This is a genomic window from Paenibacillus sp. VCA1 (assembly GCF_031583795.1).
In the GTDB taxonomy this organism is placed as follows: Bacteria; Bacillota; Bacilli; order Paenibacillales; family Paenibacillaceae; genus Paenibacillus_AQ; species Paenibacillus_AQ albilobatus.
Map to the genome: position 1 here is coordinate 1 of NZ_JAVLSX010000004.1, position 230,686 is coordinate 230,686.

The following is a 230,686-nucleotide window of genomic DNA, read 5'->3' on the forward strand; positions in this document are numbered from 1 at the left end:
GCCTTATAGAGGCTTCTGGAATACCCAACTCTTTCGCGACTCGCTTATATCCGAAGCCATGTTCGAGGTACATCTGAACAGCTTTATATTTCGATTCAGTTGAATGTGTGTGTTGGACTCTGGCCATGTAAAAATCCCCTCCAAGTTAACAGTAAGAGTCAGTCTCTTATCTGTCTACCTAAAGGGGATAATATCATTTTACCGGCGTCAGCTTATTTCCGTTTGAAGATAGTATGAGTTTCAAAGCAATGTATGGCTTCCTTATATCTCAAGAGAAATTTCAGCTACACGGGGTCTGTCTTCTGCGATAGTACGTCGATAGATGTATTTTATTATGATGCGGGAAAGCCGGACGGAATGAAAAACGGCGTTCGGAATCCTTTCCAAACGCCGCAAGGAATTTATTTTTTTAGAACGTCTAACGCAGCTCTCAGCTTTCGGGCAAATTGAATGGGATTTTCAACCGATTCAATATGGAGGTACATCAATCTGGGTTTTTCAAACAACCAGTGGTTGTGGACCGCCGTTATTTTGAGGTTGCGTCTGCGAACCGCGTTAATAAAGCGCTGCACTTCGGACTGAAGCAGCGTAATTTCGCCGGTGTTCAAAGTCGTGCCGTTTTTAAGCGATTGAATCGTAATTTCATGTTCGGTTTCATAATTTCTTCCAAGAATTTTTGCATTCAGTTTTCTTTCAACCATAATCGTGCAGCTTTTGCCGTCGGACGTACCCTTGCCGCCCAAAATGGCAGCAAGACGGTTGCAAAGCGCTTGGGAAATTTTCATGCATTCCACTCCTTTCGTGATGTTACAAAATATGAAAGGTTGAAAGGCAAGGAACATTTGAATGACTATTTTTTTAAAAATATGCTATTGGGAAATCGATAGAGGTTGCAAGGAACGACAGCGCTTACGTTGGCAATGTCGGTGCCAGTGCTCCAATCCGGAGCATCATTAGCCTTCGTGGGCGACGGCCTGAAACATAGGCTTGCCTCTTGCATTTATAAACGATCGGTAGTAACATACAGCTTAGTTCATGATGCTTGATCTGGTTTCACACCATGAACTACTAAAAATTTGGGTTTTCCTTCGGGGCAGGGTGAAATTCCCTACCGGCGGTGATGATGCATTTCGTGCATGGCGATCTGCCATGAAACGAATGAATCTTAGTCCGTGACCCGGCCGCGTGGCTTGACAGCCCGCGTACGGTGGACCCGGTGCAAATCCGGGACCGACAGTATAGTCTGGATGGGAGAAGGAGCGAAAGCGCAGGGTACATATACTCGTGCGATACACCCAATAAAGCTGCGGCAAGACGTGTCTTTTTTCACGTGCGCTCGGGATGACCGTTTCTTGAACGATCAGAAAAGGGTTCATGATGAACCTCTGGTCTGGCAGGAACGTTGCTATGATGCCTTCGTCCGGTCGGAAAGCGTGTGAACCATGCACTTTATTTGCCGTTCCCAAATGACGGGTACCGCCTTTACAACTGCTATGGCGGAAGCTTTATTTGAGTGTCTTCAGCTTATTCTCATGACGCCCCCGGATGAAATCCGGAGGGCTTTTTTGTTGTTTGCTTCAAAAAATGGGAACGGAAAGGAGGAACTGTTGGCGATGGAACTGCCGGTGAATGATGAATTTTACATGTCCCTGGCGCTGGATATGGCCGAACGTGCGCAGGGGCAAACGGGAATCAATCCGGTCGTGGGCTGTGTGATCGTGAAAGACGGCGCGCTTGTCGGTCTCGGAACGCATCTGAAAAGAGGAACCGCCCATGCGGAAGTGCATGCCGTCCGTATGGCCGGCGAACAGGCGGAAGGAGGCACGGTGTACGTCACGCTGGAGCCGTGCAGCCACCACGGCAAAACCCCGCCTTGCAGCGACCTGCTCATCGAAGCGAAGGTAAAACGGGTCGTGGTCGCCTGCTTAGACCCGAATCCCGTCGTCGCAGGCTCAGGGATCAAACGTCTCCGTCAGCACGGAATCGAGGTCCATGTCGGCACGCTGCGGGAACGGGCGGTACGATTGAACGACAAGTTCGCGAAGTACATTACGACCCAGATGCCTTACGTAACGATCAAGGCGGCAAGCACGCTGGACGGGAAAATTGCGACCGAAACGGGTGACAGCAAATGGATTTCGAACGAAGAAGCCCGGCTGCAGGCGCATGCGCTCCGCCACCGTCACCAGGCGATCATGGTCGGCATCGGAACGGCGCTGGCGGATGATCCAAGCCTGACAACGCGGCACGAAGGCGTGGACGGCTTGCAGCCTGTGCGCATCGTCGTCGATTCAAGGCTTCGTTTGACGCCGGAAGCCAACCTGTTGAAGGTTGGAACCTCGCCCATCGTTATTCTGACGACGGAACAGGCGCCGGTTGAACGGCGCAGGCTGCTGGAGGAACTAGGGGCCGAGATTTTGGTCTGCGGCGCAGGTCCTCGCGTAGATCTGGAGGCGGCTTTGGAAGAGCTTGGCCGCAAGGAAATCGGCTCCGTTCTGGTCGAAGGCGGCGGGGCGCTGAACGGGGAACTGCTGCGGGCGCGACTTGTGGATCGAATCGTTTTGTATTTCGCTCCGAAAATCGTCGGGGGCAAACATGCTCCGCATTCTTTCGATTTTGAAGGCATCGGGCGCATGGCGGATGCGATCACGTTGGATGACCTTGAGGTGGACCGGGTCGGGGACAACATTTTCGTCTCGGGAAAACCGATTTGGCCTGACCATGTAAACGGTGAAGAACAGGAAGAGGAGGGGTGAACATGTTTACCGGATTGGTTGAAGAAGTCGGAATTTTGGACGGCATTGCAAGGCAAGGGGAAGCCATGGTATTAACGATCAAGGCATCCGCCATTATGGACGATATCAAGATCGGCGACAGCATCGCGGTGAACGGTGTCTGCCTGACCGCCACGAAGATCGGCGACGGCGCTTTTTCCGTCGACGTCACTCCCCAGACGTACCGCCATTCCAATTTGGGGCTGATGAAGCCGGGAAACCGCATCAATCTCGAGCGGGCGATGAAAGCAAACGGGCGCTTCGGCGGCCATCTGGTTCAGGGGCATGCCGATATGACCGGTACGGTCCGCCGGTTGTCAAAAGAGCAAAACGCGGTCCTGATCGATATCGCTCCGAACAAACCGGACCTGAATAAATTTATCATCCCGCAAGGCTCCGTTACGGTGGATGGCGTCAGTCTGACGATCGCCCGTACCGACGGCGAAAGCTTCACCGTATCGGTCATTCCCCACACGCTGGCGGAAACGGGGTTGTCCGGCTTAAAAGCGGGAAGCATCGTTAACATCGAATGCGACATCATCGGCAAATACGTGCATGCCCTGTTAGGGCGGTCGGCATCCGGCGCGGGCAGGGACCGTTCGGGCATTACGCTGGATATGCTGGCGTCAAACGGATTTGCGTAAACGAAGGATCTTCGGCAAGACAGCATCTTAAAGGAGGCAAAACAACATGGAGCCAATTCGATTCGACTCGATTGAGGACGCGATTCGGGATTTGCGGGAAGGCAAGGTCGTCATCGTCGTGGATGACGAGGATCGGGAAAACGAAGGGGATTTTGTCGCCCTGGCGGAAAAAGCGACCCCCGAAGTGATCAATTTCATGATTACCGAAGGGCGCGGGCTTGTATGCGTCCCGCTGGCCAGGGAACGGGCGGAGGCGCTCGAGCTGCTGCCCATGACGGCTCAAAACACCGATCACCACGGCACGGCTTTTACGGTATCGGTCGACCATAAAGACACGACCACGGGGATTTCGGCCCAGGAACGTTCGTTGACGGCCAAGGCGCTGATCGACCCGGCCGCCGTTCCCGGGGATTTCCGTCGACCCGGCCATATGTTTCCGTTGATCGCCAAAGATGGAGGTGTCCTGCGGAGAGCGGGACATACCGAAGCGGCGGTGGATCTGGCCGTGCTCAGCGGAGCCGCTCCTGCAGGTGTCATCTGTGAAATCATAAAAGAGGACGGCACGATGGCAAGACTGCCGGACCTTGCGGTTATGGCCGAAAAACACGGGTTAAAGCTGATTTCGATCCAGGACTTGATCAAATACCGCAATCAGCAGGAGAAGCTGGTGCACCGGGCCGCGGAGGTGCGGATGCCGACCGAATTCGGCGAATTCAAGGCCGTCGCTTACACCAATGACGTGGACGACAAGGAGCATCTCGCGCTTGTCAAAGGGACGATTTCCGGCGATGAGCCGGTGCTCGTCCGGGTGCACTCCGAATGTTTAACGGGAGACGTCTTCCATTCGCTGCGCTGCGACTGCGGGCCGCAATTCGCCGCGGCGCTCCGGCAGATCGAAATGGAAGGCGCCGGCGTGCTGCTGTATATGAGACAGGAAGGCCGGGGCATCGGATTGATCAACAAGCTGAAAGCTTACGAGCTGCAGGAGCAGGGGCTGGATACGGTCGACGCCAACCTGAAGCTGGGTTTTCCGGCCGACCTGCGGGATTACGGCATCGGCGCGCAAATTTTAAAGGATTTGGGCATTTCGAAAATCCGCCTGTTGACCAACAATCCGCGAAAAATCAAAGGTCTGGAGGGCCACGGCCTGAAGGTCGTTGAACGGGTGCCGATCCAGATGGAAGCCGGAAAGGACAACAGCCGTTATTTGCAAACGAAGCGGGCGAAGCTCGGGCATATGCTGAATCTATAAAAAACGCTTGGGACTATGCAACATAAGCGAAGCAATCATAAATGAAAACGAAAGGTTGATGAATCATGACACATATTTTTGAGGGAAATCTGGTTTCCAGCGGGCTGAAATACGGGATCGTCGTAGGCAGATTCAACGAATTCATTACAAGCAAGCTGCTGAGCGGTGCTTTGGACGGGTTGAAACGTCACGGCGCCTTGGACGAAGAAGTGGACGTCGCTTGGGTGCCCGGCGCGTTTGAAATTCCGCTGATCGCAAGCAAAATGGCGGAAAGCGGCAAATACGACGCCGTCATTACGCTCGGCACCGTCATCCGCGGAGCGACTTCCCATTATGACGTCGTTTGCAACGAGGTCGCCAAAGGCGTGGCGGCAACAAGCCTGAAGACAGGCGTGCCGGTCATTTTCGGCGTTCTGACCACGGACAGCATCGAACAGGCCGTTGAACGCGCAGGCACCAAAGCCGGCAACAAAGGTTATGAAGCGGCGGTGTCGGCGATCGAAATGGCCAATTTGACGAAGCAGTTTAAATAAAACGGAACAGGCAGGCGGTAAAGGCATCCTTCGGCATGAAGGATGCCTTTTTTCTGGGCGGGGGCGTGAGTTTTGCGGCCAGTTCCTCGATCTCAATGTTCTGCCTGACCGGGATGTGCGGCGCACGTCGTATATCAACGGCAAATCGCATCCAAAATGGCGGCGGAAGCTTTGAGAAGGCGGGAACGAAGCGCTGGGAGGCTTGACGAATGCCGTGAAATCATGCTTATTTAAATGTAGTGCCTTTACACGGGGCGCTCTATTTTTTTAATATATGAGTAGGGAAGAAACTTGGCTTTATAACAAAATTGGCGGAAGGGGCGGAATCGATCCGCAACCGCAAGCGGCCACTTTTGCATCTTGCTGAGAACTAATTTTCAGTTTTGAGCCCGATAGTAGCTCATTTTATGGACGGAGGATAAGCCGTGAACACAGTATTATACAAACTGGAGACATTTGAGGGTCCGCTCGATTTGCTCCTTCACCTGATAGACAAAGCGGAAATCAATATCCAGGATATCCCCGTCAGCGAGATTACCGATCAATACATGGAATATTTGCACACCATGCAGGAGTTGGAGCTGGACGTGACAAGCGAGTTCCTGGTCATGGCCGCCACGCTGCTGTCCATCAAAAGCAAGCTGCTGCTGCCGAAACCGCCGGTGTTTGAAATGGACGAATTCGATTTTTACGAGGAAGAGGACGTCGACCCGCGCGCCGAGCTGGTGCAGAAGCTGATCGAATACCGAAAATATAAAGGCATCGCCAAACATTTGCAGGAGCGGGAATGGGAGCGGAGCCTCCTGTATGCCAAGGAACCCGAAGATTTGACGCCGTGGGTGCCGCAGGTGACGGAAAATCCGGTTCGCGGACTCCACGCCGCCGATCTGGTCGCCGCGTTTCAGAAAGCACTGCGCAAAGCGGTCCGGCGGACAAGCTACACTCGGATCCAGCGCGACGAAATATCGGTCAAGGACCGGATCCGTCAAGTCGTGGGCGTGTTATCCCAGTCGGGCCCCGGCGGAAAGGTGTTGTTTTCCCGGCTTTTGCACGAAGACATGGTAAGGCATGAGATTGTCGTTACGTTTTTGGCTATTTTGGAGCTGATGAAAATGAAACAGATCTTGTGCTACCAGGAAAAGCTGTTCGATGATATCGTAATGGAGTGGAGAGGAGGAGAGCAGCTTCATGGACTTTCCGAAATTGAAATCGATTATTGAGGGGCTGCTGTTTCTCGCAGGAGACGAAGGGCTTACGGTCAAACAAATCGCCGAGGTCGTGGATCACCGGCCGGAGCTGGTCGAAGATGCGCTGAGGGAATTAAAGGAGGATTTGATGCGGCAGCAGCGGGGCATTCAAGTCATGCAGATCGCGGGCAGCTTCCAGCTGACAACGCTCGCGGAGCATGCCTCTTTTTACGAGAAGCTCGCTTATTCGCCTTCCCGTTCATCCCTGTCCCAAGCTGCGCTGGAGACGTTGGCCATCGTTGCGTACCGTCAGCCGATCACGCGCGTCGAAATCGAGGAGATCCGGGGGGTCAAATCGGAACGCGCCATCCAGACGCTGGTGAACAAGGATCTGATCGAGGAAACGGGGCGGGCCGAGGCGATCGGCAGGCCGATCCTTTACGGCACGACGAAATCGTTTCTCGATTATTTCGGTCTGCCGAGCCTTCAGGATTTGCCTGAACCGCAGTTGTTCGAAAGCACGGAAGACCTCGAGGAAGAGACGCAGCTGCTGTTTGAGAAGCTGGACGGCAGGCAGCTGACGATCGACGATGTGGACAATTGAATCGATGAATATGGCTTGCGAAGCCGCCGGAACATCGTTCCGGCGGTTTTTTTGCATATCTTTTGTACGGCTTCCGTTGCGCATCTCCCAAGCTTGACCGAATAAGTAAACAAAACGAAAAACAAGTCATAATTTTAACATTTCATCCGGTTCTCTTGGGGATTACAATGAAAACGCATACCTGCGCGAAAATTTAAGCCGATGCACCCGTTGATTGGCATGATCGCGTACCGGCTGTACCTTTTATATTCCCGAACCTATGGATGAGGAGGACATTCAAATGAAAAACATTTCCAACACGCCGGGTTTTCCGGCAAACCCGCCCGAGAAGGAAGGATGGCGGCTCGTATTTCAGGAAGAATTCGAGGGTCCGTCGCTGGATGAAGGCAAGTTGTTGCCGTACGGGCTTGCGCATTGGTATGAACCCGGTGAAAACCTTGCGGCTTATGAAATCAAGGATAGTTGTTTGGTGCTGAAGCTGCCCGACGCCGAAAAAAGAATATCGGCCGTCGCCACCGGCATGCGGGACGGGCTGCACCGATTCTGGGATAAGCTTGAGCTGCGCCGGCACGTGAGGCCGGTTATGAATCTCGTAACGCAATACAGCTATTTCGAGCTGCGGGCGAAGGTCTCCAAAGGGAGTGGAATCAATTCGGCCTGGTGGATGATCGGTTTTGAAAACCAGCTGAACCAGAACGCGGAAGTCGATATATTCGAAGTGCTGGGAAAAGACACGCATGTCATGAACTCCACTCTGCATGCGCTGCGCGATCCGGACTTGAAGTATGAACATCTGCCTTACCAGTCGAAAGACGATCTGTCCGCGGAATTTCACGTTTACGGCTTCGAATGGGACGAACACGGCATGGCCTTTTATTTGGATAACAACAAAATTTGGCAAACCCGCCAGTCTCCGTCCTATCCGATGGTGACGCTGCTGCAGATCAACGAATCCGACGGAGGTTGGGTCGGGGAACTGGATCCCGCCGTTCCTTATCCGAAGGAATTTGCAGTGGATTATTTCCGGGTCTATAAAAAGGAAGGGATGCCGCTTGAATTGACGCCGGCGGAAACGGTTAAAGAAGGAGGAAATCTGGCTCAAGCGGCTGTAGCCGGAAGCGGCAACGATATCGTTTGGGGAGATTTGTATGAAGCGAAATCGCATATTTGCGCGCTGAACGACGGAAACCCGGATACGGTCGTCGTAAGCAAGCCGGGCGTCCCGACGCCGCACGCCTATTATTTGGATTGGGCGGAGCCGAAATCGTTGAATGCGGTACGCTTAACCGTCGGCCCGGGCAGCGAAAAGATCATCGCGGATTGGGCGGTGGAAGTATCCGCAAACGGCTTGGACGGGTGGATTGAAGTGGCGGATTGCCGCAAAGCCCGGCTGCACTCCGATGACGGAAGCGGCTGTGCCGTTTACGAAGCCTCGTTTCCGGTCGTCCGCGGCGCCAAAGCGCTTCGTCTCACCATCCGCGGCTTAACCGATGATTCGCAAAGCTATAAGATCGGCGATCTGGCCGTCTTTTTGATAAAGGATACGGCCCTTTAAGATCATCGAACCGAATCTTTTCCAGCCGTGCAGACCATACTATGTCAGAAGAAAAGATGCTCAGATTTGGGGGGCTCTACTGTGTGGATTGCGCTGGTTGTCATCGCCGTCATCGTCATCATGATCATTGCCGCAGCAATGTCGAACATCACGTGTACCGTCCGGTACAAAAAAGAAGGCAGCGACGACCGGGCCGAAGTCGATATACGGATGCTCTTCGGTTTCGTGCGTTTTCATTACGAAATGCCGAAGCTAAAGTTGGAGAACATGAAAAAAGGCTTTCTTCTGAAACTGGAAAAACAAAACAGCATAAATCGGAAATCGGGTGGCGCCATGCACGCGCGGATCAATAAACGCAAAATTGAACTGTGGTCCCAGGACGTGAGGATTTTGTTAAAATCGACGGTTTCCCTTAAAAAGTGGCTGCAGCATACGTTTGCCCACGTCCGGGTTCATGACCTCAACTGGTCAACCCGTATTTCCGCGGGCGAAGCGGAATGGACGGCCGTGGCGACTGGCGTGCTTTGGAGCATCAAAACGACGCTTGTCGGCTGGTTGTCCTACCAGGTGCGAATGAAAAAGAATCCCCATCTGAACGTCATCCCCGAATTTACCGACGAGATGACTTTTTCAACCGAATTCTTCTGCGTTTCCCGGCTTTCCTTCGGTTACGCGATGTACGCTTCGTTTGTTTTGATGTCTAGGATTTTGCAGGTTGAAGGCGGCGTGAAAAAATGGTTCCGCTTGTATCGGCAAATGAAGGCAAAAAGTCAGAAGGTTCCAAGCGTGTAGCTTGCCCGAGCCTGTTAAAGCCCCTACATACTCGAAATGAATATGGGCAAACTAATGATTGAAATGACCTTATTTAGTTTCATGAAGGAGGAAACAGCAAATGTCCGATCATCCGATTCAAGGCCTTATGCAAACCGCTATGGAGAACATTAAAGGCATGGTCGATGTCAACACCATTGTAGGCGATCCCGTACAAACGCCGGACGGCAGCGTCATTCTTCCGATCAGCCGCGTCGGATTTGGTTTTGCCGCAGGGGGCAGCGATTTTAACGGCGAATACGCAGACAAAGTAGGCGAACACGGCGCTGCGGATCTCAAGTCCTCGATGCCGTTCGGCGGGGGCAGCGGCGGCGGCGTATCCATCCGTCCGATCGCGTTCCTCGTTGTCGGGAAGGAAGGGGTCAATATCGTACCGCTCGATAACCAGACCCATATTTTCGAGAAGCTGATCGACTCCGCGCCGATGATGGTGGAGAAGCTTCAGTCGATGTTCCAGACCGGCAACACGACCGCGGGCATGAATGCGCGGCAGCAAATGGTCAACGAACCTCCGACGTTTTATTGACAAAGCTTGCGTCCCCTTCGCTATCGAAGGGGATTTTTTTGGGAGCGGCCGGTTTTTACCCATCCATCCCGATTGGCATACGATAAGCAAGACAAGCATATACTTGTACAAGATTTTCAAGAATCCGGAGGAAGAAACGATGAAGATACGATCAATCACCCGCTGGATCGCGGCGGCCGCGATATTTCTGGCTTCCTGCGTTCCGGTTTCGGCCGAAAGCGGGCAGCAGATTCCCGAATTGCACACCCACGCCCAAGCGGCGGCGTTGATGGACGTCACCTCCGGGCGGCTGCTTTATTCCAGTCACGGTGACGACCAATTGCGGATCGCGAGCCTCACGAAAATCATGACCGCAATCGTGGCGATTGAGCACGGCGATTTCAACAGGCCGGTAAAGGTCAGCAAAAACGCCTTTGGAAAAGAGGGCTCATCGATTTACTTAAAACTGGGCGAGGAGATGACGCTCGAAAACATGCTTTACGGCTTGATGCTTCGTTCGGGCAACGATGCGGCGACAGCCATTGCGGAGCATGTGGGCGGCTCGGAAGAAGGTTTCGTGCACTTGATGAACGAAAAAGCCCAGGAGCTTGGCTTGCAGCATTCCCATTTTGCAAATCCCAGCGGGCTCGACGCGAACGGCCACTATTCCTCTGCCAACGACATGGCCAAGCTGACCGCTTACGCGCTCCATAACCCGCTGTTCCACGACATCGTCAAAACTCAGGTCAAAAAAGCCCCGAACCCGAACGAATCCTGGGACTACCGCTGGGATAACAAAAACAAAATGCTTCGCTTGTACGAAGGGGCCGACGGCGTTAAAACCGGCTATACGAAAAAAGCTTTCCGATGCTTGGTCAGTTCGGCAACGCGCAACGGCCAGCAGCTCGTGGCGGTAACGCTGAACGACGGGGACGATTGGAACGACCATGCCAAAATGCTGGATTACGGCTTTAAATATTTTCCGCTGTCCCAACTGATGGAGAAGGGCGAATCCGTGCAAGGTTACGACCTCGTGGTGGCCAACACTTTCAAATATCCGTTTGCCGACGGAGAAAAGGAGCGTTTGGAGAAAAAGCTGGTGCTTTTCTCGCCTGCCAGGGAAAAAGCGCAGGATGTTAACTTCGGATTGCGGGGGGAGATCCGGATGGTTCTTGACGGAAAGCAGATCGGAACGGTTCCGGTCTATCAAAAAGGCAGCTATTTGCCCGAGCCGAATCCCCGGAACCCAGTGAAGGACGCGCTCGCGCCGATCCATCCTTCGACGTTGGCCGGGGCTTTGTCGAAGGTGTTCAAGCAGCTGTTCCTACAGCAAAATTAACGCTGCGGGGGAGGAGAGATAAACTTATGATCAATATCATTTGGCTTGCGTTGATTCTGATCGGGTTCGTGTTTGCGGCAGTGCAGGGGAATATTGAAACGGTGACGTCGGCCGCCTTTGACGGAGCCAAAACAGGGGTAACGGTATGTTTCGGCTTGATCAGCGTGCTCGTGTTTTGGCTCGGGATGATGAAACTCGCCGAGGACTCGGGATTGCTTCAAAAAATCGCGAAGCTGCTTAGTCCCATCGTGCGTTTCCTGTTTCCCGACGTGCCCAAAAACCATCCGGCGATGGGTTACATATTGTCCAATATGAGCGCCAACCTGCTCGGTCTCGGCAATGCCGCCACACCGATGGGCATCAAGGCGATGCAGGAGCTGCAGACGCTGAATCCGGACAAATCCGCCGCAAGCCCGGCCATGTGCACGCTGCTGGCGCTTAATACGGCAAGCATCACCATCATACCAACGACCCTTATCGCCATACGCATGAATTATCAGTCGGCCAACCCGACCGAAATTGTCGGCACGACGCTTGCCGCCACAATGGTGGCCACGCTCGCCGCGGTAGCGGCGGACAGGTATTACCGGCGCAAGTTTTTGAAAAGAGGGCCGAAACCTCCCGTCCCAACGGGCCCGCCGCTTTCGGCGGCCAAATCGGATGCGAAAGGATGATGCCGCGTGACCTCGATCATCAACCTCATATCGGCATGGGCGATCCCTGCGTTGATCGCCTTTATCCCGCTGTTTGCTTTTACGAAAAAAGTGCCCGTATATGAATCCTTTGTTCTCGGCGCGAAAGACGGCTTTCAGACCGCCATCCAGATCATTCCGAATCTCGTCGGCATGATGGTGGCCATCAGCGTATTCCGCGCGTCCGGCGCATTGGATTTTTTCGTCGGCTGGACAGGCCCGTTTTTAAGCCGGCTTGGCGTTCCAAGCGAAATTTTGCCGCTCGGGCTGCTCCGCCCGTTGACCGGAACGGGATCGCTTGCGTTTGCGACCGACCTGATCTCGGTTCACGGGCCCGATTCGATGATCGGAAGGATGGCGTCGACGATCCAAGGGAGTACCGATACGACGCTTTATGTTTTGACGGTGTACATGGGCGCCGTCGGCATCCGCAACGGCCGGTATTCTTTGAAGGTCGGCCTGTTTTCGGACGTCATCGGCTTTGTCGCTTCCATTGCCGTCTGCCTGCTGTTTTTCGGATAAAAAACCATGGCATGACTCGCCTTTTTTATTGGCTTTTGAGCCGTAACGTAACGATAGACACCTCATATACTGTAAACACGCATGTCATCGTACAGGGATTGAGGTGGAATCATGACGTTTGAAGGTTTTATCATTCATCATTCCTCTTGTGCTTCCATCAACGGGACCGGGTATGATTTCTGGATCGGAGCGGACGGCTCCGTCACTTCGGCTCCTTTATTGACAGACCCCTCATACATTCATATTTGCCTGGAAGGCGACTTTAACCGGAGTTACGACTTGCTCGGCACCGCCGCAAAGCAGCAGCTTTTTATCGCCAGCAAGCTGATCCTGAAGCTTTCCAGGCAATACGCCATTTCCCCCCTGTTCCTATATCCGCATACGGAGGAATGCCCCGGGAAAGAATTTCCTTGGAATGAACTTGTGATTTACCCTACGCACGGGTATCATTAGTTTGAGGTGACCTAATATACAATGGAAAGATTACAGAAGATTTTGGCCCAGGCAGGCATCGCTTCCCGTCGCAAATGCGAGGAACTGATTCTGGCCGGCAAGGTGGAAGTTAACGGGGAGACCGTGTCCGTGCTGGGAACCAAAGCGGACCCCGAACAGGATATCATCACCGTGGAAGGCAAGCCGATTAGAAACGAAACGAAAATTTACGTAATGCTGAACAAACCGAAAGGCGTCATCACAAGCGCAAAGGATCCGGCCGGACGCAAAATCGTTACGGACTACATCAAAGGCATCAAGGAGCGGATCTATCCGGTGGGACGGCTCGATTACGATACGGAAGGATTGCTTCTGCTGACAAACGACGGCGAATTCGCAAACATGCTGACCCATCCGAAACATCATGTGCCCAAAACGTATCTCGCGACCGTCGAGGGGATTCCCCACGGCAGCGACCTGGACAAGCTTCGCGCGGGCATTCAGCTCGAGGACGGGATGACTTCCCCTGCGGAAGTCGAGTATAAAGACATCGATGTCGACAAAAACGAAGCGGTCATTACGATCACGATCCACGAGGGAAGAAACCGCCAAGTACGCCGCATGTTCGATGCGATTTCCCATAAGGTGATTCGGCTGAAGCGTGTATCGTTCGGCGATTTGCAGCTTCAAAACCTGAAACGCGGACTGTACCGCCACTTGACGAAAAACGAAGTAGAGGCGTTGAAAAATATGGCTAAATCCGGAAAGAAAAGCAAAAAATAGCTCGGAAGGACACACAATATTCATAACCGTCCGCCACAAATATGACATGTTTTCGCTATAATTGTTCATAGGATGTTCAAACCTGTGAAGGAAAACATGACTTTTGTCATCGTAAAGGAGCATTTGGCATGGGTAAATCAAAAAAGAAGCTACTGCAGATCATTATCCTGCTTTTGATCGTGATCGTAGGCGGTTATGCCATTGTTACGCAGGTGTCGGGATCGGGAGGCAAGCCGACCGAAGGCAGCAAAGCGCCCGATTTCGATTTGTTGGGTCTGGACGGCAAAGCCCATAAGCTGGAAGAATATAAGGGGAAGGCCATTGTATTGAATTTCTGGGGCACTTGGTGCGGGCCTTGCGTAAAGGAAATGCCGGCTTTGCAGGCGCAATGGGAGAAGTGGAAGGACAAAGGCGTCGTTATCGTCGGGATCAATGCGGGAGAAGACAAGATGGCCGTCGAAAACTTCGTGAACAACGTAAACGTCGATTTTCCGGTGCTGCTTGACCCGGATAAGGTTTCGATCGCCAAATACGGCATTTCGCCTTTGCCTACTACTTTTTTTGTGTCCAAGAACGGGAAAATCAACAAAATCCATCTCGGACAGCTGGATTTGGATACCCTCGACAAACAAATTGAAGAGCTGGTGAAATCGTAAAATGTTACAGAAAGTCGTCGGTTTTCAAAACACCAAATGCGAATGCGGTCACCAGAATCCGGTCGGCACCGTGCTGTGCGAATCTTGCGGCCGGCCCCTTGACGAGAATGATCTGAAGTCGATGGAAGTGCTGGAGATGCGCTATGACGGGATGGCCCGCCGATCGCAGCGCGCCAACCCGAATTTCATCGACCGGATCTGGAACTTTTTCGCTTCCGTCAAGATCGCGGTGTACATGATCATTCTCACCCTGCTCGGGTCGATGCTCGGAACGATTTTTCCCCAGGAAAACACGTTCCTGAACATCGATCCATCGACATATTACAAAGAAACCTACGGTACGTGGGGGCTGGTCTATTACAAGCTTGGACTTACGCATACGTATGAATCCTGGTGGTTTATCCTCCTGCTTGTCATGATCGGCGCTTCGCTCGTGATCTGCAGCCTGGACCGCGTCCTTCCGCTGTACAGAGCGCTGAGCAAGCAGCAAATACTTAAGCATATGCAATTTTTGACCCGGCAGCGCGTCGTCTATCAAGGCAAAATAGAAGGCGATGCCGAGGCATGGGTGAAGCAGGTCGCCGCGCCGATGAAGAAAAAGGGCTATCGCGTGCATACGGACGGAAACGCTCTCTTGGCCGAAAAGCACCGGTTCAGCCGCTGGGGTCCGTACGTGATCCATATCGGATTGATCATCTTCCTTCTTGCCGTTTTGGCCCGCGGTTTGCCGGGACTTAAAATGGACCAACATTTGTCCTTCCCCGAGGGGGAGATCAAACCGATCCCGGACACGTCTTATTATCTTAAAAACGAGAAGTTTACCGTGGAGTTCTATACGGAAGAAGACATGCCGAAGGAGTTCCGCAATCAGGGGAAGGTCCTTCCGAAGCTGTTCAATACGGAAGCGACGTTGTACCGCTGCACGGCGAATTGCAACGATCCGACCAAAGAGCCGAAGCTTGAGGTCGTCGCCAAACATAACATTCAGGTCAACGATCCGATGGATTACAAAGGCCTGAAAATTTACCAATTCGATTACGATTTGACGCCGATCCTGCGTTCGGTCAACCCGACGCTGGTTGATGCCAAAACGGGCAAGGAATTAGGCAAATTCAAGCTGGACATCAAAAATCCGCAGCGGACATACACCGTGGGGGACTACTCCCTCGAGCTGAAAGAAAAATACAATGATTTCGGACTGGACGAAAACGGAAGGCCCGTAACGAAAACTCCGAATCCGAATGCGCCAGCGTTCCTTTTTCTGATCAAAGGTCCGAATTTGCCGGCTTCGGGCATGCAGTATTTCTATTTCCCGAAACAAATCGATAAAGAGCGATTCCAGCAGGATGCCATCAACGACAAGATGAACGGCGGCCATACGCCACTGATGCTGGATGTGAAAGGGATGGAGAACGTCGATTTTTCCATGTCGACGACGTATTTGAACGTCCGGGTGGATAAAGTGATGCCGTTTATTTGGATCGGGGCCGCCATCGTGATGATCGGACTCGTGCTCGGTTTTTATTGGCAGCACCGCCGCATCTGGCTGCGCATCGACAACGGCATGCTGACGCTGGGAGCGCATACGAACAAAAACTGGTTCGGCATTCGCCGCGAAATTTCGGCCATTTTGAAAAAAATGAATTTGGACGTGGACGAAAAGTCCCTGGATAACGGAGGAAAAGAAGCATGAATGGTTTACTTTCTTTCAGCAGCAATATGTTTGTCGTCGCATTTTTCCTCTATTGCGCGTCATTCATATTGTTCGCTGTCGCTCTCATGGGCCGTAGGTGGAGCAACCGCGATCCGGTAGCGCATTCGAAAAAATGGGGCAAAATCGCTTTTGCCGCATCTTCGCTTGGTCTCATTTTCCATCTGATCTTTTTCGTGACGCGCTGGATCGGCGGCAAACATATTCCGGTCAGCAACATGTACGAATTTATGTCGTTTTTGTCCATGATGGTTATGGTGGCGTTTACCGTCGTTTACTTGATCTACCGGAAAACGCTGCTCGGACTGTTTGCGGTGCCGATTACAATCATCATAATGGCTTATGCGGCCGTCTTCCCGCAGGAAGTGCAGCCGCTCATTCCGTCGCTGCAATCTTACTGGCTGAAAATTCACGTAACGCTGGCCGCGGCCGGCGAATCGTTTTTCGCCATCGGTTTTGCGGCGGGGTTCATGTATTTGATCCGTACCGTCGACTTCAAGGGCACGGAGAAAAAAGCCAAGAGGCAGCAGCGCTGGGTTGAGGTCGTTTTCTTTTCGGTGATTCTCGTTATTTCCTTTATTGCGACCGTGTTCATTTTCCGCTCGGCCGGCTATGAATCCGTGTTTACCCAAACGAAGGTAACCGGGCAGCCCGGGGCGGAGCAAACGGTCACGCAAACGGTGTCGTACAAGCTTCCGCCGATCGTGGGACCGTACCAAAGCAAAGTGGTCAGCTACGAACCGTTCCTCGGCATGAGCAAGCCGCTTTTTAACGCACCGTCGTGGATGAACGGGGTTAACGCCGGACGCAAATTCAATACGATCATTTGGACTTTCATCACGGGCATCATTTTGTACGCCGTATTGCGCCTGATCGCCCGCAAGCCTCTCGGCCGCGCCGCATCGCCGTTGATGGAAGGAATCGATCCCGACGATCTGGACGAAATCAGCTACCGGGCCATCGCCATCGGCTTCCCGATTTTTACGCTGGGGGCGCTCATTTTTGCGATGATCTGGGCCGAAATCGCCTGGGGCACGTTCTGGAGCTGGGACCCGAAAGAGGTATGGGCGCTGATCTGCTGGTTGTTCTACAGCGCATATTTGCACCTGAGATTGTCCCGCGGCTGGCAGGGCGGCAAGTCGGCATGGTTGTCGGTCATCGGCTTCCTAGTGGTCATGTTCACCCTGGTCGGCGTCAACCTCGTCATCGCAGGCTTGCACTCCTATGCGGGCGTTGATTGAGACGCTACATTAAAATACCGCAATTCAAGAAAATCCGTTTCCTCATTTGAAGTTGGATGTCGAAGCGGATTTTCGCTATAATTGTCTATACGAGGGTATGTATTTTCGCATAAATTGGGATGCTGCAAAATTCGATTTCAGCCGCTCTTGGATATGGTATATCCGTATATGGCTGCATTGGAAGCCGCGTTTTCGGATTTTTGCAAAATCCTTATCTTAAAGGGGTTGTTGTTGATGTCAGAGCATGGAAACCGGATATTGGTAGTGGACGATGAAGAGCGGATTCGCCGTCTGTTAAAGATGTATTTGGAGAAGGAAGGTTACGAGGTCGAGGAGGCTGAAGACGGGGAAACCGCGCTCCGGAAAGCCGCCAATCAGGATTACGGGCTGATTTTGCTCGATTTGATGCTTCCGGGGATGGACGGCATGGAGGTATGCTCCCGCTTAAGACAGCTGAAATCGACGCCTGTTCTGATGCTGACGGCCAAAGGGGAAGAGATCAACCGCGTGCAGGGATTCGAGGTCGGCGCGGACGACTATGTGGTAAAACCGTTCAGCCCAAGAGAAGTGATCTATCGCGTTAAAGCGATTTTGAGACGCGCTTCGGCGACCGCTTATTTGTCGAAAGACAGCAATTCCAGCAACAACATCGTATTTCCGCACCTGGTTATCGAGCATGATGCGCATCGGGTGACGGCAAGCGGGCATGAGGTAAGCCTGACGCCGAAGGAATACGAGCTTCTCCATTATCTCGCAGTATCTCCCGATAAAGTGTTTTCGCGGGAAGAACTGCTGAAGGACGTGTGGAATTACGAGTTTTTCGGCGATTTGCGCACGGTGGACACGCATGTGAAACGGTTGAGAGAAAAGCTGAACAAGGTATCCCCGGAATCCGCCGCGATGATTACGACCGTATGGGGCGTCGGTTACAAGTTAGAGGTGCCGAAGTAACGTGAACTTCTGGACATCGCTGGTCGGAAAATTATGGGCGACGATCATTTGCCTCGTTGCCTGCATACTTATCATTTTAGCCTTGTTTCTGCTCCCGTACATCGATACGAATTTCTCAAACAATTCCGGAGATATCAAACGGCTGTTTACGTATACGGCGATCATCGGGTTTTCGATGACGACGTTTTTCGCTTTGTTTTTGCTTACGAAAATTACGCAGCCGATGCAAAAGCTGATCAGCGCGACGGAAGCGATCAGCAAGGGGGAATACAGCACCCGCCTCTCGATCGTGACCAGCGACGAAATCGGCAAGCTGGCCAACACGTTTAATCATATGGCTGCGGAGCTCGAAGACAACATCCGCAACCTGAACCAGGAAAAGGAACATTTGGCGAGCGTCCTGCGCAGCATGAGCGACGCCGTGATCACCATCGATACGTCGGGACGCATCATTTTGACGAATCCGCCGGCGCAAAAGCTCATCCCGAGATGGAGGGACATCGACTGGGACATGGAGCAGGCCGACGAGCTCGGAGGCGATTCGGACGAAAAGGTGCCGAAGCCGCTGTTCGACCTGTTTGAACGTATGCTGAAGGAAAGCGCGGATGTCAGCGCGGATTTGCACGTCAAGCAGGGAGTTTGGTCGGTGCATATGGCGCCGTTGTACGCGGACAACGACATCCGCGGGGCGGTGGCCGTTTTGCGGGACATTACGGAAAAGGTGAAACTTGAAAAAATGAGGCAGGATTTCGTCGCCAACGTATCCCATGAAATCCGGACGCCGCTTTCGATGATGCAGGGCTACAGCGAAGCGCTGCTCGACGGAATGGCTGCTTCGCCGGAGGAAAGCCAGGAGCTGATTCAGGTCATCCATGATGAATCGCTGCGGATGGGCCGCTTGGTGAAAGACCTGCTCGACCTGGCCAGAATGGAAGCGGGACATACCGACATTGAGCGCAGAAGAGTGGATGTCAACGAACTGCTGGAACGTGTCTACCGGAAGTTCTCCGTGCGGGCCAAAGAGAACGAAATCGAGTTGATTTACGATAGAAAAACGCCCGATCTGGTGCTTGAAGCGGCCGATGAAGACAAACTCGAGCAGGTGCTCACGAATTTGCTCGACAATGCGTTCCGGCATACGCCGACGGGCAAACAGATCCGGATCGTTGCCGACAGGGCGGAAACGGGACCTGCATCCGAGCTGATCATCAAGATCGAAGATGAAGGGGCGGGAATACCGAGCGAGGATTTGCCTTACGTCTTCGAGCGTTTCTATAAGGCAGACAAAGCGAGGGTCCGGGGAACGTCCAACGGGACGGGGCTTGGCCTGGCGATCGTCAAAAGCATCGTGGACGCCCATGACGGAACGATCCGCGTTTCGAGCCAGGTCGGGGAAGGAACCGTATTCTCGATAAGGCTTCCTGTCGAAAACGAGACAGCTTAAGCAACAATGCAAGAAACACCTCAAACCGAGGTGTTTTTTGTTGAAGTTGCAAGATAAATCTTGTTCAACGTGGAACATAGGAAAAGCGCATGTCCCCATAGGCATGCGCTTTTGTTGCGTTACGTGTTTGATTTTCATTATAGAAGTGCGAAAGTGCCTGGCCGGGCGTAATCCGGTTGTTATAGCGTAATTTCGATCGCGCTGTTTAAGCCCGGCAGTGTCGTCAGCTGCGTCAGCACGTCTTTTTGCACGGCTTTGTCGACGGTCAGAATCATGATCGCTTCGCCGCCGATAATTTTGCGGCCGACCTGCATCGATGCGATGTTGACGTCGTTTTGGCCGAGCAGGGTGCCGACGCTTCCGATCATGCCCGGTTTGTCGTGATGGGAGATGAGGATCTGATGGCCTTCAGGCGCCACATCGACCGGGAATTTGTTGATTTGCACGATCCGTTCGCCATAACCGTTCAACAGCGTGCCCGCCACCAGCGTTTCTTCGTCGTTTTGCGTCTTCAGCGTTACCGTAAGCAAGTTGGTGAACCCTTTGGATTTCGACGCTTGGGTGACGACCACGTTGATGTCGCGCGATTTGGCGAGATGCATGCCGTTGACGATATTGACGTTTTCGTCGCCGAGATGATGGGCGAGCACCCCTTTGACGATATAGCGGGTAAGCGGCAGCGTGTCGACGTCGGACAGGTCGCCGGCATAATCAACATGGATTTCGTTTACGGCCTGGTTCGCCGATTGGGCCGCGAAGCTTCCGAGTTTTTCGCCGATCGCGAAATATGGCTGCAGGCGGCTCATGACGCTGGCGGCGACGGGCGGCATGTTGACCGCATTTTTGAACGGTTCGTTGCGAAGAATGTGGAGCACTTCTTCGGACACGTCGATCGCCACGTTTTCCTGAGCTTCCACGGTCGATGCTCCAAGATGAGGCGTCACGATGATTTTCGGATGGCTCAGGAACGGATGGTCTTTTTGCGGCGGTTCGCTTTCAAACACGTCGAACGCGGCGCCGGCGACGATGCCTTCGTCGATCGCTTCCACGAGGGCAAGCTCGTCGATGATGCCGCCGCGGGCGCAGTTGACGATGCGCATGCCTTTTTTCATCACTTCAAACTGCGGACGGGAAATCATGTGGCGGGTATCCGGCGTCAACGGCGTGTGCACCGTCATAAAATCCGCGTTGCGCACGATATCGTCGACGGATGCCAGCTTGACTTCCATTTTTTCCGCCCGCTCTTGGGTCAGGAACGGGTCAAACGCCAAAATGTTCATGCCGAACGCTTTGGCGCGTTTGGCGACTTCGCTGCCGATGCGGCCCATGCCGAGCACGCCCAGCGTTTTGTTGCGAAGCTCGACGCCCAGGAACGATTTGCGGTCCCAAACGCCGCCGATCGTTTTCGCGTAAGCTTGCGGAATGTGACGGGCAAGCGCCATCATCATCGCGAACGTGTGCTCGCAAGTGGTGATGGTGTTGCCGTCCGGTGCGTTGATGATGATGATGCCGCGTTTCGTCGCCGCTTCCAAATCGATGTTGTCTACCCCGACGCCGGCGCGGCCGACAACCTTCAGCTTGGAGCCCGCTTCCATAATTTTTTCCGTGACACGCGTTTGGCTGCGGACAAGCAGGGCGTCGTACTCTCCGATAATCGCTGCAAGCTCATCTTCGCCAAGGCCCGTCTTTTTCTCTACTTGGACATCGGCCGCATCCATCAGCTGCTGAATGCCCAAATCGCTGATCGGATCCGATACTAACACTTTAAACATGGTTTCTTCCTCCTTTGATCTTTGCAAGCAAAAATAAAATATAAATGAAAGGGAGCATTCCGGGTTGAAATGCGATCCCGTAAAACCTGATGCATGTAAATCCGAGCTTGGCATCCGTAATCGAGGTCTTTGTCCATTGTTGTATTCCCAGGGCAACGCGGTACTGTGTAAAAGAACAGATGTGCGGCGCGGCGCGAAATGAACCCGCAACGCAAGGTTGTAAACTACCGGATGCTGCCGGAAGCAACAAAAAAACTCTCAATCCGCACACTACTTGCGTAGCAAGGGACGAGAGTTGTTCGTGGTACCACCCTAATTCACCGCCGGTTTTGAAACGGCAGCCTCAGAGGCCATTCGTTGGCCGATTTGATAACGGAAATTACCCGGCTGCACCTACTGAAAAGTTCAATGCAGCTTCTCTGGAACGCTGAAGACGTCTTGCCCGCCACCGGTTTGCACCATCCACCGGCTCTCTGAAGGCTTTCAAGGGTCTTTTTTCCTTCATCGGTTTTGATTCGTTAATTTTTTTTCATAATGTATCACGGCCCCGCAGCTGCTGTCAATAGGGATTCTTCGTGCTTCTTGAAACTTTCGCGCGAAATCTGATATGATTTTGATGGCGTTTCATGGCGTTTTTTCATAGATTATATCCATGGGACGGCAAAAACATCGCCTCATCATTTCCCGTTCAAGGAAAAATGCGATATGATAGAAAGAGTGAAGGGGACAAGCCTTTTCATCGCTAAAACAATAGACAGGCAGGCAAAACATGAAAAAATTCAAATTCCGTGCGCCTAAATTGAAACAGGCCACTCCCGATCAGCTGACCGACCGTCTGCTCCTGATCAACCTTTACCTCACCCAAGGGCTTACCTTCCTAACGGGAATCATATGGATATTATTTCAGAGGAGAAATCCGCTGGAATTATTTGTTCCGCATTCGGGCTCTTATTTCTGGGCGTGGGGCCTCGGTCTTGCGGCCGTCATGTTCCTGATCGATTTTGCCGTGTCCCGAATCACGCCGGAGGAAGTCATGGATGACGGCGGGATCAACAATTTGTTGTTCCGAAACCGCCCGGTGTGGCATATCGTATTCATAGCCGCCGTCGTGGCGGTGTGCGAGGAACTGCTGTTCAGAGGGGCGATACAGCATTCGTTCGGCGCTTATTGGACCAGCATCCTGTTTGCGGTCATTCATGTCCGGTATTTGAGGCACTGGATTCCGACCGGCTGGGTGTTTTTGAGCAGCTACGGGCTTGGGTATATCTACATACAGTCCGGCACGCTGCTGGCCCCGATCGTATGCCATTTTGCCATCGACTGCATTTCCGGTTTGGTGATCCGATTTCGGAGGGAATCATGAGTACTGAATTAAGCAGAGTCAAAACGTATAATCATCGAAAAAAAAACGGCAAAAAAAAGCCCCCTGCGCCCGCTTCTGAAGAAAGCCGACCCGTATCCCCCCAGCCACGCAGGGGACGGGGCAAATCCGGATCGGCGACTTTAAGCAGGGTGAAAGCGAGAGACGAGCGTAACCATGCTCCCAAGCCGGAGGAGGAGACGCGGAGCGCTTCCTTCGAGTCTGCGGGAGCGTTCCGGTCCCGTACGGAAAAGTATAAAACGGGACAGCATGCGTCGAAGAGAACGGGCGAAGAAGAGGATTCGACCCCGAGCCGAACCGAAAGATACGCGTCGAGAAAAATTATGATCAGCAAATATTTTACGAACTCGTTATTTATCCTTTTTCTTGTACTTACGGCGTTTTTGGTCTATTGGGGAGTCAAGGGCGCGCCCCCGCTGGAGGAATTATGGTGACGGCGGCGCTTTTATGGGGCGCCGGCATCATTGCGGCGTGCTGCGCACTGGTCTTCGCAAGGATGTCTTACGAAGCGAGGGTTCACGCGGTGACGCGCGCCGAGGTGACGCTGGAAAGGCTGCCGAAGGCTTTCGACGGATGCCGGATTTTTTTTATTTCGGACATTCATAAACGCAAGCTTTCGAAGTCGTTTTTGCGGGACATGCAGGGGAAAGCGGATTGGGTGATCCTTGGCGGCGACATTATGGAGAGGAACGTCCCTCTGGAGCGGGTTCGGGAGAATCTGGACGTTCTTTCGCGGATCGGTCCGATGTACGCCGTTTACGGCAACCATGATCTGAAAGCGGACCCGTCCGGTTTGGCGGATGCCCTTAAAAAGGCGGGCGGCGTGCTGCTTCGTGACGACAACGTCCTGTTGGAAAAAAACGGGGCCCGGATATGTCTGACCGGCATCGATCAACCGCTGCAAAAACGCGACGGATATCCAAAACCGCCAGCGCTGCCGCCGGAAGCCCTTAATCTGTGCCGGATCCTTGTCGTGCATGATCCCGTCTGGATCCGGCATGTTTCCGAGAAACCCGCGGATCTCATTTTGGCAGGCCATACGCATGGCGGGCAAATCCGTTTCCCGTTTTTCGGGGCGCTTCGCCTGAACCGGTTTTACCGTAAATACGATTGCGGCTGGTTTGCATGGTATCAACCGCGATCCGCCGTCCGGAAGCCGCAGATGCTCATCAGCCGCGGGTTCGGCAACCGAAGGGTGACGCTGCGTTTATGCTGTCCGGCCGAAATGCATCTTATTCGGCTGAAGACGGCGGAGCCGGGTACATCCGAAAGCTAAAAAAGGCGTTTCTTACCGATTGGATCGGCAGAAACGCCTTTTGTTTTATCTCATCTCAAGTTCGATGCTGCGCGGATCCACGAAGGAATATCCTTTGCTTTCCAGCTTCGTCAAAAGCTGATCCAGCGCTTCGGTCGTCCAAGGCAGCTCATGCATCAAAATGTTGCTGCCGGGGTGAAGCTGATCCATGACGTTTTGAATGACCTTTTGCGGATTGTCTTTCCCTTTCGATTTCATCGTCCAATCCAGCGATCCGTTGGACCAGGTCATGTACAGCAGGCCGTTTTCCTTTGCGATTTTTTTTCCGATATCGCCGCCTTCGCCAAATGGGGGCCGGAAAAAGGCGGGCGCCTCTCCGATCGTGTCCTTCACGATGGCCTGCACGTCCTCGATTTGCTGCCGTACCTTCGCTTCGGGCTCTTTACGCAGCGAAATGTGGTCCCAGCTGTGGTTGCCGATGATTTGGCCGCGGTCGTGGATCAGCTTGAGAAGCTCGGGATGTTCCTTGACCCGGTAGCCGTTTACGAAAAAAATCGCTTTGGCATGATGCTTGTCCAGCGTATCGATCAGGCTGTTGATCCATTCGGCTTTTTTGGGGCCGTCATCGAACGTAAGCAGCACGACGTTTTTTTCCGTCCCTTCATCGTTAGGCACGATGTTGTACGCTTTGTTCATATGGTATTTGATCGGAACTTCAGCCGCATCTCCATCGGCGGCCGGCTGGTCCTGACCGTTGCTGGACCCGTCGGCAGGGTCGGCGTTTTCCGCGTCGGATTTACCCGTGCCATCATTCCCCGTTTCGGCGGTTGTCGTCTCTTTTTCGTTCGTGTTTGTTTCCTTACCGCCCGCCGGCGCCTGTTTTCCGCCTTCCTGCTGCTGTACAGCGGGCTTCGCGTTTTCGGTGGCGGCTTCTTTATTCCCTCCGCATGCGCTGAGCAAAAGCGCGGTCAAAAGAAGCAGCGCAGCCGTTTTTCTTACCATTATTTCATCTCGCTTTCCTGTTTTTTTGCCGCATGAGCATGGCGTCATTCGCGAACACTAGACTTGATTTTATCACATAAGGAGGTTGTAATTGTGAATACTTCGTCATTTATCAGCGGCGTTTTGATCGGCGCCGCGGCAACTGCCCTCGTATCCCGAGGCAAAGGAACGCTTACTTCCGCCATCGCCCATAATGCGGGCAAAATGATGGACATCGGCTCGATCGGATCCATCGCCGGGAACAACCATGCATCCCAGTATTCGGACATCCATTCCAAAGGGGAAAGCATGAAGCAAATCAACGCATTCATCAACAGCAATCCCGACGTGAAAAGGGAAGTCGACGCGATTTTGAAGGAGACAAATACCGTCATTCCGGGCATGTAACAGCCTGAAAACTCATAAGAATCATTTTTGGGGCGCTACACGCTCAAAATGATTCTTTTTTTGTCCATTTTACAGCGTGCATTTTGAGTTATATAATGATAACATACTTACATAGAACTATTTTCAGCACACCATTATGAAGGACATCATAATTTGTTATAACATTGCTTACAGAGGAGGATCCTGTCATGAAAATAGAACGATTAAGCTCAGATAAGATACGGATTTTCCTCACGTTCGACGATTTGAGTGAGCGAGGAATTCAGAAGGAAGACATGTGGAAGGAACTTCCCAAAGTCCATGAGCTGTTCACAGAAATGATGGATCAAGCCTATAACGAACTCGGTTTTGACGCAACCGGACCGCTCGCCGTGGAAGTTTTTGCCCTTCCCGCTCAAGGCATGGTCGTCATCGTGACCCGTGGAAAATATGACCATCAGCATTATAGCCACTTAGGGGAAGATGAGCTTCCCGAAGAGGTTTACGAAATGGAAGTCACCTTGGAACAAAGCGACTCCATCGTATACGCTTTCGATGATTTTGAAGTGCTGATCGAGGCTGCGCATGTTCTCGGCGGTCAAATTACGGAGGAAGGCCGTCTTTATCATTATAGAGATCAATGGGTTTTGTTTATGGATCCGGAGCAGATCGATTCCGGCAAACATTCGTCGCTCATCGCCGTTTTGGCTGAATACGGGGAAGCCGCTTCCTATACCGAAGCGGTTCTCGATGAATACGGTAAGGTGGTCATGCCCGAGAAGGCGATCGCAACGATCCGCGAACATTTTAAAAGACAGGATTAACGGCTTGTCATCCCATGAGCATTGCTGCTTCATGGGATGAATTGCTTTTGGTTCAAGCAGCAGAATTTTACACAGCAAAAAGGGGGAAAGACGGTGCTTTGGTTTTCGATTATTGCTTCGGCGTTGGCGCCGGGTCTCGCCCTTTTGACGTATTTCTACCTGAAGGACAGATACGAGCAGGAGCCGCTTATGATGGTGATCAAGGTGTTCGTGCTCGGTTTTCTGATCGTCGTCCCTGTAATGATCATCCAGCGGGGAATGACAAACGGATTCGGCGGCAATCCGTATGTGGAATCGTTTATCATCTCGTCTTTCGTCGAGGAATTTCTGAAATGGTTCGTGCTGTACCATATGATTTATAACCATACCGAGTTTGACGAGCCGTACGACGGCATTGTATACGCGGTCGCGATCTCGCTCGGTTTTGCCACGGTCGAAAACGTCATGTACGCTTGGTACAGCCACGCTTCGATCGGAGCGATGTTCCTGCGGGCGCTGCTGCCGGTATCGGGGCATGCGATGTTCGGCGTGATGATGGGGTATTACCTCGGCCGGGCGCGTTTTTCCCAGGGTGCAAAAGCCAAACGTTTTCTCGTGTACTCCATGGTGATCCCGTGGTTTTGGCACGGCGTGTACGACCTGATTCTCGCAACCATGACCCAATACTGGATTTGGTTCATCGTTCCGCTTATGGCCTTTTTGTGGTACGGAGGCATGGGAAAGGTCACGCGGGCGAACAACCGCTCTCCGTTCCGTTTTCTCAAGCGGGAGGAAGAGGTTAATACGTAACGAAAATGGGCACACTTGATCCTAAAAGATTCCAACGCATGGAAATCTTATTCAGGATCGGGGGTGCTTTTTTTTGCGCGTCAAAGTGACCATCGTATGCAAACAATGCGGGGAACGTTTCGTTCTGCGGGGCAAAAGGGATCGCGGGCGGATCGAAACGGGTTTTAAGCAATGCCTTTGCAACAATAAAAGCCATTTCGACATCGAAGAACTTCCGTTTTAATCCTTCGTCCAAAAATGGCTCGGCATGCTGCCAATTGATGCATAAGACTCCTTTCTTCTTGTCAAACTAACAGCAGCAACCAGAAGAGTGATCATAATCAGCCGTTTTCAATGCGGATCAGCTTGGTTTGATCGATTCAGCTGAAGAAAGGAGATTTGAGCAATAATGTACAAGCGGTTAAGCGCTGTTTTGTTTCCCATCGTAACCCTGCTGATGATCGGGGCGTTCGTGTGGGGGTATCAGGAGAACCAGGAAAAAAACTCGATTTTGATCAAAGCCGAAAACCAATACCAGCGCGCGTTCCACAATTTGTCCTACCACATGGACCGGCTTCACAGCGAGCTGGGGAACACGCTGGCGGTCAGCTCTTCCTCCAACGCGATGCACCGCAAGGGGCTGATCAATGTATGGAGGCTGACCAGCGAAGCCCAAAACGAGATCAACCAGCTTCCGCTGACGATGCTTCCGTTTAATAAAACCGAGGACTTCCTGTCCCGGATTTCCAATTTCTCCTACCAGACGTCCATGCGGAACCTCGAGAAGGAACCGCTCTCCAAGGAGGAGCTTCAACACTTGAAGGTGCTTTACAAAAATTCCGGCGACATCACGAAAGACCTTCAAAATGTGCAAAGCAAGGTCATTCAAAACCGGCTGCGCTGGATGGACGTGGAAAGCGCCATGGCCTCCGAAGAGAAGCAGATGGATAACACGATCATTGACGGTTTCAAAACCGTCGACAAGCGCGTCGGCGAATATCCGGAACTGAACTGGGGCCCTGCCGTATCCAGCATATACAGCAAACGCTCCGTCAAAATGCTTTCCGGCACGCCGGTATCGAAGGAAGACATCAAACGCAAAGCCGCGCAATTCGCGGACGCCGGCGCCGGCGCTTCCATCCAAGTGACGGAAAACGGCAAGGGAACGGATTGGGAATCCTATACCGCCACCGTGAAATCGAAAAACCATCCGTCCGTCGTGTCGATGGATTTCACGAAAAAAGGCGGGCTGCTGATCAGCTATCACGATAACCGTCAAATCGGACATAAAGCAGTCACCATGGAACAGGCCAAGGCGAATGCGGATCACTTCCTGTACAAAAAGGGGTATAAAAACATGGCCGCCGTAGCTGCGGACCAATACGGGAACATGGGCAACCTGACCTATGTCAGCCAGCAAGACGGCGTGCTCATTTATCCGGAAAAACTGACGGTTCGCGTCGGATTGGACAAAGGCGAGGTGACCGGATTTCAGGCAAGCGATTACGTCTATGAACATAAAGACGGCAAACGCAATTTGCCGAAACCGAAAATGACCGTCGAGCAGGTCCGCAAAAAATTGAATCCGGAATTCAAGGAAACCTACAACCGGCTGGCCCTCATTAAAGACGATACGGCCCAAGAAGCGCTTTGCTACGAAATCGGCGGCAACATCAACGGATCCAGATACCGCATGTATCTGGACGCAAACGACGGCTCGGAAAAAATGGTGGAGGAGCTGAAATCTTCCGACCGCCAGGCGGCCGTCAAATAAAAACGACATTGTACCCAGCTTGCGAAGGGGGCCTTTTATGAAAAAAGGCTCCCTTTTTTATGATTTATGCCATACCTGCGACAAAAGACATGGTATAATCGGGTTATGCGGTTAATTTTGGAGCTGGCGGTGAACTTTTTGTATCCGAAAATCAGTGACGTATTGTATATTAGCGTAGATTCGGGGGACGAAAAAGAAACGGGGATTCAGTACAAATCGAGAATCGCCGATATCGATGAGGATTCGATGCTGATCGAGGTCCCGATCCAGGAAGGCAGCGGTCAGCTGAAAAAGCTGTTCGTCGGGGATGAACTTTCCATTTATTTTATGACGGAAGGCGGCGTCAAAAACTACTTCAATTCTTACGTAACCGGTTTCAAGCAGGACGTCATCCGTATGGTGCGAATCCGGAAGCCCGATCCCGATTCGATCGGCAAAATCCAGCGGCGCAGCTTTTTGCGGGTGAACGGCGAGCTTGAGGTCGCGGTCAAAACGGACAAACAATTGCGTTTCCTGGCGCGGACCGACGATGTCGGAGGGGGAGGGATTTCTTTTTACTGCGACGCGGAGCACCAGGTTGCGGAAGGGGAGAAAGTGTCCTGCTGGGTCGTCGTACCTTATAAAAACGCCAGCCTGGAACACGTGCCATTCGATGGGGAAATCGTCAGGATCAAGGCGCTCGATAACGGCCGGAAAATCGTCATGGTCAAATTCACGGCGATCGCGGACATGGAGCGGCAGAAGCTGATCAAATATTGCTTTGAACGCCAGCTTGATTTCAGGCGGTAAGGATTTTAGCGGAACCGCAGACGAGGGCGCATAAAAGGAGGGACTTCCGGACACCGTAATAGGAAAAATCCGGAGGTGCTTCCATATGAACGAAAAAGAGCAGGTTAAGCTATATGTGCAGCTCTTCGAACGGCTGTGCGAACAAGCGGGAAAATGGACGAAAATTTTGCTCGTCTTTTTGATCGCCGCTCTTGTCTTTTTTCAAGCAGCCTTGCATATCCATTCGCTCCGGCCGTTGATTTCGCCGGTGGACCGGTTGGACGGGATTCCGATCAAAGAACGGAATGTCAAGGATTGGCATGAGTGAATCCATGGGTCTTTTTTGCATCGATGTAGGTTGTGTGGTATAATTTTCACAGCGCAGGCAATGCCTGCTTTTTTCTTGAAGTGATCGAAAGAAGCGTTTGCTTTATCCATAGCCGCTTCCGATCGCGGGAGAACGCCGCTCGCATACGGCGTCCTCGCGGTAGTCACAATCTCTTATGCTTATGTATTGAGGAGGAATGCCCCTTTGAGTAGGCAGGGGACGGAGAACAACTTGAAGATCAATATCGCGATTGATGGACCTGCCGGGGCGGGAAAAAGCACGATTGCTCGTTTGGTGGCCAAAGAGCTGTCCTACATATATGTGGATACCGGCGCCATGTACCGGGCGGTGACCTGGCATATGCTCAAAGCCGGCATCAAGCCGGAATCTGCCGCTGAAGTGCTGCGTCACGCTCAAGCGATGGAGATTGAACTGATTCCGGGCGCCGACGGGCAAAAGGTGCTGGTGGACGGTCGGGATGTGACGCCGTATATCCGTTCTCTTGAGGTTAGCGGCATGGTGTCGCAATATGCGCAAATCGAAGGGCTCCGCAAGCATTTGGTAGCGCTGCAACAGCAGATGGCAGCCCGCAAAGGGGTCGTCATGGACGGCAGGGACATCGGCACGACGGTTCTGCCGAACGCGGAATTGAAAATTTTCATGACTGCCAGCGTGAAGGAACGTGCCCTCCGCCGCTTCAAAGAGTTGGGTGATGCGCAGGGCGTGACCCTGGAACAGCTTGAGAAGGATATTTCCGAACGCGATCGTTTGGATGCGGGACGCGAAATTTCGCCGCTGCGTTGCGCGGATGACGCCATCGTGCTGGATACGACGCATATGGACATCCCTCAGGTTGTCGACACGATCGTTTCCTATTGCAAAACGCATACGAACTCTTAAGAGTGGGGAGAAGGAAGCATGTTTTACGAGTTTTGCCGGGGAGTTCTGAACGTGATGTTCACCTTGGTTTACCGCCTCGAGGCGGTGGGGGAGGAAAACATCCCGAAGGAGGGCGGAGTGCTGCTCTGCTCAAACCATCTCACCGTTCTGGATCCGATAACGGTAGGCATCAAAGTCAAACGCCGGATCAAATTCATGGCCAAAGCGGAGCTGTTTAAAGTGCCCGTTCTCGGACCGGTCATTACGAAGCTGGGCGCTTTTCCCGTCAAACGCGGAGGCGTCAGCAAAGAATCGATCAAAAACTCCCTTACCATTTTGCGAAACGGCGAAGTGATGGGGATTTTTCCGGAAGGGACGCGCAACTCCGACAGCGGGGCGGCCAAAAAAGGAGCAGCGACTTTTGCCCTTCGAAGCGGAGCCGCGGTCGTGCCGGTCGCCATTATCGGCAATTACAAGTTTTTACGCAAAATGAAAGTGATATACGGTGCCCCTTTGGATTTGTCCGGTTTTAAGGAAATGGAATCCGGGGAAGCGGTGGAAGCCGTCACGGACAATATCATGTCCCGCATCCGCGAAATGCAGAAAACCGGGAAGCCGACGCTGAATTAGGCGCCTGTGAATGAAGGCAAGCACTTATTGGAAAGATATTTAACATATCTATCATGGAATGTTTTGAACTCTGCGTCAGCAGGTTTGAATAAATGGTTTTTTTGAATTGAGGAGGGTATTGACATGTCGGAAGAAACTAAAAATCAAGAAACTGAAGTAAATCAGGAGGAAATGGACCAAATCGTTTCCTTGAAAAAAGGGGACACCGTAAAAGGTTCGATCGTCAAGCTGGAAGATAACCAAGCTTATGTAAGCATTGGATATAAATACGACGGTGTGATCCCTATTCGCGAGCTGTCTTCCGTTCATCTGGACAACGCATCGGACGCGGTTCAGATCGGGCAGGAGGTAGAATGCAAAGTGGTCAGCATCGACGACGAAAAAGAAAAACTCGTTCTTTCCAAACGCGCGATCGACAGCGAAAACGCATGGGAAGAGCTCGAGAAGCATTTTGAAGCGCAAGACGCATTCGAAGTGACCGTTGCCGACGTCGTTAAAGGCGGCCTTGTCGCCGACGTGGGCGCACGCGGATTCATCCCGGCTTCCATGGTGGAGCGTCATTTCGTTGAAGACTTCAGCGATTACAAAGGCCGCACGCTGCGCGTAAAAGTGAAAGAAATCGACCGCGAAAACAACAAGGTCATCCTTTCCCAAAAAGACGTGCTGGACGAAGAATTCGAAGCCAACAAACTCAAAGTGATGTCCGAACTTCAAGAAGGACAGGAGCTCGAGGGCACGGTACAGCGTTTGACCCAATTCGGCGCATTCGTTGACGTAGGCGGCGTGGATGGACTGGTTCACGTATCCGAAATGGCATGGAACCATGTCGACAAACCTTCCGACGTCGTGTCCGAAGGAGACAAAGTAAGAGTCAAAGTTCTGAAAGTAGACCCTGAAAAAGGAAAAATCAGCCTCAGCATGAAAGCCGCTCAGCCTGGTCCATGGGATACTGCAGCAGAAAAATTCCATATCGGCGACGTGGTGACAGGCGAAGTCAAACGTCTGGTGACCTTCGGTGCATTCGTTGAGCTTGCTCCAGGAGTCGAAGGACTTGTTCATATTTCCCAAATTTCTCATAAGCACATCGGAACTCCGCATGAAGTTCTGAAAGAAGGACAAGAAGTTCAAGTGAAAATTCTTGACATCAATACCGCTGAAAAACGCGTCAGCCTCAGCATCAAGGAAACGGAAGAAGCTCCGGCTCCTGCGCCTAAAGCGGACAGACCTGCAAAAAGCGGCGGCGGCAACCACAAGGATGAGCTTAAAGACAATCCTAACGTATCCCTGAGCAACCAAGGCCTCAGCATTACGCTTGGGGAACGTTTTGGAGACAAACTGAGCAAATTCAAGTGATTGTCTCGTCTCGGAAATGAAAAACGGCGAACCCTCATCGGGTTCGCTTTTTTTTTCTTTCCCCAAAGCCGCAAAAACGGATCCGGGGCGGCCATGCGGCGCATGGAATCCCGTTTCTACGGGAAAATAGGATTAATAAACGGATCCGCCCATGAAACGTTAGCCAAAATAAGTGTTTTTTGCTATGATGATTATCGTAAGTATTGACAGGAGGAGTGAATATGGCAAGACCCGTAGTAGCTATCGTTGGCAGGCCTAACGTTGGTAAATCAACCATTTTCAATCGATTGATCGGCGATCGGCTGGCCATCGTGGAAGATAAACCGGGGATTACCCGCGACCGGATTTATGGGGTATCCGAATGGAACAGCAAATCGTTTAGCGTCATCGATACCGGAGGCATCGAAATCGACGGCGACGACGTCATGCTGAAATCCATCCGCATGCAGGCAGAGCTTGCGATCGAGGAAGCGGATGTCATCGTGTTTATGTGCGACGCCAAAAGCGGCGTCACGCAATCCGACGAAGAGGTGGCCCAAATTCTGTTCCGTTCCGGGAAGCCGATCGTGCTTGCCGTGAACAAGGTGGACAACCTCAGCCGCCAAGACGAAATTTACGAATTTTACAGCCTCGGGTTCGGCGACCCGATTGCGATTTCCGGAAGCCACGGAACCGGCATCGGCGATTTGCTGGATGCGATCGTTGAGATTTTGCCGGATCTCAGCGACGACGATTACGACGAAGATGTGATCCGTGTGGCGTTGATCGGACGCCCGAACGTGGGCAAATCCTCTCTCGTCAATGCCATCCTCGGCGAAGAGCGAGTCATCGTCAGCGATATTGCGGGCACGACAAGGGATGCCATCGATACGCCGTTCGAAAAGGACGGGCAGCGTTACGTCCTGATCGATACGGCGGGGATGCGCAAACGGGGCAAAGTGTATGAAACGACGGAAAAATACAGCGTCATGCGGGCGATGCGCGCCATCGAACGCGCCGACGTCGTCCTGGTCGTCATCAACGGCGACGAAGGCATCATCGATCAAGACAAGCATATTGCCGGCTATGCCTATGAAGCGGGCAAAGCATCCATTTTTGTCGTCAACAAATGGGACATCGTCGATAAGGACGACAAAACGATGCACCAATTCGAGAAAAAGATCCGCGACCATTTTCTGTTTATGACCTATGCACCGATCGTGTTTTTGTCCGCAAAAACGAAATCGCGCCTGCATAAGCTGCTTCCGGTCGTGCAGCACGTGGCGGAACAGCATTCGCTTCGCGTTCAAACCCATTTGCTGAACGACGTCGTATCCGACGCGGTTGCGATCAATCCTCCTCCGACGGACAAAGGAAGGCGTTTGCGCATTAACTATGTCACCCAGGTAGCCGTCAAGCCGCCGACCATGGTTGTATTCGTAAATGATCCTGAACTGATGCACTTCTCCTATGAACGGTATTTGGAGAATAAAATTCGCAGTGCGTTCGATTTCGAGGGAACGCCGATCAGAATCTTTACGCGGCGCAAATCGGATGAAAGTTAGGGGAGAATAGATTGACATTACAGATCATAGCCATTGTATTGAGTTATTTGCTCGGCTCCGTCAGTTTTAGCGTTGTGCTGGCCAAATTGCTGAAAGGGATCGATATCCGTCAGCATGGGAGCGGAAATGCGGGTGCAACCAATACGCTGCGGATTTTGGGGAAAGGGCCGGCGATTGCCGTGCTGCTGCTTGACGTATTGAAAGGAATTGCTGCCGTATGGCTTGGCAGATGGATCGGGGGAGGCAATGAGTGGATTCCTGCCCTGTGCGGCCTCAGTGCTATCGTCGGTCATAACTGGCCGGTATATTTTCACTTCCGCGGAGGCAAAGGAATCGCCACCACGATCGGGGTCATGGCCACACTCAGCTTCTTCCCGGCGTTATGCGCCGGAATCATCGCGATTTTATTGATCGTCGTCACGCGTTACGTTTCCCTCGGTTCGCTCGTATTCGTGGCGCTTACACCTATTTCTCTATTGATCTTTGGTTTCATCTATGGTTTCAACTGGCCGATATTCTGGTCCAGTCTTGTCATTTGCTTGTTTGCCTTCTGGAGACACCGCAGCAATATCGTCAAGATCGCCCAAGGACGGGAAAACAAAATCGGCTCCGGAGGCTCCAAAGGGGGAAAGGGAATTGTCAAATAAGGTGGCCGTACTTGTGGCGGGCAGCTGGGGCACCGCCCTGGCCAGCGTCCTCGCGTGCAATCACCCGAACGTGGTGATCTGGAGCCGAAGCAGCGAGCAGGTACGGGAAATCAATGAAAAGCATATGAACAGCCGGTATTTGCCGGATGCCGTTTTGCCGGACAATCTGAAAGCAACGACGGATATGGAAGAAGCCATAAAAGACGCGGGTGCGGTATTGATCGTCGCCCCATCCAAAGCGATGCGCGAGGTTGCGCGGTCTTTGAAGGCCTACTGGCAAAAGGACATGTTGTGCATCCATGCGACGAAAGGTTTCGAAACCGAAACCTTGAAGCGGATGTCGACGGTCATAGCCGAAGAGCTCGGCATCGAAGAAGGCGACGTCGTCGTCCTCTCCGGCCCAAGCCACGCGGAGGAAGTCATCCGCCGCTGCCCGACAACCGTCGTGGTTGCCTCCCTTAACCAAAAGGCCGCCGCGGCGGCGCAATATTTGTTCATGAACGCGGATTTCCGCGTCTATACGAACAGGGATATGCTTGGGGTCGAATTGGCCGGGGCGCTAAAAAACATTATCGCGCTTGGCGCGGGCATGTCCGACGGGTTAGGTTACGGCGATAACGCCAAAGCGGCGCTGCTCACCCGCGGCTTGGCGGAAATTACCCGAATCGGCGTCGAAATGGGCGCAAATCCGCTTACTTTTTCAGGGCTTGCCGGCGTCGGGGACCTTGTCGTTACCGCTACGAGCCGGCACAGCCGGAACTGGCGCGCGGGTTCGATGCTCGGTCAAGGGAAAAAGGTTGACGAAGTATTGGGTTCCATGGGCATGGTCGTGGAAGGAATACGCACAACCCAGGCGGCGCATACGATTTCCGCGAAATACGGCGTGCAGATGCCGATCGCGGAACAGCTGTACCAGGTGCTTTTTGAAAACAAGGATCCGCGCATAGCCGTCGAAGCGTTGATGGGACGGGATCCGAAAACGGAAATGGAAGCGATGAAGCTGGAAACTTGGGAGCAGTGGCATAGCTGATCTTTTCACCTTTCAAGGCCAATCCTCATATATATACGTTGAGGACTGTCGGAGGAGGGGAGAAGATGAGCAAAAATTTTCCTAAAGATGTGCTGAATGTCGTGAACAAAAAATCCGGCAAACGCATCTCGGAAAGTCAAGTCAAAAAACTAGCCAGTACCGTAAAACCATCCACGATGCAAAACGAGACCCAGCTCCGCCAACTGATCAAGCAAGTGTCCGCCATGGCCAACGTTCCGGTCAGCGAGGAAACGATTCAGGATATCGTGAGCGCGGTCAAGAAAAGCGGTATGAATCCGCAAAACATGGAATCGCTGATGAAATTGATGATGAAAAAATAACTTGGTTTTTCCAAAATCAAAGGGCTATAAGCCTTTGAAGCCTGGCGCTTCAAAGACTTTATGCTCTTTTTTTCAGATGTCGGTTTTGCGTAACCTTCTCGCTCAGGAAAGTGGACAAGTTTCATGCTATAATACGTCTATATACACAGAATGGAGAGTTTAGCCTATGGATCCGATGACAAAAATGTGGGTTTCCCTGATCGCCATCCTGGTCATGGGGTTGTCCGTGTTTTTAATTACGTTTGCCCGCACGAAAACAACCGGCGTTCTTCGCGGCGCGTTATCCTTTTTGGCGTTTATCGTGATGGTGGTCGGATTTCTCGGGGGAATGGCGGCGTTGATGTGATGAACCCGTTCCGTAAGTTTTTTGGCAAAAAAAAACCGGCTGCCGAAGCCGTTGAAACGATGGAACGGACCACGCCCGGGGAAGCCACCATGCTGCTGAAAGGAAGAACGATCGAAAAAACGGTCGTGCCCGAACCCGGAAAAACCATTTTGCAGCACGCGAAAGATCATGAAATCGATTGGCAGCACATGTGCCGCCGCGGAACTTGCGCACGCTGCAGATGCCAAGTCATTGAAGGCGCGGAGCTGTTGGAAGAGCCGACGGAAGCCGAGCTTCGCCGTCTCGACCCTGAAGAATTCGACGAAGGCTTCCGGCTCGGCTGCCAGGCGGTCGTGAAGGAGCAGGGGAAAATCGTCGCGCGGAACAAAACCTATTTTTAGACGGATGGTTGGATAGGAGTGTGGGACATGCAGATTTCATCCGAACTAAAACATGCGCTGCAGCGGGTGTGCGACAGGCTTGGGCAAGCCGGGAATTGCTGGCTGGTCGGCGGGAGCTGCGGGCTTCTGCTTCAGGGAGTGCGTCTTAGCGCCATGCCTCGCGACGTCGATGTATATGCGGACGATGTCCATGTGAATGCGCTGCACGGCCTGATAAAAGATCTTGCCGTAGACGAGCCCGAAGTAAGCGAAACGGATACATATCATTCCACCCTCAGCCATTATAAGCTGGACGGTTACGTGATGGAACTGGTCGGCAGCTTTAAGGTTCGCGCGATGGGGAGCCGGTATGAGGTTTTGGTGGACAAGCTTCTGCTCAAGGAAGCCAGAATGGTTATGATTGGGGGCGTTCGTGTCCCTTTGATGCCGCTTGGGCATGAACTGGTGTTTAACGTGCTCAGGGAAAGGCCGGACCGTTACGAGGCCATTGCGGCAGCGATGAGGACGGATCTAGGGAAGCATGTGCCGCTCCTGAAGCGCATATCCGAGACATGCCGTTTGTCGGAAGCCCATGCGGCTTTCATCGACGGCCTGCTTGGATTAAACGGGGAAGACCGTCTGTATGGGAACCAGCGAGAGGAGCAGGGCGGGGATGAAACATGAAATCACGTTTCGGCCGTCAGGCAAAAAAGCGGAGGTAAGCCGCGGCACGACGGTGCTTGCCGCCTCCTTCCGGGCCGGCGTCCACATTCCGACGCGCTGCGGAGGCAAGATGGGCTGTCTCATGTGCAAGATCGAAGTGGACGAAGCGGCCAAGGCGCAGCTGTCGCCTCCGTCAGAGCAGGAACAGCGGAAGCTGGGTTCGCTTGTCCACCAAGGCGTACGGCTTGCCTGCCAATCGAAAATCGAAGGGACGGTTGCCGTTACGATACCTGAAGATAAGCTTAAGGCCGCGATCCGGAAACAGCTGGAGGCCGCCAGGCGGCAGGATCGGGACGACCTCTGGTGAAGACCGCCCGAACTTCATATTTTTTTGATACAAAGGATGATGTATGTGACTCAGGCTTTTTTCGCAAGACGTTCCGGAGCTCTCCGGAAAGCCGCGGCGGCCGTGATGGCGGTCCTGCTTGCGGTAAGCTTGTCCGGATGTTTGTACCCGGACGAGAAGAAAAACGAAAACAGGGTATCTTACCGCGAAAGCGTGAAACGAATCCAGTCGGCCATTGAAGATTACCAAAAGGACAAAAGCCTTTTGCCGATCTTGAACGCGGATCAAGACACGCCGAAATACGAAAAATTCCGCATCGATCTCGATAAGCTGCAAAAAGAGGGTTACATCGATGAAATTCCGTCCACGGCATTCGAGAAAGGCGGCAGCGCTTACTTCCTCATCCAGGACGAGGAAACGAAACCGACGGTCAAAGTGATGGATTTGATCACGGTGCAAAAGGTGAACGACGTGCAGCGCCTCGTCAACCAATACAAGATGGCCCATGACGGGCAGCTCCCTGCCGGCGATGAAGTATATCCGGGGGTTCATGCGGTCGACCCTGCGCTGGCAGGCATGAAGGACATCGGCCTTAAAAGCGTGTACTCGGGACAGGACGTCAATTTCCTCCTGGATCAAGCAGGCACGGTATACGCCGACTATGCCTTCGACATCATGCAGCTGATCGATAAACAGGGCTTGAAGCCGTCGAAAGAGGAAGATTTGCGGGAAGAGCTGGTGAAAGCCTCGGAATACGTGCCCGTCAAATCGCTGCCTTACCGGTGGTCCGGCGACGCGCCGGTGGCGGTCGCGCCCGGATCTGCCGCCGAATAATCCCTAAAGATTCATATAAGCCGTTCTTTCAAGCGATGCCGCTTGCAAAGGGCGGCTTTTGTTTTTAAGAGACGCTAAAAGGATCATCTGTACGTTTTAGCAAAAAAATTACATAGACGGACGTCAAGGCGCATATAACTGAGAAGGATGGCGGGGCCGGCAAAGCTTTGGATCTATGGAATGGGCGAAAGGAGCGGCGCATCCGGCTTAAAAAGGGCTCCGGAAGCCTCTCTATAGGTTGAGAGATTTTGCAAAATACCCGTCATATTGTTTTTCATAGGTACATAATATGATACTAGTCCAAATGCCTAAAGCGAGTATCGCCGCTTTGCCGTTTCCATCCGATTCTGACCCCGGCGGCGGACTACTGACGACATTGTAAGGCTCCATTCCGTTGCAATGGCTCGAGGCTTCAGATGGAACACGAAGCGGGATGCTCTTAAGCATTTTTCCTTCGGAGTAAATGAGGAGGGGATCTCTTTTGGAAAAAGTGGACATTTTTAAAGACATTGCCGAACGCACCGGCGGGGATATTTACCTGGGTGTGGTCGGCGCGGTCCGGACAGGAAAATCGACGTTCATCAAGCGGTTCATGGAAACCATCGTGCTTCCGAACATCGCAAGCGAAGCCGACCGGGCCAGAGCCGTGGATGAGCTGCCGCAAAGCGCGGCCGGCAAAACGATCATGACGACCGAACCGAAGTTCGTGCCCAACAATGCGGTACAAATCAAGGTAACCGAGGGTCTGGAGGTTAATGTCCGTCTCGTGGACTGCGTTGGATACGCGGTGGAAGGGGCGAAAGGATACGAGGATGAAAACGGTCCGCGCATGATCTCCACCCCTTGGTTCGAGGAACCGATTCCGTTTCAGGAAGCCGCCGAGATCGGAACGCGCAAAGTCATTCAGGAGCATTCGACGCTGGGTGTAGTGGTCACGACCGACGGGACCATTGCCGAAATCCCCCGCAGTTCCTACGTGGAAGCCGAAGAACGCGTCATCGCCGAACTGAAGGAGGTAGGCAAGCCGTTTGTGCTTGTCATCAACTCGACCCGTCCGCGCAGCGAAGAAACGCTTCTGCTCAGAAACGAGCTGGCCGAAAAATACGACATTCCGGTCATGGCCCTCAGCGCGGCAACGATGACGGAAGACGACGTGACGAGCGTCATGCGCGAAGTGCTTTACGAATTCCCTGTTCACGAGGTCAACGTCAACCTTCCGAGCTGGGTGATGGTGCTCAACGAGAAACACTGGCTCCGGAGCAATTACGAAAATTCCGTCCGCGATACGGTCAAGGATATCCGCCGTCTGCGCGACGTGGATCGCGTCGTGACCCAGTTCATGGATTACGAGTTCATCCAGCGGGCGGCGCTCAGCGGGATGAACATGGGGCAGGGCGTGGCGGAAATCGACCTGTTCGCGCCGGACGAATTGTACGACCAAATCCTGATGGAAGTGGTCGGCGTCGAAATCCGCGGCAAGGACCATCTGCTGCAGCTGATGCAGGAGTTCTCCCATGCCAAACGCGAATACGACCGTTTTGCGGAAGCGCTTGAAATGGTGAAGACGACCGGCTACGGCATCGCTGCGCCTTCCCTTGCGGAAATGTCCTTGGATGAGCCGGAGCTTATCCGCCAAGGAACGAGGTTCGGCGTCCGCTTGAAAGCGACGGCGCCTTCGATTCACATGATCCGGGTAGACGTCGAGTCCGAATTCTCCCCGATCATCGGCACCGAAAAGCAAAGCGAGGAGCTTGTCCGCTACCTCATTCAGGATTTCGAAAACGATCCGATCAAAATTTGGGATTCCGACATCTTCGGACGTTCCCTGCACTCGATCGTACGGGAAGGCATACAGGGCAAAATCGCCATGATGCCGGACAATGCGAGATACAAGCTGCAGGAAACGCTCGGCAGAATCATCAACGAAGGATCGGGTGGTCTGATTGCCATCATCCTATAACGATGCATACGAAAAAGCCCGCAGGCGGAACGATCCGCCTGCGGGCTTTTTTGCGATGGAAAACACTTTATGCGTAGCTTTTCACGATCTCTATTCGGCGTACGCAAGCAACTTGGACAACCTTTCGGCCAGAGTCTGGTTAATATCGATTTTAGCGCTGCCCCTGGGAAAGAAAACGGCATAAAGTCGAATTTTGCAAAAAAATGACGTAAATAACTAAAAACCTATTTACATACTTGGAATTAGGCTTTATATTAGTGTATAACATTTTCACATTGCATAGAGTTGAAGGGGGAAAGAATCCATGCGATTCGGTAAAAAAAGAAAAGCGGCGCTGCTCTCATTATTCCTGGTTTTGGCAATGCTGACAAGCGCCTGCGGACAAAAAAACGCGTCTTCGGTCGGCGGCGAAGCGGACGCGGCGGGCACTGGCGGCAAACCGCTGGCGGGCAAGCGGGTGGCGTTGATCATGGAATTTAATACCGGGACGTTTTCGCAGCAATACGTGCAGGGCGTCACCGAGGAAGTCGAAAAATTCGGCGGAAAATTGACGAAATTTGTCGCAAATAACGACAAGGCCAAGATGGCTTCCTTGCTTGATTCCGCCATTACCCAGCGCTTTGATTTGATTTTGACGGACCACGGCGACCAGCTTTTGCAGCCGGGCGTTCAAAAGGCCGTGTCCCAAAACATTCCTGTGGTCGTATTCGATGCCGACGTGCACGTGGCAGGCGCCACGACATTGTCCCAGGACGACCAGAAAATGGCCGAGCTGACGCTGGAACAAATGAAAAAAGACATCGGAGGCAAAGGCAATATCGTGAAGGTCTGGGTTGCGGGTTTTGCCCCGATGGAACGCCGTCAGGTGGCCTACGGCAAATTCATGAAAGAAAATCCGGACATCAAGGAAATTGCGACGTTCGGAACGGCCCAAAATCCGGCGCTTGATACGCAAACGCAAATGGAAGCCATCCTGAAACAGTACCCGAAAGGCCAAATTTCGGCCGTGTGGACGGCATGGGACGAGTTCGCCAAAGGCGCTGCCCGGGCGATTCAACAAGCCGGACGCGACGAAATCAAAGTATACGGCATCGATATGAGCGACGAGGATCTGCAAATGATCCAGGATCCGAAAAATCCTTGGGTGGCTTCGGCCGCGGTCGATCCGAAAGACATCGGGCGCATCCAGGTGAGATACGGTTACCAAAAGCTGCACGGCGACAAAACGGAGGATGCCGTGGTGCTGCAGCCGGTATACGTCTCCCGGGACGCGCTGCCTAAAGAGCAAATTTCGACGACGGAACTTTCCAAGTACGTAGAGGGCTGGGGAGAAAGCAAACAGGGCCTTGCGGACTGGATGGAGGAATACGGCAAGTAATGCACGGGTGTAAGCCCGGCATCATGACTAAAAGGCCGTGCGATAGGCACGGTCTTTTCAATCTTTTACGAAGGTGGGGCCGCTAATGACAGCTTCATACCAATTGGAAATGAAAGGGATCATCAAGCAATTCGGCGGCGTGCCCGCCTTGTCGGCGGTGGATTTTACGGTAAGGGGCGGTGAAATCCATGCGCTTCTCGGCGCGAACGGCGCGGGAAAAAGCACGCTGATGAAAATCCTCTCCGGAGCTTACCGCGCCGACGGAGGACAAATCGAGGCGGATGGAGAGGCGCTCCGGATCAACTCCCCCGCCGACGCGAAAAAAAGCGGCATACACTGCGTCTATCAGGAGGTGGACTCGGCCTTGGTCCCGCAGCTGACGGTCGCGGAAAACGTGATGCTGGACGCGCTTGCCTCAAAGGATTCATCCCTTTGGATCCGGACGCGGGAGCGCGCAGAGCAGGCGAAAAGCGTTCTGTCCCGCCTTGGGGCGGACATCGATGTGAACCGCAAGGTGGCCGAGCTCAGCTTGGCGCAAAAGCAGATCGTGCTGTTGGCGCGGATCGTCGCCCAGGAGGCGAAGGCAATCATATTCGACGAACCGACGGCCCCGCTCAGCGACAGCGAGTGCAAGGAGCTTTTTAAAATCATGCATGAACTGAAAGACAGCGGCGTGGCGTGCATCTTCATTACGCATCGGCTGCCCGAGGTGCTGGAACATGCCGACCGGGTGACGATCATGAGGGACGGGAAGAAGGTGCACTCCGGTCCGACGGACGAAATCAGCGGCGAAGGCATCATCAACCATATGCTCGGCAAGACGTTCGAGGAGGAGTTTCCGAAGCGGGAAACCGACATTGGCGGGCCTTTGCTCAAAGCGGAGGGGATCCGCAGAGGGTATAAAGTCCGAGGAGCGGATTTGGAGGTTCGCAGCGGCGAGGTCCTTGCGGTGGTCGGCCTTGTCGGCGCGGGCAAAACGGAGCTCGCCCGGATTTTGGGAGGCGCGGACAAGCATGAGGAAGGAACGATCGGGCTGCGCGGGAAAAAGCTTGCGTTTCGGCAGCCTGCAGACGCCATCCGGGAAGGCATCGTGCTGGTGCCGGAAGAACGGCGCAAGCAAGGGATTTTCATTCACCAATCCGTCGACTTGAACCTTACGCTGCCGGTTTTGGATCAGGTAAGCCGCCTCGGCTTCATTTCACGCAAAAAGGAAAAGCGGCTCAGCTCGGAAATCTCGCGGTCGCTTGGCGTTAAAACCGCTTCGGGCGATCAGCTTGCCCTGCATTTAAGCGGCGGCAACCAGCAGAAGCTGGCCATCGGAAAATGGCTGGAGAGCGGCGCCGTAGTGTTTATTTTCGACGAGCCGACCAAAGGCGTGGATATCGGGGCGAAAAGCGACATTTTCCGCATCATCGGCGATCTTGCGGCGGCGGGAAAAGGCATTATTTATTTTACATGCGAATTGGCGGAAGGGCTCGGGATCGGCGACCGGATCGCGGTCATGGCGGACGGCGCGGTCAGCAAGGTGTTCAAGCGCGGGGAAGCGACGCAGGCCCAGCTCCTGTATTACGCGAGCGGAGGCTTGGAGGTAAACGATGAAGGATAAACTATTGCATTACGCGTTCCGGTACGGGGCGGTTGTCGTCATTATCGGGGTTATTGCGTTTTTTTCGTTCCGGCTCCCTTATTTCTTTACGTACGGGAACTTAAGCGATATTTTGGGTTCGATCACGATCGTGACGTTTGTCGCCATCGGCGTTACCCTTTCGCTTGTCGTCGACGGCTTCGACCTGTCGGTCGGCTCCACCGTGTCCCTGACGACCGTAGGGGCGGCTTCGCTGATGATTTGGTACCAGCAGCCGGTTTATGTCGTCATTATCGTGTCGCTGCTTGCAGGGGCGCTTATCGGCCTGTTGAACGCTTTTCTCATCGTCAAGCTGCGGATTCCGGATCTGCTGGCGACCCTGGCTGTCATGTACATCGTCGGCGGCATCCACAAAACCTACGCGCAGGGCTACAACATTTACAACCATATGGAGTTTCCCGACGGCACCAAGGCTCCCGGCGAAATGAGCGCCGCATTTTTGCAGCTGGGGCAGGGAAAATGGCTTGGCATCCCGATCTCGGCCGTTCTGCTCATCATCGCGGTCGCCGCGGTCCATATTTTCCTGACGCGCACAAAATACGGCAGGCAAATGTACGTCACCGGCGGCAACGAGGAGGCTGCGCGCTTGTCCGGAATCAAGGTGAAAAAGGTGCGCACGCTGGCCTACGTCGCTTCGGGCATTTTTGCGGCCATCGGCGGCATTTTGTACGCCTCCCGGGTCGGCTCGGGCCAGATCGATGCGGGTTCGCCGCTGTTGATGGAGTCGGTTGCGGCCGTTTTCGTCGGCTTTTCCGTCTTCGGGGCGGGAAAACCGAACGTGATCGGGACGTTTATCGGCTCCGTGCTGATCGGCGTGCTCGTCAACGGCCTGACGATGATGAACATGCAATATTTTACGCACGACATCATCAAAGGAACGGTGCTGGTGCTCGCGCTGGCCGTCACTTTTTATGTTTTGAACCGATCCAAAGCTTAAAACTCTTGAAATTATAATGGCGCTGTATTACTATAAGTTTGTCCGCGCCTGCGGCTGTACTGGCTTTACGGCGATTCTATCTGTAAAAGAAGCAGATGAACGTATATTTTGCTGCAAAACGGAAAGAGTGAGTAACAACCGATTCAGACCTTTGGGGAGGTGAATAACAATGAATAAATCCGAGCTGATTTCCCAAGTAGCCGAAACTGCGGAATTGTCCAAAAAGGATGCGACGAAAGCCGTTGACGCGGTATTCGAAGCTATTTCGCAAGCTCTGCAAAACGGAGACAAAGTCCAACTCGTTGGATTTGGAAACTTTGAAGTTCGCGAGCGTTCCGCCCGTAAAGGACGCAACCCGCAAACCGGTGAAGAAATCGAAATCCCTTCGAGCAAAATTCCTGCTTTCAAACCAGGCAAAGCGCTCAAAGACGGAATCAAATAAGATTTCTACATATTTCCAATAAGCTGGTGAGAAAAGACCGTGATAACCTGCCGGCCTGCATCGATCTTGATCGGGAGCGGGCGGCGGGACCTGCAAAGCCTTTCGGTATACCCGATTTGACGCGCAGGCGTTCACGGCCTTTTCTTTTCTCTCCCGGCGGGAGATTTGGCATTTTTCGAATAATCGGAGGGGCTTTGGTCAGGTATTGTTTCCCGTTACTTGGCGGGCGGCTGCTCCTGATCGGCGTAAGCGATGAGAATGACGGGATAACCTGCCGCTTGGCTGAGCTGGCGCTCGTATTCCCGAAGCTGCAAAACCGCTTCTTCATCGAGAGGCGCCGGTTCGTAATTCATCGTTAACACACTCCTTATATAATATATGCCTTATTAGCATTCCCACGACGGGACAGGAAGTAACCGTAAAAAGGACCGGATCAGATGATGATGGAAGGAGGAACGACATGATGGAAAACGCGAACAACAACGATTACATCGTCGTGAAGGCGAAGGAAAACGGAGTGCAGGTCATCGGATTGACCCGCGGGCACGATACCAAATTTCATCATACGGAAAAGCTAGATAAAGGCGAGGTGCTGATCGCCCAGTTTACGGACCATACGTCTGCCATGAAAATCCGCGGCAAAGCGGAGGTGCAAACGAAGCACGGAATCATCGAAAGCGACAGCTAAATTGCAGGCCATGCCTGCTTTTTTTCGTTGACGTCCGGGTAGGTATGGAGTCCTGCGATGAAGCTTAAACTATAGGTACCAACAAGCGAGGAGGACTACCAGATGACCCGTTATATCCTGCCGTGCGCCGCGCTTCTCTTTGCTTTGGGAACGGCGCCGTCTTATGGCCAGCCAAACCATCAACAACCGATCCTGCCGGTTCGCCCCAAACAGGTGATGCCCGTCGTATTGCATGAACCCGGATGGGAGCTGAGCGACGAAAATATCGTCGATATGCTGCATTCGCTTCCGCTGACGCTGACCATCCGCCGGGTGGAATGGCATGCGCCCGCCATGTCCATCGATTTGACGGTTCCGGCTCCGAATACGTCGCGGACGGAAATGTACAAAAACATCGCCGAGATCCTGTCTTTTTGCTTTTCGGGAACGAGCAACGTCCAGCAGGTCAAGCTCAGGCTGATGGCCGAAGATCCGTGGCTGGATACGCGCCATTTGCTGCTGGCGGCGGACGCGAAACGGCATATCTGGGATTCGGCGCTGTACCGCGAGCTCCGGCTGACGGGGGAAGCCCCTTTACCCGATTACATAAAAAGCAAATTGCACGTCATCGAAACGTTGTTATGGAAAGACCGGTTCGACTTCCCCCATCAAGGGTAATTCATCATTATCGAATTTTTCGCCCGACAAACCTAAAATGGGGATGGTTCACCCGTGCGTGGCGAAAAAACATGTGATATAATAGAAAAGATTGTGAACAAATGATCTTGTTCGTCGGATTAGTAAGTGATTTCAAAGATAAAAGAGGCTCGGAGGCTGACGATGAAACCGTACCGCGTACCCCAACTAGCAAAGAAATATGTCGAATACGACATGATCCAAAAACATACGGAGCTGCCGCCTTTTCCTGACGCTCGCGTTCAGCTGTTATACATTTTCCTGAACCAGGGGACCAGCAGCGTTGGCATGCACAGCGAGCTTTTTTCGCTGGTAACCTCTCTCGTTCAATTAGGTATAGATACGCATGAAACGATTGATACGCAAAAGGACAAACCGGTGGAAGGTTTTATGCGCTCCCGCCAGCTGAAAGTTCTCGCCGGGGATTATTTCAGCAGCCGGTTTTATCATCTGTTGTCCCAAAAAGGGCAAATCGATGCAGTTTCGCGGCTCAGCCAAGCCATTTGCGACGTGAACGTGCTGAAAATGAACTTGTACGGAAAAATGAAGAGCCTGTTATTGTCGGCAGAAGAATATTTGCGGCATGCGGTGCAGCTGAATATGCAGCTGTTTCTTTCTTTTACTCCCCTGCTGGAAGAGTCCCTGCACGACTTGTGGAACTCGCTTTTGCGGAAGATCAGCGAATGCGAAACCGTCGCGCGGGAAATCGAACGGAGCGGCGGGGAGCCATACCTCTACAGCTATTCGTACTGGCATATCCTCGATATCGCCAATGATGAGGATCGAATGGCGCTGAAAGAACGTAATATCGACAACAAAGATTGGAAAAAGCTGATGCTGAAATATAAAGCGGCGGAACATATGGCCGAAAAGCTGCGCCAAGCGGTAGGCGGCGTCCAGGCCATTTTGAAAAACGTCAAAAGCGACGGCCGCTTCCGTGAGATCGGACAGGTTCTGGAGCCTTTCCAGCGTCAGCTTCACACTTCCGGATCGGCTGTCGGAGAAGGGTAGGTTGCTTGAATGAATATCAATACTTCAGAGCCCCAAACGAATGCGAACGACCAATACGACCATGTGCAGTCCGTATTCGAAAGCATCGCTCCAAAATACGACATCATGAACGACATTTTAAGTTTCCGCAGGCATAAGGCATGGCGCAAATTTACGATGAAGAAGATGGCGATGAAACCGGGCGACACGGCGATCGACCTGTGCTGCGGAACCTGCGACTGGACGCTCAGCATGGCTGAAGCAAGCGGAACCGGACAGGTGATCGGGCTGGATTTCAGTCCGAACATGCTGAAGGTTGGGGAGAGCAAGGTCAAAGCCAAGCATTTGGAGAACCAGATCACATTGGTTCAGGGGAATGCGATGGATTTGCCGTTTGAGGATAACCGGTTTGATTACGCGACGATCGGCTTCGGGCTGCGCAACGTGCCTGACCTGGTGAAGGTCCTTCAGGAGATGAAGCGCGTCGTCAAACCCGGCGGCATGGTCGTTTGCCTGGAATTGTCCAAGCCGACCTGGCAGCCGTTCAAAGGCATTTATTATTTTTATTTTCAACAAATATTGCCTAACCTGGGCAAACTTTTTGCCAAAAGATACGAGCAGTACAAGTGGCTGCCGGACTCGCTTGCCCTGTTTCCCGGAAGGGAGGAGCTGGCGTCAATATTCCGGGAGGTCGGTTTACAACATGTCAAGGCCTATCCCCTGACTGGCGGCATCGCGGCACTACATATTGGGATTAAGGAGAATCGGCATGTTTAAGAAAATCGGCGTTTTTTTGGAAATGATCAAAATTGAACATACATTGTTCGCGCTTCCGTTTGCTTTTATGGGAGCCATATTGGGATCGGTGGTCGTGAGCGGGCATCTGCCCTCCTGGGCGCAAATCGGCTGGATCCTGATGGCCATGTTCGGCGCCAGAAGCGCGGCGTTTGGCCTCAACCGGATGATCGACCAGGTCATCGACAAAAAAAATCCCCGCACTGCAGGCCGGGCCATTCCGGCCGGTCTTCTCAAGACGGCGGAAGTTATCGTTTTCACGATCGTATGCTTTTTCTTGTTGTTCTGGGCGGCGATTGAATTGTCTCCGCTTGCCGTAAAGCTGCTTCCTATTGCGGTCTTTTTCCTTGTATTTTATTCTTACACGAAGCGCTTTACCTGGCTTTGCCACGTGATACTCGGATTTACGATCGCCCTGGCTCCGCTTGGAGGTTGGGTGGCTGTCACGAACAGCATCGATTGGAAGGCATTGCTGCTTTACGTTTCCGTCGCTTTTTGGACGGCGGGCTTTGACGTGATCTACGCCATTCAGGACATGGAATTCGACCGGAAAGAAGGGCTGTTTTCCATTCCCGCCCGCTTCGGGCTTCAGAAGTCGCTGAAGATCGCCAGATATTTTCATATGGTGACGGCCGTAGGCTTTATCATCCTTTTCTTTGTGACGGATTTGAGTTGGTGGTATTTTGCGGGCATGGTAATTTCATATATTATCTTATTCTATGAACATTACATTTTGTCGCCAAATGATATGAGCAAGCTGCAAACCTCCTTTTTCACCATGAACAGCGTGCTCAGTATCGTTGTTTTTGTCTTTACGCTGATTGATTTGGTGGTGCAGTTCCATTGATGGACGCAAAAGGAGAAAAAAAAGGCTGGGTTGTCGGCATCACGGGGGCGAGCGGTTCCGTTTACGGCGTGCGCTTGACCGAAGTGCTTTTGGAGCAAGGTTATCCGGTCCATCTGGTCGTTTCCAATGCCGGCTGGCGGGTACTCGGCGAAGAGCTCGGGTGGAACGCGGCAAGGCGGGAGCAGGCGCTGGAGGATCAATTCGGCGGGCTGCCCGGGAAGCTGACGTATCATCCGATCGCGGACATTGGCGCAACCATTGCCAGCGGCTCTTACCAGGTGGAGGGGATGGTCATTGTTCCGTGCTCCATGGGCACGCTGTCCTCGGTGGCAAGCGGCGCATCCGACAATTTGATGACGAGAGCGGCGGACGTGATGCTGAAGGAAGGGCGGCCGCTCGTGCTCGTTCCGCGCGAAACGCCGCTGCATGCGATCCACCTTGAAAATATGCTGAAGCTTGCCCGGCTGGGAGTGAAAATGATCCCGGCTATGCCGGCTTTTTATTTTCATCCCGAAACGATCGGCGACCTCGTCGACTTTCAGGTAGGCAAAATATTGGACAGCCTGCGGATCGAACACCGGTTGTTCACCCGCTGGGACGGCGGGCAAGCCGCGGCGAAAAAGACAGATGGCCGCTGACCGAGTGTCATCCGGGATTGATCTGTGCTATGATGAACTAAAACTGTTGCTGCACCAAAACATAAACTCGAATTCTGCTGCTGCAAAAAGGGAAATGCGGATTGAGAATACGCTGACACGGGTGAAAGAATGAAAAGATTAGACATATTCGGCTTACTGAAAAAAGACATGAACTATATTGAAAACGAGCTTTTTCACAGCATCGAAGGAGAGCATGAGCTCCTGAACGAAACATCGATGCATCTGCTCAAGGCGGGCGGCAAACGCTTGCGTCCCGTTTTCGTGCTGATGGGAGGCAAATTCGGCAACTACGATTTGGAAAAGCTCAAAAATGTGGCGGTTCCGCTCGAGCTGATCCATATGGCCTCCCTCGTGCATGACGACGTAATCGACGACGCGGATACCCGCCGCGGGGAATTGACGGTCAAGTCCAAATGGGACAACCGGATCGCGATGTACACCGGCGACTATATTTATGCCCGGGCCCTTATGATAGCAGCGAAGCTGGAAAAACCGCAAATCCATCAAATCCTGTCCAAAGCGATGGTGGAAATGTCCATTGGAGAAATGGAGCAAATCCGCGATTTCTTTAACACCGACCAAAGCGTACGCCGCTATCTTTTGCGTATTCGCCGCAAAACAGCCCTTTTAATCGCGATCAGCTGCCAGCTCGGAGCCGTTGCTTCCGACGCGGACGCGAAATCGTCCAATTTGCTGTACCGTTACGGCTACAATGTCGGCATGGCTTTTCAAATCCAGGATGACCTGCTCGATTTGTGCGGGACGGAAAAGCAAATCGGCAAACCGCCGGGAAGCGACATGAGACAAGGAAACATTACGCTGCCGGTTATTTATGCGCTTCAGGATGAAGAAATCCGGGAACCGCTGCTCAGGGAAATCGGATACATCCGCGAACGCAACGGGGAATGCGACGTGACCGGAGCGATTCAACTGATCAAAGCCAGCAGCGGCATATCCCGGGCCGAGGCGCTGGCGGACCGTTACATAAAAAAAGCGCTTGACGCCCTCGAGCGCCTGCCGGAAAATCGGACAAAGAGAAACTTGAAGGACATCGCCCACTTCGTGACCAAACGTTCTTATTGACGCGGCCAGGCCCGTCTCTTCCGGCGCCGATATGACGAAATTAATATCCGTCCGATTTTATATATTATAAGATTGCCATAATTAGCCTTACGACTTGAGTCAAAATAGGAGAGTGAGTTTATGGAACGAACTTTTTTAATGGTCAAGCCTGATGGAGTGCAACGTGGTTTAATCGGCAAAATCATCGCAAGACTGGAAGACAAAGGGTTCAAAATGATTGCCGGCAAGCTGGTGCAGGTATCGGAGGAGCAGGCCAAACGGCATTACGCCGAGCATGAAGGCAAAGATTTTTACGACAATCTGGTGCGTTTCATTACTTCCGGCCCGGTATTCGCCATGGTATGGGAAGGCGATGACATTATCGCCTTGTCGCGCATCCTGATGGGAAAAACAAACGTCAAGGAAGCGCAGCCCGGCACCATCCGCGGCGACTACGCTTCGCATACCCCGCATAATCTGATTCACGGCTCGGATTCGCCGGAAAGCAGCGCGCGCGAAATCGCGAATTTTTTCGAAGCGCATGAACTGGTGAAATACGACAAGACCATCTCGCCGTGGACATAAAGCAGACATTTTCGCCACCCGGAGGGGAGTCGGCCGGAACGTCCCTGCCGGACCAGGACTATTTGGCGTTTATCGAAAACGTGAAGCGAAGCACGGGCATCGATCTGTCGGAATATAAAGAAGCTCAAATGAAACGGCGCCTGACCACGCTCCGCCAGAAAAACGGGTACCAGAGTTTTGCCGCTTTCTTCGAGGCGATTTCGAAGGACAAGTCCTTATTTTATGAGTTTTTGGACCGGATGACGATCAACGTTTCCGAATTTTGGCGCAATCCGAACCGCTGGGAGGTTTTGCGGGATATTATACTCCCCGAACTTGCAAGCGGAAACAAACGGGGGCTTCGCGTTTGGAGCGCGGCCTGCTCCACGGGAGAAGAGCCGTACACGATCGCCATGATTCTTGACGGCAAAGGCCTCCTGGCCGAAACGAAGCTGGTAGCGACGGACATCGACGAAGGCGCTTTGGCGAAAGCGAAGCAGGGACTGTATATGGAACGTTCCCTCAAGGATGTGCCGCAGGACGTTGCCGCCCGCTATTTCACACAGGAAGGAGCCCTTTTCAGGTTCAGCGAGCAGCTGAAGGGAAGCATTGAATTCCGAAAGCAAAATTTGCTCCTTGACCCGTTCGAAAAAGGGCATGACCTGATCGTTTGCCGGAATGTCATGATCTATTTTACGGAAGAGGCCAAAACGAAACTGTACCATAAATTTGCGGAGGCGCTCCGGCCGGGCGGGTATTTGTTCGTCGGCAGCACGGAACAGATCTTTTCGCCGGGACAATACGGGCTGGAGCCGACCGAAACGTTTTTTTACCGGAAGAAGGATTAAAACGCGCTCGGACAGGTATAATTAAGGCTGCATGAAACGATACTATGAATGAAAGTGATCTCACTCAAGCGGAGGTTTCGTTTCAGCATGGACAAACGGCAGGTTATTACCGCGTACCGGCGCGGCTTTATCACGATTCAAGAATGCGGGCAAATTCTGGGCATTGAAGATATCCGGCTTAGCCGGATGGTGCGGGATTCCGTGGAAAGCCTGGAGGACGGACCCAAGCCCGTCGGCAGACTCACCGCAAACAGCAGCAGGGCTGAATGAAAGCCGACCCTTGTTATTTAAGGGCCGGTGTTTTTTTTATTTCAGGTGCAAAGGATCTCCCGGGAATCTCCCGCCGCCTTTAACGGGCGGCCCGCAGCGCGCGGACCATCTCATCCGGGTTCGATTTTTTATGAAAAAAACAGTTCGCTTATGATAAAATCTTTTTTTAAAGGGATTGTCATGGCGTAAGGAGGAACAGAACATGGGTAGAATCGCAAAAACGCCGACGCCCCCGTATTATGCCGTCATTTTTGCTTCGGAGCGGACCGAAGAAGATCGGGGTTATGGAAAGATGGCGGATAAAATGGTTGAATTGGCATCCCGGCAGGACGGTTTTCTTGGTATGGAAAACGCTAATGACGAGGGGCTCGGTATTATGGTTTCCTACTGGGACTCGCTGGAGGCGATCCAGCGGTGGAAAGAAAATGCAGGGCATCAGGCCGCGCAGCAGCGGGGCAAATCCGGTTGGTACCAAAGCTTCGCCCTTCGGGTAAGCAAGGTGGAAAGCGACCGGTATTTCGAAATATGAGCGGGTTAAAACGAAGCCTTTTTTGAATCAACGCGTGACAGGGGCTACCGATCAATATTATAATGGGCAAAGATATCATCGGGTTTTAGCCGTTTACCGCTTAAAAGTAACAAGGGGACTCGTGAGCATTACTTTACGTAGGGGACTCACCGTCCCCCGCTTACGGTCATGTTCAAAAGTCTTTCCGCAATTTTAAAATCGATTTTACAAGTGGAGTGTTATGCATATGAGAACGGTACATGTGGATTTGGGAGAACGTTCGTATCCGATTTATATCGGCTCCGGCCTGCTGCCGCAGGCGGGGGCTTATCTGATCAAACACGGCTTATCGGCAAAAAGCCCGCACCTGATCGTCACCGACGACAAGGTTGCCCCGCATCATCTTGACGTGCTGAAATCATCGCTTGAGGAAGCGGGGTTCCGCCTGGTCGTTTCCGTCGTCCAATCCGGCGAAGGCTCGAAATCGCTGCAGGTGTTTGAAGAAGTCATGACTTCGGCCATCCAGGGCGGACTCGACCGCAACTCTTCGGTCATCGCCCTGGGCGGGGGCGTTGTCGGGGATTTGGCCGGATTCGTGGCCGCCACCTATATGCGCGGCATCGCCTTCATTCAAATGCCGACGACAATTCTCGCGCATGACAGCAGCGTCGGCGGCAAAGTGGCCGTCAACCATCCGCTGGCAAAAAACATGATCGGGGCGTTCCATCAGCCAGAGTTCGTATTATACGACCTGAATACGCTGATGACGCTGCCTCCGCGCGAGGTTTCCGCCGGTTTGGCCGAAATGGTGAAACACGGCCTCATTCGGGATGCGGCATTTGCCTATTGGTGCAAAGACCATGCGGCGGATTTGCTTGCATTGGATCTGGATGCGCTTGGCTACGGTCTTGAACGGGGGGTCGCCATCAAGGCGGACGTGGTATCCCAAGACGAGCGCGAAGGCGGACTGCGGGCGATTTTGAACCTTGGACATACGATCGGCCACGCCATCGAAGCGGTTGCCGGTTACGGCGAATTTTTGCACGGCGAGGCGATTTCGATCGGCATGGCCGGCTCGGCGCTTTTGGCCGAAGCGCTTGGACGCGGCGGAGAATTACATAAGGAAACGACGGCCATGCTGAAAGCGTTGAACCTGCCGGTCGTTTTGCCGGATCATCTGAGCGAGGACGATTTGATGGCGGCGATGATGCATGACAAAAAGTTCAAGGAAAACACGATGGTGTTTATCGTGCCGGATGCCATCGGCACGGTCAGCATCGTAAAGGATATTCCGCAGCAACTGGTCAGAGATATTCTGAAGCAGCTTAGAAAAGGAGGAGAAACCCATGTATAACAGAGGCATAAGAGGAGCAACAACCGTCCAGCGCAACGACGAACGCGAAATTCTCGACGAGACCGTCGTGCTGATGCGGGAAATCGTCGAGCGGAATCAGATCGATCCGGAGGATATTTGCAGCGTGTGGATTACGCTGACCCAGGATTTGGACGCGGCTTTCCCGGCAAAAGCGATTCGGGAGCTTGAAGGCTGGGAAATGGTGCCCTTGATGTGCTCCGTGGAGGTACCGGTCAAAGGAAGCCTTCCGCGCTGCATCCGCCTGATGGTTCAGGTCAATACCGAAAAGAGCCAAAAGGAAATCAGACATGTTTATTTGAACGATGCCCAAAAGCTGCGCCCTGACCTCGCGGCTCCCAAGTCCTAACTTTTTTTGGGAATGCGCTTGTCAGGACAACGTTCATCCTGTATAGTTTATTACAAGGTTCAAACCGAAATCGCATGGCTGCGATTTTTGCCAGATTGAACCGGAATGGAGATTCCGGTTAATCGTGAGACGAGTAGAGTTTAGATGAGCTGAGTTGAGTATAGAAGAGCCGAGACGTTATATAATAACCGCGATGTTCGTTATGTTTGCGGGTTTTGTTTTGTACCTTCGTCATATATCCCTGCTTTGAATCTTATGCATGCAGGATACGACAAGGCCGCAAAGCTTGGAGCCCAAATGCGGCGGACGACTCTTTCCTTATACTTAATGAACGTCAAACCTCTACTTCGGTAGAGGTTTTTTTGTTGTTTGAAGCAAAAGACTCGAATCGAAACAATCACCGTAATTCCCGAAAAATGAAGGAGGGACTGAGTTTATGATGAACCCGGGCGTTGAGCAGGTCTTGAAGCTTTCCCGCGAGTACAATCTGATTCCGGTCGTGAAACGGCTGCTCGCCGATATGGAAACCCCGATCCGGATTTTTCAAAGGTACGCCGGCCGCGAATGCGCGTTTTTGCTAGAAAGCGTGGAGGGCGGCAGCAGATGGGCGCGGTATTCGTTTATCGGAACCGATCCGTTTATGATGATTTACGGCAAAAAAGGCGAAGTCGTGCTGGAACGCGACGGCCGCAAAGAAGCGGTCAAAGGGAAGCCGGTGGAGGAGCTGAAGCTGCTGCTCCGTCGGTACCGCAGCCCCAAACACGAGGATTTGCCGCCGTTTACGGGCGGGGCGATCGGATTTTTCGGATATGACCTGCTGCAGTATTACGAGAAACTGCCCGCGCATGCGGTGGATGATCTCGGCATGGACGATATCCGGTTTATGTTCTGCGATTCGGTGATCGTATTCGACCATATCAAGCAGCAAATTTTGCTTGTCGGCAACGTGCATGTCGACGCGGACGATACGGACGAAGATATTCGCCGTAAATACGCCGAGCTCGATTTCAAGCTGGACCGGATCGCGGAGCAGCTTCAAAGCCAGGGACCGCGGGAAAACGTCAACGGGCGTCCGATCCCGGCGGATATCGGGCTTGGCGACATCAAGTCGAACATGACGAAGGAACAGTACATGGCGAACGTGGAGCGCGCCCAGGAGTACATTCGGGCGGGAGACATTTTTCAGGTCGTGCTTTCGCAGCGTTTTCATATCGAGACGGAAGTTTCTCCGCTCCATGTGTACCGGGTGCTGCGGACGATGAACCCTTCGCCGTATATGTATTACCTGAAAATGCATGAGGAAATTATCGTCGGAACTTCGCCGGAAGCCTTGGTCAAGGTGGACGGCGACAGAGTGGAGACGAGGCCGATTGCAGGCACGCGTCCCCGAGGGGACGACGAGCTTGAAGACGAGCGGCTGGCGCGGGAATTGCTGGCCGACGAAAAGGAACGCGCCGAACATCTGATGCTTGTCGACTTGGGGCGCAACGACTTGGGGCGGGTCTCGAAATTCGGCACCGTCAAATGCGACATGTTCATGGAGATCGAACGGTATTCGCATGTCATGCACATGGTTTCGAACGTATCCGGTACGCTACGCGACGATAAGGACTTCTTTGACGCCTTTCTGTCTTGCCTGCCGGCCGGAACCGTATCCGGGGCGCCGAAGCTGCGGGCGATGGAGATCATTGCCGAGCTGGAGCGGGAAGCGAGAGGAGCCTATGCGGGCGCGATCGGATACCTCGGATTTAATGCGAACATGGACTCCTGCATCACGATCCGGACGATCATTTTCCGGAAGGGAAAGGCATACGTACAGGCAGGCGCGGGGATCGTTTGGGATTCGGTGCCGGAGAAGGAATACGAGGAAACGGTCAACAAAGCGAAGGCGCTGCTGAAATCGATCCGCATTGCCGAAGCGATGTTTCCGCCGGCCGCGGAGCAGGAGACGGAACGGCTGAACCAGGACTATTTTTACAGCTCGCTTTGAGCTGAATGAAAAGCGGCGACCATGAAGCGGGCGACGACGCGGATCGAAATAAAAGGACCAAAAGGAGGAGAAAAGGTATGAGTACGGGCGGATTTATCCCCACATGCTTGAACCGGTTGATCGAAGGGCGTGATTTGACGCGCGAAGAGGCCAGGCAGCTGATGACGTTCATCATGGAAGGCGGCGTGACGCAGTCGCAGATCGGCGCGGTATTGATGGCGCTGCGGATCAAAGGCGAAACGGTGGATGAGATTACGGGTTTCGCGGAAGCGATGCGGAACGTGGCGAGCACGGTCAAAGCGGACAACGAAAAACTGCTTGACACCTGCGGAACCGGCGGATCCGGCATTCATAAATTCAACATTTCGACGGCTTCGGCCATTATTTCTTCCGCGGCCTCCGTGCGGGTAGCCAAACACGGAAACCGCTCGGCATCCGGCCGCGCCGGCAGCGCGGACGTTCTCGAGGCGCTCGGGGTCAACATTCATCTCAGCAGCGAGCAGGCCAAACGCTGCCTCGACGAAATCGGCATTTGCTTTTTGTTCGCGCAGCTGTATCATCCGTCGATGAAACATGCGGCAGGACCGCGCAAGGAACTGGGCGTGCGGACCGTGTTCAATATGCTTGGACCGCTGACGAATCCGGCGGGCGCAGACCGGCAGCTGCTCGGCATCTATGACCGGAACCGGACGCAAACGATTGCGGAAGTGCTGCGGGAGCTTGGCTCTAAACGGGCGCTGGTCGTCACCAGCCATGACGGGCTGGACGAAATCAGTATTTCGGCGCCGACGCAGGTGTCGGAGCTGCGCGACGGCGTCGTTCGGACCTACCATATCCATCCTCATGACCTCGGACTCGACGTGCATCCGCTGGAGTCCGTCCTGGGGGGCGACGCGCTCCAAAACGCTAAAATCGTGGAATCGGTCCTGCAGGGCGAACGAAGCCCGTACAGGGACGTTGTGTTGGCCAATGCGGGAGCGTGCATTTATGTGGCCGGGCTCGCGGACAGCATGGCGGAGGGCGTTCACGCCGCCGCCAAAGCGATCGACGACGGAAGCGCCTATGCCAAATTACAGCAATTGATTCAAATGACGGGAGAGCTGAGTTATGTATCTTGATCGTATTGTTGTTACGAAACGGGAAGAGACGGCCAAACTGGCCGAACGTTTTTCGATAGATCAGGCGCTTGAAACCATTGAAAACATGTCTGCGACCAAAGGTTTTGCGCGGGCGCTGACCTCGGCTCGGAAACGGGATATGGGGCTGATCGCGGAAGTCAAAAAAGCATCCCCGTCCAAAGGGCTGATCCGTCCCGACTTCGATCCGGTCGAAATCGCGCGTGCTTATGAGGAAGCGGGGGCGGACTGCTTGTCGGTGCTGACCGACGAAACGTATTTTCAGGGGAAGGGAGAATATTTGCAGGCGGTACGCAAGGCCGTAAATCTGCCCCTTCTCCGGAAGGACTTTATTATCGACGAACGCCAAATTTATGAGGCGAGGCTGCTTGGAGCAGACGCGATCCTGCTGATCGCAGCCATATTGACTCCTGAGCAAATCGCTTCTTACATGAAAACGGCTGCTTCAATCGGGCTCGATTCGCTGATCGAGGTGCACAGCCTGGACGAAATGCAGCGGGTGCTGGAGCTGGACCTGGCCGAGGGGGCTTTGATCGGCATCAACAACCGGAATCTGCATACGTTCGAAACATCTTTGTCCGCAACCGAAACGCTAAGCAAGTTGGTGCCCGCAGGCGTGCCCGTCATCAGCGAAAGCGGCATTTCCGGCGTGGAGGACATGGATTATTTAAGAAAAACCGGGGCGGCGGGCGTGCTGATCGGCGAATATTTCATGCGGCAAAAGGATATAAGCTCGGCCGTTCGCCATCTCATGGGGCCTATTGCAAAGGAAGGCGGCGTATATCGTCATGGGTAAAACGAAAGTAAAAATTTGTGGACTTCAAAGCGTTGAAGTGCTAAAATCTATAAATAATCTCCCGATAGATTATATCGGTTTCGTATTTGCCAAAAGCCGGCGGCAAGTCTCCCCGATCGCGGCTGCCTCGCTGGCAGGCGCCGCCAGAAACGGCGTGAGCTCCGCCAGCCCGCGCATCGTCGGCGTATTCGTCAATCCGGACATGGGACAGCTTGAAGAAGTCATGACCCATGTCAAGCTCGACGTCATTCAGCTTCACGGCCAGGAGAGCCCAAGTTTTTGCCGGGATGCCAAGGAACGTTTTCAAGCGGAACTGTTCAAAGTCGTTTCCGTCGGTACGCAGCATCGCCCGGACGGGGATCCTGTTCGCTTCGAAGATTACGCAGGGGCGATCGACGGCCTGCTGCTTGATACGTTTGAACCCCAATACGGCGGCGGCTCGGGCACCACGTTTGCCTGGGACAAAATTCCCGCGTACCGGGAGTGGACCCGGGAGCAGGGAATTCCGTTGTTCGTGGCGGGAGGGCTGAACGTTTCCAACGTCGCCGGTTTAATCCGGGATTACACGCCGGACGGCGTGGACGTATCCAGCGGCGTGGAAACGAACGGCTCGAAAGATCTCGAAAAAATCGCAGCTTTTGTGGAAAGGGTGAAGCAGGCATGACATCATTGCCGGATCAAAATGGACGTTTTGGCGAATTCGGAGGCCGGTTCGTTCCGGAAACGCTGATGAACGCTCTGATCGAACTAGAAGAATCGTATAAGCGTTTTTCGCAGGATCCTTCCTTTCAGGAGGAGCTGGCTTATTTGTTGAAGCAGTACTCGGGAAGAGAGACGCCTCTTTATTATGCGGAGCGCCTGAGCAACCATCTGGGCAAAGCCAAAATCTATCTGAAACGCGAGGATTTGAACCATACGGGGGCGCATAAAATCAACAACGCGCTGGCGCAGGGCGTATTGGCAAAACGAATGGGCAAAAATAAAGTGATCGCCGAAACCGGAGCGGGCCAGCACGGGGTGGCAACGGCGACCGTCGCCGCGCTTCTCGGCATGGAATGCAAGGTGTTTATGGGCGAGGAAGACACCAAACGCCAGGCGTTAAACGTATTCCGGATGCAGCTGCTCGGGGCCGAGGTCGTCCCGGTCACGTCGGGCTCGCGGACGTTGAAGGATGCGGGCAACGAGGCGCTGCGCTATTGGGTCAGCAACGTGGACGACACCTTTTACATTTTGGGTTCGGCCGTGGGCCCGCACCCGTACCCGATGATGGTGCGCAACTTCCAGCGGATCATCGGGGACGAGACGCGCCGCCAAATTTTGGAGGCCGAAGGACGTTTGCCGGATCATATCGTCGCGGCTATCGGCGGAGGCAGCAATGCGATCGGCATGTTTTACCCGTTCATCGAAGACAAGGACGTGGCCCTGATCGGCGTCGAAGCCGCGGGCAAAGGCGTGGAGACGGCGTTCCATGCAGCGACAATGAGCAAAGGAACCAAAGGGGTATTCCAAGGTTCGATGAGTTATTTGCTTCAGGACGAGTTCGGACAGGTGCAGGAGGCATTTTCGATCTCGGCAGGGCTTGATTATCCGGGCGTCGGACCGGAACATTCCTACTTGAAGGAAATCGAGCGGGCCCAATACGTGCCGGTTACGGACCAGGAGGCGCTGGATGCGCTGCAGCTGCTGTGCCGCACTGAAGGCATCATTCCTGCGCTGGAATCCGCGCATGCGATCGCTCAGGTCGTCAAGATGGCGCCAAACCTCGGCAGCGACGACATCGTCGTCATTTGTTTGTCGGGACGCGGGGATAAAGACGTGGAATCCATCATGGCATACACGGGAGGGAAGCGGGCATGAACCTGATCGACCAAACCTTTTCCAGATTAAAGGAACAAGGGCAAACGGCCCTGATTCCCTTCTTGACCATCGGGGACCCCGATGTGGAGACATCGGTGCAGATCATCGCCGAATTGGAAGCGGCCGGCGCGGATATCGTGGAGCTGGGCGTTCCGTATTCCGACCCTCTTGCCGACGGACCTGTCATCCAGCGCGCTTCGCAGCGCGCCTTGAAGCACCAGGTGAACATCGCCGCATGCATGGACGCGGCCGTCCAAGCGCGTGCCGCCGGGGTCAAGCTTCCTTTCATCCTGTTTACGTATTACAATCCGGTGCTGCAGTTCGGCCTCGACCGTTTTTTTGACGAAGTAAAAAGGCACGATATCAGCGGCCTGATCATTCCGGATCTGCCGGTGGAGGAATCGGCGGAATTGATCAGGCAGGCGGAAGCCGCGGAAATTCATGTCATTCCGCTTGTGGCGCCAACCTCGAAAGAAAGAATCAAGAGCATCGTGGCGGATGCCAAAGGTTTTGTTTATTGCGTTTCTTCGCTGGGCGTGACGGGCGAACGTTCCAGCTTTTACGAAGGCGTGGAAGAGTTTATCGGCCAGGTCAAAGAATATACGGATACTCCCGTTGCGATCGGTTTCGGGATTTCAAGCCGGGAGCAAGCCGAAAGGTTTTCCCGAATCTGCGACGGCGTCGTCGTAGGCAGCGCGATCGTCCGGACCATCGAAGACACGATACCGCTTCTGCAAAATGCGGACACCCGCCAAGATGGCCTCTTGCAAATACGCAAGTTTGTGTCACAATTAAAAGCATAAACTTGCAGAAAGTGAGTGGTTATTGTGAGACCAAAATCTCAAATTGGAAATCTCCCCGTCTACCAGCCGGGAAAACCGATCGAAGACGTAAAGCGGGAGCTCGGACTGGACGAGGTCATTAAGCTGGCTTCCAACGAAAACCCGTACGGCTCTTCGCCGAAGGCGAAGGAAGCCATCGTGGCCGAACTTGAGCATATCAGCCTGTATCCCGACGGAGGCGCGGTGGAATTGACTTCCAATCTCGCGGAATTCCTCGGCGTAAACCCGGGCCAGATCATTTTCGGTTGCGGTTCCGACGAAATTATCGCACTGATCGCCCGCGCGTTTTTCGTGCCGGGGGATGAGACGATCATGGCCGACCAGACCTTCTCCGTATATAAAAGCAATGCGGACATCGAAGGGGCGGTATGCATCGAAGTGCCGCTCGTAAACGGAAAACATGATTTGGATGCGATGCTCGGAAAAGTCAACGAACGGACGAAAATCATCTGGGTCTGCAACCCGAACAACCCGACCGGCACGCTCCTGTCCGAGCAGGAAGTGACGGCTTTCCTGAATAAAGTGCCCGCTCACGTCATGGTGGTACTGGACGAAGCTTATAGCGAATACGTTACGGATCCTTCGTATCCGAACGGCATTCGCTATATCGACAAACATCCAAACGTCGTCGTCCTGCGGACGTTCTCCAAAATTTACGGATTGGCATCGCTGCGGATCGGCTACGGCATCGCAAATTCCGAGGTGATCCGTCTGATCAATCAGGTGCGAGAACCGTTTAACACGACCCGCGTAGCGCAGGCTGCCGCGAAAGCCGCTCTGAAAGACCAGGAATACATCGCCAAATGCCGCGAGGCGAACCGGGCAGGCATCGAACAGCTGCAGGCCGAATTCGACCGTCTCGGCCTCGAATATTTCCCTGCGCACGGGAACTTCATTATGGTGGATGTGCGCAAGCCGGCGGGGGAAATCTTCGAAGCGTTGCTCCGCAAGGGCGTCATCATCCGGGCCGGCCACAGCAAATACCCGACCCATATTCGGGTAAGCGTAGGTACTCCGGATCAAAATAAAGCATTTATTCATGCCCTTGAGCAAGTATTAAACATAGAAAAGGCTCATGTGCAATAGGATGCGAACAATGAAGTGAGGTACCATGACGACGAAAATCGCTATTTTCGGAGTGGGACTGATCGGCGGATCCCTGGCTCTTTGCTTTAAAGGCAAGCCGGGGATTACCGTCGTGGGTCATGCCCATCGTCCCGCATCCGTGGACAAATATATCAGTCGTGGCGTTGTCGACCAAGCCACGCTTTCGATCGAGGAAGCGGCACTGGATGCCGACTTTATTTTTTTGTGCGTGCCCGTCGGCAAACTGGACGAGTATTTGACGAAACTCAGCACGTTGCCTTTGAAAAAGGGCTGCATCATCACCGACGTCGGCAGCACGAAGGCCAGCATCGCCGCCACGGCCGCCAAGCTGTCGCTCGGGGAGGCCTATTTCATCGGCGGTCACCCGATGGCCGGATCGGAGCGTTCCGGAGTCGAAGCGGCAACGCCGCTTTTGTTCGAAAACGCGTATTACGTGTTGACGCCGCCGCCCGGCTTGCCTGAAGAGGCCTATCATTCCCTCGTGCAGCTGTTAACCTATACGCGCGCTCAAATCGTGAAGGTTGATCCTGCTCTGCATGACCGTATCGTAGGGGCGATCAGCCACCTGCCGCATATCATCGCGGTTGCCCTTGTCAACCAGGTATGCGACTACAATCAGGACAACGCCTTGTACCGGAGACTGGCGGCCGGCGGATTCCGGGACATTACCCGGATCGCGTCGAGCGATCCGATCATATGGCGGGATATTTTGCTGAACAACCGCGACGTCATGCTGCAAATGCTGACGGACTGGAACGAGGAGATTTCGACGTTCGTCCGGATGCTGCAGGAGGAAGACGGGGAAGGCATCATGCAGGCTTTCGCCAAAGCCAATGATTTCCGCAGCGAGCTTCCGGAGCGCCGCAAAGGTATGATCGCTTCGACGTTCGACCTGTATATCGACGTTCCCGACCATCCGGGCATCATCGGCAAAATCACGACCGTGCTCGGCGAAAACCGGATCAATCTCAGCAACATCCAAATTATCGAGAGCAGGGAAGACGTGCCCGGCATCATGAGGCTGTCTTTCCGCCAGGAAACGGATCTGGAGCGGGCCAAAGAACTGCTGGATAACATGGACTACAGCATATCGCTGTAGTCCATGTTTTCTTTTTTTATCCGGCCCTGGTGTGAACGACCGCGGATGCCTGATTTGGCGCGGTTTTTTTGTCCATCCGCATTGTTGAAAATCAAGTCCGAATAAAGGGTTGACAAAATGAAAACGTATACATATAATAAAAGTACAGTATGGTTTCTCTCCACTCCTATCCAAATAAATTGTTGTTCCCAGGTGAACAACGGACCGCGAATATTTCGCGGTCTTTTTTTTGTTTTTCGGCAACTTAAAACTTGTCCGACGTGTTATTTATAATAAGCGATATTTCACCGCAGAGAATTATTGATGGATCGCGCCTACGCATTTTGTTTCGAAAAAAATGAATTTTCTAGTAACCTTTTAAGAGTTTGTTCCGTCTAAGAGAATATGGACTGTTTTTTTTCGGCAGCATTCTTGCTTTAGCGCGAAAAAACGGGCGATTTGCGCACGGCTCGACTGACGGTTATACTTGAATGTGCTACAATGAGAGAGATAGTTTTGTAGAATCGTTGGGGAATTTGCCAATACATACGTTTGGATGACACGGATTGCCAACATAAATAAATGACCGCAACTTTTCAGATCCTGTTCGGTACTTATATACGACTGAATCGAACGGGGAGGTTTTGTACGGGCGAGGAGGTTACATAAAAATGACGGATTCCCAGATGATTAGGGAAATCAAGAAGGGCAACGTGGAGCTCTTTTCTGAATTAATGCGCCGTTATCAACGGAAAATTTTGGCTTTTGTTTATCATATGCTGAAAAGCTCCCACATGGAGCTCATGGCCGAGGACTTATGCTCCGAGACATTCTATAAGGCTTTTCGCAGCCTGCACTCCTTCCGGGAAGTGGATGCGTCATTCTCTACCTGGTTGTACACGATTGCACGGAATACCGTGCTCAGCGAGCTGAGAAAACAAAAAGGCGCCCATGTTCCCTTGGAGGAAAGCGGGGTGACGCCCGTTGCGCCGGCCGAGATTGCTCCGGAACAAGCCATTTTGCGCAATGAGAAGGTGGAGCTTGTACGCGAGGCCATCAACAATTTGCCGGAGAAACAGCGGTCTGCCTTGATCCTTCGGGAATATGACCAGCTCGACTACCAGGAAATAGCCGATATATTAGGACAAAGCGTCAGTTCGGTCAAATCCTTGCTGTTCAGAGCCCGATCCAGCGTGAAAATACAGCTGGAACCGTATTTTTATGAGCATCATTATGAACAATACGAAGGGATGAAAAGCAGATGACTTGCGATGAGGCTCAAGAGTTATTCGGGCTGATATCGGATTTGAATGAAAACGACCCCAAATGGCGGGAACTCGAAATGCACATCACGACTTGCAGCGATTGTGCGGCGGAGTTCGATATATGGATGGAAAGCCGCAGCTATTTTTTGGAATTGCAGGAAGAAGCCTCCGAAGAAAAAGCGGAGGAGATCAACCGGAACGTCATGGACCGGATTTACCGGGAATCTCCATGGCTCATTCCGGATCAGGGCAAGCCGTTCGACGTGCCTGCGTCGACAAGGAAACGGTTGTCGATATGGATTGCGGGTTTCGTGATGGTTTTTCTGTGCAGCTTTCTCTATTTCGTGCTTATGGATAAACCTGATGCGAAGGAAAGCGCCGAATCGGCGACCGGCATTTTGCCGACGGGGATTGCCGGAAGCGCGGAACTTAGCCATGTCAGCTACAACATCCCGGCAACGAACAGCGGCATCATCGAACCGTTTGTCGTGAGTATGGGGCCGACCCACCCGCAGTATTGGATGATTTTATCGGTGCTTGGGGTTGCGATGGCTTTGCTTTCGCTGCGGCGCCTCAGCCATATGCGCAAGTAACGTTTTTCACTTTAGGAAATAAGGCGGCGGAAGGCGGGATGAATCATGATGATCGGCCTGATCAGGCATGGCCTGACGGATTGGAACATGCTGGGCAAAATTCAAGGACGGAGCGACATCCCGCTAAACGACGAAGGGAGAAGACAAGCGGATCTCCTTGCCGAAAGATTGTTAAGAGAACCGTACGCCTGGGATTTCTTGATCAGCAGCAAGCTGTCCCGTGCGCAAGAAACCGGCAGGATCATCGCGTCCAGGTTGAACATTCCGATGCTTGCACCCGACGTCCGATTGAACGAGCGGTCCTACGGAGAGGTCGAGGGACTGACTTTGGAAGAGCGCGAAAGCAAGTGGGGGCATGACTGGAACAGCAGGGAGCTTGGGCAGGAAAAGGATGAGGAAATCACGGCACGCGCTCTTGCTTTTATGGAGGACATGGGGAAAACGTATCCCGACAAAAACATGCTGGTTGTCTCCCATGGCGGATTTCTTGCCCAGTTATACCGCGCGCTTTACAAGGACCGGTTTACGGAACGGATCGGCAATCTGTCATTGACGATTTTGGAGAAAAAGGATTTGGAATGGGTCCCTCTCCTTTATAATTGCACGCGTCATCTCCTTGACGCCAAAAAATAACCCGGACTTTGGTTCGGGTTATTTTTTTTGCCTGCGCCGAATAAAAATTGTAATAATTCCCATAATGGTAGTAAAACGGCGAGGCGATCAGAGATGAATTTAGCGGATATGCTGACATATGCGGACATCGGCCAGCTGACGACCATTGCGGAGCATTACGAATGCGAGTGCAAGCGGAATTCCAAACATGAACTGATCCAGAGCATTTTGGTTATGCTAAACCGTAGGGAATTTATCGAGCATCAGGTCAGCAGCAGCTCGGCAAAAGATTTGCGTTTTCTCAACACCCTCTTGTTTGACGGCCGGAGTTCCTACAGCCTGGAAGAGCTGCAAGCGATCATTGGGCAGTCCGCTTTTGATGCGGAGCTTCAGGACAAGCATAAAGCGGAAAGTCCCAGGGAAGCGATCGCGAGGTATAAACGGAGCGGATGGCTGTTCAACGGAATGACTCAAAGCACGAGATTTCTGTTCCAAATGCCGAATGACCTGAAGGATAGGTTTCGTCAAGAGCTCGGCGCCATGCTTCGCAAACGGGTGCTCCGAGCCGGGGAACCGGACGTTTATCGGGAAGAGCAGCATTTGTATGCAGAAGATCTGCTGCTGTTTTTACGGTATGTCCGCGATCAGGACATCGAGCTTAATCAGGAGTCCGTGATGTATCGTCGCCAACAGCAGCAAGTGATGGACATGCTGCATGTCAACGAGCCGCTGGTCGCCAAAGGCGGATGGCGTTTCGGATATGGCAGATCATTCAGCTCTTACCCAAGCCGGTTTGCTTTGCTGTACGATTTTGCATACTACAACGAGTACATTGCCGAAGACGTGGGGCGGCTTTTTCTGACTCCGAAAGGAACGGAAATGATAGACGGCGGTATGAAAGAGAGCATGGTGCAAATGTTCCGTTTCTGGTTAAGGCTATATAAACGAGCCATCCCTAACCTGACGTCATTGGTATACTGGATGAGCGAATGCGCCAAGGATTGGGTCACCGTGTCGTCGCTGCATCAGGCGATCGGCTGGTTGATCAAACCCTACTACTACGACTCCGCGGAATCGATTCTCAATGAACGCATCATGAAAATGATGCTCCATTTAGGTCTGCTGCGGATCGGAGAAAGCGGCGAGCACGGCCCCGTCGTACAAATGACGGCCTGGGGACTCCGGATCGCCGGCAAGAGCTCCGTTTTGGGCGAAGGAAAACTTCATTCGTCCATTGACAAGAGCTGAGAAAAGTTGTTAAAATCACTCCCAAAGTTAGGAGTGATGAGAAATGTTATTGCGTTACGGTCAGCATATGCCGAAGCTTCACCCTTCCGTATACGTCGCCGAAGGGGCGAAAATTATCGGGGACGTTCAGATCGGAGCGGACTCGAGCGTTTGGTACAATGCCGTGCTTCGGGGCGACATGGCGCCAATCGTGATTGGCAAGCGGTGCAACATTCAAGACGGAACCGTCGGGCACGTGAATACGGATGAGCCGCTGATCGTGGCTGACGACGTATCCGTTGGACATTCCGCCATCATTCACGGGTGCACGATAGGTAAAGGTACATTAATCGGCATGGGGGCCATTGTCCTGAACGGAGCCGAAATTGGAGAATATGCTTTAATAGGTGCAGGCAGTATCGTTACTGAAAACAAAAAAATCCCACCCTATACGCTTTCCCTGGGTTCTCCCGCAAGAGTAGTCCGCGAATTGACGGAAGCGGATTTGCAGCGAATGTACCGTACAACCCAAAATTACGTGGAGAAGGGGAAGGAGTATAGGATGTTCTAGACAATGTTTGGAGGTGCATCCTATGGATAAAATGAAAGCTACGTATGAAGTCATGTTGGGGCTGGCTGCCGAAATGGTATGGGACGAAGCGCTGCGCAAACACCGGAGCGAGGAGCTTTACCGCGAAATCGACCGCGCGCTTGCCACCGGAGACGAATCGGCTTTCCGCAATCTAACGGATGAACTGAGGTTGCTGAATTAAGCAAAAATAGAAGGCAGTCAGCGGATAAGCTGGCTGCATTTCTTTTTTTCTTCAGACAAGGCATAATATGAAATATAATGGAGAAAAATGATGGAAGGGTGAAATCGATGAAATTCAGCGAAGTGGACGAGTCGTCGTGGCAGGAGCTTCAGCCGTATTTTGACACTTGTCTCATTCCCTACACCGGATTAACCGGGAACGAAAACCCGATCGAGGCCACGGCGGCACTGGAGCGGCTGCGGGATTTCTTGGACCTGGTCGAGATTCCGTTTAAGGGGAGAATGATTACATATCCTGCGTTCCAATACGGATTGCAGCAGGAACTGTCGCTTTTGAATGAAATTTGCCGAAACGTGAAAAATGCCGGGTTTAAGCATGTGGTTGTAATGTCGGCGGACTGCAGCCTCCCCGAAAAGGATCTTCCGGATGCCGATTTGATCCTGGCGCGGCCGGCCATTCAAGCGGAGGAGGGCAAAGAATTGGCTGGGATTGTGCAGAGTGAAATTCATAAATTATGGAATTCCTGAACCTAAGAAGTAATTGTGACAGAAATTCAACAATTTATTTGGTTAATTCTTCAACTATAGAATAAAAAGATCTGGATATTCTTGACGGTCTTATAAGGCTAATATATTATTATTATGTCCTAGTAAGTCGTGTGATGATAATCATTGAAAGCACTTAAAGAATTGGTTGACAAAGGGGGTTGAAGACATTATGAGCAACCAAAATGACCACCATGAACCATCTGAGAAACCACCCGGGCGTAAAGAAATGTCCCGTCGACAATTTCTTGCTTATACTTTAGGTGGTGCAACCGCATTTATGGCTATGGGGCCTGTGCTCCCGATGGTGCGGTTTGCAGTTGATCCGATTCTGCATAAAAAAGGTGAAGGCGAATTCATTAAGGTCGTGGAAGAAAGCAAAATTACAGACGAGCCTCAGGAATTCTCTTTTGAACTCCAGCAGCAGGATGGATGGTATGCGAGCAAGGCAACATTGACGGCTTGGATCCGTAAGGATGAAAAAGGGAAGATCTATGCGTTGTCCCCGATCTGTAAACACCTTGGCTGTACGGTCGGCTGGAACAATGATAAAAATTTCCCTGACGAGTATCACTGCCCATGCCATGGCGCACGTTACAACAAACTCGGCAAGAACTTGGCTGTAGCCCCTAAACCGCTCGATACGTACAAATTGAAATTGCAGGACGGTTGGGTGTATTTGGGACAGGTTGAGCCAAATACTGAAGTGAAATAGGAGGCGTAGATTCGGATGTTTAAGAATGTCTACAACTGGATTGACGAACGTCTTGATGTCACGCCGATTTGGAGAGACGTTGCTGACCACGAAGTGCCTGAGCATGTTAACCCGGCGCATCATTTCTCCGCTTTCGTGTACTGCTTTGGCGGATTGACGTTTTTTATCACGGTCATCCAGATTCTGTCGGGGATGTTCCTGACGATGTATTACGTACCGGACATCATTAACGCTTATAACAGCGTTGAATACCTGCAAACGCAAGTGGCGTTCGGCCAAATCGTGCGCGGTATGCACCACTGGGGCGCAAGCCTTGTCATCGTCATGATGTTCTTACATACTATGCGCGTGTTCTTCACGGGCTCTTACAAAGCGCCGCGTGAAATGAACTGGGTCGTTGGTATGCTTCTCTTCTTTGTTATGCTGGGTCTGGGCCTCACAGGCTACCTGCTCCCTTGGGATAACAAAGCTTACTTCGCAACGAAGGTTACGTTGGAAATCGCGAATTCCGTTCCTTGGCTTGGGCCAATCATCAAGGAATTCCTGCAGGGCGGAACGATCGTCGGCGCGCAAACGCTCACACGATTCTTTGCACTGCATGTATTCTTCCTCCCGGCCGTATTGCTCGTACTGATGGTGGGACACTTCATTATGATCCGCAGACAGGGCATTTCCGGTCCACTATAATAAGAAGGGAGGAATATCGATGGCACACGGGAAAAATTCAAAAGAAAAAGTTGTATACGTAGGAGACTCCCGCGTTAAAAAAGGCGCAGGATTTATCACTCCTCCGGATTACACCGCGTATCCAGGCAAATCGGAAGCTTTCATCCCTAACTTTCTGTTGAAAGAATGGATGGTCGGCGTTGTCGTGCTCGTAGGATTTTTGGTACTAACCATCGCTGAGCCTGCACCACTGTGGTTCCCGGCGAATCCGAGCGCTTCGATTATTCCGATGCCGGACTGGTATTTCCTGTTCCTGTATCAGTACCTGAAGATGCCATATGCATCCGGCGATTATATCGTGCTTGGTACGATCGGCGTAACGGGCGTTGCCTTCGGTTCGCTGCTGCTTGCTCCGTTCATTGATACGGGCAAAGAGCGCCGTTTCTATCGCAGACCGATTGCTTCATCGCTGATGATTCTTTCTTTGATTGCATGCGTGTATTTGACGAACAGTGCATGGCATCATTATAAAATGGAAATGGCTGAAACGGGCCAAGTACCAGAAAACATTCAGCGTGAAGAAAAAGCTGCCGAGAACAGAGCCAAAGGCCTTCCGACGACAAGCGGCAACCAACAGCAAGAAATTGCGATTGTCGATAAAGAAAACCCGGCGATGGAATCCTTCAAGAAAGCGGGCTGTATCTCTTGCCACGCTGCCGATATGAAGGGTGCCAGCGGACCATCGCTTCGTGGTGTCGGCGACAAACATGATAAAGCGGCGATCATGAAAATTATCAAAGAAGGTTACGAAGGAAGAATGCCGGCGCAGTATGACAATGCGATCGCGGCAGGCCTTACGGACAAAGACATAGATAATTTGGCCGATTGGCTTTCCAAACAAAAGGCCGAAGCTAAATAAGCCGAATATACTTACGAAAAAACCTGATCGTGAAAGCGGTCAGGTTTTTTTAAAGAGGCGGCGTATCGTTCATGAATGGCATGATTGAACATACAAAAAGGTCCTTTTATTCAGTCATTGTACACTAAACTATTTTAGCGGAAGGGATCATTTGTAACCCCACGGCGATTACAATGATCGCATGCCGCCAGGAGGGACGGCAGGTGTCCATTTCGTTTTTCTGGAGCCGCGCATTTTTGACCAACCGGGTTATTTTATGGCTCCTGTTTTGGTGCAATTTGATCGGAACGGTTTACGGATATATGTGGTACGGCGACCAAATCGAATATACGCTCGCGCACAACGCGGTCTGGCAGGTGATATTCGTCCCGGACAGCCCGACGGCAAGTCTCTTTTTTACGATCGGCGTGTTGTTTCTTTTATATCCGCCGCAGTCGGCATTTTTCAAAGGATTCAGCCGGTTGATGGAATCGCTGGCCGTCGTCACCTCCGTCAAATACGGGGTATGGGCGGTGAGCATCATCTTTGCCGGAGCCGCGCAAGGCGACCATTTGGTATGGCAGGATTGGATGCTGGTCGCATCGCATCTGGTCATGGCGATCGAAGCTTTGCTGTTTGTGCGCTTTTTCCGCTTCGGGGCGATCATGCTGATTCCGGCTGCGGCGTGGACGTTTCTCAACGACTTCGTGGATTACACGTTTGGCGTATACCCGTGGCTTCCCGACGTGCTGCGCGACGATCTTGAAGGCGTACAAAATTTCACGCTGGGCCTCACCCTGTTCAGCGTCCTGCTGGCCTGGCTTGTGCTCCGGTTGAGCAAACGCAATTCCGCATAGCTTGTTCTATGTCCATCCCTTCTGCCATACATTTACGGTAGGAGGGATGTCCTATGTTGCGGAGTTTACCGTTCAATCGCAAATATCGATGGTTTATCATATGGTTCGCAGCCTTGATCCTGTCCATGCAGGCTGCGGCCCCGCAGGCGTATGCGGGCGATCGCCAGGTTCCCGAAAGGCCTGAAGATGCCGCCAAGCAGGCTGCAGCGTTAAGCCGGAAGGCGGATGAGCTTTACCAGCACGTCCTTGCAGGCGACATCAATCAGACGAAGGCCAAGCTGCAGGAGATCAACGTCATTTTCGAATCCTCCCCATTGCAAAAGCTGACCACTGTCGAAGGCATGCACGCCCTGTCGGAGAGCATCATCGAAATGAAGGAAGCCATTGCGAGGGTGCAGATCGATAAGGATCAATGGTTTACCGCGTCCGCCAAACTAAGGATGGCAGCCGACAGTTTAAACAATCCCAAACAGCCGATTTGGCTTCAATATTACAAGCTGATCCGCGAGGAGCTCAATCTGATGAGGGCAGGGCTCGATCAAGGAGACATGCTGGCCGTGAAAAAAGCGTATGACCGCCTTCAGGAGCATTATGAAGTCATTCGTCCGGCGGTCATCATCCAACGAACCCCTTCGGACGTGACGATGGCGGATTCCTGGATGTCTTACATGGGGGGACTGGTGAATGCGGTGACGCCCAAACCGGCCGAGGTCGAAAGCATGATCGGGCAGGGCGAAGAAATGTTTAACGGGTTATTCGGCAAGAAAAAGGATTATCCGGCGCTGGCGCCGCTTGAACAGGTCGACGGGTCATGGCCGTGGCTGTTTTGGGGAGGGGCTTTTATCGCCGTCATCCTCGCTTATACCGCTTACCGAAAATATAGAGGCGAAAAAAACAACTTTAAAAAAGTGACGCCAAGGACGTAACGCTCAAAAAGCTCCCTGAACGAAAAGTTCGGAGGAGCTTTTTTTGGCGTACGCAACGTTTTATGCCCGAGTTTTTGCCCAAGACATTTTTGAATTGAGTTCCCACGAGTGAAAAAGGGTAAGCCATCAGGCGCGATCAGGTTTCCTTAAACCCTTCCCCAAGCACGTCATGAACGTCGTTGATGATGACAAACGCCCGGGGATCGATCGATTTGACGATCCCGTTCAATCTCCGGATTTCATGCCTGGCGACGACGCAATACGCCATATGCTTGGCCTGTTTGGAATACGCGCCGATGGCCGGAATCAGCGTGACGCCGCGGTCCATTTCGGCCGTAATTTTGTCGGCGATCGCCGGGGCGTGGTCGCTGATGATTGTAAACGCTTTGGCCGCATAAGCGCCTTCCTGGATAAAATCGATGACCTTGGACGAGATGAATACGGCGACAAGCGTGTATAGAATTTTTTCTCTCGGGATAAAAAATAGGGAAGCGCCGATAATGACGATGTCGATGCCCAAAATGATCTGGCCCATGCTCCAGCCGAATTTGCGGTTGCAGATCCGCGCCACGATATCCGAGCCGCCTGTCGTCCCGCCGAACCGGAACACGATTCCGAGCCCCGCCCCAAGCGTGACGCCGGCATAAAGGGAGGCGAGAATATAATCGTGTTCGGTTTTGAAAGGGGTGATCCAGCCCCGGCTGATCCCTTTTTCGAACAGCCACAAAAAGAACGTCAGCGCGCCGATGCCGACGCCGGTGTAGATCATTTGCCTGCCGCCGAGGATTTTGAGTCCAAGCAAGAAAAGTGGAATGTTCAAAATGAGCGTCGAAAGCGCGGGCGGTATGGCGAACGCGTAGTTGAGCAGGACGGTGACGCCGGTAACCCCGCCTTCCATAAGCTGGTTGGGAATGATGAAATACAAAAGTCCGAACGCGTAAACCGCGGCCCCGAGAATGATCGGCAAAACCGTTTTCAAAGGTGAAATCCATTTTGATAACGTCATGAAACCCCTCGCATTAACCAGAAGTAGGAAGAACAAGCTCTTCGCTCCAATCATAGTATACCTTTTTCGGGGGGATTTAAAAAAGATTTGTGTTCATTTCGCCTTTGCGATAACATATGGAGTAAACTGATACCTTGTCTTAACGGGGTAGAACATGCAGATTTAAAGGGGGATGGTCCATCCGAGATGGAAAAGACACTAGCTGAAATGCAGAGGGAAGTCGACCGGTATATCTCCCAGTTCAAAGAAGGATATTTCAGTCCTTTGTCCATGCTGGCGCGGATGTCGGAAGAGGTCGGCGAGCTGGCTCGCGAGGTCAATCATTCCTTCGGAGAAAAACCGAAAAAAGCCACGGAGGAAGAAAACTCGATCGAGCTTGAACTCGGCGATATTTTGTTCATTACGATCTGTTTCGCGAATTCCCTCGGGATCGACCTGACGGAGGCGCATGACAAGGTCATGCATAAATTCAACACGCGTGACGCCGACCGGTGGACGAAAAAGGACACCGAATAAGCCCGTCATACATATGCTGTACAATAGCCCGTAATGACAGGGGGAGTACGGCAGGATGAAATCCGAACAATTTGTTCAAAAGGCATACCGCTGCATTTTGCAAAATGATTTCGAAGGGGCGCTTCAGTGGTTTGAAGCGGCTGCCGCGGAGGATCCGGGTTCCGCTGAAATCCGTTACCGCTGCTCCGTGACCTATGCGAGAAGCGGAAGGCTCGAAAAAGCGCTCGAGCATGCGCATAAGGCCTGCGAGCTGGACCCGGAGAAATCGGAATATGCCCTGAATCTGCATCATCTGCAATCGATGCGGCTGGTGCAGGACGCAAAAAAGGTGCTCGATTCCGGGGATATGGCGCCTGCCAGCGAGCTGTACCAAACCGTTTCCGGCCTGAAGGAAGCCGTACGGCTTGACCCGCTGTACGGAGAGGCTTACATTTGGCTTGCCGTCGCATACAGCCAGCTCAACGAGCATGCGCTAGCGATTGCATCATTAAAAGAAGCCATCGCCCTTCAGCCGCAGGATAACGGACTGCATGACATGCTGGATCAGCTCAAAAACCGGTTGAGCGCCTATTTGCATGATTCAACTACGTAGCGAAGAAAAGCGGGGGGAAAAGCTGATGTCAAATCAAATCAAAGTTGCCGTGGCCGGTGCGGCCGGAAGAATGGGGAAAGAGGTTGTCAAGCTGGTTCTCGAGGATCCGGACTTGCAGCTGGCCGCTGCGGTGAACCGGTCCCATGAAGGAACGGATGCGGGAACGCTCGTCGGGCTGCCGGCATGCGGCGTCAAGGTGACAAGCGATCTGGAGCTTGCTTTGGTCGAAACGAAGCCGGACGTGCTCGTCGATTTCACGACGCCGCAATTCGCTTATGCCAACACCGCGCTTGCGGTAACCCACGGCGTCCGTCCCGTCATCGGGACCACCGGGTTTACCCCGGAACAAATCGAAGAGTTGGACAAGCAGTGCCAAAGCAAAGGCATCGGCGGCTTGATCGCTCCGAACTTTTCGATCGGCGCCATTTTGATGATGAAATTCGCGGCACAAGCCGCCAAGTATTTTCCTCATCTGGAGATCATCGAATACCATGGGGACCAGAAGCTGGACGCTCCTTCCGGCACCGCGGTCAAAACCGCCGAGCTGATCGCCCAGAACCGCGAAGAAATTCGCCAGGGCAATCCGAAGGAAGAAGAGACGATTGAAGGCGCGCGCGGCGGCTACTACAACGGCTTCCGCATTCACAGCGTCCGTCTGCCGGGCGTTTTCGCCCAGCAGGAAGTCATCTTCGGCGGCTTCGGGCAGACGCTAAAAATACGCCACGATTCCTATGAACGGGCAGGATATATGCCGGGTGTCAAAATGGCGATCGAAAAGGTTATGGGTTATACCGGCATGGTTTACGGATTCGATCATTTTATAGAGTAGCTTCCGAAGGAGTGGGACAGGATGAAAATCGCGTTTATCGCACACGACCGCAAAAAAGACGAAATGGTCAATTTTGTCACGGCATACGAAAATGTGTTTGAAGGCCATGAACTGTATTCGACCGGCACGACCGGCAAACGGATCATGGAAAACACGAACTTGAAAATTCACCGCTTCATGTCCGGCCCGCTGGGCGGCGATCAGCAAATCGGGGCGCTTGTTGCCCAAAACGAGATGGACCTGATCATCTTCCTGCGCGACCCGCTGATGGCACAGCCGCATGAACCGGATATCAACGCGCTGCTGCGGCTTTGCGACGTACAGGGGATTCCGCTCGGAACGAATATCGCAACCGCGGAAATTTTAGTGAAAGCATTGGACCGAGGCGATTTCGCATGGCGCGAGCTCGTACATAAATACAAGCCTGGTGTTGAGGAATGAGCGAAAGGCTGGATATTTTGGTGTTCGGCGCGCATGCGGATGATGCTGAAATCGGCATGGGCGGCACCATTATCAAACATGTGGACGCAGGTTACCGCGTTGGCATTTGCGATCTGACCTATGCCGAGATGTCTTCGAACGGTACGGTGGAACGGCGGCGGCAGGAAGCCGAAGCCGCGGCCGGGGTACTCGGGCTGGCGATGCGAAGCAACCTCGGTCTGCCCGACCGGGGATTGTTTATCACCCCTGAGCATGTACAGCGGATCACCGAAGAAATTCGGCGTTACGCTCCCCGCATCGTGTTCGCTCCTTATTGGGAGGATCGGCATCCGGATCATGTCGCCTGCAGCAAGCTGGTGGAAGAAGCCGTGTTCAACGCCAAGCTCCGCCGGTACATGCCGGACATGCCTGCCGTGCTTGTGGACCAGCTTTATTTTTACTTCATTAATGATATGGGACGGGCGGATGTCATGGTCGACATTACCGCCGAGCAGGCGAGAAAGGAACAAGCGCTTCTCTGCTACCGCTCACAGTTTGAGAGCGCCCTCGGCGAAGAGGATGCCGTTTCGACTCCGCTCAATCAAGGGTATATCGAACGCGTCCGTTCCCGGGACAAGCTGACGGGACAGCGCCGGCTGATTCCGTATGCGGAAGGTTTCGCGGCGCGTTCGCCGTTTCTCGCGGACAAATTCATGTAGAGATCCTTTCAACAAGTCAGGACTGATCTTCGGCAGCTGCGCGAGGGTCAGTTCTGACTGTCTTCTGTGGAGATGCGCCGATAGACGATATTCTTTCGCTTTCAGGACAAAAAATCTTAAACACATCTTTTCGTAAGGGAGGCAGGAAGAATTGAGCCAACCATTAAAAATAGGAATCACGTGTTACCCTTCCCTTGGCGGTTCCGGCGTCGTGGCGACCGAACTTGGGAAGCTTTTGGCCGAAAAAGGGCATCAGGTCCATTTTATCGCGAACAGCATCCCGTTCCGCCTCGGCGGAACGTTTCATAAAAACATTTTTTATCACGAGGTGGAAGTGAGCGACTATTACGTGTTCCGCTATCCGCCGTACGAAATGTCGCTGGCGACGAAAATGGCGCAGGTTGCCAAAATGCAGCAGCTTGACGTTTTGCATGTCCATTATGCCGTGCCGCATGCGGTCTGCGCCTTTCTTGCCAAACAGATGGTGGGAGAACGGCTGAAGGTCGTGACGACGCTTCACGGCACCGACATTACCGTGTTGGCGCAGGACGAGTCGTTAAAAGACCTGATCCGGCTGGCCATCAACGAAAGCGATGCGGTGACGGCCGTTTCCCGGGACTTGATTCAGGAGACGCGGGAAGTGCTCGACATCAGCCGCGACATCGATTTGACGTACAATTTCGTGGACAAACGGATTTATTATCCGCGTGACATCTCCTCGCTCCGCGGGGATTACGCCGAGCCGCATGAAAAAATATTGATGCATATTTCCAATTTCCGGCCCGTCAAGCGGGTGGGGGATGTTGTCGACATTTTCGCGAGGGTTCATGAAAAGATTCCTTCCAAGCTGCTCCTCGTCGGAGAAGGGCCGGAGCTGCCGAAAGTGCAGTGCAAAATCCAAGAGCTCGGCCTTCAGGAAAAAGTGCTTTTCCTTGGAAAGCAGGACGACATCGCGCAGGTGATTTCGCTGGCGGATGTGCTGCTGCTTCCGTCGGAAAAAGAAAGCTTCGGCTTGGTTGCGCTGGAGGCGATGGCTTGCGGCGTGCCGACGGTCGGCTCGATTGCCGGCGGCATCCCGGAGCTTGTCGTTCACGGCGAAACGGGATTTTTGGCTCCGATCGGGGAGACGAAACGGATGGCGGATTACGCAATACAGCTTCTGTCCAATGAAACGTTGGCTGCCACGTTCCGGGAAGCCTGCTTGAAAAGAGCATGCGAACAATTTTGCGACGGGCTGATCACGAAGCAATATGAGCAAATTTATTACCGCGTCCTTGGACGCGGGGTTCCGGAGCTGGATTCGGTCTGCGGCTGACCCGGGTTCGGGGTTACGCTAGGAGGAATGATGTTGGTGCGATGGAAACAAGCCGACGCCGCCATGGCGCGGCAAGGCGAAGAAGTGGTCTCAAGGCTGCTTGAGAACGGGTATGAGGCCTATTGGGTCGGCGGCTGCGTCAGGGACGAGCTGATGGGCAGACCGGTCGACGATATGGACATCACCACCTCCGCATTGCCGGAAGAGGTCCAGACGGTGTTTGAACGGACCGTACCGACAGGGATCCAGCATGGCACCGTCACGGTGCTTAGCGGGAATTACGCGTTCGAGGTAACCACATACCGCGTGGAAGGAGCTTACGAGAAGCATCGAAGGCCTGCCGAGGTGGCTTTCGTTCGCGATTTGAAGGAAGACTTAAAGCGGCGGGATTTTACGATCAATGCGATCGCCAGAGACTTGGACGGAAACGTCGTAGACCCTTTTCACGGAAAAGAGGACCTGAACCGCCGCATCATCCGCTGTGTCGGTGATGCAAAAACGCGCTTTCAAGAAGATGCGCTGCGGATGGTTCGCTGCATCCGGTTCGCTTCGGTGTTCGGATTCGGCATTGCGTACCGGACATGGAGAGGACTTTTTGAGGAACGGGAAAACATCCGCCATGTGGCGATGGAGCGGTTCCGGGTGGAGCTGGAAAAGATGATGGCAGGCAGCAAGCCGTCGAGAGGCCTTGGCCTGCTGTATCGCAGCAAGCTGCCGGCTTACGCCAAAGCTCCTTTTCCGCATGCATCCGAACCGGGATGGATCGGCCTGATCGATGAAATTCCGCCGGGACGGGTCACGGTCCGTTGGGCGTTTCTTCTTTTGGCCTGCGGGTTATCGGCGGACGAAGCAAATGCTCACCTCCGGGACTGGACCTTCCCCAATGCGATGAGGGAGCAAATTGTCGGCATTTTAAACGTCGGGGAAGCTGTAAAAGCGATCGGCGATACCTTGGAGCACCGGCTGGGGTGGATCCGGATCGTGCTTCGGTTCGGGCGGGAAAGCTCCGAGGCGTGGCTGCAGCTGGCGGATACGCTGAGCTCCGGAGGAGCCGCAAACGATTACCCGATCGGCGTCATCCAAAACGGGCGGACGTGGACCGAGGAAATGGCCGTGTACCGGATGTCCGAGCTGGCGGTTACGGGCAAGGATCTGCTGGCCGCGTCGGGGCGCAAGGGCGGGCCGTGGATGGGCGAAATCTTGAACGACTTACTGTTGCGGGTCGCCTCGCGGGCGCTGCCAAACGATAAAAACCGATTAATCGAAGAAGCGAAACAGGTGATATCAACCGATGAGTGAAAAGTTAACGCTGCTGGATTTGCTGCTGGCGAATCCGCAGAAATTTTTGTCCGGCGAGGAAATCAGCCGCAGGTTGTCCGTCAGCCGCACGGCGGTCTGGAAGCAAATCAACAAGCTTAGGGAGGCTGGATACGAATTCGAAGCCGTTCCGAACAAAGGCTACCGGATCGTAACCCAACCCGAACGAATCGATCCTTCGGCGTTAAAAAAGACGTTAAAGACGAAAACCTTTGGCCTAAAGCTGGATGTGCTCGAGACGAGCGTATCGACGCAAGAGGAAGCCAGGGAGCTGGCCGAAGCAGGAGCCCCGGAAGGGACGCTGGTCGTTGCGGAGGAGCAAACGGGCGGCAAAGGCCGAATGGGCCGCAAATGGTTTTCCCCTAAAGGCAAAGGCATCTGGATGAGTCTGGTGCTGAAGCCCGCCCAGCCGCTGCATTACATGCCCCAGCTGACGCTGCTGACCGGGGTTGCGGTATGCCGTGCCGTCCGCAGAGTAACCGGCGTAATGGCCGGACTCAAATGGCCGAACGACCTGCTTGTCGACGGCCGGAAAATATGCGGAATCCTGTTGGAATCGGCCGCGGAGGACGAATACGTCCGTTACTGCATTGCCGGAATCGGCATCAGCGCCAATCTCGACGCCGAAGATTACCCGGATGAGCTGAAACCGGTAGCGACGTCTTTGAAAATCGAAGCGGGAGAGGCGATCGACCGCGTGCAGCTCATTGCGGCGGTGATGGAGGAATTCGAAGCCTTGTACGATTTGTACCGGCAAGAAGGGTTTGCTCCGATCGCCTTGCTGTGGGAGGCGCTGTCCGTCACGCTAGGCAAGCAAGTCACCGTTTATACGGCGGCGGGGCCCGTAACAGGCCATGCGAAAAAGCTGGATCACAGCGGAGCGCTGACGATCGTAACGGAGGATGGGCGGGAACTCCCTGTTTTTTCCGGAGATGTCGAACTTAGACGATGAAATTTTTCGCGGGATTTGGTATACTCACATGTAGAGGCGGTATCGGCACTTGGACCGAACTGCACTCTGCATGTGCATCGAATCACAACAGCATACAGCAAGCATACGTTGGATTCTGCTCTGAGCCGAAGGGACCGAGACAGAAGGGACGATCGCAAGTGACTCTTTTTTGCCCTTTCGGAACCTTTTTAGTGATCTGCAAAAAGGTTTTTTTGTTTTTCTTGCAATAATCCGAAGAAAGGGGCTGCACACTATGGCAGTGAAACATCCGCTTAACATCGTAAAAATGAAAAAGATGAAACAGGAGGGCACCGCGCTTAGCATGGTAACCGCCTATGACTTCCCGACGGCACGGCTGGCGGAGGAAGCGGGCGTCGATATGATTTTGGTCGGCGATTCGCTTGGCAACGTCGTGCTCGGTTACGAATCGACGCTTCCGGTCACCATCGACGATATGGTGTACCATACGCGTTCCGTCGTCCGGGGGGCGGGAAATACCTTCGTTGTCGCGGACTTGCCTTTTATGACATATCACGGGAGCATCGACGAAACGCTGCGCAACGTGCGCAGACTGATGCAGGAGGGCCATGCCCATGCCGTCAAGATGGAAGGCGGGAAAGAAATCAGCGCCGCCGTCGAGACGATCGTTGCGGCCGGCGTTCCCGTGCTGGGACATATCGGCCTTACTCCGCAGTCGGTGAACCAAATCGGGGGATACCGGATTCAGGGGAAAGACGAGCAGGATGCCGAACGCCTTTTGGAAGACGCGAAAGCTCTCGAAAAAGCCGGCGCCTTCGGCGTCGTCCTGGAGCTTGTAACCGAACAGGTGGCGGCCTATATTACGTCGCAGCTGTCCATCCCGACGATCGGCATCGGCGCCGGACGCGGCGTTGACGGCCAGGTGCTCGTTTTCCATGATATATTCCAATACGCTTCCCCGTACCGCACCAAAAAATTTGTCAAAACGTTCGGCGATGCCGGAACGATGATCCGCGAAGGTTTGGCTCAATACGTCAAAGAAGTGAAAGAACGTTCTTTCCCGGATGAGAGCCATGTATTTACAGCAGACGACCATGTCGTGGAAAATTTGTACGGCCGGGGCCGGGAAAAGGTGAATAAAGCATGAAAGCCGTTCGAACCATCGCAGAACTAAGAAACGAAATTCAGAATTTAAAATCATCGAACGAGAAAAAAACGGTCGGTTTGGTGCCGACGATGGGATATCTCCATGAAGGTCATGCCAGTTTGATCCGCGCCGCGAAGGAAAAAACGGATATCGTCGTGGTCAGCATTTTCGTCAACCCGATCCAATTCGGACCGGGGGAAGATTTTGAAACCTACCCGCGCGATGAACAACGAGATTTGGCCGCTGCGGAAAAAGCCGGCGCCGATCTGGTGTTTCTTCCGTCCGTGGAGACGATGTATCCGAAGGCGACCAAAACGAAAATTGCCGTGTCCGAGGTGACTTCGGGCTTGTGCGGCGCTTCGCGTCCAGGGCATTTCGACGGTGTGACGACCGTGGTCGCCAAGCTGTTTAACATCGTCCAGCCGGACGCCGCTTTTTTCGGCATGAAGGACGCGCAGCAGGTCGCCGTCATCCAGCAGATGGTTTACGACCTCAATTTTAACGTTAACATCGTCCCTTGCGCGATTATCCGGGAAGAGGACGGTTTGGCGCTCAGTTCCCGCAACGTGTACCTGAGCACTGAAGAACGCAAGCAGGCGCTGGTCCTCTCCCGTTCGCTGCGCGAAGCGAAAGAAGCGCTGGAGGACGGCCAAATTCGGACCGCGGGCGAAGCCAAAGCCTTTTTGACCGCAAAAATCATGGACTCCCCGCTGGCCGACATCGACTATGTCGAAGTTGCGGCATTTCCGGCGCTGACGCCGCTTGCGGAGGGCGAAAACGTCCTTGAACAAAACGGAGCCGTGTTGATGGCGCTCGCCGTCAAATTCGGACGAACCCGTTTGATCGACAATAGCTTGCTTCATCCGAAAGGGGAATGAGACATGTTTAGAACGATGATGAAGTCCAAAATACATCGCGCTACCGTTACCGAAGCGAATTTGAATTACGTAGGCAGCATTACGATCGATGAAGAGCTGATGGAAGCGGCCGACCTGCTCGAGAACGAAAAGGTACAGGTGGTCGACAACAACAACGGCGCCCGGCTGGAAACGTATGTCATTCCGGGGCCGCGCGGCAGCGGCGTCATTTGCCTTAACGGCGCGGCAGCGCGTTTGGTTCAGCCCGGGGATACGGTCATTATTATGTCCTATGCGATGATGTCCAATGACGAAGCCAAAACCTTTAAACCGACGGTCGTGTTCGTCAATGAACAGAACCGGCCGCTGACGACGATGAACAAAGAAGTCCACGCGACGATCATTTAAGGGCGGCACCTAACGAAGACAAGGAATGGCAGGCTCCGCGGAGAATGAAAACCGCCGCTTCAACAAAAAATGAATGCAGGTGACCGCACTGATTTCATTTTTAGTTTAAGGGTGGGATGCAGCGATGTTCCAGCATGTATTCGCGGAAATGAACCACATGTTAGATGAAATCATGAAACATTACCCGACGGCGGAAGAGCCCCAGAAACATCAGCTGATCCAGAAATGGAACATGCTGAAAACGATGAGCGACGGCATCATTGATGAATGGTTGTCCTTCGAGGAAAAGATGGGGGAATTCCGCCAGCATGTCGAGGTGCCCGCCGCCTTATTTTCTCATCAGAGCTCGCCCGAAATGGAATTAAGCGCATTCGTGCGCGGTCAAGGTTACTTCCGGCTGCTGATGTACCGGCAGGCCGCGCAGCAGTTTTCCCAAGTCATCCGTCAATATCCCGACAGTCTTTTGGCAAGGATGTATTTGGCCATGTCCCACTTGCATATGGACGAAACGGAGGAAGCGCAAAAAAACTTCCAATGGATTCTTCCGCTCGCCAAAAGCCAAAAGCTGAAGGCGATGATTTACAATGCTTTGGGCTGCATCGCCGTGAAGCATGGAGCGACGGGAAAAGCGCAGGAATTTTTTACCGTCGCGTTGCAGTGCGATCCCTCGCTGCCCGATCCGCTCATTAATTTGAAGGTGTGCCAGCAGAACCGCGGTCAGCTTCAATACGGCAGCCAGCTGATTTCGATGATGTAGGAAAATGCGAAGAGGCCGATGCATATGCGCTTTCGGTAAGCGCCTAGCGCATCGCCTTTTTGCTGTCCGTTAATTTTCAAATGTGAAATCTTCTGTTATGCTGGTAATTGAGACTGGAATGAAAGGATTAAAAGAATCATGAAATTTGCCGTACTGGATTTTGAAACGACAGGCAACCAGTCCGCCGATGAAATCATTCAAGTTGGACTTGCCATCATAGAAGAAGATTTGACCATATCCCGCGTGTACGGTTCCTATGTCAAACCGACGGTGGAAATACCGCCGTTCATTACGGGGCTTACCGGCATTACGGAAGAGGATGTGGCGGATGCGCCGCCGTTGGAAGAGATGCTGATGGAACTCGTGCCGATGCTGGACGATGTCGTTCTGGTGGGGCACAACGTCGCGTTTGACTTCAATTTCCTGCAGAACGCGCTCGACAGCAGCGGGTATCTTCCGTTCTCCGGGCGAATTCTCGACACGCTGGATTTTCTGAAAATATGTTTTCCGTCGTTGACCTCCTACCAATTGGGACAGGTGACGTCGCATTTCGGCATCCAGCATGACCGTCCCCATCAGGCGGATAGCGATGCGTTGGCCACGGCATATGTATTTTTGAAATGTCTGGCAGAATTAAACGACCTTCCGCTCATTACGCTGCAGCGGCTCAGCGAGCTGTTTGCGGATGAAGACAGCGACCTCGGGTGGTTTTTCGACGGATTGTGCCAGGAAAAAGAGCAGGAGCCGATCCAGGACTTGAACAGCCACAATTTCTACCGTCAGTTCGCCCTGGCCGTCGAAGACTGGACCGAGATGAAACCTCCGCGGGACGAGGCGGAAGGCAATCCGCTCGCCGGGATGGAATTTGACGAATATTTGGGCGAAATCCAGAAACGGCTTAAACTAATTATGCCCCAATACGAGGAGCGCGAACCGCAATCGATGATGTTCGACCAGGTGATGAACGCGCTGAATGAAGACAAGCATTTGCTGATCGAAGCGGGAACGGGGACCGGCAAATCGCTTGGTTACCTCATTCCATCCATATACCAAAGCGTCAAGCAGCAGCAGAAAGTGATGATCAGCACGCATACGATCAACCTTCAGGAGCAGCTGCGCGAGCGGGACGTGCCTTTATTGACGCAGGTTGTGCCGTTTCCGTTCAAGGCGGCCGTCTTTAAGGGCAGACAACATTATTTGTGTTTGAGAAAATTTGAACATAAAATAAACAGAAGAGACTTTTTTAATCCCAAGGAAGATACGATTACGGCGGCGCAAATGATCGTATGGCTGGCGCAGACCGAAAACGGGGATGACGAAGAACTGAATCTCGGCGGAAGGGGCGGCGATTTCTGGGAAACGGTAAGCAGCGATTCGGATTCCTGCCTGGGACGAAGCTGCCCATGGTTCCGCAAATGTTATTACCACCGGGCGAAACATGAGGCGGGCATCGCGGACGTGGTCATCACGAACCACTCCAAGCTGTTCACCGACGTCAAAGCAGGACATCAGCTGCTGCCGTCTTACGAACGTCTCGTCATCGACGAGGCCCATCATTTGGAGGACGTGGCCGGCAAGCATCTAGGCCTGAATATGAAGTATTTTAGCGTCGTCCACACGCTGACACGGCTGTACAAAGATTCGCGCAGCGGACAGCTTATCGCTCTTCGCCAGCAGCTGCAGCCGTCCGGACAGGAGCGGGCAAGCGACTGGATCGCCGCGATTGACCGCATGAGCGAAGATTTGGTGGACGTCAAGGAAACATGGGATAAGCTCAGCGAATCCCTTTTCGCCCTGATGCCGGAACGAAATGACGTTTCGCCGGGCGAAGCGGGGCAATTCGTGCTCCGGCTGCAGCCGTCGAAATGGCCGCAGGAGTGGGAAGCGCTGAAGGGGCTGGAAAACCAGATCCACGTCAAAATCAGCGAGATCGTCCGCCGCGGCGAAAAAATGCTGGCGGAATACAAGGAAAACGAAGACGATTACAGCGCCGACAGCCTGATTACAGACCTCAGCGGCCTGTTCAAGGATCTTGCCGCCGAACGCGACGACCTGCGGACCTTCATGAACTTGAACGATGAAACCGTCGTTTATTGGATGGAAGCCAGCAGCCATTTCCGCAGCAAATCGCTGCAGTTGTACGCGGTCCCGGTGGATGTCAGCAAACAGCTGAAGGAATTGTTTTTCGACAAAAAGAAAAGCGTTATTTTAACGTCGGCGACGTTGTCGGTAGACAAATCCTTCCAATATATGATCGACAATCTCGGCCTGGAGGAAGACCAGGAAAGCGGTCGCCTCGTGACCGTGCAGCTTCCGTCTCCGTTCAAATACCGGGATCAGGCGCTTCTCGTCATCCCGCGGGATTTCCCCAGCGTCAAAGGAAGCGTCGGCGACGCCGTGTTCGTCGATACGCTGGTGCGCTCCTTGGCGGACGCGGCCGTTGCGACGCACGGGCGGATGCTGGTGCTGTTCACTTCGTACCGGATGCTGCGGCAGGTGCATGAGCCGTTGAAAAACACCCTTGCGGGCAGCGACATCACCGTTCTCGGCCAAGGCGTCGACAGCGGCAGCCGTACCAAGCTCATCAGACGTTTCCAGGACAGCAGCGCTTCGGTGCTGCTCGGTACGAGCAGCTTCTGGGAAGGGGTCGATATCCCCGGCGAGGCATTGACCTGCCTTGCGATCGTAAGGCTTCCGTTCCAGCCGCCAAACCATCCGCTGTACGAAGCGAAAGCGGAGCTTTTACAGCGCCAGAAAAAAAATCCGTTCATGAAGCTTTCCGTGCCTCAAGCGGTTATCCGTTTTAAACAGGGGTTCGGCCGCTTGGTTCGCACGGCGAATGACCGCGGCATCGTCATCGTTTACGATACGCGGGTGATCGAGTCTTATTACGGGAAATATTTTCTCTACTCCTTGCCGGGGCCAAAGATGGAGCATATGAATACGGAAAAAATGGTTCCCCGTATATCTGAATGGCTTCAAGAGGGTTAACGCACCTCTTTTCATACGATGTTAACGATAGAAATTAAGCTGTTAAATAGGGGGAACAAGCATGAAATCGGAGAAAATTTCCGAAGCGGTCGTCCGCAGACTGCCTGTATATTTACGTTATTTGAATGATTTGAACAAGCGGGAGGTTGCGACGGTCTCCTCCCAGGAGCTTGGCCTGAAACTCGACCTGAATCCGGCGCAAATCCGCAAGGATCTTGCCTATTTCGGCGATTTCGGCCGGAAAGGGATCGGGTATGACGTTTCGTACCTGATCGAAAAAATCCGCCACATTCTGAACCTGGACCAGCAGATCAACGCGGTGCTGGTAGGCGCCGGGAATTTGGGCCAGGCCCTTTCGAATTACAACTATTACCTTCGCGAAAACATTAAAATCGTGGCGGTGTTCGACGAAAATCCGAAAAAGATCGGAAAACGGATCAATACGCTTACGGTGCAGCCGATGGAGGAAATGACGGACACGATCAAAAAGCACAATATCCGGATCGGCATCATCACCGTGCCCGCCGTCGAAGCCCAGAACGTGGCGGATCAATTGATCGGGGCCGGAATCGAAGCGATTCTGAACTTCGCGCCGACGATCCTGAAGGCTCCGGCCAACATCCGGATTCATGCGGCGGACTTTACGACCGACCTGCTGAGCTTGGCATATTATTTGGATAACGGAAAGGAAGGTTCTACCGATGACGGAGAACAAGACAACGAATAAATGGATCATCGCGAACGGCAGCTTTGCCGTGCCTGATCAAGACAAGCCGGTAATCCGCGGATATATGGTGATCGAGGACGACCGCATCGCTTATATCGGGGAAGAAAAACCGGAACTTGAAGGCGATGTTCCCGTATTCGACGGGACGCATCTGTTTTTTATGCCCGGATTGGTCAATACGCACGGACATGCGGCGATGTCGCTGCTGCGCGGATACGGGGATGATCTGGCCCTGCAAATCTGGCTTCAGGAAAAAATGTGGCCGATGGAAGCCAAATTCACTTCATCCGATGTCTACTGGGGTACGTCCTTATCCGTACTGGAAATGCTGAAAGGCGGCACGACAACCTTCCTCGACATGTACGACCATATGGATCAAGTGGCGAAAGTGACGGAAGAATCGGGAATCCGCGCCTCCCTGATGCGCGGCGTCATCGGTTTGTGTTCCGAGGAGCTTCAGCGCCACAAGCTGAACGAGGCGATCCAATTCGCGCGCGACTGGAACGGAAAGGCCAACGGCCGGATCACGACCATGATTTCGCCGCATGCGCCGTATACCTGCCCTCCGGATTATATCGAAAAATTCGTGCAGGCGGCGCATGATATGGATCTGCCGATGCATACCCATATGTCCGAAACGATGGCCGAAGTGGAGCAAAACGTCAAGGAATACGGTTTGCGTCCGGTTGCCCATCTGGAAAAGCTCGGCGTATTTTCGAGACCGTCTCTGGTGGCGCATGCCGTTCATTTGACCGATGAAGAAATCGGCATTTTGGCGAGCAACAACGTGGCCGTTTCCCATAACCCGGGAAGCAACCTGAAGCTGGCAAGCGGCGTGGCGCGCGTGACGGACTTGCTCAAGGCCGGAGTGACGGTCTCTCTGGGAACCGACGGAGCGGCAAGCAATAACAATTTGGATATGTTCGAAGAAATGCGTCTCGCCGCATTGATCCATAAAGGGGTTTCCGGCGATCCGACGGCAATTCCGGCGTACGAAGCGCTGAAAATGGGAACGGTCCACGGCGCGGAGTCCCTTTTCCTGAAAGACGTCGGCACGCTGGCTCCGGGAATGAAAGCCGATTTCATCGCGCTCAACACCGACCAGGCCCATTTTCTTCCGCACACCGATCTGATTTCCCACGCCATTTATTCAGCTTGCGGCAAAGACGTCGAGCACGTATGGGTGGACGGCAAGCAGGTCGTGAAACACGGCGCCTGCCTGACCATGGACGAAGAGCGCATCCGCCGGGAAGCCCAAGCCGCTTTTGAAGGTCTCTTGGCCCGATAGGACGGCAACAGATAGGGGAGCTTATGCTGAAGAATAAGAAGAAATGGATTTTTCTCGGAATCGTCGTTTTGCTGCTGCTTGTTTTCGGACTTTACCGTTATTACATATACGTAACTCAGGACATCCGGGCCCAGGAGACGGCAGCGATTCTGAAGGCGAAGCAGGAGACCAGCCTCGTAAAGGTGACCGAAGCCCAAAAATCGGTGTGGGATACGATCTGCTGGGCGATCGAAGGCTTGGACAAAGACAATCGGCCGGTGATGGTATGGGTAACGATGGACGAAGACGGCAAAGTCAAATCCGGCGAAGGCACGGTTCACGAAGAGCTGCTTTCAAACGGCATTTCGGAAAATCAGGTCAGGGAGAAGGCGCTGAAGGAGATACCCGACGTGAAAAAGCTGAAGATCGTGCCTGGAATGTATAACGGCCAGTATGCCTGGCAGCTTTTTTACTGGTCGAAGGATCATTATTACTACCAATTCTATCGGTTTAGCGACGGCCAAAGCATCGGAGGCCCGTTTACGCTGCCGAACCGGTAATGAAAAATAGGCGTCATATGTAGATTTGTCCGTTCAAGAATGAAAAAGAACCTCATGAAAATGGGGTTCTTTGGCGTGAGCAGGATAATATTTTAAATACTTTCACACATTACCTTCGATTTAGTATATACGATGTGATATACTCTTCATTGTAGTGATTCGATATACTCTATCGATCTGGTGTGACAGTCGTGTCGAAATGCAAATCGGAAAAGTCCTGAATGACCGTGACGAGATGCTTATGCTTAAAGCTCTTTGCCGCGGTTGTCTATTTTTCGTATGATATATATATAGAAAATAGTTTTAGAATATGAGAGGAGGACATACGTTTTGAAACTGCGTCCAATACCAATTGCGATTACTGTTGTCATATCGGCGGCGCTGCTGTTCGGAGGCTGGTTCATTTACCGCCAGACGACGATGCAGGGTCCGCTGCAGAAAATCGTTCAAAATTATAAAGGCGTCAACAACGCCCAATTCGATATTAGCCGCAATCAGATCAACCTGAAGCTGGATTTGAAGCCGGACACGAACCTTTCCGGCCTTGTGAATCAAATTACGACGCAAGGCAAATCGGTGGTGGGGAACCGCGAGCTGAATTTCGACTTTGTGGACCACTCTTCCGATAAGCTGAACCGTTTTTGGGACTCGGCCATGTTTTCCGTAGCGGAAGCGATGGATAACAAGAAATATACCGAAATTCCGGCCAAGCTGGATCAGCTTGCGAAAGATACCGGCATTAAAACCCAAACGGAAATGGATGCCAAAAACGTGTATATCGGCCTTAGCGACGGCGAACACAGCAAATTTATCGTATTACCCCGGAACCCCGGAAAGATTGGGGTGTGGGAATAATGCCTAGATGGTCCAAAGAGATTCTCATCGGATTCGTTCCGGTGCTGCTCATATTTCTGGCATATATCGGCGTCAACATCATTCCGCTGATCATCGCGACGCTGCTTGTCGGCGGGCTGCTGTTCATGGCGAGCGTTCGCGGCGGGCTGGCCGTAGGGGCCGGAACGGAACGCAAACGCAAGAAGAGAGGCCCCAAGAAGCTGACGTTCGAAGAAATCGGCGGGCAGGATCATGCCAAGCAGGAGCTGATGGAAGCCCTGGATTTTTTGATCAAACATGAAGAGATCCGCAAGCTGGGCATCCGCCCGTTAAAAGGGATTCTGCTCACGGGTCCTCCCGGAACAGGCAAGACGCTGATGGCCAAAGCCGCGGCTCATTACACGGATTCGGTATTCGTGGCTTCTTCAGGCAGCGAATTCGTCGAAATGTACGTCGGCGTCGGCGCGGGACGTGTGCGTGAATTGTTCCGCGAAGCGCGAAACCGAGCCGTGAAGGAAAACAAGCAAAGCGCCATCATTTTCATCGATGAGATCGACGTCATCGGCGGCAAACGCGAGGGCGGCCAGCAGCGCGAATACGACCAGACGCTGAACCAGCTGCTGACCGAGATGGACGGAATTTATTCGTCCGACAGTCCGAGAATTTTGCTGATCGCGGCGACGAACCGCAAAGAAATGCTCGACAGCGCGCTGCTCCGTCCGGGCCGCTTCGACCGGCATATCCAGGTCGATCTGCCCGACAAAAAGGGCCGGGAGCATATTCTCCGGCTCCATGCAAAAAACAAACCGCTGAAAACCGATGTCGATCTCGGAAAAATCGCCGAAGAATCCTTTGGCTTTTCCGGGGCCCAGCTGGAGAGCGTCATGAATGAAGCAGCCATTTATGCGATGCGTGAAGGGCTGAAAGAAATAGAACAAAAACATTTGTCCATGTCCATTGACAAAGTGATGATGGGCGAACGCACCGACCGTGAATCGACGCTGGAAGAGAAAAAACGCGTCGCGATCCACGAACTCGGACATGCCATCATGGCGGAGCTCGTACGGCCCGGCAGCGTGAGCCAGGTAGCGCTCAGCCCGCGCGGCAAAGCGCTTGGATATGTGCGTCATAATCCGACGCAGGAGCAGTATCTGTATACGAAAACGTTCCTGGAAGAGCAGATTATGATTGCGCTTGGAGGAGCTGCGTCGGAAGAAATTTTCTACGGCGGACGAAGCACGGGTTCAAGCAACGACTTCGAGCAGGCGCTCAACATCGTGCAGACCATGATGAAATCCGGATTGACCTCGCTAGGCATCGTGGATTTGGATATGGTCACGAAAGAAGAGCTGATGAAAGAAAATACCGCCATCCTGGAAGATCTCATGAAACGGACACGGACGATGCTGGAAGAACGCCGTACAATCTACGAGCAGTCGCTCGATATCCTTTTAAAGGAAGAAACGCTGTCCGGCGACCAATTCCGTCGACTATTTCGTGAACATTCCCAATTACCAGCATAATTCTATGATGCTGGTCTTTTTTTTTACTTTTTTTTTATGCTAAGTTATTATTATAGTTTGGGTCACCATGTACCTCACATACAAAAGGTTATATGGGTACAACATAGAAAAAGCATAAGTGGCCATAGGAAGGTGGAAGAGAAACATGTATTTTAAAAAGATTGGCGTTATCGGCGGCGGTACGATGGGCCAAGGCATCGCCGAGATGCTGGCGACACGCGGCCTCGATGTGCTGCTCGTGGAAAAAACGCCGGAGAAGCTCGATTACTCTTATTCCATGATCGAACTCAGCCTGGATAAGCAGCTTGAAAAATGGGCGATTACCCAAGCGGAAAAAAAATTGATTTTGGGCAGAATTCATAAAGTGGTGCATCTTGCGGAGCTCGGCACTTGCGACATGGTCATCGAAACGATTTCCGAAGACCTGGACGCAAAACGCGTCGTCTTCTCCCAGCTGGATCAGGTATGCCCTAGCCATATTATTCTTGCCAGCAATACTTCTTCGCTCAGCTTGACCGAGCTGGCCAGCTCGACCATGTATCCGGAGCGCGTCATCGGCATGCATTTCATTCATCCGGTCAGCAAAGTGGATCTGGTGGAAATTATCCGCGGATTAAAAACATCGGACACGACCTTCACGGAAACGAAACGTTTTGTCGAGGAAGTCGTTCACAAAAAAGGCATCATGGTATACGAATCTCCAGGTTTCGTGTCCAGCCGGATGATCTGCCTCATGATCAACGAAGCGCTGCACATTCTCCAGGAAGGGGTTGCGTCTCCCGAGGACATCGACGATGCGATGCGCATCGGGTATCAGTTCCAATACGGTCCGCTGGAGATGGCCGACCGCTTCGGCCTGGATTCCGTTCTTGCGGCTTTGGAGCGGATGTTCCGCGAATTCGGCGAACTGAAATACCGTCCTTCGATCGTGCTTAAAAAGATGGTGCGCGCGGGGCATTTGGGCGTCAAAACGGGCGAAGGCTTCTTCAAGTATGACAAGGATGGTGACCGGGCATGAAAATTCTAGTAATCAACGCGGGAAGTTCTTCCCTCAAATACCAGCTGTACGACATGACCGACGAATCGGTACTTGCCAAAGGTTTGGTAGAGCGAATCGGGATGGATTCTTCCATCGTGACCCACAAACCTACGGGCAAAGCCGAGGTGACGGAAGTCAGCGAGATCTTGGAGCATACGACGGCGATTCGCAAAGTGCTCGGCCTGCTGACAAGCCCCGAGCACGGCGTGATCGGCTCGATCGGCGAGATCGAAGCGGTCGGGCACCGCGTTGTCCACGGCGGCGAGTATTTTGGCGAGTCTGCGATCGTCGACAGCGACGTGAAGTCCAAAATCCGCCAGCTGTTCGACCTGGCTCCGCTTCATAACCCGGCTTCCATGATGGGGATCAAGGCTGCCGAAGCCAACATGCCGAGCATTCCGCAGGTGGTCGTTTTCGATACCGCCTTCCATCAATCGATGCCGGAGCATGCTTATCTGTACGCCATTCCGAGAGTGCTCTACAAAAAACATAAAGTAAGACGTTACGGCGCCCACGGCACGTCGCATGATTACGTCAGCCTGGCTGCTGCGGAATTCCTTGGCCGCAACATCGAGGATTTGAAAATCATCACCTGCCATATCGGCAACGGAGCCAGCCTCACGGCCGTCAAAAACGGGCGTTCCATCGATACTTCGATGGGCATGACGCCGCTTGAAGGTTTGATGATGGGAACGCGCAGCGGCGATCTGGACCCGGCGATCGTACCTTTTGTCATGAACAAAGAAGAACTGACGGTCAACGAAGTCAATTCGATGCTGAACAAACATAGCGGACTTTTGGCGATTTCGGGCATAAGCAGCGATATGCGGGAAATTACCGAAGGGATGCAAAACGGCGACGCCAATTCAAAGCTGGCATTCGACATGTACGAATACCGCCTCCGCAAATACATCGGTTCGTATGCGGCCGTCATGAACGGCGTCGATGCGATCGTCTTCACGGCAGGCGTCGGAGAGAATTCGGTTGTTTTGCGGGAGAAAGTATGCGAAAATTTGACTTATCTGGGCGTCGAGCTGGATAAGGAATTAAACGAGATCCGCTCCGGCGAACCGCGCCGCATTTCTTCGGCCAATTCCAAGGTGGAAGTCCTGGTGGTTCCGACCAACGAAGAGCTTGTCATTGCCCGGGACACAAACCGCCTTGTAAAGGGATTGAAGTCGTAGATTCGATGGCTCGAATTTAAGCAAGTTATTGTAAAGGGAGAGATTTAGGCATGGCCACCAAAAGTGTGATTCGTGACGTGAATAAGCACGTAGGAGAAACCGTTACGATCGGCAGTTGGATTCATAACAAACGTTCCAGCGGAAAAATCCAGTTTCTGCAGCTGCGTGACGGCAGCGGATATATTCAAGGCGTCGTCGTCAAAAGCGAGGTTTCCGAGCAAGTATGGAATGACGCCAAAAGCTTGACGCAGGAAAGCTCGGTCTACGTGACCGGCGTCATCCGCGAAGAGCCCCGGAGCCAATCCGGCTACGAGATGACGGTGACGGGAATCGAGATTATCCACCTGACCGAAAATTATCCGATTACCCCGAAAGAACACGGCGTCGATTTCCTGATGGACCATCGCCACCTGTGGCTGCGCGCGCCGAAACAGCGCGCCATTCTGGTCATCCGCAGTGAAATCATCCGCGCCATTCAGGAATTTTTCGATCAAAACGGATTCACACTGGTCGATCCGCCGATTTTGACTCCGACATCCGCAGAAGGAACGACGAACCTGTTCCACACGAAATATTTCGAAGAGGATGCCTATTTGACGCAGAGCGGTCAGCTGTACATGGAAGCCGCGGCGATGGCGCTCGGCAAAGTATATTCCTTCGGACCGACGTTCCGGGCCGAAAAATCCAAAACCCGCCGCCACCTGATCGAGTTTTGGATGATCGAGCCGGAAATGGCTTTCACCGATCACGAGGAAAGCCTTCGGATCCAGGAGCGGTTTATCGAGCATGTCGTTCAATCCGTCGTGAAAAACTGCAGAACGGAGCTTGAGACGGTCGGACGCGATGTTTCCAAGCTGGAAAGCATCAAAGCTCCGTTCCCGCGCATCACGTACGACGATGCCATCAAGTTCCTGCAAGGGGAAGGCTTCGACATTCCTTGGGGCGAGGACTTCGGCGCTCCGCATGAAACGGCGATTGCCGAAAAATACGACAAGCCCGTGTTCATCACGCATTATCCGGCCGGAATTAAGGCATTCTATATGAAACCGGACCCGAACCGTCCGGAAGTCGTGCTGTGCGCGGACATGATCGCGCCGGAAGGCTACGGCGAAATCATCGGCGGTTCGCAGCGGATCGACGATCCTCAGCTGTTGGAACAACGCTTTAAAGAACATGACCTGTCGATGGAAACGTATCAGTGGTATATGGATCTGCGCACGTATGGCACCGTTCCGCACTCCGGATTCGGCCTCGGTCTGGAACGTACGGTAGCTTGGATTTGCGGTCTGGACCACGTCCGTGAAACGATTCCGTTCCCTCGCACGCTGTATCGCCTCTATCCTTAATTGGGAGAGATGACGATCATGGACAGCGCAGGATGGAAGACATGGGCCGATGGAGCTTCGGCCGGCTTGGGAGCGGGCATGGCGATCATTCCGCACATGCTGCTTCGGCACTACCGCAAGCTGAAGCTAAGCGATCAAGAGGTGCTTCTGCTGATTCACCTTATTTCGTTCAAGCAGGTGGAGCAAAAAGATTTTCCGACACTGGAAGAGCTTCAGGAAGTGATGGGAATTTCGGCCCAAGCCATCGCGCAAAACCTTCAGAAGCTGCTCAAAGCGGGGATGATCAGCATCGACGAAGAGCTGGACGAATTGCGGAACATTCAATACGAACGCTACAACCTGTCCGGCTTGTACGAGAAGCTGGGCCGGCTTCTGGCCGAGCAGCATCGTCATCCGTCCGAACAGCCTACCCGCCGGAACACGGCGGCGGAGCCCGAGCAGGAGCCGGGCAGCAATCTGTTCGTCGTATTCGAGAAGGAATTCGGGCGGCCGCTATCGCCGATGGAATGCGAAACGATTTCCGGCTGGATCGACGACGACCGGTATCCGGAAGAATTGATCCGGATGGCATTAAAGGAAGCGGTTTTCGCCGGAAAGGTTCATTTCCGGTATATCGACCGGATTTTGCTTGAATGGAGCCGCAACCGCGTCAAAACGGTCAGCGATGCGAAAGCCTATACGCAAAAATTCCGCAATGGCGGACGAGCATAACGAAAATAAAAATCGGCGCACTTTGACATAAGATGGCCGCGGTTAACGGGAATTTTTCTTGAAATATAAAACCACGCAAAGCGTGCCTTTCCGAAGCATTCGGAAGGCACGCTTTTGTGGTAAAATACATAAGGAATGATTGATCTGATATCGATAGTGGGAGGATATCCATGAAGAACATATTGGTGTTGGGCGGAACGCGCTTTTTCGGCAAGCGGCTTGTTGAGCTGCTGCTGGACGAAGGTTTTAAGGTGACGATTGCCACCCGCGGGAAAACCAAGGATGATTTCGGCGATCGGGTGGAACGCATCCAGTTGGACCGTGAAGATAAAACATCGCTAATGAAAACCGTCGCAGAGGGGCGCGAATGGGATACCGTTTTTGATAATATCTGCTATTCTCCGCAAGCTGCGAAGGATGCCTGCGAAGTGTTCCAAGGAAAGGTAAGGAGATATATTCTCACTTCAACGTTGTCCGTGTATGAGCCGGCTCCGCACAAATATAAGGAAAATGACGTAAATCCGTATATTTACCCGGTGACGCTTGGCGGAAAGGACGATTTTCCTTATGGGGAAGGGAAGCGGCTGGCCGAAGCGGTATTTTTTCAGCATGCCGATTTTCCGGTTGCGGCGGTTCGTTTCCCGATCGTGCTTGGAGAAGATGATTACACCGGCCGCCTTGAATTTCATGTCGATCACGTGAAACAGGAGCGGCCGATGGGCATTCCGAACCTGAAGGCGGAGATGTGCTTTATCTCCTCCGGCGAAGCGGCGTCTTTTCTTAACTGGCTTAGAAAGCAGCGCGTCGAAGGCCCGATCAACGCATGCTCGCAAGGCGAAGTGAAGTTGTCCGAACTGCTCCGCTGGATCGAAAAAGAAACCGGAAAAAAAGCGGTGCTCACCAAGCAGCCTCAGGATGAGGACAAATCGCCGTTTGGCGTTCCGGACTCTTGGCTGATGGACACCGGCAAAGCGGAGCGTCTTGGATTCGAGTTCCTGCCGCTGCGCGCCTGGCTGCCTGCGCTGATCGGCAAGCTGTCTGCCGAAAGATAACACGGCTACCTGCCCCAAGCCTTTCCCTTGCCGGGAAGGGCTTTTCTTTTTGTCAGCTTCAATGGGCAATTTGTTCCAGAATATTTTTTTTGAAAAAAATGCAGGGGTGGCAATATCGTTGTCGTCTATTGTTACGGGGAAGGGGGAGAGAAAAATTGACGAAGCACGATTGATCGATCAAATCAGGCGCGGAGATCAGGCTGCATTCCGGATGCTTGTCGAGCGGTACGGGCAGCATGTGTTCCAAACCGCCTATTCGGTGCTTAAGAACGCCAAAGAGGCGGAAGACGCCGCGCAGGAAGTTTTTTTGCAAGTCTACAAATCTCTCCCGGATTACCGTTCCCAAGGGTTGAAAACATGGATTACGCGCATTGCCGTAAATAAAGCGATCGACGCGAAACGAAAGCTGGGCAGGCGGCGGGAGGACCAGATGGCCGAAGGCGAACTTATCGAACATTTGCCGTCGTCGGAAGAGGATGCGCTGAGGCGGTTGGTCCGCAAAGAGAAACATGTGCTGCTGGAAAGGAAAATAGACAGTTTGCCCGCCCAGCACAAGGACATTTTAATTCAGTTTTATATAGAGGAAAAAAGTTATGACCAGATCGCCAGAGAGCAACAAATTGCGGTGAAAACGGTAGAATCGAGGCTTTACCGGGCCCGAAGCTGGATTCGGAAGCACTGGAAGGAGGAAGAGTGGTATGAATGACAACCGGAAGGCCGTTCCGTCGGTGGAAGAATGGGCGGCATACATCCGCGGAGACCAGTCCGTGCAGGAGCGGGAAGCATACATGGAAGAGATGCTTTTGGAGAATGAACTTGCGCTGGAGTCGTACATGCAGGCGCTGGAACTTGTTGAGGCGGAGCTTCCCGTTTTGCCGCGTCCGGAGGGGTTTACGGAAATGGTTATGACGCGGATCGGCGGTTCCGAAACCAAAGTCGTACACATGGAGGCCAGGGACGACAGGCGCCGCTGGTACGAGCACCGTTTGTTCCATTATGCCATAGCGGCCTGCCTGACATTGATCTTCCTCTCGGCAGGGTGGTTCGACAAGCTTTCGCCCGGTCCGGAACACGTAAAAAAACATGCCAGGGAAGCTTCTTTCAGCGAAGAACTGGTCAAAGTGACGACGGGCTGGATCGACCGGTTGAAGCCTTAATGCCGATTCCAGACGAATTTTTCGGGGGGATAACGGAATTTTCGAATTTTCAAGCAATACATGACGAAAGGAAAGATGAATTTGGAACCTTACCGCAATAAAATGACGGCCTTTATACTGAACTTCATCCCTGGATTGGGGCATTATTATATGGGGAGAAAAGGAAGAGGGTTCGTTTATCCGTTTCTGTTTTTCGGGGGGATTTTGTTCGGGTTCATGCTGGCGGTCGCCAACAGTTACGAGGCGGGATTTTTTATAGGTTTGACGGCCGTTTGCGCGATAGCGCTGTGGCTTGTATGCATGCTGGATTTGATCGTGTATTTGCTGCGGATGCCGGCATATCCGCCAAATGATTATCGGCCGTACGAACATGATATGAACGGTTATCAGGCATATGCCAATCCGGGCATTCCGCCTGCCGGGCCGGAGCCGTATCCCGGGCAGGTGGGCATGGGCGGCGCCGGTTCTGCATTTCGTCCGCACCCGCCTCATTCCAGCTCCGGACAAAGTCCGGAGAGCGAACGGTTTTATACGATTTTGCTGTCCTTTGTGCCGGGGCTTGGTCATCTGCACATGGGACTCATGCAGCGGGGACTATCGTTTTTGATCGCCTTTTTCGGCTTGGGCACGATCATGTTTTTCCTTACCGGACTTACGAGCCATACGATCTTTCTGTTGTTCCTCGGCGTGCTGCCGATCATTTGGCTGTACTGCATGTTTGATGCCGTCCAGCTGATCCACCGCAGGCAGGCGGGGGAAAAGCTCCAGGATCGTTCTTTGTTCGACGACATGGAGGCAGGTCGCGGGGAAGGGAAACGCAGCAAAGTGATCGCGACGCTGCTGTCCGCTTTTCCGGGTGCGGGGCATATGTATCTCGGTCTTCAAAAAAGAGGATTGCAGCTGATGATCATTTTCCTCGGCAGCGTGTATGTGCTGGATGTGCTGCGTTTGTCCTTGTTTCTCTTTTTGATTCCGCTTGTCTGGTTTTTCTCGTTTTTTGACGGTCTGCAGCAAACGAGCCGCTATGGGCGCGAGCCTCTTGTGGACCACCCGATCGTCGAAGGCATATCCGACCACCAGCGCTGGCTGGGCATCGGTCTCATGCTGCTCGGTCTTTATTATGTCGGATCCACGATCTTGGTCCCGTTCCTTGACCGCTGGTTCCCGGAATGGTTTATCGACTATAAAATGCGTTATTTGAAGCCTGCTATCGTGTCGATCCTGCTCATTGCGGGCGGCATCAAGCTGATGGCCGGCTCGGACAAGGGCCGCAGGGACAAGGAACGGAAGTTTCATGGAAAGTGATCTTTGAAAATAAGCAGGTTACAAACCCTGCTGAATCGTTTGTTACAAGAAGGGAGCGGATCGCTCCTTTTTTTGTTTGCGGGAGGGAAATTATTTAGAGCGGGAATGCTATCGCCGGTATTTTTCATTTTAAAAGATATGAGGGTTTGAGGCCTTGGGAACGTTCCGCTAAGATGGAATACAAATGATTTTTGAGACTGAGAGGTGTAAAACGAAACATGGCAACGATGGATGACTTTTTAAAGTTGGACATAAGGGTTGGGACAATCATGATGGCGGAGCCTTTGGCGAAGGCGCGCAAACCTGCGATCAAGCTGGAGATTGATTTTGGCGAGCTCGGGATCAAGCGCTCGTCGGCGCAAATCACGCAAAGGTATTCTCCAGACCGGTTGGTGGGCAGGCAGGTGGTTGCGGTTATGAACTTTCAGCCGCGGAGGATTGCAGGCTTTGATTCGGAGGTGCTGGTGCTTGGCGGCGTTCCCGGCGAAGGGGATGTTGTGCTTTTAACGCCGGATGAGGAAGTGCCGAACGGAACCCCGATTGCCTAAAAAGCAGGCAGAGGCGTTAGGGAAAGAAGCGCCGCTGTGGTATATTATAAGAATGAATTCATCACAGAAACGGAGCGATTAGCAGGATGGCTGAGAATAAACAACAAAAAGCAAAGGGGTTCGCTGCAGACCGGGGAACGGAACGGCGTGCATTTCAATCGGCGGGTGCCCCTTCAGCCGGGAAAAAGGCTGCCCAAAAGCGGGCGGACGCCCCTTTGTCCCGAAATAAACCTGCCCAGCCAAAAGAAAAGGGCCGAAATGCAAAATCGGCTGCGAAAACCCATCCTAGAGCGCAAGATCGGAAAGGGACCTTCAATAAGGCTGGACAACCTTCCGCGGAATCCATTAAAGCCGGCGACCGGATCGTCGTGACGATCAAACGGATCGGGATTAACGGGGAAGGCGTCGGCTACTACCGGAAAAAGGCGGTTTTCGTGCACGGAGCACTGCCGGATGAGGTCGTGAAGGCCAAGGTTACCCGGACCGAACCGGGATATTTGACAGGGGAAATCATCGAAATCGAAAAAAAATCGCCCCAGCGCATTGAGCCGCCGTGCCCGATTTATTACAAGTGCGGAGGCTGCCAGATTCAGCATATGAACTACGATGCCCAGCTGCAGGCGAAAGAAGAGATTATAAGGGAGTCATTTCAGCGTTATACGAAGCTGGAGACGCTTCTCATTCGCCCGATCCTCGGCATGGATAATCCGTGGGGATACCGGAACAAAGCCCAGCTTCAAGTGGGGCGGGAAGGGAAGGATGTCATTGCCGGCCTGTATGCGATGGGAACGCATCGCCTGATCGACATCAGCGGCTGCCCGATCCAGCATCCGGTGGTGAACCGGGTCATCGAGCAGGTGAAGGAAATCATGGAGGAGCTCGACATTCCCGAATACAATGAACGAACGCGCCAAGGATCGGTGCGCACCATCGTGGCCCGCGTCGGCCAGACCGGCGGCAAGGTGCAGCTGACGTTCATTACGGCAACCGACCGTTTGCCGGATTCAAGGCGTCTTGTCGAAAAAATCCGCGAGCGGATGCCGAGGGTGATCACGATCGCGCAAAATATCCATAAAGGGAAATCGCCGCTCGTGTTCGGCAACAAAACCGTCACTTTATGGGGGGAAGAGCAATTGGAGGAATCCCTTGGAGACGTACGGTTTGCGTTGTCCCCGCGCGCGTTTTTCCAACTGAATCCGGAGCAGACCGTAAAGCTGTATAATGCCGTGCAGGAAGCGGCGGGACTTACGGGCTCCGAGCTTGTCGTCGATGCGTATTGCGGGACAGGCACGATCGGGCTTTGGCTGGCGCCCCATGCGCATGAAGTGCGGGGCATCGAGCTGGTTCCCGAAGCGGTGCTGGATGCCCGCGACAACGCCAAATCGTCGGGCGTGGACAACGCTCGTTTCTATGAAGGCCGGTCCGAACAGCTGCTGCCCGAATGGGTGCAGCGCGGCGTCCGTCCCGACGTCGTTGTCGTCGACCCGCCGCGAACCGGCTGCGAGCGCCCGCTGCTGGACGCCATCGTCAAATCCAAACCGAAGCGGATGGTGTACGTATCCTGCAACCCGGCTACCCTGGCGAAGGACTGCCAGGTGCTGCTCAGCGGCGGTTACAAGATCGAGTGGGTGCAGCCGGTGGACATGTTCCCGCAGACGAGCCATGTGGAGTGCTGTGTGTCGCTCGTAAGGGAATAGTATTTTGAAGCCGCATTTACCAGCAGATAATAAAGGGCCAAGCTATATTAGCTTGACCCTTTATTATTAGTTAATACCAAGAGGCTGTCGCCACCTTGAGTGAGATCAACCAGACGTGTAAACACAGTTCAGTGGGGCACTCATTTTCGAACGATTACCTGCTGACATTCGTAGCGATATACCAGTGGTTTCCAAATGGGTCTTCCACACCTCCTGAGCGTTCCCCATAATCATGATTTTGCGGTTCATACAGGGAACGTGCTCCCGCTTTCAAAGCCCGGTTGTACACCTCATCTGCGTCTTTCACGAATAGATGAATCGCATTTTTCATCGGCGGAAAATCTTTATTGGTTCCTCCACCGATCTCTATGATGGAATCTCCGATTCGACATGCGGCATGTTGAATGCTTCCGTCTGGCCGGGTATACCTCTCAAGCTCCTCAGCATCAAAGCAATTCTTAAGAAATTCAATAAATCGCTCTGCTCCTGCGACAATGAAATACGGTGTGACAGCGGAATATCCTTTCGGTGTATAAGTTGTTGTCATAACCTGTCCTCCTCAATTTTTTGTAAATTATTGTTACCTAATTAGTATAGCTATATTAAATCAGAACGTATTGTATAAAATTGATCTTCCTTTCGTTTTATTAAGTGGTATAATTTTGACATCGGCATTCGTTTAAATCATGGGAGGGGATTGCTTGAACTTCCATGCTCGCAAACCTGGACAAGCTTTAGCAAGATGGATTGATAAGTTGTGGATATGTGAAGGCTACCACCCAAGCCATCGGCTTGAATTTAAACTTCCCGATGCCTCATTGGCATGGATTATTAATCTCAAAGAGGATCAGATCCGAGTGTTTGAGAGTAATCGGATGGACCGTCTTATGATTCTACCCGGCAGTATAATCGCTGGTCCACGGTCAACCTACTACTACCTGGACACGGTATGTCAAGAATTATGTATGGGCATTCAATTCAAACCGGGAGGAGCGCTTCCTTTTCACGGTAATTTGGTAGGCAAACTAAAGGATGTTGACATGCCTCTTGAGGATGGTCTGGGTCGACACTCCCATGTGGATGATTTACGGGAAAGACTGCAGGAAACTTCTGTGGCGGAGGAACGGTTTCAATTAGTCGAGCAATACTTACTGCGCAGTCTGGAGAAGAAAATAATGGTTCCAAAAGGACATCCAGCCGTAGCATATGCGCTGCAAATGTTTGAGCATTCCCCCGCGGCTGCGCCTTCCATTGCCGAAATCGCAGACATGGCTAATCTTAGCACGGAACGTTATATACGTGTATTCAAGGAAGAGGTAGGACTGACGCCTAAAAATTACGGAAGCATTGTGAGATTCCAGCTGGCACTTCGAATGATCAGGGAAGAGCGGGTAAACCCGAGTATTGACATGGCTCTATCCAGCGGATATTATGATCAATCCCATTTGTATCGGGAGTTCCACAAGTATGCCAATATGAGCCCGGCTGAACTGTTTCGCAGGCAGGATATACTTGAGAATCATGTTCCCCTATAGGTGCAAGTCTGGATGCAAGCAGACCATATAGAGGATGTTCACACTGAACTACCGACATATGTGGAATGCTGTGTGTCGCTCACTAAAAAATAGCCAATTCGAGCCACATTCACCTGTCCCAATAATGAAGATCTCAAGCGCGAATAAGCAGCCTGAGATCTTCGTTTTTTATGCAATTAATTAAACACGTTTGAGATCTGCTTTAAGATAACAGTATAGTAGGTCTTAATCACGTTTCTTTCTGTTTCATCAATCAAGCTATTGTGTGCTATCAGGTTCCTGCAATCAGCAATTTCTTAGAATTTGCATCGGCTATTCTTTGTTTTTTGAGTTGCTGAAGGGGCGAATTATAACGAAAAGGAAATCAATAAGCCCTTAACTCCACAAACTGTGCTCTTGTAAAATGCATTTTACTTTATTACAATCAAGTACATAAAAGATATGAGAAGACTTTTAATTGAGCAGCGCTGCATTCCTTGATTAGAGAACTGGAGCGGAGTAAGATAGGAGGGAGACATATAGAAATGGAGAAGTGATGTAAAGATGAAATATTCCAAAGCGACAAACTACGCTCTTCATACGATGTTGTTTCTCAGTCAAGTTCCTTTGGACAAACCCATAGGGGTTCAGCAGCTGGCTGAGCAGCAGCAAGTATCGCCAACATATTTATCGAAAATATTGACCAAGCTCGCAAAGGCTGGAATGATCGAATCAACCTCCGGCTTGAAAGGGGGATATCGTCTTAAGCGAAACTGGGAGGATATTTCCTTTTTGGATATTATTCAGGCGATTGAGGGAACAGCTTCGTTATTTGATTGTGATCTAAATCATGGGCCGGGATGTTTGATTGAGCAGGTTATGGTTGAGGCGGAAAATAAGATCGAGAATTTTTTGAGAGAGCAGAAAATTTCCGATGTTGCTAAGAAAGCAACAAACATGTGGGATAGCAGCATCAAACATTCCTAACAATCTTGTTCCGTAAATTGCATAGGGGGGAGCAGAGTGGCAACCCATTTATTGAGTGATCCGGAAATATGGAAAAACGCTTGGAAACACGATCCAGAGGCAGGGGTTAACAGAATGCATAGAGCGGGAATGAACCCGCTGCATTCTTTTGATAGCTATAAAACAGCAAAATCTTTCCATGATCAGGCATTCAGTGAAGAAGGAAGAAACAGAGCTGCCAGAATCATGGGATGGATCCAATCGCAAGGAGTTCATTTCGATCAAATTTCGGTCTTGGATATCGGAGCGGCTTCCGGCGGTTTCAGCATTCCGTTTGCGCAGCAAGGGGCAAGGGTTACTGCCCTTGAACCTTCGAAGACATTGACGGAGCTGATGAAAAATAGCGTTCCTCCGTACTTGAAGGGAAGCATTGACATCGTCCAAGTTCCGTTTGAGAATGTAAATGTTGACGAAAAGGGCTGGAAGGAAAAGTTCGACCTCGTGTTTGCGTCCATGTGCCCGGCCATTTTTGGTTGGGAAATGGTTGAGAAAGCTTTGTCTTGCGCAAGTCAATTTTGCTATATCAGCACGATTGCCGGTCCGAAGGAACATAATCTGATTCAGGAACTGCGCCCCGTGTTGGGAGTCGAAGAAGAGCAGGCACAGACATCGGATATGTTTTATATCATGCAGTTATTGAACATTTATGGTTATTCTTTTCAAACGCTCATTACCCGTGAAACGCAAGTTGCAGTGATGTCTCTGGATGATGCGGTAAAAAATACGCTGGGCTGGTTCGAATTTTGCGGGATGCCGACGGACAAGGAGTCGCTTTTGAAGGCGGAAGAGTACTTAAGAAAAACCTATGCTGGCAAAAAAATAGAAGTAAGACAAGGCGGACGTTTTGGGAAGGTACTCATTCGACTAAAAGATCAAAGTATGGGGTAACGCATAAGCCCTAAAAAGCGTTGGGATCCGATACTTTTTTTATTTTTAAATTATGGAGTTTATAAACCTGTAATAACTTCTTTTGTGGTTGATAGGAAAGATAAACATGCAAGCTACAACGGCAGAAGGACAGCCAATAACATATAAAACGATGCCGATTATGAAACTGCCCTTTATCCGCATGGTAATGCAATAATGAAAATTTGAATGAATTCTGAAAATGCTATTTTCCAATCGTTTGCCTTAAAAAATGAACGGAATGATTCACCCGATAAGTTAGGGCATCCGTTTGAAAAATGTATACCGGTCTAGTTTGTCGAGAACCCTGTCCTCTGTAGAGGGAACAGGGTTTCTAGTGCAGACGACAAAAGAACTTACCTGAAGGGGTAGGTTTTCTGTAGCGTCATTGTTTAAGTAATTGTAACACGGATTGAGGATTCTGATTTGCTTGGGTCAATATCGCTTGGGCAGCTTGCGTTAACATATTGGATTTTGTCAAATTCAAAATTTCCTTGGCCATGTCTGCATCACGAATACGTGATTCGGCTGTCATTAGGTTTTCAGCAGAGTTGTCCACGTTCTTTAATGTGTGTTCCATACGGTTTTGTAATGCACCATACACCGATCGATAGTGCAAAACTTTTTCAATTGCTCCATCTACTTTGGCTAATGCTTGCTCAGGTATTGATGGTGGCAACAAGCCAATATTTTTAATTCCCAATCCCTGCGTACCTACATTGAATAGGGGAATAACAATAGTCTCGCCTTTGTTAGCTCCTGCCTGAATGTTAAGTTTTGGTGGTATATAGTCTATATCCGTTATGTTTGTATCCACTGTCGTTTCAATATGTTTAGTTTCAACAACTTCATGCGTCAGTTCAAACGCATCAAAATTTAATGAAAACGGACCATATTTGAAACCTAAAGTTACACTTGAACCACTAGGCACGGTTAGCTGCCAATCAAAATTTATTTGGGGCTGCCCTGCTGCCGGATTTTTGATGGAGAGCTCTGTTGGCGATAAAAATCCAAGTGAATCATCAAACTGAATGCCGGCGTTGGCTTCTGTCCCCGTCATGTTAAATGAACTGCCCGAGGGCGGATTTATTATGATATGGCCATTAGCCAATGGATTTCCACCGCTATCAGTGATCACTGAGTTTGTTGGAGGGTTAATCATATTACTTAGATTAATATCAGCAGCGAATGAATCTCCGTTACGGATTACATATTTGATTTCCATCGAGTTATCGGCTAAAACAGTTCTGTATCTTATAATCGATAGGTTTGTACCGGGAAACCACATATGATCCCAAGCAGGATCACTACCCGAGCTGCTACGAGATGTATATTCCATTGGCCTCGAGCTTCCGTTAACTTCGATATTTTCGATCATCGAACCATACGCATCACCAAAATTTTTCGGTCCGAAACTGGTTGTATTCATACCCACAGAGTGCCAGTAGGCAGGCGTGGAAAATTGAGGGTCATTTATAGCTGTCAACGATTCATAAATAGTCATATTTGTGTCTGTCTTTGTTGTTGTAAGAGTGTCAACATTATATTCGTTATATCCTTCTGTTCCATCTGGTAAGACAATGGGTGTAATATTGTTCGTATTTGAGTATGTATGGGTCGTTTCAGATGTATCGGTACTGCTGACGACATGCCTTGCTTCTTCAGGCGTTCCTCGTGGTTTGTATACGATACTTTTGTTTATTGAAGTAACTGATGGAGGGTCACTTACCGAAAAAGCGCTGTTGCTGCTTGAACGATCAGCCAATATTCCATAATCATCTCTTGCTAACAAGTTCATCGTATTAAACTCAGTTTTATTTGAAAGGCTCTCGATTTCATCCGTAAGTTGATGTATTTCCATATCAATCTTTCGCCGATCTTCATCGGTAAGGGTATCATTCAAGCCTTGGATGATCAGTTCCCTTTGTCTGTGTAAAATATCAGTTATCTCCTGTAAACCGCCCTCTGCGGTTTGAATGAGTGAAACGCCATCCTGAACATTTCGGGAAGCTTGATTTAACCCTCTAATTTGTGCCCTCATTTTTTCGGAAATTGCCAAGCCTGCAGCATCATCGGAAGCTTTATTAATGCGTAATCCCGAAGAAAGTTTTTCTAAACTTTTCGAACTCGCTTTGGAATTTTTTTGTAATGCGTTATTTATTCTAAAGGATGGTAAGTTATGGGATATTTTCATGTTTCATACCTCTATGTAAATGAAATGATAGGTTTATTTTACCATGCCAATAGAACTAGAGTCCATAAATTTAACTTACAGACATAAATGACAGGGCCCGTTTAAATTCAGTCAAGAGTAGAGAATCCTACTAAATCATTGCGGTAATACCTCGCCTAATAAATGAGTGGGAAGCGGGGTATGCGTCTATTGTCCTATATGCCGCCGCTAATTAATCGAGGCCCTAACTTCATGCTAACCATCTTCCTATGTTCCTGCATACGTCTATATGGAATGTTGTGTGTTGCGGGCAAAATTTTTATGATATGTTATATGCCAAATGAATGGATTGGATTGTTATAATTTTAACAAGCAATCCGCCAAAGGAGTGTTAAACAATGAATTTTGAAATGGTAATGCAAGAACTTGAAGCTCTCGGCAAGGAACGACTCAAGAAGATGTACATATCCAACGGCGCACATGAACCGCTTTTTGGCGTGGCGACCGGCGAGATGAAACCGATCTTCAAGAAAACGAAAATCAACCAACCTTTAGCCGAGCAGCTATACGCGACAGGGAACTACGACGCTATGTATTTTGCCGGCATCATTGCAGACCCCAATGCGATGACGGAAGCGGATTATGACCGTTGGATGGATGCGGCTTATTTTTACATGCTGTCCGATTATGTGGTTGCCGTAACTCTAGCGGAAGCAGATATCGCACAAAAGGTTGCCGATCGATGGATTGCAAGCGGCGAAGAGTTGAAAATGTCGGCGGGCTGGAGCTGTTACTGCTGGCTGTTGGGGAACCGTCCGGATGGTGAATTCTCCGAAGACAAAATTGCCGGCATGCTCGATCTGGTGGAACGAACGATTCACGATGCTCCCGAACGAGCGAAATACGCGATGAACAATTTTTTGTATACAGTTGCAGTATCTTATTTGCCTCTCCATGATAAAGCCGTTGAGACCGCTAATGCAGTAGGTCCGGTCGAAGTCAGGGACAAGACCAAAAGCAAGTTCATACACGCTTCCGCAAACATTCAAAAGGCTGTAGATAAAGGGCAGCTTGGTTTCAAACGCAAACATGTCCGGTGTTAAATTCAAGCATGCTGCACTCCGTCTTTGAAAGATGGCTTTTCGTTGATTTCCATTTTTTGGGTTCGGGGAAGCGGGGGACTTGCTTCCTAAAAGCATGGAGTAGTTCTTCTTCCATGTCTTTTTTGCTTCAGACAAGGTTTAAGCTCTAACTTCTGTTGGGGAAGCTGACTCTGTTCCCTGATGGGCATGCCGTGTTCCTGTCGGGAATGCCGTACCGGTGCAATAAATAGCAATCTGTAAGAAATGTGACAAACGGATCGGGTATAATATGGAGTTTAAAGTGACCTGCTTTCCTTCCCGGTTTAAAACATGTTCAAGCATTGTAAGGACAAGGAGCGATAAAGATGAATAACAAGTCGAAGAGAACAGACACCGCCGCGAGGATCATTAAATCCCCACCGCTAGCAGTCTATCGGGCATTCATGGACCCAAAAGCGCTTGTTGCCTGGCTGCCGCCGAAAGGGATGAAAGGCCGGATTGAGGCGTTCGACGCTCGGGAAGGCGGCATGTATCGCATGACGCTCACCTATATCGGTTCGGACCATCCGGCCGGCAAAACTTCGGATAACCAGGACGTTGCGCAAGGGGAATTTATCGAGTTGATTCCGGGCAAGCGGATTGTACAACGTATTGTGTTCGAATCCGAGGACCCGGCGTTTGCCGAAGCCATGATCATGACTTGGAATCTGGAGGGGGTTCCCGGTGGCACCGAAGTTTCGATCATCTGCGAGAACGTGCCCGAAGGCATCCGGCAGGACGATCATGAGGCCGGGATGAGTTCCACGCTGGCCAATCTGGCCGCTTTTCTTGAGTAAACTAGACAAATGCTTCCGTCACTTTATTTGATTATGGCCCAACTCAAACTCTTTCAACGTATTGCCTTCTTTGGTTAGCCGATATAATCCCGCAACCGTTGGATTCATCTGAACCAATCCTTCTTGCAAAAGGACTTTAAGTCCCTCTTGTACGTCCTGTAAATTCCCTGATGCTTCCGGAAGCTGGTTAGCAAGCTGGATCGGGGTCTGCCATTCAGTGGTTAATGTTAGCAGCACCGTTCGTTGTTTGGTTGTCAACTCCATTCTTTCTTCCTCCTTATAAGATCATCTTCAAATACAGTTGTTTTCAATGATAACACATGCGGACAGTCCGTTGGATGGCGGAAAGTACCCTTTGATCATGTAACTTCCTAACGATCCGGTGGCTCCGGCGGCCAATTTTTTTTATGGGGAAAATACACCCCTATGATCGCTCGGAGCAGCGAACCGGTGTCGGCAAATCATTTAGCCGCAGGCAAATAAACGGTAAATGCCGTACCTTGATCAGGCTCACTCACGACGCGGATAAACCCGCCATGGGCTCTGACAAAATGATGAGCGATCGCTAATCCGAGCCCCGTTCCGCCTGAATGCCGCGAACGGGCTTTTTCCACGCGATAAAAACGGTCGAATAGGTGGGCCAACTCCTCGGCTGGAATTCCGATGCCGGTGTCGATCACTGAGGCACAAGTATAGGCTGCGTTCCCGTCCATGACCCCGTCTTCAATGACAACCGAGATGTTTCCGCCTTCCGGCGTGTAGCGGATTGCATTCGTCAATATATTGATGAACACCTGCGTAATCCGTCTAGCGTCGGCCATTACCGTTACCGGCCTCGTGTTCGAATAGAAGCGTATTTCCAGTCCGTTCTCCTCAGCCTCCATTTTCACATCTTCAACGATTTGTTCAAGTTTTGCTGACAGATCGAGCGGTTTGCAATCCAAAACCAACCGGCCCGCCTCAGCCAACGACAAGACGTGAAGATCTTCCACGATCAAACTTAGGCGTATCACTTCGTCATGGAGTCTGAGCATCATTTCTGGATGGATGTATTGACCGGTCTGTTGCGCGTTTTCTAATTTTAGCTGCATGATGGACAGCGGAGTTCGAAGCTCATGAGCGACATCGGCCACCAACCGCCTGCGGGCGTCCTCAGCTTCCCGAAGGCGAAGCGTCATGTCGTTGAATGTATGGATTACTTTACCGTATTCGTCTTTGGATTGTACAGGAACGTTCACGTCGAGATCCCCGTGCGCCACGCGTTCGATCGCGGCAACGAGCTTTCGAAGCGGGATCGTCAGTACCCCCGAAATCCATAAACTGAAGAACAGCCCGAGTGCTATAAAAAACACCCAATTTCCGAGCCAAAATTTTTGCATCTTACCGGAAACATAAGTCTTCAAGATTTCGATTTGTTCCCCGGGCGGTGCGTTCACATAAGCTGCACTGATTTCTTCCTTGCGGAATTGATCGAACAAAGACTCCATGTAAACCTGTTTGGTTACGGCATGGGCGCCGCCGATAATAAGAACGAGCAGTCCCATGCAGGCAAATATTTTTTGGCGTACCGTCAACGTCATCATCGTTCACCGAACCCGGAACCAAAACCGTATACCGTCTGAATATATCGAGGATTGGCCGGTTCGTCCTCCACAAGCAACCATTTCGGTTCCATTCCATCACGCCTTTCCAGTTTAGTCTGCTACCAGTGCGAGATTCCACCATTTACCGAAAATTATACCGTGTTTCAACATGTTCTTGAAGAAATACATACAAAAAGAGGAGGATCTGCATAAGTTCTTGACATTTATTGTTTAAACTTATGGCGTAACGAAGAAAACTACCGGCACCGCAAAAAGGGCCGAAATGTATGCATGTCGATTAAGAGAGCGGTCGTGCGGAAGGAGGGATCGATCCAGCCGGATCCTTCGTTTGTGCATTAACAAATTCATTTTGCCAAACAACAAAGGGGAGTGAGCAACAAATGAAAATGATGTTTGTTTCATTCGTAATAATTAGTACACTTCTATTTATGCCAACCATCGTTTCTGTCGATGTAACCAACGGTAGTGCCGAATACGGATATTTAACCCCAATGCGGCTGAGGGCCCTCGTGGCCGGAGTAGTGGGGCTGGCCAGCGTGGTCATCGGCGGGTTGTCTCTCGCTCGCTCCCGCCGTGCGGGCTACGGGCGAGCAGGAGCCATCGTTGGCGGGGTGGCAGGACTGATCGGCATCCTCCTCGCAGTGCTGCATTTGCTCAACTCCAGCGGTGGTTTCGGTACCGGCAACGGGCGAGCCGGGGCTATCGTAGCCATATTGGTGGGGTTGGCCGGCATAATTCTCGCCGGGCTAACTTTGGTCCTCTCCCGCCGCAACGGCTGAACCGGCCTGTTTCCATTGCAGCTATAAACTGGTATATTGTTTTAAAAGGAAATTATAGATGAAGATTTTGGAAAAATCCAAGGAGCGACTTTCAATCAGAAATATATAGAGCGAAACGGTTTAGTTCGTCTATATATTGTACCCGGGAGCGGGAGGAATCGAATTTTGCAAATTCCTGAGATACCAAGCCAGTAATTTTAAGTTTATAATCATCATAAATGATTCGAAGGTTTTTTTAACTTCGAATGAATGAATTTCAAAATTATTCATTCATGGGAATATGCACTCACGAATACGAATAATTTTCGGATAGTTTACAGAAAACCAACTCGGATGGGATGGAATGGAATGAAAATGAAAAAGATATTGGGAATTTTATCTGTAATGTTGTGTGGTCTGTCGATCTTTCCCCTATTCAGCTCAGCTCGAAACGATCAAAACATGCAAGTAGAGCGGTCAGAAGACTCCGTCCTATCCGAAGTGGATGCGTACATTGCTCGTGAAATGAAACGGCAACATCTTCCGGGCCTGGCTCTCGGGATTGTACAGGGGGATCGGATTCTTTACCTCAAAGGATACGGTCAAGCCGATTCGTCTGGTCGTCCTGTAACACCGGACACACCATTCGGATTAGGTTCGATCGGCAAGTCGATTACGGCTATGGCCGTGCTGCAGCTGGCCGAAAAAGGAAAAATTGACTTGGATGCGCCTATACAGCGATATATCCCCGCCAAGCATAAAGGCGCAGAGTTCATTACGGTACGCCAATTGCTTAACCAAACAAGCGGGTTCACCCAAATCTCGACTTTTAGCAACACGTTGACAAGCGCCAACGAACAGGCTCAAGATGCTCTGGAAAAAAACGCCTTGTCTTATGCGGAAAAGTTTCTAAAGGACACCAAGCAAACCGAACATCCCTACAGGTATTCGAACGCAAATTATGTACTGCTCGGCTATATCGTGCAGCAAGTATCCGGCCAGTCCTATGGCGACTATGTGAAGGCGCATATTTTCAGCCCTCTGTCTATGCACAGCAGCTATGTTACGCTCGATGAAGCGGCCGGGCACGGACTGGCTACGCCCTACCGTCGAATATTCGGATACAACGTTGCTTACGACGGTCCCTATATTTTTATTCCAGGAGATGCGCCGGCGGGCTACCTCTATACCAGCGCGGAGGACATGAGCCATTATTTGATTGCCCAAATAAACGGCGGCCGGTTTGAAAATGATTCCGTTCTCTCTTCGGAAGGGATTCGGCTTATGCAGACCGAACCTGTTCCGGGAACGTACGCCATGGGTTGGATGACAGATCGCATAAACGGTTTGCCGGTGATCGGTCAGCCGGGTGGTTCGATCGGTTTTCAAGCCCAAACGTATATAGTTCCGGAAAAACAGCTGGGAGTCATCGTATTCGCTAATGTGCTTGATGCGATCGATTCGACGTTATTCAAATCGCACATCATAACGACTACCCATATCGCTTCCGGGGTCGTCAACATCCTGAATGAACAACCGATCGCAGGATCAGGTCTAAGCATTTCGCAGAAATACATGCTTGTAAATATACTCATGTTCATCCTAACCGCTTGGTTATTATACGCGCTCGCCCGAACAGCCAAGCGCTGCTTTGGACCGTGGAGTCCTGACTATTCCAGTCATTCTAAAATATCCGTCAAAGTTATATCCAGAATTGTTGTGGATTTTGCAGGTCTGATTGCCGTCCTGATATTAAGTATGACTCAAGTGTTGCCGGTGTGGCATATCGCGGAAATCTACCAGCCGGACGTCATCCTTTGGCTGAAGATGATGACTGTACTTTTGGCATTGAAGGGAAGCATGGGAATTATTCGGTTAGTTCGCACGATTTGGCATGGGACAACATCAACGTTGAAGTATTGAAAATAAGCGGGAAAACGGGAAGCCGGAGCGCTGTTACGGGAGCTGAAAGAGAAGACGGGTTCGACGAATTACGAAATCATGATGCGGTATGACGATAAAATTCTCTTTTTATTCGATCGGGCGACCGGTGAAAAGCTTGGTTTTGAACGTCAGGAAACGACGATGTTTCTTGTGGTGTACAGAGGAGACGGGACGGATTTGACACCGGAGGATGATGAAATCGACGACATTCGATTTTTTGCGGGAGAACGAATTCCGGAGCTGTTATTTCCCGAATCGCGCGAGTTTTTCGCAAAACTTGTCAGTTTGAGTGAATTCGCATAAAGCGACAGATATATTTTAAGACGTTTAGGATCGTCGTGATTCAGGCGTCTTTTTTTGCCATTTTAAAGGCTTGATCTGACGCTATTCGAGAGAAAACCTCTTTCTTTGAGTGGGAGTATCAAGAATATATTCCATTACTTTACAATCGATGAATTATCCATAATAATAGATGATATATACTAGAATGGAGAGGTGTTCTATGAATCCGGTTTATATTACAAGTATCGGCAAATTTCTGCCGGGCGATCCTGTCGGCAATGACGAAATGGAGGATTATCTTGGCAAAATCGGAGGTAAACCTTCCAAAACCAAACGGATCATTCTTGAGCGAAACCAAATCCGTTATCGGTATTACGCGATGGACAAAGAACAGAAAAGTCTGTACTCTAACGCGGAGATGGCCGCTCTTGCCATCCGCGACGCCTTGGAGCGGAACGGGAACGTAACGGAACGGGATATCGGTTTCCTGGCGACCGGAACGACAAGACCCGACCTGCTTCTGCCCGGCTTTGCAAGCATGGTGCACGGCGAAACGGGCCTGCCCGTCATGGAGATCGCCTCGCACGCCGGCTTGTGCGCAAGCGGAACCCAGGCGCTTAAAAATGCATACATACAAATCAAATCCGGGGAGCACCAAGCCGCAATCTCCTGCGGAAGCGAGTTTTACAGCCGCGAATTTAAACATACCAAGTTTGAGGCGCAAGGAATCTACAGCAATAGCCGTATCCCGTTCGATACCGATTTTTTGCGGTTTATGTTATCGGATGGAGCGGGTGCCGCCGTGTTGCAAAACACTCCCAATCCTACAGGCCTCTCGCTGCGCATCGAATGGATCGATAACAAGTCCTTTGCGAATCAATACGAAGTCTGCATGTACTCCGGAATGAATAAGGAGGACGGAATTTCATCCTGGCACGACTATCCGTCGATTCATGAAGCGGCCGACCGCGGAGCGTTGAATATGAAGCAAGACGTCAGACTGGTCAATGAAATATCCAAAGTAGGCGTCATCCGCTTTCTGGAGCTTGTGGAGGAAGGGCGATTTGATCCGGAAAACATCGATTGGATGGTCTGCCATTATTCATCGCATTTTTTTAAGGACGAATTGTTCAAGTTGTTGGAACTAGGCGGCGTGCATATTCCGGACGAAAAATGGTTTACGAATTTGTATACGAAAGGGAATACGGGCGCGGCTTCCATATATATCATGCTGGAAGAACTGCTGAACGAGGGGCATCTTACCGAAGGACAGCAGCTGCTGGCCATCGTACCCGAAAGCGGCAGGTTCCAAACCTCTTTTACGCTGCTTACCGTCGTGGGACCTTCAGCGGGAGCTTGACGGTTCTGCATTGATTTTAATATCCCGATGAAGCCATCAAAAACAAACCAAAGGCTCATTCCGAACGTTGCGGAGCGAGCCTTTTTCCATTATTATTTGAATTCCAAATCCTCAATGACTTGTTCTGTCGTTTTATGTAACGTTATTTCAAAATAATGGGTCAGGATTTCATCGACTGCTTCTTTCAGTGTGGGGAACGTTTTGAGCGGCTTTGTATCATCGTTTACCGGCATTTCGTACACTTCATATTCATAACCGCCGTTTTGGATTTTACCGATTTTAATTCCGTGGTCGTAAATCCAAGCTTCTTTTTTTAAATAGGGTAACTTCTTCGTTAAAAGATATTCTACATCAATGCCGTGCTGCTCAAGTGCGGATTTCGTCTGTTCCTGAATATTTCTGCAAGCATTCAATATATGAGGGTCAAGTTCCATGAAGCCGCCCAGCATGTTTTTCTCCGTTTCTCGAACTTGCTCCCACGCACGCATTTGTCCATAAATGGTAAGCAGTTCTTGTTCCATGTTCCCGAGCGATGCTTTTTGGCGGGCCCCATTTACCGCAAAATGGGAAGGGATTTCTCCCTCGGAATAGAAACGGACCGATTTTCCGTTCCTTTTGGCGTACTCTATTTCTCTTTTAGTGCGATCGCCTATGTAACCCCCCACATCAATGATGAAAATTTCGTCGGAAAGATCGATTTTTTTGTAATGGATCTCTCCCAGCAGTTCGGCCTGTTTTTCCGTGATTTCATAACCTTCGCTCTGTTCGAAAAAGGCGACGCTCATCACGATGTTTCCCTGAAGCGTGAGATAGGCATTAGCCTGCTCGAATTGATCTTTGAATTTGGTTGAACCGCATAAAGTAATGATCCTCATTTTTGCCCCCTCCTTTTATGAAAATCATCATGTTACTCGCCAGTGTCCGTACAGCTTGCCGATGTCTCTTCCATCCCCCTTGAACCTTTACGATACTATTGACTGTAAATATTGTCCAGCTGATAGGCCGCTGCCAGGAACCGCGAAAACTTCTCGTTCTATATCAAAACCATCCCCGAATTAGATAATCTTCCGGCACTTTGTTACAATATTCAACAAAACAGGCATACATCCATGACAAGTCTCGTTCTATCATTCATGTTTTGAGAATCGTTTCAAAGGGAGGTTTTCAACATGCCAACCGAACCGATGCGCAAGGGTCAGCCGATCATCGAGCGAAAAATCCGCTATGATGCTACAGTCGTCGATCATGACTGCCGCCTTTTGAAGCTGGAGCTTCCGAAAATCGTGCTGCTGCACAAGGTGGACAAGCCGTTTACCATGGCGTCCGGCGCAAGCGAACTCACGATTCCGGCAGGAACTTATACGTTTGCATATTATTGGATCGATCGGCCTTATAATCTGTATTTTTGGAGAGACGGCCACGGTGACTATTTAGGCTCTTATTTTAATATTGCCAGGAACACGACCGTCACCGGTCAAGCGGTAACCTTTGAAGATTTGATCATCGATCTGTTGGTGCTTCCCGACGGGGAATATTTCGTGTTGGACGAAAACGAGCTGCCCGAGCCGCTGCATCGGTTCGAAGGCGGGCTCGTGCAGGATGCGCTTCAGTCGCTGATCGGCCGAATGGACGGCATCATCCGGGATGCCAAGGCGGAAACCGAACTGCTGGGGGCTGAAATTTATGGCTGAATCCAACCATGCCATTCCCGTCATATGCAGCGGAATCGCTGCCGTCTTATTGAAAAAAATCGAAAATGAATGCAAGGTGCTGCTATTAAAACGGGCTTCTTCCGTGCTGCAAGGCGCATGGTGCTACATCGGTGGCCGCATCGAAGAGGGGGAAAAAGCCTTTTAAACGACGAACACAGCGAGTATCGCTGGCTTTCGTTTGACGAAGCGGCAGAAACGGCCACGCGGCCCGGCAATGACGAGGTCCTGAAGACTATCGAAAAACATTTTGCGAAGAAGCAGCCTTCCGAATGGCTGCATATCCAATCTTGAGGAGGTACAACCATGCGCACGTACATATACATGGTAAGGCATGGCGACTCGCCCAAAACGGAAGGAACGGAGAGCACGCGAGGGCTCACGGAAAAAAGGAGGTTAGACGCCCGCCGGGTCACCGAACTTTTGCGGGAGGAAGGCATCGGCGTATTTGTTTCAAGTCCGTACGCCCGCTCGGTGATGACCATTCAGGAGTTAGCCGACCGGGCCGGGCAGGAGATGATCGTTCACGAGGATTTGAAAGAGAGAAGATTTTCCGCAAGCGAATACCGGATGTCGGATGAGGAACTGTATCCATTGCTGGAAAGGTCGTTTGCGGACCCGTTTTACGCTTTGGAGGGAGGGGAATCGAACGACGAGTGCCAAAGGCGGGCGATCCGTGTACTGGAGGCATTATTGGAAGAGCACCGGGGACGAAAAGTCGCCATAGGTACTCATGGAGCCGTCATGACCTTGATGATGGGGCATTATGACAGCCGCCGCTACGGTTTGGATTTTTTGCACCGATTGTCCAAACCCGATATTTACCGGATGGAGTTCCGCGGACAGGAACTGGTGGACGTAAAAAGATTATGGAGTGAAACGGCGGATGCTTGAAAAACTGTATTCGAAAAGAAAATGAAAACGAGTGTTTATCAAGAAAGGAGAAACGTGTTGGCAGCTTTATCGCAACCCCACCCAAACATTCCCTGGCAGCGGTTAACGACCCCCTACGGGAGAGGGACGGACATTCCGCGGCTGATCGAGACGGGACAATTTGAATCCTTGGCCGAGTTGGCCGAACATCAAGGCACGTTATGGCAGGTGACGCCATGGGTGCTGCTAGAACTGCTGCGCAGTCTGGAGGGACGGGAACCCCGGGAAGCGGCTTCGGGTGAAATCCAGGTGTATTTGAATGTGGCTTCCGCCCTTTCCGGGCAGGATTTGGGATCGGAAAAGCCGGTGGCCAGCATGGGCGAATTGCTGAACGAAACATACCTTTGGCCTGAGGACGAAGAGGAAGACGAGCTGGAATGGGAGAGAGGAGAACCGATTGGGTACGACCCCGAGGCGTTTTTCAGTTATTACTACTACAGCGATTCCTTGCTAAAGCAGGCTAGACCACTGTTTGAAGAGATCATGCACCTCAATTCCGACCTTGCGCCGGAGGTGCAGGAATTGCTGGAGCTTTTGAAATAAATGAATCGCATGTTTTTAAAATAAATTCGGCTAGCCCTACACAATTGGGCGGCCGTTTTTTTTGCAGCCAATCCCCTGTTGAAAAACGACACGAATGTCGTTTATAATGGAATTTGATAAAAACGACAAGAATGTCGTTTTGGGAGTCGGGGTGATGAGATGTCTCCAAGAGTCAGCGCGGAATATAAGGCGAAAAAGAAAAGCGAACTGCTGCAAGCTGCGAAGCGGGTGTTTATCCGCAAAGGTTATTCGCAGGCCACGATGCAGGACATCATGGAGGAGGCCGGCGTATCGAGAGGGGCGTTATATGCCTATTTCGAAAACATCGAGCATGCGTATCTGGAATTGCTGCAGCACGAAGACCGGGAAGACCTTCATTATTTCGATGCATGCGATGCAGGAACGTCCTGGCTGCAGATGCAAAAGTGGATCGCGAAGCAGCAAAAAATCATTGAACATATGGACCAATCGCTTTTTCTGGCCAATTCGGAATTCTTTTTGTCGGTCCGCCGCCGGGCAGGACATGACGGAGTTCCATACCTTTCGAACCGTTATTCGGAACTCGTCGCTGCGTTAGCTGCTTTTTTTCAAAGGGGAACGGATCGCGGCGAATGGAAGCCCCGCCTTCCCGCGGAAGCGATCGCCCGTTATTTGGTTTCGTTTATTGATGGGCTCATGATCGACACGGCCCATCTTGGCGCTGACCGCACCGAGGTGAAAGAGCAGCTGGACACGCTGTTGTTTTCATTGGAAGAATTGCTTTATCCGGCGAATGATGAATAGGTCAAATTCGGCAAGGGGGAGTAGAAATCATGCTATTCGAATCATCGAGAATCTATTTTCGAAAAATGACGGAAGAAGACGTCCCGATTTATCATAAGTGGCGTAACGAACTGGAAGTGATGCGGACGACCAGTTCGTACCTGGATGTGTATACCCTCGCTGAAACCCAGGCGTTCGTGGAACAAGTCATATTGGGATCCGGCACATCCAAAAGCTACATGATCATCGAAAAACAAACGCAGGCACCCATCGGCATCACTTCACTGGTTCAAATCGACCGCAAAAATCGCAACGCCGAGTGCATCATCGATATTGGCGACAAGGATTACTGGGGAAAAGGCTACGGCACGGAGGCGCTTTCGCTTTTGCTGGATTACGCCTTTTTTGAAATGAATCTGCACCGGGTGTCGCTGCAGGTGTTTGCTTTTAACCTAAAGGCCATATCCATGTACAAGAAAATCGGATTCAAGCAGGAAGGGATTTTGCGCGAGTTTCTGTTCAGGGAAGGCGCTTGGCATGATTTAATTCAAATGGGCATCCTCAAGCACGAATACAACGGCAAAAAACTCAACGATAGGGGGAGCGGTGTTGGATAACGCGTTTTTGGCGGAACCGGGTTTCGAGTATAAGGACGAATACATAGATTTCTACGAGGAATGGTTAGCCAGCGGAGAGTCCATCGTGCCTTGGGTGGTTAGCAGGGAACCGTCCGACTTTGAAGGCATGCTTCAGTTTTTGCGGCAAAATGAAAAGGGGGAAGGAATCCCGGAAGATTGGGTGCCGAGCTCCACTTATTGGCTCGTTACCGAAAACAAACGCGTGATCGGGGCGGTTAACATCCGGCATCGCCTGAACGAAAAACTGCTGCAAAGCGGCGGCCATATCGGGTATGGCATCCGTCCGACCGAACGGCAAAAAGGTTATGCCTCCCTATTGCTTTCTTTAGCTCTGGAAAAAGCAAAGGAGCTCGGCATTACGAAAGCGCTTGTCGCATGCGACGACTGGAATGCGGCTTCGGAAAAAACGATTTTGAAAAACGGTGGGGTGCCGGACGCAAGTTTTACGGAAGAAGACGGGAATATCGTCAAACGGTTTTGGATCGAAACCTGATCCATTCAAAAGATCTTAAATCTAACTTAATGCATGCACAGCAAAAGAAGAGGGAAAATCCCCTCTTCTTTTGCTGCAAATAATCCATCGGCGGCTTCCTGCAACGCGGGTTAGAGGCTCTCTTCCAATGGACCCAGGCGTCTGTCCCTGGCCCCAAAGGCTGCCAATTCACGTTAATCGTCGCGGTGCCGCTTGGCGGATATCGTATCCCATACGTTCATCAGTTGAGTGATGGCAGCGTCAATGGTTTCGTACGGAACACCGTCCCGGGCTTGTAGCGAAATTCCTCGAAGAAACGTTTCAAATAACGTCACCAGCATGGGAACGTCCGTTGAATCGGGCAATTCCCCGTTGGCAACGGCCCGTTCGATGCAATCATTCAGCCAACCGTGAACCCTTTCCCGTTCCTTGGCCAGGATCTCTTGAATGTGATGTTGTTCGGGAGAACAGTTTACAGCGGACAACACCAACAGACAGCCCAAAGGATGGGAGCGATCTGTCTGTACCCGCGCCGATTGCCGCAATCCCTGCTCCATGGCTGCTTTCGATGTTAAGCTCGTATCCCTGAAACTTTCCGACACTTGTCCATATGTAGAGATATATTTATCCACCGCTTCGCGGAACAAGGATTCCTTGGAATCGAATGCCGCGTAAAAACTCGCCGCCGAAATATTTCCCATCGCAGCGCGCAGCTGGGCCAGCGAAGTGGATTCAAAGCCGTGTTCCCAAAAAAGCACCATCGCAGCGGCAACCGCCTCGTCACGGTTAAATGCGCGCGGGCGTCCCGTTCGTGGCATAAGAAGACCTCCTTTATTATTTTATACTAATCGATCCATAAGTCCTTGACAAGGGAGCGGGGCTGAAATTAATATATGGAATGACCGATTCACAATTCATCAATAAGCATTTTGCAAAAACCTGAAGTAAGCAACAAATTGTCTTTCTTCATTTTACGGAAAGGGATGTGTGGACAGATGATAACGTTTAGAGATAAGACCTATCGGTGCACCTCCGAAATCGTCCTCAGCTTAGTTAGCGGGAAGTGGAAAATAGCTATTTTAAACGAATTGGCAAAGGGCCCCATCCGATATAATGAGCTGCGGCGGCTGCTTCCAGACGCGACGCAACGCATGCTTACGATGCAGCTAAGAATGCTTGAAAGCGACGGACTCATTAGTCGCAAGGTTTATCCGGTATCACCGCAAAAGTGGAATACTGTTTATCCGAGCTGGGCGAACAACTGGCTCCCATGCTCCTGATGTTATGCGATTTTGGCACCACCTATATCGAAAGCTTTCCCGATGAAGTATCGCACACCAATCAAAAGCGTGCCTGATAAAAAAAGGAATTCAACGCGGCTCGATGTCCGTTTACCTGTACACGCCATACCTGATCGATGGCTGAAGATAATGGAACTTTAAAAGGCTGTCCTGAATGTAGTTTGGCGATCGGAAGATCCATCCGCATCAGCATCCGGTATCGGATATAGGCTTGTTATGGAGCTATCCTGTTCGCCTTTACATCACCCAATCAAAGTGCTATGATACGAACATGACGTTAACGTTATATTTATATCGTGAAAGGAGTGATCGATGATGAACCGCATGCGCATTGGCGAGTTGGCAGAGAGAGCAGGGGTTACCCAGCGCACGGTTCGCTATTACGAGAGCATCGGACTGCTTCCTTCAGGCGAACGCGAGGGCAACGGCCATTACTACTACACGGAAGAAACGGTCGCCCGACTGCGGAAGATCGATCAGTTGAAGATGCTGGGCTTAAGCCTTGAGGAGATTCGGGACGTAATCGAGTCTTACTTCACGGATCCTAGCGGGGTGCAGGCGAAGCGGAAGGTTCTCGGCCTGCTGCGCCGGCATCTGGCCGACACGGACGAGAAGCTCGATGCGCTGGGGCAGTTCCGCGCCGATCTGCAGTCCCATATCGAACGCTTCGAGCGGTGGCTCGAGGCCAATGATCATAGCTAAATTTTTTTATCCAAAACATGACGTTAACGTCATGTTTTGAAATTCGAAGGAGGAATGATCTTAATGAGAGAGAACATTGGATTTATCGGCCTCGGCCTGCTCGGGCTGCCCGTCGCAGCCAATCTGCTTCAGGCGGGGTATGCGCTGACCGTTTACAACCGCACCGCGGCCAAAGCGGAGCCGCTCGTTGCCCAGGGCGCGTTGCAGGCGACCCGTCCCGCCGGCGTCGTGACGGCCGGGGGCATCGTCGTCACCTTGGTGTGGGACGACGAAGCATTGGAAGGCGTCGTCAGAAGCGAGGATTTCCTGGAGCGGCTCGGGCCGGGCGGCATTCACGTGTCCATGAGCACGGTATCGCCGGATACGGGCAGGAAGCTGGCGGACTTGCACGCGCGGCACGGCTCCGTCTATGTCGAGGCGCCCGTATTCGGTCGACCCGAGGCGGCCGCGGCCAAGCAGTTGTGGATTCCCGTTGCGGGTCCGCAGGAGGCGAAGGAGCGGGTGCGGCCGTTGCTGGAGGCAATGGGAGCCAGTGGGATCTTTGACTTCGGCGAAGAAGCCGGTACGGCCGTGCTCGTCAAACTGATCGGTAACTTCCTCATCGTTTCCGCCGCACGCTCGCTGGAGGAAGCACTAGGCATGGCCGAACGCGGCGGGGTCGATCCCCAGGCGGCGGTCAACATGCTTACGAGCACGCTGTTTGCCGCCCCAATCTATCAATCCTATGGCAAAATGATCGCCGAGAAGACCACAACCATCTCTCAAAGCAAAATTCCGCAGAAGGATGTCGGCCTTTTCCTAGCTGCCGCACAAAACGCGCAATTCCCTGCTCCGCTCGCCAGTCAGCTGCTCGATATGCTTGAGGGTGGAGAGCGGAGCAGACAGTAGATTGAGCCGATTCGCATCATAAGAAGAGGCCGTCGCGAAAGGGACAGCCCCTTATCCTTATGTTTCGTTATACATGCTTTCTCCGCATTTGCCGCGCAGTCCAATTTCCTCTTTAAATGCACTTGTGCTGCGGGCGCCTCGCTCCAAACGATAGTTGATCATAGCCAGCATGGCTGCCAAGACGGCAACGATTCCCCCGGACCAGGAAAGATCAATGAGCTAAGGGGCACGCCGAGAACGCTGGCCACGGTAAAGCCCGTAAAGATGATGGAGATCACCGGCCCTCTTTTTTCGAGAGGCATCGTTTCACTGGCCACCGCCATCGCAAGTGCAATCAAGACGCCTGTAACCACGGCCGTGACCACTCTGGACGCCAGAAGCAATCCATACGATCCCGATATAGCCGTTATCATATTCCCGACAATAAATACGCCGATCAAAGCAAGGATGAGCGGACGCTTGGAGAATCGGCTGAATAATGCCGTGAAGATCGGTGTACCTATGGCAAAAGACAAAGCAAAAGCCGACACCAGGGAGCCTGCGACCGATATGGCGATCTTCATGTCCGCGGCTACTTCGGTTAATAATCCGACCATTACAAATTCACTGGTTCCCAATACAAATGTCAATAAAAATAAATTTAAAGTCAAAAGTTGTTGCTGCTTCGTCACGAAAAGTCTCCTTCCTGCTCTTAACCGGATGACAGAATCTCATTTTGTAAAATTTGAAAAAGCTTAATGTAGGGCTGCGGAATTTGACGGCAAAAGCCAGCATTCAAAGGCCTTGCCGTCAAATATTCCGTTCCTGAAGCCTAACGGCTTACAGGACTAAAAATTGCGTTCCGAACCCTTTGCCGGAAACATAAGCCGCCTCCAGTTCCTCCTGATCCCCATGGTCCAATAAAACCACATTTTCGGGATACAGCTTCCCTAGCAAAGCCCAAACGATAAGTTCATTTCCGCCGGTCGGGATAAAATGAATTCCATCGGCATTCGTCACGAGTCCGGAATGCGAGAGAATGTCTACTGCACGGTGCAAGCTGATGGAGGTCCGCTTCACGGCACCGGCATTGTCGCTTCCTTGCGGCCGATATAAAAAGCGATGCCCTCTAAAAAGCTGACCGAGATCTACCGTAAATTCGCGGCCTTCCATTTCCAGGCTGAGACGCAGCGTCGTCCGATCGGCACCCGTATTAGGCAGCAACCGGGCGATGTATGGTTTATCGTCATGTTTTTCGGAAACAGGAAGCGAGTCTTTGCTCACTGGTGTACCTTCTCCTGCTTCGGTACGCGGCGCGGCATAATAATCGTCATATTCATAATCGAAGGAGACAGCAGCCAAATCCTGTGTTCCTTCGGTTTGTATCGTTTGTACCGGGTGCCATTTGAGCAGGTACCGCGCCGCCGTCCGGGCAGACTCTCCCCAGCCAGCCGGCAGCACGGTTCCGAGGCGGTATTGGAAGCCGTAACCCACTGCGGTCAAACCCGAACTGACTACACTTTGCGCATACTGGACAATCGATTTGTGCGTTAACTTTTTCCCGAGCAACTGAGTTAGGAAAACCTCCCGGGCCGGTTCCAGAAAACGCAGTCTTTTGAACTCCGTATATTCCTTGACTTCAAACGGAACTTCCTCCCAATTGGCAAACGGTAGCAAGGCATCCCGCAGCAATACGAATTGGTGCAGGTATTCATTATAAATCTGCATGATCCTTGGACCGCCGAAAGGTCCCCAAACCTGAGCAATAGCCTGCGGGATCAGGGCATGACCATAACAATGGCTTCGAAATTCCATCTTTCCTAACGTTTCCGGCCCGTACTTAGCCAGCGTCTTTTTTTCGGCATTATATTCCCGGGCCCAGCTTACCAATTGCTCGCCGATGCGCACCGCCTGGGCTGTGAGCTCGACGCCAGCTTTATCTTCCAGCGCCAAGGGGCCAAGCGGCAGGGATGACACTCGTCCGGAGATCGCTAAATTAGCCTGAAGACTGTCCAAGAGCACTGTCGGATCGCCGTTTACCGGTTCCCCAAGCTGAACCAGCATCGCCTCAAGCATTTTGTCCAGTTCCATAACGATCTCTTTTGCCCGATATACACCGGCAGGCAAATTCCAATCCAAGGTTTCGTTCACGCCCTGTCTGATAGAGTCGCCAGGATATTTGCCAATGAGTGGCTCAATGTTGATCGCCTTCCCCCATACGATTCGTTTATCTTTCAAAGTAAGTTGATATTCTTGCATATTTTCGCACCTCACTACCATTTTTTAAACGACCGTGCCGCTTGTCGAAATCTGGATCGATCGTTCTATATGTAGGTTATCAGGTTCTATTCCGTTTGAGTAGTACGCACTTTTTTGTACGATCCGATCATTTTTGTAAGGTAGGATACTTTTTGATACTGAGAACAACACGCGCCGCGCTTGTAAAGATCATCCCGGCCGGTTTTGCGCTCTGGCTATCGCGGGTGAACGGCGCATTTGATGTATTTTGGGGTGAAGGACAGGACATCGAACATGAGGAGGAAAGAGGATAAAAGAAAAAGAGGGGAGAGGTCCCCTCTTTTTTGCTTCAGATGAGCTTGTGGCAGATTGAGCGGAAGATGAGCCTCTCCTCTCCCGAAACGGAAGTGCGACATTCATTTCCAATGGATGTAGCCGACTATTTCTCACACCTTATGGCTGCCAATTTACGTTAATCGTCGCGGTGCCGCTGGCCGGCGCGGTGAAGGTGTGGTTGCTGCCGCCTTCCCACGTGACGGTGGAGCCTTGTTTCTTCAAAAACTTGAACTCGATCGTCTTGCCGGCCGGAACGCTGACATCATAATACCAATTCGGATATTGGTAAACGACCTGATTGTACATCGGCCCGATTGCTTTTGCCGGGTCCCAGTTCCCCAGCTCGCTGACACTGCCCGTCAGGTAAACGTTTTGCCCAAGCGCCGTCGTCGCGTTGTTCACCACGAAGCGGACGCTGACCTGATCTCCGGACAGTACCTCGAAGTTGTCGTACACATTGCTTTCCGTTCCGGCGGCGTTTGCGATTTTAATATTGTAGATGCCGCCGGCGACGGCAGGGATTTTCACTTTAATTTCCGTGTCTTCCCAAGCCGTGATGTTTGCGCCGGTGACCGCCGTCGTACCGAAGTAGACGGTGCCTTTGGTCGAGCCGAAGCCGCGGCCGTCGATCGTAATCGTCACGCCAGGCTTGGCCATCATCGGCCCGACATGCCCGATGGTCGGCGTTGCCGTTGCCGTCGTGTATTGCCACACGGCCGTGCCGCCGGCCGCAAGCGTGAAGTTCGACGTGGCTCCGCCATTGCCGACCGTTAACGCATTGCCGTTCAGAAGACCGCCAAGCACGTCATTGTAGCTGCCTTGCGGCAGGGAAGTCACAAGCCCCGAGATGGAAGCGGGCGTGTTCAGATTGCGGTTGACGGCAACCACGGCAACGTTGCCGCCGAACTTGCGCTCATAGATGAGCACGTCGTTGTTGATCCAGCGCTCCTGCGTTGATCCGTAGGCGATCGCCGGATTCGACTTGCGCAGCGGCGCCAGCTTTTGAATGACCTGATAGGCGGTCGTCGAAGTAGAGAAGGAAGGGATCCGCGCCCGATTGTCCGGATCGGTCCCGCCCGACATATACTGCTCGGTGCCGTAATAAATGGCAGGCACGCCGCGCGAGGTCAGCGTGAACGCCAAAGCTTGCTCGAGTTTCCGGCGGTTCGCATTGCTTGCGTGGAAGCGCTCCATGTCATGGTTGTCGATGAACGTCACCTGGTCGTCCACCTGGGCGTAATCGGCTGCGGAGCCCTCCAGCATCGCCTTCAGGCCGTACATATTGTCGGTGTTGTCCCGGAACACCTGCCGTACCTTTTGGGCAAAACGGAAATCGAGCAGGCTCATGCCCGATTCGTTGGCGAACTGGTGATTTTCCGGGCTCACTTCGTTTACGCCAAGGAACCACTCGCCGAAGGTGAAGACCGGCTTATAGTTGTTGACGGTAGCCATAAAGCTCTTCTGCCAGCCGAACGGCATATGTTTCACCGCGTCCATACGGATGCCGTCGATGCCAAGGTCCAGCCACATTTTGATCGCGTCCTTCAAGTAAACGTCCACGGTGCTGTTGTTGTGGTTCAGATCGGCGAGATCGTACAGGTTTTTGTAAATGCCGTTTTCGATCGTGGAAAAATCGGTGCCGCCGTTATGATGGAACAAATTTTGCGTATCGTTCGTATAACCGCCGAGCAGCGTGCCGTTATTGTACAACCGGCCGTTCTCCGCGAAGGAAGGCTGATCGGACGAGGCCGGCGACGTATGGTTCGGGGCAAAGTCGATAATGACTTTGATGTTTTTCGCATGCGCGGCGGCGATCAGATTTTGGAAGTCCGCGATCGTGCCGTAGGCCGGATTCGTCTTTTTGAAGTCCCGGGCCCAGTAGCCGTGATAGGCGGTATTGTTCACGCCGGAATAATTGATGATGCTGTAGATGTTCTCGACCGGCTGCGAGATCCAGATGGCGGTGATGCCCATCCCGGTCAGGTAGCCGTCGTTGATTTTGTTGATGATTCCCTGCCAGTCGCCCCCGCAATACAACCGAAGGTTCGTGCAGGTCCCGTCAAACGCCGCGCCGGTCGGATTGTTGGCCGGATTTCCGTCCGAGAACCGGTCGGTGAAAATTTGATAGATGACGTCGGTGCTGAAATTTTGCTTGTTGGATACCGAGGTATCCGGCGCCGCCTGGGCAGGGCTGAAAAGCCCGAACGTCAGCGATAACCCCAAGGCAAAAGCGGCTGTCGTTTTCAAAAATTTCTTCATATTATACCTCCTATGTAATGATGAGAAGTCCGGACTTGTCCGTTGTCTTCGCAACACCTCCTGAAAAATCGGGCGACAAAAAAACCCCGGCGTCTCCTATTGAGATACCGGGGTTGTTCCATACCGGATATGCGGTGAAGGAATGCATGGCCCTTATATTATCGTGCTCGCGTTCCAACCATATTGTAGATGAAAGCGAATACAAATGTCAATAAATAACAATGTGTATTTTCCGACAGATTTTAAATCCGCCTATTTTTCGTGCAGCTCATGTCTCCACCGGGAATCATCATGCTCAAGGTAAACATTGGGCGCAAAGTGGGAATACATAATATGTACCGCTCAAAATCGAATCGTATTGGGGTCTGTGAAATGAGGGATATTCATTATTCGTCTTTAACCTTCGAGCTGATCGTCGGATTTTTTTTGTTGTTTGTCATCGTAAAAATCGTCGGAAGAAAAATGATTCGGCAGATCACGCCGTTTACCTTTATCGCCTCGATCATGTTCGGGGAACTGCTCGGCAACGCGCTGTTTGAACCCGGCATCGGTATCGGTTATATTCTTTATTCCATTTCCTTATGGGGATTACTGCTCATCATCGTCGAATATCTCGGGCAAAAATCCTTGTTTTTTCGCGGCCTGTTCGAAGGAAAACCGTCCGCGCTGATCAACAACGGCGTCGTGGATTATCGGCAGCTGAAGAAAAACCGGATGAACCTCAATCAGCTGCAAAGCCTGCTTCGCCAAAGCGAAACCTTCTCGATTCGCGAGGTGGCCTACTGTTACTTGGAGGTCGATGGTTCCCTCAGCATTTTGAAAAAATCCAAATACAAGAAAACGACGCAGGGGGATTTGAAGCTGCCGGAAAAACAAGTGCATGTCCCCGTAACGCTTATTCGCGACGGGACCGTATTATGGGACGAAATCAAGGATGCGGGTTTTAATGAGGTATGGCTGAAAAAACAGCTTCAAACCCAGCGGGTGTCCGATTACAAAGACGTTTTTATCGCCGAATGGCTGGAAGGAGACGGGATCTTTGTTCAAACCTATGCTCAAAGCCGGCGAAAGTAACCAACCGGGCATTTTTTCTTAGTCCGTCGCTATGCGGCAAAAGAAACAAATTTTGACAAAAACCTCCGGCTGGACTATGATGGAAAATATTTCGCATAGTTCTACATACCTATGAATCTAATAGAACGGAGGGGGAAAATCGCATTGCAGCCATCCAAACAACCATCCATGAAACCGCCCGCCAGACCGGCGGCTTCGCCGGCAGATAGGCAGGCGGGAAGAAGTGCCGGCCAAGTCAGGCCGAGCGGCGCTACAAACGGTCATTCGGGCCGTGTTCCCGCTGCGGGCAACCGCAGCCAGTCCCAATCCTCGCAGGTCCGCAAACCGGCCACAAAGCAAAGCAAAAAAAAGCAGCCCGTGAACCGGCTTGGACAAGCCGTCGTTTCCTTAATCTGCGGAATTTTCGGTATTTTGTTGTTTTTGAACTCGTTATCAAAATTTCAGCTGGCCTCTACATACTATTATTACGACCCTATGCCCATGGCGATGTTTACGATGATGGTATCCTTTATTGTTAATCTTTTAGGTTTTGTGCTGGGGATCCGGGCAAGACGTTCGATCAGCGGCAGAGGCATGGCCATCGCCGGGATCACTTTAACGGCGGTGCCTGTTGTGTTAATGTCGCTGCTTATTCTTTTCGTCATTGCGACCATGTTCATCATAAACGGCGTCAAAGTCAACTAGTCAAAATAGAACCGGACAGACCATTCGATAAGCGTATGAAACGAAAAAAGGGGCCGCAGCCCCTTTTTTCAAGCTTTGCTTTCTCCCCGCAAGCATCCGGTCTAAACGGCCATGTTCCGCGCGATCAGTTTCGTCATCGCATGCTGGTGGGGAACTCCGGATGAATTGCAGTCGAACACCACCTCGGAGCTTTCATACAGGTACCAGTCATCATAATGGCCGGGCAATTCGCCGGAACGCCATAGAAACGCGTTGGTCTCGTTTTCGGGCGGCGGTGCGATAAACGGTTTATGGACGAACGCATTCAAAACATGAAGTCCGTTCGGGCGGGTAAATCTTTTGTAGTTCCCGAATATTTCATCGCGCATTTCCGGTTTGATATAATGCAGCACGCCGCTCGAAAATAAAACGTCAAAATGGGAATCCAGGCGGAAATCCAAAACATCCGCTTTAAGCACGTTTACGTTGACGCCGGCTTGCTCTGCAAGCCTTTTGGTTTTCTCGATCCCTGCGTCCGTGATGTCGAATGCGGTGACGTCGTATCCGTTTCTTGCAAAAAACACCGCGTCTTTTCCTTCGCCGCAGCCGATGTCGAGCAGCTTCACATGCCTGGTGGGAGGCATCAGCTGCAGCACCCGGAAACAAGCTTCGTTTGGTTCCGTGCCCCAAATGTACTCGGGCGTCCGGTATTTCTCTTCATACACGGTCACCGGCTTGTCGTAAGAAAGATATCCCAAAAGTTTCTCGATGCTTACCTGCAGCGTTTGGGACAACGCCGGAAGCAATGCGATGTCGGGCATCGATTGCGCATTTTCCCACTTGGAAACGGCTTGAAAGGAGAGGCCCAGCTTTTGCGCCAGCTCCTCCTGCGTAAATCCCCGTTCTTTCCGGTATCTGCCGATATTTCTTGCCAATGTTTCCTTCAACCTGTCCACGCTCCTTTACGTACCTCATTGTACCGGGAGCGCTTCAAGCCGGACAATAACTTCGAAATTGAATTTTTATCCCGCTCAACCGGCGGTTGAATTTGTCGCCCCCAAACCTTACTTCAATGCGAACATGACCCGGTTGCGCCCATTCCGCTTGGCTTGGTATAATACATGGTCCACCTCCTGGAACAGATCGGTGATCAAGGTCGCGGAACCTGAATCGGGATCGGTCGGGAAACGGTCGACGGATAACAACCCGATGCTCACCGTTACGGACAACGGCTGGATGAGACCCGGGACGGCGATTTCATTCGACTCGACGGACGCGCGGATCTGCTCGGCCAACTCAAGCGCTTGTCCAGAATCCATGCCGGGAAGATAAACGATAAACTCTTCACCGCCAAAACGGGCCAAAATGTCCGTTACTTTCAGCTGTCGCTGAATGGCGGCAACCGTGCCGCAGATCACTTCATCCCCGGTTAAATGCCCGTACTGATCATTGATCCGTTTAAAAAAGTCGATATCCAGCAAGAGGATGGCGAAGGGGGTTTCATTTTCGATATGTTTGATGACTTCTTGCTCTAATTGCTGTGTTATGTAATTTCGATTGTAGCAGCCTGTCAGGCCGTCCGTGATCGCCATTCGCTGAAGCTTTTGATTCGTCAGGTGCAGCTCCAGCTGCATATCGTACAAGGCTAGGTTTTGTTTCTGCAATACCGTGTTTTGTCTCGACGTCTCGTTGACAAGCTCGCGAAGCCGGCTCCTGTCCTGAAACGTGATGGTGCGTCCGACACGCGTACCGTCAACGACGATGGGTGACGCATGGACAAGGATATGATGCTTGCCGTCATGATCGTATACTACTTCGATTTCTGAACTTTCCAGCGGATCGTTTTTGTATTTTGCGAGGAACTGCGTTGCGGCTATGGCTTCCCGACGGGGAAGAATGGCCGCCATGTCGAACCGTTCACCCGTTTTTAAGTGCAGAAAAGGGGGCAGCGAGCGGTTCGTTTCCACGATCGTTTCGTTATCGTCCAGAACAAGAATACCAAGCTGGATCGTATTGATAATGTCTTGGTGCGCGATTTTCAAAAGGTCGAACACTTTGTCCCGATGAATGGCAACGATAAAAAAGATTGCGGACAACAGGATGCCTATCGACGTCAAACCCGGTATCACCATGCGGGAGACGGGAAAAACGACATTAAGCAAAATATCGGCGCAAATGAACGCCATGACGACGATCATTCCGCGCAGCACCTGACTGACCTGTTTTTTGATCCGGGGCGCCCGGTTGTTTGATAATGCCTTCCCAATGACGTAAAGCGAAACGATTCCGTACCCGATCATCACCGGCGTCGTGATCCAAAACAGCGGTCCGTAGATTCGTTCGACGTATTCGCCATGTTGCGGCTGCACAAACGTTCCGCCCGGATTCAATAGGACGGCGATGACGGCGATCAGAGCGGGGGCGGTAAGCAGGAACGGCATTCTTTTGCGGACGGACAGCGATTGATTCGTCAACAGAAGGGTGAAAAACAGCCAGCCCACAGCCAGGAGGGCCATATCCACGAACGCGAGTTTCACGTATAACAGCTGGAGCTTGGGATTGTCCGTCGCCCGGATGGCAAATTGGCAAAAGGGCCATAACGTCATGAAAAAATGAAACGTCAGGTAAACCTTGTGCAGAGTGGTGATCATCACGGAAAAAAATACATATGCAAGCAAAACAAACAAAAGGATGCAAACGATTAAATCGATCCATGCCATCACACGATGTACACCTCAATTGTTAATATAGAGTCAACTCATTCTAACACGGAAAAAGATCAGCGAACAAAATATTTCGGAATTAACCCCAATATTTAACAAGGAGGCATGCAACATGTCGGGTTCAAACCCATGGGATGCGGAATGGGAAGTATCCGAGGCTCTGGCGAAGCATCTTGTATACAGCCAGTTTCCGCAGCTTTCGCAAGAGTCCGTCCGGCTGTTTGGCCATGGCTGGGACAACACGGTGTATCTTGTCGGAGACCGTTACGTTTTTCGTTTTCCGAGAAGAAGCATCGCGGTACCGCTGCTTGAAACGGAAGGCAAACTATTGCCGATGCTTGCCGATCGGATCACCATTCCGTATTCGAAACCGTTGTTTTACGGGGCAGGAACCTCCGAATATCCACCGCCGTTTCTAGGGTATGAATATTTGCCCGGAACGTATCCGATCGGATTGACGGATGGGCAGCGGCTGTCATCGGCCCGGACGCTGGCGAAGTTTTTAAAGGAGCTGCATGCGTTCCCGGTACTTACCGCCAGGGAAAACGGCGCTCCGAGCGACCGCCGGAACCTCACCGATCTGGCCTCCCGAAAAGAGAAAATGGTCAGACATCTGGCCGATCTGAAAGGCTATATCCGTGGCGAGGATTATCGGCTTATTTCGGACTATTTGCAGCAGTTGACGACGGATCGCGTTGAGCCCAAAGAGGTTTTCCTTCACGGCGACCTTCATTTCAAAAACATGCTGGTGGACGAAAAAGGACGCATCTCGGGCATTATCGATTGGGGAGACATCAACATCGGACATCCGGCCTGCGATCTCAATATCGCCTACAGCTTCCTTCCTCCGGCAGCAAGAACGTCCTTTTTTCAGGTCTATGGAGGGATCGATGGGGAGACGAAGCTGCTTGCCCGGCTGATCGCCGTTTTTATTCCGATGATGATCCTGCTCCAGGCCGTCACCGATCGGGATGAGGCCATCGCGGACGAAGCCATCAACAATATTAGACGCGCGCTTGCGGATTGATTTTGGAATTCGAAAATGTAAAATAGTGGAGAGCTGTTCTTTGGTAAAATAGGTGCGAATCGCCATTTGCGTGAGTAACGGTTTTCGGTCATTATACGAGGTCGTTCTGCCAGGGGAGGAAATTCCGATGAATTTTAATCTGAAGGAAGCAGTGGAGATTTTGGAGCGGACGCCCCAAACGCTCGAAGTTTTTTGCTCGGGATTATCGGAGGGTTGGCTTGCGAGCAATGAAGGCGCAGGGACATGGAACGCCACTGAAGTGATTGAACATCTGATCGAGGCGGAAAAAAGCAATTGGATGCCGCGGCTGGAATCCATCCTGAAGGAAGGCGAAGGAAAGCCGTTTCCCCCGTTTGACCGTTTTGCCCATATCCATGACAAGCCGCAAGGCTCGATCGGGCAGAAGCTGCATCAGTTTAAAAGCGAAAGAATGCGTAATTTGGACAGGCTCAAGGAGCTTGTCGATCCGTCGCGGCATCTGGAACTGGCCGGGCGGCATCCCGAATTCGGCGTGGTCAAGCTGCGCGAGCTGCTGTCGACCTGGGTCGTTCATGATTTTACGCACATGGCTCAAATCGTAAGGGTCATGGCTGAAAGGTACAGGGCGGACGTCGGGCCTTGGAGCGACTATCTAGGGATTTTGAAACGAAAATAAGAGGAAGATACGAGTTTGAATGCCCGCGCTAAACAAGCAGCGGGTTTTTTGTGCTTTTAGGAAAATAAGACCATAAAAAAATAGTTTGAACGTCCTAAAATACTCAATTGCGAAGGATAGAGAGCATCGGTGTTTCGTGCTTTATATTACTTTCGAAGCTACTTTTGGGGGAGGATTGCTTGTTATAATAAAGATTGTGTTCCCATCTTTTGGAATCTCTTATTTATTTCACTAAAAAATCGTTTCTTGGAATGAGGTAATCGAGTCGTGACAATGATTGGCATTGATTTAGGAACTACGAACAGCCTTGTCGCATATTGGACGGAAGAGGGGCCGGCCATTATTCCGAATGTGCTTGGGGAACGGCTGACCCCTTCCATCGTCAGCGTCGACGAAAACGGAGAAATTTTGGTCGGACAAATCGCCAAGGAGCGGCTGATCACCCATCCGGAGCTGACGGCCGCCGCGTTCAAAAGATATATGGGGACGGAAAAGATTTTCCGTCTCGGCACATATTCGTTTTCGCCGGAAGAGCTTTCTTCGTTTGTCATCAAGTCCTTAAAAGCGGATGCGGAAGCCTTCTTCGGCCATGAGGTGACGGAGGCGGTCATCAGCGTTCCGGCGTATTTTAACGATACCCAGCGCAAGGCCACGAAGCGGGCGGCGGAAATCGCCGGCCTCAAGGTCGAGCGGCTGATCAGCGAGCCGACGGCCGCGGCGATCGCTTACGGGCTGCATCAACGACAGTCGGAAACGAAGTTTCTCGTCTTTGATTTGGGCGGCGGCACGTTCGACGTGTCGATTTTGGAATTTTTCGAAGGTGTCATGGAAGTGCAGTCGATCGCCGGGGACAATTATTTGGGCGGCGAGGATTTTACGGAACTGCTAGTATCCTGGTTTGCCGAAAAGCACGTTATCGACATTCAGGCGTTGGATGCCAAAGAGCGTTCCGCTTTATTCAAACAAGCCGAGGTCTGCAAGCGCATGATCGGAAGCGGGTCATACGGGCAGATGAGCTTTACGTTGGGAGAAAAGACATGCGAATCGACCATCGACAGGAACGAATTCGAGAAAATCGCCGGTCAGCTGATGCTTCGGCTCCGCCACCCGATCGAACGCGCGCTGCGCGACGCGGAACTTGCGCCGGATGATCTGGATGCCGTCATTTTGATCGGCGGCGCGACGCGCATGCCCCTCATCAAATCGGTCGTCAGCCGCATGTTCGGCAGGCTGCCCTTTAACCAGATCAACCCGGATGAAGCGGTTGCTTTGGGAGCGGCGATCCAGGTGGCGCTCAAGCAAAGGGACGAAGCTTTAAAAGAGGTCGTGCTGACGGACGTATGCCCGTATACGCTTGGCATCGAAACGACAAAGCCGCTTGGTGGCGGCCGTTACGACGGCGGCCATTTTAGCCCGATCATCGAACGGAACACGCCGATCCCGGTCAGCAAAGTGGAATCCTACAGCACCATCCACGATCAGCAAAAAAGCATTCGGGTTGCGATCTACCAAGGCGAAAGCCGCAAAGTGGAAAATAATATCTACCTTGGCGAGCTGGAGGTGCAAATCCCGGCCGACGAAGCGGGCAACCAGTCCATTGATGTGAGGTTCACGTACGACATCAACGGGATTCTTGAAGTTGAGGTTACTGTCCTGAGCACTGGAGTCAAACAAAAAACGATCATCGAGAAAAATCCTGGCAAGCTTACCCTGAAGGAAATCGAAGAACGGTTGAAAGAGCTGAAAGACATCAAAATCCATCCCCGTGAACGGACGGAAAACCGTCTCCTTCTGGCCAAGGGCGAACGGCTGTACGAAGAGTCGCTCGGGGAAAGACGATCGGAAATCGCCTTTTTGCTGGAAAGATTCGAGCAGGTGCTGGCTTCGCAAAACGAGCAGGACGTCAAAAAAGCGGCCGCGGTATTTAAGAAACAGCTGGAGGAGCTCGAAAGGTGGCGTGATTATTAATGCAGATATGGAACATTCTCGGGATTGAGGCGACGGATGATGCAGCCAAAATTAAAAGGGCCTATGCGGCCAAGCTAAAGCAGCATCATCCCGAGGACGATCCGGAAGGGTATCAGAAGCTAAGAGAAGCCTATGATCATGCGTTGAAGCTGGCCAAAGAGCGGCGCAAAAAAGCGGCGGGCCTGTCCATGGCGGAATCGGAAGGGCAAGAGGAGGATGCAAGGCCTTCTTTCGTGGAAACGGAAAACACCCGGCATACGGATGGCAGGAACGAGGACGAATTCGATCCGGAGGAGATCGGTCAGGATGCGTTCGGGACAGAGACGGAGTCCGAAATTGAGACCGAGCCTGAAATTGAGCCTGAAATTGAGACGGAGGCGGAGACCGAACCCGATATCGAAAACGAATACGAAACAACGTATGTTCATCGCCGATTGACCGATTTCGGACAGAACCTGCCGCCCGAGCCGGCCGATTCGCTGGAACGATTCATGGAACGGATCGAATCGTTGTACGATCATTTTCCTTCCCGGATTGACCCCGAAAGTTGGATGGAGCAGCTGAATTCCGACGTCATGTGGAACGTGGGCACGCAGTCCAATGTTTCCATCCAATTGCTTTATTTTATGGAGGAGAATCCTTTTGTGCCCGAGGCCGTTTGGACGCTGCTTGAAAATACCTTTCATTGGAGCGAAACGGCCGGTGAAGATCCGGAGGATTTCAAGGACGAATTTCCGAACGTTTACGCCTATGCGGTGGCCAAACCTCCGTTGCTGCATTTGGGTTATACGGCGCTTTTGCAGGCGGAGGAATCCGTCGTCGACGATTTTTTGTGGATGCGGGAAAAAGGGCTGCTGGCTATGCTGGAGCGGGATTATGAAACGGCCAAGCAGCTGCTGGAAGATGCCTCGGAAATTTTCGGGGAGGATCCGGATGCCGTTCGGCTGCTGGCGGCATGTTATGCGCAAACGGGAGATGCGGACAACGCTTTGCAGGCGAGCGACCTGCTGGTACGGCTGCAGCCTGACGAAATCGACGGTTACATGTACCGGGCGCGGGCGTTTTACGAGCGTGGCGACCTTAACGCATGCCTTCACGATCTGAACCGGGTGTTGGAGCGTCATCCTTCCTACATTGCAGCGTTGTCCCTAGCGGGGCGCTGTTACAGGATGCTGGGAGAATACGACAACGCGTATGAAATGTATAAACGAATCCTGGACCTTCAGCCGGACGATATCGATGCGGTATTGGCTGTTGCGGACATCAATAGGCAAAAGCTGAACGCGTTGGAGTCCGGACAGGCTCATGGCGGCCGGGCGGAACGGAAGCGGCTGAAGCAAGCGCTCGGGAAAAAAACGATCGGCCAACGTCTCAAGCTGGGCGGTTTTTTTCTGGTCACCGGCAAATGGTTCAGCCTGATCGTTCTCATTTTTCTTCAGCTTTATACGGCATCCTCGTTCAAAAATTATACGGGAGAAAGCATCATCGGGTATTTTGCCGATGCCAGCAAGGCGCCGGAAATCCAAACCGTGACTTCCATCGAAGAACTGGTCCGCCTGCCGGCGAAAGTGGACGGCGTTCGTTTCGCGCTCGATCAAGCCGAATATACGGGCATCGTGCAAGTGAAGGTAACGGAGGACGATGAAGAGGAGATCAAGTACGTTAAAGGGAGCGAGATCAAAAAGCAGGGGCTGGAATCGGCCATCACAGGTTATTTATGCGTGGGAGAGCTGAACGGGAAGCAGCTGATCGTCCTCACGGATTATGATCAGGCCAAACAGATTTACGACAACCATCGGATCGAACTGAAGGGAACGGTTCAGGATGTCGACCCGGATATCGTAAGCGAATATCAAGCATGGAAAAGGCAACCCCCGGAGGTCGAAGCCGTAACGACGGATGCCACGGGAGAAAACAAAGTGGATGAAATCATCAAAAAGCTTGAAAAAATAAAAGAGCGTCCGTTGAATCACCCTCTAATGAACCCGGTACCCGAGAAATACGTGAACGCGGTTAAAGCACCGACTCGTTCCGGGCATGTCGGGATTCCGTGGAAATTTTATATCCTGTTTGTGGTCATTGTGTTATTGTACATATCCATATGGGGCGAAGTTCGGAGAGTATGGCGCTGTTTGCGTTTCAATTAAGGTTTGACAAGGAGGGAGCAAACATGGAACAAATTACGGAGATTGCCGCGCGTTTGCAGCCATACGTCGACGCGATGACGGCGCTTTGCATCGAAGGGCGTTATGCTGAGTATCATATTCAAAACTCTTCAAGGTCTTTTTCCAAAAGATCGTTTAACCGTAAAACGTTAAAGTTATGGAATATTGAAAACGCAGCTGGCTTAAGAGATGTTCTGGATTGGTTCGCGTCGGATGGGATGAGGAAAGAATTTGCGGAGACGAGCGGGATGTTGTCCGTGTTGTCCGCCGAAAAACGTGCCCGTCAAATTGAAGAAACGGAAGATCCGATTCAAAAGCATAAGCTGTCCGTCGCCAATCAATATGTGGGACGTTTGTCTGCCGGGGGAATTGCGGCATACGACTACAGCTGGGGCGTGTTTATTTGCTGCGCCGCCCGTAAAATGGATTATTTGACCGAAGAGGGAAAGTGGGATCATATCGCCCGGTTCGTCGGATTGGCGAAAGAAAGCTACTCGGAATGGAACGATTATATGGCGGGATTTGCGGCAGGAGCCGTTTATTCTTACGGGCATAAGAGAGTCGGCTACGTCGCGGACAATCAAGCGGTTTTCGCGAAGCTGATGTTTTCCCGTTTAAGCCCGTTCCGGAAAGTGCGGCTCAGCTGATCATTTCATCTAATAGGAATCCGTTTCCTCCATGGTTCGCCTGCGAAGGCGAGGATCGGAGGGGCGGATTCTTTTGTTTTTCCGGCAATGCGGGGCATGTCATGCCATGAACATTCCTTGTAAGCTTTTCTCTAAAAAAGAGGACTAGATTCCGTGATCCGCCCATATATATAAGTTGGACATGCTCGGGCGATCTTCTACGAATCCAGGCTGCATGGCAGCAACATTTTGATTAGAGGAGGCTGTTATGGAAATGGTATACGCTGAACCGGGACAAAACGGAGCAAAGGTAGCATTCAAAAAACGTTACGACAATTTCATTGGCGGCAGATGGGTACCTCCCGTGCAAGGACAATACTTTGAAAATGTTTCGCCCGTGAATAACCGCGTATTTTGCGAGGTGGCCCGTTCGACGGCCGAAGACATCGAGCTGGCGCTCGACGCCGCGCATGAAGCGAAAGCCGCCTGGGGCCGGACTTCCGTCGCGGAGCGGGCGAATATATTGAACCGGATCGCGGACCGGATCGAAACCAATTTGGAGATGCTTGCCGTAGCCGAAACATGGGACAACGGCAAACCGGTCCGGGAGACGCTGGCCGCGGATTTGCCGCTCGCCATCGACCATTTCCGGTATTTCGCCGGATGTATCCGGGCGCAGGAAGGTACGCTCAGCCAAATCGACGATGATACGGTGGCGTACCATTTTCATGAGCCGCTCGGGGTTGTCGGCCAAATCATCCCGTGGAATTTCCCGCTGCTGATGGCGACCTGGAAGCTCGCTCCGGCGCTGGCGGCAGGCAATTGCGTGGTGCTGAAACCGGCGGAGCAAACCCCGGCTTCCATCATGGTGTTCATCGAGCTGATTGAAGACCTGCTTCCGCCCGGCGTCGTGAACGTCGTTAACGGGTTTGGACTTGAGGCGGGAAAACCGCTTGCTTCCAGCAGCAGAATCGCCAAGGTTGCTTTTACGGGAGAAACGACGACAGGACGGCTCATTATGCAGTATGCCTCGCAAAATCTTATTCCGGTGACGCTGGAGCTTGGCGGCAAATCGCCGAACATTTTCTTTGAAGACGTCATGGCCAAAGACGATGCGTTTTTCGATAAAGCGCTCGAAGGTTTTACATTGTTTGCGCTGAATCAGGGGGAAGTGTGCACTTGTCCGTCCCGGGCACTCATTCAGGAATCCGTTTATGATGAATTTATGGAACGGGCATTAAAGAGAGTTGCCGCCATTAAACAGGGCAATCCGCTGGATTCGGCCACGATGATCGGGGCGCAGGTGTCCACCGAGCAAATGGAAAAAATCCTCAGCTATATCGACATCGGCAGACAGGAAGGTGCGGAGTGCTTGATCGGCGGAGGCCGGGCATCCATCCCCGGTGAATTTTCCGACGGATATTACATCCAGCCGACGGTTTTGAAAGGGCAAAACAACATGAGAATTTTCCAGGAGGAGATTTTTGGGCCGGTCGTGGCGGTGACGACGTTCCGGGATCAGGAAGAAGCGCTCGCCATCGCCAACGATACGCTTTACGGCCTGGGCGCCGGCGTATGGACGCGCGACGTGAATACCGCCTACCGGATCGGCCGCCAAATTCAGGCGGGACGAGTATGGACGAACTGCTATCACGCGTATCCGGCGCATGCGGCGTTTGGTGGTTACAAATCGTCGGGGATCGGCCGCGAAAACCATCTGATGATGCTTTCCCATTATCAGCAGACGAAAAACCTGCTGGTCAGCTACAGCCCGAACGCGCTGGGTTTCTTTTAAGTAGAGGAACCGGCTATGTCGCCAGAGGTCAGTGAGGTTCGCAAGGTCGTTGCTACCGATGCCGCACTGGAACTGATCGGGCTGCTGCGATCCAAACACGGGCCGGTCATGTTTCATCAATCGGGCGGATGCTGCGACGGCAGCTCGCCGATGTGTTATCCGTTGGGGGAATTTTTCGTCGGAGACAGCGATGTGCTGATGGGAGAGATCGGAGGCGCCCCTTTTTATATGAGCAAAGCCCAATACGAGTATTGGAAGTTTACGCAGCTCATCATCGACGTCGTTCCGGGACGGGGAGGCATGTTTTCGCTGGAAGGGCCGGAAGGAAAAAGATTTTTGACGCGTTCCCGGGTGTTTACCGAGGAGGAGCAGCGAAAGTTGAAGCTTTTGTAAAAGGTTGAAAAAGCCCCGTTTACATGGGGCTTTTTTTATTAGCTCTTTTTTGGTTAATTTTGTCAATTTGAGGGTTTTATTTGGCGGATGTTTCGTAAAATGACCTTCTCCTTTTATCGAGCCTTTGCATCATGCTAAAATGAGCAATCCATGAGAAATCGTATAAAACCAATTATGTTAGGTTATATAGGAGTACTTATCATTCATTTTGAGGGGGAAGGAAATGGAAACCGATAAAACGGCACTTCCGCAAGTCGTTTCAGAAGAAGAGTGGCTGGCAGCTCGTGAAAAGCTGCTCGTCAAAGAAAAGGAACTCACTCGTGCGCTGGATGCGCTGGCCGCAGAGCGCCGCCGGATGCCGATGGTGCGGATCGATAAAGATTACCGTTTCGAAGGGCCGGATAGCACGGGAAACCTGCTTCATCTTTTTGACGGTCGTCGCCAGCTTATCGTCTACCATTTCATGATGGCTCCGGGTTCCGACCGCCCTTGCCCAGGTTGCTCGTCTTTTGTAGACAACATTGGCCTTCTTGCCCATCTACATGCCCGCGATACGACCTTTGTTCTGGTTTCTCCCGCACCGCTGTCGCAGATTGAACCGTATAGAGCGCGTATGGGTTGGACTGTCCCCTGGTTTTCTTCGAACGGCAACGACTTCAACGTTGATTGCGGTGCGGGCAACGGATTCGGCCTAAGTGTATTTCTCCGACATGACGATAAAGTCTTTCGCACCTATTACACGACAGACCGCGGTGTCGACAGGCTCCGCATGGATTTCAATCTCCTTGATCTAACGCCGTTCGGTCGCCAGGAAAATTGGGAGGATTCGCCTGAAGGCTGGCCGCAAACGCCGCCCTATATTTGGTGGCGCCTACACGACGAATATTAAGGATTGGAACAATCCCGATGAAATGCGGAATCTGCAGAGACCGCCGTGCCACTGCCTGACGCAGCTGTTACACAAACAGGGCCAAGATGGTTATAACAACAGGGGTTCCGGTACTCACGGCAGCCGGGCGGAGTGAAATCGTTCAAATTTTCCTTTACAAACGAACATACATTCGCTAAGGTAGTTACTAGGTTAATTACCATATCCAGGAGCGTGATTCCGCAATGGCCGAAATCGTTAAAGCAAAAATTGAAAATTCACTTACCGTCTTGTTAGTCTCGGATGTTGAAGTCCAGAAAGTATTATGAGGAAGCGTTGGGATGCGAAGTGAACGAACAGTGGGCCATCCGAGACAACTTTGGTTTAGGTTTTAAACTGATCCAGGCGCAAAGCGTCGAAGATGTCCGGCCCAATAAAGGAACCTGGAATACATACGCTTACGTAAAAACCCACGATGAACTGGATGCCTTGTATCATGAACTCAAAACTAACGGTGCGATCATCGTTTCCGAACCCGTAATAACGGAATACGATTGGGGGGCATGGAAGGATTTTGCCGTTCGGGATTTGGATGGCTACATCATCGGCTTTGGTTCAGGACATAAACACGATTAAGCGGAAACTTAAAGTGAGGCTACCGAGCACAGCATCGGCGGCCTTTTTTGATGTTTGCGGAATAGCTGGAAGAAAGGACTTTTTGGCTGTAAACGCGTAAACGTGTAGTGATGAAGGACGTATACGTTTTTAAAGGCAAAACCTTCCTTAAAGTCGAACTTTAAAGTACGGCAGCAATATTTTTAAAAATGATGGCCGTCCCCATAAGGTTTCTTGGCTAATCAAATGAAATCTTGCATGAATGTTATAGGATCGAAATTGAAAGTGGAAATATCGGGGAGGTCAACTTCATGGGAAAAGGGGATTCAAATAGATCTTGATTCAAGGAGGGAAGACATGGATTACATTTCACCGAAAGAAGCCGCGTTAAACTTGAAACGGTGGCCTAAAGATACGATAGCGGCGGGTCCCCGACATACCATTGGACTGAAATCGGACGGCACGGTGGTTGCTGTGGGTGATAATAAATATAGCCAATGCGATGTAAGCGGCTGGCACCATATTGTAGCGGTCGCTGCGGGTAATGTTCATATGGCGACAAACACGGGGAATGCTCATACCATCGGTCTTAAATCGGATGGCACGGTGGCGGCTGCGGGTTGGAATAAGCATGGCCAATGCGATGTAAACGACTGGCGCGATATCGTGGCGGTTGCGGCGGGTTGGCGCCGTACCATTGGGCTTAAATCGGATGGCACGGTGGTGGCTGTCGGTCGAAATCATGAAGGCGAATGCAATGTAAGCGGCTGGCGTGAAATGGCAGCGGTCGCGGCCGGTGATTGGCATATCGTCGGTCTTAAATTGAACGGAACGGTGACGGCTGTGGGGAATAATCGGTATCGCCAATGCGATGTAAGCGGCTGGCGAGATATGGTGGCGGTTGCAGCCGGTTACCTGCATACCGTTGGCCTTAGATCGGATGGCACAGTGGTGGCTGCGGGCCGAAATCATCATTGCCAGTGTGACGTAAGCGGTTGGCGCGGCATTGTGGCGATAGCGGCGGGTAGCAGCCATACCATTGGTCTGAAATCGGATGGCACGGTGACGGCCGTGGGCGATAATAAATATGGCCAATGCAATGTAAGTCGCTGGCGCGATATCGTGGCGGTTGCGGCGGGTTGCGCTCATACCATCGGCCTTCAATCGGACGGCTCGGTGGTTGCTGCGGGTGACAATAAATACGGCCAATGCGATGTAAGCGGCTGGCGAGGCATTCTATAAATCACGTTAGCGGATGCGCGTCCAAAAAAACTTGACAAAGTCGTTCACTTGGAGAACGTCCTGCACCGGTATATACGGTATAAAGTAGGAGTCCTCCTTGTGACAAGTCTTTTTCCCATCGGTGATCGCAAAAAATGTTTCCTCATCCAGATCGCTCCTCCCGAAGCCGCTTCTTTCGTGTATAATTTTGGTAACCATTTGCAAAGGGCTGAGAATCCGGTAGTGACAAACGAGGAATATAAAAACAGGATCGATGCGGTTATTCGTTATATGGAAGAAAACGCCGGACAAAAATTGTCGCTCGAACATTTGGCGCATGCGGCGAATTTCTCCAAATATCACTTCTCCCGCATATTTGCCGCGGTCACGGGAGAGACGCCGATGGCTTTCCTGAACCGAAAACGGTTGGAAAAGTCCGTAAGGCTGCTGGCGGAAACGAACATGACGGTTCTCGCGGTTGCAAACGAATGCGGATTCGAATCGCTGTCGGCTTATCATGCGTTATTCAAAAAGCGTTACGGAACGACGCCAACCGGCGTGCGCAAGCATCAGGGGAAACATAGCAATTTTTCGGAAGCAGCAAGCAAGAAACAGGAAGAGACGACGTCCGGGAAAGCTTACAATCAACATCGTAAGCATTCGCTGCTAGAAAGGGCGTGGAATCAAATGATAAAAATCAAAGAATTGCCGGCATTGAACGTCGCATACGTCCGGCATGTCGGGAGCTATCTCGATACCGGAAGCGCATGGGACAAGCTGGGCCGCTGGGCCGCAGAGCGGGGATTGACGCCGCAAAATCAGCAATTTATCGGGATATCGCTGGACGATGGGGGGCTGGTGGACGAATATAGCTGCCGGTATGATGCTTGCATCACGCTGCCCGCAGGGTTTATGGCGGAGGATGAAACTGAGATTCGATTCAAGCCGTTGCCCGGCGGCATGTTTGCGGTATATCCTTTTTACGACACGATCGATCAATTTGTGCTTGCGTACCAAAACGTATTCGGCCTTTGGCTCCCGAACAGCGGATACGAAGCGGATGACCGCCCGTGCCTGGAATTTTGCCTGAACGATCCCGCGCAGGATGCGGAGGGGAAATGCAGGGTGGATTTATACGTCCCGATCAAGAAAAGCGGTTAAAAACGGCGAAGCCATCGCTTGGCTTATGGAGGAGTTAGAAATGAACACAGAAGCGCCATTCGGCCGGTTTCCGGTCATTAAATCAGACAGGCTCATCTTGGACAAAATCGGTGCGGAACATCTGGAAGAAGTATTTGAAATCTATGACAATGACAAGGTTTTTACGTATTGCCGGCATCATTCCGAAGCATAACAAAGAGACGGTCAAAAACATGATCGGGCATTTCGAACGCGATTTTTTGAAAAAAAGCCGGATCAAATGGGGAATTTTTGCGGTGCAGGAGCCCGACAAGCTGCTGGGCATCATCGAAGCGTGCGATTGGAACCGGAAGGTGAATTCGGTGACGGTGGGATATTTTTTGGCCGAACGGCATTACGGAAAAGGAATTGCTACGGAAGCGCTGCGAGCGCTCACCCGGTATTTGTTCGACGAAGTCCTTGTGAACCGGATCCAGGCCGAAGTGATGCCCCAGAATGAAGCGTCCAAAAAGGTTTTGCTGAAAAACGGGTTCAGAAAAGAGGGGCTACTGAGGCAGGCGTCTTTATGGTCCGGCAAAGGGATCGTTGACCTGGAGATTTACGGCATTTTGAAAGAGGACTTAATCTGAACGAACATAGGTAAATCGATAGCGTATAACCGGCAATTTTGTGATACAATAATGATAATCATGATAACTTTTCGGCCATGTGTAACTGGCGTAACGTGGGGAACCACGAGGGAGCACATGGATCATAACAGCCGCACGCCTGGGCAAAAGTATTTGGAGGGTCATCCTTCCGAATGCTTTTTTTGTTTGAAACCAAAATCGGAGGCGACAGGAATGAGCATGCTGTTAAAAACAAAACCGCTGGCGAGCGAAGTATCCGAATCCATCATCGAGGAAGTGAACCGCTGCAAGGGGAAAGGGATTCGGCCGCGGCTGGCTGTTATTTTGGTTGAGGGAGATCCGGCGTCGGCATATTATGCAAGAGTGAAAGAGAAAAAAGCACGTCAGCTCGGCATCGCGTTCGACCTGATTACGTTTCAGCCGGAGGTGACGGAGCAGCGGCTGCTTGACGAGATCGGGAAATTAAACCGGGATCCGGCGGTGCACGGCATCATGCTGGAGCTGCCGCTTCCGAGGCATATTCGCCTGCAAACTTGCTGCGACGCCATCCGGCCGGAAAAAGACGTGGACGGCATATCGTCGGCAAACAAACTTGCCTGCATGACGGGCGGCGCCGGCATTTACCCGGCTACGCCGCAGGCGTGCATCCGGATCGTGAAGCATTTCGGATTTTCGCTGCAAGGGAAAAACGTCGTGCTTGTCGGACACGGGGAAACGGTCGGCAGACCTTTGATGCAGATGCTGCTTCGCGAAAACGCGACCGTCACCGTCTGCCATTACTATACGCAAAATCTGGCCAAACATATTGCAGGCGCGGACATTTTGATGACCGCCACCGGGTGCGCGGGGCTGATCACCGCGGACATGCTGCATCCGGAGCTGGTCGTCATCGACGCCGGGATCTCCGAGACGCCAACCGGCATCGTCGGCGATGCGGTTCCCGAGGCCGTGGATGCCGCCAAAGCAGTGACGCCGGTTCCGGGCGGAGTCGGGACGTTGACGACCGTCCTGCTGTTTGAAAATCTATTGCATGCCATCCGGCTGCAGGAGCAATCGAAAGAGGTGTAGGACGTGAGCGGAGAAAATCAGGTTTTTGATCAAACGGTCCGGCGGTTTTTGCAAGCGGCCGCTTCAAGCGCGCCGACGCCGGGCGGGGGAAGCGTGGCGGCTTTGGCTGCAGCGCTTGGCGCGTCCATGGGCTCCATGGTTGCCAACATAACGAGCGGACCGAAGTTCGAATCCGTACGGGAGAAAATGGCGGACATCGTAAAGCTGATGGAAGCCGCGATGGCCGAAGCGGAGCTTTTTTTGAAAAAGGATATGGAATCGTTTAATGGCTACATGGCCGCGCTCGCGCTGCCGAAAGGGACCGACGAGGAGAAACGGCATCGTTCCGTCGCCCTGCAGCAAGCGGCGGTACAGGCGGCATCCGTGCCGCTTCATCTGATGAAACGCTGTCTGGAAATCATGTCGGCATTAGCCGGGGTAACCGTCCAGGTCAATAAAAACGTCATTTCGGATCTTGGCATCGCGCTTTTGATGCTGGACGCAGCGGTTCAGTCCGCATGGATTACCGTCGAGATCAATCTTGGCAGCATGAAGGATGACGGCGTGCGGACTTCATTCGAGGAAACGGGGACGGAGCTTTCGGCACGGTCAGCAGAGTTAAAGGAACAAGTTTTGCAGCAGATCAGGAAAAGGTTGGCGTAGATCGCATGATACGCGAGCAATGGGAGCAGGTCGTTCAACTAATCGAACCGGGAGCAAAGCTGCTTGGGACGCGCGCGCTTCAGGGCGGCGTTTCGGCCCAGGTGACGAGGCTTGACGTTGAAATGCCTGACGGCGCTGTGCGAAAACTGCTTGCACGCCGGCATGGCGAAGCCGATCGCAGCAGAAATCCTCAAATCGCGCAGCATGAATTTATGCTTCTGCAGCGTTTAAAGGCGGCGGGTCTGCCTGTTCCCGCGCCTTATATCGCTTTGGATAGGTTTGGAGGTGCGCCGCTGCTGGTCACGGAGTTCATGGAAGGCGAAGTCCTCGGGTCGATGGAAAATGTGCCTGATGCCATGCTGCAGCTGGCGGACCGGTTGTCGGATATCCATCAAGTGGCATGGGAGCGGCATGCGCTTCATTTTCTTCCGAAACAAAACGATGGGTGTGAAGCCAGGCTGAACAAAAGGCCGGAACGGATGGACGACTCGTTAAGCGAAGGGCGGATCCGGGACGCGCTGGAGGCCGTTTGGCCTTTGCCGCAAGCGAACCGGGACGTGCTGCTGCATGGAGACTTCTGGCCGGGAAACGTCATTTGGAAGGATGGCCGCATTGCGTCATTGATCGATTGGGAGGATGCGGCGATCGGAGATCCGTTATTTGATTTGGCGAACGCCAGGCTCGAGCTGTTATGGGCTTCCGGCACCGATGCCATGGACGGGTTCACGCAGCGGTATCAAACGCGAAATCCGGGTTTGGATTATTCGGCTTTGCCTGTTTGGGATCTGTTCGCTGCGCTGAAGCCCGCTTCCGGTTTGTCCGAGTGGGGGCTTCCGCCCGACATCGAGCGGCAAATGCGCGAAAAGCACCGCTTGTTTACCGAACATGCGTTGGCGAGGATGCAGCGGTGAACAAAATTTTGGGCGAATGACCTGTTCAGCGTCTCGACGCTTGCCCAATAACTTTTGCCATAACCGAATATATCCCTAAACCTGCCCGAGCCCGGCAAAAAAGCGCCATTCCCCACATACGTTTATTAAAACAAGGATAGGTGGCTTGTAAATGACGACTTTTTTTCTTGTAAGGCATGCATTGAAAGAAAAAGCCGTTGGCGATGTTCCTCTGACCTCCAGGGGAGTGATGCAAGCGCAGGCGACGGGTAAACGTTTCTCCGGGTTGCCCATCGACGCAGTATACTCCAGCCCGCTGCGCAGAGCCCGGGAAACCGCCGAACATATTGCGTTGGCAACGAAATCGCCCGTTTATGCGGATCGCCGTTTGCGGGAACGCGCGAATTGGGGGGACCTGCCGGGACAAAGCTTTGACGAGTTTGTCGCCATGTGGGAGCGTTGTACGCGTGAACCCGAATATATGCCGCCCGTAGGCGATTCGGCAAAACAAGCCGGGGAACGTTTATCCTCCTTATTGGCCGAACTGGCGGCCCAATATCCGGCTCCGGGCAGCGTTGTTTTGGTGACGCACGGAGGGTTAATCACCGATTTTTTGGTTCATGCCTTTCCCGAGAACGAACTGGAAGCTTGGCATCCGAATTTCATTGCGGTACAAAGCGAGTTGATTCCGGAATGTTCCATAACGACGTTACAGGATGAAGGCGGTACGTATAGAATCGTGGATTTCGCTTCCGTCGGGCATTTAAAATCCATTTCTTAGGAGCATAAAATAAACAGCTTCGGATTTTCGGTAAAGAGCTTTTAAAAAAAGGTTTACCGCCACAACCGGGCTTTAGGATGGTAAACTTAAGTTGCCTAACCCTTGGAAAAACTACAATGGATGATCGACGTAGGATATAGCCGGCAAGCAGCCGGTTATTTTCGTTTCGGCCGGAAATGATCGGGATTGAAACATTCGGCGCAGGCGATGAAACGATCGAATTCAATGGCCAAAATGGAGTTTTGTAAACTACAGATGGACAGCTAAATCAGGATTTTGCAACATTCGATTCCTGCCGCTCCAGGGTACAAATATAGACGAATTCATCCGTTTCGCTCTATATATTGCTCATTGGAAGCCGCTTTTTGGATTTTTGCAATATCCTCAAATAATAAACGGGCGGGAGGAAAAACAGTGTTCGTCGTTAACGTCGAAGGAGCAATTTTTCAGAACGATAAATGGCTTGTGATCGAACGCGGGGCGGAGGAGACGCATGCGGCCGGCACGTTGTCTTTTGTCGGCGGGACGGTGGAGCAGGAGGGATTTTCACAAGACATTTTGGAACGGACCTTAAGCAGGGAAATTGACGAGGAAGTCGGCGTTCGCATTAAGGAAAAGCTGCATTTTGTACATAGCTCCTCTTTTGTCACGGACGAGGGTCGTCCGGTTATCAATATCGTTTTTCTTTGCGAATACGATCAAGGCACCGCCTTTAGAAAAAGCCCGGGTGAGGTTGCAGCCGTGAGCTGGATGACGACGGAAGAAATTCTTCGTCATCCCAAAACACCTCCCTGGATGTATGACAGCGCAAAGCGGGCGGATCGGCTGTTGAAGGAAATTCATGCGGACAGGTTAGGAACGTAGTGCGTCACGGACGATGAAATAGGAGGGCAATATGAAGGCAGAGCTTATAAAACGAATCGAGGAACTGCAAAACCAAAACCGTTTTTCGGGAACGGTGCTCGTCAAAGCGGAGCAACATGTTTTGGCAGAAATAAGCTTCGGGTATGCCAACCGTTCCGATTCACTGGGGAACAATTCAAATACTCGGTACGGGATCGCTTCGGGATGCAAATTGTTTACCGCCATAGCCGTTTGTCAGCTGGTGGAGAAAGGAATGCTTTCGTTTGACTCCAAGGTGAAAGATTGCCTGAATGTTGATTTTCCGGGGTTTGACGAAAAGATCACCATCCACCATCTGCTGGCGCATACATCCGGCATTTCCGACTATTTCGACGAGGAAGAGATGGAGGGTTATGAGCGATTGTGGTTCGAGCGCCCGATGTACCGGATGCGGAACCCCCTAGATTTTTTGCCGCTGTTTCAAGATAAACCGATGAAATTGCATGTCGGGGAAAGATTCCACTATAACAATGCCGGATACATATTGCTCGGCTGCATCGTACAACAGATTAGCGGACAGGATTTTGCCGCATACGTTCAAGAGAATATATTTCAAAAGGCTGGAATGGAATCGTCCGGGTACTTTGAAATGGACGCCCTTCCCGCCAATACGGCGATCGGCTATATTGATCTTGGCGATGGGGCATGGAAAACGAACATTTACTCTTTGCCTGCGAAAGGCGGGCCGGACGGCGGCTCGTTCGCCACGGTGCATGATATGGATCGGCTGTGGAACGCGCTAATGGATCACGCCCTGCTTAGCGAAATCTACACCCAGCTGCTGCTCGAGACTCACGCCCATGCGGGCGGGGATGATCATTACGGTTACGGCGTCTGGATCAAAAAAGGGACAAACGGAGAAGCGCAAAAATATCATGTTATGGGTTATGATCCCGGCGTTTGCTTTCATTCCGCTTATTACCCCGAGCAATCGTTCACGCTGGTGGTTTGTTCCAATCAGTCGGGGGGAGCGTTTGAGATGATGGCGGCCATCGAGGATGAAATCATCGGAAAGCGATAAAAACATCTATCGGCGTACTTTCTCGGAAGACAGATTGCGTTTTGCGGAAATTCTCCTTGAGATATAAGGAAGCCATCGCTTCGAGACTTTTTTCTTTTCTTATGCCATCAAAAAAGCCGTCCCGGGCTTTCGGACCCTGAGGAACGGCTTTCTTTTATGCTGTTAACGGCGGCCGTCGAGGTTAAGGGAAGGCACGCTGTTTTTCAGCAGGATGCTGCGGTACAAATATTCGAAAATGAATTCAAACGCTTCAAGATGTTTTTTGGCTTCAAACGCGTTTTTTCCCCAGGCGTAGATGCCGTGGTTGCGCAGGAGAATGCCCGGAACGTTCGGGTCAAGCACACCCTCGACACGTTCGGCGATCGACGGGATGTGGGCGAAGTTGGGCAGCACCGGGATGGAAATCGCGGCATTTTCCTCCCATATGTTAAACGCTTTGATCAGTTCGATGCCTTGAGCCGGAACCGCGCCTTGATCGCCGAACCATTCGCTGATCAAATTGTTGAAGACCGTATGGACGTGAAATACGGCGCCGCAGCCGGTCAGGCGGTAAATTTCGCAGTGGATCTGCGTTTCCGCGCTGGGTTTCAGGCTGGTCGTTTCCACGGCCCGGCCGCTTTTGTCGACGAACAGGAAATCCTCAGGCGTGCTTGCCGATTTGTCCTTGCCGCTGGCGGTGATGGCAAAATAAAAATGTTCGGGATCAAAATCGCCGACGCGGACGGACAAATTGCCGCTGGTTCCCGGAAACCAGTTTTTGGCGGCGAACTGCTGCTTGATTTGCCGGAGCTCGTCCAGCGCCTGCTGTTTATGCTCCAGGCTGATGCTTGCAAACGTCATGATTTTACCGCACCCCTTGTTGTCGTTTCTGTTTCATATCGCTCATAATATCAAAAAAATCGCCGAACGGCACATGCTTGACGCCAAGCTCGGCGCATTTGTCGGTCAGGATGGACCGGGAATAGACAAAATCGGCGATTTTGGCTCCTTCGAAATCCGTCAGACTGTCGCCGATTAGAATCCTTTCGTACCTTTCCTCCGGAAAACGGCGCATGACCGTCGTTTTGCACATCCCGCAGCCGTTATGGCATGGATCCTGGCATGGGTGAGGCCAGAGAATTTCGATGTTGTCCCCGCTAAAATCCGCGCTGTTGCAAAAAATATGGTCGCTTGGAATGTCGAACGGAGCCAGCAGCGGGTCGATGAAAAAATCCATGCCGCCGCTGGTCACGTAAAACTCGATTCCCTCCTGCTTCACGTAATCGAGAAATTCGCGAAAACCTTGGCGGATGCCTGCGCGGCTCACCACGAAGTTGACAATCTCTTCTTTTTTGCTCGCAGGGAGCAGGGCGAACATGGCGCCGACGCCTTCGCGCAGCGAAATCTCCTGATTGACGGTACGCTGCATGATCGGCTCGTAACCTTCGGGCTTGAACTCCTTCATGATCGCGACGATATTGTCCGAAAGGGTGATCGTGCCGTCGAAATCGCAAAAAATGACCGGCTTTTTGCCTGCTGTCATCGTTCTCCCCCCCAAGCCTCAAGGGCGGCTTTCAGCTCGGGATGGCCGTCTTCGGCGTAATCGGCCAGGCGAATGGAACGCTGCGCGGCTTCGATCGCCTGTACGAAAGCGCGTCCGCCGGCTTCCGTTCCCATCGGATGCCCGTGAATGCCCCCGCCTGCATTGACGACGACATCTTGGCCGAAATCTCGCAAAATAAGCGGCACGAGTCCCGGATGGATGCCGGCCGAAGGCACAGGCATGCTCGTTTTGAGCGGCAGGGCTCCCGTAACGAGCTCGTCCCGGATAGCCATGTTTTCTTCGCGCGGCATCGTGACCGATCCGTACGGAGAAGGGAACAGGACCAGATCCGCGCCCGCCAGGCGCATCAGCTGTCCGAGCAGCACCGATGCGGAAATGCCGTAATGCGGAGACGGGTAAAATGCGCCCGCCAAAGCCGGATGCGCGGCGATCGGCACCGTAATCTCCGGATCGGAGCTCAGCTCATGCAGCACGTCGTAGCCGTAGGACAAGACATTGAACAGCAGGGCGTTCGCGCCGGCGTTGATCGCTTTAAGCGCCTGGGCTTTCAGGTTGGACGTATGCCCGGTCAAGTTGGCGGCGTACAGCAGCTTTTTGCCGGTTTCGCGGCCGGCCTCCTCCGCGGCCTTCAGGCAAACCTCCACGCGTTTTTCGATCGGGGTCAGCTCGTTTTCGAACAGGATTTCGTCATCCTTGATCAGGTCGACGCCGCCAAGGGCCTGCTTCACGAATTGCTCCCGCAGCTCGTCCATGTTGAGTCCGATGACCGATTTGAAAATGCTCATGAGCAGCGGCCGGTCATAGACGCCAAGCAGATCGCGGATGCCGGCGACGCCGAATTTCGGACCGGGGAAAGCGGAGAGATATTCGTCCGAAAATCCGAGACGGTTCAGCTTGATCCGCCCATCCATCGAAATTTTGCCGAAAGCGGTGACGAGCAGCGCCGGGATGTCTTTGCTGAAATTGACGTCCGGATAAGCGATCGTCACGTCGGCGTACCGCTCGCCGGGTTTCGCGCCTTCCGGCTCATGCACCTCGACGTTCAGCACCTGGCCGAGATGTTTTTGCATCGATTCGCGTTTGGCTTGCGGCAGCTCGGTCCAGCTGCCGACGGTCATGCCGACCGCGATCGATTCCGCTTTTTTGCGGAAATCGGCTTTATCGTCATATAAACGGTAGGTCGCTGTGCAATAACTCATGAAATTCCCTCCTTCAGTGCTGCTCCCATCTCTTTGGAACGCTCCGCGCAGCGGGCGACCGCCGCGATCACCGTCTCGAAGAAATCCCCCTTGTCCAGGGTTTCCAGCGCGGCCTGCGTCGAGCCGTTCGGCGAGGTGACTTTGGCTCTCAGGGCGGCCGGTTCTTCGCCGGTCAGCTGCACCATGCGTGCGGCGCCGAGCACGGTCTGAACCGTCAGCTCGCGGCATTGCTGCGGCGTGAGCCCCCCGCGGATGCCTGCGGCCATCATCGCTTCCATCATATAGTAGATGTAGGCCGGACCGCTGCCGGAAATGCCCGTAAGAATCTCAAGCTTTTCTTCTTCGACGACCGTGACGGTGCCGACGGCGCCGAACAAAGACGTCACGATCTGCCGCTGCTTGTCGCTGATTTCCTTCGAATAGGAGATGCCCGTCGCGCCAAGGCCGATGGAGCTGGACGTATTCGGCATCGTGCGGGCCACCGGCTGCTTGCGGCCGAGAAGATCCTGCATGGTGCGGATCGTAAGTCCGGCGATGACCGAAACGATCAGCGTATCCTCGGAGAGCAGCGGGCCCAGGTTTTTGAGCGCCTCCGCCGCGTCCTTCGGTTTCATCGCAAGCACGATGATCGGCGAGTTCCGCAAAATGCCGGGGAGCGCCTCGGCATCGTTGCTGACGTTGACGCCGTACTTTTGCCGCAGCTCATCCAGGCGCCGGGCGTTGCTGCGGTTCAGCATCGTAACGTTCGCCGCATGGACGACGGATTTGTGGATCAGCCCCTTGACGATGGCTTCGGCCATCGAGCCGGCGCCGTAAAAGGTAATAGATTCAGCGATCATCGCTTGCTGTTGACTCATGTGATATCATCCTCCCTGCGGTGTATCGATTGGGCATCCGGGTTCATCCGCGGACTATCCGCGGATTTGCCCGCTGCCATGAATGACGTATTTCGTTGAAGTCAGCGCAGGAAGTCCCATCGGGCCGCGTGCATGCAGCTTCTGCGTGCTGATGCCGATTTCCGCGCCGAAGCCGAATTCGAAGCCGTCCGTGAAGCGGGTCGATGCGTTATGGTAAACCGCCGCGGCGTCGACTTCTTGCAAAAACCGTTTGGCGTGGCCGGCGTTTTCCGTCACGATGCATTCGGAATGCTTGGTGCCGTAACGGGAAATGTGATCCAGGGCTTCATCCAGCGTATCGACGATTTTTACGTTCAAAATATAGTCGTTATATTCGGTGGCATAATCTTGCTCCGTGACCGGTACGGCCCAAGAGACGAGCTCCCGCGTCCGCTCGCAGCCGCGGATTTCGACCTTTTCCTGCCGCAGCCGGTCCGCAATGGATCCGAGATGGCCCGCCGCGAAGCGGCTGTTCACGAGCAGCGTCTCCATGGAGTTGCATACGGAAGGACGCTGGACTTTGGCATTGACGGCGATCGCTTCGGCCATGGCGCTGTCCGCCGTTTCGTCGATATACGTATGGCAGATGCCTGCTCCCGTCTCGATGACGGGCACGGTGGCGTTTTCGACGACGTTGCGGATCAATGCCTGGCCGCCGCGCGGAATGATGACGTCAAGCAGCCCGTTCAGCTTGAGCATTTCGTCCACGGAAGAGCGGTCCGCGCTTTCGATCAGCTGGATCGCGTCCGCAGGCAGCGAAGATGCTCCGAGCGCCTCGTGAAGCACCTCCACGATTTTGCGGTTGGACGATAATGCCGACGAGCCCCCGCGCAGGACGACCGTATTGCCCGCCTTCAGGCATAGCCCGGCAGCGTCGACGGTTACGTTCGGGCGGGCTTCGTAAACGATGCCGATCACTCCGAGCGGAACGCGGATTTTGCTGATTTTCAGTCCGTTCGGCCGTTCAAAATCGTCCAACACATCCCCGATCGGATCGGGAAGCGAAATGATTTGCTCCAGCCCTTCGGCAATGGATTCGATCCGCTGCGGATTCAGCGCCAGCCGGTCGAGCAGGGAAGGGGAGATGCCTTGCGCTTTACCGCGCTCCAGATCCTCCTGATTGGCTGCGATCAAGTCCGCCTGATGTTTGCGCAGATGGTCCGCCATCAGCTGCAGCGCCTCGTTTTTTTGCTCCGTGGTCATCCGGTTCAAGGCCGCTGCGGCAGCGCGCGCTTTTTCAGCTTTTGATTTGACTTCGCTCATGATTAGCTTCCTCCTTGTTTACAGGTGATAGTATGTCGTGATTCCTGGATTTCGCAGCAAAACTTTTTGAGGCGCCGAGTCCAGGGCGTTATTTTAACGTTATCCATTCGTCCCTATGGACCACTTCGAGACGATGGACCATATCGAGCGTCTGAATGACTTCGGCGCTGCTCATGCCTTGAATTCTCTGCAGCTGTTCGTCGTCGTAATTGACGATGCCCCGGCCGAGCACGGCACCGTCAAGGCTCAGCACTTCAACGACGTCGCCTGCCTGAAAATGTCCTTCCACGACCTTGACGCCTACCGGCAGAAGGCTGTGCCCGCCGTTTACGAGCGCCTGCTCCGCCCCGGGGTCGACCCGGAGCGTTCCATGCGGCGTGGACATGAAGCCAAGCCATTGCTTTTTCATCGGGAGGGAATGAAGCCGCGTATCGAAATACGTTCCTTTTCCGCTGCCCGCAACCGCCAGACGCAAGTCGCCGCGGGAGTCCACTTTGCCGACGAAGACGGGCACGCCGCCGCGCGTGGCGATTTTGGCCGCGTCCACTTTGGAGCGCATCCCGCCCGTTCCGACGGAAGAGCCGGCTCCTCCGGCGATCGCGTAAATTTCGTCGGTAATTTCCTCGATATGGTCGAACCTTACCGCATTCGGATGTTTGCGCGGATCGCCGGTATATAAGCCGTCCATATCGGTAAGGATCACCAGGTTTTGCGCCTTCACCAGATTGGCGACGAGGGCCGATAACGTGTCGTTATCGCCGAATTTCAGCTCATCCACCGAAACGGTGTCGTTTTCGTTGATAATGGGGATCGAGCCCTGCTTCAGCAGCTCCTCGATCGTCATGCCCGCATTGTTCATCCGTTTCCGGTTGCCGAAGTCGGTGCGGGTCAAAAGAATTTGGGCGGTCGTGATGCCGTGCGCGGCAAAAGCTTCCTGATATGCCTGCATAAGCAGCGCCTGCCCGACGGCGGCCGCGGCTTGTTTTTCGTGCAGTAGCTTGGGGCGGAAGCTGTAGCCGATCGCCCGGAATCCGGCAGCCACCGCTCCGGAGGTAACCAGCAAAACTTCGGCGCCTTCCTTTTTCAGGGCTGCGATTTCGCTTGCGAAAAACGCGACGGCATCCCGGCTGAGCCCCCCTTCGGAGGACGTCAGCGAGCTGCTTCCTATTTTGACGACGACGCGCGTCGACATCATTCATCACTTCCATTTCAATAATTTCGCTTTAACGGTACGCCATACACATGAGAATTTACGTTCCGCGACAGGAGTGGCGTGCACGGAACGATAACGGGAGATGCTCCGGGAATGCAAAAAAGACTTTCATCCTTAATCGTAAAGGACGAAAGTCTGATCTTCCGCGGTACCACCTTTATTGACGAATCGAATCGATCCGTCCGGCTTTAATGCCCTGTAACAGAAGGCACTGTCCCGCAGGTCGTGCGGGCCGTTCAGGGGTAGGTTTCGGAGGGCACCCGGGTAAATTCTTTCAGCCGGCGGAATTTACTCTCTTTTTGCGCGGATGGTTCCTCTTACTGGTCCCGTCGTCACGTTTCATAGGTATTGGAAAACCCGTTATTTCACATAGAATACCACGGAAATGCCGGGTTTGCAAAATAGATTTTAACCGAAAAGGCCCAGCTCGCCGATGCGCCGGGCCGCTTCCCGCAGCCTTTCCTCGGATGTCAGCAGGCCGACGCGCACGTAACCTTCGCCATGGTCGCCGAAGCCGATGCCCGGCGCCACCGCCACCTTGGCTTTTTGCAGCAAAAGATCGGCGAACGAAGCCGACGTGTGCCCTTTGGGCACCGGCAGCCAGCTGAAGAAGGAACCGCCCGGTTTATCGGCTTCCCATCCGATTTCGGCCAACCCGCCGAAGAAGGCGTCCCTGCGGGATTCGTAACGCCCGACGAGCTCGCCGACGCAGGCTTGGGAAGCGGTCAACGCCTCGGCTGCCGCCGCTTGGATGCCCCCGAAGAGGCTGACATAGATATGGTCCTGAAGCAGGTTGATCATCGAGACGACCTCGCGGTTGCCAAGGGCAAAGCCGACGCGCCATCCGGCCATATTGTACGTTTTGGAAAGCGTATAGAACTCCACGCCGACTTCCTTGGCGCCCGGAGCCTGAAGGAAGCTGACCGGCCGCCGGCCGTCGAAGCCGATGGCGCCGTACGCGAAATCGCTGGCGACGACGATGCCGTTTTCCGCGGCGAATTTGACGGTGTCTTCATAAAAAGACAACGGCGCCGTAGCGGACGTCGGATTGTTCGGATAGTTCAGGAACATCAGCTTGGCCCGCTTGCGGACGGATTCGGGGATGCCGGCGTAATCCGGCAGGAAGGCGTTGTCTTTGCGGAGCGGCATAAAGGACATTTCCGCTTTGGCAAGCGCGACGCCGGACCAATAGTCCGGGTAGCCCGGATCGGGAACGAGGCAAAGATCCCCGGGGTTAAGCAAAATTTGCGGGAGCTGCACGAGGCCGGTTTTGCCGCCGAACAAAATGGCGACCTCCGTCTCCGGATCCAAAACGACGCCGTAATCCTCGAAGTAACGTTTCGCGATGGCCTCTTTTAAAAAGCCGTAGCCCGTAAACGGCGAATATTTATGGTAAAGCGGGTTTGCCGCCGCTTCCTGCAATGCCGTGACGATATGGGACGGGGTCGGCGTGTCCGGATTGCCCTGCCCGAGGTTAATGACGTCGTGGCCTGCGGAAATTTCCCGGTTCACTTTTTGCACGAGCGTCGCGAAAAACTGCGTCGGCAGCTGCGTCATCACGTCCGCGGGTTGGATAGGAAATGCCGATGGGTGTTGCGGGTAGTCTGTCGATTTCACGGTTTGATCACTCCGGTTTCCTGGCATCAAATAGAATAGATTTAATCTATCATGATTTATCCGGGCTGTATAGAGGGAATAACCTGCCCTTGATGATTTCTCCCGCTGCATATATGATGGAAGACAACGCGGGCGGGCTCGTTAACCCGCCTATTCGCTCGAAGCAAACGGCAAGGAGGAGAAACATGGGACATACGGACAAAAAGCTGGCTGTCGCGCTGATCCAAGCCGATATCGAAATCGGCAGCCCAAAGGCCAATAAAACCCGTCTCTCGGAAATGATGGAACAGGCGGTTCAGGGGAATCCGAAGCCGGACCTGCTCGTTTTGCCGGAGATGTGGAATACCGGATACGCGCTGGAGCAAATCCATGAGATTGCCGACCCGGAAGGGGAGGATACCCGGAGCTTCCTGTCGTCTTTTGCGCGGATGCACGACGTCATGATCGTGGGCGGCTCGGCAGCCGTAAAGAAAGAAGGGCGCATTTTCAACACGATGTACGCGTTTGAACGGTCCGGCCGGCAGATCGGAGAATATTCGAAGCTGCACCTGTTCCGCCTGATGGATGAGGAGAAGCATCTGACCGCAGGCGACGAGCCGGTGAAGCTGGACCTTGAAGGCTTTGCCGCAGGCGCCTCGATCTGTTACGACATCCGCTTCCCGGAGCTGGCCCGCAGCCTGGCGCTCGGCGGCGCCAAAATGCTGATCGTGCCGGCGGAATGGCCGCATCCGCGCCTCCAACATTGGCGGACGCTTTTGACGGCAAGGGCGATCGAAAACCAAATGTACGTCATTGCCTGCAACCGGGTCGGCAGCAGCCGGGGCACCGACTTTTTCGGCCACTCTCTAATTATAGATCCGTGGGGCGAAATCGTCGCGGAAGGCGGCGAAACGGAAGAGATTGTAACGGGCGTAATATCGCCGGAGCTGGTGGATGAAGTCAGGGGACGGATTCCGGTATTCGCGGATCGGCGGCCGGAGGTATATTCGGACAAAAAATAAAGGCCTGCCGGCCCCCAAAGCAAAACGAGCCGATGAATCGATTCATCGGCTCGTTTTTTGTTTATTTCACCAGTTCCCGCATCGTTTCCTTGAAAGTTTCGATAAATGCTTCCGCAGCCTTCGAAAGATAACGCCCGCGCCGGTAGGCAATCACGAGCGTACGGCTGGGGACGGGCTCCGCCAGCGGCAGGTAAACGGGGACGAATTCGCTTCTGGACGAGCGCGAAATGAACCTCGGCACCAGCGTAATCCCCATGCCGGTCGCGACCAGCGACTGGATCGTTTCCATGTTGCTGCTTTCGAAAACCACTTTTGGCTCGAATCCAGCCTCCTGGCACAGGTCCAAGGTGATTTTCCGGAAGCCCTGGCCTTTTTTCAACACGATAAACGATTCCTCGCTCAGTTCCTCGATCCGGACGGGAACCGGCTTGCCGTTTTTTGCCCGTTCCGCGAGCGGATGGCCCTCTGGCACCGCAAGGTCGATGAGTTCCTCGCCGATCACCTCATACGCAAGCGAAGGCTCCTGCAAGGGCAGCGCAAGCAGGCTCAAATCCGTTTTGCCGCCGGCCGTCAGCTTTTCGAGATTCATGGACGAATCTTCAAGCAGCGTAATTTCGATCTCAGGGTATTTTCGCTTAAAGGAAGGGAGGACATGAGGGAGCAAATGGGCCCCCGTAATCGGCATGCTTCCCGCCACGACCTTGCCGCCGCGCAGCTGCGAAATGTCCGACATTTCCTGGCGCAGCAGCTCCACCGCGTCCATGATCTTTTGGGCTTGCTCCATAAATAACGAACCCGCATGCGTCAGCTCGACGGTGCTCGTATTCCGCTGAAAAAGGAGCACGCCGAGCTCTTTCTCCAGCTTGGAAAGCTGCTGGCTGAGGGAAGGCTGGGCGATGTGCAGCTTTTCCGCCGCCCGCGAGAAGTTCCGTTCCGCCGCGATTTTCAGCGCATATTGAAGTTGTCTCAGTTCCATGTTCACCGGTCCAATCGTCGTGAAAGTGATAAGGATGTCCCTAACGTCAGCTGATAGTTAATTCCTATTACGTTTATAGATATTATATCTTGGAACTATGAAGAAACCAATGCTATATTTATGTCATTCAAGACGCGCAGCTTTAGAGCGGCGGCGTTTAACCAAGGACGTAATAACCATGATGAGGTGAAAAAGATGAGCAAAAGAACAATGTTTGAAAAAATCTGGGATAACCACGTGATTCATCAGGAAGAAGGCAAGCCAAGCATCCTCTACATCGATTTGCATCTCGTCCATGAAGTGACTTCCCCGCAGGCGTTCGAAGGACTTCGCCTCAGCGGCCGCAAGGTCCGCCGTCCGGAGCTGACCTTCGCCACCATGGACCACAACGTGCCGACGAAAGACCGTTTCAACATTAAAGACCCGATCTCCAAACAGCAAATCGATACGCTGACCCAAAACTGCCGCGATTTCGGCGTGACGCTGTTCGACCTGGACACGATCGACCAAGGTGTCGTGCACGTCATGGGGCCTGAACTCGGCCTGACGCATCCGGGCAAAACGATCGTTTGCGGCGACAGCCATACTTCTACGCATGGCGCATTCGGCGCATTGGCCTTCGGCATCGGCACCAGCGAAGTCGAGCACGTGCTCGCAACGCAATGTCTGCAGCAGGCTAAAGCGAAAACGATGGAAGTCCGCTTCGTCGGCAAACGCAAGCCGGGCATTACGGCGAAAGACATGATCCTTGGCGTGATCGCCAAATACGGCACCGACTTTGCGACGGGTTACGTCATTGAATATACAGGCGAAGCCATTCGCGACCTGACGATGGAAGAGCGCATGACGGTGTGCAACATGTCCATCGAGGGCGGTGCGCGCGCAGGCCTCATCGCGCCGGACGAAACGACGTTCGAATACCTTCGCGGACGCCAGTATGTGCCTGAAGGCGAAGAATTCGAAAAACGCGTGGAAGAATGGAAGCAGCTCGTAACCGACGAAGGAGCGACATACGACACGGTTGTAGAGTTCGACATGGACTCCCTGATTCCGCAGGTGACTTGGGGCACCAGCCCGGGCATGGGTACCGATATCACGGCGAAAGTGCCTGTACCTGCCGAGCTGCCGACCGAAAACGAACGGAAAGCCGCCGAAAAGGCGATCGAGTATATGGGCCTCGTGCCGGGCACGCCAATGACCGATATCGAAATCGACTATGTTTTCATCGGGTCCTGCACGAACGGGCGGATCGAAGACCTTCGCGCCGCGGCGCAGGTAGCCAAAGGCTACAAAGTTTCGGACCGGGTGACGGCGATCGTCGTGCCGGGATCGGGACGCGTGAAGCTGCAGGCGGAGAAGGAAGGGCTCGACAAAATTTTCGTGGAAGCCGGCTTCGAATGGCGCGATGCGGGATGCAGCATGTGCCTTGCGATGAACCCGGACGTTCTGCAGCCGGGACAACGCTGCGCTTCGACCTCCAACCGCAACTTTGAAGGACGTCAAGGGCGCGGCGGACGGACGCATCTCGTATCCCCTGCCATGGCTGCCGCCGCGGCGATCAAAGGGCGGTTCACGGACGTTCGCGACTGGAAATTCAAAACCGAAGTGGTTAGCTAAGGAGGAGAACCAACATGGAAGCATTTACTAAATTGACCGGACTTGTTGCGCCGGTAGACCGGGTCAACGTGGATACGGACGCGATCATTCCCAAACAATTTTTGAAACGGATCGAACGGACCGGCTTCGGGCAGTTTCTGTTCTACGAATGGAGATTCGACGAGCAAGGGAACGACATTCCAAGCTTTTCGCTGAACCAGCCGCGCTATAAAGGCGCTTCGGTTCTGATTTCCAGAGCCAACTTCGGCTGCGGATCTTCCCGCGAACATGCGCCTTGGGCGATCATGGACTACGGCTTCAAATGCATCATCGCGCCGTCCTTTGCGGACATTTTCTACAACAACTGCTTTAAAAACGGGATTCTGCCGATCAAACTTTCCGAAGAGCAGGTGGAGGAGCTTTTCCAGCGCACCGCGGCCAATGACGGATATGAGCTGAACGTGGACCTGGAGAACAAAACGATTACCGACAGCCAAGGACTGCGCATCGATTTCGATCTGGACGAACACCGCCGCCAGTTCCTGCTTCAAGGGCTCGACGACATCGGCTTGACGCTGCAGCACGAAAACGAAATCTCGGCATATGAGCAGAAGCATGCATCGCGTCTGTTTGCCTAAGGTTTACCGGACGGACTCGGCATAACGCACCGGCGAAATGCCGCCCGCAAAGACTCTCCTTTCCCTCGGGAAATCGGAGAGTCTTTTTTTGCCTTAATGAAAATTTTGTCGCAAAAAAGCGCCGCAAAAAGCGCGCGAAATCAACATCATTTGCCGCTGACTTTCTTTTGCGCGGCGATTGGCGGAACGTGGGAGACAGAAAATAGAAAGGCGAAAAAAAAAGAATAGAGAAAGAAGGAAAATGCGCGATGGATGGCGAATATTTCCTTTATTCCGGCGATTATGAAAAATTTTAAATAGATTTGTAGTTTCATGCCCGATCAACGGCAAAAAAATCAGTTTGGCAGAGGTGGACAATGAAGAAAATCGGATTTTTACTGTTTTTGTTGGCGTTTATCATCGTCATGGCGCCCCTTCAGGACAGGGCGGCGGCCAGCGAAGCGCGTGTCCAGATCTTTTTGGACGGCAGCGCGCTGAAGGTATCCAAGGATGCCAAAGTAACGAACGTGAACGGAAGCATCATGGTTCCTTTTCGCGTTATCGGGGAAAATCTCGGTTTTGACGTGAAATGGGAGCAGAAGGCGCAAAAGGTGCTGATCAGCAAGGACGATACGTCGATGGAGCTCGTCGTGAACCAGAAAAACGCCACGGTAAACGGGAAAAAGGTCAAGCTGGACACGCCTCCGCTTCTGGAAAAAAATATCGTGAGCGTTCCCGTCCGATTCGTCAGCGAACAGATGGGGCTCCACGTGAGCTGGGACAACGCCGACAAGGCGGTCTACCTTACGACGGCCGAAACGCCGCCCGCGAAAGATAACGGGGTCGGGGCCGGCGGCGGGGACGTGCCCGTGCCTCCGCCGGTAACCGGAACGGATGCCAAACCGGGAGCGTCTTCGGGCGAATCATCCGAGGTAATGGATCCGGCAACGACGCCGAATGTCGGCGATTCCGTGGTCAACGGAATCAGCTTCAGCGAAAATCGGCTGATGGTCGCTTTTCAGGGCGGAACGGTCAAGCCGAAGGTATTCAAAATGTCAGGCCCTGAACGCATCGTCGTCGACCTGCCCAATACCTCCTTTTCACCGGATTTTCTGGGGGGAACGGCTGCAGGCGTCGGCAATCAAGGCAAGCTGGACGTGAGCGGTTACCCGGACGTGGCCGCCGTCCGTTACTCCTTGTTCAGCAGCAGCCCTTCGACGGTAAGGATTGTCATCGATATGAACAATTCGAAGGATTATTCGGTTTACAATGAAAATGAAGGTTCGGTTTCGGGCTTGCTGATCGTGGACTTGAACAAGGCGGGCAGCACGGAAACACCGGTAACGCCTCCGGTCGGCGGAAGCGGCAAAAAGGTCGTCGTCATCGACGCGGGTCACGGAGATCAGGATCCGGGCACGACGGGATACTCGAAGACCAAGGAAAAGGATTTCAACCTTGCCGTCGCTTTGAAAGTCGGGCAGCTGCTCGCCAACGAACCCGACATCGATTTTGTGCTGACCCGTAGTGACGATACCTACCTGAAACTTGCGGAAAGGGCGAAAATAGCCAATGACCTGAATGCGGACGTTTTCGTTTCGATCCATGCCAATTATGCGGACTCGCGCGCGGCAAGCGGAAGTGAAACGTACTATCAGCGGGATGCCAGCAAATCGCTTGCCAATGTGATGCATAAATATCTTGTCCAGGCAACCGGCCTTCCCGACCGCGGAGTGCGGTACGGAAATTTCCACGTCATTCGGGAAACGAAAATGCCGGCGGTGCTTCTTGAAGCAGGATATCTGAGCAATCCGAAGGACGAAGCGGCCCTGTTCACCGAAAGCGTGCAAAATGCCATCGCCCAGGCGATTGTGAACGGAATTAAGGAGTACCTCGGAATCCAGTAAAAGTGATTTCGCAAGGAAGAGGAGGCGGTTAAGTGAACAAAAAGATATTAAGCGCGGCGCTTCTGGCCCTTGTCATGGTCGCCGGAGCGGGCTGCGGGCAGAAACCGGCGGGAGCGCCTGCGCAGCAAGAGGCGGCCCGGCAGCCTGACGATACGTCCGTCAATGCGGCCCAGCCCGATCAGACGGATGCCGACGAACATGGCGGCGTACAGGAAACACAGGAAGGGAAAGAAGCGGAGCCGAACCAGGAAGGCAAGGCGGACGAGCCCGGCAAGCCGAATAAACCTGGACAGAACGCGGAGCATGCCTCCGAGCAGAAACAAACCATCGAGGTTTATTATACGGATCCGGAAGAGCTGGAACTGAAAAAAAGCGAGAAGGAAATCAAGTTCGCCAAGGAAAGCGATAAATATGCAGCCGCCTTCAAGGCGCTTCAGGAAAGCGGCGACGCCAACCTGATCCCGCTATGGGGCAAGATGGAGCTGAAATCGCTGGAATTCAAAAACGGAATGGTGACGCTGGATATCCACATGCCTAACGAAGCGCGCCTTGGGGCCGGAGGAGAACAGTTTGCCCTGGATGCACTGACAAAAACGCTGTTTCAATTCAAGGAAGTGGAATCGATCGAACTTTTGGTCGACGGCCAAAAGCTTGAAAGCTTGATGGGCCACATGGATCTCGATCATCCGATCAAAAGAAACGGAAATTAAGCGTCCAACGCTCATATGAACAAAGACCGCTCAGGTAGGGAAAGCCCCGACCGGCGGTCTTTTTTCGCTTCAATGATTCGCGCAAAAAACGCACAAAAATATCATTTTGTCTATCAAAAGCCATAGATAAAGTTTTGCATAAAGAGGAATATATTCGCAACTTTTCGTAGCCTCCCACGTCTAACTTATGTCTGGTGATGTCGAAGGAAAGCCAAAGCCGAAACGTCAGAGCTAACGACAAAAAATTAAGAATGGGAAGGGTGAAGGATGAAAAAATTTGGTTTTATGGCAGTGCTTCTCTTTGTCTTCATTTTGGCGTTTCCTCACAATGGACAGGCTGCGGCGGGAAGTGCCAAAATTGTTCTGGACGACAAAGAAATAAGTCTGTCAGGGAATGCAAAAGTGGAAAATGTAAACGGCAATATTATGATTCCATTTCGTGCAGTCGGAGAGAATCTGGGGTTTGACGTCGCATGGGAACAAAAGACGCGCACGGTAACCATACAAAAAGATTCTACAACTATCAAGCTGGTCGTAGGCCAAAAAACAGCCGACGTAAACGGCAAAAAAGTCTCCATGAATGTCGCGCCCATTTTGCGCACGGATACGGTGATCGTGCCGATCCGTTTCGTCAGCGAGCAAATGGGACTGACGGTCAATTGGGACAACCAAAAGAAGATCGTATACTTGTATACCCAGAATAACGGGAACGGAAACGTCGACGCGGGAACCGGCGCAGGAAACGGAACGAACCCCGGTGCCGGAGACAACGGGAGCAGCAGCGGTTCAGTGGCGAAAGTCGACGGGATCAGCTTCAGCGATAACCGCCTGATGGTGGCCGTGACCGGTAAACCGAAGGTCAATGATTTCAAAATGAGCGGACCGGACCGCATCGTCATCGATCTCGAAAATGCGGATTTTTCGGATACGTTCAGCGGCTCGTCCTTGGATCAACATAAGACAGGCTCCTTGGATGTCAGCGGTTATCCCGACGTTTCGAAAGTCAGATACTCGTTGTTCAACGATAATCCTTCAACCGTTCGCATCGTCATCGATTTGAATAATGCCAAAAGCTATAAGCTGACCAACGACAACGGCTTGTACATCGTCGACTTGAATACATCAGACAGCGGCACGCCGTCGAAACCGGGCGCAAGCGGCAAAAAAGTCGTCGTCATCGACGCCGGCCATGGCGCGCATGACCCCGGAACGACGGGCGTAACGGGCAAAAAGGAGAAGGACTTTAACCTGGCGATGGCGCTGAAGGTCGGAAAAGTTTTGCAGCAGGATCCTAACATCGATGTCGTCTTGACCCGCAGCGACGATACGTTCCTTGAACTGAAGGATCGCGTCAAGATCGCCAATGACCTGAAAGCGGACGTGTTCGTATCGATTCACGGGAACAGCGCCGGCTCCTCGGCGGCAAGCGGCAGCGAGACTTACTACCAGCGCGACGCCAGCAAATCGCTTGCCAACGTTTTGAACAAATACCTGGCGAAAACGACCGGCCTGCCGGACCGCGGCGTTCGCTACGGCAACTTCCACGTCATCCGCGAAACGAAAATGCCTGCGGTGCTGCTTGAAGTCGGATATTTGAGCAACAAAAACGACGAGGCGGCCCTCTTTTCGGAGAGCTTCCAGCAGCGCGTGGCCCAAGGCATTGCCGACGGAATCAAAGAATATTTGGGCGTTAATTAACGAAAGTCCCCTTAAAGGAGGCGGTACAAAATGAGCAAAAAAATTTGGTGTGCAGGCATTTTGGCTTTGGCGATGATCGCCGCGGCCGGCTGCGGCCAAAAGCCGACATCCGCGCCGGAAAGCGGACAACAGCAGGAGACCGTACCGGGTGACCAAGGGCAGCAAACGACGGGCAGCGGCGGCGAAGCCGCAAAAGACCCGAATGCGGACGGCAATGCAAACGGAAACGGCGCAGAAGGCGCAGGACAAGGAACCGGAACTTCCCAAGGGAATAACTCCTCCGTAGGCCAGTCTGAGCAGAAACCGCCTGAAACGTCCAATGCCAAAAAGGAAACGATCGACGTTTATTACACGGATCCGCAGGAGCTGGATCTGAAAAAATCCAAAAAGGAAATCAGCTACAAGGACGATGCCGACAAATACGAGGAGGCGTACAAAGCCCTGCAATCCAGCGGCGATGCCGATCTGATTCCGCTTTGGGGAAAAATCGAGCTCAAAAAGCTCGAATTTAAAAACGGCCAGATCACCATGGACGTTCATATGCCGGACGAAGCGAGACTCGGCGCCGGCGGCGAGCAATACGCCCTGGATGCGCTCACCAAAACGATGTTCCAGTTTGACGAAGTGAAATCGGTGGAACTTCTGGTGGACGGAGCCAAGGTGGAAAGCTTGATGGGCCATGTCGATTTGGAGCATCCGATGACAAGACATTGAAAATATTAGGATAAAAGCAGGAGCTTGCGTCCTTCTTGTCGAATAGCATAGAGTCGTGATTTTTTTGTGACGATTATCGAATCCGACCCGGTCTCAACCGAACGAAGCGATTCCATGATCTCAAGAAAAACATCCGCTCAATGCGGCCGTCTTCCGTGACAACGCGATAACAGCCGCAGTTCTCTTATACGAAATGAACTAAAGTTTGCGTTCCCTGCATGTGCGGGTTTCCCGATGCGGCAGCCCGGGCGGGGAGCGTAATCTCTTTAGTTCTTTCTGTTTATTTTCGGGATTACGCCTACGGCGGTGCTAATCCGCATTCAAGAAAGGGGAAAAAGAATATCATGGCTACACGGCGCATCAATTCATCATCTCATTCCAAAAAAGTGGTTTCGGCCGTCATCGCGGGCATGATGGTCATGGGCTCCGGAACGGCGGCTTTCGCCGATAACGCGGCCGGCAATACGACCAACAATACCAGCAGCGCAACCAACCAAGCGGTTGCGGCGAACGGGCTGTTTAAAGACGTTAAAAGCGGATACTGGGCCGAAAAACATATTTACAAGCTGGCTTCCCAAGGCATCCTCTTGGGCAACAACGGGCTTTTCCGTCCGAACGACAACGTGACCCAGCAGGAAGCCGTAACGATGGCGATCCGCTTTGCGGGGCTTGAGGGCAAGGTCGATCCAAACGCTTCGGTCGTGCTGCCTTCGAACATGCAGGTCAACAATTATTTCAAACCATACGTTGCGCTTGCGATTCAGCAAAATTTGCTGGATAAAACCTCCGAAAACGCGGCATCCGATTCCAAACAGACTTGGGGCGAACGCAAGGCGAGCCGCGAATGGATCACCGAGATTTTGATCCGTGCGCTCGGCAAGGAAAGCGACGCGTCGGCGCTGGCGAGTAAAGCGACGTCCTTTGCGGACAACGGCAAAATTTCCGCAGGCAAACGCGGTTTCGTCAATGCGGCTTTGGAGCTGGGCTTAACGAACGGGATAGAAGGCAACCGATTTGATCCACAGGGCTCCGTCACCCGTGCGCAGCTCGCAACGTTTTTCAGCCGTGCTGAGGCTTACAGCAGCGTGCGTTACGCAAATTCGGCCGAAGGCGTCGTCACCGGGCTCAGCAGCAACAAGCTGGACCTGTACGTGGACGGAAGCATTCGTACATACGTATTGGACAACGCGACCATGTACTTCACCAAAGACTCCGAAAGCAAAATCAGCTTCGCGGATTTGAAACCATACACGAAAGTGATGGTCATCGGCAGCGGATCGAATGCCGCTTATGTGGAAGTGACCGATGCCAAAGAGCAGCTGGAAAGCGTGGAGGGCACGTTCCAGAAGCTATCCCCGGGCAATATTTTGTGGGTTGAAACGAACAACACCTTCAAACAATTCACGTATGATGCGGGAACGGCGTTCCTGGATCAAAACGGGGCGAAAATTGAACCTTCGACGCTGGCCGTCGGAAGCAAAATCGTCGTTCATCAAGAGACGTTCACATCCGAGAAGAAACCCGTCATCGTGCAGGTGAAATCCGGCGTCGTCAACAAAAACGGAACCGGTACGCTGCAAAGCGTGGATACGGCGACCAAATCTTTGGTCGTTAAAAATTCGTCCGGCGACCTCGAAAGCTACACGTGGGACGACAGCCTGGTCGTAAAATACCAAAATCAGCTGCTGTCGCCTTCCGAACTGAAAAACGGCGCGGTGATCAAATACACCGTCAAAAATAACCTGCTCGAAACGGTCGAGGTGACGCAGGGCGTGGAAAGAACGATCCGCGGCTCTCTGTATGAAGTCGGGACGAACAATGCCACGATTACGTACAAACGCGAAAGCGGACAGCTTGAAGTGAAGCTGCTTGCCGAAAAACCGGAAATCGTAATCAGCGGGATCGCTGCCCCGACGCTCAGTGATTTGAACGCGGACCAAACCAACGGCGACCAGGTGGAGATTACGCTGGATCCGCAGGACCAGGTGACGAAAATCCAGGTGCTCAACCGTCAAATGGAACAGAAAAAAGGCGCGACGATCGTTCAATACGAACCGAAGTCGCGAGTGCTGACGCTGCTTGACGCGAACAAAAAACCGTATGTCGTTACCCTGGACGAAAAAACCAAGTTGTTGTACAATGCTGCAAGCCCGACGCTGGAAGGCATCGCGCCTTACCTGACCAACGGCCGCAAAGTGAATATTACGTATTTGACCAACCGCGCGCTTTCGATCGAGGTCATTCTCCAATATGAAGGCAAAGTAACTTCCTTGGACCTGACGAACAAGAAGCTGACGCTGGTCGGCGCGGACGGACAAAACATGACGCTGCCGTTTAACAACCCGACCGTGTCGGTTTACGGGAAAAGCAACGGTTCGCTCTCCGACGTGAAGGTCGGCACGGCCATCGCGGCCGTGTTGAATGCTACCCAGGATGCGATCCAGTCTATTCAGGTGAAATCCAACGTGCAGTTTGAGCTTCTGAGCGTGGACTATTCCAACTCCCGCTTGACGGTGAAAAAGGACGGCGTAACCAGCCAATTCTACGTCGACAAATCAGTGCTGACGGACGAAAACGGACAGGCGATCACGGTGCAGGATCTGCGGGCAGGTCAACTGCTGAACGTGACGTTTAACGGCATCGACCCGGCATCCGCGCAGCTCGTGAAGCTGACGAACGGCGAGGTGACGGCGGTCAATTCCTCCGCGTCTCCAAGCATTACCGTTAAAACGTACGGCGGCTCAACGGAAACGTTCAAGCTGGACAGTTCCTCCAAAATCGTTAACGACGCCGGCAGCGCGCTCAGCATCACCAACGTTGCAGCAGGCAACCGCGTCGAAGTGCGCAAGGACGCGGACGGAAATTCGGTCGTAAAAGTGCTGTCCGTCTCCAATCAAATCTTCTGGAAATATGACAGTTATGCGAAGGAAATATATGTGAAACGCCAAAATGTCAATGATACCAACCATTTCGCGCTTTCTCCGGCCGCATACATTCATCAGGGGGATACGACTTTAACCGTGCAATCCCTGAAAGAAAATGATAATATTGTTTTGTATTTAAGCAATGGAACGATTGTAGAAATACAGAAACAATAGTATGCTTTGGGAATGGTCATGAGATACACCGTCTTGATACGGGGAGTCTTACCCGTATCAGGACGTTTTTTTTGCAGGAGGTACAAAAGCGATGAAGGCAGCAACCGTACGACATATACTTGATACCATCGGCGGGATGTTTCCCGACGCCCATTGTGAATTAAACCACAGCAATGCGTTCGAACTGACGATTGCCGTGCTGCTGTCGGCGCAATGCACGGACGAGACGGTAAACAAAGTCACGAAGGATTTGTTCCAAAAGTACAAGTCCCCCGAAGATTACGTTGCCGTTCCGCTTGAGGAGCTGGAACAGGATATCCGCAGGATCGGTCTTTACCGGAACAAGGCCAAGCATATCCGGAATTTATGCATGCTGCTGATGGAACAATACGGCGGGGAAGTGCCGAGCTCGCATGATGAGCTTGTCAAGCTTCCGGGAGTGGGACGCAAAACCGCCAACGTCGTGGTTTCGAACGCGTTTGGCGTGCCGGCGATCGCGGTGGACACGCATGTGGAACGGGTCTCCAAACGGCTGGGACTGGCCAATTGGAAGGATTCGGTGCTGGAAGTGGAAAAAAAGCTGATGAAGCAGGTGCCGCGCGACGAGTGGACGCTGACGCACCACCGGCTCATTTTTTTCGGGCGTTATCACTGCAAAGCACAAAATCCGAAATGCCAGGTATGCCCGCTGCTTGACGTATGCCGCGAAGGAAAAAAACGTATGAAGACATCCCAAATCAGAAAAGATAAGGAATAGCATGAACGGATAGGAACTACAAAGATGGAGAAGGATGGGATTATACATGAAATGCATCTCAGTGTACACAGACAACTTTGAACTGTTTTCGGATATTATGGACCAAGTGATGGAAACCCCGTTGGCCGAAAATGAAGAAAAGGAATTCGAAGGGATTACCGTCAGCAATTCCGGCGAAGTGCCCGAGCATTATTTGGACCGCATGTCCGTCAAGCCGGAGGTTGTCGTTATGAAGGACAAGTCCCGCGGAACCACCATTTTGCAGCATGGCAAAGTGTTCGAAATTCTCGTTCCGGAGCTCGAAAACGCCAACGCCTAGATATAAATTCAATCGAATATTTACCTTAGTAACCATAAAACCGAAGACCATTCGGTTTTATTTTTTTGCTTTTTTAAGGGCAGCAGGCCGGTGCCCGGCGAAAAATGTTTCTCATTCCTTTGCCGAAATGTTAAAATGTAACTATTTGGGGAATCCGGAAAGGATTCAACGCGAATTCCGCAGTTACTGACAGAGCTAAGGGGAGAAAGGCAGTATGACGACATCGAGTCCGATCATTCAATTCAACACGGCTTCTTTGCAGCATTTGCAGGAACATTTGGAGGGCTGGGGAGATCACCAATCGGCCCAATTCGTAAGCGATTTGTTACAAAAGGCCGCGGCGGGAGAAATGACGATCGCTTTTTGCGGCCATTTTTCCGCGGGCAAGTCCAGTTTGATCAATTCCTTATGCGGCAAAAAGGTGCTGCCTTCCAGCCCGGTGCCAACAAGCGCCAACGTCGTTTCGATCCGAAACGGCGAGCCGAGGGCGCTGATCTATCCGGCAACCGAAGGCGATTCGGAAGGCCGGGGATCCGTGCCGCAGGAAGTGTCGTTGGACGAATTATACGCGTACTGCACCAATGGCGGCTCGTATTCGTCGGTCGAGGTATGGGACCGTATTCCGCTGCTCGGGGAACGCGGCGTGCTGATGGATACGCCGGGAGTGGATTCGACGGACGACAGCCACCAGAAAGCCACCCATTCGGCTCTTCATTTGGCGGATACGGTGCTGTACGTCATGGATTACAATCACGTGCAGTCGGAAAATAACCTGGCTTTTGCGAAAAGCTTGTCCGACTGGGGGAAACCGTTATATCTCGTTGTGAACCAGATCGATAAACACCGGGAACGGGAGCTGTCCTTCGAGAGCTACAGGGCCGAAGTGGAGGCCGCTTTCAAGCGGTGGCAGGTCGACTATACGAGCCTGCTGTTCACATCGCTTAAAGAGACGGATCATCCGCAAAACCAATGGGAACAAGTCAAAGAACTGGTCGGAAGCCTGATCGAGAAACGGGAGCCGATTTTAAACTATAGCCTGGATTGTTCCGCACGCCATATCGCCGAGCAGCATGCGAAAAAATACGCCGATTCGCTTGAAGATGCGAAGGAACGTCTGTTGGAGGAGATGGGCGGAGCGGAGGCGGCCGCCAAGCTGGAAGCGGAAATCGCAGGCTACCGCAAAGAGCTGGAGCGGCTGAAAGAGCTTCCGCAAACGGAGCGCGAGCAAATCCGCAAACAGGTCGACTCGCTGCTGGATAATGCCAACATTACGCCTGCGGAGCTGCGGGATCTGGCCGGCGCATTTTTGGAGAGCCGGAAAAACGGGTTCAAGGTCGGGCTCTTTTTCAGCGGATCCAAAACCGAGCAGGAGAAGCAGGAGCGTCTCCGCAAATTTGCGGCTGCCCTCAGCGAGCAGGCATCCGCCCAGATCGAATGGCATTTGCTGGAGCTGCTGAAGAAGTGGGGCAAATCGCTTGACGTGTGGACGGAAGAACGCCAGCAGAAGTTGCAGGAATTGATGCCCGAAATCACCGAGGGCATGCTGGAAAGTTCGGTGAAGCCGGACATGGTGCTTTCCGGCGAATACGTGTTGAATTACTGCCGGATGCTGTCGGCAGATATCAAAGGCATGTACCGCCGCGCCGCCGTGAACGCGGCGGAGGATTTGCTGGCGGATGTAGCCGCATCCGCCAAAGAGCAGCAGCAGCGCGTCGTCCGCGACTTGAACGCGCTGCTGGAACGGTCCGCCGCGATGTCCCGCTATCAGGAGCTGGAGCGGGACATCGCGGCGCGCGAGGCGGCAGCCCTGGAGCTGCTGCCGCCCCGCGTCACGCTCACCCCCGGCTTCCTGCCGGAGGTGAGCGCCCCTGCCCCTGCGGCTGCGCGGCCGCAGGGCAAGGATGCGGGCGCGCGGACGGTCGCGCCCGCCGCCCCGCTGCGCGGGGCGGAGCCGCTTGGCGGCGCGGCCTTCGGCCGCCGCCAGCGGCTGGACGCCGCGGCAGCCCGCCTGCAGGACGCGGCGGCGCTGCTCGCGCGCTACCCCGCGCTGGCTTCCGCCGCGCGGGGGCTGCGGAGCCGGGCCGAGGCGCTGGCCGGCGGCTCCTTTACGATGGCGCTGTTCGGTGCGTTCAGCGCCGGGAAATCGTCGTTCGCCAACGCATTGCTCGGCGAACGCGTATTGCCCGTATCGCCGCATCCGACGACGGCGGCGATCAACCGCATTCTGGCGCCGCAGGACGGCTTTGAGCACGGCACCGCCCGCGTGACGATGAAGTCGCCGGCCGCCTTCCGGGAGGACCTGGAGTATTCCTTCTCCGTGCTCCAGCTCGGAACGCCGCCGGAGGACGGCTGGCTGCAGGCGATCGAAGAGCTTCGGCCGGAAGGCATCCATCCTTCCGGGCTGCCGCATTACGGATTCCTGAAAGCGGCGGCCGCAGGCTGGAAGGATACCCGCGAACTGCTCGGCACGGTGCAAACCGTCGATTTGGAACGGTACAAAACTTTCGTCGCCGATGAAACCCGTTCATGTTTCGTCGAACGGATCGATTTATATTACAGCTGCCCGCTGACGGAGCAAGGCATCGTGCTGGTCGATACCCCGGGTGCCGATTCGCTTCATGCCCGCCATACGGGCGTCACGTTCCAATATATGAAACACGCGGACGCGATCGTGTTCGTGACCTATTACAACCACGCCTTTTCCAAAGGCGACCGCCAGTTTCTTGCCCAGCTCGGCCGCGTCAAGGACAGCTTTGCGCTCGATAAAATGTTTTTTATCGTCAACGCCTCGGACCTTGCTTCCTCGGAGGAGGAGCTGGAGCAGGTCGTCAAGCATGTTGAGGGCAATTTAAAAGCGCGGGGCATCCGGCTTCCGCACATTTACCCGGTATCCAGCATGAAGGCGCTGGAGGGCAAAATGGCCGGCGATAAAGAGCTGTATGCCGAATCGGCTTTCGAAGCTTTTGAAAACGCGCTCGGGTCGTTTGCCGGCGAGGAGCTGCCGAAGCTGTCCCTGGCCGGCAGCGTCCAGGAGATTGCCGCCGTCCGCCGCCGGGCTGGCGAATGGGCTTCCCTGGCCCGTCAGGATGCAGGAGCCAGGGAGCGGCGCCGCGGGCAGCTGGAGGAGGTCAACAAGCTTGCCTTGAACCGGATCGATGCGTTTGCCGCGCAGGATTTGGCCCGCGATATGGAACAGGAGACGCAGGAGCTGCTGTACCATGTAAGGCAGCGGATCGGCTTCGGACTCGGCGAGTTTTTCGCCGAAGCTTTCCATCCGTCGGTGCTCCGGGAGGACGCGGGACAGCTGAAGCGGATCTTCGAAGGCTGCGGACGCGAGCTCGAACGGACCATCGTCCGCGAGCTGGAGCAGGAACTGTGGGCGACGACGCTCCGGCTGGAGAACAAGGGCAAGGCGGTGCTGCGGACGGCTGCCGAAGAAGCGGCGAAAGACATACGGGATTACGACGCGGCGATGATGCTGACGCCGCCGGAGGAAAAGGATTGGGTTTCCCCGCAATGGGAAGACGCGGGCCGGGTTCATTTCGTGGACTGGAACGCTTATTGGCCCTTGTTTAAGTCGCCGAAGCATTTCTTCGAGGGCGGCGGCCGGGAGAAGCTGAGAAACGCGATCGAGCCGGTGATCAAGGATGCGTTAAGCGCGGAAGCCGCCAAAAAGCAGGAAATGCTTGTGGAATTCTACGGCGGGCTCGTGGCTGCCGCCCAATCGAGGCAAAAGGAAGAGCTCAAAGAGCAGCTGAAGGAAGCGATGGAGGCGGCGAGCGCGTCCCTGGCTTCCGGCGAGCAGCCTGAAGTGTGGGATAAGCTTGCGGCGCAGCTTGAGCAAATGGAACATGAGATCATGTCGTGACCGGAATGCCGCGATAAACGCGATATAAAGGAAGCGTTGCATGACGGAGTTCAAACTCCGAACATGCAGCGCTTTTTTTGCTCTCGCTAACGGCGGTCTGCCTTCGATGAAGTTACAGCGGTAAGCGGTTTTCGCAAGCGGATGACCCACTGGTTAACCTTCGCGTTTCGGTTATTGGTAAGCATTTGCCAGCTGAAATGATCTTCTTGTTGGGTTCGGCAGAGAACGCGAGGATTTTCTATGATTTGATAAGTAAATCAGGATTAAGCCGAGGTAATGACCATTGATTGCCAATGCCGCGAAAATATGCCCGGTTATCCTCTTTGCCGCCTTGGGGAGACGGTGATAAACTTTCAAATATTCGACGTCGCATCCGGGAGGAACACGTAAAAATCGGGGGAAAACGGCCCGAAATCGCCGTACATCCGGCAGGAGCGGTTTTGGGGGTCGGGAAGAATTTTTAAGGCACGCATCCCGATGCCGCTATAACGCTCCATTCCGGCGCAGCGTTGCCGAAAGGGGCCTATTCGTCCGGTAAGCGCCGCCCGCATGCGAAGCGATCAAGTTTTCAGATGACATGAAGGAGGAGAACCATGAATGTTCTCAGGCAAATGCAGAGCTTTTTTTGGGAGAAGAGGAGTTTTCTATATTTATCTATACTCTGCCTCGCCATAGCTACTGCACTCGGGCTTGTAACCCCGAACCTGCTGCGCACGCTTATTGACGATGCAATCCAGGCGCAGCATTTTGAAAAAGTCCCCGCGTTGGCACTAACCGTCATCGTGGTCGTCGCATTGAAAGCGCTAATGCAATTTTTAAGCGGTTTCTTCGGCGGAAGAATGGGGAACTATTTGGCTTACCGTTTGCGGAACGGATGTTACGAGAAACTGCAAGTTTTGTCTTTCCGTTACTACGACAAGGCCAGAACCGGAGACTTGATGTCCCGTCTGACCGGGGATCTCGAAGCGATCCGCCAGTTTATCGCCTTCGGCATTCCGCAAATTTTGAATACGATTCTGATGGTAGTGTTCGGCGCCGTCGTGATGTTGTACATCAGCTGGCAGCTGACGCTTATTACCATGATCAGCATCCCGTTCCTGGTCATCGTCGCTTTGAAGTTCGAAAACCGGATTCATCCGGCTTTCCAGGAAATGCGGCTTGCGCTCAGCGCATTGACCACGTCGGTCCAGGAAAACATTACGGGGGTTAGAACCGTCAAATCCTTTGCTCGCGAACCTTATGAAGTAGATAAGTTCTCGATTCGCAATGAACGATATAAATCCAACCAGATTTTTGCATCGGGCCTTTGGAGCCGCTATTTTCCGCTGATGGAGCTGCTCGCCTGCATCTGCGTCGTCGTGCTTCTCGGGGCAGGCGGCACGATGGTCGTCCGCGGGCCGTTGACGCTGGGCGGTCTGGTCGCCTTTTTCAGCTTGATCTGGTACATTATCGGGCCGATGTGGAACATCGGATATTTGATCAACAACTACACGCAGTCGGAGGCTTCCGGAGAACGGGTCATGGAGCTGTTGAACCAGCCGATCGACGTGCAGGACAAGGAAGGCGCGATAGAGCTGCGCACGGAGGACGTCAAGGGGCATGTCACGTTTGAAAACGTCACCTTCGCTTACGGGAACAAGCTGCCCGCGGTCAAAGACATCAACCTCGACGCGCGTCCGGGATCGGTCATCGGCTTTCTGGGGGGAACCGGCTCCGGCAAATCGACCATCATCCAGCTGCTGATGCACGCTTATAACGTAGACAGCGGCCGCATCAAGCTGGACGGCATCGACATCAACGACATCAAAGTGCAAAGCCTGAGAAGCCAAATCGCCTCCGTATTCCAGGAGACGTTCCTGTTTTCCTCCAGCATCCGGAACAACATCGCGTACGGCATGAAAGACGTGTCGATGGACGAAATCATCCGGGCGGCGAAGCTGGCCAAGGCGCATGACTTTATTATGGAAATGGCCGACGGCTACGATACGATCGTCGGGGAACGGGGAATGGGCTTGTCCGGCGGGCAGAAGCAGCGGATTGCGATCGCGCGGGCACTGCTCAAAAACCCGAAAATCCTGATTCTGGACGACGCGACGAGCGCCGTCGACATGGAAACCGAACATGAAATTCAATCGGGATTCCAGGAAGTCATGAAAGGGCGGACGACGTTTATTATCGCGCACCGGATTTCCTCGCTGCGGCATGCCGACGAAATTCTCGTCTTGGACGAAGGGAAAGTCGTGCAGCGGGGCAAACATGACGAATTGATCCGGATGCCTGGACCATACCAGGACGTTTACCATATACAATATGCAGACCACATTGCCCGGATGAATGGGGATGCAGGAGAGCAGGTGAACTCATGAGTACGGCATTTAACGCGGAGAAACGCTCTCAACAAGAAAAAGGCAGGCCGAAGGGAAGCGCCTCGGGCAAAACCGGGGAGCGTTTCGTATACCAGGACGATGAAATCATCGAAAAACCGTTTAACTGGTCGCAGCTGACGAGATTGTTTTCTTACATGAAACCATATACCAAACAGCTGCTGCCGCTGGTCATCCTGATGATGGTGCTCGGTACGGTGACGAAGCTGACCGTACCGTACTTGACCAGTATGGCGATCGACAAAGCGATCGCGCCGAAGGACGGAGGTTCCGCAAGCCTGACGATGTTGTATACGATCACGGCATTCGTCCTTGTTCTTTATATTATTCAATGGCTTGCGAGCACGTTCCGCATCAAATTCACGAATATTATCGGACAACGGGTCATATATGATCTGCGGAGCGATCTGTTCAAACATATCCAGAAGCTGTCGTTTAACTTCTTCGACAAACGTCCGGCGGGTTCGGTGTTGGTTCGCGTCACGAACGACGTCAACTCGCTGCAGGAGCTTTTTACGAGCGGCGTCGTGAACCTTATGATCGACTGCGTGCAGCTGATGGGCATCGTCGTCATTTTGCTCGTGATCAACTGGAAGCTTGGGCTCGCGGTCATCATGACCGTGCCGATCATGTTTTTCATTTCGACCAAGCTGCGGATTCGAATCCGCCGGGCTTGGCAGGACGTGCGGATGAAAAACTCGCGGATCAACTCCCACTTGAACGAAGCGATCCAAGGGATTCGCGTCACTCAGGCGTTTACGCAGGAGCAGGAAAACATCAAGTTTTTCGACAAAATGAACATGGACAGCAGAAAATCATGGGACCGGGCTTCCGCGCTCAACCAAGGTTTCGGGCCGCTGATCGAAATTACGGGCGGCATCGGGACGTTGATCCTGTTCTGGCTCGGCGCTTATCTCATCCAGCATGACCAGCTGACGGTCGGTCTCCTGGTCGCTTTCTCAAGTTATGTCGGCAGCTTTTGGGAACCGATCAACCGCCTTGGGCAAATGTACAATCAGCTGCTGGTCGCCATGGCTTCCTCGGAACGGATTTTCGAGTTCATCGACGAAAAGCCGAGCATCGACGACAAGCCGAATGCGGTACCGATGCCGAAGATCGAAGGAAACATCAAGCTTGAGAACGTCGTATTTGAATACGAAAAAGGCCGGCAGGCGCTCAAGGGCATCAATCTGGACGTCAAAGCAGGCCAAACGATCGCGCTCGTCGGGCATACCGGGTCAGGCAAAAGCACCATCATCAATTTGCTCAGCCGTTTTTACGATATTTCAGGCGGGAAACTTACGATTGACGGCCTGGACATCCGCGACGTGAAGCTGGAAACGCTGCGCAGCCAAATCGGCATCGTGCTGCAGGACACCTTCATATTCTCCGGCACGATTCGCGACAACATCCGCTTCGGGCGTTTGGATGCGACGGACGAGGAGATCGAAGCGGTGGCGAAAGCGGTGAACGCCCATGAATTTATCGAAAAACTTCCAGGCGGTTACGATACGGAGGTTGAAGAACGGGGCAACATGCTTTCGATGGGGCAGCGTCAGCTATTGTCATTCGCGCGTGCGCTGCTGGCCGATCCGCGGATTTTGATTTTGGATGAAGCGACCGCCAGCATCGACACGGAAACCGAGCTGAAAATCCAGGATGCGCTGAAGGTGCTGCTGAAAGGACGGACTTCCTTTATCGTGGCGCACCGTCTGTCGACGATCCGCCATGCCGACAAAATCGTCGTGCTCGATCACGGCGAAATCAAGGAAGAGGGCAATCACGCTGAACTGATGCGCCAGCAGGGAACCTATTACGGCCTGATCGAAGCCCAGTTTAAATTCATTTAATAATGCCCGGAAACGGCTTTTTGGAACATTTCACAACAAACTTCTGTAAAATCAATGAACTTCTTCTTCGATTCGACAGCCAATAGGCCTAAAAATGAGGAAAGTTTGTGAACATTACAGGAAATTGTCGGAGCACTCTTGCAATCTTTCACCTAAACCCTGAAAATAGTTATTGAGGTATACAGATGTGGTATACACTAGTAGGGGGGAATAGGGAAGTGGTGTGGGGTGCTCCTTTTTCTGCACATGCCAAGAAGATGCTGCTGCTAGGCAGCGGCGAATTGGGGAAAGAAGTAGTACTTGAAGCCCAGAGACTGGGCGTGGAAACCATTGCCGTGGACCGATACGAACATGCGCCCGCGATGCAGGTCGCGCATAGGTCCCATGTGATTGATATGCTCGATGCCGATTCCCTGAAGCAGATTATTCATCAGGAAAAACCGGATCTGATCGTACCTGAAATTGAGGCCATAGCAACGCAGGCTTTGCTGGAACTTGAAGAAGAGGGTTACCGCGTCGTTCCAACGGCCAGGGCCGCACGGCTGACGATGGACCGCGAAGGCATACGCCGCCTGGCGGCGGAGAAGCTTGGCCTGAAGGTCGCGGACTACCGTTTCGCCGACAGCCTGGAGGAACTGAAGGAAGCCGTTGCCGTTTTGGGAACGCCATGCGTGGTCAAGCCGATCATGAGCTCTTCGGGCAAAGGGCAAAGCGTCTGCCGCACGGAAGACGATGCGGAGGCGTGCTGGAATGCCGCGATGGAAGGCGGGCGGGCCAAAAACGGCCGCGTGATCGTCGAATCCTTCGTTTTGTTCGAAAGTGAAATCACGCTGTTGACCGTACGCTCTGTAAGCGGAACCACGTTTTGCAAACCGATCGGACATATTCAGAAAGACGGCGACTATGTCGAATCCTGGCAGCCGCATGAATTAAGTCCGGAACATTTGAAGGAAGCAGAGCTGATTGCGAAAGCCATCACCGACGAGCTTGGCGGGTATGGCATTTTCGGAGTCGAACTGTTTGTGACGAAAGATGGAATCATATTCAGCGAAGTTTCGCCGCGTCCGCACGATACCGGGATGGTGACGATGGTCACCCAGGATTTGTCGGAATTCGCCCTGCACGTCAGAGCGATTCTCGGGCTTCCGATCCCGTCGGTCGAATTGTTGACGCCGGGAGCTTCGGCAACTTTGAAAGCGGAAGACGCAAGTACGAATTTTGCTGTTGGAGGCGTAGAGGAAGCGCTCAGCCTGCCGCGGACGCAAGTGCGCGTATTCGGCAAGTCGGAGACGAGAGCCGGGCGAAGAATGGCTGTCGCCTTAAGCGCCGATAGGGATCTTCAGAAAGCACGGAAAACGGCGAAACAAGCCGCCAGTCTTTTAAAAGTGGAGGAATATGATCATGAACAGTAATGTCCTGGCACCTGCTCTGCAAATCCGCAATTCCAACTGCGACAGCGACCTCGAGGCGGTCGTGGCATTGATGCGGGAACTGAATTATCCGACGACGATCAACGTAATGCGCGAGCGTATCGAAGCTTCCGAGAACAATCCGAAGCTTTGCACGATGGTTGCGGAGCTTGACGGCAAAGTGATCGGCATGGTTGCGCTGAATCAAGTGAAATCTTTTGCGAGAAACGAGACGGCCACCCAGGTTTCGGCTCTCATCGTGGCGAAGGAGCACCGCGGCCAAGGCATCGGTAAAAGGCTGATCCGCAGCGCGGAGGAATGGGGCAAAAAGCAAGGCTGCCAAACGCTTTTCCTCGTCAGCGGAAACCGCATCGAAAGAGCGCCTGCCCATGCGTTTTATGAACATATCGGTTTTGAAAAAATCGGATACCAATTCGTGAGAAAACTGAACTAATTCACCATACATTTGAATACGCTCGTCCCTTTGCGGGACGGGCTTTTTTGTTTTAAGGGTTATCTATGCCCGTTAATATTTACAATTTTTCCCCGCCGAGATAGAATACGGGAACAACGATGGGAAGCGTTTACAAGCAATCCCGATGTTAGCCTGTATTAAATCTGTAACGAAGGTGGATGGAAAATGATGTACAAGCTGTTGCTGGTGGAAGACGAAGCAGACGTAAGGGAAGGATTGGCATGGGAAATCGATTGGGCAAGCCATGGTTTCCAGGTCGTGGACACGGCCGAAAACGGCAGGGAAGCGGCGGAACTGTTCGAGAGGCAGATCCCAGACGTGGTGGTGACCGACATCCAAATGCCGTTTATGGACGGCCTGGAGCTGGCGGCGTGGATCAAGGAACGGTACCGGTCGACGAAAATCATCATTTTGACGGGGTATGACGAATTCGAATACGCGCAAAAAGCGATCAAGCTCCATATCGACGAATACGTGCTTAAGCCTTTTTCATCGCAGGAACTCGTCGAGGTGCTCCTCAAAGTCCGCAGGCAAATGGACGAGGAACAAGCTGAAAAAGAAAACGTACATGTGCTGAAGGAACATTACCGCAAAAGCATTCCCGTGCTGAAGGGGCTTTTTTTGTCCCAGCTCGTCACGCGGAGCATGGCGGACGAAGAAATTCGCGAAAAATGCGGCAGCTACGGCGTCGAATTGACCGGTCGCAGCTTTATGGCTTCCGTGCTTCGGGTGGATTACGTCCACCAGGACGAGGGGGCTGTTAAAAACCATTCGGAAGCGGCCTTCTCGCTCAAATATTCGGAGGACCGTTATCTTCAATTGTTTGCCGTATTGAACGTTGCTGAAGAAATTGTCAGCCGCCATGGCGGTTTTAGCGTGTTCATTCACGCGGAGGATTGCGTGCTGCTGACCGCTTCCCCCGATCCGGACGCTGAACTGGCGGCGCAGCAAACGCTGGCGGTACTTGACGAAATCCGCCTCAGCGCATCCAAATTTTTGAAGCTGACGCTCACGGCCGGCGCCGGGACGGTATGCGCAAAACCCGGAGAGATTCACCAATCCTACCGCAAAGCGATGCAGGCGCTAGACTACAGGCTGATTCTCGGGAACGACCGGGTGATCTGGATCGCCGATATCGAAACGGAACGCACCGACCCGCTCAATTTCGACGAACTTCAGGAAAAGTCTTTTATCCGCTGCCTAAAAGTGGGAACCCCGGATGAACTCGATGCGCTTTTGGACGGCTTTTTCAACGGTATCCAGGCCGGCCAGCTATCCGTTCAGGAATGCCAGGTGTATTTGATGGAAATTCTCGCCTGCGTAATGAAGGTTGCGAAGGAATTCGGCGTCGAGCCGGATCATCTGTTCGGAGAGGGGGCGTACCCGTTTGCGGAGATCTATAAATACAACCATATCGGGGACGTCAGACGATGGATCGGAGGCATTTGCCGGAAGCTTATGGGCTTTATCGTTCAAGGTCGGCAGACCGGGTATAACCTGCTGGTCGAATCGGCCAAGGCGTATATTCAGCGGCATTTCCGGGACAGCGATCTGTCGATCAGTACCGTGTGCAGCCATCTGCACATCAGCACCGGGTATTTCAGCAGCATTTTCAAAAAAGAAACGAAAACGACCTTCGTCAACTACTTGATGCACATCCGCATGGAAGCGGCGAAAGAGATGCTGCGTTCGTCGGACATGAAGGCGTTTGAGATCGCCGAGGCCGTCGGATTTTCGGACCCGAATTACTTCAGCTTCTGTTTCCGCAAACAATTCGGGCTGTCGCCAAGGGAATACCGGAACGGGAACGGAGGTGTCGAGATCCGTTGAAAATCGAAAGCAAACCGAAGCTGCTTCGCCTCCCCCGCATCGGCCTCATATTTAAGCTGCGAAGCATTCAAACGATCATTACCGTCACGTTTACGCTCATGACGATTTTTGTCGTCGTCGCCGTCAGTTTTATGCTGTACAACAAATTTTCCAAAACGGCCGAAGAAAATGCTTATCTCAACATCCGGCAGATCATTGAGCAGGTAAGCTACCATTTGGAGCTGTACGTCAAAGGCATGCAGGACATCTATGAGGTTGTCGAGGACCAGATCAACGAAACCCCCGACATATCGAGCCCCGTTTTGCGGGAACAACTGGCAACGCTGCTCCGGACCCGCGAGGATTTGGTGTCCCTGGGGTTGTTCACACCGACAGGCAAATTGGTCATGGACGTTCCCGATCTGGACATGCGCCGCAACACGCTCTTGGAAACGCAAAGCTGGTTTGAATCGGCCCACGCCCGGCCGCAAAAGCTTTCATTTTCCGCACCCCATATTCAAAATCTGTATAAGGGCCAATACAAATGGGTCGTTTCGCTTAGCCGGATGGTGAAGTACAAGGAAAACGGCGTGACAAAACAAGGCGTTTTGCTGGTGGACGTCAACTTCCGCACGATCGACGAGCTCAGCCGCAAAGTCAGTTTGGGCAAAAGAGGATATGCCTACATCATCGACGATCTGGGCAACCTTGTATACCATCCTCAGCAGCAGCTCATTTACGCAGGGTTGAAATACGAAAACCTGGAGCCGGTTTTTGATTATGCATACGGCAGCTATACGGATAAATCGACCGGCGAACAGCGCTATATTACGGTCCGGACCGTCGATCCGATCCGCTGGAAAATCGTCGGCGTCGCTTACCCGGATGAAATCGTGACGACTCAAAGGGATTTGAACCGTTTCGTTTTCTGGTTTCTTCTGGTCATTTGCGCCGCGGTCGCCGTGTTGGCCTTTTTTGTATCCGCCAAAATATCGCAGCCGCTGCTTAAGCTGGAACAATCGGTGCAAAGCGCCGGGCAGGGTGATTTCAGCACGCCGATCCACGTCAGCGGCGCCCACGAAGTCGTGCAGTTGTCGAAACGGTTCAACTTTATGCTGCACCGGATCCGCCAGCTGATGGACCAAATCATTTACGAACAGGAAGCGAAACGCAAAAGCGAGCTTGACGTGCTGCAGTCCCAGATCAACCCCCATTTTTTGTATAACACGCTGAATTCGGTCATCCGCTTGGCGGAAAGAGGAAAAAAAGAAGAGATCATCGCCACGATCACGTCGCTTTCGAAATTTTTCCGGATCAGCCTGAGCAGGGGCAAAAACATCATTACGGTCGAAGAAGAGCTTGAGCATGTGCGGCATTATTTGATCATCCAAAAAATACGCTTCAAAAACAAATTCGATTTCAGCATCGAATGCGACGAAAAGGCGGCGAGCTGCAAGACGCTGAAGCTGATCCTCCAGCCCATCGCGGAAAACGCGATCGTTCACGGGATCGAAAAGATGCAGGATGCGGGTTTTATTCGCATTACGGCCGCGGCCGCGGACGATCGGTTGACGATGAAAGTGTCAGATAACGGGCTGGGCATGACGAAACAGGTCATGGAACAGCTGTTGAGCGGCGGCGTACGGAGCGGGGGCTCGGGCGTCGGCGTCAAAAACGTCAACGAACGGATCCGCCTGTATTACGGCAAAACCTACGGACTCAGCTTCGAAAGCGAGCTTGAAGAAGGCACGACGGTGACCATAACGCTGCCTGCGGAACAAAGCGAAGAAAAGCTGCAGGAAAGGGGGATATCATGACAAGGTTGGACAGAAAAACAATCGTTGGCGTGCTGCTGATATGCCTGGCCGCGGCGTTGTCCGCATGCACCGGGGAGGAACCGGGTCTCCATGCGCTGGATAAACCGAGAAACGTGGACATGATCGTCAAAATGGACCACGGCGACTTCTGGAAAACGGTCAAGATGGGCGCCGAGGTCGCCGCCAAGGAATATAACGTGACGATTACGTTTAAAGCGCCCCGTTCCGAAAACGATATCGATGAACAAATCCGGCTGGTGGACGAATCGATCCAAAACCAGGCCGATGCCATCATTTTATCCGCAAGCGACTATATGAAGCTGGCCCAGGTGACGGATCGCGCGGCCTATTACAAAATCCCGGTCATTTCCATGGATTCGGAGGTGGCTTCGGCGCGGGTCAAATCTTTTGTCGGGACGAACAACTACGAAGCGGGGCAAAAAGCGGCCGAACGGCTGATCAAGCTGACGGGAGAGAACGCTCGGATCGGCGTGATGAACTTCGTGCAAGGCGCGAAAAACGCCGACGAACGGGAAGAAGGATTCATGGACTACGCTGCCCGTTTTCCGGGAGTCGAGATCGTGGACGTCGAATACTGCCAATCGGACGAGGCGGAAGCCCGCCGACTGACCCGCAAAATGATTGCTAAACACCCCGAACTAAGCGGCATCGTGGCGTTGAACGAAGTGGCTTCCATCGGGACGGCCGAAGAAATTCAAAAGCTTGGGTACGGGGAAAAAATCAAACTGGTCACGTTCGACAGCCCGGCAAAAGTGATGGAGCTTCTGCAGGAAGGAGTCGTGCAGGGGACCGTCATCCAAAACCCGTTTAATAACGGATATTTGGCCGTCCAGCTGGCGGTTCAAGCGTTGGAAGGCATCGAGGTCCCGGAAAGGGTGGATACCCGCTCGAAGCTGATCGATCTCGACAACATGCTGTGGCCGGAAAATCAAAAGCTTTTGTTTCCGTTTGTCAAATGAAACGAATATCGGTTAAGCGTATCGCTTAACGCATGAGAATTTTCATAGAACTGATGAGAATTTTATATTCGAATCGGAAGGCGGCTTCGGCATAATGAAAACGTATCCAAGGGATGCAGCATAACGAAACATAAGAGGAGGTCACGAACACGATGAAAAAAATCACTTCCGTACTGCTTGCGGGCGCTTTGCTGGGGACCGTCATGGCCGGCTGCTCGAGCGGCGAAAAAACCGCGGAGGGCGGCAAAAGCGAAAGCGGCGGAAAAGAACCGTCCATCGGCGTAGCGATCTACAAATTTGACGATACCTTCATGACGGGCGTGCGCAACGCGATCAAATCGAACGCCGAAGGGAAAGCGAAGGTGGAAATCGTAGACAGCCAAAATTCCCAACCGACGCAAAACGACAAAGTGGACTTGTTCATATCGAAAAAGACGGATGCGCTGGTGATTAACCCGGTAGACCGCACGGCGGCCGGCGTCATTATCGACAAGGCGAAAGCGGCGAACACGCCGGTGGTGTTCCTGAACCGCGAACCGCTTCCCGAGGACATGAAAAAATGGGACAAGGTTTATTACGTCGGCGCGAAAGCGGAAGAATCCGGCACGATGTCCGGCGAACTGATCGCCGATTATTGGAAGGCCCACCCGGAAGCGGACAAAAACAAGGACGGCGTGCTGCAGTACGTCATGCTAAAAGGCGAACCGGGCCACCAGGATGCCGAGCTGCGCACCAAATATTCCATTGAGGCGATCGAAAAAGCCGGCATCAAAGTCCAAAAGGTGGAAGAGGACACCGCGATGTGGGACCGCGTCAAAGGCCAAGAGAAGATGGCGGCTTTCCTCGGAGCGCACGGCGACGGCATCGAAGCCGTGTTGGCGAACAACGACGACATGGCTCTGGGGGCGATCGAAGCGCTGAAAGCGGCCGGCTATTTCAAGGACGGCAAAACGATGCCGGTCGTCGGCGTAGACGCAACGGCTCCCGCGCTTCAGGCATTGGAAGAAGGAACGCTGCTTGGCACGGTGCTGAACGACGCAAACAATCAGGGCAAGGCCGCCGTGGCGCTGGCGACGGTGCTGGCCAAAGGCGAAACGCCTTCAAAGGACAACATCGGCTTTGATATTACGGATAACCAATACGTGTGGATTCCATACAAAAAAATTACGAAGGACAACATCAACGACGCGAAATAACGCGGTTTTTGCAGCTAACGCAAATGCGAAAAACCGGCTTGCCGGGCGGCGGTGCCGCTGCCGTCCGGCGCAGTCGGGCAGCGGGGGGCAAGGCAATATGGCACGGCATGAATATGTGCTCGAGATGAACGGAATATCCAAGGAATTCCCCGGGGTTAAGGCGCTTGATGACGTCACGTTTAAGGTGCGGCCCGGTTCGGTGCATGCCCTGATGGGGGAAAACGGCGCCGGAAAATCGACGCTGATGAAATGCCTCTACGGGATTTACGCGCCGGATGCGGGCGAAATCGTCCTGGACGGAGAAAAGGTGCAAATCCAAAGTTCGAAAGATGCGCTCGGTTACGGCATTTCCATGATCCATCAGGAGCTTCATCCGGTGCCGTTCCGAAATGTCATGGAAAATATTTGGCTGGGACGGTTTCCGACCAAAGGCTTTTTCCCGTTCCGGTTCATTGACCATAAGCAAATGTACAAGGATACGAAAGAGCTTTTCAAGCAGCTGGATATGGACGTGGATCCGAATATGATCGTCGGCAGGCTGTCGGTGTCCAAAGTCCAATCGATCGAAATCGCCAAAGCCGTTTCCTACCAGTCGAAGATCATCATTATGGACGAACCGACTTCCTCGTTGACAAGCGTAGAAGTCGAGCATTTGTTCCGGATGATCCGGGATTTAAAAAAACGGGGCGTCGCCATCATCTATATTTCGCACAAAATGGAAGAAATTTTGAGCATTTGCGATGAAGTGACGATCATGCGCGACGGGCAAAAAATCGGCACCTGGCCGGCAAGCGAGTTGACCACGGACCTGATGATTTCGAAGATGGTCGGCCGCGATTTGACGCAGCGTTTTCCCGACCGCGATCACGCGCCCGGCGAAGTGCTGCTGGAGGTTCGCGGACTCACTTCACCGCATCCCGCATCCTTTAAGGATATATCGTTTCAGCTTCGGCAGGGCGAAATTTTGGGGATCGGGGGTCTCGTAGGCGCGCAGCGCACCGAGCTGATCGAAGCCCTTTTCGGTTTGCGGGGCATCGCATCCGGAACGGTACTGATCCGGGGGAAAGAGGTGAAGATCCATACGCCGGGCGACGCGATCAAGCACGGGATGGCGCTGTTGACCGAAGAACGCCGCGTCACGGGCATTTTTCCGGTGCTGCCGGTGCACGAAAACGCATCGATCGCCAATCTGAACCGGTATCGCAGGCTGCTTTTTTTTCTTGACGGGCGCAAAAAAAAGAAAGAAGCGGATTTGATGGTCGAGAAGCTGCGCACCAAAACGCCGACGACCCGCACGCTCATCATGAATCTGTCCGGCGGAAACCAGCAAAAGGTGCTTCTGGCAAGATGGCTCCTTACGGATCCCGACATCCTGCTGCTCGATGAGCCGACGCGCGGCATCGACGTCGGGGCCAAGTTCGAAATTTACACCATCATCAAAGACCTCGCCAAGCAGGGAAAAAGCATCATCATGATTTCTTCCGAAATGCCCGAACTGATCGGCATGTCCGACCGAATCATGGTCATGTCCGGTGGACGGCTTACCGGAATTTTGGATGGAAGCAGCGCCTCGGAGGAAGAAATCATGCGGCTGGCCGCCCGGCATGCCTAGGACGCGAAGGAGGAAGAACCCATGCTGAGCATGAAAAAAATGGGCGGCGGAAAAGCCGTTCAAAGCTTTACGACGCAATATGCGATTTATATCGTTTTGGTGCTGCTCGTGATCGGAATCACGATTTACAACCCGTCGTTTCTGTCGATCGATTCCTTGCGGAATATCCTAATTCAGTCCTCTACGCGGGCCATCATCGCGCTTGGGGTGGCATTTATTCTGATTACCGCAGGCACCGACTTGTCGGCAGGACGGATCGTCGGATTGACCGCCGTGGTTTCCGCGTCCATGCTTCAAACCGAGAACTACGCCAACCGCTTTTTCCCGGACTTGCCGCATCTGAACGTATTTATCCCTATTTTGCTGGCGATCATCGTCGGTTTGGTCTGCGGTTTGGTCAACGGACTGGTCGTCGCGAAGCTGAATGTGCCGCCGTTTATCGCCACGCTTGGAACGATGGTCGCGGTGTACGGGATCAACTCGATGTACTTCGACATGGACCCGAACAACTCGCAGCCGATCGGCGGACTTCGGCGAGATTTCACAGCTTTCGGATCGGGATCGATCGGTGCAGGCACTTTTTCGGTTCCGTATATCGTGCTGGTCGCCATTTTCGTGGCGTTTATCGTGTGGGTGATCTTCAACAAAACGAAGCTTGGCAAAAACATGTACGCCATCGGCGGCAATGTGCAAGCCGCCAAAGTTTCCGGCATCCATGTCGCCAAAAACCTGATCTATATTTACATGATCGCCGGGGCATTGTACGGCCTTGCAGGCGTGCTCGAGGCGTCCAGAACCGGCGGCGCGACAAACAACTACGGCAACATGTACGAGCTTGACGCCATCGCTGCTTGCGTTGTCGGGGGCGTGTCCACCACGGGAGGCATCGGAACGGTGCCCGGAGTGATGGTTGGGGTGCTGATATTTTCGATCATAAACTACGGTCTGACGTTTATCGGGATCAGCCCTTATTGGCAGCTGATTTTTAAGGGATTGATCATCGTCGCCGCCGTTGCGTTTGATATGCGCAAATACGCAGCCAAGAAATAATGTGCATGGTGGATGGAACTGCCGCAGCCGCATGGCTGCGGTTTTTTGCGTTGAATCGCAGGTTGTCTGGAAATTCGCTTCCAATATTTGTGGACTACACAAAAGAAACAGCCATGTTACAATGTGGGAGTGAGAAATGACAAGTTTGTAACCTGGACAGATCATGTATTAGCAATGACACCATGAGAAGGAGATGTATCCATGAAGAACAATAAAGTGATGAAAGCCTTGATCAGCACGGCATGCGCCGGCGTCTTAGCGGTTGGTCTGATTGGAGCAGGTCCGGCATCGGCTGCTTCTGCCCAGCAAAACTACGTACCTGCACCGAATAACATCCAAGACCTGCAAAACCTGCAAAGCTATCTGCAAGAGTGGCTGCAAAACAACGGACTCAACTTTCAATTCCAATACCCGGGAACAGGACAACAAGTAACCGTACCGCAGCCGTCGAATCCGACGCCTACAACGCCTTCGAAGCCGCAAACGAATCCGACGCCTTCGAAGCCGGTAACAACCAAACCTCAGCCATCCAAGCCTGAGACTTCGAAACCGGATTCTTCGACTTCCAAGCCGGGGACCGGAACGACCTCGAACCAGTCCGCTTATGCGGCCGAAGTCGTTAAACTGGTAAACCAGGAGCGTGCAAAAGCGGGCCTCAAACCTTTGACGGAAAACGCCAAACTGTCCAACATGGCGATGGATAAAGCGAAAGACATGAGCAACAACAACTATTTCGACCACAATTCGCCAACGTACGGTTCCCCGTTCGATATGATGAAAAAATACGGCATTTCGTTCAGCTATGCGGGCGAAAACATTGCCAAAGGGCAAAAAACGCCTGCGGACGTCATGAACGCATGGATGAACAGCGAAGGACACCGCGCCAACATCCTGAACAGCAACTACACCACGATCGGCGTGGCTTACTACAACGGATACTGGGTACAAGAATTTATCGCGAACTGATACCGATCTTATAAATTAATGGGCGAGTCCGTTTCCTTCGGGAAACGGGCTTTTTTTGCCGGCAGCAGAAAAAAGCCGGATGGCCTTCCATCCGGTTCATTCACCATGGTTATGATGGGTTATGCAGGGTTCGAACCTGCGACCTGCCGATTAAGAGTCGGCTGCTCTGCCAGCTAAGCTAATAACCCGTAATCCTATACTCATTATACTACGCCCTTTTTTTTCGAAAATCCAGACGTTCACAAAAAGTTGACAACAGGAATCTTTGCTGGTTTTCGCCATTCGTTCAGCACGAAAGGAAATTGCGGCCGAATTTGCAAATTGGTCCTAGAAGTTTTATGTTTATTTACATATGTCATTTGTCGGAAAAATGACGAATCGCAGAACGTCTTGATGGAGGGATCGGTTGTGAATTCATCGAAATGGATTTGGCGCAGCGTCGGCATCTTATCCGTGCTCGCTACGCTGCTTCTGCTCGCCGGCTTCGTTTATGCGGTCAAAGACATTCAGAATCCCCAGGCTGTGAAAGAGCAGGGTCCAAAGGCGGCCGAGCCGCAAACGGGAACGGTCTCTTCGAACCCCGAAACAGCCAAAGAGCTGAAGTTCGCGGTCCTTGGCGATTCCTTGGCGAAAGGAACGGGAGACAATTCGGGCATGGGGTTCGCGCGCCGGACGATCAAGGAACTGTCGTCATCGGGGGGCAGGAAGGCGACCCTCCTGAACAATCTGGGCATCAACGGACTTACGACGACGGGCCTTCTGCCGAAACTGGAGGAGCGTGGAACAAAATACGTGCTGGGACAAGCCGATGTGATTCTGCTTTCGATCGGAGGGAACGATCTTTTCCAAGGGGCCGATCTCATCTCCAAGGGCATTGCCGGTACAAGTTCGACGGCCAAAGGGCAGGAACTGGATCCGAAGGATCTGTTAAAGGGACTGCCCAAAGCATCGACGCAGCTGAAAGCGATTTTGGAGCGGATCCGCGCGATCAATCCCAATGCCTTGATCGTCTACGTCGGCCTGTATAATCCGTTCGGAGACATCGAAGATCTTCAGTTTCCCGGGAATGAGGCGGTTGCGGAATGGAATCAAGCCGCGCTCGACACGATTAATAAATATGGCAATATGATGCTGGTGCCTACCTTTGACATTTTCCAGCATCATTTGGACCGGTATTTGTCGTCGGATCACTTCCATCCGAACGGCGACGGATACCAGCAAATCGCCGTCCGGATCGTACAGGCAATCCGCTGACACGGCATACGGAGGAAAGGAGAAGGAGAGAATGTCATTGACGGACGGTTCGGACCTGCGGCAACCCATCGTGTTATCGGTTGAACACGTCAAAAAAAGGATCGGCAAAAAATGGATCATCGAAGATGTGACCTTCGATGTCCGCGAAGGCGAAATATTCGGTTTTTTAGGGCCGAACGGCGCAGGCAAAACGACGACGATCCGCATGCTTGTAGACTTGATCAAGCCGAGCGCCGGGGTCATCAAAGTATGCGGCTATGACGTGAACCGGGAGCAGGAGCAAGCGCTTCGTTTCGTCGGCTCGATCGTGGAAAATCCGGAAGTGTACACATATTTGACCGGGTGGGAGAATCTGGAGCATTTTGCGCGCATGCAGCCCGGCATCGACAACCGCCGGATACAGGAAGTGGTGGATATCGTCCGGCTGGACCAGAGAATCCATGACAAGGTCAGAACTTATTCGCTCGGGATGCGTCAGCGGCTGGGCATCGCCCAAGCGCTGCTTGGCCGGCCGAAGCTGCTTATTCTCGACGAGCCGACAAACGGGCTCGATCCGAAGGGAATCAAGGAGCTGCGTCAATTTATCCGGGAGCTGGCGGACGGGGGATTGGCCGTGTTTGTATCCAGCCATCTGCTTAGCGAAATTCAGCTGTTATGCGACCGGGTGGCTATCATCAGCCGCGGCCGGGTGCTTGCGGTGGGCGATGTCAACGAGCTTGTGGCCGCCAACGCGGAATACGTAATTTGGGATTTCGAGCCGGCCGAAGCGGGAAAGCGGGAGCTTGAGCTTCGCGAAGGAATCGAAGTGATCGAACACGCTGAACGGGTGCTGGATGACGCCATCATCGCCGGGATGGGCGCCGGATCGGTCGTAACGGTCATGAGTGAAGAACTTATCGCCGGAACGGTCGCGCATCTGGTCGCTTCGGGCATTCGGATCCACGGCGTCCATAAAATCAACCCGACGCTCGAGCAGCTGTTCCTGAAAATGACGGAGGGTGAGAGTATTGATTAGCGTGCTGCCCCTGATTCAAAACGAGACGATCAAAATTATCAAAAAGAAGCGCTTTTATGTCATTTTGCTGATTCTGCTCGTGCTGGTTCCGATGTTCACCTATGCCCAGATGCGGTCGGCTGAACAAACGAGGGAAAAGTTCAAAGGCGACTGGCGGCTTGAAGTGCAGCAGCAAATTACGGATAATGAAAATTCCCTCGGCAGCGACAGGGTGCCTGACGAATGGAAGAAATTCCGGAAAATTTTCGTGCAGCAGCTGCAGTATTACCTGGAGCATGACGTGAACCCGAACGAGCCGAACGGCGTCACGTTCACGCGCGAGTTTATGGCGAATTCCATAACTTTGTTCATTCCTCTACTCATTATGGCGATCGCTTCCGATATAGTATCCGGGGAACGAACGAGCGGCACCATCAAAATGCTATTGACGAGGCCGGTCAAAAGGTGGAAGGTGCTGCTGAGCAAACTGATCACGTTGTACATGTTTTCTTCGCTGATCATCGTGTCCGCTTTTGTGATCACGTACGTCATTTCAGGGGCTGTTTTCGGGTATAAAGGATTTGAATTTCCGGTGTTCACCGGGTTTCGGATTCAAGGGTCCGACGTCGATATGACCGCCGTGCACGCGGTGCCCCAGTGGATGTATTTGCTGATGGAAGGCGGGCTGATCTGGTTCGTAAGCCTGGTCGTCGCCTCGCTCGCGTTTATGGTATCGGTGCTCGTCCGCAGCACGGCGGCAAGCATCGTGGTCATGATGGCCGCGCTGATCGCCGGGACGATCCTTACCAACATGGCCTCCGCCTGGAAAAGCGCGAAATACCTGTTTATGGTCAATTTGGAGCTGACGGACTATCTGTCCGGAACGCCGGCCCCGATCGAGGGAATGAACCTCGCTTTTTCGCTGGCAGTGTTGTCCGTATGGGCCGTTGCCGCGATCATAATCTCATTCCTTGTCTTTACGAAAAGGGATATCTTGAATTAAAATGGACAAGGATAACAAAACAAAACATCTGTTTGCATTTTGGTATATCCTACATAAAGAAGCACAAAGGGGGAGCATGAATGGTCGAGCAGATCGATATGTTTGCAGAGCCGCCGGGAGACGGCCATAACAACAGCGCGCCCAGCGGCGGCAGTTACGATGCAGACGACATTCAAGTGCTCGAAGGCCTGGTTGCGGTACGCAAACGGCCAGGCATGTATATTGGCAGCACCAGTTCATCGGGGCTTCATCATTTGGTATGGGAAATCGTGGATAATGCCGTCGATGAGCATTTGGCCAAATACTGCACGAGAATTGATCTTACTTTGCATAAAGACGGTTCCATCACCGTAGTCGATAATGGACGCGGCATTCCGACGGGAATGCATAAAACGGGAATCCCGACGCCGCAAGTCGTATATACCATCCTGCACGCCGGAGGAAAATTCGGCGGCGGCGGATATAAAAAATCGGGCGGCCTGCACGGCGTCGGGGCGTCGGTAACCAATGCGCTTTCCGAATGGCTCGAGGTGGAGATTTACCGCGACGGCAAAATCCATCGGCAGCGCTTCGAATATTGGCAGGACAAAAACGGCAAGGAGCATGTCGGCGAACCTGTCACCGGGCTCGAAGTGCTCGGCAATACGAACAAAACCGGCACCAAGGTGACCTTTAAACCGGACATCCGGGTGTTCCACGGCGGGATTCAGTTCAACTACGATACGCTTGCCGAACGGCTGCAGGAAATCGCCTTCCTGAATTCGGGCCTCCGCATCGTCATCAAGGATGAGCGCACCGACCGGATGGACGAGTTTTATTACGAAGGCGGCGCCAGCCAATTCGTTGAATTTTTGAACGAAGGCAAAGACGTGCTGCATGACGTCATTCATTTTTACGGGGAAAAGGACGACGTGGAGGTCGAGGTGGCGCTCCAATACAACGCGGGTTACACCGAAACGCTCGCATCGTTCGTCAACTCGATCCCGACGCGCGGCGGTGGGACGCACGAAACGGGGTTCAAGACCGCTTATACGCGCATCATGAACGATTACGCCCGGAAAAACCACATGCTGAAAGAAAAGGACAAAAACCTGGAAGGCAATGATCTCCGCGAAGGCATGATGGCGGTCATCAGCGTCAAAATGGCCGAAGTCGAATTCGTGGGACAAACGAAAGACCAATTGGGCAGCGCCTCGGCGCGCAGCACCGTGGACGCGATCGTGACGGAAAAGATGCAGATTTTCCTCGAAGAAAACCCGCAGGTTGCCCAAACGCTCATCAAAAAAGCGATCCAGGCGTCCAAAGCGCGCGAGGCGGCGCGCAAAGCCCGCGACGATATGCGCAGCGGGAAAAAGCGGAGCGAAGGCTCGAGCCTCGGGGGCAAACTGAGTCCGGCCCAATCCAAGGACTTCACCCGTACGGAGCTGTTTGTCGTCGAAGGAAACTCCGCCGGCGGGTCGGCCAAACAGGGGCGCGACTCGAAGATTCAGGCGATCCTTCCCCTGAAGGGCAAACCGCTGAACCCGGAAAAAGCGAAGCTTGCCGATATCATGAAAAACGAGGAATACCGCACGATCATTAACGCGATCGGAGCGGGCATCGGAACCGAGTTCGAAATCGAAGACAGCAATTACTCCAAAATCATTATTATGACGGACGCCGATACCGACGGCGCGCACATTCAAGTGCTGTTATTGACGTTCTTCTACCGCTACATGAAGCCGCTGATCGACGAAGGCCGGGTATACATCGCCCAGCCGCCGCTGTACAAAATTTCGCGCAAGTCGGGCAAGCTTGAAACCGTGCGGTACGCCTACAGCGACGAGCAGCTGCAAAATTACTTGAAGGAATTCGGAAAAAATTACGAGCTGCAGCGGTACAAAGGTCTCGGCGAGATGAATCCCGAACAGCTGTGGGAGACGACCATGAATCCGGAAACGCGCACCCTGCTGCAGGTGCAGATCGAAGATGCGGCGAAAGCGGAGCGCCGCGTATCCACGCTGATGGGCGACAAGATCGACCCGCGCAAGCGCTGGATCGTGGAAAATGTCGACTTTAGAGAGTTCGAGGAATAGAAGGTGAATCGATGAGTTTATCAGAACAGTTTCTGCCGGCTTATCTCGAAGAGGTCGTCGGCGACCGCTTCGGCCGGTATTCCAAATATATCATTCAAGACCGCGCCATTCCCGACGTCCGCGACGGATTGAAGCCGGTTCAGCGCCGCATTTTGTACGCCATGTACGAATCGGGCAATACGCCCGACAAGGCGTACCGCAAATCGGCCAAAACCGTCGGCGACGTGATGGGGAACTACCACCCTCACGGAGACTCGTCCATTTACGACGGCATGGTCCGGATGGCCCAGCCGTGGAAAATGGGGCATGTCCTTGTCGACGGCCACGGCAACTGGGGTTCGATCGACGATGACCCGCCGGCGGCGATGCGTTATACCGAAGCGCGCCTGTCGCCGATTGCGCTGGAAATGCTGCGCGACATCGACAAGCGGACGGTCCAGTTCAAGGACAACTTCGATAATTCGGCGAAAGAACCCGTCGTACTGCCGTCGCGGTATCCGAACCTGCTGGTCAACGGCGTCAGCGGAATTTCAGCCGGTTTTGCGACGGAAATTCCGCCGCATAATTTACGCGAAGTCATCGACGCCTGCGTGGCGGTGATGCAGAAGCCGGAAATCGAATTGGAAGAAATCATGACCTTCATCAAGGGCCCGGATTTTCCGACCGGCGGTTTGATCATGGGCGAAGAAGGCATCAAGGAAGCTTACCGGACGGGGAAAGGACGGATTTATCTCCGGTCCAAAGCCGACATCGAATTTCTGCGCGGCGGCAAGCAGCAAATCGTGGTGACGGAAATACCGTACCAGGTTGTAAAATCTCGTCTTGTCACCCAAATGGAAAACATCCGCCTCGAGAAAAAAATCGAAGGCATCGCCGAGGTTCGCGACGAAAGCGGACGGGACGGCTTGCGCATCGTAGTCGAAATCAAAAAGGAAGCGGATGCCCAGGGCATTTTGGCTTACCTGCTGAAAAAGACGGATCTTCAGGTCACGTATAACTTCAACATGGTGTCGATCGTCAACAAAGCGCCGCAGCAGCTTGGACTGAAAGCGATGCTGGAAGCGTACATCGAACACCAGCGCGAAGTGGTGTCGAACCGCACGCGTTTCGAACTGGAAAAAGCCGAAGACCGCGCCCATGTGCTGGAAGGCCTCGTTAAAGCGCTGAACATTTTGGATGAAGTTATCGCGGCCATCAAAGCCTCGAAAAACCGCCAGGACGCGCAAAACAACCTGCAGTGGATGTTCGGATTTACGGAGCGACAGGCGGACGCGATATTGACCTTGCAGCTGTACCGCTTGACGAATCTGGAAATTACGACGCTGCAGAAAGAGCTTGATGAGTTGCTGAAAAAAATCGACAACTATCGCGCCATCCTCGAAAGCGACAAAAAGCTGATCGCCTTGATCCGCAAGGAGCTGCTGGAAATTCGCGACAAATACGGCATCGACCGTAGATGCTCCATTCAGGAAGAAGTCGAGGAAATCAAGGTCAACCTGGAAGTTATGGTCAGCTCCGAGGACGTGCTGGTGACGCTGTCGAAAGACGGCTATATCAAACGGACAAGCATGCTTTCCTTTACCCGGTCCGGCGGCGAGATCAGCAGCTCCGGCGTGAAGGAAGGAGACCATATCTCCAAGGTATTCGAAATCAACACGCTGGATAATTTGCTTATTTTCACGCAAAAGGGCCAATATTTCCTGCTGCCGGTTCACCAGATTCCCGAATTCAAGTGGAAGGATCCGGGGACCGCGATCGTCAACGTCATCCAGCTGTCCAAGGAAGACGTGATCGTCGACGCGATCCCGGTCGCCAACTTTGAGGAACCGAACCGATCCCTCGTGTTCGTCACGAAAAAAGGGCAGGTCAAACGCACGGAATTGAAGGAATATATGACCAATCGCTCCAGCGCGGTGGCAGCCTGCAAGGTCGGCGCCGAGGACGAGATCATCTCGGTAACGATGAGCGACGGCAGCAAAGACATTTTGCTTGTAAGCATGGAAGGCATGAGCATCCGCTTTAAGGAGCAGGAGGTCAATGCGATGGGCCGCGTTTCGGCGGGCGTCAAAGGCATCCAGCTACGCGACGGCGACGAGGTCGTGGCCGCTTTATGGGTTGAGGAGGATGAAGGGGAAGTGTTGACTGTGACCGACCTCGGTTACGGCAAACGTTCCCTCCTGGCGGATTACCAGCCGCAAAGCCGGGGAGGCAAAGGGCTGGCGACGTTCGAATTCAAGGAAGGCAAGCGGGTGAAACCGAACGGCAGCCGGATCGCCGGGGCGTTTTACTGCCGCGAGCCGCTGCAAATTACCGCGATTACACGGGACGGCTTAACTTATGCCTTCAGCTCCGAGCAGGCACCGATTGCCGAGCGCAAATCGACAGGAAAATTGCTCGTTCACCTGGAGAAAAAGGATGAAATAACGGCGCTGTTGGCATTTGCGGAAACTTCATGACGTCATTTCATGTCCGAAGCTAGCGTCAAGGCGTGAAAAAAGGCATCTTCGCCCGAAAGCGAACGATGCCTTTTTGGGCGGAATCCCAGGCCTGGCGCGGCTTTTGTGGAACGGTGTCGGGGCCGTTTTTTTGAAAAAATTTTCGGGGTCGCGGAAGGAATTGGACTGAAATGCGCGAAAGTTAATCCTGTAAAACACTGCTTGCGAAAGGAAGGTATAACCCGTGCATACTTCCGAATTTGCGAAAATATGGTCCAAACTAAGCAAAGATTATAAATTGCATATGGAGAATGAACTGGCTCCCGCGCTTACCGAAGCTCAGTTGGCCGTTCTCGAGGTGCTGGGCGAAAACGAGCGGATGAAGCCTTCCGACTTGACGCCGCTGCTGGCGACGAGCCCGGCGGCCGTTACGATGCTGCTCGACCGGATGGAGAAAAACGGTTTGATTCGGCGCGAACGCGACGGCAACGACCGCCGGATCGTTTGGGTATCGATTTCGGATAAAGGGAGAGCCGAGGTTGAACGCGGCCTGCAGATCCGCGATGCGTTTCTGGCAGGAGTTTTGTCGCGAATTTCCGCGCATAATCAGCAGCTTTTGATCTATCTATTGGGCAAGCTAACGGTAGCGCCGTAAAAAGGCTTTTAAAGAATAAACGTAGAGGACGTCAACCTGATGAACGAAGCATCCCTTATGAAACCAAAAACAAGAAAACTGATTTTCAGCGCCGGCCTCAGCTGGCTTTTCGACGCCATGGACGTCGGCATCATTTCTTTCATTGTGACCGCATTAACGCTGGAATGGAAGCTCTCCCCGCAGGACGTCGGCATTTTGACGAGCGTGAACTCGATCGGGATGGTTTTTGGCGCGGCGGGCGCGGGGTATTTGGCGGATAAGTTCGGCCGGAAAAAAGTGCTGCTGTGGACGCTGCTCATTTTTTCCGTGGCCAGCGGATTGTCTGCGCTTGCGTCCAGCTTCTGGGTGTTATGCTTGCTCCGCTTTATTACGGGCGTGGGCCTTGGCGGCGAACTGCCGGTCGCTTCGACGCTGGTATCCGAGAGCGTTCACGTAAGCCAGCGGGGGCGGGCCGTCGTTTTGCTGGAGAGCTTTTGGGCCGGCGGATGGCTGGCCGCGGCGCTCATTTCGTATTTTTTGATTCCCGCTTACGGCTGGCAAATCGCGTTTGTCATCGGGGCGCTGCCGGCCCTGTATGCACTGTATTTGCGCCGGGCCATCGACGATTCGCCGGTGTACCAAAACAACCGGAACAAGGCGGCCTCGATTCCGTTTACCGGCAAGCTAGCCTCGATCTGGACCCGTGAACACAGCCGTTCCACGCTCATGTTGTGGATTTTATGGTTTACCGTCGTGTTTTCGTATTACGGCATGTTTTTGTGGCTGCCTTCGGTCATGACCATGAAGGGGTTCAGTTTGATCAAAAGCTTCGAATACGTGCTGATCATGACGATCGCGCAGCTGCCGGGTTATTTCACCGCGGCGTATTTTATCGAAAAATTCGGCCGCAAGTTCGTTATGATTACGTATCTGGTCCTTACCGCCGTGAGCGCCGCCTGGTTTGGCAATGCCGAGTCGGCCGGTTCGCTGATAGCGGCGGGCATTTGTTTGTCGTTTTTCAACCTTGGTGCATGGGGTGGATTGTATGCATACACGCCGGAGCTGTATCCGACATCGGTCCGTTCGACGGGCGTCGGGCTGGCGACTTCGGTGGGACGGATCGGCGGCGTCATCGCGCCGTTTCTGGTCGGATATCTGGTGCAGCGGCATGTGGAAATCAACGTAATTTTTATTATGTTTTTCGTCATCATCTTGATCGGCGCGCTCGGCGTGCTGTTCCTGGGCAAAGAAACGAAGGGCAAGATGTTGGCGGATTGACGAACGAACGATTTGTCGTGTTTGGACGGAGGCCCTGCTTTGGCGGGTCTTCGCCAAGTACCTGAACGGTTTCGAAGCCAACGCCCCACACTCTTCGTGGGGTTTTTTGCATGGCGAAATCTCTTATAGAAAATGTAAATACAAAATAAGTCGAATGCAGTTTGTGAAAATGAAGTGATTTGAATTATAATAAATAAAGTTGCAGTTTAATCACGGCTTCATAGGTTGATTCATGCACGCAAAAAACAATAGGAGCAAAGGGGACGAAATCGGGCGGAGAACGACATTCGTCAACGGCGGCGGTCAAGCGTGAAGCCTTTGAATAACGGCAATCCGGACCGATTGAACAAGCCCGTGCACCCGGGAAGGACGTTCAACCGGTTTCGACAGACGTCTTGGAAACGGAGGGATTGGTTTGCAGCTTATAAATCCGCAGATGGTTCAGGAGTTAATCGACAAACTGCAGGATCAGGATCTTTATATACATCTTGAAATGACGACGGGGGCCTATGCTTCGCATAATGACGAATCAAAGTTTACGGCGTCCACGTTCATCAAAAACGGTGTTGTCCGCTATACCCACGGTAAAATCCAGGGATCGGGCCCTTACCGCGTCGGACTGAAAATGGAACAGGGCTGGATCTACTCGCAAGGTTTGACGCATTTTGAGGAAACGGAAACCGAGCGGCTGATTATGGCGGGCCATGACAGCGACGGCAAGCTTGTCGTTGCGCTGCAGCTGGGCAAGGAGCCGTTTTGAGTCCGGGAACGGCCGTCATCAAGTGAAAGGGTGATTATAAACAATGGAAAATCATATATTGGTCGTATTCCCGCATCCGGATGATGAATCCTTCGGCACTTCCGGTACGTTGGCCAGACGTATCCACGAAGGCGCCAAAGTGACGTACGCCTGCCTGACGCTGGGCGAAATGGCGCGGAACATGGGCAAACCGCTCGTGGCCAATCGCGTCACGCTGCCGGAGCACCGGCGGAAGGAGCTGGAAGAGTCCTGCCGCTCCATCGGCATCCAGGATTTGCGCCTGATGGGGCTTCATGATAAAACAATCGAATTCGAAGACCCGGATTTGCTGGACGGCATGCTGCGCAAGCTGATCGACGAAGTGAAACCTTCGCTGATCATTACGTTTTACCCAGGCTTTAGCGTTCATCCGGACCATGACGCCACCGGCGAAGCGGTCATCCGGACGGTTGCCGCCATGCCGAAGGAGCAGCGGCCGGTCGTGAACTGCGTCGCATTCGCCAAAGGCTGCGAGCAGATCATCGGCAAGCCGGACGTCGCCGTCGACGTCAGGGATTTCCTTCCGAACAAATTCGGGTCGATCCGGGCGCATGCCTCGCAGTTCCGATGGAAAGAAATACTCGGAAGTTATACGGAAGAGGATGAACAAATCAAAAGCCGTTTCAGCACCGAAAGATTCTGGACTTATCGTTTCGAATAGGGTAATATTTCCATGCGCGGATTGGATTGCGCGCATAAACCTATTTTGGAAAGGTGAGCTGAGCAGAGATGAGCGGAGCAGAGAAAAGAAGAGGAATGCGGGAAAAGGGCGGGCAAGCTGAAAGGCCTGCGGAAAAAACGCTTGAGCGGATCGTGTTTATCGGCCGGACTTACGATGAGTACATGCGGATGTTCGGCCTCGATGAATCCGATCTTGAAGGTAAACGAATATTGGACTGCCCGGGAGGCGCATGCTCTTTTACGGCCAAAGCCGGTGAGCTTGGATGCGAAGTCACGGCGGCGGACATCGCCTATTACCATGAGGCCGACCGGCTTCTGGAGAAGGGGCTTCAGGATATCGGCCATGCCATGGAGCATGTGGAAACGGAACAAAGCCGTTATATCTGGACGGAATTTCGGAATATCGAAGCGCTGCGTTCCGAGCGTCTGCGGGCGCTGCGGACCTGCGCGGAAGATATGAAGGTTCATCCGGAACGGTACGTGCCCGTGACGCTGCCGTCGCTGCCTTTCCGTGACAAACAATTCGACCTCACGTTGTCGGCCCATTTTTTGTTTACATATGCCGACCGGATGGATGCCGAATTTCACCGGGATGTGCTGCGCGAGCTACTCAGGGTGACTCGCAGTGAGGTACGGATTTTTCCGCTGGTCGACCAAAGCGGACGCCGTCCTGGCGAGGTAGAGCAGCTGCTTGCGTTTGCCCGCGGCGAAGGATGGAGCGCCGAAACGAAAGCCGTACCGTATCATTTCCAGCGGCATGCGGATCATGTTCTCATTTTGACCGCGGGCGGAACGAATCTATAACCCAATCATGGAGGATGGACATGAAACACGCGTTTATTTTCGATATGGACGGCGTCATCATCGACAGCGAGCCGATCCATTTTGACGTGGATATCAAGACGCTCGGATACTTCGGCGTAGAAACGACGGAAGAGGAGCTGGAACGGTTCGTCGGGATGACCAATCCCGAAATGCTGGGCATTTTTAAGCGGGAGCGCAACCTGCCTCACTCGGTTGAAGAAATGATTGAATACCAACTGGATATGAAAATGAACATTTTGCAAAATCTGGATATCGAGCCGATCGAGGGAATCCGGGAGCTTATGGAGCAGCTGGACGAGATGAACATTCCGATGGCGGTCGCTTCTTCATCCCCAAGAATTTTTATTGAAGGCGTTCTGGCGAAATTCGGATTGAACCATTTCTTCCAAACGACGGTCAGCGGCGAAGAAGTGCCGAAAGGAAAACCTGCGCCCGATATTTACCTCGAAACGGCGAAGCAGCTGGGGGTCGACCCGCAGCATTGCGTCGTTCTTGAGGATTCCCGCAACGGCATGCTCGCTGCCAAGAAAGCCGGCATGAGATGCATCGGTTATCTGAACCCGAACTCGGGGAACCAAAATTTGGCGGAAGCGGATATTCAGGTCCGTTCGTATGACGAAATCCGGTTGCGGGATTTGTTTGAAGATGCCGCTCCCGAAGAGATCTAGACCATTGGAGTAAGCTTGTATTTGACGGCGATTTGCTGAAAGGGTTGCGTATTTTCAGGAAAACGGATGCGCTAAACGGAAGCGACAAACCATAAAAAAACCCGGAGCTTTCACAGCTCCGGGTTTTTTTATGGTTTCAATGGAAGTCAGCCGCATAAAACTTGTCAGTCTTCCGCATGCAGCCTGTTTAATACCGTTTCGGGCCAAAGGTTCCATGGGTGCTCTCCGGGCGGCAAGGAGGCAAGGACGACTTCCTCTTTGGTGACCGGATGCGGAAAGCCGACCGTGACGGACCAAAGCGCGATTTGCTGCCCGGGTTTGTTGACGCGGCTTCCGTATTTCTGGTCTCCGTACAGCGGACAACCCGCGTGATTCATCTGCACGCGAATTTGGTGCGATCTTCCGGTATGCAGCTTGATCCGGACGAGGCTGAAGGACCCGTTTGCGCCAAGCACTTCATAATCGAGCACGGCTTCCTTGGCTCCCGGCGTTCCGGATTTGACCACGGAAACCGTGTTGGTCTTCGGATCCTTCAGCAGCATGTTCCGCAGCGTGCCGCGGGGGGCGGGGAGACGGCCGTGAACGACGGCGGCGTAGCCCTTGCGGAAGCTGCGGCTGCGGACGGCCTCGGACAGGCGCGAGGCGGCTTTTGAAGTCTTCGCGAATATCATCGCGCCGCCCACGGGACGATCCAGCCTGTGCACCAGCCCTAAATAAACGTTCCCCGGTTTGCCGTAGCGCACCTTGATGTCTTCCTTAAGCAGGGAGAGCAGGTCGGGATCGCCGGAAACATCCGCCTGGGTCGGAATGTTGACCGGTTTGACGATCCCGAGCAGATGGTTGTCCTCGTACAAAATCGGAATTTGGGAAACAGGTTCTTGGTTCATCGCGTATCACGACTCCCAGCGGCCGAGTATGCCGCACGGCAGATGGAGCCCGGATGCCGTGATCGGAAGCCCCAGTTCCCCGCAGGAGATCGTTCCGCCGAAACGGCGCCCCGCGGTCATCTTAAGAATGTTGTGAAGCACGGTCGGCGAAATCCCCGTCGTATAAGAATTGATAAGCATAAACAGCGGATTGTCGGACATGATGCCCATGCAGCTTTCCACGAACGGATACAAGCTTTGCTCAAGCTTCCACATCTCTCCGCCCGGGCCGCGTCCGTAAGACGGAGGATCCATAATGATTCCGTCATACCGATTCCCTCTGCGATGTTCGCGCTGCACGAATTTGAATACGTCATCGGTGATAAACCGGACCGGACGGTCTCCGATCCCCGTCAGCTGCAGGTTTTCCTTAGCCCATTGCACCATGCCCTTCGCCGCGTCGACGTGGACGACTTCCGCTCCGGCATAGGCTGCGGCAATCGTCGCCCCGCCGGTGTACGCGAACAAGTTGAGCACTTTGATCGGGCGTTTGGCGGCGGCGATCTTGTCCATCATCCAGCGCCAGTTGGCCGCTTGTTCCGGGAACAGTCCGGTATGCTTGAAATTGGTCGGGCGGATATAGAATTTTAATTGGTCGTAGGAGATCGTCCAGCGGTCCGGGAGTTTCTTTTTCATGTCCCATTGTCCGCCCCCCGATGAACTGCGGTGATAATGACCGTGAACCTCGCGCCATTTTCCGCTTTCGTTTTGAATAGGCCATATGATTTGCGGATCCGGTCTGCGGAGGATGACGTCCCCCCAGCGTTCCAGCTTTTCCCCTGATCCGGTATCAATCAATTCGTAATCTTGCCAATCACGGGCTACATACATTTTGCGATCCATCCTTCTAGGCAATTTTTTCATGAAAATACATAACCATAACTTCTATTGTACAACATTTCGCGGCAACAATGCACTTGATTCGCTCGCGTTTGACGGGCAAATTCCGCGCCTTTTAGGTTTCGGCCCTTCCTGATTGCCCCGGGCGCGAATAAGATGAGATAAACATCATTGCCAAAGGAGGCTGCGCCTGTGCCGGCAAAAAACGGAAAGCAGTTTATCGACCGCATCGACCATGCCAACCCCCGGGTTTGGATTCGCGGAGAACAATTGGACGGCAAACTTTCGGATCACCCGGCTTTTCGTGGTCTGATGGTAACCCAGGCAGAGCTTTACGACATGCAGTACCATCCCGATTATATGGAACGCATGACGTACAGCTCCCCATCGAGCAAAGATCCGGTAGGTTTGTCGTTTATGCAGCCCAAAACGAAGGAGGATCTTCAAAGACGCCGGGAAATGACGATGCTGTGGGGCGAAAAACATCATGGCCTGCTGGGGCGTTCCCCGGATTACATGAATACCGGATTGATGGCTTTTTCTGCGGCAGCGGAGTTGCTGGGGGAGAAACGTCCCGAATTTGCGGACAACATGCGAAAATATTATGAATATTGCCGTGAGCGGGATATATCCCTTTCCCATGCTTTTGTGCAGCCCCATGCCAGCCGGTTCGACGACTTGCTGGAGGATGGCAGCATCGAAAGCTGCGCGGCGCAAATCGTCGAACAAAACGGTGACGGCATCGTCGTTAGCGGCGCATTTTTGCTGGCGACCCAAGGCGTGACGACGGATGAAATTTTGGTATATCCGCCGGCATTACCGTTTATCCCCGAAGAGAACAACCCCAGAACCTTCGCGTTCGCCGTTCCGAACAACCTCCCGGGCATCCGCTGGATATGCAGGGAAACGCTGGCGTTGGGCGATTCGGCTTATGACTATCCGCTAAGCTCCCGTTTCGACGAAATGGACACCTTGGTTATTTTCGACGAAGTGCTTGTGCCGTGGGAGCGCGTGTTCATTCTTGGGGACGATCGCTTGTCCATGCGCTTATTCCAGGAAAGCGGGTTTCACGTTCATTGCGGACATCAGGTGTTATGCAGGTACATCGCGAAAACGGAGTTTACGCTGGGCATCCTTCTTTATATGGCGGAAACGTTGGATCGGGCATCGTCTCCGTCGACCATCGACAAAATGACGGAAGTCATCGCGCAATACGAGACGTTGAAATCCCTGCTGGTTGCAGCGGAGGCGGGTGCCGCTCCCGACCGCTTTGGCAGCATGCTCCCGGACAGACGGCCGATTTGGACGGCCAATGTTTTGTTTCCGAAAATGTACCCGCGCATGATCGAATTGATTCAACTGCTTGGAGGCAGCAGCGTGATCATGATTCCGTCGGAGTTGGATTTCGCGGGCGAATCGAAACCGGCGCTGGACCGTTACCTTCGCGGCAGCGGCGTGGACGCAACCTCCAAAACGGCGCTTTTCCGCCTGGCTTGGGATCTCAGCTCAAGCGGTTTCGGCGGGCGGCAGACGCTGTACGAACGGTTCTTTTTTGGCGATGCGTCGGTCGTTGCCAGCAGACTCTACCAAACGTTTTCGTTATCGGAGAAGGAGGCCTGCATCGGCAAAGTGAAGGCATTTTTGCAATCCAAAGACGAATAAGCTGCAAGGTCCGCGAATAGATATGAAGTGGGGAAACGTAAAGAGGCATTTCATGGGAGCAAGGAACCGTCCGGAAGAGCCATCCTGAGTGCAGGGAGGCGGACGGCCATGACCATCGACCAGCTGATTGCGCTGCTGACGCTTGTCGTCATGATTATCACACTTGCCGTAAACCATGAAAAACCGAAGCAGTAGAAACACCGGGAAAAGGGGGCTGTGAAAGCTCCCTTTTTTCGTTCCTTCGAAAAAAAAGAGAACATAAACCCTCCGGGCTCATATACATATTTTAAAAAATGCTCATCAGATGTAAGCCGCCCGTATGGAACGAGCATTACACAATCCGGAAGGAGGAAACCGACTTGTCCATTCAAGCAAAAATGAAAACGAATACATCGATGGAACCGCAGCTCAAGCGCAAAAAACGGTTCACCCGGAACGACTGGATGGGGTACCTGTTCAGTGCTCCGTTGATCATCGGCGTGTTGGCTTTTGCCGTTTATCCGATGATCGCGGCGCTGATCATGAGCTTTCATCAAACCTCGGGGCTTTCCGTCGGCGGAAAATGGGTGGGTTTCAGCAATTACGATTACGTGTTGTCGGATTCGTTATTTTGGCAAGCGCTTACAAATACGCTATTTATCGGCATATGGTCGGTACTGCTTGGCATCGCGCTGTCTTTTATTTTGGCGAGCTTGATCAACAACCTGAAATGGCATATGGGGCAAAACTTTTTCAAGGCCGTATTTTTTCTGCCGAACGTCGTGTCTGGAGTTGCGACGACGCTGCTGTTTTCGTTTCTGTTTTATCCTTCCAAGGAAGGGCTGCTGAATTTTGTCATCGGGTTGTTTGGCATTGAACCGGTCGGCTGGTTTACGAACCCGCAGGTTTCCAGATACAGCATTGTTTTGATGAGCTTGTGGGGGGCGCTTGGCTACAATACGATCATTTTTTTGGCCGGGCTGCAAAGCGTTCCGCGCGACCTGTACGAAGCGGCCGAGGTGGACGGGGCGGGGACGTACCGAAAATGGTTTTATGTCACCATTCCGTATTTAAGGCCGATTTTCGTCTTTATGCTCATCATGGGCACGATCGGCGGCATGAAGCGGTTTACGGACGTGTGGCTGATCGGAGGCACGGCGGGGAATCCGGGCGGCAGCTTGATGACGGTCGTGCTGTACATTTACCGCAATGCCTTTCTCTCTTCGCAGATGGGCATGGCGACGGCAGCTTCGTATCTGCTGTTTATTATGATTTTCCTGCTTACGGCCGTCATGATGCTGTTGAACCGGCGCAAGGACAGCTTCGACTGATCCGGGAAGAGATCGAGCGATATCGAGCTTCAATCCAGTTCCATTCTGAGTTAGGAGGTCAACCGAATGAACACCGTGGACGCCAATTTGATGCACCGGCGCAAAAAGATTTCCCTGAACCAATGGATTTTGACGATCGTCCTTACGCTGGGTTCCTTCGTCATGATCGTGCCGTTTCTATGGATGCTTGTCACGAGCTTCGACTGGGCCGCGCGGCTTCATATCAATTTCCCGCCCAGGCTGTGGCCGGAGGAACCCTCTGTCAAAACTTTCGAGGCGGCGTTTACCAGCATCAAAATGTTGCGCTACATTTCAAATTCCGTCGTGGTCAGCGTCGGCGTCATCCTCATCAGCGCCTTGTCGGCGCTGCTGTCGGGGTATGCGTTATCCAAGCTGCGTTTTAAGGGCGCGAATATTGTGCTGCTGCTCGCTCTGAGCACGATGATGATCCCGTTCGAAATGACGATGATCCCCCAATATCTACTGTTCAGCAAGCTGGGGCTTGTCGACAATTATCTGGCATTTTACCTGCCCGCCTTGAATTACGCGTTCGGGACGTTTTTGGCCAAAGCCTTTTTCGATCAACTCCCGACGACGCTGCGGGAAGCCGCCATTTTGGACGGGGCGAAGGAGGTGTCCGTATTCGGCCGGGTTTACCTGCCGCTGTGCACGCCGATCATCGCAACCATGGTCATTTTGCTCTTTCTTGGCGTTTGGAACGACATGTTGTGGCCGCTCCTGATTCTTAAGAAAGCAACCAAGTATACCATTCAGATCGGTCTTGCGATGTTCACCTACAATAACGGCATCGACAAACAGCCCTCCATCATTATGGCTGCCACGACGGTGAGCCTGATCCCGGTCGTCGTCGTATATTTGTTTTTGCAGCGCTACATTATCGAAAGCATCGCGTTATCGGGGATCAAACAGTGAGCAGCGTTTTGCCCGAACCAACCTGGGCGATTTTGAAGGGGCTCCAATTCCATGTTGAATGAAAAAGGGGGAACGGATTCATGAAAAAGCTTTTGCTGCTTGTCTTGTCCTGCGTGCTGGCGTTGTCGCTTGCGGCCTGTTCAGGCGGAACGGACACGGATGTCACGGGCGGAGTGGAAATCAAAAAGGTGTCCGACATGAAGGGGACGGTCAGGGTCGCCTTGGCCGGATGGCAGCTGGACAACGGCATCAACGCCCAGACGGGCAACCCAACCATCGGGCTGAACGACTATCTTGAGCAAACTTTCAACAAAATGTATCCGAACATCAAGCTTGATCTGTATCAAATTCCATGGGAAAACGTCAAAGCAAAACAATCCGCCATGCTGCTTTCCGGCGATGTGGACGTCCTGTACACCGGCGGAGCGTTTGCATCCCAGTGGTATCAGGATGGGCTGCTTCGCGACTTGGATGACCTGATCAAGGAAGATGCAAGTTTTGACCCAGGCATTTACCTGGAAGGCATCATGAACAATTCTTACAGCACCAAGTCGCCCGACGGCACGAAGCAATTCGGCATCCCGGTCGCGCTCGGGCGCAGAATGACGATCTATGACAAAAAGCTTTTTGAGGACTGGGGAGTGGAACCGCTGTCCGCGAAGGCGGACCCGGCCGAAATTCTCGAAAAGGCCAAAAAAATGACGGGCAAAAATCCGAAGACCGGCGAAGACAACTACGGGCTGTATTGGAGCGGCAACTCGTTAAACGGATCGACCTTCGTCGCGTTGACGCTGGCGTTCGGGGCGAAAGGCGCCGAAGGCACGTTGAAGGACGTGAAAAGCATCAAGTGGCATCTGAACACGCCCGAAATGGCGAAGGTCATGGAATGGCTGAAGGAAGCCGCAAAGCTGGCGCCGGCAGGTTTCGTAAACGCACAAGGCGCCGAGAACTTCGGCCTGGAACGCAACAATATCGCGATTGCGCTGGATTCCACGGGCGGCTCTACCATGAACGAATATATAAGCAATAAAAACAAAGATCTGCTGGACCGGTTTGAGCCTGTCATGAATATGGGGCCAAAGGGCGAAGGCTGGGTGGCGGTCGACCCGTTCATCATGGCGAAAAACGCCAAGGACGTCAAAGCTTCCTGGGAAGTGCTGAAGTTTCTGACGAGTCCGATGACGCAACGATACATGTATGACAACTTTGCGCTGACGCCAACGCTCAAGAATGCGGATTTTGTGTCCCCGGAAGACAAATACGTCAAAAAAGCGCTTGAAATTGCCGCAGTGGGGCACTCGGAGCTGATGGACGAAGCCAACCCGTTCTACATGAGCGATATTGTGCCTGCGGTCAACGGTTTCATCAGCAAGGCGGCGACCGGCAACGCACCGGACATCCAGAAGTTTCTGGACGACCTGCAGCAGCGCGCGGAAAAATGGTCGGCGAACTTAAAGTGACACCAGATGGTGCAAAGCCCCTAACGGGCTTTGCACTTATCCGTTTCATCGAATTCAAAAAGCGGGATTGGAGGAGGACTGAGGATGAAAAAGGGAATCAACCAATGGTGCTTTCCGCCGGGGACTCCGCTGAGCAAGGTGCTCCGCACCAGTTCGGCGGCGGGGTTTGATACGATCGAGCTGAACTTGTACGCTTCCGGCGGCATCGGTTTGACGATGGACACGACGCCGGAAGAGGCAAAGGCACTGGGAAGGCTGGTCCGCAGCTACGGATTGACCGTCGGCAGCCTCTCCACCGAAATGCTTGGCCGGTATCCTTTAAGCTCTCCCGATAAAGACACGAGGAGCCGTGCGGTGGAATCCATCCGCAAACAGATCGAGCTGGCGCTGGAGCTCGAAGTGGATACGATCCTCGTCGTGCCTGGACGAATCGAAGAGGACGTTACGTACGAGGACGTATGGGAGCGCTCGACGATGGCTCTGCAGCCGCTGGTCGACGATATCGCCGGAACGCCGTTAAGCATCGCCATCGAAAATGTCTGGAACCAATTTTTATGGAGCCCGCTCGAAATGGTCCGCTACATCGACCAGTTTGAATCGGAGCATGTCGGCGCTTATTTCGACGTCGGCAACACGCTTGCCTTCGGAAGACCTGAGCATTGGATCCGTACGCTTGGGAGCCGGATCCGCAAAATTCACGTCAAGGATTTCCGGACGAAGGTCGGCAATCATCTCGGTTTCGTGCCGCTGTTGTCGGGGGATGTGGATTGGCTGAACGTCCGTTTGGCTTTAAGCGATATCGGCTACCGCGACAGCTTGACGGCGGAGCTGGAGCCGTATGCAAGCTTCCCGGACCAGCTGATCTTTGACACGTCCCGCCATTTGGACGTCATTTTGGGCAAAAATCCGTATTAAACCAAAGCGCGAAGGGAGAAACCATCGAATGATTAGAATCGGCGTGGTAGGGGCCGGAATCATTGCCGCAGAGCATTTGAAACATATTCATCAACATGAAGGCGCCGAGCTGGCTGCGGTCTGCGACGTTGCGCCGGCGGCGGCGGAACGCGCTGTCCGTCAGTATGGGGGGAAGGCGTACACCGATTTCGACGACATGCTGGACCGTGAAAAGCTGGACGCCTTGTTCCTATGCGTGCCGCCATTTGCCCATGGGGACATGGAGGAAAAAGCGGCGGAACGCGGAATTCACCTGTTGGTCGAAAAGCCGTTAGGACTTGAAATGGCCGTGGTACAAAAAAAGGCGGAAGCGTTGGAGAAGTCGGGGGTTATCACGGGATCAGGATACTGCATGCGGTACATGGACTCCGTCCAGCGTGCCAAAAGCTACCTTCAGGGCAAGGAAATCGCCATGGTACGGGCATACCGTTTCGGAGGATTGCCGCCGAATCCATGGTGGGTGGATCATGCCAAATCCGGGGGGCAGCTTGTGGAGCAGACGACGCATAACGTGGACCTGATGCTGTATCTGGCGGGCGACGTCCGCAAGGTATCCGCCGACATGGCGCTTCTTCTCAGCAGCGAGGTGCCCGGCATCACCACGCCCGATGCGGCGTCGGTCAACATGGTGTTTGCTTCGGGGGCCCTCGGGCATATCGATACCGGTTTTTTCCCGCAGCCGGACGGACGGGCGTCGCTGGAAATATTGGGCCGCGGCTTCAGGCTGACGTTGGAAGGCGGCGACTTGACCATCACGGAGCCGGACCGGACCCAGATTATACGGGGCGGGGGCGATTTCTACAGGGCGCAGGATGACGCCTTCATCCAGGCGGTCGCCATCGGGGACCGGAGCTTGGTTTTGGCCCCGTACAGCGAGGCGCTCAAAACGCTTGCAGTTACGCTTGCTGCCAATGAATCCGCAAAAACGGGGCAGGCGGTGATGCTCTGATCATGTCCGCCGCGCCCACAAATGGATGAACAATCGAAACCAGCGATGTTAAATCAATAAATTGACGGACGGCAGATGCCAGATCATCGACAGACGTTGCTCGTTTTCATTAATGTAAGACGACAAAAGCCCATACGCTTGGAAGCCGCATCCTTGCGGCTTCTTGTTTTTATCCCCATTTTCATAGGGAGCGATAACCACGGGTAGCGGTTGGCTGGACAGACCGGACAGCTGTTTTTGATAATTTTGCTTGTATACCGTCCGGAGAAGTAGGATAATCAAAAGTACCAGGTTTACGGCAAACTTGCACATCATGGTTTTGCTGACAGAGGAAAAGGAGAGACGACGATTTTGAAAACGGATACGAATAAAAAACCCCCGTTCCGCGCCGATCAGGTAGGGAGCTTTCTGCGCCCGCAAGCGTTAAAAGAAGCCAGAGCCAAACATCAGGCGGGACAGATTCCGAAAGCGGAGCTCCGCGCGGTCGAAGATGCAGAAATCGTAAAACTCGTGGAAAAACAGAAAGCCGCCGGGCTGACGGCGGTGACCGACGGCGAATTCCGGCGGACGTGGTGGCACCTGGATTTCATCGAAGCGCTACACGGCATCGAAGTGTTTGATCTCGACGCGGCCGGATTGTTCCATGGCGCGATGAACAAAGCCAAAGGATATACGGTGGCTTCCAAGCTCGGCTTCCCGGCGGATCATCCGTTTCTGGCGGATTTTGCGTTTTTGAAGCAGGCGGCCGGAGACCATGTGGCGAAATTCACGATTCCGGGCCCGAACATGATTTTTTACTCCGGCGTCATCAACAGCCAGAAATATGCCGATCATCCGGCGTACCCGTCCCTTGAGGAAGCGGCGAAAGATATCGTGCAGGTGTACCGCGACGCGATCCGCGCGTTTTATGAAGCCGGCTGCCGTTATTTGCAGCTGGACGATACGAGCTGGGGCGCGCTGTTCAGCGACGGGTTCCGGGAAAAGATCAAAGCGAAGGGATATGACCCGGACGAGCTGATGAAAACGTTCGCCGACATCACGATCGACGCCGTAGCGGAAAAGCCGGAAGATATGGCTGTCACGATTCATATTTGCCGCGGCAATTTCAAATCCTCCTGGCTGTACGACGGCGGTTACGAGCCGATTGCCAAAGAGCTGTTTTCCCGCGTGAACGTGGACGGTTTTTTCCTGGAATACGACAGCGACCGCGCAGGGGATTTCAAGCCGCTCCGCCATATCCAAAACCAACGCGTCGTGCTTGGGCTGGTCACCACCAAAACGGGCGAGATGGAAGACGTCGAAGACATCAAGCGCCGCGTTCGGGAGGCATCTGAATACGTGCCGCTTGAGCAGCTTTGTTTAAGCCCGCAGTGCGGGTTCGCTTCGACGGAGGAAGGCAACGCCGTTGCGGAGCAGGATCAGTGGAACAAGCTTGGGCTTGTCGTCGCGGCGGCAAAGGAAATCTGGGATTGATATTTTAGCTGATCATCAAAGGCTTAGAGACAACACGAGGCGCTATCACCGGTGCTTCGTGTTTTTTTGAAACGACCTCGTAATAAGGCGGCAAAACGAACCGGGGGCGTAGAGCAGCCCTTTTACTGCAGTGCAAAAAAAATATCTCCTCGGCCGAGGAGATCAAATCCGGTCAAATCAATGCGATCGCAAGCAGCGTGAACAGACTGAGAGTCAAAATCTGATTGCGGTATCCGAAGCCGAAGCGGCGGTATGGCCCAAAAGCCGAAGTTCTGACAGGCCCGCCTTCACTGGTTTCCAAATATACTCTTTCTCTGTCGACCTTTACGATTTTTCCTTCATAGACTTTGCGGTCTATCGTTAGAATGCGTACTTTCCGGTTCATGCAGTTCAAACAGTTGTAATACGCGTCCATTTTATCACTCCTTCCGTTGACAAAACATCATATGAAAGAAAAAGAGAACCGGCAACGGCAGCTATACCCTCCGCAAGCGAAACGGGAATCCTTGGCATCCAAAGGGATGGCGGTTAGGCGGTTCATGTGTGGATGGCCGAACACGAACCATTCCCCGTCATGTCAGATTGATTGCATTTTCCGTGCTTGTAATATAAAATAGAATTAAAATTTTAGGATGATAGGCAAATTTTGAAATTTATTTTTATTTCATGCTGTTTACAAGATATTTCTAGTTTTTCTATTATCTTGATTCGCGGTTTGTTTTTATGTACACTAGCGAATGAAATGCCATGATTCTATTACACTAAGATGAGTAGGGAATACGTATGTCAATCCACGATAACATTTTGATTAAAATTCGCGAAATGAAAGACAGTTTGACGCCGGTCGAAAAAATGGTGGCGGAATACGTTCTGCAAAACGTCGAGGAAATTCCCCATCTTTCCATCAAAAATTTGGCCCAGCTGACCAAAACAAGCGACGCGTCGGTGCTCCGTTTTTGCAAAACGATGGGTTATTCGGGCTACCGCAGTTTTATCGTCAGCATATCGGCATCACTCGGTTCGATGGAAGAGCAGAAGGATCAATATACCGACATTCAGCCGGGGGACGACCTGTCCGTTATCATTTCCAATACGTCCAGGAACAACATCAAATCGATTGAAGATACGCTCAGCGTGATCGACAAAAACGAGGTGGACCGCGCCGTGCAGGTGCTGAGGAAGTCCAACCGCATCGTATTCTTCGGCATCGGCGCTTCGGGCCTTGTCGGCATCGACGCGGAACAGAAGTTTTCGCGGATCAATAAAATGTGCCACACGTATACCGACGGCCACAGCCAATTGACGGCCGCGACGCTGCTCGACAAAGGAGACGTCGCCGTTTTCATTTCCAATTCGGGCAAAACCTCGGAAATATTGGACTCGCTTGAAATCGCGAAAAAAAGCGGCGCCACCATCATCGCGATTACGAAATACAACAAAAGCGAGTTGGCGGACAAAGCGAACATCGTGCTGAACATTTCGACGCCGGAGGTGACGATCCGCAGCGGCGCCATGGGCTCGCGCATCGCGATGCTGACGATTATCGACATTCTGTTTGCCGGCGTGGCAAGCGCGGAATACAAAAACGTGAAGAAATATTTGACCAAAACGCATAACATCATCGCCGCTAGCAAACATCGCTAAAATCATGATAAAAGACACCGTTCTTTCGCTGAAAGAAGGTGTCTTTTTTTCGTTTCCGCATCCGGTTCGAGGCGCGTACAAGCTAAAATTTAATAACAATAATTTATTTTATAATAAAATAATATTTCAAAAACTGTTGACCAAAATGAAATTTCTCGTTAATATGAATTCAAGAAGAGGATTTGGCAAATATCAAAAGTGCGGTTTTGATACACATCATGTAGTGACAGAGAACCTATATAAAACTACATATTGTGCCTTGATCCGTCTTTGGATTTTGCGACTTCCCAGAAATGAATATATGGATAGGAGGATCGCAATGGATGAGTATCTGGCGGGGCTGACAACAGAGGGAATCAATGAGCAGACTCGGATGATCGATGAATGCAGCACAGAAGAAATGCTTCGTCTCATGAACGAACAGGATGCCAAGGTTCCGGCCGCCGTAGCTGCGGAAATACCGCAGATTTCGAAAGCGGTCGACGTTCTGCACCGCGTGCTTAAAAATGGCGGCAGAATGTTTTATATAGGAGCCGGTACTTCGGGCAGATTGGGCGTTCTGGACGCATCTGAATGTCCGCCGACATTCGGCACTGATCCTTCAATTGTGCAAGGTCATATTGCCGGGGGCGATGGAGCGCTGAGACTGGCTGTAGAAGGTTCCGAAGACAGTACGGAGGAGGGGGTTGCATTAATCGAGCAGTGCGGGGTTACGGACAAGGATGCGGTGATCGGCATCACGGCGAGCGGCAGTGCGGCATTCGTCATAGCGGCGCTTCGGAAAGCGCGCGAAATCGGAGCGGCAACGATCGGCGTCGTGAACAACAAAGCATCCAAATTAGAGACGGTCTGCGATATCTGCATTGCGCCGGTGGTCGGGCCTGAGGTGATCATGGGTTCAACAAGGCTGAAAGCCGGAACTGCCCAAAAATTGGTTTTGAATATGCTCAGCACTTGTACTATGGTTAAGTTGGGCAAGACGTACGACAACCTGATGGTTGACTTGAAGGCAAGCAACATCAAACTTCGGGATCGATCGATCCGCATCATCAAATCGGCGACAGGGGTCGATGACGCCAAGGCTGCTGCTTATTTAGAAAGCGCTTCCATGAATTGCAAGCTGGCGATCATGATGATCAAAACCGGGCTTGCGGCAGGTCCTGCCGAAGAGGCGCTGAACCGGGCCGACGGCAGCTTGAAAAAAGCAATCCATGAATTCAACCGGGTGGTTTAAGGGGATTTTAGGTTTCGCCTAAAGACAAAACGAACTGATTTATATTTTCAAGGAGGCTTGTTTTTGATGATGAAAAAGAAAATGCGCGTATTGGCTTCCGTGTTTGCGATCAGCATGGCTTTGACGACATTGTCCGCTTGCGGCGGCAAAGACGATAAATCCGCGAATGCGGACGATCCGAACGCAAAAGACACGATCACGGCTTTGCTTCCGCCGGTGTCCGCGAACTTCCAAGACCGTTTTAAGGATATGGAAAAACAATTCAATGAAAAATATCCGAACCTGACGCTCAAAATCGAGCCTGCCAGCTGGGAGGACATGACGCAAAAGCTGGACACGCAGGTCAATGCAGGCAGCCCGCCTGACATCGCATTCATGGGCTCCGACGGCATTTCGAAATATGCGCAGCAAGACATGCTGATGGATATTTCCGATGTGGCCACCGAAGATATGCTCAAAGATTATGACCCTGCACCGCTTGAATACATGAAAAACGGCAAAGGCCTGTACGGCTTCCCGGCATACATGGAAGCTCATGCGATCGGCGGCAACAAAGAGTATTTAGAAAAAGCCGGCATCGACTACAAAAAGGTGCAAAAAGAAGGCTGGACCTTCGACGAGTTCCGCGAAGCGATCAAAAAGGGCGTCGTGACTGAAAACGGCAAAACTTCCCGTTACGGATTCGTATTCGCAACAGCCGGCGTAACCTCCAAAGATTATCTCGGCATTCTCGTGAAAAGCGCCGGCATGCCAGCCGCATTCACGAAGGACCTGAAATATGCTTACACAAGCAAAAACTTCCTGGAAGTGCTGAAGGACATCCGCGTGATGATCGACGACGGATCCATGCCGAAAGAGCTGAGCTCCATTGATGCCGGCAAACGCTGGAACATGTTCCTGACAGGTCAAACGATGATCACCGGTAAAGGCCTCGCCGTATTCGAAAGATCCGCGAAGCTGAACAACGAAAAGCTGAAAAACAAAGACGACAGCGCCGTCAAAGGTTCCATTCCTGTAGAATATGTCGTGCTGCCCGTGCCGTCTTTTGCAGGTGCACAAGCGCAAGCAAGCGTAGCGGTAGACGGTTATGTTACATTCCAAGGCACCAAAGATCCAACCGCCGCCCACAAAGCCAACGTGGTTAAAGCAGCAAACTTCCTGTCCAGCGGCGAAATTGCGGCGACAACCAACAACGAGCTGTATGTAGCCCAAATTACGGAAAGCGGCCGAAAAGCGGCCGAAAGCATGCCTAACGAACGCGATCCGGATAACAAAGCAGCGGTGGAAGCGATGCTGAAAACAGCGGTTCCTGCCCGTCCTGATATCCCTATGGATCTTGGCGCAAAAGCCATCAAGCTTGAAGATGAAGTTATCGTGCCGAAACTTCAAGCCCTGATCGCCGGCGAAATCACGCCAGAGGCGATGTACGAAGCGGTGAAATCCGCTGCGGTTCAAGCCTTCGGCGAAGACGGCATCGTAAAAGACTAGAGAATACAATTGGAAGAAAGCCGTATGACTTCCATACGGCTTTCACCCAATTGCCTTTGAAAAGAAGTATGAAAGGGGTTTCGCAAGATGACTGAATATGCCAAACCGATCAAACGGCGAAAAATAAAAGGCGATGCAGCATGGGGATATGCTTTTATAGCCGTGGCCCTTTTGGTTTTTGCGATGTTTACGTTATATCCGGTAATCAGCGCGCTCATCATCAGCTTCCAACAGTATAAGCCGCGGGGGTCGGAGTTCATCGGGTTTGACAATTATACGGCCACATTCAAGGACTCGCTGTTCTGGAAGGCTGTCGTAAACACCGTCGTCTATACGGTTTTGACCGTACCGGTGTCGCTTCTCCTCTCTTTTGCGGTATCGATCATGATTCTGCCGCTGAAGAAAAAAATGCAGACGGTTTTCAAGGCGGTTTATTACCTTCCGGCCGTCGCTTCCGGCGTGGCGTTGTCCCTCGTTTGGCTGTGGATCTTCGATCCGATGCCTGTCGGAATATTTAATAAGGTGACTTCGTTTTTTGGCCTCGGCACGCATAACTGGCTCGGATCCAGCGCCTATGCCATGTTCTCGCTCGTTTTGATGGCTTGGCTGTCCAGTCACGGCACGAGTATCATCATTTATCTTGCCGCATTGCTCGGCATCGACGGTAGTTATTACGAGGCGGCTGAACTCGACGGAGCTTCGTTTTTGCAAAAGCTGTGGTACATCGTTGTGCCTTGCCTGAAACCGACAACCCTCTTCCTGCTGGTAACGGGCGTCATCGGTTCCTTCCAGGTGTTCCAGAACGCCTACCTGATGACGGGCGGGGGACCGGACAACGCTACGACGATGGTAGGCTTGTTGATCTTCAACAACGCGTTCAAATATTTCGAATTCGGCAAAGCCGCGGCGCAGTCGCTTGTACTTGCAGCCATTATCGCGCTCATTTCGGTCATTCAATTCAAATTCCTGGGCAAAGACGTGGAATATTAAAGGAAGGAGATGCAGCATTATGTCGCTTTATAACCCTCATGCAGGGAGACCTCAGCTCCGGCTCGCCAGAAATACGGTTCTGATCGCCATTCTTCTGGTATTCGCGCTGGCAACCCTGTTTCCGATCTACTATATGATTATTTCTTCCTTTGGTGAACCCGTTGAAGCCGGGGCCATGGATTACAGACTGATCCCGGGCAGTTTTTCTCTGGAATCATACAAATTTTTCTTCGAATTCAGCGAATATACCTACCGCTGGCTGCTGAACTCCTTGATTGTGGCAACCACGGTTATGGTCACAAACGTATTGTTCGCCAGCATGGCGGGATATGCGTTTTCGAAAATCAAATTTAAAGGCAGAGCGCTCATTTTCTCGTTGCTGCTGATCGCCATGATGATTCCTTATCAGGTGACGCAAGTTCCGCTGTATATTTTGATCGTCAATATTTTTCATATTCAAAACACGTATACGGCATTGATTTTGCCGGGTCTGGTCACCGTGTACAACATCTTTCTCGCTAAGCAGTTCATGAGCAGCATCCCGAACGAAATTTTGGAATGCGCCAAAATCGAAGGCTGCAACCAGTTCCAAATCTATTTCCGTATCATCATTCCGTTATCCAAAACGGTACTTGCGGTCATGGCCATTTTGACCTTCATGGATAACTGGAACACGTTTTTCTGGCCGTTCCTGGTCACCAACTCCATGGATATGCAGACGATCCAGGTCGGACTGAAAAACTTCCGTTTTGCGAATACGACTTATTTTGCGCCAATGATGGCAGGGGCGACCATTTCCGCACTGCCGATGTTCATCCTGTTCTTCAGCCTGCAAAAATACTTCCTGGAAGGCGTTACCGTAGGTGCGGTGAAGGGCTGAGCCGATGAAGCGCGAAACTTTGGATTTGCATGCAAGCCGCTATGCCGTGGGACTTATGTCCGGCACGTCAGTGGATGGAATAGATGCAGCACTAGTACAAATATCGGATGCCTCCGATGAGGGAGCATCCGTCCGATTGATCGCCTTTGAAAATACGCCTTATCCGGCTGCCGTCAGGCAGGAGATTTTTGAGCTGTTTGATCCGACCAAGGCTACGATCGACAAAGTCGGCCGCATGAACGTATTGCTGGGCGAACTGTACGCGGAAGCGGCGCTTGCCGTCATCAAGGCGGCGGGGCTGAAGCCCGCGGATGTCGCCGTCGTCGGCTCGCACGGACAAACGATTTATCATGCGCCGGAGCCTGAAAAACGGCATGGCTACGATATTCGTTATACGGTTCAGATCGGGGAAGGATCGGTCATCGCCGCGCGGACGGGAATTCCGTGCGTGACCGATTTTCGCCCCGCCGATATGGCGGTAGGCGGTCAAGGGGCGCCGCTCGTTCCGTTTACGGAATACCTTCTGTACAGGGAAGCGAACCGCACCCTCCTGCTGCAAAACATCGGCGGCATCGGCAACATGACGGTGATTCCTGCCGGCTGCCCGCCGGAGCAGGTGTACGCGTTCGATACCGGACCGGGCAACATGATCATCGACGGCGTCGTCGAGCGGCTGTATCCCGGGCAAACGATGGATGCCGGCGGGGCCATTGCCGGCCGCGGAAATGTCGACGAAGAGCTGTTGGAACTGCTAACGAAGGAGCCTTATTATTCACAGCCGCTTCCGAAGTCCACCGGGAGGGAGATGTTCGGTTCGGTTTACATCGATCGGGTGCTGGACATCGCCAAACGAAAGGACATGAAAGCGGAAGACGTGGTGGCGACCGCGACGATGCTGACGGCCTGGTCGATCGGCGATGCGTACCGCCGTTACGTACGGGACCGTACGCCGGCCGACGTCTTGATCGTTGGCGGAGGCGGCAGCTATAACCCGGTTCTGGTCGGCTTCTTGCGCCGTGTAATGGAGCCGATGGGAGTTCAAGTGATGACGCAGGAAGCCATCGGCCACAGCAGCGACGCAAAAGAAGCGGTCGCGTTTGCGCTACTTGCCGATTATGCGATGAAACGGCAGCCGAACAATCTCCCGAATGTCACCGGAGCCGCAAGGCCCGTCATCATGGGGAAAATCAGCTATTAATCTATCATCAAAACACGGAGGTGCCGCTGGACATGATTCATACCTGGGATGGGAAGTACACGCAGGCGGTAATCGATTTGTGGAACGAAGAAGCGGTGAAAGATGGGTACAAGGAGCTGACGGAGCAAAGCTTCGAGCGGATTTTTGCTTCCAGTCCTTATTTCGACAAGCTGGGCACGTTTGTCCTGACCGAAGACGGTCGGGTAACGGGTTTTGCCTGCGGATGCGCCGGCGACGACCTGCCGCTTGGCGACATTGCCGGGTACATCACCTGCATCGTGCTGGAGCAGGGGAGCCAAACGGACGAACATTATAAGCAGCTGCTCGACGCCGTCGAAAGCCGGTTCCGCAAGCTCGGCAAAAAGCAGGCGGACGTTCTGTTTTTTAACCCGATGATGCTGCCGTGGTACATACCCGATACGCCGCGGCATGAGCACAACAACGCCCCGGGCGTGCCGGTGGGAAGCAGGCTGCATTCCTTTTTGTTGAGCGAAGGATACGCCGAACGGGCGAAGGAATGCGCAATGTATTTGAATCTCGAACAGTTTTCCATGCCGGAGGAAATCCGCGCCAAAGAGCGGAAAGCTGCTGAAGAAGGATATCGGACAGGGCTGTTCGACGGCGCCGAACATGAAGGCGTGGCTGAAATGCTTAAGGGTTTGAACAACCCGCTGTGGGAAAAGGAAATCGGCAAATGCACGTCGGACGGTACGCCGGTTGTCGTTGCGGCGCATGGGCGGCAGGTCGTCGGTTTTGCCGGGCCGGTCATTCGCCAGGACAACGGGCGGGGTTATTTTGCCGGCATCGGGGTGCATCCCGAGCACGAAGGGCACGGGCTGGGAACGATCCTGTTCTTTAAGCTGTGCGAGGCGTTCAAAGCGATCGGGACCGATTATATGTCGTTGTACACAGGCAGTACCAATCCGGCGATCCGGATTTATGAAAAAGCAGGCTTCCGAACCGTTAAACAATTTTCAGTCATGAGAAGGGAGTTTTAAGGAATGAGCGAACAGAAATTGACGATTATGGCGATTGGCGGACATGTCGGGGATGCGGAATTGACGGCAGGCGGGGTGCTTGCCAGCCATTCCCTCAAGGGGGACAAGATCGTTACGCTTGCCTTGACCGCAGGCGAACGGGGCGTGCCGGCCGGACAGGACATGGCGGAATACCGCCGGCAAAAAGTCAACGAAGCGAAAGCGTTTGCCGATATGCTCGGCGGCGAATCGATCGTGTTCGATATTCCGGACGGCGAGCTGAAGGACAACGAAGACATGCGGTTGCGCGTGTGCGACGTCATCCGCCGGGTGAAACCGAACGTCATCATTACGCACTGGAAAAACAGCATGCACAAAGACCATGCGATCACCCACAACATCGTCAATGACGCCCGTTTCTTTGCGGGACTCGCTTCCTTCGAAAGAGAGCTGCCGGCGCATTTTGCTTCCAGACTGTATTATGCGGAAAACTGGGAGGATGCCGTCGATTACAAGCCGTATGTTTACGTGGACTTTTCCAAGGAAGCCTTCGATCTATGGGTGAAAGCGACGGAGCAGCATTGGTTCGTGACGAACAGCAAATCCTTCCCTTATCTGGAATACTATAAGCATTTGGCAAGGGTTCGCGGGATCGAAGCGCGCAAGGAATATGCCGAAACGTTTATGGTTCCCGAAGAAACGAAACGCGTGCTGAAAAGCGATCTGCTGTAGGAAAAGGAAAAATTGCAAAATGACTGCCTGCAGGGCAGGATTCGACAAGCGGACGCTTGATTGGATTCTGCAAAGCCGCATTCCGCCCGAATCGGGACGGGGTGCGGCGGCGCGGCAGTCATTTTTTTCAAACATGCCTATAGGAGGGAAACAGGGATGATTCTGAACGGAATCGACACGATCATGGAAGCCGCCCATTTGTTTAAAGGAAAAAAACTCGGTTTGATCACGTCTCCGACCGGTTTGAACAAAGATTTTGTTTCCACGATTCAAATTTTGCATGAACATTTTCATCTGGCGGCGATGTTTTCGCCCGAACACGGCGTGCGCGGCGATCAGGCCGCGGGGGCGATGGTCGAAACGTATTCGGACCCGATCACGGGCGTGCCGGTATACAGCTTGTACCGCAAGGACTCCAAACGTTTAAGCCAAGAAATGCTGGATGAAGTGGATGTGGTCGTTTACGACATTCAGGATGTGGGGACGCGTTATTATACGTTTATTTACACGATGTTGTACGCGTTGGAAGACTGCGCGAAGGCGGGCAAGGAAATCGTCGTATTGGACCGGATCAACCCGCTGGACGGCGTGACGGTCGAAGGGAATATATTGAAACCGGGATATGAATCTTTTGTCGGCAATTATCCGCTTGCCGTCCGCTACGGGCTGACTGCAGGCGAGGTGGCGATGATGGCCAACGACCAGAAGGGCTGGAACGCCAAATTGCACGTGATCCGCTGCCAAGGCTGGGACCGACGCATGCTTTTCCCCGAGAGCGGGCGCATTTGGGTTATGCCGTCCCTGGGGCTGCCGCGGTTTGAATCGGCTCTGATATATCCGGGCACATGCCTGTTTGAAGGGACGAATATGTCGGAGGGCCGCGGCACGACCGCGCCGTTCGAAATCGTTGGAGCGCCGTTTATCCGGGCGGAACGGTTGGCCGAGGAGATGAACGCCCAGAAGCATCCGGGCGTCATTTTCCGGCCGGTCTATTTTAAGCCGTCATTTTCGAAATTCCAGGGAGAGCAATGCGGCGGAGTTCAGATCCATATCACGGATGCGAGGGCGGTTCGTCCGTTGGAGACCGGCGTGCACTTGCTCTTTACGATCAAAAACAACTATGGGGAGTTTTCGTTCCTGCCGCCGCTCAAAGAAAATTCGAGACCGTTTATTGACCTGCTGGGAGGCGACAACATCTACCGTGACGAGAACGTGGATGTTCCTGCGCTGCTTGGGCAATTCCGGGAGGAAAGCCGCCGGTTCGAAAAGCTGAAAGCGGAATACCATCTGTATTGATTGGATGAGACGAGCAAATCCCGAATGGAAAAAAAGGAGCCGGAATTACAATGAGACAACTTACGTTAAGGGAAAAAATCGGCCAGCTGATTGTGGCGGGATTTCCCGGACTGGACGTCGATGAAGAAACGCAGCGTCTGTTTGCGGATTATAAAATCGGCAATGTCATTTTGTTTGCGCATAACGTTCAAAACCGGGAGCAGCTGAAAAGCTTATGCGCCGGGCTGCAGCGGAGCATCGCCGCGCACACGGGCCATCCTGCGCTCATCTCGATCGACCAGGAGGGGGGACGGGTCACGCGCTTGCCGCAGGATGCGGTCAACGTGCCGGGGGCGATGGCGATCGCTTCGACGGGCCGCCCCGAAAACGCCTATGCGGCGGGCCGGATTACCGCCCGCGAAATGCGCGCGCTCGGAATCAACTTTAATCTCGCGCCGGTGCTGGACATTAACAACAATAAGCGAAACCCGGTCATCAACGTGCGCTCCTATGGCGATACGGCCGAGGTCGTGACCGAATACGGGCTGCAGATGCTGCGCGGTCTCAAAGACGGCGGCGTGCTGGCGGCGATCAAGCATTTTCCCGGACATGGCGACACGGCGGTCGATTCCCATTTGGGGCTGCCTTCGATCGACAAGCCGCTTGAAGCGCTGGAGGAGCTTGAACTAAAGCCGTTTCGGGCGGCGATCGACAGCGGTGCGGAATGTTTGACCAGCGCGCATATTTTATTTCCCGCCATCGAGAACCATCAGGTTCCCGCCACGATGTCGAAAGCGATCATTACCGACCTGCTCAAACATAAGATGGGTTATGAAGGACTCGTCATTTCCGATTGCCTGGAAATGGACGCGATCCAGAAATATTACGGAACCGCGGAAGGGGCCGTCGGCGCGCTTAAAGCCGGCGTTCACCTGCTTTTTATAAGCCATTCCGCGCGGCTCGTAAAGGATGCGGTTCATCGGATCGAGCAAGCGGTGGAAGCCGGAGAGCTGCCGATTGCGGTCATCGACGAAGCCGTGGAAAAGGTGCTCTTTTACAAAGACAAATACGGCCTGGTGGAAGAGGAGGATATGACTGAAGCACAACATAAAGCGAATCGGCGGGCGGCGGAAGCGATCAGCCTGGAAAGCATCTGCCACGTCAGTGGAAAGCTTGTACCCGTGCAAAAGGATGTTTCGGATACGATCGTCATTGGCAGCCTGCCGTATCGCCCGGATCAGGCTTCAAGCCGGACCGGAGCCGGGCTGTCCTTTCCGGCGGAAGCCGCCGCTGCCCTTGGGACGGCATATCTGCTGACGGATATCAACCCGGACGAAACGGAGCAACGCCGGATTGCAGACGAGGTCCAAAATGTTCCGAACATCATCATCGGCCTTTATAACGGCTGCGACCACCAGGGGCAAATCGAGCTTGCAAACCGGCTTGCTCGTGCCGGTCATCAAGTAACGGCGGTAGCGCTCGGAAAGCCGTACGATCTGGAGCTGCTGGAAGAAGGGATTTGCGGATTGGCCGCCTTCGAGTATACCCGGATGTCCATCCGTTCGGTCATTCGGATTCTTGCCGGCGAAACGCCTCCGACAGGCCAATTAAGTTTGCACAGCTGACATACGCCGGGATCGGAACATAGAAACATAAGGATGTGAAGACAGCCATGAAATATGCGGCAGGTTTGGACGGCGGCGGTACGAAAACCGCCGTCACCATCGTGGACGAGACGGGCAAGACGGTAAAAACGTCTGCCTCCGGCGCCATCAATTATAACGGACAGGACGAGGAAAGCGTCGGCGCTTCCTTGCAGGAGATCATGGAATCCATCGCTTTGGCCTGCGGCGGGATCGAAAACTGCGCCGAAATTTGCATCGGCGCCGCCGGGGTAAGCAATCCGAGCGTCGCAAGCAGGCTGGCAGGCCATGTCCGCGGATTTGGCTATGAGGGCGGCTTGCACATTGTCGGCGATCATGAAACGGCTTTGTACGGAGCTCATCAGAAGGCGTACGGCATGATTCTGATCGCGGGTACAGGCTCCATCGGGCTCGGCAAAAACGAGGCCGGGCAATCGCACCGGACAGGCGGCTTCGGACACCTGATCGACGACGAAGGCAGCGGCTACGCGATCGGGCGCGATCTGCTGGCCGCCGTGGTGCAGGCGAATGACGGCCGGATTCCGAACACGGTCATTAAAGAACTCGTCTACGGACAGCTGGGAATCGGTTCGGTGCAGGACATCGTCGGTTTTGTCTACGACAAGCTGCGAAACAAAAAGGATATCGCGGCGTTGGCGCCGCTTCTTTCGGAAGCCTGCGCGGCGGGCGACAAAGCGGCAATGCGCATCGCGGAAAAAAGCGCGGAATCCCTGCTGCAGCTCGTCATCCCGGTCGCGGAAACGCTCTCCCTGCAGGAGGGGAGCCTGGCCATGGCCGGCAGCGTTTTGCTCAAGAACGGCTTCATCCGGTCGATATTCCAAGAAAAGCTTTGTTCGCGATACCCGAAAATGGAGTGCATCACCCCAAAAAGCGACGCTTCCATGGGGGCGGCATTGATCGCCTTAAACCGATTGCGTTCCGAATAAATCAGCATGCATAGGCTGGAAGTCCGATGACCTCCAGCCTATTTATTTTTTGGGGAAAAATGCGGCTCAAGCCCAGACCTTCTCCGGCAGGTTTAGGATATAATTGGAAAATAGTCGTGATGAACCCGCATATTCCCGCATACACATGGTTGATGCGGCCGAGAGCCGCCATGGACGAATGAAGGAAAAGGAGTGAAGGAAAGAATGCAAGCTTTTAAAACGAAAACCGGCGCCGGATTGCTTTTGTTTTTTGCGATGCTGCTGGCCACCGGTTTTTGGGGATTAAAGCAGGCCCATGCGGAAGCGCCTGCGCCGATTAAAGTGGCCGTGGATACGAAATGGGTGTCCTTTTCGGTGGATCCGCTGCTGGACGGCGGGACGACGCTGGTGCAAATGCGCCCTTTGTTTGAATCGATGGGCATCTCGCTGAAATGGGATCAAAAAACCCGGACGATTTCGGGGCAAAAGGGCTCCATGTCGTTCACCTTGAAGGTCGACAGCCCGAAGGCGGTTCTGAACGGGAAAGAAATTGCGCTGGATAAGCCGGCCCGAGTCATCCAGGGCAACACGCTGGTTCCGCTGCGGTTTGTGGGCGAAGCAACCGGCGGTTTGGTGGCTTGGGACCCGAAAAACCGGGAAATTACGATATTTTCGGAGGAGATGCTGAGCCAGCTCGGATTGACGAAAGAACAGGCTGCGGAGATCCTTAACAAAAACGGGACCATGACGACCTCGAACCCGCCGAAGAACCCTCCGGGGACCGGACAAACGGGAGGAGATGAAGAAACCGCTCCGGCCGAGACCGTCAAACTCGACAAGCTTCAGGGCATGTACGTCGGCATGCGGCTCGATCCGGGCGGGTACGAATGCGGCGGTGCGTGTTGGGATTACTACACTTTCCTGCTGGGTCAAAAAATCGTCGTGGGCGAGCCCGTCTCCGGCGGGCCGGAAACCATCGATTGCTCGAAACAGGCCTGCACCGCATACAGCATCAATAATAACCGTCTTTCTTTAAGCAACGGCAAATCCTATTCCATCCGGGTGTCGGCGAAAGGCAACCTGTTCATCGAAGACGTGCAGCTGGCGCCGGTGAAGCCTGTCACGGCGAATTTCAAGCTAAGCGGCAGCTACGTGTACCGAGGGTATTCGGGAATGGCCGGCGCCAATTCGGCGTCCTCGGCTTGGGAAGAATGGATTACCTTCCAAACGGACGGCACGTTTAAAAGCGACAATCTCACGCTGGGATCGGCGGATACGGGATCGGGCTCGACGAATTCCTCTGCGGGCGCAAGCGGCACGGGGACGTACGCGATCACCGGAAATACGATTACCCTCAAATTTTCGGACGGCAAAACGGAGCGGTTCGTGTTTTTCGTCCATCCCGGAAAAGACGGAAAACCGAACCCGCAGGACATCCAAATCGGCGACCGCAATTTTTATGTGGATAACGATTAATCCGATGGACCGGAAACAATAACAAATCCAATTCATGAACACGCAAAAAGGCAGCGCTGCTTCGGCAGCCGCTGTCTTTTTGCGTGTTCATGAAAAATCGGCTGCAGCGCGCAGTACAAGCTTATTTCGCCAATTGTAAACCTCGATTCAAATTTGTGGTTTACAATTCGGGCCGATCAAGCTATGATTAGCTACGGTACATATTCCAGCATTTAAAAAGAAATTTTCCATCGTAACGGAGGTCAGTCAAATGACAACGAAAGAAATGGTTTACGCTGCTTTATTTGCGGCACTTATCGGGGTGTTGGGACTTATTCCGCCTATACCGCTCGGATTCATTCCGGTTCCCGTCACCGCCCAGACGCTTGGGGTCATGCTGGCCGGATGTTTTTTGGGAAAGAAAACAGGCACCATCAGCGTGGCGTTATTTATCGTTTTGACCGTGTTGGGGATACCGATGTTATCCGGCGGACGCGGAGGGCTTTCCGTTTTGATGCAGCCGACCGCCGGATATTTGCTTAGCTGGCCGGTTGCCGTTTTTTGCATCGGATATTTCACGGAGAAAGCTTGGCCCAAACTGAAAGCATGGAAACTAATCGCCATCAACGTCATTTTCGGCATGCTGCTCATCAGCTTGATCGGCGCTCCCGTGATGGCGCTCATCACGCATACCCCGGTGTGGACGGGTCTTGTGGGCGCTACCGCATTTTTGCCCGGGGATTGCATCAAAGCGGTCGTTGCCGCCGTCATCGCGCTGCAGCTGAAAGCCATCAGCCCGATCGAAGACAAGTTGCATCATCGGTAAGACATCATCATTAAAGCAGGTGTGGTCAGAAATGAATTTGGTAGAACCTATATTGCGGTACGCAGCCCGGTACCCTGACAAAGTCGCATTGTCTTACGGCAGGCAGAGCCTGACGTACGGAGAATTGGCGGAGCGGATAAAAAAAGTCGCATGGGGTTTGCGGCAAAACGGTCTTAAGCATGACATGGTCGCCATATTGTCCGGAAATCGGCTGGAATTCGTGGAAGTTTTTTTAGGAGCCGTTTATGCCGGGTGCGTTCCCGTTCCCATGGATCCCAAATGGAGCGCACATGAAATCAACGCCGTGATGCGGCAGTGCAGGCCGAAAATGATCTTTGCGGAAAACGGCTTTCCGGCAATGCCGTGCCCGGAGGAACCCGATGCCCGGCTTATCGTTTTTTCAGGTGATTCCGGGGAACCGTACGCTGCCTGGATCGATGGGCTGGAGCCTCAGGCAGCCATGGACGACACGAACGCGGTGTTGTTCCTTGCTTTTACTTCCGGTACAACCGGAACGCCCAAAGGATATATGCGCACGCACCAATCGTGGATCAAAAGCTTGGAAGCGACGGAAGAAGCCTTTCAACTCGACATGCGGCATATTTCTGCGCCGGGTCCGCTCGTTCACTCTTTATCATTGTTCGCGTTGGTGCAAAGCCTTTGCAGCGGCGCGACGTTTCATCTCGTCCCTTCATTTGATGCGGGGGAGGTTTGGGAGTTATGCGCACGGATTCCCGATGTCATTTTGTTCGTCGTGCCTACGATGATCGAAGCGATGATGCGGGAGCCGGTTTGCGGCCGGCCGCGGATCCAAGCGTTGATCAGCTCGGGCGGAAAATGGCCGGAAGCGTCGAAAAAACGAAGCAGGGAAATTTTCGGCGAAGCGAAGCTGTACGAATATTACGGTTCGTCCGAAGCGAGTTATATCAGTTATTTGGACGTGCTTGCGGACCAAAAACCAGATTCCGTAGGAAAACCGTTTTCGGGCGTGGACATATCGATTCGGGACGAGCGCTTCAAGGAGCTGCCGCCCGGTCAAATCGGGCAGCTGTACGTTCGCAGCGAAATGGCTTTTTTGGGTTATCATCAACTTCCTGAAGAAACGGCCGCCGTTTTTCGCGAC

226 protein-coding genes, 1 tRNA gene, 3 pseudogenes, 2 riboswitches and 1 other annotated feature (1 of these 233 cut by a window edge) are annotated in these 230,686 nt (G+C 52.8%); of the genes and pseudogenes, 200 read left to right on the forward strand and 30 right to left on the reverse strand.

All coding sequences use genetic code 11. The annotated features are described in order from the left end of the window. On the reverse strand, positions 1-127 hold a 127-nt coding region (locus RJP21_RS31440), incomplete at its 3' end, for a transposase (RefSeq protein ID WP_483874783.1). Positions 128-401: 274 nt separating this feature from the next. Continuing rightward, positions 402-785, reverse strand: a complete 384-nt coding sequence (locus RJP21_RS09140) for a DUF1259 domain-containing protein (protein WP_310859018.1) — start codon at positions 783-785, stop codon at positions 402-404. A 295-nt stretch (positions 786-1,080) separates the two neighbouring features. Beyond that, a riboswitch (FMN riboswitch) is annotated at positions 1,081-1,263 on the forward strand. A 350-nt stretch (positions 1,264-1,613) separates the two neighbouring features. On the opposite strand from RJP21_RS09140, the gene ribD reads away from it, so the two are divergent. The 19 genes from ribD to RJP21_RS09235 all read left to right on the forward strand — a co-directional run bounded on the left by ribD (position 1,614) and on the right by RJP21_RS09235 (position 19,656). Continuing rightward, positions 1,614-2,756, forward strand: a complete 1,143-nt coding sequence (gene ribD / locus RJP21_RS09145) for a bifunctional diaminohydroxyphosphoribosylaminopyrimidine deaminase/5-amino-6-(5-phosphoribosylamino)uracil reductase RibD (RefSeq protein WP_310859019.1) — start codon at positions 1,614-1,616, stop codon at positions 2,754-2,756. A gap of 2 nt (positions 2,757-2,758) precedes the next feature. After that, positions 2,759-3,418 carry a riboflavin synthase gene (locus RJP21_RS09150; RefSeq protein WP_310859020.1) on the forward strand — a complete coding sequence of 220 codons (660 nt, stop codon included), beginning with the start codon at positions 2,759-2,761 and terminating at the stop codon, positions 3,416-3,418. 46 nt (positions 3,419-3,464) lie between these two features. Continuing rightward, the gene (locus tag RJP21_RS09155) at positions 3,465-4,670 is read left to right on the forward strand and encodes a bifunctional 3,4-dihydroxy-2-butanone-4-phosphate synthase/GTP cyclohydrolase II (RefSeq protein ID WP_310859021.1); all 1,206 of its coding nucleotides are present in this window, start codon (positions 3,465-3,467) and stop codon (positions 4,668-4,670) included. Positions 4,671-4,735: 65 nt separating this feature from the next. After that, entirely contained in the window at positions 4,736-5,203 is a 468-nt protein-coding gene (ribH, locus tag RJP21_RS09160) for a 6,7-dimethyl-8-ribityllumazine synthase (protein ID WP_036714547.1), read from the forward strand. A gap of 425 nt (positions 5,204-5,628) precedes the next feature. After that, positions 5,629-6,423, forward strand: coding sequence for a segregation and condensation protein A (locus RJP21_RS09165; RefSeq protein WP_160041180.1), 795 nt, complete (start codon positions 5,629-5,631; stop codon positions 6,421-6,423). After that, positions 6,392-6,994 carry an SMC-Scp complex subunit ScpB gene (scpB, locus tag RJP21_RS09170; protein WP_310859022.1) on the forward strand — a complete coding sequence of 201 codons (603 nt, stop codon included), beginning with the start codon at positions 6,392-6,394 and terminating at the stop codon, positions 6,992-6,994. The genes RJP21_RS09165 and scpB overlap by 32 nt, the downstream gene beginning before the upstream one ends. Before the next feature lie 280 nt (positions 6,995-7,274). Then, complete coding sequence (locus tag RJP21_RS09175; protein WP_310859023.1) at positions 7,275-8,549, forward strand: glycoside hydrolase family 16 protein; 1,275 nt, start codon at positions 7,275-7,277, stop codon at positions 8,547-8,549. An 81-nt stretch (positions 8,550-8,630) separates the two neighbouring features. Then, on the forward strand, positions 8,631-9,341 hold the full coding sequence (locus RJP21_RS09180) for a DUF2953 domain-containing protein (protein WP_310859024.1): 711 nt from the start codon (positions 8,631-8,633) through the stop codon (positions 9,339-9,341). A 100-nt stretch (positions 9,342-9,441) separates the two neighbouring features. Further along, positions 9,442-9,906, forward strand: coding sequence for a GerW family sporulation protein (gene ytfJ, locus RJP21_RS09185; protein ID WP_160041188.1), 465 nt, complete (start codon positions 9,442-9,444; stop codon positions 9,904-9,906). Positions 9,907-10,045: 139 nt separating this feature from the next. Beyond that, entirely contained in the window at positions 10,046-11,224 is a 1,179-nt protein-coding gene (locus tag RJP21_RS09190; protein ID WP_160041190.1) for a D-alanyl-D-alanine carboxypeptidase family protein, read from the forward strand. Positions 11,225-11,250: 26 nt separating this feature from the next. Further along, positions 11,251-11,898 (forward strand): nucleoside recognition domain-containing protein, encoded by a 648-nt coding sequence (locus tag RJP21_RS09195; RefSeq protein ID WP_160041192.1) that lies wholly within the window; start codon positions 11,251-11,253, stop codon positions 11,896-11,898. 6 nt (positions 11,899-11,904) lie between these two features. Next, entirely contained in the window at positions 11,905-12,438 is a 534-nt protein-coding gene (locus RJP21_RS09200; RefSeq protein ID WP_160041194.1) for a spore maturation protein, read from the forward strand. Between the two features lie 111 nt (positions 12,439-12,549). Then, on the forward strand, positions 12,550-12,891 hold the full coding sequence (locus tag RJP21_RS09205; RefSeq protein ID WP_310859025.1) for an N-acetylmuramoyl-L-alanine amidase: 342 nt from the start codon (positions 12,550-12,552) through the stop codon (positions 12,889-12,891). A gap of 21 nt (positions 12,892-12,912) precedes the next feature. Then, positions 12,913-13,653 (forward strand): pseudouridine synthase, encoded by a 741-nt coding sequence (locus RJP21_RS09210; protein WP_310859026.1) that lies wholly within the window; start codon positions 12,913-12,915, stop codon positions 13,651-13,653. Between the two features lie 128 nt (positions 13,654-13,781). Continuing rightward, positions 13,782-14,309 carry a thiol-disulfide oxidoreductase ResA gene (resA, locus tag RJP21_RS09215; RefSeq protein ID WP_160041200.1) on the forward strand — a complete coding sequence of 176 codons (528 nt, stop codon included), beginning with the start codon at positions 13,782-13,784 and terminating at the stop codon, positions 14,307-14,309. A 1-nt stretch (position 14,310) separates the two neighbouring features. Further along, a complete protein-coding gene (gene resB, locus RJP21_RS09220) occupies positions 14,311-16,002 on the forward strand; it encodes a cytochrome c biogenesis protein ResB (RefSeq protein WP_310859027.1) in 1,692 nt (563 codons plus the stop codon). Beyond that, positions 15,999-17,261: a cytochrome c biogenesis protein CcsA gene (ccsA, locus tag RJP21_RS09225; RefSeq protein ID WP_160041204.1), complete on the forward strand. Its 1,263-nt coding sequence runs from the start codon at positions 15,999-16,001 to the stop codon at positions 17,259-17,261. Before resB ends, ccsA begins: the two co-directional genes overlap by 4 nt. A gap of 234 nt (positions 17,262-17,495) precedes the next feature. Next, positions 17,496-18,212 (forward strand): response regulator transcription factor, encoded by a 717-nt coding sequence (locus tag RJP21_RS09230; RefSeq protein WP_160041206.1) that lies wholly within the window; start codon positions 17,496-17,498, stop codon positions 18,210-18,212. 1 nt (position 18,213) lies between these two features. Further along, on the forward strand, positions 18,214-19,656 hold the full coding sequence (locus RJP21_RS09235) for a HAMP domain-containing sensor histidine kinase (protein WP_310859028.1): 1,443 nt from the start codon (positions 18,214-18,216) through the stop codon (positions 19,654-19,656). A 179-nt stretch (positions 19,657-19,835) separates the two neighbouring features. On the opposite strand, the gene serA is transcribed toward RJP21_RS09235, so the two are convergent. Continuing rightward, positions 19,836-21,428, reverse strand: coding sequence for a phosphoglycerate dehydrogenase (gene serA, locus RJP21_RS09240; protein WP_310859029.1), 1,593 nt, complete (start codon positions 21,426-21,428; stop codon positions 19,836-19,838). 281 nt (positions 21,429-21,709) lie between these two features. Next, positions 21,710-21,942 (reverse strand) — a binding site (T-box leader). 255 nt (positions 21,943-22,197) lie between these two features. Between serA and RJP21_RS09245 the strand changes: the two genes are divergently transcribed. The 3 genes from RJP21_RS09245 to RJP21_RS09255 are packed head-to-tail and all read left to right on the forward strand — an operon-like array spanning position 22,198 to position 24,085. After that, positions 22,198-22,791 carry a CPBP family intramembrane glutamic endopeptidase gene (locus RJP21_RS09245; RefSeq protein ID WP_160041212.1) on the forward strand — a complete coding sequence of 198 codons (594 nt, stop codon included), beginning with the start codon at positions 22,198-22,200 and terminating at the stop codon, positions 22,789-22,791. Next, positions 22,788-23,243 (forward strand): hypothetical protein, encoded by a 456-nt coding sequence (locus tag RJP21_RS09250; protein WP_310859030.1) that lies wholly within the window; start codon positions 22,788-22,790, stop codon positions 23,241-23,243. Before RJP21_RS09245 ends, RJP21_RS09250 begins: the two co-directional genes overlap by 4 nt. Next, entirely contained in the window at positions 23,237-24,085 is an 849-nt protein-coding gene (locus RJP21_RS09255) for a metallophosphoesterase (protein ID WP_310859031.1), read from the forward strand. The genes RJP21_RS09250 and RJP21_RS09255 overlap by 7 nt, the downstream gene beginning before the upstream one ends. A gap of 45 nt (positions 24,086-24,130) precedes the next feature. Here RJP21_RS09255 and RJP21_RS09260 read toward each other — a convergent pair whose 3' ends face one another. Further along, on the reverse strand, positions 24,131-25,066 hold the full coding sequence (locus tag RJP21_RS09260; protein WP_310859032.1) for a polysaccharide deacetylase family protein: 936 nt from the start codon (positions 25,064-25,066) through the stop codon (positions 24,131-24,133). 93 nt (positions 25,067-25,159) lie between these two features. Here RJP21_RS09260 and RJP21_RS09265 point away from each other — a divergent pair, with 93 nt between their 5' ends. The 3 genes from RJP21_RS09265 (at position 25,160) to prsW (ending at position 27,045) form a co-directional block, all read left to right on the forward strand. Beyond that, positions 25,160-25,453 carry a hypothetical protein gene (locus RJP21_RS09265; RefSeq protein WP_160041220.1) on the forward strand — a complete coding sequence of 98 codons (294 nt, stop codon included), beginning with the start codon at positions 25,160-25,162 and terminating at the stop codon, positions 25,451-25,453. Positions 25,454-25,641: 188 nt separating this feature from the next. Beyond that, positions 25,642-26,256 carry a genetic competence negative regulator gene (locus RJP21_RS09270; protein ID WP_160041222.1) on the forward strand — a complete coding sequence of 205 codons (615 nt, stop codon included), beginning with the start codon at positions 25,642-25,644 and terminating at the stop codon, positions 26,254-26,256. Positions 26,257-26,349: 93 nt separating this feature from the next. Beyond that, entirely contained in the window at positions 26,350-27,045 is a 696-nt protein-coding gene (gene prsW, locus RJP21_RS09275) for a glutamic-type intramembrane protease PrsW (RefSeq protein WP_160041224.1), read from the forward strand. Here prsW and RJP21_RS09280 read toward each other — a convergent pair. Beyond that, the gene (locus RJP21_RS09280) at positions 27,035-27,280 is read right to left on the reverse strand and encodes a hypothetical protein (RefSeq protein ID WP_310859470.1); all 246 of its coding nucleotides are present in this window, start codon (positions 27,278-27,280) and stop codon (positions 27,035-27,037) included. The two genes, prsW and RJP21_RS09280, sit on opposite strands and share 11 nt — an antisense overlap. Before the next feature lie 153 nt (positions 27,281-27,433). Between RJP21_RS09280 and ypeB the strand changes: the two genes are divergently transcribed. The 20 genes from ypeB to RJP21_RS09380 all read left to right on the forward strand — a co-directional run bounded on the left by ypeB (position 27,434) and on the right by RJP21_RS09380 (position 45,228). Next, complete coding sequence (ypeB, locus tag RJP21_RS09285; protein ID WP_310859033.1) at positions 27,434-28,798, forward strand: germination protein YpeB; 1,365 nt, start codon at positions 27,434-27,436, stop codon at positions 28,796-28,798. 138 nt (positions 28,799-28,936) lie between these two features. After that, positions 28,937-29,587, forward strand: coding sequence for a flagellar brake protein (locus tag RJP21_RS09290; protein WP_310859446.1), 651 nt, complete (start codon positions 28,937-28,939; stop codon positions 29,585-29,587). 85 nt (positions 29,588-29,672) lie between these two features. Beyond that, positions 29,673-29,894 carry a hypothetical protein gene (locus RJP21_RS09295; RefSeq protein ID WP_310859034.1) on the forward strand — a complete coding sequence of 74 codons (222 nt, stop codon included), beginning with the start codon at positions 29,673-29,675 and terminating at the stop codon, positions 29,892-29,894. Positions 29,895-30,098: 204 nt separating this feature from the next. Next, positions 30,099-30,794 (forward strand): (d)CMP kinase, encoded by a 696-nt coding sequence (gene cmk, locus RJP21_RS09300; protein WP_160041230.1) that lies wholly within the window; start codon positions 30,099-30,101, stop codon positions 30,792-30,794. Between the two features lie 18 nt (positions 30,795-30,812). Beyond that, a complete protein-coding gene (locus RJP21_RS09305; protein ID WP_310859035.1) occupies positions 30,813-31,403 on the forward strand; it encodes a lysophospholipid acyltransferase family protein in 591 nt (196 codons plus the stop codon). 123 nt (positions 31,404-31,526) lie between these two features. Continuing rightward, positions 31,527-32,756, forward strand: coding sequence for a 30S ribosomal protein S1 (rpsA, locus tag RJP21_RS09310; protein WP_160041234.1), 1,230 nt, complete (start codon positions 31,527-31,529; stop codon positions 32,754-32,756). A 221-nt stretch (positions 32,757-32,977) separates the two neighbouring features. Continuing rightward, positions 32,978-34,300 carry a ribosome biogenesis GTPase Der gene (der, locus tag RJP21_RS09315; RefSeq protein ID WP_310859036.1) on the forward strand — a complete coding sequence of 441 codons (1,323 nt, stop codon included), beginning with the start codon at positions 32,978-32,980 and terminating at the stop codon, positions 34,298-34,300. An 11-nt stretch (positions 34,301-34,311) separates the two neighbouring features. Then, entirely contained in the window at positions 34,312-34,947 is a 636-nt protein-coding gene (gene plsY / locus RJP21_RS09320) for a glycerol-3-phosphate 1-O-acyltransferase PlsY (RefSeq protein WP_160041238.1), read from the forward strand. Continuing rightward, the gene (locus RJP21_RS09325) at positions 34,937-35,977 is read left to right on the forward strand and encodes an NAD(P)H-dependent glycerol-3-phosphate dehydrogenase (protein WP_310859037.1); all 1,041 of its coding nucleotides are present in this window, start codon (positions 34,937-34,939) and stop codon (positions 35,975-35,977) included. Before plsY ends, RJP21_RS09325 begins: the two co-directional genes overlap by 11 nt. 65 nt (positions 35,978-36,042) lie before the next feature. After that, on the forward strand, positions 36,043-36,318 hold the full coding sequence (locus RJP21_RS09330; protein ID WP_036709992.1) for a stage VI sporulation protein F: 276 nt from the start codon (positions 36,043-36,045) through the stop codon (positions 36,316-36,318). 166 nt (positions 36,319-36,484) lie between these two features. Then, positions 36,485-36,664: a DUF2768 family protein gene (locus RJP21_RS09335; RefSeq protein ID WP_310859038.1), complete on the forward strand. Its 180-nt coding sequence runs from the start codon at positions 36,485-36,487 to the stop codon at positions 36,662-36,664. Then, positions 36,664-37,044: a 2Fe-2S iron-sulfur cluster-binding protein gene (locus tag RJP21_RS09340; protein WP_310859039.1), complete on the forward strand. Its 381-nt coding sequence runs from the start codon at positions 36,664-36,666 to the stop codon at positions 37,042-37,044. Before RJP21_RS09335 ends, RJP21_RS09340 begins: the two co-directional genes overlap by 1 nt. A 27-nt stretch (positions 37,045-37,071) precedes the next feature. Next, a complete protein-coding gene (locus RJP21_RS09345; protein ID WP_310859040.1) occupies positions 37,072-37,707 on the forward strand; it encodes a nucleotidyltransferase family protein in 636 nt (211 codons plus the stop codon). Then, positions 37,697-38,053, forward strand: a complete 357-nt coding sequence (locus tag RJP21_RS09350) for a 2Fe-2S iron-sulfur cluster-binding protein (RefSeq protein ID WP_160041246.1) — start codon at positions 37,697-37,699, stop codon at positions 38,051-38,053. Before RJP21_RS09345 ends, RJP21_RS09350 begins: the two co-directional genes overlap by 11 nt. Before the next feature lie 45 nt (positions 38,054-38,098). Beyond that, a complete protein-coding gene (locus RJP21_RS09355; protein ID WP_236575545.1) occupies positions 38,099-38,866 on the forward strand; it encodes a hypothetical protein in 768 nt (255 codons plus the stop codon). Positions 38,867-39,347: 481 nt separating this feature from the next. Then, positions 39,348-40,826 (forward strand): stage IV sporulation protein A, encoded by a 1,479-nt coding sequence (spoIVA, locus tag RJP21_RS09360; RefSeq protein WP_160041250.1) that lies wholly within the window; start codon positions 39,348-39,350, stop codon positions 40,824-40,826. Positions 40,827-41,130: 304 nt separating this feature from the next. Beyond that, entirely contained in the window at positions 41,131-42,204 is a 1,074-nt protein-coding gene (locus tag RJP21_RS09365) for a sugar ABC transporter substrate-binding protein (RefSeq protein WP_310859041.1), read from the forward strand. An 85-nt stretch (positions 42,205-42,289) separates the two neighbouring features. Next, positions 42,290-43,810 carry a sugar ABC transporter ATP-binding protein gene (locus RJP21_RS09370; RefSeq protein WP_310859042.1) on the forward strand — a complete coding sequence of 507 codons (1,521 nt, stop codon included), beginning with the start codon at positions 42,290-42,292 and terminating at the stop codon, positions 43,808-43,810. Beyond that, positions 43,800-44,786 (forward strand): ABC transporter permease, encoded by a 987-nt coding sequence (locus tag RJP21_RS09375; RefSeq protein ID WP_310859043.1) that lies wholly within the window; start codon positions 43,800-43,802, stop codon positions 44,784-44,786. The genes RJP21_RS09370 and RJP21_RS09375 overlap by 11 nt, the downstream gene beginning before the upstream one ends. Before the next feature lie 169 nt (positions 44,787-44,955). Further along, on the forward strand, positions 44,956-45,228 hold the full coding sequence (locus tag RJP21_RS09380; protein ID WP_160041258.1) for an HU family DNA-binding protein: 273 nt from the start codon (positions 44,956-44,958) through the stop codon (positions 45,226-45,228). A gap of 215 nt (positions 45,229-45,443) precedes the next feature. Here the strand turns inward: RJP21_RS09380 and RJP21_RS09385 are convergent, their stop codons facing one another. Further along, positions 45,444-45,581 carry a hypothetical protein gene (locus tag RJP21_RS09385; RefSeq protein ID WP_310859044.1) on the reverse strand — a complete coding sequence of 46 codons (138 nt, stop codon included), beginning with the start codon at positions 45,579-45,581 and terminating at the stop codon, positions 45,444-45,446. 110 nt (positions 45,582-45,691) lie between these two features. On the opposite strand from RJP21_RS09385, the gene mtrB reads away from it, so the two are divergent. From mtrB to RJP21_RS09550, 33 genes are all read left to right on the forward strand, one after another. Then, positions 45,692-45,916, forward strand: coding sequence for a trp RNA-binding attenuation protein MtrB (gene mtrB / locus RJP21_RS09390; protein ID WP_160041598.1), 225 nt, complete (start codon positions 45,692-45,694; stop codon positions 45,914-45,916). Between the two features lie 102 nt (positions 45,917-46,018). Continuing rightward, a complete protein-coding gene (locus tag RJP21_RS09395; protein WP_310859045.1) occupies positions 46,019-46,573 on the forward strand; it encodes a hypothetical protein in 555 nt (184 codons plus the stop codon). Between the two features lie 162 nt (positions 46,574-46,735). After that, complete coding sequence (locus RJP21_RS09400; protein ID WP_310859046.1) at positions 46,736-47,602, forward strand: heptaprenyl diphosphate synthase component 1; 867 nt, start codon at positions 46,736-46,738, stop codon at positions 47,600-47,602. Positions 47,603-47,611: 9 nt separating this feature from the next. Next, complete coding sequence (locus RJP21_RS09405) at positions 47,612-48,358, forward strand: demethylmenaquinone methyltransferase (protein ID WP_310859047.1); 747 nt, start codon at positions 47,612-47,614, stop codon at positions 48,356-48,358. After that, positions 48,351-49,223 (forward strand): UbiA-like polyprenyltransferase, encoded by an 873-nt coding sequence (locus RJP21_RS09410; RefSeq protein ID WP_310859048.1) that lies wholly within the window; start codon positions 48,351-48,353, stop codon positions 49,221-49,223. Before RJP21_RS09405 ends, RJP21_RS09410 begins: the two co-directional genes overlap by 8 nt. Further along, positions 49,223-49,861 carry a UbiX family flavin prenyltransferase gene (locus tag RJP21_RS09415; protein WP_310859447.1) on the forward strand — a complete coding sequence of 213 codons (639 nt, stop codon included), beginning with the start codon at positions 49,223-49,225 and terminating at the stop codon, positions 49,859-49,861. The genes RJP21_RS09410 and RJP21_RS09415 overlap by 1 nt, the downstream gene beginning before the upstream one ends. A gap of 129 nt (positions 49,862-49,990) precedes the next feature. Further along, entirely contained in the window at positions 49,991-50,965 is a 975-nt protein-coding gene (locus RJP21_RS09420) for a polyprenyl synthetase family protein (protein WP_310859049.1), read from the forward strand. Positions 50,966-51,085: 120 nt separating this feature from the next. Then, complete coding sequence (gene ndk / locus RJP21_RS09425) at positions 51,086-51,529, forward strand: nucleoside-diphosphate kinase (RefSeq protein WP_160041272.1); 444 nt, start codon at positions 51,086-51,088, stop codon at positions 51,527-51,529. Then, entirely contained in the window at positions 51,520-52,356 is an 837-nt protein-coding gene (locus RJP21_RS09430) for a CheR family methyltransferase (RefSeq protein WP_397386200.1), read from the forward strand. Before ndk ends, RJP21_RS09430 begins: the two co-directional genes overlap by 10 nt. 87 nt (positions 52,357-52,443) lie before the next feature. Continuing rightward, positions 52,444-52,626 carry a hypothetical protein gene (locus RJP21_RS09435; RefSeq protein ID WP_160041274.1) on the forward strand — a complete coding sequence of 61 codons (183 nt, stop codon included), beginning with the start codon at positions 52,444-52,446 and terminating at the stop codon, positions 52,624-52,626. A gap of 202 nt (positions 52,627-52,828) precedes the next feature. Then, positions 52,829-53,155 (forward strand): antibiotic biosynthesis monooxygenase family protein, encoded by a 327-nt coding sequence (locus tag RJP21_RS09440; RefSeq protein ID WP_310859050.1) that lies wholly within the window; start codon positions 52,829-52,831, stop codon positions 53,153-53,155. Positions 53,156-53,381: 226 nt separating this feature from the next. Beyond that, a complete protein-coding gene (gene aroB, locus RJP21_RS09445) occupies positions 53,382-54,488 on the forward strand; it encodes a 3-dehydroquinate synthase (RefSeq protein ID WP_310859051.1) in 1,107 nt (368 codons plus the stop codon). Further along, on the forward strand, positions 54,481-54,855 hold the full coding sequence (gene aroH, locus RJP21_RS09450; protein ID WP_160041280.1) for a chorismate mutase: 375 nt from the start codon (positions 54,481-54,483) through the stop codon (positions 54,853-54,855). Before aroB ends, aroH begins: the two co-directional genes overlap by 8 nt. Positions 54,856-55,291: 436 nt before the next feature. Next, entirely contained in the window at positions 55,292-56,845 is a 1,554-nt protein-coding gene (trpE, locus tag RJP21_RS09455; protein ID WP_310859052.1) for an anthranilate synthase component I, read from the forward strand. Positions 56,846-56,922: 77 nt separating this feature from the next. Beyond that, a complete protein-coding gene (gene trpD, locus RJP21_RS09460; RefSeq protein ID WP_310859053.1) occupies positions 56,923-57,963 on the forward strand; it encodes an anthranilate phosphoribosyltransferase in 1,041 nt (346 codons plus the stop codon). Next, complete coding sequence (trpC, locus tag RJP21_RS09465) at positions 57,953-58,777, forward strand: indole-3-glycerol phosphate synthase TrpC (protein ID WP_310859054.1); 825 nt, start codon at positions 57,953-57,955, stop codon at positions 58,775-58,777. Before trpD ends, trpC begins: the two co-directional genes overlap by 11 nt. After that, positions 58,770-59,441, forward strand: coding sequence for a phosphoribosylanthranilate isomerase (locus RJP21_RS09470; protein ID WP_310859055.1), 672 nt, complete (start codon positions 58,770-58,772; stop codon positions 59,439-59,441). Before trpC ends, RJP21_RS09470 begins: the two co-directional genes overlap by 8 nt. Then, positions 59,438-60,634, forward strand: a complete 1,197-nt coding sequence (trpB, locus tag RJP21_RS09475; protein ID WP_310859056.1) for a tryptophan synthase subunit beta — start codon at positions 59,438-59,440, stop codon at positions 60,632-60,634. Before RJP21_RS09470 ends, trpB begins: the two co-directional genes overlap by 4 nt. After that, positions 60,631-61,437 (forward strand): tryptophan synthase subunit alpha, encoded by an 807-nt coding sequence (trpA, locus tag RJP21_RS09480; RefSeq protein WP_310859057.1) that lies wholly within the window; start codon positions 60,631-60,633, stop codon positions 61,435-61,437. Before trpB ends, trpA begins: the two co-directional genes overlap by 4 nt. 24 nt (positions 61,438-61,461) lie before the next feature. Beyond that, entirely contained in the window at positions 61,462-62,562 is a 1,101-nt protein-coding gene (gene hisC, locus RJP21_RS09485; protein WP_310859058.1) for a histidinol-phosphate transaminase, read from the forward strand. Positions 62,563-62,587: 25 nt separating this feature from the next. Next, the gene (locus RJP21_RS09490; protein WP_310859059.1) at positions 62,588-63,682 is read left to right on the forward strand and encodes a prephenate dehydrogenase; all 1,095 of its coding nucleotides are present in this window, start codon (positions 62,588-62,590) and stop codon (positions 63,680-63,682) included. Between the two features lie 650 nt (positions 63,683-64,332). After that, entirely contained in the window at positions 64,333-64,926 is a 594-nt protein-coding gene (locus RJP21_RS09495; protein WP_310859060.1) for an RNA polymerase sigma factor, read from the forward strand. Continuing rightward, positions 64,923-65,519, forward strand: a complete 597-nt coding sequence (locus RJP21_RS09500) for an anti-sigma factor (RefSeq protein ID WP_310859061.1) — start codon at positions 64,923-64,925, stop codon at positions 65,517-65,519. Before RJP21_RS09495 ends, RJP21_RS09500 begins: the two co-directional genes overlap by 4 nt. A 45-nt stretch (positions 65,520-65,564) precedes the next feature. Further along, entirely contained in the window at positions 65,565-66,152 is a 588-nt protein-coding gene (locus RJP21_RS09505) for a histidine phosphatase family protein (protein WP_310859062.1), read from the forward strand. 93 nt (positions 66,153-66,245) lie between these two features. After that, the gene (locus RJP21_RS09510) at positions 66,246-67,379 is read left to right on the forward strand and encodes a hypothetical protein (RefSeq protein ID WP_310859063.1); all 1,134 of its coding nucleotides are present in this window, start codon (positions 66,246-66,248) and stop codon (positions 67,377-67,379) included. A gap of 43 nt (positions 67,380-67,422) precedes the next feature. After that, a complete protein-coding gene (locus RJP21_RS09515) occupies positions 67,423-67,929 on the forward strand; it encodes a gamma carbonic anhydrase family protein (RefSeq protein WP_310859064.1) in 507 nt (168 codons plus the stop codon). A 22-nt stretch (positions 67,930-67,951) separates the two neighbouring features. Further along, entirely contained in the window at positions 67,952-68,131 is a 180-nt protein-coding gene (locus RJP21_RS09520; RefSeq protein ID WP_036710053.1) for an IDEAL domain-containing protein, read from the forward strand. Between the two features lie 107 nt (positions 68,132-68,238). Beyond that, positions 68,239-68,658 carry a DUF2487 family protein gene (locus tag RJP21_RS09525; RefSeq protein ID WP_310859065.1) on the forward strand — a complete coding sequence of 140 codons (420 nt, stop codon included), beginning with the start codon at positions 68,239-68,241 and terminating at the stop codon, positions 68,656-68,658. Positions 68,659-68,848: 190 nt separating this feature from the next. Beyond that, complete coding sequence (locus tag RJP21_RS09530; protein WP_201452138.1) at positions 68,849-69,391, forward strand: Rieske (2Fe-2S) protein; 543 nt, start codon at positions 68,849-68,851, stop codon at positions 69,389-69,391. Positions 69,392-69,406: 15 nt separating this feature from the next. Further along, the gene (gene qcrB, locus RJP21_RS09535) at positions 69,407-70,078 is read left to right on the forward strand and encodes a menaquinol-cytochrome c reductase cytochrome b subunit (RefSeq protein ID WP_160041310.1); all 672 of its coding nucleotides are present in this window, start codon (positions 69,407-69,409) and stop codon (positions 70,076-70,078) included. Between the two features lie 19 nt (positions 70,079-70,097). Next, the gene (locus RJP21_RS09540; RefSeq protein WP_310859066.1) at positions 70,098-70,976 is read left to right on the forward strand and encodes a c-type cytochrome; all 879 of its coding nucleotides are present in this window, start codon (positions 70,098-70,100) and stop codon (positions 70,974-70,976) included. A 203-nt stretch (positions 70,977-71,179) separates the two neighbouring features. Beyond that, positions 71,180-71,812 (forward strand): DUF1405 domain-containing protein, encoded by a 633-nt coding sequence (locus tag RJP21_RS09545; protein ID WP_310859067.1) that lies wholly within the window; start codon positions 71,180-71,182, stop codon positions 71,810-71,812. A gap of 53 nt (positions 71,813-71,865) precedes the next feature. Further along, positions 71,866-72,738, forward strand: coding sequence for a sporulation protein YpjB (locus RJP21_RS09550; RefSeq protein ID WP_310859068.1), 873 nt, complete (start codon positions 71,866-71,868; stop codon positions 72,736-72,738). 136 nt (positions 72,739-72,874) lie between these two features. Here the strand turns inward: RJP21_RS09550 and RJP21_RS09555 are convergent, their stop codons facing one another. Next, on the reverse strand, positions 72,875-73,744 hold the full coding sequence (locus RJP21_RS09555; RefSeq protein WP_310859069.1) for a YitT family protein: 870 nt from the start codon (positions 73,742-73,744) through the stop codon (positions 72,875-72,877). 186 nt (positions 73,745-73,930) lie between these two features. On the opposite strand from RJP21_RS09555, the gene RJP21_RS09560 reads away from it, so the two are divergent. From RJP21_RS09560 to rlmD, 28 genes are all read left to right on the forward strand, one after another. Further along, the gene (locus RJP21_RS09560) at positions 73,931-74,260 is read left to right on the forward strand and encodes a nucleotide pyrophosphohydrolase (RefSeq protein ID WP_160041320.1); all 330 of its coding nucleotides are present in this window, start codon (positions 73,931-73,933) and stop codon (positions 74,258-74,260) included. 55 nt (positions 74,261-74,315) lie between these two features. Beyond that, the gene (locus RJP21_RS09565) at positions 74,316-74,852 is read left to right on the forward strand and encodes a tetratricopeptide repeat protein (protein ID WP_310859070.1); all 537 of its coding nucleotides are present in this window, start codon (positions 74,316-74,318) and stop codon (positions 74,850-74,852) included. Between the two features lie 25 nt (positions 74,853-74,877). After that, complete coding sequence (gene dapB / locus RJP21_RS09570; protein ID WP_310859071.1) at positions 74,878-75,681, forward strand: 4-hydroxy-tetrahydrodipicolinate reductase; 804 nt, start codon at positions 74,878-74,880, stop codon at positions 75,679-75,681. A 21-nt stretch (positions 75,682-75,702) separates the two neighbouring features. Continuing rightward, the gene (mgsA, locus tag RJP21_RS09575; RefSeq protein WP_036710090.1) at positions 75,703-76,122 is read left to right on the forward strand and encodes a methylglyoxal synthase; all 420 of its coding nucleotides are present in this window, start codon (positions 75,703-75,705) and stop codon (positions 76,120-76,122) included. After that, a complete protein-coding gene (bshB1, locus tag RJP21_RS09580; RefSeq protein WP_310859072.1) occupies positions 76,119-76,820 on the forward strand; it encodes a bacillithiol biosynthesis deacetylase BshB1 in 702 nt (233 codons plus the stop codon). Before mgsA ends, bshB1 begins: the two co-directional genes overlap by 4 nt. A gap of 151 nt (positions 76,821-76,971) precedes the next feature. Beyond that, positions 76,972-78,135 (forward strand): N-acetyl-alpha-D-glucosaminyl L-malate synthase BshA, encoded by a 1,164-nt coding sequence (bshA, locus tag RJP21_RS09585; RefSeq protein WP_310859073.1) that lies wholly within the window; start codon positions 76,972-76,974, stop codon positions 78,133-78,135. A 30-nt stretch (positions 78,136-78,165) separates the two neighbouring features. Beyond that, a complete protein-coding gene (locus tag RJP21_RS09590) occupies positions 78,166-79,434 on the forward strand; it encodes a CCA tRNA nucleotidyltransferase (protein ID WP_310859449.1) in 1,269 nt (422 codons plus the stop codon). Beyond that, on the forward strand, positions 79,427-80,404 hold the full coding sequence (locus RJP21_RS09595; protein WP_310859074.1) for a biotin--[acetyl-CoA-carboxylase] ligase: 978 nt from the start codon (positions 79,427-79,429) through the stop codon (positions 80,402-80,404). The genes RJP21_RS09590 and RJP21_RS09595 overlap by 8 nt, the downstream gene beginning before the upstream one ends. 253 nt (positions 80,405-80,657) lie before the next feature. Then, entirely contained in the window at positions 80,658-81,530 is an 873-nt protein-coding gene (gene panB / locus RJP21_RS09600) for a 3-methyl-2-oxobutanoate hydroxymethyltransferase (protein WP_310859075.1), read from the forward strand. Further along, on the forward strand, positions 81,527-82,408 hold the full coding sequence (gene panC / locus RJP21_RS09605; RefSeq protein ID WP_310859076.1) for a pantoate--beta-alanine ligase: 882 nt from the start codon (positions 81,527-81,529) through the stop codon (positions 82,406-82,408). Before panB ends, panC begins: the two co-directional genes overlap by 4 nt. A gap of 3 nt (positions 82,409-82,411) precedes the next feature. Continuing rightward, positions 82,412-82,795: an aspartate 1-decarboxylase gene (gene panD, locus RJP21_RS09610; protein WP_310859077.1), complete on the forward strand. Its 384-nt coding sequence runs from the start codon at positions 82,412-82,414 to the stop codon at positions 82,793-82,795. 124 nt (positions 82,796-82,919) lie between these two features. Next, positions 82,920-83,552 carry a tetratricopeptide repeat protein gene (locus RJP21_RS09615; RefSeq protein WP_310859078.1) on the forward strand — a complete coding sequence of 211 codons (633 nt, stop codon included), beginning with the start codon at positions 82,920-82,922 and terminating at the stop codon, positions 83,550-83,552. 138 nt (positions 83,553-83,690) lie between these two features. Further along, positions 83,691-86,543 carry an ATP-dependent DNA helicase DinG gene (gene dinG / locus RJP21_RS09620; RefSeq protein WP_310859079.1) on the forward strand — a complete coding sequence of 951 codons (2,853 nt, stop codon included), beginning with the start codon at positions 83,691-83,693 and terminating at the stop codon, positions 86,541-86,543. Positions 86,544-86,604: 61 nt separating this feature from the next. Then, positions 86,605-87,270, forward strand: coding sequence for a redox-sensing transcriptional repressor Rex (locus RJP21_RS09625; protein WP_160041346.1), 666 nt, complete (start codon positions 86,605-86,607; stop codon positions 87,268-87,270). Then, positions 87,245-88,558 (forward strand): amidohydrolase, encoded by a 1,314-nt coding sequence (locus tag RJP21_RS09630; RefSeq protein WP_310859080.1) that lies wholly within the window; start codon positions 87,245-87,247, stop codon positions 88,556-88,558. Before RJP21_RS09625 ends, RJP21_RS09630 begins: the two co-directional genes overlap by 26 nt. Before the next feature lie 23 nt (positions 88,559-88,581). Next, positions 88,582-89,097, forward strand: coding sequence for a cell wall elongation regulator TseB-like domain-containing protein (locus RJP21_RS09635; RefSeq protein WP_160041350.1), 516 nt, complete (start codon positions 88,582-88,584; stop codon positions 89,095-89,097). Between the two features lie 330 nt (positions 89,098-89,427). Next, entirely contained in the window at positions 89,428-89,952 is a 525-nt protein-coding gene (locus RJP21_RS09640; RefSeq protein WP_160041352.1) for a hypothetical protein, read from the forward strand. Then, entirely contained in the window at positions 89,952-91,454 is a 1,503-nt protein-coding gene (locus RJP21_RS09645) for an AAA family ATPase (protein ID WP_310859081.1), read from the forward strand. The genes RJP21_RS09640 and RJP21_RS09645 overlap by 1 nt, the downstream gene beginning before the upstream one ends. A gap of 145 nt (positions 91,455-91,599) precedes the next feature. Further along, positions 91,600-92,472 (forward strand): 3-hydroxyacyl-CoA dehydrogenase family protein, encoded by an 873-nt coding sequence (locus RJP21_RS09650; RefSeq protein WP_160041356.1) that lies wholly within the window; start codon positions 91,600-91,602, stop codon positions 92,470-92,472. Continuing rightward, positions 92,469-93,677, forward strand: coding sequence for an acetate/propionate family kinase (locus RJP21_RS09655; protein ID WP_310859082.1), 1,209 nt, complete (start codon positions 92,469-92,471; stop codon positions 93,675-93,677). Before RJP21_RS09650 ends, RJP21_RS09655 begins: the two co-directional genes overlap by 4 nt. 50 nt (positions 93,678-93,727) lie before the next feature. Next, positions 93,728-95,023 (forward strand): asparagine--tRNA ligase, encoded by a 1,296-nt coding sequence (gene asnS / locus RJP21_RS09660; protein ID WP_310859083.1) that lies wholly within the window; start codon positions 93,728-93,730, stop codon positions 95,021-95,023. A gap of 18 nt (positions 95,024-95,041) precedes the next feature. Then, positions 95,042-95,734 carry a DnaD domain protein gene (locus RJP21_RS09665; RefSeq protein ID WP_310859084.1) on the forward strand — a complete coding sequence of 231 codons (693 nt, stop codon included), beginning with the start codon at positions 95,042-95,044 and terminating at the stop codon, positions 95,732-95,734. Between the two features lie 170 nt (positions 95,735-95,904). Next, positions 95,905-96,786 (forward strand): NAD-dependent epimerase/dehydratase family protein, encoded by an 882-nt coding sequence (locus RJP21_RS09670; RefSeq protein WP_310859085.1) that lies wholly within the window; start codon positions 95,905-95,907, stop codon positions 96,784-96,786. A gap of 118 nt (positions 96,787-96,904) precedes the next feature. Continuing rightward, complete coding sequence (locus tag RJP21_RS09675) at positions 96,905-97,492, forward strand: RNA polymerase sigma factor (protein WP_310859086.1); 588 nt, start codon at positions 96,905-96,907, stop codon at positions 97,490-97,492. Continuing rightward, positions 97,485-97,943, forward strand: coding sequence for a hypothetical protein (locus tag RJP21_RS09680; protein WP_310859087.1), 459 nt, complete (start codon positions 97,485-97,487; stop codon positions 97,941-97,943). The genes RJP21_RS09675 and RJP21_RS09680 overlap by 8 nt, the downstream gene beginning before the upstream one ends. 75 nt (positions 97,944-98,018) lie before the next feature. Next, positions 98,019-99,248, forward strand: coding sequence for a hypothetical protein (locus RJP21_RS09685; protein WP_397386201.1), 1,230 nt, complete (start codon positions 98,019-98,021; stop codon positions 99,246-99,248). 218 nt (positions 99,249-99,466) lie between these two features. Then, complete coding sequence (gene csaA, locus RJP21_RS09690) at positions 99,467-99,796, forward strand: chaperone CsaA (RefSeq protein ID WP_310859089.1); 330 nt, start codon at positions 99,467-99,469, stop codon at positions 99,794-99,796. Between the two features lie 86 nt (positions 99,797-99,882). Then, complete coding sequence (gene rlmD, locus RJP21_RS09695) at positions 99,883-101,493, forward strand: 23S rRNA (uracil(1939)-C(5))-methyltransferase RlmD (protein ID WP_310859090.1); 1,611 nt, start codon at positions 99,883-99,885, stop codon at positions 101,491-101,493. Between the two features lie 154 nt (positions 101,494-101,647). On the opposite strand, the gene RJP21_RS09700 is transcribed toward rlmD, so the two are convergent. Continuing rightward, the gene (locus RJP21_RS09700) at positions 101,648-102,040 is read right to left on the reverse strand and encodes a VOC family protein (RefSeq protein WP_310859091.1); all 393 of its coding nucleotides are present in this window, start codon (positions 102,038-102,040) and stop codon (positions 101,648-101,650) included. A 154-nt stretch (positions 102,041-102,194) separates the two neighbouring features. Between RJP21_RS09700 and RJP21_RS09705 the strand changes: the two genes are divergently transcribed. The 3 genes from RJP21_RS09705 to RJP21_RS09715 all read left to right on the forward strand — a co-directional run bounded on the left by RJP21_RS09705 (position 102,195) and on the right by RJP21_RS09715 (position 104,921). After that, entirely contained in the window at positions 102,195-103,028 is an 834-nt protein-coding gene (locus tag RJP21_RS09705) for a helix-turn-helix domain-containing protein (protein WP_310859092.1), read from the forward strand. A gap of 543 nt (positions 103,029-103,571) precedes the next feature. Continuing rightward, the gene (locus RJP21_RS09710; protein WP_160041374.1) at positions 103,572-103,994 is read left to right on the forward strand and encodes an Rrf2 family transcriptional regulator; all 423 of its coding nucleotides are present in this window, start codon (positions 103,572-103,574) and stop codon (positions 103,992-103,994) included. 36 nt (positions 103,995-104,030) lie between these two features. Then, complete coding sequence (locus RJP21_RS09715; protein WP_310859093.1) at positions 104,031-104,921, forward strand: class I SAM-dependent methyltransferase; 891 nt, start codon at positions 104,031-104,033, stop codon at positions 104,919-104,921. Positions 104,922-105,324: 403 nt separating this feature from the next. On the opposite strand, the gene RJP21_RS09720 is transcribed toward RJP21_RS09715, so the two are convergent. Further along, a complete protein-coding gene (locus tag RJP21_RS09720; protein WP_310859094.1) occupies positions 105,325-107,133 on the reverse strand; it encodes a flagellin N-terminal helical domain-containing protein in 1,809 nt (602 codons plus the stop codon). A 377-nt stretch (positions 107,134-107,510) separates the two neighbouring features. On the opposite strand from RJP21_RS09720, the gene RJP21_RS09725 reads away from it, so the two are divergent. Both RJP21_RS09725 and RJP21_RS09730 read left to right on the forward strand, forming a co-directional pair. Further along, complete coding sequence (locus RJP21_RS09725) at positions 107,511-108,215, forward strand: DNA alkylation repair protein (protein WP_310859095.1); 705 nt, start codon at positions 107,511-107,513, stop codon at positions 108,213-108,215. Between the two features lie 344 nt (positions 108,216-108,559). Then, the gene (locus tag RJP21_RS09730; RefSeq protein WP_310859096.1) at positions 108,560-109,030 is read left to right on the forward strand and encodes an SRPBCC family protein; all 471 of its coding nucleotides are present in this window, start codon (positions 108,560-108,562) and stop codon (positions 109,028-109,030) included. 18 nt (positions 109,031-109,048) lie between these two features. On the opposite strand, the gene RJP21_RS09735 is transcribed toward RJP21_RS09730, so the two are convergent. Together RJP21_RS09735 and RJP21_RS09740 are read right to left on the reverse strand one after the other, a co-directional pair. Further along, on the reverse strand, positions 109,049-109,294 hold the full coding sequence (locus tag RJP21_RS09735) for a hypothetical protein (protein ID WP_310859097.1): 246 nt from the start codon (positions 109,292-109,294) through the stop codon (positions 109,049-109,051). Positions 109,295-109,491: 197 nt separating this feature from the next. Further along, positions 109,492-110,613, reverse strand: a complete 1,122-nt coding sequence (locus RJP21_RS09740; protein WP_310859098.1) for a sensor histidine kinase — start codon at positions 110,611-110,613, stop codon at positions 109,492-109,494. 401 nt (positions 110,614-111,014) lie between these two features. Here RJP21_RS09740 and RJP21_RS09745 point away from each other — a divergent pair, with 401 nt between their 5' ends. The 4 genes from RJP21_RS09745 to RJP21_RS09760 all read left to right on the forward strand — a co-directional run bounded on the left by RJP21_RS09745 (position 111,015) and on the right by RJP21_RS09760 (position 114,978). Further along, positions 111,015-111,413: a DUF6223 family protein gene (locus RJP21_RS09745; protein ID WP_310859099.1), complete on the forward strand. Its 399-nt coding sequence runs from the start codon at positions 111,015-111,017 to the stop codon at positions 111,411-111,413. A 348-nt stretch (positions 111,414-111,761) separates the two neighbouring features. Beyond that, positions 111,762-113,315 (forward strand): serine hydrolase domain-containing protein, encoded by a 1,554-nt coding sequence (locus RJP21_RS09750; protein ID WP_310859100.1) that lies wholly within the window; start codon positions 111,762-111,764, stop codon positions 113,313-113,315. Positions 113,316-113,393: 78 nt separating this feature from the next. Further along, on the forward strand, positions 113,394-113,639 hold the full coding sequence (locus RJP21_RS09755; RefSeq protein WP_483874784.1) for a hypothetical protein: 246 nt from the start codon (positions 113,394-113,396) through the stop codon (positions 113,637-113,639). Positions 113,640-113,838: 199 nt separating this feature from the next. Continuing rightward, positions 113,839-114,978: a beta-ketoacyl-ACP synthase III gene (locus RJP21_RS09760; protein WP_310859101.1), complete on the forward strand. Its 1,140-nt coding sequence runs from the start codon at positions 113,839-113,841 to the stop codon at positions 114,976-114,978. Between the two features lie 572 nt (positions 114,979-115,550). Here the strand turns inward: RJP21_RS09760 and RJP21_RS09765 are convergent. Beyond that, positions 115,551-115,853, reverse strand: a pseudogene (locus RJP21_RS09765) (hypothetical protein); the annotation flags it as partial. A gap of 294 nt (positions 115,854-116,147) precedes the next feature. On the opposite strand from RJP21_RS09765, the gene RJP21_RS09770 reads away from it, so the two are divergent. From RJP21_RS09770 to RJP21_RS09800, 7 genes are all read left to right on the forward strand, one after another. Then, positions 116,148-116,669: a DUF402 domain-containing protein gene (locus RJP21_RS09770; RefSeq protein WP_310859102.1), complete on the forward strand. Its 522-nt coding sequence runs from the start codon at positions 116,148-116,150 to the stop codon at positions 116,667-116,669. Then, positions 116,662-116,835 carry an NUDIX hydrolase gene (locus RJP21_RS09775; protein WP_310859103.1) on the forward strand — a complete coding sequence of 58 codons (174 nt, stop codon included), beginning with the start codon at positions 116,662-116,664 and terminating at the stop codon, positions 116,833-116,835. The genes RJP21_RS09770 and RJP21_RS09775 overlap by 8 nt, the downstream gene beginning before the upstream one ends. A 158-nt stretch (positions 116,836-116,993) precedes the next feature. Then, positions 116,994-117,581 carry a histidine phosphatase family protein gene (locus RJP21_RS09780; protein WP_310859104.1) on the forward strand — a complete coding sequence of 196 codons (588 nt, stop codon included), beginning with the start codon at positions 116,994-116,996 and terminating at the stop codon, positions 117,579-117,581. Positions 117,582-117,638: 57 nt separating this feature from the next. After that, positions 117,639-118,163, forward strand: coding sequence for a hypothetical protein (locus tag RJP21_RS09785; protein ID WP_310859105.1), 525 nt, complete (start codon positions 117,639-117,641; stop codon positions 118,161-118,163). A 159-nt stretch (positions 118,164-118,322) separates the two neighbouring features. Further along, on the forward strand, positions 118,323-118,946 hold the full coding sequence (locus tag RJP21_RS09790) for a TetR/AcrR family transcriptional regulator (protein WP_310859106.1): 624 nt from the start codon (positions 118,323-118,325) through the stop codon (positions 118,944-118,946). 29 nt (positions 118,947-118,975) lie between these two features. After that, positions 118,976-119,542, forward strand: a complete 567-nt coding sequence (locus RJP21_RS09795; protein WP_310859107.1) for a GNAT family N-acetyltransferase — start codon at positions 118,976-118,978, stop codon at positions 119,540-119,542. Beyond that, positions 119,535-120,056, forward strand: coding sequence for a GNAT family N-acetyltransferase (locus RJP21_RS09800; protein ID WP_310859108.1), 522 nt, complete (start codon positions 119,535-119,537; stop codon positions 120,054-120,056). The genes RJP21_RS09795 and RJP21_RS09800 overlap by 8 nt, the downstream gene beginning before the upstream one ends. Positions 120,057-120,229: 173 nt before the next feature. Here RJP21_RS09800 and RJP21_RS09805 read toward each other — a convergent pair whose 3' ends face one another. Then, a complete protein-coding gene (locus RJP21_RS09805; RefSeq protein WP_310859109.1) occupies positions 120,230-120,853 on the reverse strand; it encodes a TetR/AcrR family transcriptional regulator in 624 nt (207 codons plus the stop codon). A 177-nt stretch (positions 120,854-121,030) separates the two neighbouring features. Here RJP21_RS09805 and RJP21_RS09810 point away from each other — a divergent pair. The 3 genes and pseudogenes from RJP21_RS09810 to RJP21_RS09820 all read left to right on the forward strand — a co-directional run bounded on the left by RJP21_RS09810 (position 121,031) and on the right by RJP21_RS09820 (position 122,926). Next, positions 121,031-121,392, forward strand: a pseudogene (locus RJP21_RS09810) (winged helix-turn-helix transcriptional regulator). Positions 121,393-121,660: 268 nt separating this feature from the next. Beyond that, on the forward strand, positions 121,661-122,038 hold the full coding sequence (locus tag RJP21_RS09815) for a MerR family transcriptional regulator (RefSeq protein WP_310859451.1): 378 nt from the start codon (positions 121,661-121,663) through the stop codon (positions 122,036-122,038). 63 nt (positions 122,039-122,101) lie between these two features. Next, the gene (locus RJP21_RS09820) at positions 122,102-122,926 is read left to right on the forward strand and encodes an NAD(P)-dependent oxidoreductase (protein ID WP_310859110.1); all 825 of its coding nucleotides are present in this window, start codon (positions 122,102-122,104) and stop codon (positions 122,924-122,926) included. A gap of 158 nt (positions 122,927-123,084) precedes the next feature. On the opposite strand, the gene RJP21_RS09825 is transcribed toward RJP21_RS09820, so the two are convergent. The 3 genes from RJP21_RS09825 to RJP21_RS09835 all read right to left on the reverse strand — a co-directional run bounded on the left by RJP21_RS09825 (position 123,085) and on the right by RJP21_RS09835 (position 127,738). Beyond that, entirely contained in the window at positions 123,085-123,597 is a 513-nt protein-coding gene (locus RJP21_RS09825) for an MFS transporter (RefSeq protein WP_310859111.1), read from the reverse strand. 148 nt (positions 123,598-123,745) lie between these two features. After that, positions 123,746-125,164 (reverse strand): hypothetical protein, encoded by a 1,419-nt coding sequence (locus RJP21_RS09830; protein ID WP_310859112.1) that lies wholly within the window; start codon positions 125,162-125,164, stop codon positions 123,746-123,748. A gap of 432 nt (positions 125,165-125,596) precedes the next feature. Next, positions 125,597-127,738: an alpha-amylase family glycosyl hydrolase gene (locus RJP21_RS09835; protein WP_310859113.1), complete on the reverse strand. Its 2,142-nt coding sequence runs from the start codon at positions 127,736-127,738 to the stop codon at positions 125,597-125,599. A 381-nt stretch (positions 127,739-128,119) separates the two neighbouring features. On the opposite strand from RJP21_RS09835, the gene RJP21_RS09840 reads away from it, so the two are divergent. Both RJP21_RS09840 and RJP21_RS09845 read left to right on the forward strand, forming a co-directional pair. Beyond that, complete coding sequence (locus RJP21_RS09840) at positions 128,120-128,812, forward strand: DUF421 domain-containing protein (RefSeq protein WP_397386207.1); 693 nt, start codon at positions 128,120-128,122, stop codon at positions 128,810-128,812. Between the two features lie 144 nt (positions 128,813-128,956). Next, entirely contained in the window at positions 128,957-129,496 is a 540-nt protein-coding gene (locus RJP21_RS09845) for a DUF4190 domain-containing protein (protein ID WP_310859115.1), read from the forward strand. A gap of 101 nt (positions 129,497-129,597) precedes the next feature. Here RJP21_RS09845 and RJP21_RS09850 read toward each other — a convergent pair whose 3' ends face one another. Both RJP21_RS09850 and RJP21_RS09855 read right to left on the reverse strand, forming a co-directional pair. Beyond that, a complete protein-coding gene (locus tag RJP21_RS09850; RefSeq protein ID WP_310859116.1) occupies positions 129,598-130,422 on the reverse strand; it encodes a methyltransferase domain-containing protein in 825 nt (274 codons plus the stop codon). Positions 130,423-130,539: 117 nt separating this feature from the next. Next, positions 130,540-132,195, reverse strand: a complete 1,656-nt coding sequence (locus tag RJP21_RS09855; RefSeq protein ID WP_310859452.1) for a histidine kinase N-terminal 7TM domain-containing diguanylate cyclase — start codon at positions 132,193-132,195, stop codon at positions 130,540-130,542. A 115-nt stretch (positions 132,196-132,310) separates the two neighbouring features. On the opposite strand from RJP21_RS09855, the gene RJP21_RS09860 reads away from it, so the two are divergent. The 18 genes and pseudogenes from RJP21_RS09860 (at position 132,311) to RJP21_RS09945 (ending at position 150,605) form a co-directional block, all read left to right on the forward strand. After that, positions 132,311-133,225, forward strand: coding sequence for a phosphotransferase (locus RJP21_RS09860; protein ID WP_310859117.1), 915 nt, complete (start codon positions 132,311-132,313; stop codon positions 133,223-133,225). Between the two features lie 127 nt (positions 133,226-133,352). Further along, complete coding sequence (locus tag RJP21_RS09865; protein ID WP_310859118.1) at positions 133,353-133,880, forward strand: DinB family protein; 528 nt, start codon at positions 133,353-133,355, stop codon at positions 133,878-133,880. Between the two features lie 267 nt (positions 133,881-134,147). Further along, positions 134,148-135,848: a molecular chaperone HscC gene (locus RJP21_RS09870; RefSeq protein ID WP_310859119.1), complete on the forward strand. Its 1,701-nt coding sequence runs from the start codon at positions 134,148-134,150 to the stop codon at positions 135,846-135,848. Then, entirely contained in the window at positions 135,848-137,995 is a 2,148-nt protein-coding gene (locus RJP21_RS09875; protein ID WP_310859120.1) for a J domain-containing protein, read from the forward strand. Before RJP21_RS09870 ends, RJP21_RS09875 begins: the two co-directional genes overlap by 1 nt. 23 nt (positions 137,996-138,018) lie before the next feature. Further along, the gene (locus RJP21_RS09880; RefSeq protein ID WP_310859121.1) at positions 138,019-138,660 is read left to right on the forward strand and encodes a DUF1266 domain-containing protein; all 642 of its coding nucleotides are present in this window, start codon (positions 138,019-138,021) and stop codon (positions 138,658-138,660) included. Between the two features lie 253 nt (positions 138,661-138,913). Beyond that, complete coding sequence (gene adh, locus RJP21_RS09885; RefSeq protein WP_310859453.1) at positions 138,914-140,434, forward strand: aldehyde dehydrogenase; 1,521 nt, start codon at positions 138,914-138,916, stop codon at positions 140,432-140,434. 15 nt (positions 140,435-140,449) lie between these two features. Beyond that, a complete protein-coding gene (locus RJP21_RS09890; RefSeq protein ID WP_310859122.1) occupies positions 140,450-140,827 on the forward strand; it encodes a DUF779 domain-containing protein in 378 nt (125 codons plus the stop codon). 223 nt (positions 140,828-141,050) lie between these two features. Continuing rightward, positions 141,051-141,716: a DUF899 domain-containing protein gene (locus tag RJP21_RS09895; RefSeq protein WP_310859123.1), complete on the forward strand. Its 666-nt coding sequence runs from the start codon at positions 141,051-141,053 to the stop codon at positions 141,714-141,716. Between the two features lie 327 nt (positions 141,717-142,043). Further along, positions 142,044-142,331 (forward strand): VOC family protein, encoded by a 288-nt coding sequence (locus RJP21_RS09900; RefSeq protein WP_310859124.1) that lies wholly within the window; start codon positions 142,044-142,046, stop codon positions 142,329-142,331. A 336-nt stretch (positions 142,332-142,667) separates the two neighbouring features. Beyond that, on the forward strand, positions 142,668-143,552 hold the full coding sequence (locus RJP21_RS09905; protein WP_310859125.1) for an RCC1 domain-containing protein: 885 nt from the start codon (positions 142,668-142,670) through the stop codon (positions 143,550-143,552). A 99-nt stretch (positions 143,553-143,651) separates the two neighbouring features. Then, positions 143,652-144,692 (forward strand): AraC family transcriptional regulator, encoded by a 1,041-nt coding sequence (locus tag RJP21_RS09910; RefSeq protein ID WP_310859126.1) that lies wholly within the window; start codon positions 143,652-143,654, stop codon positions 144,690-144,692. A 40-nt stretch (positions 144,693-144,732) separates the two neighbouring features. After that, positions 144,733-145,300, forward strand: a pseudogene (locus tag RJP21_RS09915) (GNAT family N-acetyltransferase). Between the two features lie 71 nt (positions 145,301-145,371). Beyond that, a riboswitch (ZMP/ZTP riboswitch) is annotated at positions 145,372-145,452 on the forward strand. A 61-nt stretch (positions 145,453-145,513) separates the two neighbouring features. Next, a complete protein-coding gene (locus tag RJP21_RS09920; RefSeq protein WP_310859127.1) occupies positions 145,514-146,368 on the forward strand; it encodes a bifunctional 5,10-methylenetetrahydrofolate dehydrogenase/5,10-methenyltetrahydrofolate cyclohydrolase in 855 nt (284 codons plus the stop codon). A 3-nt stretch (positions 146,369-146,371) separates the two neighbouring features. After that, complete coding sequence (locus RJP21_RS09925) at positions 146,372-147,010, forward strand: cyclodeaminase/cyclohydrolase family protein (RefSeq protein ID WP_310859128.1); 639 nt, start codon at positions 146,372-146,374, stop codon at positions 147,008-147,010. Positions 147,011-147,015: 5 nt separating this feature from the next. After that, positions 147,016-147,921 carry a phosphotransferase family protein gene (locus RJP21_RS09930; protein ID WP_310859129.1) on the forward strand — a complete coding sequence of 302 codons (906 nt, stop codon included), beginning with the start codon at positions 147,016-147,018 and terminating at the stop codon, positions 147,919-147,921. A gap of 151 nt (positions 147,922-148,072) precedes the next feature. Further along, positions 148,073-148,681, forward strand: a complete 609-nt coding sequence (locus RJP21_RS09935; protein ID WP_310859130.1) for a histidine phosphatase family protein — start codon at positions 148,073-148,075, stop codon at positions 148,679-148,681. A 414-nt stretch (positions 148,682-149,095) separates the two neighbouring features. After that, a complete protein-coding gene (locus tag RJP21_RS09940) occupies positions 149,096-149,545 on the forward strand; it encodes an NUDIX hydrolase (protein ID WP_310859131.1) in 450 nt (149 codons plus the stop codon). Between the two features lie 31 nt (positions 149,546-149,576). Beyond that, entirely contained in the window at positions 149,577-150,605 is a 1,029-nt protein-coding gene (locus tag RJP21_RS09945; RefSeq protein ID WP_310859132.1) for a serine hydrolase domain-containing protein, read from the forward strand. Between the two features lie 162 nt (positions 150,606-150,767). Here the strand turns inward: RJP21_RS09945 and RJP21_RS09950 are convergent, their stop codons facing one another. The 7 genes from RJP21_RS09950 to RJP21_RS09980 all read right to left on the reverse strand — a co-directional run bounded on the left by RJP21_RS09950 (position 150,768) and on the right by RJP21_RS09980 (position 158,336). Then, positions 150,768-151,445, reverse strand: coding sequence for a methylthioribulose 1-phosphate dehydratase (locus tag RJP21_RS09950; RefSeq protein WP_310859133.1), 678 nt, complete (start codon positions 151,443-151,445; stop codon positions 150,768-150,770). Positions 151,446-151,449: 4 nt separating this feature from the next. Continuing rightward, the gene (locus RJP21_RS09955; RefSeq protein WP_160041443.1) at positions 151,450-152,127 is read right to left on the reverse strand and encodes a 2-hydroxy-3-keto-5-methylthiopentenyl-1-phosphate phosphatase; all 678 of its coding nucleotides are present in this window, start codon (positions 152,125-152,127) and stop codon (positions 151,450-151,452) included. Then, the gene (locus tag RJP21_RS09960) at positions 152,124-153,347 is read right to left on the reverse strand and encodes a 2,3-diketo-5-methylthiopentyl-1-phosphate enolase (RefSeq protein ID WP_310859134.1); all 1,224 of its coding nucleotides are present in this window, start codon (positions 153,345-153,347) and stop codon (positions 152,124-152,126) included. Before RJP21_RS09960 ends, RJP21_RS09955 begins: the two co-directional genes overlap by 4 nt. Then, positions 153,344-154,204, reverse strand: coding sequence for a pyrroline-5-carboxylate reductase (gene proC, locus RJP21_RS09965; protein ID WP_310859135.1), 861 nt, complete (start codon positions 154,202-154,204; stop codon positions 153,344-153,346). The genes RJP21_RS09960 and proC overlap by 4 nt, the downstream gene beginning before the upstream one ends. Positions 154,205-154,258: 54 nt before the next feature. After that, positions 154,259-155,506, reverse strand: a complete 1,248-nt coding sequence (locus RJP21_RS09970; RefSeq protein ID WP_310859136.1) for a glutamate-5-semialdehyde dehydrogenase — start codon at positions 155,504-155,506, stop codon at positions 154,259-154,261. 88 nt (positions 155,507-155,594) lie between these two features. Beyond that, positions 155,595-156,698 carry a glutamate 5-kinase gene (proB, locus tag RJP21_RS09975; RefSeq protein WP_310859454.1) on the reverse strand — a complete coding sequence of 368 codons (1,104 nt, stop codon included), beginning with the start codon at positions 156,696-156,698 and terminating at the stop codon, positions 155,595-155,597. Between the two features lie 429 nt (positions 156,699-157,127). Next, the gene (locus tag RJP21_RS09980; protein ID WP_310859137.1) at positions 157,128-158,336 is read right to left on the reverse strand and encodes a pyridoxal phosphate-dependent aminotransferase; all 1,209 of its coding nucleotides are present in this window, start codon (positions 158,334-158,336) and stop codon (positions 157,128-157,130) included. A 185-nt stretch (positions 158,337-158,521) separates the two neighbouring features. On the opposite strand from RJP21_RS09980, the gene RJP21_RS09985 reads away from it, so the two are divergent. Further along, positions 158,522-159,337: a carbon-nitrogen family hydrolase gene (locus RJP21_RS09985; protein ID WP_310859138.1), complete on the forward strand. Its 816-nt coding sequence runs from the start codon at positions 158,522-158,524 to the stop codon at positions 159,335-159,337. Between the two features lie 61 nt (positions 159,338-159,398). On the opposite strand, the gene RJP21_RS09990 is transcribed toward RJP21_RS09985, so the two are convergent. After that, entirely contained in the window at positions 159,399-160,313 is a 915-nt protein-coding gene (locus tag RJP21_RS09990; protein WP_310859139.1) for a LysR family transcriptional regulator, read from the reverse strand. Between the two features lie 195 nt (positions 160,314-160,508). Here RJP21_RS09990 and leuC point away from each other — a divergent pair, with 195 nt between their 5' ends. The 21 genes from leuC (at position 160,509) to RJP21_RS10095 (ending at position 191,142) form a co-directional block, all read left to right on the forward strand. After that, entirely contained in the window at positions 160,509-161,930 is a 1,422-nt protein-coding gene (leuC, locus tag RJP21_RS09995) for a 3-isopropylmalate dehydratase large subunit (protein WP_310859140.1), read from the forward strand. A gap of 14 nt (positions 161,931-161,944) precedes the next feature. Then, a complete protein-coding gene (gene leuD, locus RJP21_RS10000) occupies positions 161,945-162,547 on the forward strand; it encodes a 3-isopropylmalate dehydratase small subunit (protein ID WP_310859141.1) in 603 nt (200 codons plus the stop codon). 356 nt (positions 162,548-162,903) lie between these two features. Then, on the forward strand, positions 162,904-164,430 hold the full coding sequence (locus RJP21_RS10005) for an N-acetylmuramoyl-L-alanine amidase family protein (RefSeq protein ID WP_310859142.1): 1,527 nt from the start codon (positions 162,904-162,906) through the stop codon (positions 164,428-164,430). Between the two features lie 32 nt (positions 164,431-164,462). Next, positions 164,463-165,140 carry a GerMN domain-containing protein gene (locus tag RJP21_RS10010; RefSeq protein WP_310859143.1) on the forward strand — a complete coding sequence of 226 codons (678 nt, stop codon included), beginning with the start codon at positions 164,463-164,465 and terminating at the stop codon, positions 165,138-165,140. A 267-nt stretch (positions 165,141-165,407) separates the two neighbouring features. Further along, positions 165,408-166,838, forward strand: a complete 1,431-nt coding sequence (locus RJP21_RS10015; RefSeq protein WP_310859144.1) for an N-acetylmuramoyl-L-alanine amidase family protein — start codon at positions 165,408-165,410, stop codon at positions 166,836-166,838. Positions 166,839-166,868: 30 nt separating this feature from the next. Beyond that, positions 166,869-167,552, forward strand: a complete 684-nt coding sequence (locus RJP21_RS10020) for a GerMN domain-containing protein (RefSeq protein WP_310859145.1) — start codon at positions 166,869-166,871, stop codon at positions 167,550-167,552. Between the two features lie 344 nt (positions 167,553-167,896). Then, the gene (locus tag RJP21_RS10025) at positions 167,897-170,650 is read left to right on the forward strand and encodes an S-layer homology domain-containing protein (RefSeq protein WP_310859146.1); all 2,754 of its coding nucleotides are present in this window, start codon (positions 167,897-167,899) and stop codon (positions 170,648-170,650) included. A gap of 91 nt (positions 170,651-170,741) precedes the next feature. Further along, positions 170,742-171,407, forward strand: coding sequence for an endonuclease III (gene nth, locus RJP21_RS10030; protein WP_160041467.1), 666 nt, complete (start codon positions 170,742-170,744; stop codon positions 171,405-171,407). A gap of 46 nt (positions 171,408-171,453) precedes the next feature. Then, on the forward strand, positions 171,454-171,726 hold the full coding sequence (locus tag RJP21_RS10035; RefSeq protein ID WP_160041469.1) for an NAD/NADP transhydrogenase alpha subunit: 273 nt from the start codon (positions 171,454-171,456) through the stop codon (positions 171,724-171,726). Between the two features lie 214 nt (positions 171,727-171,940). Then, complete coding sequence (locus RJP21_RS10040; RefSeq protein WP_310859147.1) at positions 171,941-175,594, forward strand: dynamin family protein; 3,654 nt, start codon at positions 171,941-171,943, stop codon at positions 175,592-175,594. A 593-nt stretch (positions 175,595-176,187) separates the two neighbouring features. Then, positions 176,188-177,960 carry an ABC transporter ATP-binding protein gene (locus RJP21_RS10045; RefSeq protein ID WP_160041473.1) on the forward strand — a complete coding sequence of 591 codons (1,773 nt, stop codon included), beginning with the start codon at positions 176,188-176,190 and terminating at the stop codon, positions 177,958-177,960. Further along, positions 177,957-179,828: an ABC transporter ATP-binding protein gene (locus RJP21_RS10050; protein ID WP_310859148.1), complete on the forward strand. Its 1,872-nt coding sequence runs from the start codon at positions 177,957-177,959 to the stop codon at positions 179,826-179,828. Before RJP21_RS10045 ends, RJP21_RS10050 begins: the two co-directional genes overlap by 4 nt. Positions 179,829-180,049: 221 nt before the next feature. Continuing rightward, positions 180,050-181,240, forward strand: a complete 1,191-nt coding sequence (gene purT, locus RJP21_RS10055; protein ID WP_310859455.1) for a formate-dependent phosphoribosylglycinamide formyltransferase — start codon at positions 180,050-180,052, stop codon at positions 181,238-181,240. Continuing rightward, positions 181,230-181,691, forward strand: coding sequence for a GNAT family N-acetyltransferase (locus RJP21_RS10060; protein WP_310859149.1), 462 nt, complete (start codon positions 181,230-181,232; stop codon positions 181,689-181,691). Before purT ends, RJP21_RS10060 begins: the two co-directional genes overlap by 11 nt. Positions 181,692-181,877: 186 nt before the next feature. Then, entirely contained in the window at positions 181,878-183,542 is a 1,665-nt protein-coding gene (locus RJP21_RS10065; RefSeq protein ID WP_310859150.1) for a response regulator, read from the forward strand. A gap of 98 nt (positions 183,543-183,640) precedes the next feature. Then, positions 183,641-185,338, forward strand: a complete 1,698-nt coding sequence (locus tag RJP21_RS10070) for a sensor histidine kinase (protein WP_310859456.1) — start codon at positions 183,641-183,643, stop codon at positions 185,336-185,338. Beyond that, positions 185,335-186,318 carry a substrate-binding domain-containing protein gene (locus RJP21_RS10075; RefSeq protein WP_310859151.1) on the forward strand — a complete coding sequence of 328 codons (984 nt, stop codon included), beginning with the start codon at positions 185,335-185,337 and terminating at the stop codon, positions 186,316-186,318. Before RJP21_RS10070 ends, RJP21_RS10075 begins: the two co-directional genes overlap by 4 nt. Before the next feature lie 152 nt (positions 186,319-186,470). Further along, on the forward strand, positions 186,471-187,514 hold the full coding sequence (locus RJP21_RS10080; RefSeq protein ID WP_310859152.1) for a galactose ABC transporter substrate-binding protein: 1,044 nt from the start codon (positions 186,471-186,473) through the stop codon (positions 187,512-187,514). A 97-nt stretch (positions 187,515-187,611) separates the two neighbouring features. Then, positions 187,612-189,126 (forward strand): sugar ABC transporter ATP-binding protein, encoded by a 1,515-nt coding sequence (locus RJP21_RS10085; protein ID WP_310859153.1) that lies wholly within the window; start codon positions 187,612-187,614, stop codon positions 189,124-189,126. A 21-nt stretch (positions 189,127-189,147) separates the two neighbouring features. Then, positions 189,148-190,176: a galactose/methyl galactoside ABC transporter permease MglC gene (gene mglC / locus RJP21_RS10090; protein ID WP_397386202.1), complete on the forward strand. Its 1,029-nt coding sequence runs from the start codon at positions 189,148-189,150 to the stop codon at positions 190,174-190,176. 201 nt (positions 190,177-190,377) lie between these two features. Continuing rightward, positions 190,378-191,142 (forward strand): CAP domain-containing protein, encoded by a 765-nt coding sequence (locus RJP21_RS10095; RefSeq protein ID WP_310859154.1) that lies wholly within the window; start codon positions 190,378-190,380, stop codon positions 191,140-191,142. Between the two features lie 115 nt (positions 191,143-191,257). Here the strand turns inward: RJP21_RS10095 and RJP21_RS10100 are convergent. After that, positions 191,258-191,330, reverse strand: a tRNA-Lys gene (locus tag RJP21_RS10100). 220 nt (positions 191,331-191,550) lie between these two features. On the opposite strand from RJP21_RS10100, the gene RJP21_RS10105 reads away from it, so the two are divergent. From RJP21_RS10105 to RJP21_RS10155, 11 genes are all read left to right on the forward strand, one after another. Further along, on the forward strand, positions 191,551-192,396 hold the full coding sequence (locus RJP21_RS10105; protein WP_310859155.1) for a GDSL-type esterase/lipase family protein: 846 nt from the start codon (positions 191,551-191,553) through the stop codon (positions 192,394-192,396). 31 nt (positions 192,397-192,427) lie between these two features. Then, positions 192,428-193,411 carry an ABC transporter ATP-binding protein gene (locus RJP21_RS10110; RefSeq protein WP_310859156.1) on the forward strand — a complete coding sequence of 328 codons (984 nt, stop codon included), beginning with the start codon at positions 192,428-192,430 and terminating at the stop codon, positions 193,409-193,411. Next, on the forward strand, positions 193,404-194,393 hold the full coding sequence (locus tag RJP21_RS10115) for an ABC transporter permease (RefSeq protein ID WP_310859458.1): 990 nt from the start codon (positions 193,404-193,406) through the stop codon (positions 194,391-194,393). Before RJP21_RS10110 ends, RJP21_RS10115 begins: the two co-directional genes overlap by 8 nt. Positions 194,394-194,473: 80 nt before the next feature. Next, the gene (gene parE, locus RJP21_RS10120; protein WP_160041490.1) at positions 194,474-196,468 is read left to right on the forward strand and encodes a DNA topoisomerase IV subunit B; all 1,995 of its coding nucleotides are present in this window, start codon (positions 194,474-194,476) and stop codon (positions 196,466-196,468) included. A gap of 11 nt (positions 196,469-196,479) precedes the next feature. Beyond that, positions 196,480-198,924: a DNA gyrase subunit A gene (gene gyrA / locus RJP21_RS10125; protein ID WP_160041492.1), complete on the forward strand. Its 2,445-nt coding sequence runs from the start codon at positions 196,480-196,482 to the stop codon at positions 198,922-198,924. Positions 198,925-199,147: 223 nt separating this feature from the next. Beyond that, entirely contained in the window at positions 199,148-199,558 is a 411-nt protein-coding gene (locus RJP21_RS10130) for a MarR family winged helix-turn-helix transcriptional regulator (RefSeq protein WP_160041494.1), read from the forward strand. A gap of 39 nt (positions 199,559-199,597) precedes the next feature. After that, entirely contained in the window at positions 199,598-200,815 is a 1,218-nt protein-coding gene (locus tag RJP21_RS10135; protein ID WP_310859157.1) for an MFS transporter, read from the forward strand. Positions 200,816-201,230: 415 nt separating this feature from the next. Continuing rightward, positions 201,231-201,575 carry a YojF family protein gene (locus RJP21_RS10140; protein ID WP_160041498.1) on the forward strand — a complete coding sequence of 115 codons (345 nt, stop codon included), beginning with the start codon at positions 201,231-201,233 and terminating at the stop codon, positions 201,573-201,575. A 43-nt stretch (positions 201,576-201,618) separates the two neighbouring features. Next, positions 201,619-202,275: a bacillithiol biosynthesis deacetylase BshB2 gene (gene bshB2 / locus RJP21_RS10145; RefSeq protein ID WP_310859158.1), complete on the forward strand. Its 657-nt coding sequence runs from the start codon at positions 201,619-201,621 to the stop codon at positions 202,273-202,275. Between the two features lie 68 nt (positions 202,276-202,343). Next, complete coding sequence (locus RJP21_RS10150) at positions 202,344-203,099, forward strand: class I SAM-dependent methyltransferase (protein ID WP_310859159.1); 756 nt, start codon at positions 202,344-202,346, stop codon at positions 203,097-203,099. Between the two features lie 20 nt (positions 203,100-203,119). Next, the gene (locus tag RJP21_RS10155) at positions 203,120-203,788 is read left to right on the forward strand and encodes an HAD family hydrolase (RefSeq protein ID WP_310859160.1); all 669 of its coding nucleotides are present in this window, start codon (positions 203,120-203,122) and stop codon (positions 203,786-203,788) included. A gap of 164 nt (positions 203,789-203,952) precedes the next feature. Here the strand turns inward: RJP21_RS10155 and RJP21_RS10160 are convergent, their stop codons facing one another. Then, positions 203,953-204,675, reverse strand: a complete 723-nt coding sequence (locus RJP21_RS10160; RefSeq protein ID WP_310859161.1) for an RluA family pseudouridine synthase — start codon at positions 204,673-204,675, stop codon at positions 203,953-203,955. Between the two features lie 6 nt (positions 204,676-204,681). Continuing rightward, positions 204,682-205,545 carry a class I SAM-dependent methyltransferase gene (locus RJP21_RS10165; RefSeq protein WP_310859162.1) on the reverse strand — a complete coding sequence of 288 codons (864 nt, stop codon included), beginning with the start codon at positions 205,543-205,545 and terminating at the stop codon, positions 204,682-204,684. Between the two features lie 201 nt (positions 205,546-205,746). Here RJP21_RS10165 and hpaB point away from each other — a divergent pair, with 201 nt between their 5' ends. The 8 genes from hpaB (at position 205,747) to RJP21_RS10205 (ending at position 214,295) form a co-directional block, all read left to right on the forward strand. Further along, complete coding sequence (gene hpaB / locus RJP21_RS10170; protein ID WP_310859163.1) at positions 205,747-207,216, forward strand: 4-hydroxyphenylacetate 3-monooxygenase, oxygenase component; 1,470 nt, start codon at positions 205,747-205,749, stop codon at positions 207,214-207,216. A 27-nt stretch (positions 207,217-207,243) separates the two neighbouring features. After that, positions 207,244-207,411, forward strand: a complete 168-nt coding sequence (locus RJP21_RS10175) for a hypothetical protein (RefSeq protein WP_160041510.1) — start codon at positions 207,244-207,246, stop codon at positions 207,409-207,411. 182 nt (positions 207,412-207,593) lie between these two features. Continuing rightward, positions 207,594-208,526 (forward strand): carbohydrate ABC transporter permease, encoded by a 933-nt coding sequence (locus RJP21_RS10180; RefSeq protein WP_310859459.1) that lies wholly within the window; start codon positions 207,594-207,596, stop codon positions 208,524-208,526. A gap of 66 nt (positions 208,527-208,592) precedes the next feature. After that, positions 208,593-209,459, forward strand: a complete 867-nt coding sequence (locus RJP21_RS10185) for a carbohydrate ABC transporter permease (protein ID WP_310859164.1) — start codon at positions 208,593-208,595, stop codon at positions 209,457-209,459. Positions 209,460-209,539: 80 nt separating this feature from the next. Continuing rightward, positions 209,540-210,919, forward strand: coding sequence for an extracellular solute-binding protein (locus tag RJP21_RS10190; RefSeq protein ID WP_310859165.1), 1,380 nt, complete (start codon positions 209,540-209,542; stop codon positions 210,917-210,919). Between the two features lie 84 nt (positions 210,920-211,003). After that, positions 211,004-211,834, forward strand: coding sequence for a sugar phosphate isomerase/epimerase family protein (locus RJP21_RS10195; RefSeq protein WP_160041516.1), 831 nt, complete (start codon positions 211,004-211,006; stop codon positions 211,832-211,834). A gap of 28 nt (positions 211,835-211,862) precedes the next feature. After that, the gene (locus RJP21_RS10200) at positions 211,863-212,822 is read left to right on the forward strand and encodes a Gfo/Idh/MocA family protein (protein WP_310859166.1); all 960 of its coding nucleotides are present in this window, start codon (positions 211,863-211,865) and stop codon (positions 212,820-212,822) included. Between the two features lie 351 nt (positions 212,823-213,173). After that, entirely contained in the window at positions 213,174-214,295 is a 1,122-nt protein-coding gene (locus RJP21_RS10205) for a 5-methyltetrahydropteroyltriglutamate--homocysteine S-methyltransferase (RefSeq protein ID WP_310859167.1), read from the forward strand. A gap of 172 nt (positions 214,296-214,467) precedes the next feature. Here RJP21_RS10205 and RJP21_RS10210 read toward each other — a convergent pair whose 3' ends face one another. After that, on the reverse strand, positions 214,468-214,710 hold the full coding sequence (locus RJP21_RS10210; protein ID WP_310859168.1) for a hypothetical protein: 243 nt from the start codon (positions 214,708-214,710) through the stop codon (positions 214,468-214,470). Positions 214,711-215,078: 368 nt separating this feature from the next. Between RJP21_RS10210 and RJP21_RS10215 the strand changes: the two genes are divergently transcribed. The 14 genes from RJP21_RS10215 to RJP21_RS10280 all read left to right on the forward strand — a co-directional run. After that, complete coding sequence (locus RJP21_RS10215) at positions 215,079-215,939, forward strand: MurR/RpiR family transcriptional regulator (RefSeq protein WP_160041528.1); 861 nt, start codon at positions 215,079-215,081, stop codon at positions 215,937-215,939. A 319-nt stretch (positions 215,940-216,258) separates the two neighbouring features. Continuing rightward, positions 216,259-217,173, forward strand: a complete 915-nt coding sequence (gene murQ / locus RJP21_RS10220) for an N-acetylmuramic acid 6-phosphate etherase (protein ID WP_160041530.1) — start codon at positions 216,259-216,261, stop codon at positions 217,171-217,173. Positions 217,174-217,242: 69 nt separating this feature from the next. Beyond that, a complete protein-coding gene (locus tag RJP21_RS10225; RefSeq protein WP_310859460.1) occupies positions 217,243-218,661 on the forward strand; it encodes an ABC transporter substrate-binding protein in 1,419 nt (472 codons plus the stop codon). A gap of 87 nt (positions 218,662-218,748) precedes the next feature. Continuing rightward, positions 218,749-219,651 carry a carbohydrate ABC transporter permease gene (locus tag RJP21_RS10230; RefSeq protein WP_310859169.1) on the forward strand — a complete coding sequence of 301 codons (903 nt, stop codon included), beginning with the start codon at positions 218,749-218,751 and terminating at the stop codon, positions 219,649-219,651. Between the two features lie 19 nt (positions 219,652-219,670). Further along, complete coding sequence (locus RJP21_RS10235; protein ID WP_310859170.1) at positions 219,671-220,531, forward strand: carbohydrate ABC transporter permease; 861 nt, start codon at positions 219,671-219,673, stop codon at positions 220,529-220,531. A gap of 4 nt (positions 220,532-220,535) precedes the next feature. After that, positions 220,536-221,729, forward strand: a complete 1,194-nt coding sequence (locus RJP21_RS10240) for an anhydro-N-acetylmuramic acid kinase (RefSeq protein WP_310859171.1) — start codon at positions 220,536-220,538, stop codon at positions 221,727-221,729. A 32-nt stretch (positions 221,730-221,761) separates the two neighbouring features. Beyond that, positions 221,762-222,727, forward strand: coding sequence for a GNAT family N-acetyltransferase (locus tag RJP21_RS10245; protein ID WP_310859172.1), 966 nt, complete (start codon positions 221,762-221,764; stop codon positions 222,725-222,727). Positions 222,728-222,730: 3 nt separating this feature from the next. Next, positions 222,731-223,438 (forward strand): PIG-L deacetylase family protein, encoded by a 708-nt coding sequence (locus RJP21_RS10250; RefSeq protein ID WP_212957783.1) that lies wholly within the window; start codon positions 222,731-222,733, stop codon positions 223,436-223,438. 156 nt (positions 223,439-223,594) lie between these two features. Then, a complete protein-coding gene (locus RJP21_RS10255; RefSeq protein WP_310859173.1) occupies positions 223,595-224,734 on the forward strand; it encodes an exo-beta-N-acetylmuramidase NamZ family protein in 1,140 nt (379 codons plus the stop codon). 50 nt (positions 224,735-224,784) lie between these two features. After that, positions 224,785-226,338, forward strand: coding sequence for a glycoside hydrolase family 3 protein (locus tag RJP21_RS10260; protein WP_310859174.1), 1,554 nt, complete (start codon positions 224,785-224,787; stop codon positions 226,336-226,338). Positions 226,339-226,385: 47 nt separating this feature from the next. Continuing rightward, complete coding sequence (locus RJP21_RS10265) at positions 226,386-227,303, forward strand: N-acetylglucosamine kinase (RefSeq protein WP_310859175.1); 918 nt, start codon at positions 226,386-226,388, stop codon at positions 227,301-227,303. 204 nt (positions 227,304-227,507) lie between these two features. Further along, on the forward strand, positions 227,508-228,758 hold the full coding sequence (locus RJP21_RS10270) for a stalk domain-containing protein (RefSeq protein WP_310859176.1): 1,251 nt from the start codon (positions 227,508-227,510) through the stop codon (positions 228,756-228,758). Positions 228,759-229,008: 250 nt separating this feature from the next. Continuing rightward, positions 229,009-229,563 (forward strand): biotin transporter BioY, encoded by a 555-nt coding sequence (locus tag RJP21_RS10275; RefSeq protein WP_310859177.1) that lies wholly within the window; start codon positions 229,009-229,011, stop codon positions 229,561-229,563. A gap of 31 nt (positions 229,564-229,594) precedes the next feature. Further along, positions 229,595-230,686, forward strand: partial view of a class I adenylate-forming enzyme family protein gene (locus tag RJP21_RS10280; RefSeq protein WP_310859178.1) — the 5' portion only. It continues 387 nt past the right edge of the window; 1,092 of the gene's 1,479 nt are visible here — the first part of the coding sequence; the start codon lies at positions 229,595-229,597; its stop codon lies off the right edge, out of view.

What these genes read in the sequence shown, in the direction of transcription:
- RJP21_RS09395 (WP_310859045.1), top strand. Translation starts at nt 46,019, where the DNA reads ATGACCCGTTATATCCTGCCGTGCGCCGCGCTTCTCTTTGCTTTGGGA.
- RJP21_RS10235 (WP_310859170.1), top strand. Translation starts at nt 219,671, where the DNA reads ATGTCGCTTTATAACCCTCATGCAGGGAGACCTCAGCTCCGGCTCGCC.
- ribD (WP_310859019.1), top strand. Translation starts at nt 1,614, where the DNA reads ATGGAACTGCCGGTGAATGATGAATTTTACATGTCCCTGGCGCTGGAT.
- mglC (WP_397386202.1), top strand. Translation starts at nt 189,148, where the DNA reads ATGCTGAGCATGAAAAAAATGGGCGGCGGAAAAGCCGTTCAAAGCTTT.
- RJP21_RS09750 (WP_310859100.1), top strand. Translation starts at nt 111,762, where the DNA reads ATGAAAATGAAAAAGATATTGGGAATTTTATCTGTAATGTTGTGTGGT.
- RJP21_RS09670 (WP_310859085.1), top strand. Translation starts at nt 95,905, where the DNA reads ATGAAGAACATATTGGTGTTGGGCGGAACGCGCTTTTTCGGCAAGCGG.
- RJP21_RS10150 (WP_310859159.1), top strand. Translation starts at nt 202,344, where the DNA reads ATGAGCGGAGCAGAGAAAAGAAGAGGAATGCGGGAAAAGGGCGGGCAA.
- RJP21_RS09210 (WP_310859026.1), top strand. Translation starts at nt 12,913, where the DNA reads ATGGAAAGATTACAGAAGATTTTGGCCCAGGCAGGCATCGCTTCCCGT.
- RJP21_RS09725 (WP_310859095.1), top strand. Translation starts at nt 107,511, where the DNA reads ATGAATTTTGAAATGGTAATGCAAGAACTTGAAGCTCTCGGCAAGGAA.
- RJP21_RS09655 (WP_310859082.1), top strand. Translation starts at nt 92,469, where the DNA reads ATGAAAATTCTAGTAATCAACGCGGGAAGTTCTTCCCTCAAATACCAG.
- RJP21_RS10240 (WP_310859171.1), top strand. Translation starts at nt 220,536, where the DNA reads ATGAAGCGCGAAACTTTGGATTTGCATGCAAGCCGCTATGCCGTGGGA.
- RJP21_RS09760 (WP_310859101.1), top strand. Translation starts at nt 113,839, where the DNA reads ATGAATCCGGTTTATATTACAAGTATCGGCAAATTTCTGCCGGGCGAT.
- RJP21_RS09530 (WP_201452138.1), top strand. Translation starts at nt 68,849, where the DNA reads ATGAGCAACCAAAATGACCACCATGAACCATCTGAGAAACCACCCGGG.
- RJP21_RS10230 (WP_310859169.1), top strand. Translation starts at nt 218,749, where the DNA reads ATGACTGAATATGCCAAACCGATCAAACGGCGAAAAATAAAAGGCGAT.
- RJP21_RS10200 (WP_310859166.1), top strand. Translation starts at nt 211,863, where the DNA reads ATGATTAGAATCGGCGTGGTAGGGGCCGGAATCATTGCCGCAGAGCAT.
- RJP21_RS10160 (WP_310859161.1), bottom strand. Translation starts at nt 204,675, where the DNA reads ATGAACCAAGAACCTGTTTCCCAAATTCCGATTTTGTACGAGGACAAC.
- trpD (WP_310859053.1), top strand. Translation starts at nt 56,923, where the DNA reads ATGAGTACGGGCGGATTTATCCCCACATGCTTGAACCGGTTGATCGAA.
- RJP21_RS09960 (WP_310859134.1), bottom strand. Translation starts at nt 153,347, where the DNA reads ATGAGTTATTGCACAGCGACCTACCGTTTATATGACGATAAAGCCGAT.
- RJP21_RS09920 (WP_310859127.1), top strand. Translation starts at nt 145,514, where the DNA reads ATGAGCATGCTGTTAAAAACAAAACCGCTGGCGAGCGAAGTATCCGAA.
- RJP21_RS09365 (WP_310859041.1), top strand. Translation starts at nt 41,131, where the DNA reads ATGCGATTCGGTAAAAAAAGAAAAGCGGCGCTGCTCTCATTATTCCTG.
- RJP21_RS10225 (WP_310859460.1), top strand. Translation starts at nt 217,243, where the DNA reads ATGAAAAAGAAAATGCGCGTATTGGCTTCCGTGTTTGCGATCAGCATG.
- dinG (WP_310859079.1), top strand. Translation starts at nt 83,691, where the DNA reads ATGAAATTTGCCGTACTGGATTTTGAAACGACAGGCAACCAGTCCGCC.
- RJP21_RS09590 (WP_310859449.1), top strand. Translation starts at nt 78,166, where the DNA reads ATGTTGGTGCGATGGAAACAAGCCGACGCCGCCATGGCGCGGCAAGGC.
- RJP21_RS09515 (WP_310859064.1), top strand. Translation starts at nt 67,423, where the DNA reads ATGTTATTGCGTTACGGTCAGCATATGCCGAAGCTTCACCCTTCCGTA.
- RJP21_RS09410 (WP_310859048.1), top strand. Translation starts at nt 48,351, where the DNA reads ATGTTTAAGAAAATCGGCGTTTTTTTGGAAATGATCAAAATTGAACAT.
- RJP21_RS10085 (WP_310859153.1), top strand. Translation starts at nt 187,612, where the DNA reads ATGGCACGGCATGAATATGTGCTCGAGATGAACGGAATATCCAAGGAA.
- RJP21_RS09935 (WP_310859130.1), top strand. Translation starts at nt 148,073, where the DNA reads ATGACGACTTTTTTTCTTGTAAGGCATGCATTGAAAGAAAAAGCCGTT.
- RJP21_RS10110 (WP_310859156.1), top strand. Translation starts at nt 192,428, where the DNA reads ATGTCATTGACGGACGGTTCGGACCTGCGGCAACCCATCGTGTTATCG.
- ndk (WP_160041272.1), top strand. Translation starts at nt 51,086, where the DNA reads ATGGAACGAACTTTTTTAATGGTCAAGCCTGATGGAGTGCAACGTGGT.
- RJP21_RS09520 (WP_036710053.1), top strand. Translation starts at nt 67,952, where the DNA reads ATGGATAAAATGAAAGCTACGTATGAAGTCATGTTGGGGCTGGCTGCC.
- RJP21_RS10095 (WP_310859154.1), top strand. Translation starts at nt 190,378, where the DNA reads ATGAAGAACAATAAAGTGATGAAAGCCTTGATCAGCACGGCATGCGCC.
- RJP21_RS09335 (WP_310859038.1), top strand. Translation starts at nt 36,485, where the DNA reads ATGGATCCGATGACAAAAATGTGGGTTTCCCTGATCGCCATCCTGGTC.
- RJP21_RS10265 (WP_310859175.1), top strand. Translation starts at nt 226,386, where the DNA reads ATGAAATATGCGGCAGGTTTGGACGGCGGCGGTACGAAAACCGCCGTC.
- RJP21_RS09990 (WP_310859139.1), bottom strand. Translation starts at nt 160,313, where the DNA reads ATGGAACTGAGACAACTTCAATATGCGCTGAAAATCGCGGCGGAACGG.
- RJP21_RS10080 (WP_310859152.1), top strand. Translation starts at nt 186,471, where the DNA reads ATGAAAAAAATCACTTCCGTACTGCTTGCGGGCGCTTTGCTGGGGACC.
- RJP21_RS09710 (WP_160041374.1), top strand. Translation starts at nt 103,572, where the DNA reads ATGAAATATTCCAAAGCGACAAACTACGCTCTTCATACGATGTTGTTT.
- RJP21_RS09835 (WP_310859113.1), bottom strand. Translation starts at nt 127,738, where the DNA reads ATGAAGAAATTTTTGAAAACGACAGCCGCTTTTGCCTTGGGGTTATCG.
- RJP21_RS09630 (WP_310859080.1), top strand. Translation starts at nt 87,245, where the DNA reads ATGACGGAGAACAAGACAACGAATAAATGGATCATCGCGAACGGCAGC.
- RJP21_RS09895 (WP_310859123.1), top strand. Translation starts at nt 141,051, where the DNA reads ATGGAAACCGATAAAACGGCACTTCCGCAAGTCGTTTCAGAAGAAGAG.
- ribH (WP_036714547.1), top strand. Translation starts at nt 4,736, where the DNA reads ATGACACATATTTTTGAGGGAAATCTGGTTTCCAGCGGGCTGAAATAC.
- RJP21_RS09780 (WP_310859104.1), top strand. Translation starts at nt 116,994, where the DNA reads ATGCGCACGTACATATACATGGTAAGGCATGGCGACTCGCCCAAAACG.
- RJP21_RS09680 (WP_310859087.1), top strand. Translation starts at nt 97,485, where the DNA reads ATGAATGACAACCGGAAGGCCGTTCCGTCGGTGGAAGAATGGGCGGCA.
- RJP21_RS10245 (WP_310859172.1), top strand. Translation starts at nt 221,762, where the DNA reads ATGATTCATACCTGGGATGGGAAGTACACGCAGGCGGTAATCGATTTG.
- RJP21_RS09415 (WP_310859447.1), top strand. Translation starts at nt 49,223, where the DNA reads ATGGACGCAAAAGGAGAAAAAAAAGGCTGGGTTGTCGGCATCACGGGG.
- parE (WP_160041490.1), top strand. Translation starts at nt 194,474, where the DNA reads ATGGTCGAGCAGATCGATATGTTTGCAGAGCCGCCGGGAGACGGCCAT.
- RJP21_RS10045 (WP_160041473.1), top strand. Translation starts at nt 176,188, where the DNA reads ATGAATGTTCTCAGGCAAATGCAGAGCTTTTTTTGGGAGAAGAGGAGT.
- RJP21_RS09420 (WP_310859049.1), top strand. Translation starts at nt 49,991, where the DNA reads ATGAAAAGATTAGACATATTCGGCTTACTGAAAAAAGACATGAACTAT.
- resB (WP_310859027.1), top strand. Translation starts at nt 14,311, where the DNA reads ATGTTACAGAAAGTCGTCGGTTTTCAAAACACCAAATGCGAATGCGGT.
- murQ (WP_160041530.1), top strand. Translation starts at nt 216,259, where the DNA reads ATGGATGAGTATCTGGCGGGGCTGACAACAGAGGGAATCAATGAGCAG.
- RJP21_RS09745 (WP_310859099.1), top strand. Translation starts at nt 111,015, where the DNA reads ATGAAAATGATGTTTGTTTCATTCGTAATAATTAGTACACTTCTATTT.
- trpE (WP_310859052.1), top strand. Translation starts at nt 55,292, where the DNA reads ATGATGAACCCGGGCGTTGAGCAGGTCTTGAAGCTTTCCCGCGAGTAC.
- RJP21_RS09505 (WP_310859062.1), top strand. Translation starts at nt 65,565, where the DNA reads ATGATGATCGGCCTGATCAGGCATGGCCTGACGGATTGGAACATGCTG.
- RJP21_RS10275 (WP_310859177.1), top strand. Translation starts at nt 229,009, where the DNA reads ATGACAACGAAAGAAATGGTTTACGCTGCTTTATTTGCGGCACTTATC.
- RJP21_RS09490 (WP_310859059.1), top strand. Translation starts at nt 62,588, where the DNA reads ATGACGACGAAAATCGCTATTTTCGGAGTGGGACTGATCGGCGGATCC.
- RJP21_RS10255 (WP_310859173.1), top strand. Translation starts at nt 223,595, where the DNA reads ATGATTCTGAACGGAATCGACACGATCATGGAAGCCGCCCATTTGTTT.
- panD (WP_310859077.1), top strand. Translation starts at nt 82,412, where the DNA reads ATGTTTAGAACGATGATGAAGTCCAAAATACATCGCGCTACCGTTACC.
- RJP21_RS09685 (WP_397386201.1), top strand. Translation starts at nt 98,019, where the DNA reads ATGAATTTGGAACCTTACCGCAATAAAATGACGGCCTTTATACTGAAC.
- ypeB (WP_310859033.1), top strand. Translation starts at nt 27,434, where the DNA reads ATGTACAAGCGGTTAAGCGCTGTTTTGTTTCCCATCGTAACCCTGCTG.
- RJP21_RS09860 (WP_310859117.1), top strand. Translation starts at nt 132,311, where the DNA reads ATGTCGGGTTCAAACCCATGGGATGCGGAATGGGAAGTATCCGAGGCT.
- gyrA (WP_160041492.1), top strand. Translation starts at nt 196,480, where the DNA reads ATGAGTTTATCAGAACAGTTTCTGCCGGCTTATCTCGAAGAGGTCGTC.
- RJP21_RS09890 (WP_310859122.1), top strand. Translation starts at nt 140,450, where the DNA reads ATGTCGCCAGAGGTCAGTGAGGTTCGCAAGGTCGTTGCTACCGATGCC.
- RJP21_RS09720 (WP_310859094.1), bottom strand. Translation starts at nt 107,133, where the DNA reads ATGAAAATATCCCATAACTTACCATCCTTTAGAATAAATAACGCATTA.
- RJP21_RS10185 (WP_310859164.1), top strand. Translation starts at nt 208,593, where the DNA reads ATGAACACCGTGGACGCCAATTTGATGCACCGGCGCAAAAAGATTTCC.
- RJP21_RS09955 (WP_160041443.1), bottom strand. Translation starts at nt 152,127, where the DNA reads ATGACAGCAGGCAAAAAGCCGGTCATTTTTTGCGATTTCGACGGCACG.
- RJP21_RS09540 (WP_310859066.1), top strand. Translation starts at nt 70,098, where the DNA reads ATGGCACACGGGAAAAATTCAAAAGAAAAAGTTGTATACGTAGGAGAC.
- RJP21_RS09650 (WP_160041356.1), top strand. Translation starts at nt 91,600, where the DNA reads ATGTATTTTAAAAAGATTGGCGTTATCGGCGGCGGTACGATGGGCCAA.
- RJP21_RS09255 (WP_310859031.1), top strand. Translation starts at nt 23,237, where the DNA reads ATGGTGACGGCGGCGCTTTTATGGGGCGCCGGCATCATTGCGGCGTGC.
- RJP21_RS10180 (WP_310859459.1), top strand. Translation starts at nt 207,594, where the DNA reads ATGAAAACGAATACATCGATGGAACCGCAGCTCAAGCGCAAAAAACGG.
- RJP21_RS09700 (WP_310859091.1), bottom strand. Translation starts at nt 102,040, where the DNA reads ATGACAACAACTTATACACCGAAAGGATATTCCGCTGTCACACCGTAT.
- asnS (WP_310859083.1), top strand. Translation starts at nt 93,728, where the DNA reads ATGGCCACCAAAAGTGTGATTCGTGACGTGAATAAGCACGTAGGAGAA.
- RJP21_RS10215 (WP_160041528.1), top strand. Translation starts at nt 215,079, where the DNA reads ATGTCAATCCACGATAACATTTTGATTAAAATTCGCGAAATGAAAGAC.
- trpA (WP_310859057.1), top strand. Translation starts at nt 60,631, where the DNA reads ATGAACCTGATCGACCAAACCTTTTCCAGATTAAAGGAACAAGGGCAA.
- qcrB (WP_160041310.1), top strand. Translation starts at nt 69,407, where the DNA reads ATGTTTAAGAATGTCTACAACTGGATTGACGAACGTCTTGATGTCACG.
- RJP21_RS10190 (WP_310859165.1), top strand. Translation starts at nt 209,540, where the DNA reads ATGAAAAAGCTTTTGCTGCTTGTCTTGTCCTGCGTGCTGGCGTTGTCG.
- RJP21_RS09500 (WP_310859061.1), top strand. Translation starts at nt 64,923, where the DNA reads ATGACTTGCGATGAGGCTCAAGAGTTATTCGGGCTGATATCGGATTTG.
- RJP21_RS09380 (WP_160041258.1), top strand. Translation starts at nt 44,956, where the DNA reads ATGAATAAATCCGAGCTGATTTCCCAAGTAGCCGAAACTGCGGAATTG.
- panC (WP_310859076.1), top strand. Translation starts at nt 81,527, where the DNA reads ATGAAAGCCGTTCGAACCATCGCAGAACTAAGAAACGAAATTCAGAAT.
- RJP21_RS09295 (WP_310859034.1), top strand. Translation starts at nt 29,673, where the DNA reads ATGAACGAAAAAGAGCAGGTTAAGCTATATGTGCAGCTCTTCGAACGG.
- RJP21_RS09150 (WP_310859020.1), top strand. Translation starts at nt 2,759, where the DNA reads ATGTTTACCGGATTGGTTGAAGAAGTCGGAATTTTGGACGGCATTGCA.
- RJP21_RS09790 (WP_310859106.1), top strand. Translation starts at nt 118,323, where the DNA reads ATGTCTCCAAGAGTCAGCGCGGAATATAAGGCGAAAAAGAAAAGCGAA.
- RJP21_RS09440 (WP_310859050.1), top strand. Translation starts at nt 52,829, where the DNA reads ATGGGTAGAATCGCAAAAACGCCGACGCCCCCGTATTATGCCGTCATT.
- RJP21_RS10040 (WP_310859147.1), top strand. Translation starts at nt 171,941, where the DNA reads ATGACGACATCGAGTCCGATCATTCAATTCAACACGGCTTCTTTGCAG.
- RJP21_RS10005 (WP_310859142.1), top strand. Translation starts at nt 162,904, where the DNA reads ATGAAGAAAATCGGATTTTTACTGTTTTTGTTGGCGTTTATCATCGTC.
- RJP21_RS09385 (WP_310859044.1), bottom strand. Translation starts at nt 45,581, where the DNA reads ATGAATTACGAACCGGCGCCTCTCGATGAAGAAGCGGTTTTGCAGCTT.
- RJP21_RS09930 (WP_310859129.1), top strand. Translation starts at nt 147,016, where the DNA reads ATGATACGCGAGCAATGGGAGCAGGTCGTTCAACTAATCGAACCGGGA.
- RJP21_RS09565 (WP_310859070.1), top strand. Translation starts at nt 74,316, where the DNA reads ATGAAATCCGAACAATTTGTTCAAAAGGCATACCGCTGCATTTTGCAA.
- resA (WP_160041200.1), top strand. Translation starts at nt 13,782, where the DNA reads ATGGGTAAATCAAAAAAGAAGCTACTGCAGATCATTATCCTGCTTTTG.
- RJP21_RS10270 (WP_310859176.1), top strand. Translation starts at nt 227,508, where the DNA reads ATGCAAGCTTTTAAAACGAAAACCGGCGCCGGATTGCTTTTGTTTTTT.
- RJP21_RS09140 (WP_310859018.1), bottom strand. Translation starts at nt 785, where the DNA reads ATGAAAATTTCCCAAGCGCTTTGCAACCGTCTTGCTGCCATTTTGGGC.
- RJP21_RS09830 (WP_310859112.1), bottom strand. Translation starts at nt 125,164, where the DNA reads ATGCAAGAATATCAACTTACTTTGAAAGATAAACGAATCGTATGGGGG.
- scpB (WP_310859022.1), top strand. Translation starts at nt 6,392, where the DNA reads ATGGACTTTCCGAAATTGAAATCGATTATTGAGGGGCTGCTGTTTCTC.
- bshB2 (WP_310859158.1), top strand. Translation starts at nt 201,619, where the DNA reads ATGGAAAATCATATATTGGTCGTATTCCCGCATCCGGATGATGAATCC.
- adh (WP_310859453.1), top strand. Translation starts at nt 138,914, where the DNA reads ATGGTATACGCTGAACCGGGACAAAACGGAGCAAAGGTAGCATTCAAA.
- RJP21_RS09775 (WP_310859103.1), top strand. Translation starts at nt 116,662, where the DNA reads ATGGCTGAATCCAACCATGCCATTCCCGTCATATGCAGCGGAATCGCT.
- leuC (WP_310859140.1), top strand. Translation starts at nt 160,509, where the DNA reads ATGAGCAAAAGAACAATGTTTGAAAAAATCTGGGATAACCACGTGATT.
- RJP21_RS10165 (WP_310859162.1), bottom strand. Translation starts at nt 205,545, where the DNA reads ATGTATGTAGCCCGTGATTGGCAAGATTACGAATTGATTGATACCGGA.
- mgsA (WP_036710090.1), top strand. Translation starts at nt 75,703, where the DNA reads ATGAAAATCGCGTTTATCGCACACGACCGCAAAAAAGACGAAATGGTC.
- RJP21_RS09560 (WP_160041320.1), top strand. Translation starts at nt 73,931, where the DNA reads ATGGAAAAGACACTAGCTGAAATGCAGAGGGAAGTCGACCGGTATATC.
- RJP21_RS09635 (WP_160041350.1), top strand. Translation starts at nt 88,582, where the DNA reads ATGCTGAAGAATAAGAAGAAATGGATTTTTCTCGGAATCGTCGTTTTG.
- RJP21_RS09510 (WP_310859063.1), top strand. Translation starts at nt 66,246, where the DNA reads ATGAATTTAGCGGATATGCTGACATATGCGGACATCGGCCAGCTGACG.
- RJP21_RS09875 (WP_310859120.1), top strand. Translation starts at nt 135,848, where the DNA reads ATGCAGATATGGAACATTCTCGGGATTGAGGCGACGGATGATGCAGCC.
- RJP21_RS09615 (WP_310859078.1), top strand. Translation starts at nt 82,920, where the DNA reads ATGTTCCAGCATGTATTCGCGGAAATGAACCACATGTTAGATGAAATC.
- RJP21_RS10050 (WP_310859148.1), top strand. Translation starts at nt 177,957, where the DNA reads ATGAGTACGGCATTTAACGCGGAGAAACGCTCTCAACAAGAAAAAGGC.
- mtrB (WP_160041598.1), top strand. Translation starts at nt 45,692, where the DNA reads ATGGAAAACGCGAACAACAACGATTACATCGTCGTGAAGGCGAAGGAA.
- RJP21_RS09375 (WP_310859043.1), top strand. Translation starts at nt 43,800, where the DNA reads ATGAAGGATAAACTATTGCATTACGCGTTCCGGTACGGGGCGGTTGTC.
- RJP21_RS10155 (WP_310859160.1), top strand. Translation starts at nt 203,120, where the DNA reads ATGAAACACGCGTTTATTTTCGATATGGACGGCGTCATCATCGACAGC.
- RJP21_RS10060 (WP_310859149.1), top strand. Translation starts at nt 181,230, where the DNA reads ATGAACAGTAATGTCCTGGCACCTGCTCTGCAAATCCGCAATTCCAAC.
- RJP21_RS09305 (WP_310859035.1), top strand. Translation starts at nt 30,813, where the DNA reads ATGTTTTACGAGTTTTGCCGGGGAGTTCTGAACGTGATGTTCACCTTG.
- RJP21_RS09730 (WP_310859096.1), top strand. Translation starts at nt 108,560, where the DNA reads ATGAATAACAAGTCGAAGAGAACAGACACCGCCGCGAGGATCATTAAA.
- RJP21_RS09340 (WP_310859039.1), top strand. Translation starts at nt 36,664, where the DNA reads ATGAACCCGTTCCGTAAGTTTTTTGGCAAAAAAAAACCGGCTGCCGAA.
- RJP21_RS09195 (WP_160041192.1), top strand. Translation starts at nt 11,251, where the DNA reads ATGATCAATATCATTTGGCTTGCGTTGATTCTGATCGGGTTCGTGTTT.
- RJP21_RS09820 (WP_310859110.1), top strand. Translation starts at nt 122,102, where the DNA reads ATGAGAGAGAACATTGGATTTATCGGCCTCGGCCTGCTCGGGCTGCCC.
- ytfJ (WP_160041188.1), top strand. Translation starts at nt 9,442, where the DNA reads ATGTCCGATCATCCGATTCAAGGCCTTATGCAAACCGCTATGGAGAAC.
- RJP21_RS09755 (WP_483874784.1), top strand. Translation starts at nt 113,394, where the DNA reads ATGATGCGGTATGACGATAAAATTCTCTTTTTATTCGATCGGGCGACC.
- leuD (WP_310859141.1), top strand. Translation starts at nt 161,945, where the DNA reads ATGGAAGCATTTACTAAATTGACCGGACTTGTTGCGCCGGTAGACCGG.
- RJP21_RS09330 (WP_036709992.1), top strand. Translation starts at nt 36,043, where the DNA reads ATGAGCAAAAATTTTCCTAAAGATGTGCTGAATGTCGTGAACAAAAAA.
- RJP21_RS09945 (WP_310859132.1), top strand. Translation starts at nt 149,577, where the DNA reads ATGAAGGCAGAGCTTATAAAACGAATCGAGGAACTGCAAAACCAAAAC.
- ccsA (WP_160041204.1), top strand. Translation starts at nt 15,999, where the DNA reads ATGAATGGTTTACTTTCTTTCAGCAGCAATATGTTTGTCGTCGCATTT.
- nth (WP_160041467.1), top strand. Translation starts at nt 170,742, where the DNA reads ATGAAGGCAGCAACCGTACGACATATACTTGATACCATCGGCGGGATG.
- RJP21_RS09260 (WP_310859032.1), bottom strand. Translation starts at nt 25,066, where the DNA reads ATGGTAAGAAAAACGGCTGCGCTGCTTCTTTTGACCGCGCTTTTGCTC.
- RJP21_RS09230 (WP_160041206.1), top strand. Translation starts at nt 17,496, where the DNA reads ATGTCAGAGCATGGAAACCGGATATTGGTAGTGGACGATGAAGAGCGG.
- RJP21_RS10075 (WP_310859151.1), top strand. Translation starts at nt 185,335, where the DNA reads ATGACAAGGTTGGACAGAAAAACAATCGTTGGCGTGCTGCTGATATGC.
- RJP21_RS10015 (WP_310859144.1), top strand. Translation starts at nt 165,408, where the DNA reads ATGAAAAAATTTGGTTTTATGGCAGTGCTTCTCTTTGTCTTCATTTTG.
- RJP21_RS09190 (WP_160041190.1), top strand. Translation starts at nt 10,046, where the DNA reads ATGAAGATACGATCAATCACCCGCTGGATCGCGGCGGCCGCGATATTT.
- RJP21_RS09470 (WP_310859055.1), top strand. Translation starts at nt 58,770, where the DNA reads ATGGGTAAAACGAAAGTAAAAATTTGTGGACTTCAAAGCGTTGAAGTG.
- aroB (WP_310859051.1), top strand. Translation starts at nt 53,382, where the DNA reads ATGAGAACGGTACATGTGGATTTGGGAGAACGTTCGTATCCGATTTAT.
- RJP21_RS09205 (WP_310859025.1), top strand. Translation starts at nt 12,550, where the DNA reads ATGACGTTTGAAGGTTTTATCATTCATCATTCCTCTTGTGCTTCCATC.
- RJP21_RS09555 (WP_310859069.1), bottom strand. Translation starts at nt 73,744, where the DNA reads ATGACGTTATCAAAATGGATTTCACCTTTGAAAACGGTTTTGCCGATC.
- panB (WP_310859075.1), top strand. Translation starts at nt 80,658, where the DNA reads ATGGCAGTGAAACATCCGCTTAACATCGTAAAAATGAAAAAGATGAAA.
- RJP21_RS09370 (WP_310859042.1), top strand. Translation starts at nt 42,290, where the DNA reads ATGACAGCTTCATACCAATTGGAAATGAAAGGGATCATCAAGCAATTC.
- RJP21_RS10260 (WP_310859174.1), top strand. Translation starts at nt 224,785, where the DNA reads ATGAGACAACTTACGTTAAGGGAAAAAATCGGCCAGCTGATTGTGGCG.
- RJP21_RS09495 (WP_310859060.1), top strand. Translation starts at nt 64,333, where the DNA reads ATGACGGATTCCCAGATGATTAGGGAAATCAAGAAGGGCAACGTGGAG.
- csaA (WP_310859089.1), top strand. Translation starts at nt 99,467, where the DNA reads ATGGCAACGATGGATGACTTTTTAAAGTTGGACATAAGGGTTGGGACA.
- RJP21_RS10135 (WP_310859157.1), top strand. Translation starts at nt 199,598, where the DNA reads ATGAACGAAGCATCCCTTATGAAACCAAAAACAAGAAAACTGATTTTC.
- RJP21_RS09815 (WP_310859451.1), top strand. Translation starts at nt 121,661, where the DNA reads ATGCGCATTGGCGAGTTGGCAGAGAGAGCAGGGGTTACCCAGCGCACG.
- RJP21_RS09855 (WP_310859452.1), bottom strand. Translation starts at nt 132,195, where the DNA reads ATGGCATGGATCGATTTAATCGTTTGCATCCTTTTGTTTGTTTTGCTT.
- RJP21_RS09950 (WP_310859133.1), bottom strand. Translation starts at nt 151,445, where the DNA reads ATGACGTTTGCAAGCATCAGCCTGGAGCATAAACAGCAGGCGCTGGAC.
- RJP21_RS09270 (WP_160041222.1), top strand. Translation starts at nt 25,642, where the DNA reads ATGAAAATAGAACGATTAAGCTCAGATAAGATACGGATTTTCCTCACG.
- RJP21_RS09435 (WP_160041274.1), top strand. Translation starts at nt 52,444, where the DNA reads ATGGACAAACGGCAGGTTATTACCGCGTACCGGCGCGGCTTTATCACG.
- serA (WP_310859029.1), bottom strand. Translation starts at nt 21,428, where the DNA reads ATGTTTAAAGTGTTAGTATCGGATCCGATCAGCGATTTGGGCATTCAG.
- RJP21_RS10065 (WP_310859150.1), top strand. Translation starts at nt 181,878, where the DNA reads ATGATGTACAAGCTGTTGCTGGTGGAAGACGAAGCAGACGTAAGGGAA.
- RJP21_RS09525 (WP_310859065.1), top strand. Translation starts at nt 68,239, where the DNA reads ATGAAATTCAGCGAAGTGGACGAGTCGTCGTGGCAGGAGCTTCAGCCG.
- rlmD (WP_310859090.1), top strand. Translation starts at nt 99,883, where the DNA reads ATGGCTGAGAATAAACAACAAAAAGCAAAGGGGTTCGCTGCAGACCGG.
- RJP21_RS09625 (WP_160041346.1), top strand. Translation starts at nt 86,605, where the DNA reads ATGAAATCGGAGAAAATTTCCGAAGCGGTCGTCCGCAGACTGCCTGTA.
- RJP21_RS10250 (WP_212957783.1), top strand. Translation starts at nt 222,731, where the DNA reads ATGAGCGAACAGAAATTGACGATTATGGCGATTGGCGGACATGTCGGG.
- RJP21_RS09350 (WP_160041246.1), top strand. Translation starts at nt 37,697, where the DNA reads ATGAAACATGAAATCACGTTTCGGCCGTCAGGCAAAAAAGCGGAGGTA.
- RJP21_RS09740 (WP_310859098.1), bottom strand. Translation starts at nt 110,613, where the DNA reads ATGATGACGTTGACGGTACGCCAAAAAATATTTGCCTGCATGGGACTG.
- RJP21_RS09880 (WP_310859121.1), top strand. Translation starts at nt 138,019, where the DNA reads ATGGAACAAATTACGGAGATTGCCGCGCGTTTGCAGCCATACGTCGAC.
- RJP21_RS09735 (WP_310859097.1), bottom strand. Translation starts at nt 109,294, where the DNA reads ATGGAGTTGACAACCAAACAACGAACGGTGCTGCTAACATTAACCACT.
- RJP21_RS09245 (WP_160041212.1), top strand. Translation starts at nt 22,198, where the DNA reads ATGAAAAAATTCAAATTCCGTGCGCCTAAATTGAAACAGGCCACTCCC.
- RJP21_RS10035 (WP_160041469.1), top strand. Translation starts at nt 171,454, where the DNA reads ATGAAATGCATCTCAGTGTACACAGACAACTTTGAACTGTTTTCGGAT.
- RJP21_RS10020 (WP_310859145.1), top strand. Translation starts at nt 166,869, where the DNA reads ATGAGCAAAAAAATTTGGTGTGCAGGCATTTTGGCTTTGGCGATGATC.
- RJP21_RS09805 (WP_310859109.1), bottom strand. Translation starts at nt 120,853, where the DNA reads ATGCCACGAACGGGACGCCCGCGCGCATTTAACCGTGACGAGGCGGTT.
- RJP21_RS09405 (WP_310859047.1), top strand. Translation starts at nt 47,612, where the DNA reads ATGAATATCAATACTTCAGAGCCCCAAACGAATGCGAACGACCAATAC.
- RJP21_RS09970 (WP_310859136.1), bottom strand. Translation starts at nt 155,506, where the DNA reads ATGAGCGAAGTCAAATCAAAAGCTGAAAAAGCGCGCGCTGCCGCAGCG.
- trpB (WP_310859056.1), top strand. Translation starts at nt 59,438, where the DNA reads ATGACATCATTGCCGGATCAAAATGGACGTTTTGGCGAATTCGGAGGC.
- RJP21_RS10210 (WP_310859168.1), bottom strand. Translation starts at nt 214,710, where the DNA reads ATGGACGCGTATTACAACTGTTTGAACTGCATGAACCGGAAAGTACGC.
- RJP21_RS09865 (WP_310859118.1), top strand. Translation starts at nt 133,353, where the DNA reads ATGAATTTTAATCTGAAGGAAGCAGTGGAGATTTTGGAGCGGACGCCC.
- dapB (WP_310859071.1), top strand. Translation starts at nt 74,878, where the DNA reads ATGTCAAATCAAATCAAAGTTGCCGTGGCCGGTGCGGCCGGAAGAATG.
- RJP21_RS10070 (WP_310859456.1), top strand. Translation starts at nt 183,641, where the DNA reads ATGACGATTTTTGTCGTCGTCGCCGTCAGTTTTATGCTGTACAACAAA.
- proB (WP_310859454.1), bottom strand. Translation starts at nt 156,698, where the DNA reads ATGTCGACGCGCGTCGTCGTCAAAATAGGAAGCAGCTCGCTGACGTCC.
- RJP21_RS09250 (WP_310859030.1), top strand. Translation starts at nt 22,788, where the DNA reads ATGAGTACTGAATTAAGCAGAGTCAAAACGTATAATCATCGAAAAAAA.
- aroH (WP_160041280.1), top strand. Translation starts at nt 54,481, where the DNA reads ATGTATAACAGAGGCATAAGAGGAGCAACAACCGTCCAGCGCAACGAC.
- RJP21_RS09155 (WP_310859021.1), top strand. Translation starts at nt 3,465, where the DNA reads ATGGAGCCAATTCGATTCGACTCGATTGAGGACGCGATTCGGGATTTG.
- proC (WP_310859135.1), bottom strand. Translation starts at nt 154,204, where the DNA reads ATGAGTCAACAGCAAGCGATGATCGCTGAATCTATTACCTTTTACGGC.
- RJP21_RS09905 (WP_310859125.1), top strand. Translation starts at nt 142,668, where the DNA reads ATGGATTACATTTCACCGAAAGAAGCCGCGTTAAACTTGAAACGGTGG.
- RJP21_RS09595 (WP_310859074.1), top strand. Translation starts at nt 79,427, where the DNA reads ATGAGTGAAAAGTTAACGCTGCTGGATTTGCTGCTGGCGAATCCGCAG.
- RJP21_RS09645 (WP_310859081.1), top strand. Translation starts at nt 89,952, where the DNA reads ATGCCTAGATGGTCCAAAGAGATTCTCATCGGATTCGTTCCGGTGCTG.
- RJP21_RS09345 (WP_310859040.1), top strand. Translation starts at nt 37,072, where the DNA reads ATGCAGATTTCATCCGAACTAAAACATGCGCTGCAGCGGGTGTGCGAC.
- bshB1 (WP_310859072.1), top strand. Translation starts at nt 76,119, where the DNA reads ATGAGCGAAAGGCTGGATATTTTGGTGTTCGGCGCGCATGCGGATGAT.
- trpC (WP_310859054.1), top strand. Translation starts at nt 57,953, where the DNA reads ATGTATCTTGATCGTATTGTTGTTACGAAACGGGAAGAGACGGCCAAA.
- RJP21_RS10195 (WP_160041516.1), top strand. Translation starts at nt 211,004, where the DNA reads ATGAAAAAGGGAATCAACCAATGGTGCTTTCCGCCGGGGACTCCGCTG.
- der (WP_310859036.1), top strand. Translation starts at nt 32,978, where the DNA reads ATGGCAAGACCCGTAGTAGCTATCGTTGGCAGGCCTAACGTTGGTAAA.
- rpsA (WP_160041234.1), top strand. Translation starts at nt 31,527, where the DNA reads ATGTCGGAAGAAACTAAAAATCAAGAAACTGAAGTAAATCAGGAGGAA.
- RJP21_RS10025 (WP_310859146.1), top strand. Translation starts at nt 167,897, where the DNA reads ATGGCTACACGGCGCATCAATTCATCATCTCATTCCAAAAAAGTGGTT.
- RJP21_RS09550 (WP_310859068.1), top strand. Translation starts at nt 71,866, where the DNA reads ATGTTGCGGAGTTTACCGTTCAATCGCAAATATCGATGGTTTATCATA.
- RJP21_RS09795 (WP_310859107.1), top strand. Translation starts at nt 118,976, where the DNA reads ATGCTATTCGAATCATCGAGAATCTATTTTCGAAAAATGACGGAAGAA.
- RJP21_RS09985 (WP_310859138.1), top strand. Translation starts at nt 158,522, where the DNA reads ATGGGACATACGGACAAAAAGCTGGCTGTCGCGCTGATCCAAGCCGAT.
- RJP21_RS09175 (WP_310859023.1), top strand. Translation starts at nt 7,275, where the DNA reads ATGAAAAACATTTCCAACACGCCGGGTTTTCCGGCAAACCCGCCCGAG.
- RJP21_RS09770 (WP_310859102.1), top strand. Translation starts at nt 116,148, where the DNA reads ATGCCAACCGAACCGATGCGCAAGGGTCAGCCGATCATCGAGCGAAAA.
- RJP21_RS09400 (WP_310859046.1), top strand. Translation starts at nt 46,736, where the DNA reads ATGAAACCGTACCGCGTACCCCAACTAGCAAAGAAATATGTCGAATAC.
- RJP21_RS09665 (WP_310859084.1), top strand. Translation starts at nt 95,042, where the DNA reads ATGGACAGCGCAGGATGGAAGACATGGGCCGATGGAGCTTCGGCCGGC.